Source organism: uncultured Roseibium sp. (genome assembly GCF_947494555.1).
Taxonomy (GTDB): Bacteria; Pseudomonadota; Alphaproteobacteria; order Rhizobiales; family Stappiaceae; genus Roseibium.
On the sequence record NZ_CANLVF010000006.1, the window covers coordinates 287,585 to 513,013 of the forward strand.

General features: G+C 57.6%; 202 protein-coding genes and 1 tRNA gene (1 of these 203 running past the window's edge). 96 read left to right on the plus strand and 107 right to left on the minus strand.

The genetic code is table 11. The annotated features are described in order from the left end of the window. On the minus strand, positions 1–269 hold the start of the coding sequence (locus Q0915_RS26320; protein ID WP_299483704.1) for a cupin domain-containing protein. It extends 826 nt beyond the left edge of the window; the window shows 269 of its 1,095 coding nt (coding positions 1–269); it begins with the start codon at positions 267–269; its stop codon lies off the left edge, out of view. 39 nt (positions 270–308) lie between these two features. Further along, positions 309–995 (minus strand): GntR family transcriptional regulator, encoded by a 687-nt coding sequence (locus tag Q0915_RS26325; protein ID WP_299483705.1) that lies wholly within the window; start codon positions 993–995, stop codon positions 309–311. A gap of 209 nt (positions 996–1,204) precedes the next feature. Here Q0915_RS26325 and Q0915_RS26330 point away from each other — a divergent pair, with 209 nt between their 5' ends. Beyond that, entirely contained in the window at positions 1,205–2,341 is a 1,137-nt protein-coding gene (locus tag Q0915_RS26330; protein WP_299483706.1) for an aminotransferase class V-fold PLP-dependent enzyme, read from the plus strand. Positions 2,342–2,344: 3 nt separating this feature from the next. Here Q0915_RS26330 and Q0915_RS26335 read toward each other — a convergent pair whose 3' ends face one another. From Q0915_RS26335 to Q0915_RS26355, 5 genes are read right to left on the minus strand one after another with little or no spacing between them, the layout of a single operon-like run. Continuing rightward, the gene (locus Q0915_RS26335) at positions 2,345–3,898 is read right to left on the minus strand and encodes an indolepyruvate oxidoreductase subunit beta family protein (RefSeq protein ID WP_299483707.1); all 1,554 of its coding nucleotides are present in this window, start codon (positions 3,896–3,898) and stop codon (positions 2,345–2,347) included. Next, positions 3,898–6,048 carry an indolepyruvate ferredoxin oxidoreductase subunit alpha gene (locus Q0915_RS26340; RefSeq protein ID WP_299483708.1) on the minus strand — a complete coding sequence of 717 codons (2,151 nt, stop codon included), beginning with the start codon at positions 6,046–6,048 and terminating at the stop codon, positions 3,898–3,900. The genes Q0915_RS26335 and Q0915_RS26340 overlap by 1 nt, the downstream gene beginning before the upstream one ends. A gap of 29 nt (positions 6,049–6,077) precedes the next feature. After that, on the minus strand, positions 6,078–6,572 hold the full coding sequence (locus tag Q0915_RS26345; RefSeq protein WP_299483709.1) for a MarR family transcriptional regulator: 495 nt from the start codon (positions 6,570–6,572) through the stop codon (positions 6,078–6,080). Next, entirely contained in the window at positions 6,569–8,125 is a 1,557-nt protein-coding gene (locus Q0915_RS26350; RefSeq protein ID WP_299483710.1) for an NAD(P)/FAD-dependent oxidoreductase, read from the minus strand. The genes Q0915_RS26345 and Q0915_RS26350 overlap by 4 nt, the downstream gene beginning before the upstream one ends. Positions 8,126–8,134: 9 nt before the next feature. Continuing rightward, positions 8,135–8,926, minus strand: coding sequence for a cyclase family protein (locus Q0915_RS26355; RefSeq protein WP_299483711.1), 792 nt, complete (start codon positions 8,924–8,926; stop codon positions 8,135–8,137). Between the two features lie 112 nt (positions 8,927–9,038). Between Q0915_RS26355 and Q0915_RS26360 the strand changes: the two genes are divergently transcribed. From Q0915_RS26360 to Q0915_RS26385, 6 genes are all read left to right on the plus strand, one after another. Beyond that, a complete protein-coding gene (locus tag Q0915_RS26360; RefSeq protein WP_299483712.1) occupies positions 9,039–10,607 on the plus strand; it encodes an NAD(P)/FAD-dependent oxidoreductase in 1,569 nt (522 codons plus the stop codon). Positions 10,608–10,656: 49 nt separating this feature from the next. Continuing rightward, positions 10,657–12,183: an ABC transporter substrate-binding protein gene (locus Q0915_RS26365; RefSeq protein ID WP_299483713.1), complete on the plus strand. Its 1,527-nt coding sequence runs from the start codon at positions 10,657–10,659 to the stop codon at positions 12,181–12,183. A gap of 101 nt (positions 12,184–12,284) precedes the next feature. Next, positions 12,285–13,295, plus strand: coding sequence for an ABC transporter permease (locus Q0915_RS26370; protein WP_299483714.1), 1,011 nt, complete (start codon positions 12,285–12,287; stop codon positions 13,293–13,295). Beyond that, positions 13,288–14,139 carry an ABC transporter permease gene (locus Q0915_RS26375; protein WP_299483715.1) on the plus strand — a complete coding sequence of 284 codons (852 nt, stop codon included), beginning with the start codon at positions 13,288–13,290 and terminating at the stop codon, positions 14,137–14,139. The genes Q0915_RS26370 and Q0915_RS26375 overlap by 8 nt, the downstream gene beginning before the upstream one ends. Further along, entirely contained in the window at positions 14,136–15,002 is an 867-nt protein-coding gene (locus Q0915_RS26380) for an ABC transporter ATP-binding protein (protein ID WP_299483716.1), read from the plus strand. Before Q0915_RS26375 ends, Q0915_RS26380 begins: the two co-directional genes overlap by 4 nt. 8 nt (positions 15,003–15,010) lie before the next feature. After that, on the plus strand, positions 15,011–15,814 hold the full coding sequence (locus Q0915_RS26385) for an ABC transporter ATP-binding protein (RefSeq protein WP_299483717.1): 804 nt from the start codon (positions 15,011–15,013) through the stop codon (positions 15,812–15,814). Here the strand turns inward: Q0915_RS26385 and Q0915_RS26390 are convergent. The 5 genes from Q0915_RS26390 to Q0915_RS26410 all read right to left on the minus strand — a co-directional run bounded on the left by Q0915_RS26390 (position 15,811) and on the right by Q0915_RS26410 (position 23,807). Further along, positions 15,811–18,192, minus strand: coding sequence for a HEAT repeat domain-containing protein (locus tag Q0915_RS26390; protein ID WP_299483718.1), 2,382 nt, complete (start codon positions 18,190–18,192; stop codon positions 15,811–15,813). The two genes, Q0915_RS26385 and Q0915_RS26390, sit on opposite strands and share 4 nt — an antisense overlap. A 91-nt stretch (positions 18,193–18,283) precedes the next feature. Then, a complete protein-coding gene (locus Q0915_RS26395) occupies positions 18,284–20,959 on the minus strand; it encodes an arsenate reductase (azurin) large subunit (protein WP_299483719.1) in 2,676 nt (891 codons plus the stop codon). An 11-nt stretch (positions 20,960–20,970) separates the two neighbouring features. Continuing rightward, on the minus strand, positions 20,971–21,567 hold the full coding sequence (locus Q0915_RS26400; RefSeq protein ID WP_299483720.1) for an arsenate reductase (azurin) small subunit: 597 nt from the start codon (positions 21,565–21,567) through the stop codon (positions 20,971–20,973). An 11-nt stretch (positions 21,568–21,578) separates the two neighbouring features. Next, positions 21,579–22,721 carry a cytochrome c peroxidase gene (locus tag Q0915_RS26405; protein ID WP_299483721.1) on the minus strand — a complete coding sequence of 381 codons (1,143 nt, stop codon included), beginning with the start codon at positions 22,719–22,721 and terminating at the stop codon, positions 21,579–21,581. Between the two features lie 12 nt (positions 22,722–22,733). Further along, positions 22,734–23,807, minus strand: coding sequence for a cytochrome c peroxidase (locus Q0915_RS26410; protein ID WP_299483722.1), 1,074 nt, complete (start codon positions 23,805–23,807; stop codon positions 22,734–22,736). A gap of 281 nt (positions 23,808–24,088) precedes the next feature. On the opposite strand from Q0915_RS26410, the gene Q0915_RS26415 reads away from it, so the two are divergent. From Q0915_RS26415 to mog, 5 genes are read left to right on the plus strand one after another with little or no spacing between them, the layout of a single operon-like run. Next, positions 24,089–24,868: a helix-turn-helix domain-containing protein gene (locus Q0915_RS26415; protein ID WP_299483723.1), complete on the plus strand. Its 780-nt coding sequence runs from the start codon at positions 24,089–24,091 to the stop codon at positions 24,866–24,868. Positions 24,869–24,880: 12 nt separating this feature from the next. Beyond that, the gene (locus tag Q0915_RS26420) at positions 24,881–25,447 is read left to right on the plus strand and encodes a DUF2478 domain-containing protein (RefSeq protein ID WP_299483724.1); all 567 of its coding nucleotides are present in this window, start codon (positions 24,881–24,883) and stop codon (positions 25,445–25,447) included. Next, entirely contained in the window at positions 25,444–25,932 is a 489-nt protein-coding gene (locus Q0915_RS26425; RefSeq protein ID WP_299483725.1) for a plastocyanin/azurin family copper-binding protein, read from the plus strand. Before Q0915_RS26420 ends, Q0915_RS26425 begins: the two co-directional genes overlap by 4 nt. Beyond that, complete coding sequence (gene moaA / locus Q0915_RS26430) at positions 25,929–26,987, plus strand: GTP 3',8-cyclase MoaA (protein ID WP_299483726.1); 1,059 nt, start codon at positions 25,929–25,931, stop codon at positions 26,985–26,987. Before Q0915_RS26425 ends, moaA begins: the two co-directional genes overlap by 4 nt. A gap of 2 nt (positions 26,988–26,989) precedes the next feature. Then, the gene (gene mog, locus Q0915_RS26435; RefSeq protein WP_299483727.1) at positions 26,990–27,511 is read left to right on the plus strand and encodes a molybdopterin adenylyltransferase; all 522 of its coding nucleotides are present in this window, start codon (positions 26,990–26,992) and stop codon (positions 27,509–27,511) included. A gap of 328 nt (positions 27,512–27,839) precedes the next feature. On the opposite strand, the gene Q0915_RS26440 is transcribed toward mog, so the two are convergent. From Q0915_RS26440 to Q0915_RS26490, 11 genes are all read right to left on the minus strand, one after another. After that, positions 27,840–29,099 carry a molybdopterin molybdotransferase MoeA gene (locus Q0915_RS26440; protein WP_299483728.1) on the minus strand — a complete coding sequence of 420 codons (1,260 nt, stop codon included), beginning with the start codon at positions 29,097–29,099 and terminating at the stop codon, positions 27,840–27,842. Positions 29,100–29,210: 111 nt separating this feature from the next. Beyond that, the gene (locus Q0915_RS26445; protein WP_299483729.1) at positions 29,211–30,380 is read right to left on the minus strand and encodes a mandelate racemase/muconate lactonizing enzyme family protein; all 1,170 of its coding nucleotides are present in this window, start codon (positions 30,378–30,380) and stop codon (positions 29,211–29,213) included. Then, positions 30,377–31,837, minus strand: a complete 1,461-nt coding sequence (locus Q0915_RS26450; protein ID WP_299483730.1) for an NAD-dependent succinate-semialdehyde dehydrogenase — start codon at positions 31,835–31,837, stop codon at positions 30,377–30,379. The genes Q0915_RS26445 and Q0915_RS26450 overlap by 4 nt, the downstream gene beginning before the upstream one ends. 8 nt (positions 31,838–31,845) lie before the next feature. Then, positions 31,846–33,465 (minus strand): GMC family oxidoreductase, encoded by a 1,620-nt coding sequence (locus Q0915_RS26455; protein ID WP_299544481.1) that lies wholly within the window; start codon positions 33,463–33,465, stop codon positions 31,846–31,848. A 17-nt stretch (positions 33,466–33,482) separates the two neighbouring features. Then, positions 33,483–33,932, minus strand: a complete 450-nt coding sequence (locus Q0915_RS26460) for a hypothetical protein (protein WP_299483732.1) — start codon at positions 33,930–33,932, stop codon at positions 33,483–33,485. An 8-nt stretch (positions 33,933–33,940) separates the two neighbouring features. Beyond that, entirely contained in the window at positions 33,941–35,176 is a 1,236-nt protein-coding gene (locus Q0915_RS26465) for an ABC transporter permease (protein ID WP_299483733.1), read from the minus strand. Then, complete coding sequence (locus tag Q0915_RS26470; RefSeq protein WP_299483734.1) at positions 35,154–35,972, minus strand: ATP-binding cassette domain-containing protein; 819 nt, start codon at positions 35,970–35,972, stop codon at positions 35,154–35,156. Before Q0915_RS26470 ends, Q0915_RS26465 begins: the two co-directional genes overlap by 23 nt. Before the next feature lie 11 nt (positions 35,973–35,983). Further along, entirely contained in the window at positions 35,984–37,045 is a 1,062-nt protein-coding gene (locus Q0915_RS26475) for a sugar ABC transporter substrate-binding protein (RefSeq protein ID WP_299483735.1), read from the minus strand. Positions 37,046–37,245: 200 nt separating this feature from the next. Next, entirely contained in the window at positions 37,246–37,995 is a 750-nt protein-coding gene (locus tag Q0915_RS26480; RefSeq protein ID WP_299483736.1) for a FadR/GntR family transcriptional regulator, read from the minus strand. 314 nt (positions 37,996–38,309) lie between these two features. Next, a complete protein-coding gene (locus Q0915_RS26485) occupies positions 38,310–39,923 on the minus strand; it encodes a GMC family oxidoreductase N-terminal domain-containing protein (RefSeq protein WP_299483737.1) in 1,614 nt (537 codons plus the stop codon). Next, complete coding sequence (locus Q0915_RS26490) at positions 39,920–40,633, minus strand: FCD domain-containing protein (protein WP_299483738.1); 714 nt, start codon at positions 40,631–40,633, stop codon at positions 39,920–39,922. Before Q0915_RS26490 ends, Q0915_RS26485 begins: the two co-directional genes overlap by 4 nt. 226 nt (positions 40,634–40,859) lie before the next feature. Between Q0915_RS26490 and Q0915_RS26495 the strand changes: the two genes are divergently transcribed. From Q0915_RS26495 to Q0915_RS26530, 8 genes are all read left to right on the plus strand, one after another. Further along, positions 40,860–42,329 carry an aldehyde dehydrogenase family protein gene (locus tag Q0915_RS26495; RefSeq protein ID WP_299483739.1) on the plus strand — a complete coding sequence of 490 codons (1,470 nt, stop codon included), beginning with the start codon at positions 40,860–40,862 and terminating at the stop codon, positions 42,327–42,329. 55 nt (positions 42,330–42,384) lie between these two features. After that, on the plus strand, positions 42,385–43,356 hold the full coding sequence (locus Q0915_RS26500) for an ABC transporter substrate-binding protein (protein WP_299483740.1): 972 nt from the start codon (positions 42,385–42,387) through the stop codon (positions 43,354–43,356). 62 nt (positions 43,357–43,418) lie between these two features. Further along, entirely contained in the window at positions 43,419–44,939 is a 1,521-nt protein-coding gene (locus tag Q0915_RS26505; protein ID WP_299483741.1) for a sugar ABC transporter ATP-binding protein, read from the plus strand. Further along, positions 44,936–45,919 (plus strand): ABC transporter permease, encoded by a 984-nt coding sequence (locus Q0915_RS26510; protein ID WP_299483742.1) that lies wholly within the window; start codon positions 44,936–44,938, stop codon positions 45,917–45,919. Before Q0915_RS26505 ends, Q0915_RS26510 begins: the two co-directional genes overlap by 4 nt. 28 nt (positions 45,920–45,947) lie before the next feature. Then, positions 45,948–46,925 (plus strand): ABC transporter permease, encoded by a 978-nt coding sequence (locus Q0915_RS26515; protein WP_299483850.1) that lies wholly within the window; start codon positions 45,948–45,950, stop codon positions 46,923–46,925. Further along, on the plus strand, positions 46,922–48,019 hold the full coding sequence (locus tag Q0915_RS26520) for a mandelate racemase/muconate lactonizing enzyme family protein (protein WP_299483743.1): 1,098 nt from the start codon (positions 46,922–46,924) through the stop codon (positions 48,017–48,019). The genes Q0915_RS26515 and Q0915_RS26520 overlap by 4 nt, the downstream gene beginning before the upstream one ends. A gap of 8 nt (positions 48,020–48,027) precedes the next feature. After that, positions 48,028–49,062, plus strand: a complete 1,035-nt coding sequence (locus Q0915_RS26525; RefSeq protein WP_299483744.1) for an alcohol dehydrogenase catalytic domain-containing protein — start codon at positions 48,028–48,030, stop codon at positions 49,060–49,062. Further along, a complete protein-coding gene (locus tag Q0915_RS26530; RefSeq protein ID WP_299483745.1) occupies positions 49,059–49,829 on the plus strand; it encodes an SDR family NAD(P)-dependent oxidoreductase in 771 nt (256 codons plus the stop codon). The genes Q0915_RS26525 and Q0915_RS26530 overlap by 4 nt, the downstream gene beginning before the upstream one ends. 27 nt (positions 49,830–49,856) lie before the next feature. Here Q0915_RS26530 and Q0915_RS26535 read toward each other — a convergent pair whose 3' ends face one another. The 6 genes from Q0915_RS26535 to Q0915_RS26560 all read right to left on the minus strand — a co-directional run bounded on the left by Q0915_RS26535 (position 49,857) and on the right by Q0915_RS26560 (position 55,246). Then, a complete protein-coding gene (locus Q0915_RS26535; RefSeq protein WP_299483746.1) occupies positions 49,857–50,495 on the minus strand; it encodes a nucleoside/nucleotide kinase family protein in 639 nt (212 codons plus the stop codon). Next, on the minus strand, positions 50,492–51,346 hold the full coding sequence (locus Q0915_RS26540) for a sugar phosphate isomerase/epimerase family protein (protein WP_299483747.1): 855 nt from the start codon (positions 51,344–51,346) through the stop codon (positions 50,492–50,494). The genes Q0915_RS26535 and Q0915_RS26540 overlap by 4 nt, the downstream gene beginning before the upstream one ends. Before the next feature lie 9 nt (positions 51,347–51,355). Further along, positions 51,356–52,099 (minus strand): ATP-binding cassette domain-containing protein, encoded by a 744-nt coding sequence (locus Q0915_RS26545; RefSeq protein WP_299483748.1) that lies wholly within the window; start codon positions 52,097–52,099, stop codon positions 51,356–51,358. Further along, positions 52,096–53,067 (minus strand): ABC transporter permease, encoded by a 972-nt coding sequence (locus Q0915_RS26550; RefSeq protein ID WP_299483749.1) that lies wholly within the window; start codon positions 53,065–53,067, stop codon positions 52,096–52,098. Before Q0915_RS26550 ends, Q0915_RS26545 begins: the two co-directional genes overlap by 4 nt. Before the next feature lie 97 nt (positions 53,068–53,164). Then, positions 53,165–54,112 carry a substrate-binding domain-containing protein gene (locus tag Q0915_RS26555; protein ID WP_299483750.1) on the minus strand — a complete coding sequence of 316 codons (948 nt, stop codon included), beginning with the start codon at positions 54,110–54,112 and terminating at the stop codon, positions 53,165–53,167. A gap of 90 nt (positions 54,113–54,202) precedes the next feature. Beyond that, positions 54,203–55,246, minus strand: coding sequence for a LacI family DNA-binding transcriptional regulator (locus Q0915_RS26560; protein ID WP_299483751.1), 1,044 nt, complete (start codon positions 55,244–55,246; stop codon positions 54,203–54,205). Between the two features lie 74 nt (positions 55,247–55,320). On the opposite strand from Q0915_RS26560, the gene Q0915_RS26565 reads away from it, so the two are divergent. Continuing rightward, a complete protein-coding gene (locus Q0915_RS26565) occupies positions 55,321–56,334 on the plus strand; it encodes an NAD(P)-dependent oxidoreductase (RefSeq protein ID WP_299483752.1) in 1,014 nt (337 codons plus the stop codon). 66 nt (positions 56,335–56,400) lie between these two features. Beyond that, entirely contained in the window at positions 56,401–57,063 is a 663-nt protein-coding gene (locus Q0915_RS26570; RefSeq protein ID WP_299483753.1) for an aspartate/glutamate racemase family protein, read from the plus strand. 45 nt (positions 57,064–57,108) lie between these two features. Here Q0915_RS26570 and Q0915_RS26575 read toward each other — a convergent pair whose 3' ends face one another. From Q0915_RS26575 to Q0915_RS26585, 3 genes are all read right to left on the minus strand, one after another. Then, complete coding sequence (locus Q0915_RS26575) at positions 57,109–58,197, minus strand: amino acid ABC transporter permease (RefSeq protein WP_299483754.1); 1,089 nt, start codon at positions 58,195–58,197, stop codon at positions 57,109–57,111. Position 58,198: 1 nt separating this feature from the next. After that, complete coding sequence (locus tag Q0915_RS26580) at positions 58,199–59,335, minus strand: ABC transporter permease subunit (RefSeq protein WP_299483755.1); 1,137 nt, start codon at positions 59,333–59,335, stop codon at positions 58,199–58,201. Between the two features lie 74 nt (positions 59,336–59,409). Continuing rightward, on the minus strand, positions 59,410–60,450 hold the full coding sequence (locus Q0915_RS26585) for an amino acid ABC transporter substrate-binding protein (protein WP_299483756.1): 1,041 nt from the start codon (positions 60,448–60,450) through the stop codon (positions 59,410–59,412). A gap of 309 nt (positions 60,451–60,759) precedes the next feature. Here Q0915_RS26585 and Q0915_RS26590 point away from each other — a divergent pair, with 309 nt between their 5' ends. Then, complete coding sequence (locus Q0915_RS26590) at positions 60,760–61,653, plus strand: MBL fold metallo-hydrolase (protein ID WP_299483757.1); 894 nt, start codon at positions 60,760–60,762, stop codon at positions 61,651–61,653. A gap of 66 nt (positions 61,654–61,719) precedes the next feature. Here the strand turns inward: Q0915_RS26590 and Q0915_RS26595 are convergent, their stop codons facing one another. Continuing rightward, entirely contained in the window at positions 61,720–62,355 is a 636-nt protein-coding gene (locus tag Q0915_RS26595; RefSeq protein WP_299483758.1) for a VOC family protein, read from the minus strand. Between the two features lie 7 nt (positions 62,356–62,362). Continuing rightward, positions 62,363–63,520 carry a PLP-dependent aspartate aminotransferase family protein gene (locus tag Q0915_RS26600; RefSeq protein ID WP_299483759.1) on the minus strand — a complete coding sequence of 386 codons (1,158 nt, stop codon included), beginning with the start codon at positions 63,518–63,520 and terminating at the stop codon, positions 62,363–62,365. A 97-nt stretch (positions 63,521–63,617) separates the two neighbouring features. On the opposite strand from Q0915_RS26600, the gene Q0915_RS26605 reads away from it, so the two are divergent. Both Q0915_RS26605 and Q0915_RS26610 read left to right on the plus strand, forming a co-directional pair. Further along, entirely contained in the window at positions 63,618–65,945 is a 2,328-nt protein-coding gene (locus tag Q0915_RS26605; RefSeq protein WP_299483760.1) for a molybdopterin-dependent oxidoreductase, read from the plus strand. 2 nt (positions 65,946–65,947) lie between these two features. Further along, positions 65,948–66,718 carry an IclR family transcriptional regulator gene (locus tag Q0915_RS26610; protein WP_299483761.1) on the plus strand — a complete coding sequence of 257 codons (771 nt, stop codon included), beginning with the start codon at positions 65,948–65,950 and terminating at the stop codon, positions 66,716–66,718. 67 nt (positions 66,719–66,785) lie between these two features. On the opposite strand, the gene Q0915_RS26615 is transcribed toward Q0915_RS26610, so the two are convergent. Further along, a complete protein-coding gene (locus Q0915_RS26615; RefSeq protein ID WP_299483762.1) occupies positions 66,786–67,187 on the minus strand; it encodes a rhodanese-like domain-containing protein in 402 nt (133 codons plus the stop codon). A gap of 120 nt (positions 67,188–67,307) precedes the next feature. Here Q0915_RS26615 and Q0915_RS26620 point away from each other — a divergent pair, with 120 nt between their 5' ends. From Q0915_RS26620 to Q0915_RS26650, 7 genes are read left to right on the plus strand one after another with little or no spacing between them, the layout of a single operon-like run. Further along, positions 67,308–68,582: an FAD-binding oxidoreductase gene (locus Q0915_RS26620; protein WP_299483763.1), complete on the plus strand. Its 1,275-nt coding sequence runs from the start codon at positions 67,308–67,310 to the stop codon at positions 68,580–68,582. A gap of 5 nt (positions 68,583–68,587) precedes the next feature. Continuing rightward, positions 68,588–70,672 carry a hydantoinase/oxoprolinase family protein gene (locus tag Q0915_RS26625; protein WP_299483764.1) on the plus strand — a complete coding sequence of 695 codons (2,085 nt, stop codon included), beginning with the start codon at positions 68,588–68,590 and terminating at the stop codon, positions 70,670–70,672. Next, positions 70,669–72,324 carry a hydantoinase B/oxoprolinase family protein gene (locus Q0915_RS26630; protein WP_299483765.1) on the plus strand — a complete coding sequence of 552 codons (1,656 nt, stop codon included), beginning with the start codon at positions 70,669–70,671 and terminating at the stop codon, positions 72,322–72,324. Before Q0915_RS26625 ends, Q0915_RS26630 begins: the two co-directional genes overlap by 4 nt. Continuing rightward, entirely contained in the window at positions 72,321–73,061 is a 741-nt protein-coding gene (locus tag Q0915_RS26635) for an SDR family oxidoreductase (protein ID WP_299483766.1), read from the plus strand. Before Q0915_RS26630 ends, Q0915_RS26635 begins: the two co-directional genes overlap by 4 nt. 4 nt (positions 73,062–73,065) lie before the next feature. Next, positions 73,066–74,973, plus strand: a complete 1,908-nt coding sequence (locus tag Q0915_RS26640; RefSeq protein ID WP_299483767.1) for a propionyl-CoA synthetase — start codon at positions 73,066–73,068, stop codon at positions 74,971–74,973. Then, positions 74,970–75,320: a RidA family protein gene (locus tag Q0915_RS26645; RefSeq protein ID WP_299483768.1), complete on the plus strand. Its 351-nt coding sequence runs from the start codon at positions 74,970–74,972 to the stop codon at positions 75,318–75,320. The genes Q0915_RS26640 and Q0915_RS26645 overlap by 4 nt, the downstream gene beginning before the upstream one ends. A 1-nt stretch (position 75,321) precedes the next feature. Next, positions 75,322–76,062, plus strand: coding sequence for an amino acid ABC transporter ATP-binding protein (locus tag Q0915_RS26650; RefSeq protein ID WP_299483769.1), 741 nt, complete (start codon positions 75,322–75,324; stop codon positions 76,060–76,062). Positions 76,063–76,249: 187 nt separating this feature from the next. Here Q0915_RS26650 and Q0915_RS26655 read toward each other — a convergent pair whose 3' ends face one another. From Q0915_RS26655 to Q0915_RS26685, 7 genes are read right to left on the minus strand one after another with little or no spacing between them, the layout of a single operon-like run. Next, complete coding sequence (locus tag Q0915_RS26655; protein WP_299483770.1) at positions 76,250–77,506, minus strand: ABC transporter substrate-binding protein; 1,257 nt, start codon at positions 77,504–77,506, stop codon at positions 76,250–76,252. After that, positions 77,503–78,480 (minus strand): branched-chain amino acid ABC transporter permease, encoded by a 978-nt coding sequence (locus Q0915_RS26660; RefSeq protein ID WP_299483771.1) that lies wholly within the window; start codon positions 78,478–78,480, stop codon positions 77,503–77,505. Before Q0915_RS26660 ends, Q0915_RS26655 begins: the two co-directional genes overlap by 4 nt. Next, positions 78,477–79,391 (minus strand): branched-chain amino acid ABC transporter permease, encoded by a 915-nt coding sequence (locus Q0915_RS26665; protein ID WP_299483772.1) that lies wholly within the window; start codon positions 79,389–79,391, stop codon positions 78,477–78,479. The genes Q0915_RS26660 and Q0915_RS26665 overlap by 4 nt, the downstream gene beginning before the upstream one ends. Further along, positions 79,388–80,116 carry an ABC transporter ATP-binding protein gene (locus Q0915_RS26670; RefSeq protein WP_299483773.1) on the minus strand — a complete coding sequence of 243 codons (729 nt, stop codon included), beginning with the start codon at positions 80,114–80,116 and terminating at the stop codon, positions 79,388–79,390. The genes Q0915_RS26665 and Q0915_RS26670 overlap by 4 nt, the downstream gene beginning before the upstream one ends. Beyond that, positions 80,109–80,882 (minus strand): ABC transporter ATP-binding protein, encoded by a 774-nt coding sequence (locus tag Q0915_RS26675; protein ID WP_299483774.1) that lies wholly within the window; start codon positions 80,880–80,882, stop codon positions 80,109–80,111. Before Q0915_RS26675 ends, Q0915_RS26670 begins: the two co-directional genes overlap by 8 nt. Beyond that, a complete protein-coding gene (locus Q0915_RS26680; RefSeq protein ID WP_299483775.1) occupies positions 80,875–81,957 on the minus strand; it encodes an aldo/keto reductase in 1,083 nt (360 codons plus the stop codon). The genes Q0915_RS26675 and Q0915_RS26680 overlap by 8 nt, the downstream gene beginning before the upstream one ends. Next, positions 81,954–82,364 (minus strand): TIGR04076 family protein, encoded by a 411-nt coding sequence (locus Q0915_RS26685; protein ID WP_299483776.1) that lies wholly within the window; start codon positions 82,362–82,364, stop codon positions 81,954–81,956. Before Q0915_RS26685 ends, Q0915_RS26680 begins: the two co-directional genes overlap by 4 nt. 111 nt (positions 82,365–82,475) lie before the next feature. Here Q0915_RS26685 and Q0915_RS26690 point away from each other — a divergent pair, with 111 nt between their 5' ends. Together Q0915_RS26690 and Q0915_RS26695 are read left to right on the plus strand one after the other, a co-directional pair. Beyond that, complete coding sequence (locus Q0915_RS26690) at positions 82,476–83,126, plus strand: GntR family transcriptional regulator (RefSeq protein ID WP_299483777.1); 651 nt, start codon at positions 82,476–82,478, stop codon at positions 83,124–83,126. 10 nt (positions 83,127–83,136) lie between these two features. Then, positions 83,137–84,612 (plus strand): aldo/keto reductase, encoded by a 1,476-nt coding sequence (locus Q0915_RS26695; RefSeq protein ID WP_299483778.1) that lies wholly within the window; start codon positions 83,137–83,139, stop codon positions 84,610–84,612. 26 nt (positions 84,613–84,638) lie between these two features. Here the strand turns inward: Q0915_RS26695 and Q0915_RS26700 are convergent, their stop codons facing one another. From Q0915_RS26700 to Q0915_RS26725, 6 genes are read right to left on the minus strand one after another with little or no spacing between them, the layout of a single operon-like run. Next, positions 84,639–86,018: an FAD-dependent oxidoreductase gene (locus Q0915_RS26700; protein ID WP_299483779.1), complete on the minus strand. Its 1,380-nt coding sequence runs from the start codon at positions 86,016–86,018 to the stop codon at positions 84,639–84,641. Further along, on the minus strand, positions 85,999–86,865 hold the full coding sequence (locus Q0915_RS26705; protein ID WP_299483851.1) for an isocitrate lyase/phosphoenolpyruvate mutase family protein: 867 nt from the start codon (positions 86,863–86,865) through the stop codon (positions 85,999–86,001). Before Q0915_RS26705 ends, Q0915_RS26700 begins: the two co-directional genes overlap by 20 nt. Continuing rightward, entirely contained in the window at positions 86,862–87,482 is a 621-nt protein-coding gene (locus tag Q0915_RS26710; RefSeq protein WP_299483780.1) for an isochorismatase family cysteine hydrolase, read from the minus strand. The genes Q0915_RS26705 and Q0915_RS26710 overlap by 4 nt, the downstream gene beginning before the upstream one ends. Next, a complete protein-coding gene (locus Q0915_RS26715) occupies positions 87,479–89,542 on the minus strand; it encodes a hydantoinase/oxoprolinase family protein (RefSeq protein ID WP_299483781.1) in 2,064 nt (687 codons plus the stop codon). Before Q0915_RS26715 ends, Q0915_RS26710 begins: the two co-directional genes overlap by 4 nt. Beyond that, positions 89,539–91,233: a hydantoinase B/oxoprolinase family protein gene (locus Q0915_RS26720; protein WP_299483782.1), complete on the minus strand. Its 1,695-nt coding sequence runs from the start codon at positions 91,231–91,233 to the stop codon at positions 89,539–89,541. Before Q0915_RS26720 ends, Q0915_RS26715 begins: the two co-directional genes overlap by 4 nt. Continuing rightward, the gene (locus Q0915_RS26725; protein ID WP_299483783.1) at positions 91,230–91,796 is read right to left on the minus strand and encodes a nuclear transport factor 2 family protein; all 567 of its coding nucleotides are present in this window, start codon (positions 91,794–91,796) and stop codon (positions 91,230–91,232) included. The genes Q0915_RS26720 and Q0915_RS26725 overlap by 4 nt, the downstream gene beginning before the upstream one ends. Before the next feature lie 146 nt (positions 91,797–91,942). On the opposite strand from Q0915_RS26725, the gene Q0915_RS26730 reads away from it, so the two are divergent. From Q0915_RS26730 to Q0915_RS26755, 6 genes are all read left to right on the plus strand, one after another. Beyond that, complete coding sequence (locus Q0915_RS26730) at positions 91,943–92,746, plus strand: GntR family transcriptional regulator (protein ID WP_299483784.1); 804 nt, start codon at positions 91,943–91,945, stop codon at positions 92,744–92,746. Then, on the plus strand, positions 92,743–94,149 hold the full coding sequence (gene leuC / locus Q0915_RS26735; protein WP_299483785.1) for a 3-isopropylmalate dehydratase large subunit: 1,407 nt from the start codon (positions 92,743–92,745) through the stop codon (positions 94,147–94,149). Before Q0915_RS26730 ends, leuC begins: the two co-directional genes overlap by 4 nt. Then, on the plus strand, positions 94,149–94,769 hold the full coding sequence (gene leuD, locus Q0915_RS26740) for a 3-isopropylmalate dehydratase small subunit (RefSeq protein ID WP_299483786.1): 621 nt from the start codon (positions 94,149–94,151) through the stop codon (positions 94,767–94,769). The genes leuC and leuD overlap by 1 nt, the downstream gene beginning before the upstream one ends. Positions 94,770–94,854: 85 nt before the next feature. After that, positions 94,855–95,868, plus strand: a complete 1,014-nt coding sequence (gene dctP / locus Q0915_RS26745) for a TRAP transporter substrate-binding protein DctP (protein WP_299483787.1) — start codon at positions 94,855–94,857, stop codon at positions 95,866–95,868. A gap of 58 nt (positions 95,869–95,926) precedes the next feature. Next, positions 95,927–96,433: a TRAP transporter small permease gene (locus Q0915_RS26750; RefSeq protein WP_299483788.1), complete on the plus strand. Its 507-nt coding sequence runs from the start codon at positions 95,927–95,929 to the stop codon at positions 96,431–96,433. Further along, positions 96,433–97,740, plus strand: coding sequence for a TRAP transporter large permease (locus Q0915_RS26755; RefSeq protein WP_299483789.1), 1,308 nt, complete (start codon positions 96,433–96,435; stop codon positions 97,738–97,740). The genes Q0915_RS26750 and Q0915_RS26755 overlap by 1 nt, the downstream gene beginning before the upstream one ends. Positions 97,741–97,835: 95 nt before the next feature. Here the strand turns inward: Q0915_RS26755 and Q0915_RS26760 are convergent, their stop codons facing one another. Further along, positions 97,836–99,398 carry an ABC transporter substrate-binding protein gene (locus Q0915_RS26760; RefSeq protein WP_299483790.1) on the minus strand — a complete coding sequence of 521 codons (1,563 nt, stop codon included), beginning with the start codon at positions 99,396–99,398 and terminating at the stop codon, positions 97,836–97,838. 304 nt (positions 99,399–99,702) lie between these two features. Between Q0915_RS26760 and Q0915_RS26765 the strand changes: the two genes are divergently transcribed. After that, complete coding sequence (locus tag Q0915_RS26765) at positions 99,703–100,677, plus strand: LysR family transcriptional regulator (RefSeq protein WP_299483791.1); 975 nt, start codon at positions 99,703–99,705, stop codon at positions 100,675–100,677. Positions 100,678–100,700: 23 nt separating this feature from the next. Here Q0915_RS26765 and Q0915_RS26770 read toward each other — a convergent pair whose 3' ends face one another. Continuing rightward, the gene (locus tag Q0915_RS26770; RefSeq protein WP_299483792.1) at positions 100,701–102,218 is read right to left on the minus strand and encodes a trimethylamine methyltransferase family protein; all 1,518 of its coding nucleotides are present in this window, start codon (positions 102,216–102,218) and stop codon (positions 100,701–100,703) included. Positions 102,219–102,332: 114 nt separating this feature from the next. On the opposite strand from Q0915_RS26770, the gene Q0915_RS26775 reads away from it, so the two are divergent. Continuing rightward, positions 102,333–104,843, plus strand: coding sequence for an FAD-dependent oxidoreductase (locus tag Q0915_RS26775; RefSeq protein WP_299483793.1), 2,511 nt, complete (start codon positions 102,333–102,335; stop codon positions 104,841–104,843). A 48-nt stretch (positions 104,844–104,891) separates the two neighbouring features. Here Q0915_RS26775 and Q0915_RS26780 read toward each other — a convergent pair whose 3' ends face one another. Next, the gene (locus Q0915_RS26780; protein ID WP_299483794.1) at positions 104,892–105,800 is read right to left on the minus strand and encodes a LysR family transcriptional regulator; all 909 of its coding nucleotides are present in this window, start codon (positions 105,798–105,800) and stop codon (positions 104,892–104,894) included. A 155-nt stretch (positions 105,801–105,955) separates the two neighbouring features. On the opposite strand from Q0915_RS26780, the gene Q0915_RS26785 reads away from it, so the two are divergent. The 4 genes from Q0915_RS26785 to Q0915_RS26800 all read left to right on the plus strand — a co-directional run bounded on the left by Q0915_RS26785 (position 105,956) and on the right by Q0915_RS26800 (position 109,595). Beyond that, positions 105,956–106,906 carry a hypothetical protein gene (locus Q0915_RS26785; RefSeq protein WP_299483795.1) on the plus strand — a complete coding sequence of 317 codons (951 nt, stop codon included), beginning with the start codon at positions 105,956–105,958 and terminating at the stop codon, positions 106,904–106,906. Between the two features lie 211 nt (positions 106,907–107,117). Then, positions 107,118–108,488, plus strand: a complete 1,371-nt coding sequence (locus Q0915_RS26790) for a caspase family protein (RefSeq protein ID WP_299483796.1) — start codon at positions 107,118–107,120, stop codon at positions 108,486–108,488. 103 nt (positions 108,489–108,591) lie between these two features. Continuing rightward, the gene (locus Q0915_RS26795; RefSeq protein ID WP_299483797.1) at positions 108,592–108,960 is read left to right on the plus strand and encodes a VOC family protein; all 369 of its coding nucleotides are present in this window, start codon (positions 108,592–108,594) and stop codon (positions 108,958–108,960) included. Continuing rightward, complete coding sequence (locus Q0915_RS26800) at positions 108,957–109,595, plus strand: YdcF family protein (RefSeq protein ID WP_299483798.1); 639 nt, start codon at positions 108,957–108,959, stop codon at positions 109,593–109,595. The genes Q0915_RS26795 and Q0915_RS26800 overlap by 4 nt, the downstream gene beginning before the upstream one ends. Positions 109,596–109,601: 6 nt before the next feature. Here the strand turns inward: Q0915_RS26800 and Q0915_RS26805 are convergent, their stop codons facing one another. The 8 genes from Q0915_RS26805 to Q0915_RS26840 form a co-directional block, all read right to left on the minus strand. Next, positions 109,602–111,032 (minus strand): AMP-binding protein, encoded by a 1,431-nt coding sequence (locus Q0915_RS26805; protein WP_299483799.1) that lies wholly within the window; start codon positions 111,030–111,032, stop codon positions 109,602–109,604. After that, the gene (locus tag Q0915_RS26810; RefSeq protein WP_299483800.1) at positions 111,029–111,829 is read right to left on the minus strand and encodes a hypothetical protein; all 801 of its coding nucleotides are present in this window, start codon (positions 111,827–111,829) and stop codon (positions 111,029–111,031) included. Before Q0915_RS26810 ends, Q0915_RS26805 begins: the two co-directional genes overlap by 4 nt. After that, the gene (locus Q0915_RS26815) at positions 111,826–113,127 is read right to left on the minus strand and encodes a hypothetical protein (RefSeq protein ID WP_299483801.1); all 1,302 of its coding nucleotides are present in this window, start codon (positions 113,125–113,127) and stop codon (positions 111,826–111,828) included. Before Q0915_RS26815 ends, Q0915_RS26810 begins: the two co-directional genes overlap by 4 nt. Next, a complete protein-coding gene (locus tag Q0915_RS26820; RefSeq protein ID WP_299483802.1) occupies positions 113,124–114,215 on the minus strand; it encodes a DUF3419 family protein in 1,092 nt (363 codons plus the stop codon). Before Q0915_RS26820 ends, Q0915_RS26815 begins: the two co-directional genes overlap by 4 nt. Next, positions 114,212–116,674, minus strand: a complete 2,463-nt coding sequence (locus Q0915_RS26825) for a PEP/pyruvate-binding domain-containing protein (protein ID WP_299483803.1) — start codon at positions 116,672–116,674, stop codon at positions 114,212–114,214. Before Q0915_RS26825 ends, Q0915_RS26820 begins: the two co-directional genes overlap by 4 nt. After that, the gene (locus tag Q0915_RS26830; protein ID WP_299483804.1) at positions 116,671–117,603 is read right to left on the minus strand and encodes a UbiA family prenyltransferase; all 933 of its coding nucleotides are present in this window, start codon (positions 117,601–117,603) and stop codon (positions 116,671–116,673) included. The genes Q0915_RS26825 and Q0915_RS26830 overlap by 4 nt, the downstream gene beginning before the upstream one ends. Beyond that, entirely contained in the window at positions 117,600–118,763 is a 1,164-nt protein-coding gene (locus Q0915_RS26835; RefSeq protein ID WP_299483805.1) for a hydroxymethylglutaryl-CoA reductase, read from the minus strand. The genes Q0915_RS26830 and Q0915_RS26835 overlap by 4 nt, the downstream gene beginning before the upstream one ends. A gap of 371 nt (positions 118,764–119,134) precedes the next feature. Continuing rightward, positions 119,135–120,973: a hypothetical protein gene (locus Q0915_RS26840; protein ID WP_299483806.1), complete on the minus strand. Its 1,839-nt coding sequence runs from the start codon at positions 120,971–120,973 to the stop codon at positions 119,135–119,137. Between the two features lie 310 nt (positions 120,974–121,283). Here Q0915_RS26840 and Q0915_RS26845 point away from each other — a divergent pair, with 310 nt between their 5' ends. From Q0915_RS26845 to Q0915_RS26855, 3 genes are read left to right on the plus strand one after another with little or no spacing between them, the layout of a single operon-like run. Further along, a complete protein-coding gene (locus tag Q0915_RS26845) occupies positions 121,284–121,616 on the plus strand; it encodes a metalloregulator ArsR/SmtB family transcription factor (RefSeq protein ID WP_299483852.1) in 333 nt (110 codons plus the stop codon). Continuing rightward, positions 121,613–121,972 (plus strand): SRPBCC domain-containing protein, encoded by a 360-nt coding sequence (locus Q0915_RS26850; RefSeq protein WP_299483807.1) that lies wholly within the window; start codon positions 121,613–121,615, stop codon positions 121,970–121,972. The genes Q0915_RS26845 and Q0915_RS26850 overlap by 4 nt, the downstream gene beginning before the upstream one ends. 44 nt (positions 121,973–122,016) lie before the next feature. Next, on the plus strand, positions 122,017–122,619 hold the full coding sequence (locus tag Q0915_RS26855) for an ATP-dependent Clp protease proteolytic subunit (protein ID WP_299483808.1): 603 nt from the start codon (positions 122,017–122,019) through the stop codon (positions 122,617–122,619). 88 nt (positions 122,620–122,707) lie between these two features. Here the strand turns inward: Q0915_RS26855 and Q0915_RS32130 are convergent, their stop codons facing one another. Then, positions 122,708–122,908, minus strand: coding sequence for a DUF1127 domain-containing protein (locus tag Q0915_RS32130; RefSeq protein WP_366525340.1), 201 nt, complete (start codon positions 122,906–122,908; stop codon positions 122,708–122,710). A gap of 99 nt (positions 122,909–123,007) precedes the next feature. On the opposite strand from Q0915_RS32130, the gene Q0915_RS26860 reads away from it, so the two are divergent. Both Q0915_RS26860 and Q0915_RS26865 read left to right on the plus strand, forming a co-directional pair. Next, positions 123,008–123,913, plus strand: coding sequence for a LysR substrate-binding domain-containing protein (locus Q0915_RS26860; RefSeq protein ID WP_299483809.1), 906 nt, complete (start codon positions 123,008–123,010; stop codon positions 123,911–123,913). Positions 123,914–124,008: 95 nt separating this feature from the next. Continuing rightward, entirely contained in the window at positions 124,009–124,407 is a 399-nt protein-coding gene (locus tag Q0915_RS26865; RefSeq protein WP_299483810.1) for a RidA family protein, read from the plus strand. A gap of 292 nt (positions 124,408–124,699) precedes the next feature. Here Q0915_RS26865 and Q0915_RS26870 read toward each other — a convergent pair whose 3' ends face one another. The 8 genes from Q0915_RS26870 to Q0915_RS26905 form a co-directional block, all read right to left on the minus strand. Continuing rightward, positions 124,700–125,137: a globin domain-containing protein gene (locus tag Q0915_RS26870; protein WP_299483811.1), complete on the minus strand. Its 438-nt coding sequence runs from the start codon at positions 125,135–125,137 to the stop codon at positions 124,700–124,702. 215 nt (positions 125,138–125,352) lie between these two features. Then, the gene (locus tag Q0915_RS26875; RefSeq protein WP_299483812.1) at positions 125,353–126,267 is read right to left on the minus strand and encodes a LysR family transcriptional regulator; all 915 of its coding nucleotides are present in this window, start codon (positions 126,265–126,267) and stop codon (positions 125,353–125,355) included. Between the two features lie 25 nt (positions 126,268–126,292). Then, positions 126,293–126,673, minus strand: coding sequence for a nuclear transport factor 2 family protein (locus Q0915_RS26880; RefSeq protein WP_299483813.1), 381 nt, complete (start codon positions 126,671–126,673; stop codon positions 126,293–126,295). A gap of 536 nt (positions 126,674–127,209) precedes the next feature. Further along, the gene (locus Q0915_RS26885; protein ID WP_299483814.1) at positions 127,210–128,454 is read right to left on the minus strand and encodes an ABC transporter substrate-binding protein; all 1,245 of its coding nucleotides are present in this window, start codon (positions 128,452–128,454) and stop codon (positions 127,210–127,212) included. A 45-nt stretch (positions 128,455–128,499) separates the two neighbouring features. Then, on the minus strand, positions 128,500–129,192 hold the full coding sequence (locus Q0915_RS26890; RefSeq protein WP_299483815.1) for an ABC transporter ATP-binding protein: 693 nt from the start codon (positions 129,190–129,192) through the stop codon (positions 128,500–128,502). A 2-nt stretch (positions 129,193–129,194) separates the two neighbouring features. Further along, positions 129,195–129,941 carry an ATP-binding cassette domain-containing protein gene (locus Q0915_RS26895; RefSeq protein ID WP_299483816.1) on the minus strand — a complete coding sequence of 249 codons (747 nt, stop codon included), beginning with the start codon at positions 129,939–129,941 and terminating at the stop codon, positions 129,195–129,197. Then, the gene (locus Q0915_RS26900) at positions 129,938–131,056 is read right to left on the minus strand and encodes a branched-chain amino acid ABC transporter permease (RefSeq protein ID WP_299483817.1); all 1,119 of its coding nucleotides are present in this window, start codon (positions 131,054–131,056) and stop codon (positions 129,938–129,940) included. The genes Q0915_RS26895 and Q0915_RS26900 overlap by 4 nt, the downstream gene beginning before the upstream one ends. Position 131,057: 1 nt before the next feature. Further along, positions 131,058–131,912, minus strand: a complete 855-nt coding sequence (locus Q0915_RS26905) for a branched-chain amino acid ABC transporter permease (RefSeq protein ID WP_299483818.1) — start codon at positions 131,910–131,912, stop codon at positions 131,058–131,060. A gap of 228 nt (positions 131,913–132,140) precedes the next feature. Here Q0915_RS26905 and Q0915_RS26910 point away from each other — a divergent pair, with 228 nt between their 5' ends. Next, the gene (locus tag Q0915_RS26910) at positions 132,141–132,785 is read left to right on the plus strand and encodes a hypothetical protein (RefSeq protein ID WP_299483819.1); all 645 of its coding nucleotides are present in this window, start codon (positions 132,141–132,143) and stop codon (positions 132,783–132,785) included. A 299-nt stretch (positions 132,786–133,084) separates the two neighbouring features. On the opposite strand, the gene Q0915_RS26915 is transcribed toward Q0915_RS26910, so the two are convergent. Genes Q0915_RS26915 through Q0915_RS26925 form a run of 3 tightly spaced genes read right to left on the minus strand, consistent with a single transcriptional unit; the run spans position 133,085 to position 135,880 of the window. After that, complete coding sequence (locus Q0915_RS26915) at positions 133,085–133,867, minus strand: ATP-binding cassette domain-containing protein (protein WP_299483820.1); 783 nt, start codon at positions 133,865–133,867, stop codon at positions 133,085–133,087. 8 nt (positions 133,868–133,875) lie between these two features. Continuing rightward, positions 133,876–134,847 (minus strand): ABC transporter permease, encoded by a 972-nt coding sequence (locus Q0915_RS26920; protein ID WP_299483821.1) that lies wholly within the window; start codon positions 134,845–134,847, stop codon positions 133,876–133,878. Between the two features lie 52 nt (positions 134,848–134,899). After that, positions 134,900–135,880: a sugar ABC transporter substrate-binding protein gene (locus Q0915_RS26925; RefSeq protein ID WP_299483822.1), complete on the minus strand. Its 981-nt coding sequence runs from the start codon at positions 135,878–135,880 to the stop codon at positions 134,900–134,902. Between the two features lie 217 nt (positions 135,881–136,097). Between Q0915_RS26925 and Q0915_RS26930 the strand changes: the two genes are divergently transcribed. Together Q0915_RS26930 and Q0915_RS26935 are read left to right on the plus strand one after the other, a co-directional pair. Further along, positions 136,098–136,742, plus strand: coding sequence for an SGNH/GDSL hydrolase family protein (locus Q0915_RS26930; protein ID WP_299483823.1), 645 nt, complete (start codon positions 136,098–136,100; stop codon positions 136,740–136,742). A gap of 156 nt (positions 136,743–136,898) precedes the next feature. After that, positions 136,899–137,966, plus strand: coding sequence for an ROK family protein (locus Q0915_RS26935; RefSeq protein WP_299483853.1), 1,068 nt, complete (start codon positions 136,899–136,901; stop codon positions 137,964–137,966). Between the two features lie 277 nt (positions 137,967–138,243). Here Q0915_RS26935 and Q0915_RS26940 read toward each other — a convergent pair whose 3' ends face one another. From Q0915_RS26940 to Q0915_RS26970, 7 genes are all read right to left on the minus strand, one after another. Continuing rightward, a complete protein-coding gene (locus Q0915_RS26940; protein WP_299483824.1) occupies positions 138,244–138,669 on the minus strand; it encodes a heme-binding protein in 426 nt (141 codons plus the stop codon). Between the two features lie 42 nt (positions 138,670–138,711). Continuing rightward, positions 138,712–139,917, minus strand: coding sequence for a CoA transferase (locus Q0915_RS26945; protein ID WP_299483825.1), 1,206 nt, complete (start codon positions 139,915–139,917; stop codon positions 138,712–138,714). Next, complete coding sequence (locus Q0915_RS26950; protein ID WP_299483826.1) at positions 139,914–140,690, minus strand: enoyl-CoA hydratase/isomerase family protein; 777 nt, start codon at positions 140,688–140,690, stop codon at positions 139,914–139,916. Before Q0915_RS26950 ends, Q0915_RS26945 begins: the two co-directional genes overlap by 4 nt. Then, entirely contained in the window at positions 140,687–141,967 is a 1,281-nt protein-coding gene (locus Q0915_RS26955) for a TRAP transporter large permease (RefSeq protein WP_197000742.1), read from the minus strand. Before Q0915_RS26955 ends, Q0915_RS26950 begins: the two co-directional genes overlap by 4 nt. Next, entirely contained in the window at positions 141,967–142,533 is a 567-nt protein-coding gene (locus Q0915_RS26960) for a TRAP transporter small permease subunit (RefSeq protein ID WP_299483827.1), read from the minus strand. The genes Q0915_RS26955 and Q0915_RS26960 overlap by 1 nt, the downstream gene beginning before the upstream one ends. 102 nt (positions 142,534–142,635) lie before the next feature. Then, positions 142,636–143,616 (minus strand): TRAP transporter substrate-binding protein, encoded by a 981-nt coding sequence (locus Q0915_RS26965; protein ID WP_299483828.1) that lies wholly within the window; start codon positions 143,614–143,616, stop codon positions 142,636–142,638. A 35-nt stretch (positions 143,617–143,651) separates the two neighbouring features. After that, positions 143,652–144,830 carry an aminotransferase class V-fold PLP-dependent enzyme gene (locus Q0915_RS26970; protein WP_299483829.1) on the minus strand — a complete coding sequence of 393 codons (1,179 nt, stop codon included), beginning with the start codon at positions 144,828–144,830 and terminating at the stop codon, positions 143,652–143,654. Between the two features lie 119 nt (positions 144,831–144,949). On the opposite strand from Q0915_RS26970, the gene Q0915_RS26975 reads away from it, so the two are divergent. Continuing rightward, positions 144,950–147,841 (plus strand): FAD-binding oxidoreductase, encoded by a 2,892-nt coding sequence (locus Q0915_RS26975; RefSeq protein ID WP_299483830.1) that lies wholly within the window; start codon positions 144,950–144,952, stop codon positions 147,839–147,841. A 31-nt stretch (positions 147,842–147,872) separates the two neighbouring features. Further along, positions 147,873–148,541 (plus strand): GntR family transcriptional regulator, encoded by a 669-nt coding sequence (locus Q0915_RS26980; protein ID WP_299483854.1) that lies wholly within the window; start codon positions 147,873–147,875, stop codon positions 148,539–148,541. A gap of 95 nt (positions 148,542–148,636) precedes the next feature. On the opposite strand, the gene Q0915_RS26985 is transcribed toward Q0915_RS26980, so the two are convergent. The 5 genes from Q0915_RS26985 to Q0915_RS27005 all read right to left on the minus strand — a co-directional run bounded on the left by Q0915_RS26985 (position 148,637) and on the right by Q0915_RS27005 (position 153,393). After that, the gene (locus Q0915_RS26985; RefSeq protein ID WP_299483831.1) at positions 148,637–149,722 is read right to left on the minus strand and encodes an Ldh family oxidoreductase; all 1,086 of its coding nucleotides are present in this window, start codon (positions 149,720–149,722) and stop codon (positions 148,637–148,639) included. Beyond that, positions 149,706–150,572: an ABC transporter permease gene (locus Q0915_RS26990; protein WP_299483832.1), complete on the minus strand. Its 867-nt coding sequence runs from the start codon at positions 150,570–150,572 to the stop codon at positions 149,706–149,708. The genes Q0915_RS26985 and Q0915_RS26990 overlap by 17 nt, the downstream gene beginning before the upstream one ends. Continuing rightward, positions 150,569–151,378, minus strand: a complete 810-nt coding sequence (locus Q0915_RS26995; protein WP_299483833.1) for an ABC transporter ATP-binding protein — start codon at positions 151,376–151,378, stop codon at positions 150,569–150,571. The genes Q0915_RS26990 and Q0915_RS26995 overlap by 4 nt, the downstream gene beginning before the upstream one ends. Beyond that, positions 151,375–152,400, minus strand: a complete 1,026-nt coding sequence (locus Q0915_RS27000; RefSeq protein ID WP_299483834.1) for an ABC transporter substrate-binding protein — start codon at positions 152,398–152,400, stop codon at positions 151,375–151,377. The genes Q0915_RS26995 and Q0915_RS27000 overlap by 4 nt, the downstream gene beginning before the upstream one ends. Before the next feature lie 66 nt (positions 152,401–152,466). Continuing rightward, positions 152,467–153,393 (minus strand): fumarylacetoacetate hydrolase family protein, encoded by a 927-nt coding sequence (locus tag Q0915_RS27005; protein ID WP_299483835.1) that lies wholly within the window; start codon positions 153,391–153,393, stop codon positions 152,467–152,469. A 136-nt stretch (positions 153,394–153,529) separates the two neighbouring features. Between Q0915_RS27005 and Q0915_RS27010 the strand changes: the two genes are divergently transcribed. From Q0915_RS27010 to Q0915_RS27020, 3 genes are all read left to right on the plus strand, one after another. Then, entirely contained in the window at positions 153,530–154,210 is a 681-nt protein-coding gene (locus tag Q0915_RS27010; protein WP_299483836.1) for an FCD domain-containing protein, read from the plus strand. Positions 154,211–154,360: 150 nt separating this feature from the next. Next, positions 154,361–155,044 (plus strand): fumarylacetoacetate hydrolase family protein, encoded by a 684-nt coding sequence (locus tag Q0915_RS27015; protein ID WP_299483837.1) that lies wholly within the window; start codon positions 154,361–154,363, stop codon positions 155,042–155,044. A gap of 46 nt (positions 155,045–155,090) precedes the next feature. After that, positions 155,091–155,351, plus strand: a complete 261-nt coding sequence (locus tag Q0915_RS27020) for a hypothetical protein (RefSeq protein ID WP_299483838.1) — start codon at positions 155,091–155,093, stop codon at positions 155,349–155,351. An 898-nt stretch (positions 155,352–156,249) separates the two neighbouring features. On the opposite strand, the gene Q0915_RS27025 is transcribed toward Q0915_RS27020, so the two are convergent. Further along, complete coding sequence (locus tag Q0915_RS27025) at positions 156,250–157,674, minus strand: DUF2779 domain-containing protein (RefSeq protein ID WP_299482336.1); 1,425 nt, start codon at positions 157,672–157,674, stop codon at positions 156,250–156,252. 123 nt (positions 157,675–157,797) lie between these two features. On the opposite strand from Q0915_RS27025, the gene Q0915_RS27030 reads away from it, so the two are divergent. After that, positions 157,798–157,914, plus strand: a complete 117-nt coding sequence (locus tag Q0915_RS27030; RefSeq protein WP_299482333.1) for a DUF2235 domain-containing protein — start codon at positions 157,798–157,800, stop codon at positions 157,912–157,914. A 491-nt stretch (positions 157,915–158,405) separates the two neighbouring features. Here the strand turns inward: Q0915_RS27030 and Q0915_RS27035 are convergent, their stop codons facing one another. Together Q0915_RS27035 and Q0915_RS27040 are read right to left on the minus strand one after the other, a co-directional pair. Then, positions 158,406–159,005, minus strand: coding sequence for a hypothetical protein (locus tag Q0915_RS27035; RefSeq protein ID WP_299482330.1), 600 nt, complete (start codon positions 159,003–159,005; stop codon positions 158,406–158,408). 58 nt (positions 159,006–159,063) lie between these two features. Beyond that, positions 159,064–159,567: an SRPBCC family protein gene (locus Q0915_RS27040; protein ID WP_299482327.1), complete on the minus strand. Its 504-nt coding sequence runs from the start codon at positions 159,565–159,567 to the stop codon at positions 159,064–159,066. 325 nt (positions 159,568–159,892) lie between these two features. On the opposite strand from Q0915_RS27040, the gene Q0915_RS27045 reads away from it, so the two are divergent. Beyond that, positions 159,893–161,956: a protein-disulfide reductase DsbD domain-containing protein gene (locus Q0915_RS27045; RefSeq protein WP_299482324.1), complete on the plus strand. Its 2,064-nt coding sequence runs from the start codon at positions 159,893–159,895 to the stop codon at positions 161,954–161,956. Here Q0915_RS27045 and Q0915_RS27050 read toward each other — a convergent pair. Then, positions 161,953–162,849 carry a LysR family transcriptional regulator gene (locus tag Q0915_RS27050; protein WP_299482321.1) on the minus strand — a complete coding sequence of 299 codons (897 nt, stop codon included), beginning with the start codon at positions 162,847–162,849 and terminating at the stop codon, positions 161,953–161,955. The genes Q0915_RS27045 and Q0915_RS27050 overlap by 4 nt on opposite strands. 170 nt (positions 162,850–163,019) lie before the next feature. Between Q0915_RS27050 and Q0915_RS27055 the strand changes: the two genes are divergently transcribed. The 5 genes from Q0915_RS27055 (at position 163,020) to Q0915_RS27075 (ending at position 168,973) form a co-directional block, all read left to right on the plus strand. Beyond that, a complete protein-coding gene (locus Q0915_RS27055) occupies positions 163,020–164,075 on the plus strand; it encodes an SRPBCC family protein (protein ID WP_299482318.1) in 1,056 nt (351 codons plus the stop codon). 17 nt (positions 164,076–164,092) lie between these two features. Further along, positions 164,093–165,460: a DsbA family protein gene (locus Q0915_RS27060; protein WP_299482315.1), complete on the plus strand. Its 1,368-nt coding sequence runs from the start codon at positions 164,093–164,095 to the stop codon at positions 165,458–165,460. A gap of 782 nt (positions 165,461–166,242) precedes the next feature. After that, complete coding sequence (locus Q0915_RS27065; protein ID WP_299482312.1) at positions 166,243–166,785, plus strand: metallophosphoesterase; 543 nt, start codon at positions 166,243–166,245, stop codon at positions 166,783–166,785. Positions 166,786–166,983: 198 nt separating this feature from the next. Next, positions 166,984–167,841, plus strand: coding sequence for a hypothetical protein (locus tag Q0915_RS27070; protein ID WP_299482309.1), 858 nt, complete (start codon positions 166,984–166,986; stop codon positions 167,839–167,841). Between the two features lie 502 nt (positions 167,842–168,343). Continuing rightward, positions 168,344–168,973, plus strand: a complete 630-nt coding sequence (locus Q0915_RS27075) for an ANTAR domain-containing protein (RefSeq protein ID WP_299482306.1) — start codon at positions 168,344–168,346, stop codon at positions 168,971–168,973. Positions 168,974–168,975: 2 nt separating this feature from the next. On the opposite strand, the gene Q0915_RS27080 is transcribed toward Q0915_RS27075, so the two are convergent. Beyond that, positions 168,976–170,940 (minus strand): sigma 54-interacting transcriptional regulator, encoded by a 1,965-nt coding sequence (locus tag Q0915_RS27080; RefSeq protein ID WP_299482303.1) that lies wholly within the window; start codon positions 170,938–170,940, stop codon positions 168,976–168,978. A 661-nt stretch (positions 170,941–171,601) separates the two neighbouring features. Here Q0915_RS27080 and Q0915_RS27085 point away from each other — a divergent pair. The 11 genes from Q0915_RS27085 to Q0915_RS27135 all read left to right on the plus strand — a co-directional run bounded on the left by Q0915_RS27085 (position 171,602) and on the right by Q0915_RS27135 (position 181,305). Next, on the plus strand, positions 171,602–172,816 hold the full coding sequence (locus Q0915_RS27085; protein WP_299483411.1) for a CmpA/NrtA family ABC transporter substrate-binding protein: 1,215 nt from the start codon (positions 171,602–171,604) through the stop codon (positions 172,814–172,816). 75 nt (positions 172,817–172,891) lie between these two features. Beyond that, positions 172,892–173,743 (plus strand): nitrate ABC transporter permease, encoded by an 852-nt coding sequence (gene ntrB / locus Q0915_RS27090; RefSeq protein WP_299482300.1) that lies wholly within the window; start codon positions 172,892–172,894, stop codon positions 173,741–173,743. Positions 173,744–173,814: 71 nt separating this feature from the next. Beyond that, the gene (locus Q0915_RS27095; protein WP_299482297.1) at positions 173,815–174,762 is read left to right on the plus strand and encodes an ABC transporter ATP-binding protein; all 948 of its coding nucleotides are present in this window, start codon (positions 173,815–173,817) and stop codon (positions 174,760–174,762) included. Beyond that, complete coding sequence (cynS, locus tag Q0915_RS27100; protein ID WP_299483409.1) at positions 174,762–175,211, plus strand: cyanase; 450 nt, start codon at positions 174,762–174,764, stop codon at positions 175,209–175,211. The genes Q0915_RS27095 and cynS overlap by 1 nt, the downstream gene beginning before the upstream one ends. A 36-nt stretch (positions 175,212–175,247) precedes the next feature. Next, positions 175,248–176,312 (plus strand): GTP-binding protein, encoded by a 1,065-nt coding sequence (locus tag Q0915_RS27105; RefSeq protein ID WP_299482294.1) that lies wholly within the window; start codon positions 175,248–175,250, stop codon positions 176,310–176,312. Next, positions 176,309–177,430, plus strand: a complete 1,122-nt coding sequence (locus tag Q0915_RS27110; RefSeq protein WP_299482291.1) for a hypothetical protein — start codon at positions 176,309–176,311, stop codon at positions 177,428–177,430. Before Q0915_RS27105 ends, Q0915_RS27110 begins: the two co-directional genes overlap by 4 nt. Positions 177,431–177,516: 86 nt before the next feature. Then, the gene (locus Q0915_RS27115) at positions 177,517–177,963 is read left to right on the plus strand and encodes a DUF1636 domain-containing protein (RefSeq protein ID WP_299482289.1); all 447 of its coding nucleotides are present in this window, start codon (positions 177,517–177,519) and stop codon (positions 177,961–177,963) included. Next, positions 177,963–178,823, plus strand: coding sequence for an ABC transporter ATP-binding protein (locus tag Q0915_RS27120; RefSeq protein WP_299482287.1), 861 nt, complete (start codon positions 177,963–177,965; stop codon positions 178,821–178,823). The genes Q0915_RS27115 and Q0915_RS27120 overlap by 1 nt, the downstream gene beginning before the upstream one ends. Next, positions 178,820–179,767, plus strand: coding sequence for an ABC transporter substrate-binding protein (locus tag Q0915_RS27125; RefSeq protein WP_299482285.1), 948 nt, complete (start codon positions 178,820–178,822; stop codon positions 179,765–179,767). Before Q0915_RS27120 ends, Q0915_RS27125 begins: the two co-directional genes overlap by 4 nt. A 66-nt stretch (positions 179,768–179,833) precedes the next feature. Then, the gene (locus Q0915_RS27130) at positions 179,834–180,808 is read left to right on the plus strand and encodes an iron ABC transporter permease (RefSeq protein WP_299483408.1); all 975 of its coding nucleotides are present in this window, start codon (positions 179,834–179,836) and stop codon (positions 180,806–180,808) included. Positions 180,809–180,840: 32 nt separating this feature from the next. Further along, positions 180,841–181,305 (plus strand): nuclear transport factor 2 family protein, encoded by a 465-nt coding sequence (locus tag Q0915_RS27135; RefSeq protein WP_299482282.1) that lies wholly within the window; start codon positions 180,841–180,843, stop codon positions 181,303–181,305. Between the two features lie 90 nt (positions 181,306–181,395). On the opposite strand, the gene Q0915_RS27140 is transcribed toward Q0915_RS27135, so the two are convergent. The 7 genes from Q0915_RS27140 to Q0915_RS27170 form a co-directional block, all read right to left on the minus strand. Continuing rightward, complete coding sequence (locus Q0915_RS27140; protein WP_299482279.1) at positions 181,396–182,019, minus strand: 2-hydroxychromene-2-carboxylate isomerase; 624 nt, start codon at positions 182,017–182,019, stop codon at positions 181,396–181,398. Positions 182,020–182,133: 114 nt separating this feature from the next. Next, positions 182,134–182,988: a sulfurtransferase gene (locus tag Q0915_RS27145; RefSeq protein ID WP_299482276.1), complete on the minus strand. Its 855-nt coding sequence runs from the start codon at positions 182,986–182,988 to the stop codon at positions 182,134–182,136. A 60-nt stretch (positions 182,989–183,048) separates the two neighbouring features. Beyond that, positions 183,049–184,173, minus strand: a complete 1,125-nt coding sequence (locus Q0915_RS27150) for an acyl-CoA dehydrogenase family protein (RefSeq protein ID WP_299482273.1) — start codon at positions 184,171–184,173, stop codon at positions 183,049–183,051. A gap of 74 nt (positions 184,174–184,247) precedes the next feature. After that, positions 184,248–184,787 (minus strand): OsmC family protein, encoded by a 540-nt coding sequence (locus Q0915_RS27155; protein WP_299482270.1) that lies wholly within the window; start codon positions 184,785–184,787, stop codon positions 184,248–184,250. 41 nt (positions 184,788–184,828) lie between these two features. Then, positions 184,829–185,599: an ABC transporter permease gene (locus Q0915_RS27160; RefSeq protein ID WP_299483406.1), complete on the minus strand. Its 771-nt coding sequence runs from the start codon at positions 185,597–185,599 to the stop codon at positions 184,829–184,831. Positions 185,600–185,700: 101 nt separating this feature from the next. Then, positions 185,701–186,975: an ABC transporter substrate-binding protein gene (locus Q0915_RS27165; RefSeq protein WP_299482267.1), complete on the minus strand. Its 1,275-nt coding sequence runs from the start codon at positions 186,973–186,975 to the stop codon at positions 185,701–185,703. A gap of 36 nt (positions 186,976–187,011) precedes the next feature. Next, positions 187,012–187,848, minus strand: a complete 837-nt coding sequence (locus Q0915_RS27170; protein WP_299482264.1) for an ABC transporter ATP-binding protein — start codon at positions 187,846–187,848, stop codon at positions 187,012–187,014. Between the two features lie 322 nt (positions 187,849–188,170). On the opposite strand from Q0915_RS27170, the gene Q0915_RS27175 reads away from it, so the two are divergent. The 4 genes from Q0915_RS27175 to Q0915_RS27190 all read left to right on the plus strand — a co-directional run bounded on the left by Q0915_RS27175 (position 188,171) and on the right by Q0915_RS27190 (position 193,008). After that, the gene (locus Q0915_RS27175) at positions 188,171–188,764 is read left to right on the plus strand and encodes a TetR/AcrR family transcriptional regulator (protein ID WP_299482261.1); all 594 of its coding nucleotides are present in this window, start codon (positions 188,171–188,173) and stop codon (positions 188,762–188,764) included. 962 nt (positions 188,765–189,726) lie between these two features. Beyond that, complete coding sequence (locus tag Q0915_RS27180) at positions 189,727–190,755, plus strand: SIR2 family protein (RefSeq protein WP_299482258.1); 1,029 nt, start codon at positions 189,727–189,729, stop codon at positions 190,753–190,755. 10 nt (positions 190,756–190,765) lie between these two features. Further along, a complete protein-coding gene (locus tag Q0915_RS27185) occupies positions 190,766–192,463 on the plus strand; it encodes a DUF87 domain-containing protein (protein WP_299482255.1) in 1,698 nt (565 codons plus the stop codon). After that, complete coding sequence (locus Q0915_RS27190; protein ID WP_299482252.1) at positions 192,436–193,008, plus strand: hypothetical protein; 573 nt, start codon at positions 192,436–192,438, stop codon at positions 193,006–193,008. The genes Q0915_RS27185 and Q0915_RS27190 overlap by 28 nt, the downstream gene beginning before the upstream one ends. Positions 193,009–193,146: 138 nt before the next feature. Here the strand turns inward: Q0915_RS27190 and Q0915_RS27195 are convergent, their stop codons facing one another. The 3 genes from Q0915_RS27195 to Q0915_RS27205 form a co-directional block, all read right to left on the minus strand. Then, positions 193,147–195,084, minus strand: a complete 1,938-nt coding sequence (locus Q0915_RS27195; RefSeq protein WP_299482249.1) for an AAA family ATPase — start codon at positions 195,082–195,084, stop codon at positions 193,147–193,149. 41 nt (positions 195,085–195,125) lie between these two features. After that, complete coding sequence (locus tag Q0915_RS27200; protein WP_299482246.1) at positions 195,126–195,455, minus strand: DUF6634 family protein; 330 nt, start codon at positions 195,453–195,455, stop codon at positions 195,126–195,128. Between the two features lie 168 nt (positions 195,456–195,623). Then, on the minus strand, positions 195,624–196,541 hold the full coding sequence (locus tag Q0915_RS27205; RefSeq protein WP_299482243.1) for a hypothetical protein: 918 nt from the start codon (positions 196,539–196,541) through the stop codon (positions 195,624–195,626). Positions 196,542–196,626: 85 nt separating this feature from the next. Here Q0915_RS27205 and Q0915_RS32135 point away from each other — a divergent pair, with 85 nt between their 5' ends. Further along, positions 196,627–196,872 (plus strand): helix-turn-helix transcriptional regulator, encoded by a 246-nt coding sequence (locus Q0915_RS32135; protein WP_366525344.1) that lies wholly within the window; start codon positions 196,627–196,629, stop codon positions 196,870–196,872. A gap of 477 nt (positions 196,873–197,349) precedes the next feature. Here the strand turns inward: Q0915_RS32135 and Q0915_RS27210 are convergent, their stop codons facing one another. The 3 genes from Q0915_RS27210 to Q0915_RS27220 form a co-directional block, all read right to left on the minus strand. After that, the gene (locus Q0915_RS27210) at positions 197,350–197,625 is read right to left on the minus strand and encodes an amphi-Trp domain-containing protein (RefSeq protein ID WP_299482240.1); all 276 of its coding nucleotides are present in this window, start codon (positions 197,623–197,625) and stop codon (positions 197,350–197,352) included. 162 nt (positions 197,626–197,787) lie between these two features. Then, entirely contained in the window at positions 197,788–198,636 is an 849-nt protein-coding gene (locus Q0915_RS27215) for a bile acid:sodium symporter (protein ID WP_299482237.1), read from the minus strand. 354 nt (positions 198,637–198,990) lie between these two features. Further along, the gene (locus Q0915_RS27220) at positions 198,991–199,998 is read right to left on the minus strand and encodes a helix-turn-helix domain-containing protein (RefSeq protein WP_299482234.1); all 1,008 of its coding nucleotides are present in this window, start codon (positions 199,996–199,998) and stop codon (positions 198,991–198,993) included. 319 nt (positions 199,999–200,317) lie between these two features. On the opposite strand from Q0915_RS27220, the gene Q0915_RS27225 reads away from it, so the two are divergent. From Q0915_RS27225 to Q0915_RS27265, 9 genes are all read left to right on the plus strand, one after another. After that, positions 200,318–201,388 carry a hypothetical protein gene (locus tag Q0915_RS27225; protein WP_299482231.1) on the plus strand — a complete coding sequence of 357 codons (1,071 nt, stop codon included), beginning with the start codon at positions 200,318–200,320 and terminating at the stop codon, positions 201,386–201,388. Between the two features lie 48 nt (positions 201,389–201,436). Next, the gene (locus Q0915_RS27230) at positions 201,437–202,402 is read left to right on the plus strand and encodes an efflux RND transporter periplasmic adaptor subunit (RefSeq protein ID WP_299482228.1); all 966 of its coding nucleotides are present in this window, start codon (positions 201,437–201,439) and stop codon (positions 202,400–202,402) included. A gap of 74 nt (positions 202,403–202,476) precedes the next feature. Beyond that, positions 202,477–203,481, plus strand: a complete 1,005-nt coding sequence (locus Q0915_RS27235; protein WP_299482225.1) for a linear amide C-N hydrolase — start codon at positions 202,477–202,479, stop codon at positions 203,479–203,481. Between the two features lie 66 nt (positions 203,482–203,547). Beyond that, positions 203,548–204,792 (plus strand): serine hydrolase domain-containing protein, encoded by a 1,245-nt coding sequence (locus Q0915_RS27240; RefSeq protein ID WP_299482222.1) that lies wholly within the window; start codon positions 203,548–203,550, stop codon positions 204,790–204,792. A gap of 61 nt (positions 204,793–204,853) precedes the next feature. Further along, positions 204,854–206,146, plus strand: a complete 1,293-nt coding sequence (locus tag Q0915_RS27245; RefSeq protein WP_299482219.1) for a serine hydrolase domain-containing protein — start codon at positions 204,854–204,856, stop codon at positions 206,144–206,146. A gap of 230 nt (positions 206,147–206,376) precedes the next feature. Next, positions 206,377–208,062: a TrkA C-terminal domain-containing protein gene (locus tag Q0915_RS27250; protein ID WP_299482216.1), complete on the plus strand. Its 1,686-nt coding sequence runs from the start codon at positions 206,377–206,379 to the stop codon at positions 208,060–208,062. Positions 208,063–208,144: 82 nt separating this feature from the next. Continuing rightward, a complete protein-coding gene (locus Q0915_RS27255; protein ID WP_299482213.1) occupies positions 208,145–209,437 on the plus strand; it encodes a serine hydrolase domain-containing protein in 1,293 nt (430 codons plus the stop codon). Between the two features lie 135 nt (positions 209,438–209,572). Then, on the plus strand, positions 209,573–210,823 hold the full coding sequence (locus Q0915_RS27260) for a threonine/serine exporter family protein (RefSeq protein WP_299482210.1): 1,251 nt from the start codon (positions 209,573–209,575) through the stop codon (positions 210,821–210,823). A gap of 132 nt (positions 210,824–210,955) precedes the next feature. Then, positions 210,956–212,926, plus strand: coding sequence for a mechanosensitive ion channel family protein (locus Q0915_RS27265; protein WP_299482207.1), 1,971 nt, complete (start codon positions 210,956–210,958; stop codon positions 212,924–212,926). Positions 212,927–213,017: 91 nt separating this feature from the next. Here Q0915_RS27265 and Q0915_RS27270 read toward each other — a convergent pair whose 3' ends face one another. Genes Q0915_RS27270 through Q0915_RS27280 form a run of 3 tightly spaced genes read right to left on the minus strand, consistent with a single transcriptional unit; the run spans position 213,018 to position 216,563 of the window. Further along, complete coding sequence (locus Q0915_RS27270) at positions 213,018–214,157, minus strand: HlyD family secretion protein (protein WP_299482204.1); 1,140 nt, start codon at positions 214,155–214,157, stop codon at positions 213,018–213,020. 4 nt (positions 214,158–214,161) lie between these two features. Continuing rightward, positions 214,162–214,374 carry a DUF1656 domain-containing protein gene (locus Q0915_RS27275; RefSeq protein ID WP_299482201.1) on the minus strand — a complete coding sequence of 71 codons (213 nt, stop codon included), beginning with the start codon at positions 214,372–214,374 and terminating at the stop codon, positions 214,162–214,164. A gap of 14 nt (positions 214,375–214,388) precedes the next feature. Next, positions 214,389–216,563 (minus strand): FUSC family protein, encoded by a 2,175-nt coding sequence (locus tag Q0915_RS27280; RefSeq protein ID WP_299482199.1) that lies wholly within the window; start codon positions 216,561–216,563, stop codon positions 214,389–214,391. Positions 216,564–216,837: 274 nt separating this feature from the next. On the opposite strand from Q0915_RS27280, the gene Q0915_RS27285 reads away from it, so the two are divergent. Continuing rightward, positions 216,838–217,143: a hypothetical protein gene (locus Q0915_RS27285; RefSeq protein ID WP_299482197.1), complete on the plus strand. Its 306-nt coding sequence runs from the start codon at positions 216,838–216,840 to the stop codon at positions 217,141–217,143. A gap of 50 nt (positions 217,144–217,193) precedes the next feature. On the opposite strand, the gene Q0915_RS27290 is transcribed toward Q0915_RS27285, so the two are convergent. After that, the gene (locus Q0915_RS27290; RefSeq protein ID WP_299482195.1) at positions 217,194–218,273 is read right to left on the minus strand and encodes a GTP-binding protein; all 1,080 of its coding nucleotides are present in this window, start codon (positions 218,271–218,273) and stop codon (positions 217,194–217,196) included. Beyond that, on the minus strand, positions 218,266–219,924 hold the full coding sequence (locus tag Q0915_RS27295; protein WP_299482192.1) for an amidohydrolase: 1,659 nt from the start codon (positions 219,922–219,924) through the stop codon (positions 218,266–218,268). The genes Q0915_RS27290 and Q0915_RS27295 overlap by 8 nt, the downstream gene beginning before the upstream one ends. Before the next feature lie 921 nt (positions 219,925–220,845). Between Q0915_RS27295 and Q0915_RS27300 the strand changes: the two genes are divergently transcribed. The 4 genes from Q0915_RS27300 (at position 220,846) to Q0915_RS32140 (ending at position 225,015) form a co-directional block, all read left to right on the plus strand. Then, positions 220,846–221,082 carry a hypothetical protein gene (locus tag Q0915_RS27300; protein WP_299482189.1) on the plus strand — a complete coding sequence of 79 codons (237 nt, stop codon included), beginning with the start codon at positions 220,846–220,848 and terminating at the stop codon, positions 221,080–221,082. A 430-nt stretch (positions 221,083–221,512) separates the two neighbouring features. After that, complete coding sequence (locus Q0915_RS27305) at positions 221,513–222,604, plus strand: hypothetical protein (protein ID WP_299482186.1); 1,092 nt, start codon at positions 221,513–221,515, stop codon at positions 222,602–222,604. Positions 222,605–222,743: 139 nt separating this feature from the next. After that, the gene (locus tag Q0915_RS27310) at positions 222,744–223,061 is read left to right on the plus strand and encodes a hypothetical protein (protein ID WP_299482183.1); all 318 of its coding nucleotides are present in this window, start codon (positions 222,744–222,746) and stop codon (positions 223,059–223,061) included. Positions 223,062–223,215: 154 nt separating this feature from the next. Next, a complete protein-coding gene (locus Q0915_RS32140) occupies positions 223,216–225,015 on the plus strand; it encodes a recombinase family protein (RefSeq protein ID WP_366525347.1) in 1,800 nt (599 codons plus the stop codon). On the opposite strand, the gene Q0915_RS27320 is transcribed toward Q0915_RS32140, so the two are convergent. After that, positions 224,972–225,048 (minus strand) — tRNA-Met (locus tag Q0915_RS27320). The genes Q0915_RS32140 and Q0915_RS27320 overlap by 44 nt on opposite strands. Positions 225,049–225,429 lie beyond the last annotated feature (381 nt).

Consider the following 225,429-nt stretch of genomic DNA (forward strand, 5'->3'; position numbering starts at 1 on the left):
ATTTCGACCCGAGTGCCGCCCGGTGAAACGAGGAGCCGTTCGCCCGCCGCGAATTCATCGGGGTCACCGGTGAGAATCCGCAGCGTTCCGGGTGCGTCCGGAGCATCTTTTTCAACACGCACTCTCAGTCCATGGCCGGAAAATACAGCAATTTCCGGGCTGTCGGCAGGATAGATCATGTCCAGCCGCATTTTCAGCGTTTTGGTGAAAAAGGGCAGGTCTCCACCGAGGTCGTTGGTTGGAAGCCGTACTTCTGCTCTCGTTTCCATCATCTGCTGCCCGTCAATCCTCGTTGTGCGCCCATCTTTTCAACCGGCCTTTCGAGCGCTTTTTTCCGCCTGCAGATATTCATGCGCGGCGAGGTAAGCGGCTTCACCGTCAAAAACGAAGCGCAGGATACGATCAGAGGCGGCAACGGCGTCCCGGCTGCGAAACGCTTCATAAAGGCGCGTGTTGCCCTCTACGATGACCGGGTGATTGGCGGAATCGGCGAAGGTCATCATGCGAACCGCCTGCACTTGCGTCATGTAGCGTTGCAACGTCTTGCGCAGCGATGAGTTCGAAACGGCGCTGATCCAGCCATTGCGGAAAATCTCGCAAGCCCTGAACAGCTTCTCCTGATCTTTGGCCGCCATCGCAGCGCGGGCACTTTTAAGAACCTTGTCCAGATCGGCCAATTCATCATCGGAAAGATCCTGCGCCGCCAGTGCCGCCGCTCGCGGTTCGAGCAAGCGCCGCAGATCAAAAATCTCGAGTATTTCCCGGTGATCAATTCTGGGAAGCACAAATCCTTTGGTCGTCTGCTCCAGATATCCTTCATGGGCAAGGCGCATGAGCGCGTCGCGTGCAGGCATGCGCGAAACGCCGAATTCCGCTGCCACGGCGGTGTCCACCAACCGTTCCTGCGGAGCAATGTCGCCTTTCTGGATGCGGCCCATCAGGACATCATGGATCTGCACGCTCGTGCTCGGTGAGGGTGTTGGAGCGGATGTCAAACCTGCGATATCTCCCTCCTCGGTCACCTGATACAGCAAAAATCGTATACAGAAACTCAGCCATCACCCGACTGAATTCATCTCGTGAAGTACTCAAAGGGCTAAAACCAGTTCCTTTAAGCTTGAACTAATTCAAAAACTGTATACGAATATTTCCCAATTGGTCAACACTTACGAAGCCACAATCAGCCAGAGCCTTGGAGGGGTGCATGACGGAGCGAAAGGAGGGTTATTTTCTATACCACTCCATCGGCCAATATCCCGGCAAGGAGGCGGATCTGAGCGATGCCATGGCCGAGCTCGCGGCCGTCTGGAGCGCGCCAGACGATCAGCAATGGACCTACATGCTTGGGAAACGCGCTGAGTTCATAGACCTGTGGCGCGGCCTCATCGGCGCTTCACCAAGATCCGTCACAACCTGCGAAAGCGTCACGCAAGGCGTGCACATGCTTTTGACCGCGCTTCCGGCCGAACAACTGCGAGGGCGGAAAGTTCTGGTCGCTTCGGACTGTTTCCCGTCAAACCACTTCCTTCTGTCGCGGCTGCAAGAGCGCCTCGGCTTCGACCTTCAGACTGTCTACCCGCGGCAAGGTGCGAGCTGGGTTTCAGATGAAGACATGATTGCCGAATGGGACCGCGATGTCGCATTAGCGCTCATCACATGGGTCAGTTCGACGACCTCGCGCAAGGCCGATCTTGACGCCCTTGTCAGCCATGGACGCGCGATGGGCAGCATCATCGGTGTGGACATTACACAAGCCTCCGGTCTGCTGCCCTTTTCCGTCAGCGATCCTGAGGTCGACTTCGTTGTCTCCACCAGTCTCAAGTGGATGTGCGGCACACCCGGGGCCGGCATCCTATATGTCCGCCCGGAATTGATTGACGTCTGCCGGCCCGAAGTGTGCGGATGGTTCAGTCAGGACAATCCCTTCAACTGGGACATTTCAGCATTCGATTATGCGCCGGATATCCGCCGCTTCGACAACGGCACGCCCGGCATCATGCCGGCAGCCGCGACAGTGCCCGCCCTGAAGTGGCATGCCGCCTCGGATCAGCGAGCGCTTTTGCACCACAATCGCTTGCTCAGCGATCTATTGATCGAGGGAGTAAACGATCTGGACCTGGATCTCGTTTCGCCCCGCAAAGCGGACTCCCGGGGTGGCAGTGTGATGATCGACATGTTCTCCGGCGAACGCGCCGCAAAGACGCTTGCCGATCTGAATGCAGCTGGATTTTCGGCGGATATCCGTGGTGCAACACTGCGTCTTTCGCCAGGTGTCCAAACCACAGAAGCCGCGACACGCGAACTCTTGTCTGTGCTCAGCACTTCTCTCAACGTCAGTTGAAAATCAGCCGGTAAAGCTTTCGACCGTCTTCAGAGCACCATCAAGTTCGGTGCCCTTTTCATCCTTCAATGCTGCTTCCCTTAGGCGGGCAACCCATTGCGGGCCGTCCTCACGGTCTTCCACCATGCGCGCACCGGAGAGAACCTTGTCGAATTTCGAAAGGCCCCGCGCATGCGTGTCGGAATATCCCTTGATCAGGCGCCTGCAGCGCAGGATCTCGACGGCCATTCCATAGCGATCCGGCAGATACCCCGCCACCATCTGCAGCCAGTCATTCAGATGATCCTGCTCCATCTTGTGGCGCAGCGTTTTCAGCCGCCAGTTTCTCAGGCCACCCAAAAAGTAGAGCATAGCAAAACCGCGCAGACTGTCGGTTCTGAGGCGGCGGCCTCGATTGAACCAGCGATCGATGCGCTTCATCCAGGCCGGATCGTTTTCCATTTTCCGGCCCAGTTTTTCAGGGAGCAGACCAACGATCTCCTCTGCCCGCGGATGCAGATAGTCCGTCAGATGCATGACGTTGTCATTGCCGACGCCCATCTCGGCCTCGATGCGGTCGAACCGCTGCGGGCGCGTCTTGAGATCCGCGACGCGGATGACATCGTCATAAGCCATGGCGTTCGCGATATACTTCGCCGCTTCGCACGACAGTTCATATTCCCTCTCGGCCGTGTCAGCCTTCACCAGCGCTTCCAACCGGTCCAGATATTCCGATCCATAAGCGCAGTCCTGAAAGTCGACGACCTTTGTCAAACCCGCCGCCGCCATGACGCGAACCGTTTCCGGCAAAGCTGCGACGCGCGCTTCCAGACGTGCCCATTCGGACTGAATGTCCGCCGGTCCCTTTGGCGCAACGATTTCCTGCTGGACGGGCTTCTCTTCCACCGGTTTGGCAGGTTCGCCGTTTTGCGCGAGATCATAACCGGCAGCAAAGGCGCGCAGACTGGCCTCAACCCCCTTGCCACCTGTCCGGATCGCCTCTTCGAAGGCTTCCCGCTTGAACGGAAGCGCTTCAGAACCGGCCAGCGCACCAAAGAGCGAGGCAGATATGACCGAGCCGACCTTGACCGCTGCCCGGTCCATATCGGCAAGAATGAGTTTTTGCGAGGCGACTTCGGCTGCGGCACGCACCTCGTCGGAAGACGCCATGCCGTCGCCAGGAACCGTTTTTTCCGAGACCGCGAGCATTCTGTGCGTAGACGCGATCAATGTGGTTCGGTCGGGCGTTACGAAGCCGCGAATGATCGCACGCCCGGCCTCCATCATCTCTGCTGCAATGGCAATGTCGACATCGCCTGCCGCAGGTGCCAGAGAAAAGACCGGTGCGGCAACGTCGCCCGGCGCCATCTCAATGTAGTAGATGGTTGCGCCAGTACGCTGCGCGACGCCGGCGACGCTTGTCGCCTGACAATGGTAACCTTGAGACCGGGCCAGAGACTCGATCCAGTTGGTCAGGACACCGCCGCCCTGACCGCCGACCGCCATAACCGCAAGTTTGATGATGCCTTCCAAGGCCGGATCTGTCGGCTGGGCATCAAGAGGCAAGGCAAGCGACATCAAAGTGCCTCCCCGGAAAAGGTAAGGCGTTTGCCCGCGCGGCGGTTCTGAAGCCAGGAGATGACCTTTTTGCGCAGTCCCGTCAGCCAGGTTTCAAACACGGTTGGATTATGAACAACTTTCGCCTCGTAAAAGGAGGGGCAAAGGATCGCGGCGTCAGCCACCTCGCCGCAATTGCCGCATCCGACACAGGACTGGTCGATATGAGCAACCGGATCATCCCGGAGAGGATCGTCCAGTTTTTTGAGAGACAGAGAAGGGCAACCGGACAAGCGGATACAGGCATGATCCCCTGTACAGACATCCTGGTCGACGCCGAAGCGCGGCGTTTCAACTCGCTTTCCATCCGCAATCGCTTTGTTGCGAAGGGGTTTTTCCCGCCTCTGCCGGTTGAGCATGCATTCGGACGAGGCAACAATGACCTTTGGACCCTTGTAGTCCGTTGTCAGCGCCTCGCGGATCGCCGCGCGCATTTGGGTGACGTCATAAGTCCGGTCGATTTGCCGGATCCATTCCACGCCAACACCTTCAAGAGCCTTGGAGATCGGGTGGTTGGTCGACTTGGTGCTGTTCTGCGCCCGGCTTGACAGCACGTCCTGACCGCCGGTTGCCGCCGAATAGTAGTTGTCGACGATTATCGCAACGCTGTCCGACTTGTTGAACACCATGTTGCCGATCGATGAACTGAGGCCGTTGTGCCAGAAGCCGCCGTCACCGAGGATCGAGATCGCACGGTGTTCGCCGCCACCATCGAAAGCGGCGTTGGAAGCCGGTCCGAGACCATAACCCATGGTGGATCCGCCGATTTCAAAAGGCGGCAGGCACGCGAACAGGTGACACCCGATATCACCGGTGATCTGGCGGGGCCCGAGTTCCTGTTCTGCCAGTTTGAGCGACGCAAAAATCGGCCTTTCCGGGCAGCCCGTACAGAAGCCCGGCGGCCGGATTGGAACCGACTTGGTGAGATCCGGCAATTCGGTTTTCGGCGTGTTCGGTGCAAGCACCTTTGCAGGCAACAGATCCGGCGCATATTGCCGGACGAAGGCTTCCAACCCGTCAAACATGATCTGGCCGGTATATTCGCCCGCCTTCGGGAAAATACCCTTGCCCTCCAGCCGCGTGGTCGCGCCTTCCTTGTAGAGCATGGCACCGATTTGCTGCTCGATAAATTCCGGCTGCCCCTCTTCGACCAGAAGCACAGCTTCCTTGCCCTTGCAGAAGTCCACGACATCAGACTTGACGATCGGGTAGGTGACATTGAGCACATAAAGCGGAACGGACGTGTTGCCGCTGATATCGGCAAGGCCCAGCCTCTGCAAAGCCCGGATGACGCCATTATACATGCCGCCGAGACACATGATCCCGACTTTGCCGCTCTCGGGCCCGAAGCGCTCGTTCAGCTTGTTGTCGAGAATGAATTTCTCGGCCGCAGGCCAACGGTTGTCGATCTTGTCGTGTTCGTGCGCGTAGGACATGGGCGGCAGGACAACACGCTTGAAATCCCGCTGAGGATTGGCGAGAGCGTCCTGAACCGACAAGGGCGGCGGCACGTTATCCGAGGTCTCAAAGCTGCCGGTCACGTGGCACGAGCGAATGCGCACCATCAGCATGACGGGCGTGTTGCTTGCTTCGGAAAGCGCGAAACCGTCTCCGACCGCCTTGACGATGGAAGGCAGGTTCGGACGCGGATCGAGCAGCCAGAACTGCGATTTCATCGCGAAACCGTAGGACCGCTCCTGCATGATGGAGGAGCCTTCGCCGTAGTCTTCGCCAACAATGACCAGTGCACCGCCATTGACGCCGGAAGAGGCCAGATTGGCGAGTGCGTCAGAGGCCACGTTGACCCCGACGGATCCCTTGAATGTCACCGCACCACGTATGGGATAGTGCACCGAGGCTGCAAGCATGGCCGCTGCGGCGGCTTCCGAGGCATTTGCCTCGAAACGCACGCCGAGTTCGCCCATGAGATCCTGGGCATCCGCCAGAACGTCCATCAGATGGGAAATCGGTGCGCCCTGGTAGCCGCCGACATATCCGACGCCGTTTTCCAAAAGCGCCTTGGTCAGGGCGAGAATTCCCTCGCCCGTGAAGACGTCTCCTGACCCTTTGCGAAGATGCTCTACCTCAGCCTTGAACGACCTCTCGGCCATCGGCTCCTCCCTGCGCAGTTCTCAAGGTGCTAAATCGGATGTTTGCGAATGTTTTTCAAAATGGTCTGCAGCGTTGCAACAAAGGTTCGCTGATCGGCATCGCTGATCCCGCGGAACATTTCCTGATAAGCGGTTGCCAGATGGGGCCAAAGCAGTTCGTGCGTCTGGCGCCCCTTTGTCGTCATGTGAATCCGCACTGCGCGGCTGTCCTCACTGTCGGTCACACGCTCCACCAGTCCATCGCGTTCCAATGCATCCAGGGCGCGGCTGAGCGTCGATGTTTCGACAACCGCATAGACCGACAAATCGCGGATCAGTATCCCGTCGAGCACGGACAGAACCGCCAGCGCCCGCATTTTCGGTGTGGTCAACCCCAGTTTGGCCATTTCGTCGCGCAAAGCAGCGTTGTACCGACCCATGATACGGTTCATCAGGTAGGGCGGAAAATTCTCCAGGCCGATTTCGCCGAGACGCGGGACCCGGGCATTCTGCTCCATAAGCTCCAGCCCGTCTTCGTTCTTCATGCGCCCATCCTTTTCGCCAGATTGTAGCCGGAGCCTCCCCCCAGGCCCGGACCCGGATGGGTCGACGCGCCGATCATGTGAAGGTTCGCGATTGTGGTGGCGCTGTTAACCGAATGGGTGAACGGGCGCCAGACGAAAAACTGGTCGATGCTGCAGGCACCCCCATACGGGTCGCCGCCGACGAGATTGATGTTCATGCTGCCCAGATCCGCTGGCGAATAGGCCTTTCGGGCAAGCTTGATCTGATCGAAGTTCCTGATGTGCCTTTGAAGGATTGCCTCAAGCCTGTCGGCGAATGCCTCGCGCGTTGCTTCTGACCAGTCCGGGTCCGTTTCCAGCTTGCCGGCAGCATCTCCCTTGATCACTCGCGGCGCATCGGGAATTTGCAGCCATAATATGCCACTCCCCTCCGGTGCGCGCGACGGATCCAGCCTGTGCGGCTGGCCGACGCAAATCGTGGGCGTTTCGGGAAGAAGGCCACGTTCGGCTTCGTTGGAAGACTTCGACACGCTGTCAATGCCATCGGTGAGGTGAATCAGCGCGACATCTTCAAGACCGTCAGCGATCCATTCTGGCTCACCGCTCAATGCATAGTGCAGCTGAAAATTGCCACGGCCGTATCTGTATCTCTCAGCGTGCTCGGGCACCGGTTCGTCGCCGAGCAGCCTTTGGTGAAGCTGGGTTGGCGTCACCGATGCAATGACGGATTGCGCTTTGATGGTTTCACCGTCTGCGGTTTCGATGCCGACGGCCTTGCCATTCTTCACGCGGATACGCGCAACATCGACGCCGGTGCGGATCTTGCCGCCCTTTTCCTCGATAAGCTTTCGAAACACTTCGGGCACCGATCCGGATCCGCCTTTGGCAACCGGCGCTCCGGCTGCCTCAAGCGCGAATGCGATCACGCGGCCCATCTGTCCCGAATAAGTGCTTTCCGGTGTCAGGCCGGTGTGCAGCACCCAAGGTGCCCAAAGTGCCTGCACCGTTTCACTGCCATAGCCGTGTTCGAGCCAGGGACGCGCGGGTTGCAAAGCTTCGCCGAACCAGGTCTTCAGTCCGTTCAGCCCACGATTCCAGGCCTGCTTCGCCATAAGCCGCGCCATCTTGCCAGACCAAAGCGGGCTTCCCAAAAGCGCGAACAAAAACTCCGCATCGGCTTCTATTCCTGATACGTCCTTCTCATGCTGCTTCCCGTCTCCTGCTTCCAGGCCATCGAAGGCAGCGACATTTGCCGCACGGTCCATTGTCAAGACGGCAGCCTGGCCATCCGGACGCAACACGGCGGTCGGTTTTGCCGTGTGGCAAAACTCCAGCCCATGGCGACCGAGGTCTTCGGCGAGCTCTCCATAGGCCGGTGACGTCAGAAACAAGACGAATGTGGCAGCCATCACGTCGTGATGGAAGCCGGGCAAGGTTACCTCCTCGGTCCGCATGCACCCGCCCAGATGCTCCGAGCGTTCCAGCATCAGGACAGGCTCACCCTTGCGCGACAGCAAAGCCGCCGCGACAAGCGCGTTGATACCTGATCCGATGATCACATGCGGTGCGGACACGGCTTGACCTCAGCCCCGCGGAACCAGCGCCAGTGCACGGATCGGGCTGCCGGTGCCCCGTTCGATCTTCAAAGGCGCAGCAATCAGGATCGCGCCCTTTGCCGGCAGCTTGCTCAGGTTGGCAAGTGAAGCAAGCCCGAAGCAATTGTCCCGGTGCAAGAGGTTGTGCGCAGGATAGGGCGGTTCCATGCCGCCGGCCTGTCCGGCATCGGTGCCAATGCACTGCGTTCCCCAGCCAACAATCTTCTTCGACAACAGATATTCGATCGCGTCCGGTGTCGGTCCTGGGCTGTGCGGGCCGGTTTCGTCAGTGTTCAGGAACAGGTTCTCATCATGCGCGCGGTTGTCCCAATCAGTGCGCATCAGCACCCATTCTCCTGCCCCGATCTCGCCGTGCTCCGCTTCCCAGGCCTTGATCAGATCGGCCGTCAGCAGGAAGTCGGCGTTATCCGCGCTTTCCTTTGAACAGTCGATCACGTTGACCGGTGCAACGAGGCGCTGAACGTTCAGCGTATCGGTAAAACCGTCCTCATAATCCTTGCCGGTTATCCAGTGGTGCGGAGCATCGAAATGCGTTCCGGAATGCTCTCCGAGGACCATCCAGTTCCAGGCGAAAAACGGCCCATCGGAATCGTATTCGCTGATCTTGTGAATCTCGACCTTCGGCGTGTTCTTGGCAAAATCGGCCGGCAACTGAATGATCGGCGTGTCGGGGCCCAATACGCCCGTACAATCCACCACTTCCACTTCACCGGACAGGATCTTCGACCCCAGTTCACCGAGTGCATTTCCTGCTGACATCTCACGCTCCCTCTTTGCCTCGTGGCCCGTCGGCTTGTTATCTCAATTGAATGCTAGACAGATTTAGTTGTATTTGCAATTATCTATTTTGAGGGGGACAAGGACTTGCGCGATGGATGAGACTCTTGACGGCGTGATCATCGGCAGCGGACATAACAGTCTGGCCTGCGCCGTGCATCTGGCTGCGCAAGGCTGGAAGGTTGGCGTGTTCGAGCGTGCAGCAGAGCCGGGCGGTGCCGTCAAAACCGGCGAATATACGCTTCCCGGGTTTCGTCACGACTGGGCCGCGATGAACCTTTCCTTGTTTGCGGGCTCTGCATTCTTCAAGCAATATGGCGATGAGCTGGGGCAGAACGGATTGAGTTTCGCGCCCGCATCCGATTGTTTTTCCTCCGTGTTTCCAGACGGAACGTGGCTAGGCGTCAGCAACGATCTTGAGACGACTGCCAAACGTATCGAGGCTCTCAGTGCAGAGGACGCCAAAGCCTGGCGCGATCTGACAAGTGCCTTTCCAGCCATGGCGGACCCGCTCGTCGGACTGCTTGGCTCACCTGCAAAAAAACGTGCATTTGCATATATCCTCTACAAGGAGTGGCGAAAGTCAGGCACAGGCGGCGTACTCGATCTGACGCGCTTCCTGATGTCATCACCGCGCGCCTGGCTGAACGAGACCTTCGTGTCACCGAAAGTACGCGCGCTGCTCGCCGCCTGGGGCATGCATCTGGATTTCGCGCCCGATATCGCGGGCGGTGCGCTGTTTCCATATCTGGAAGGTATGGCGAACCAGGCGTTCGGAATGGTGCTCGGGCAAGGAGGAGCGGGCTCCGCGATCTCGGCTATGACCGCTGTCCTCGAAGCACGCGGCGGATCGGTGACCTGCAACGCGGAAGTGGCCCGGATACTGGTCGAAAACGGCGATGCGACAGGCATTGAACTCGCCGACGGACGCAAAATCATGGCGCGCAATGCCGTCATCGCGAATGTCGCGCCCAAGGCCCTTTTGCAACTCGCCGGGGAGACCGGGGATGCCCGCTACGATACCGGGCTCAAGAAATTCGCCCATGCGCCTGGTACGATGATGATCCACCTGGCGGTTGATGACCTGCCGGATTGGCAGGCCGGCCCGGACCTCAAGAAATTCGCCTATGTGCACCTTGCCCCCGATGTCGACCAGATGGCCCGGACCTATGCGCAAGCGCAGGCCGGCCTTCTGCCTGATGAGCCGGTGATCGTGTGCGGTCAGCCGACGGTGGTCGATCCGAGCCGCGCGCCGGAGGGAAAACATGTGCTCTGGCTGCAGGTCAGGATGGCTCCGGGAGATATCAAGGGCGACGCGGCGGGTCAAATCACCGCCAAAGACTGGGAGACAGCTGCAGAACCGTTCGCGGAGCGGGCTCTCGATATTCTGGAACGCTACGCGCCTGGAACACGCTCAAAAATCCTGAGCCGTCATATTGTGACGCCCGCGATGCTGGAGGCGGACAACCCCAATCTGGTTGGAGGAGACCAGATTTGCGGCAGTCACCATCTGACCCAGCATTTCATGTTCAGACCTGTTCGCGGCTTTGCCGACGGAAGCACACCGGTGGGGAACCTGTTCCATACCGGCGCAGCCGTCTGGCCGGGAGCAGGCACGGGAGCCGGGCCCGGATATCTTCTCGCGCAAAAGCTCGCCGGTTAGCGACAACGACAACACGTCCGGCAAAATGGTAAAAACGGGGAACAGGACAATGAAGGTTTCAAGACGCACACTTTTAAAAAGTGCGGCCGCCAGCGGGGTGCTGACTGCCGTGGGAACTCCCGCGTTTGCAAGCGACATCGACGAGCTTGTCATCGCTTACAACGTCAATCTGCCGAGCTGGGATCCGACGGTCGGTCCGTCCGCGGTGAACCCAACCATTCAGGGCATCTACCAGTCGGTGTTTGACATGTTCATCCACCAGAACCCCGACCTGAGCTTTGGCCCGGGCATCGTGACGGAGTGGGGCTGGAACGACGACAAAACGCAGATCTGGATGGACATCCGGGAAGGCGTCACCTGGCACAATGGCGATCCGCTGACGCCGGAAGATATCGTCTGGTCTCTCGAAAGGGCCGGCAATCCGGACACCGGCAACCCGATCCAGTTCATCTGGGGCAAGATCGGCAATTTCCAGATCGACGGCAATCGGGTGACCGCAGACGTCAAGGAATACGAGCCCACGATCTTCAAGTGGATGAGCTTCCTGACAGGGTATGTCCTGCCGAAAAAATACTATGAGGAAGTCGGTGCGGAAGGGTTTGAGGCAAACCCGATCGGAACCGGTCCCTACATGGTCGACAATTTTGAGCGCAACGCGTTTGTGCGCCTGAAAGCCAACGAGAACTACTGGGGCGGGGCTCCGGAGTTCAAGACTGTCACGATCAAGTTCGTGACCGATGCTTCCAGCCGCACGTTCGAAGTCAGTTCGGGCAACGCGCACGTCACTCTGGAAATGCCGTATGAAGAGTTCGACCGGCTGAAAGAACAGGACGGCATCGTCGGCACCGCCGCCCCGATCTCCGACATCGGCATGATTTTCCTCAATGATGTCGAGCCGATGAACGATCCGAACGTGCGCATGGCCCTTGCCCATGCCATCGACAAGGAAACGATCATCGAGCGGCTGTTGTCCGGTTACGGCGTTGCCATCGATACGCTGCAAACGCCCGACTACACGGCTTACGATCCCTCGGTCACCGTTCCTTACGATCCGGAAAAGGCCAAGGAGCTTCTGGCCGCTTCCGGTTACGGGCCCGACAATCCGGTCACGTTCAAGATCCAGACGACACGCGGGTTCAAGCCCAAGGACTACGAGATAATCCAGGTGATCGTCGGTCTGTGGCGCAAAGTCGGTATCGAGGCTGAAATCGAGGTGTACGAGATCGCCAAGCACTTTGAGTTGCGGGCCGCCGACCAGCTGGCTCCGGCTGCCTTCTACAACTGGGGCAACGCTATCGGCGATCCGACGACATCCACCGGCTTCGCCATGTTCGGTCCGTCACCACACTCCGTCTGGGACGGCGAGGACCTCATGCAGAAGATCCTGCCGCTGTGGGGAGAAGCAGACGAGGAAAAACGCATCGCGGGCTGGAAGGAAGTCGACAAGTTCATCGCCGACAACGCTCTTGTGCTGCCGTTGATCCAGTATGTGCAACCCATCCTGCACAGCGATCAGGTAAAGGTCACGCCACATGCATCGGGCGCTCTCCTGCCGCACCTGATGACTCGTTCCTAAGCCGGAAAAACCGGCTCGCCTTCGCCGCAGTACCCAGCTTGCTTGCTCCTTAGGGTGCTGCGGCGGCTCTTTTTCCGAGTTGAAGGGTAAATTTTCGTCACATGCCATTCGTGCGTGCACTGCTGACGCGCTTTGCGACAACACTGGTCACTCTTTTGGGGGCGGCTATTATCGTTTTTGTCGTGATCCGTATCGTTCCGGGCAATCCGATCGCCATGATGCTGCCGCCCGGTGCGACGGAGGCGGATATCGATCGCCTGAAAACGCTTTACGGCCTCGACAAGAGCATCCCGGAACAGTTCTGGATCTGGCTCGTCAACGTGCTGCAAGGGGATTTCGGAACGTCCATCACGTCCCGCCAACCCGTGTTCGACCTTGTGACCGGGCGGTTGCCGGCAACACTGGAACTCTCGCTGATGGCGCTCGTGATCGCGATCGCACTTGGCGGAACGGCGGCGCTCACGGCTACGTTGTACCGGGGCACCAAAGTCGAAGGCGGTATCGACGTTGCCGGCGGCGTCGCGCTGTCACTGCCGGATTTCCTTTGGGGCCTTGCACTTATCCTGGTCCTGGGCGTCGTCTGGCCGATCTTCCATATTTCCGGACGGGTGTCGCCGTCTCTCGGTTTCGACTTCCAGTCCAACTTCTATCTGCTCGAAGCTTTGGTCCGCTTGCGCTTCGACGTCGTTCTCGATCTGCTCGGGCACATGCTACTGCCTGCAATCGCGCTCGCGATTCCGCTTGCGGCGATCATTTTGCAGCTGCTGAAGCAATCGCTGAAAGAGTGCATGCACGATGACTACATCACGCTTGCGCGCACCAAGGGGTATTCGGAAACGTCGATCATCACACGTGACGCGTTGCCGAACGCCATCCTGCCGACACTGACGCTTATCGGCGTTCAATTCACGTTCCTGATCGGCGGCACGGTCATCATCGAACGCCTGTTTTCCTATGAGGGACTGGGGAACATGGCCATCGATGCGGTCATCAACCGCGACCTGCCGCTGATCCAGGGCATCGTGCTGGTGTTCGCGCTGCTCTTCACGCTCGTCAATCTGCTGGTAGACATGACATACGCTGCTCTTAATCCGAGGCTGCGCCATGCCTGATGCGCGAGGACAAATCCGCCGTTTGCCCGGCCTGCGTCTGTGGTTGAGCGGAGGCTGGCTTCTGCTGCTGGTGCTTGCGGCGATCTTTGCCCCGATGATCAGTCCGCACGACCCGCTGGAACAGGACCTGTTCGCGGCGCGGCTTCCGCCCTTCTGGGAACAGGGAGCTGATCCCGCCTATCTTCTTGGGACGGACTCGCTTGGACGCGATCTGCTCAGCCGGATGCTCTACGGGGCGCGGCTTGCCCTGACTGTCGCGCTCGTTGCCGGGACGCTTACCTGTCTCGTCGGTGCAACGCTCGGGCTGATTGCCGGTTACTACCGCGGATGGGCTGATCTTGTGATCTCTCGCCTGGTCGACATCTGGATGGCCTTTCCGCCGGTCCTCTTTGCGATCCTCCTCATTGCGGTTCTGGGAACCGGCCTGACCTCGATTATCATCGCGATTGTCGTCATCGACTGGACGCGCTTTTCCCGGGTTGTACGCGCAGAAGCAATGAGCCAGGGTGCAATGGACTATGTGGCCTCGGCTCAGGTCGCCGGACGCAGCCGGCTCGGGATAGCACTTGCGGAAATTCTCCCCAATGTGCTGCCCACGATCGTCGCCCTGCTGACGCTGGAGATGGGGATCGCGGTGATCGTCGAGGCCATCCTGAGTTTCGTGAACCTTTCCATATCGACCGACCAGCCAACCTGGGGCGGTATGATCGCCGAGGGGCGTACATCGATCTACCAGGCCTGGTGGGTGCTTGTGTTTCCGCTCTTTGCGCTTTTCCTGACAGTGCTCAGCTTTTCCCAACTTGGTGAGGGCCTGAAAGACTATTTCGATCCGGTGCTGCGATGAGCTACCTCGCGATTAAAGACCTGACGGTCCGGCTTAAAAACGGCGTGCCACTGCTGCGCAAGGTCTCGCTTGAGGTTGAGGCCGGCGAGGTTCGTGCACTTGTCGGGGAGAGCGGCGCCGGCAAGAGCATGATCGGCAAGGCCGTGCTCGGTATCCTGCCACGCGCTGCCCGGCTCACCGGAGGCAAAATCCTGCTCGACGGTGAGGACCTTCTGACCTTGCCGCCGAAAGCACGGCGGGAACGTATCGGCGCAAAGGCCGCGCTGATCCCGCAGGATCCGCTCACCGCACTCAATCCGTCCCGCAGGATCGGCCCGCAGATCATAGACCGGCTTGTCGATATTCTGGGCTGGAAGCGGCCGAAGGCCGAAGCGCGTGCTCTGGAATTGCTCGACGAAGTCCACATTCAGGACCCCGGCCGCGTCATGAAATCCTATCCGCACGAGTTATCCGGCGGCATGCGGCAGCGCATCCTGATCGCCTCCGCCTTTGCAGCCGAACCAAAGCTCATCATTGCAGACGAACCGACAACTGCGCTCGACGTGACGGTGCAAAAACAAATCCTCAAACTGATCCGGGAAATGCAGGAACGCCACCAGACGGCACTGCTCTTCGTAACGCATGATCTCGGCGTCGTTTCCAAGGTCAGCCAGACGCTGACGGTTCTTTATGCAGGCAAGGTAATCGAGGACACGAACGTTCGCGCCTTCTTCGAAGCACCCGCGCACGCATATTCTCAGGCTCTTCTGGCGGCGACACCCAAATACACCGATCCGGACGGTTCGCTGATGCCGGTCCCTGAATCGATCATCACCGCGGTGGAACAGGAAGTTGCCGCCTTCGATGCGCAATTGAACGGGTGAATGCCGCCGTGAGTGACCAAATTTACAAAGTACAGGATCTGAGGGTCTCTTTTCCGGACCTTTCCAAAAAACCTCTGTTCGGTGCGGCCCCTCGTACGCAAGTGCTGAAAGGGCTGACATTCGATGTCGCAAAGGGCGATGTTCTGGGCATTGTTGGAGGTTCGGGCTCGGGTAAGTCAACACTTGGCCGCGCGATGATCCGCCTTCTTGACCCGGACAGCGGATCGATCCGTTTTGAAGAAACCGAAATTGCGCATCTGCGCGAAGACGACCTCCGGCCCTTGCGCAAACACTTTCAGATGATCTTCCAGGACCCAATGTCCTCGCTCAATCCGCGCCGGCAGGTCGGCGGCATCATTGCGGGTCCGCTGCGCCTTCAGGGCTTCGACAACATCAAGGTAAGGGTCGGTGAAGCGCTCGAGATGGTCGGCTTGCCGAAGAGTTTTGAAACACGCTACCCGCATGAACTTTCCGGCGGCCAGCGGCAACGCGTCGGCATTGCACGCGCCATCGCGTTGAAACCGGATTTCATCCTCGCCGACGAGATCGTATCCGGGCTGGATGTGTCCTCGCAGGCCCAGGTTCTCAATCTTCTGGAGCAACTGGTGCGCGAGCTTGGGCTCACCCTTGCCTTTGTCAGCCACGACCTGTCGGTGATCCGGCGCCTGTGCTCGCGCATCCTGGTGCTTCACCACGGCGAGATTGTCGAAAACGCGGCGACTGCGGAGCTTTTCGACAATCCGCAGGCGGCCTATACGCGAACCCTTCTCGACGCGATCCCGCTACCAGACCCGGATCAGGTCTGGGCTTAGCTTTCCGATTGCGAGCGGCCGAGAGCGGACAGGATCTGCAGAGCGATCTGACGGCTCACACCGCCCTCTGAACAGGCCTGATCGAACTTTTCGAGGACCAAGTCGGTGAACACACACGGCCCGACCCGGCCCAACAGCAGCGCAAATTCTGCTGCGAGCGCTCCGCTCTCCTCAAAGGCCGCATCGACAACTGTGTCGATCATGTCCAGATCACCGTTCCGGCAAACGAACCCCAACGCCACGCGCCGCGTCTCCCGGTTTGCCGATTGAAGCAGCGCCGGCAACCGCGCCGGAACCACGTTCCCTTTTTCAAAAGCGCAGAGGGCTGCGGCTCGCGTCGCGCTGTCTTCGTCCTGGAGCGCGCTTTCAAGGACAGGATGCGCGTGATCCGCCGGCGCGTATGACAAAAGATCAAGATAAGCCGCCCGGGCAGGCGGATGGTTCTCCTGCGGCATCTCGGACATTTGAGTCCAATCTGACTGCGCCAGTGAAACACCTTTGTCATACCGGCTCGACAAGGCCGTCAGCGCCGCCGTCCGCAGTTCGTCATCGCGGGCCTGGAGAGCCTCAAGCAGGACGGAGTTGAACGCCGTGTGCGTCAGCTCACCAATGAGTCTGACCGCAATCCTGCGGATATCGATGGCAGTGTTCGGAGCAACGTCAGGCCGCACGCGCTTCTTTTTGAGCGTCGACTGGGCCAGCTCGAGAAACTTGAGGTCCTCATCCGACAGGTCGATTTTTTCTTCCTGAAACTGGGCCTGTTCCTCATCACCCTTAAGGATGGCAGCGAGTGTGCTTTGCGGAAAGGCGACGAGCTCGGCTGTCTCTTCCTGCGCGATGTCGTTCTCTACCGGCTCCTGCTGATCGTCGGTTTCTTCGGCCAATCCTTCAAGCTCATCGGCGACTTCAGGCTTGCGGTAGTCACTCAGCCTGACCGGCTCTTCGGTTTCTTCCGGTGGGACGATGTTGCCTTCGCGGTCCAGAACAATGCGGTTCTTGCTGCCGCCGTCGTCGTCACGAGCGCGCGCGCCGAACTGCTTTTCCTCTTCGTTTTCATTATCCTGGTCTTTGTTCTGTTCGCTGTCTTCAGGTGCCAGGTCACCGCGCGCGGCAAGAAGCAGCATCGCGGCCGCATTGTCGGCGACTGATCCCTCGCCTTCGGAAAGATCAGCAAGCGACGCGAGCGCCGACAATCGAACTGCCTGGCTCTTGGACGTTATCCCGTCCGTGAGCGGTTCCAGCACTTCCGGCCGTGCGAAATTCGCGAGTGTCGACAAAACCGCACGCTGGATCTCAGGTTTGGAATTGTGTTTTTGAATGTCAAGAAGCAGGTCAAGTGTGTCTTCATGTTCGCTTCGGCCCAACACGGTCACGAGCGCACAGACGATTTCCACCGCCTCGCTTCTCACTGCCGACCGCAGGTGGGAGACCAGCTTGGCGATCCGGCTGGCGTTCAACCGCTCCCCGTCAAGGCGTGTGACGGCCGCGAGCCGAACCGACTTGTCCTCGTCGGCAAGAGCGAGACCGATCAGGTCATCTGTCCCGATCGTCGGAGATTTTGCCGCTGCAAAAGCCCTTATCTTCGCGGATGCGTCATCAATCATCTGCTGGTTATTCAGCTCCGCTCCCCGTTCCAGCAGAGTCTCAAGGGCTGCCAGCCTGACATCTTCCTGTGCGTCTCGCGCCAGGGCTTCCAACGCCTTCACGGCCATGGCGTCTTCAGACCTGCCCAGGGCCCGGGCGGCGCGTTCCCTTTGCCTTACATCCGGGCTTTGACCCGCATCTATAAGTGCCATCAGTCCCGGGCGACCGAGCCCGGCGAACGCCTCCAGAACCTCACGCCAGAGGTCCTGACCGAATTCATCATGTGCCGCTGACAGAAGTTCTTCGACCGCCTCTTCGATACCAAGCCGGCCTATGGTTCTCACAACTTCCTTCTGGACGTCCAGCCAGTCGTCCCAGTCGGCGACATCGTCTTCCCAGGCGATAGTGTCTTCACACCTGTCCAGGACCAGCTTGCGCAACAAGGGCGCTGCAAGATCACGGTCTTCCAGGCAAAGCCCGCGCAACGCCTCGACCTTCGCCTCACTAACGGGGTCGTTCTCAAGGCTCCACAGGAAGTCCTTGCCGAGCCCTTTTTCTCCCAGTCTCACCAGGGCCTGCAAGGCGTCGACGCGAACATCGGGATCGTCATTACGCAATGCCTCCCGGAGCGCTTCACGCGCTGAAGCCAGCGACCAGTTGCCGATCGCTTTGATCGCCAGACATTGCTCGGCGGGACTGCCCGATCCTGCAATTTTCAGCAAGTTTTCCTGGATGTCGTGGTCCAGCGTGATCGTGTCGCTAACGTCTGGAACTGCTGAATATTCTAGGGTCATGTCTGAAGAACCTGTTCCGATTTCCTGCCGTAAAATTTAAGGCGGGAACATTCATCCCCGCCTTGATCTTGATCAGTATTTCCACTCGCCCTTACGCAATGTCGCGGCGGGCAAAGGACATGGAACGGTAACTGGTCTTATAGGGAGACGTGCCGATCTTGCGGATCCGTCCGACACCCATTTTGTAGTTGTAGTTACCGCTGATCCAGTCGACCACGCGTCCGGACAGAGCGTTCGCGGGCTGCGCCGTATGCAGGAAGTCCATATAGAGGAGCCCCTTCTTCACGGCGGGTGTCACGATGGCAACTGCCGTGATTGCGGCTTCTGTCAGCTCGATATGCCCGTGCTCCATCAGCTTGGTGAACTGGAAGTCGTCGCCTTCCACGCCGATGATCGTATCCTTCTGGACCGGGATCCGGTCGGAATAGAGCATGACATAGTCACCGTTCTCGATACCCCTGGCGGCGGCGTCATCCGGATGGATTTCAACCCAGTTTTCCGGCCAGCGCTGAACGATATAGGGACGGCGGCGGTCGTCGTAACCGGACTGCCAGCGTTCATTGATGCGGCCCGAAGTGACCCACAACTCGTCGTCTTTCGGCTTCAGCCATGCCCAGTAGTCGGAGAACAGATCCCACGGCGACTTCTGGATGTTGCATTTGCCGGTCTGCGAGTTGAAGTGCGTCAACTTCTTGCCGAGGCGGTTGGCACCGGACGGCCCGTCTGCGGGCAATTCACGCTGCGTGTCATGCAGACGCTTGGTGCCGACCAGCGTTCCGTCGTCCTGCAACAGGACCGGACCCTGAATACCGTTGGTACCGAATTCGGCCAGCTTCTCGTGCAACGTCTTGCCTTCGCGCTGTGCGACGACCTTGACGTTGAAGAAGTCCTTGCGGCTTCCTCTTGAGAAACGAGCGCCTTCCTCGAGCACCTCGTTGGAGTTTTTCCAGTCGAAGCCCTTGTAGCCCATGGCTGTAGCCAACTTGGCAATGATCCACCAGTCCGGTTTTGCTTCGCCGGGTGCATCGTAGAACTTCGGATAGAGCCGGATGCGGCGCTCCCCGTTGGCGCGGGTGAAGGTATCCTCGCCCCAGCCTGCAGCCGGGAAGACGATATCGGCGTAACGGGCCCCGATCGGATCGACCAGGTAGATGTCCTGGTTGACAACGACCATGCCGCCGCTGTCGACGCGCCGTTTCAGCGTATCGATGATTTCCTGCTTGTCGAACGAGCGGATCTGATGCGGATTTTGCACGGTCAGCTCGTTGAACTTGGCCGCAAGTGACTGCGATCCGCACATGGACTGGATCCAGGTGTTGCCGATCACGTGCGCAAAGCGGGTGTGACCGGACATCAGATAGCGGTCGGTGTCCATCGCACGGCGGCGGCGGCCCGGCAGCTTCTCAGGCGACTTGTTGCGCGGGTATTTGCCGCCGCGCAGGCCGCCCCTCTGGTGTCCTCCGGCACGGCCGATGACCTGACCCGGACGCCCACCGGCACCGACGATGATGCCGAGTGCGGAAATCGCCTGGGTGTTGCCGGTGTTGTTCGACCAATAAAAGCCCTTCTCGATCATGACCGACGTTTTCGGACGCGAGCCGTCTTCTTTCGGTTTGGCCATCCATTCGGCGGCCGTAAAGATCTTCTGAACATCGATCTGGGCGATCTCGGCAGCCGTTTCGGGAACAAACTCGTCCTGAGACAGGAGCCATTCCTTCCAGTCCTCGAAGCCGGCCGTCTGGAACTTGCCCCAGGTGGTCCGCCACTGCCAGGGCGTGTTACGCGTACCCTGACCGAAGCCTGAGGAACTTTCCCACTTGTTGTTGACCCATTTCTGGATCCAGTCGCTGTCTTCCCAGCCGTTTTCAACAATGACCCTGGCAATCGCATTGACGACCAGAAGATCGGTGCCGGGCTGGATATCCAGCCACATGCCGCCGTTCTTTTCAGCATAGGCAATGCCGCCGGTTTTGCGCGGCACCATGAAGATCGCTTTCTGTCCGTTTTGAATGCCAGGCATCATCCAGTCCGTGAACAGGATCGTCTTGGTTTCATAAGGATCAGTGCCGCAAACGAGCAGTGTTTCGGCGTCGCGCCAGTCTTCATAGGATGGGCCGAAATTGTCGAAGCCCGCATCCCGGAAACCGGGGGTCGATGTCACGTCGGACGGCGTGTCATGGAAAGTGAAGTTGGCCGTGTTGACGCTGTTCAAGGCATATTTCGTGATGGCGTAGGTGTTTTCCATATAGCCATACGAGAATGTCTTGACGCAGTAGGCATTCTCGCCGTGCGCCTTGATCACGTGCTTGCCGACCTCCGCCGCGATTTCCATCGCGAAGTCCCATGTAACCGGCATCAGGACGCCGAACATGCGGATCATCGGAGACTTCAGGCGGTCCCGCGTCGGGGTCTGAGGATTGTAGACCTTCTGTGCCAGTGCACCGCCGCGAATGGATGAGTTGCCGAGCAGATTGACGTGTTCGGTGTCCTTGTCGGGGATGATGATAACGTGATGCGGCTCGCCGTCATGCAGAACCACATTGTATTGGTTCGGCGCGACCCAGGGGCCGAGCGGATCGACCGGGAAGTCGACACCGAAGGCGTTTTCGTCCGCCTTCTCGCCACCGACTTTGCCGCCCTTAACGGGCCAGCGGTAGATCTTGTAGCCGCAGGCGACAATGCAGTAGTCGCAGGCGGTCGAGATCACATCCGCATCAACCGGCGGCAGCGGGATATTCGTCTCAGGGATATAATAGGGTGTGGACATGATCGCTCTCCTCAGCCCTTGAGATTGTCGTAGCGGCCATAGATCAGGCCGAACATGCCAACGGCGTAGATGTCATCTCCGTCGACTTCCAAGAGCACTTGTGGAAGGCTTTGGTAGGCTTGTCCGGAAATGAAGATGCCATGGCGAGTCAGATCGAACGTGGTCAGGTGCAGCGGGCATGGCCCAAGCACTTTGTCCTCGGATTTGTAGGTGCCCTGAAGCGGGCCGCCCTGGTGGGTACAGGTGTAGTTGAACGCAACAACGTCCTTGTCCGGACCGATGCCGCCCCCAGCCTCGCGACCCAGCTTGACCAGCATGGATTCCGCATAAGCGCCTTCGTCGGGATAGGTGAAGTCGAGTGGTTCGTCTTCCTTGAGCTCGGAAAGTTTGCCGATCAGCTTGCGTTCATAGGTCGAAACGACCGCAGGAACCTGGGCGGATGCCGGGCCCGCCTTCAGAGCAACCATGACCGTAAAGGTCGTGATGCCTGAAGTCAGCAGGAACTGGCGCCGGTTCATCAGGCAGCGCTTCCCCGTCTTGGCGACGTCCTTGGGGCCGTTGATGGCTTCGATCAGGGCCGGATCGATCGGGGTTTGATGTTTCGTCATAATCCGTCTCCTTAATTCGAAGCCGCCGGAAGAACGTCATAGTCGGGGAGTTCCGGCTCCTCCATCACGATGCGTTCGCCCGAGAGGCTTTCCAGGAAGGCCACGAGATCGGCCTTTTCGGCATCATCCAGCCCCAGCGGCTTGATGAGTTCGCTTTTGGTCTCGGCGAACTGGTTCTCGCCGCCACCCTGGTTGTAGAACTCGACCACGTCTTCAAGGGTCTCGATCATGCCGTTGTGCATGTAAGGCGCCGTGTATTTGGTGTAGCGCAGCGACGGCACGCGGAACTTGCCGAGGTGGTTCTTGTCCTTGGCGCGGAAGTAAGCGCCCGGATCGTCCTTGTAGGTGCGGTACATCTCTTCCGTGGAGCCTTTTGCATAAAGCTCGTAGCGGAATGTGATCTGGGCGAGTTCGTCGTCTTCCCAGCCGTCGTAGGCCGGGACGCCAAGATTGTAGTATTTCTGGTTGCTCAGAAGCGCGCCGCTGTGGCACTGCGAGCACCCTGCCTTGCCGGTGAAGAGATCCAGACCGCGTTTTTGCGCATCGTCCAGAGCCGCATCGTCACCGCGCATATAGTTGTCGAAAGGCGTATCGGTTTGAACGAGCGTGCGTTCAAAGGCAGCGATTGCCATCCATGCATGGCTCAGGCGCGGATACTCGGTTCCGAAGACATCCTTGAATCGCTCGCGATATTCGGGAATGAACGCGAGACGGGCTTCCATCATGTCTGCTTCACCGTTGCCGGCGACCGCACCCGAGGCGGCTGATTTGGCCTGCGCTTCAAGTGACTTGGATGAGCCCGCCCAGAACAGGTTGCCGTAGTAGGCCGAGTTGATGATCGTCTGGGAGTTCCGCCAGTGGACCGTTCCCGGATAGCCGAGCGAAATCTTGTCCGGGAAATCCCAGCCGGCATCGGGCAGGTGGCAGGCTGAACATGGCATGGCACCGTTCCCGGACAGGCGCGGATCGAAGAACAGCATCTTGCCGAGCTCGATCTTTTCCGGCGTTTGCGGGTTGTCGGCCGGGATCGACGGGTCGCCAAGCGGCGCAAGTTCTGAAGGCCGGTCGGCAGCAATGGCTCCGGTGGCAATGGCAAGCACGGAAGCGCCTGCAAGTGCCCATGCGGAGACGGTTTTCTTCATGGCTTTTGACATGATCCTGTCTCCTCAGTTGGTCGCATTTTTCCAGTCGGGAACGACTTCGTAACCGTAGTCATCCTGTTCCCAGACGTAGGCGGGTTGGTTGTAGCTGTCGCCGGAAAGCGATTTCAGGAACTCAACAAGGTCGGCTTTCTCGCCCCGGGTCAGCTCCAGAGGTTTCAGGCGCGGATCCTTGTTGGGATCGTCACCGCCGCCCTGATTGTAGAATTCGACAACATCTTCCAGCGTCGCCAGCATGCCGTTGTGCATGTAGGGCGCCGTGTATGTCAGCTCGCGCAAGGTCGGCGTCATGAACGTGCGCTTGGAGCTTTCCTTGTGATCGCGGACATAGGCACCAAGGTCTTCGCGCTGGTTCATGTAGTTTTCGACGCCCATGAACTTCGCGTAGGCGACATAAGTCTGATGCCGCAACGGATCGGCCCATATGTCCGGATTGTTGGGCACGCCAATGTTGTGCGGCAGGTCGTCGGTGAACCGATCACCCGAGTGACAGGCGGTGCAGCCGGCCTTGCCCTTGAAATTCACGTAACCACGTTTTGCAGCTTCGCTCATTTCGCCGGTGTCGAACGGTGCTCCGGCGGAGGCGATCGATTTCAGGAATTCCTGGAGCGCTGAACGCGCACCGCCGTTGGAAGGTTCGCCCTTGCCTGCGGCCTTGAACATCTCGACATAAACCGGATCCTGCTTCAGACGCTCCTGCATCATCCGCATGTCCATGTTCATGATGTAGTCTTCCGTGATCATTTCACGGGAGACGTCATTCAAGTTGGTTCCGAGGCGACCATCATGCAGCCATGCGGCGCGCTGGCCGACATTGGAAAGGGTTGGTGTGTTCCGGAAACCCTCAGACCCGCTGTAGGCGGCCGACAGGGCTTGTCCGTCGGTAAAGGCGAGATCCGGCTGATGGCAGGACGAACAGGATAGATTGGTGTCACCGGACAGGCGCGCATCGTAGAAGAGACGCTTGCCGAGTTCGGCCAGCTCGGGATTGACCTCCATCGGCGTCACAGGACCCTGGTCGGCGGACCAGGCTGCCGTGGTGGCTAATAGCAGAGCTGCAAGACTTGCAGTAAGGCGCATAGGACCCTCCGTGGTGGAGGGGAGTATTAGGAAGCGCTCAGCCCTTTATCGGATGATCGCGGAACTCCCCCATCACGGCGAGTATTCACTTGTTAAAATCAACATCATTGATTGCAATCAGTCGGCTGTATTTTTGAGTAATCCTACGTAGGGACGAGTAAGGTTTAATTATGTTCAAAAGTTCGAAAGTATAAAACTATCAAACGTTTGTGTTGTTTGATTTTGCTCAATTGGAGATGTCTTGACTGACCCTATAGTTCGCGCAACTTTGGGGGACACATATGCGAACCATGAACGGACTGTCAGTTGACGCTTGCGGCGAGGATCAAGTCGCCGGCAATCTATGCAGCCTGGAACACAGCTGCGGTTTTCATTCGCAAAACTGCATCTGCGCGACGCTCCGCTCTACTTTCGGAATGGATCTTCCAAAAGGTGCGCACCGGTTCGCGCTTGCGACCGGACAGGAAATCGAACCCGATACGCTTCCCAATTCTCCGGTGATCGGCGTGTTGACCGGAGCCGTTGGCATCGTTGCCCATCTCAGCGACGGCAGACGCACCATAACGGGGCTCTTTTTGCCTGGTGACTACATCAATCTCGCCTCTTTGAAACGCCAGTTCGACGGAACGATCACCGCACTCGCGCCAAGCGCTGTCCAAGTGATGGAGCATCTGGTTTTCGAAAAGGTGCTGGACCGTTCAAACTCGGCAAGAGAGCACTTCATCGATCAAACAAACAACTTCCTGTTTCGGCTTCTCGACCACAGCAACGACCTGGCCAAGAAGACGCCGGTCGAACGAATTGCGGCATTTATCTTCGAGCTCAAGAACCGGATGCTTCCGCGCAAGGATAATCAATTCAACGCGATTTCCATACCGTTCGGACGTCGCGATATCGCCGACTATCTCGGCCTCCAGCCGGAGACGGTAAGCCGATGTTTCACCACGCTGACCCATGAAGGGGTCATCAGTCTTCCTGAGGCGGATCTCATCACGATTGAAGATGTCCGCCGTCTGCGCCTGATCGCCAATGGAGGCCGGCCGCGCAAACGCGGAAACTGAAGAGGACAGCAAATGACCCAGGTAAAACCTCTCGCCGCAATCAGATACAGCCAGGGCGTGGATGTGGACCCGGCATTCGATACGTTTGTCGACAAGCTGCGAAAGCTTGGCCTGAGGCCCGCAGGCTTCCTGCAACGACAGGAGCCGGACGGTCCCGGCTGTTGTCCGATTTCACATCTGGAGGATCTGGTCAGCGGCACGAATATACGGATAACCCAACCGCTCGGGTCGGGGTCGACCGGATGCAGGCTTGATCCGGGTGCCCTTGCGAATGCTGCAGAGTGCGTCACGCGGCAGCTCGATGACCGGCCCGATCTGCTTATCCTGAACCGTTTCGGGCGGGGCGAAGCCGAAGGCCGGGGTTTCCGCCCGGCGATCGAGCGCGCGGTGGACCTTGGAATACCCGTGCTGACGGCGGTCAAGGACCGTTACATGCCCGCCTGGCAGGAGTTCAGCGTCGATTTGGCAGAAGAATTGGCCGCCGATCCGCAACACATGCTCGCCTGGTTGCTTCCGCAGCTGCGGCGGGTCCCAGATCTCTTGATGGCACTAGATGTGCTGCGTGGCCCAACTCAATGAGCGTGTTCCCAGTCAAAGTGGCGACATCCGTCTTGGTATCAATGCTGCTTTTCGGAACAGCATTCGCGCAAACCTGCGTTCCGAATGAAGACATCGACCAGATTACCGATCCGGCTGCGGAAACCGTTCTGGACATGTTCAGGTTCGAACCGGATTTCGTCGCGCTCCCACTCGGTGGACGCGTTACGTTCAACAACTCGCGTGGGCAGCACACCGTGCACAGCATGAAGGGGCTTATCCCCGAAGGCGTTGAAGCCATATCCATCGCAAACACGGCTTCTGAAACGCGAACGATGGATGTCCCGGGGCTCTATGTGCTCTCCTGCAAGGTTCATGGCCGCTACGGCATGGTGATGCTGATCGCTGTCGGAGAACGGGAGGCCTGGAAAAACCCGCCCGGCAGCTGGACGAAAAAGATGCCGGGCCGAGCGGGTGAAAAACTCGATCTTCTCTTGAAGAAACTCGACGGGACGATTCCAAGATGACGTTCGAATCGAAACACAAGACCCATGATGACCACTGCATTAAAGATCCTGAGCAGCACACACAGCTTCTCAAGGACCAGTTCGGCAGGACCGCAACCTATCTGCGCCTCTCTGTGACGGATCGGTGCGACCTGCGCTGTACATACTGCATGGCGGAGAACATGACTTTCCTGCCGCGCAAGGATCTGTTGTCGCTGGAGGAACTTTACCGGCTGACAACGATCTTCATGGAGCATGGCGTGCGTAAGATCCGCCTGACCGGTGGTGAACCGCTGGTTCGAAAAAACGTTATGAGCCTCTTTGAGAACCTGTCCCGGCACCTTGCAAATGGCGACCTGGACGAAGTAACCCTCACGACGAATGGCTCGCTCCTGTCGCGCTACGCGCGTGATCTTGCCCGTTTTGGCGTCAAGCGTGTGAATGTCTCGCTCGACACTCTGGACGGTGACCGTTATCGGGCCATCACCCGTTGGGGCTCTATTGACCGCGTCTTCGCGGGGCTCGACGCAGCAAGCGACGCCGCGCTGCATGTCAAACTCAACGCCGTTGCTCAAAAAGGCGCTTTCGAAAAAGAGCTGAACGACCTGATCAGATTCGCTCACGGCCGGGGAATGGACCTCACGCTTATCGAGGAAATGCCGCTTGGCGGTGCCGCGTCCTGCAGGCATGCGAGCTTCCTTTCACTCGCCGACTTGCGTCACAGACTGGAACAAGAATGGTCGCTTGAGCCTCTTTCCATGACTACAGGCGGCCCTGCGAAATATGTCCGGGTCTCGGAGACCGGTGGTCGCCTGGGTTTCATCACGCCAATGTCCTGCGATTTTTGTTCCGACTGCAACAGGATCAGGCTGAGCTGCACAGGTGAACTTTTCACCTGCATGGGACAGGAAGGCGGGCTGTCGCTGCGCGACGCCCTCCGGCAGTCGGATGGCAATGAAATCATCGCCCAGCTCGTCCGCCAAAAGGTTTTCGAAAAACCCTCCGGACACGATTTCCTGATTGAAGACCGCCACGTTCGCGGCATTGCCCGCGCCATGTCGACACTTGGCGGCTAAACATGCGCATCACAATCCTGACCATTTCGGATCGCGCGAGCCGAGGGGACTATGAAGACCTCAGCGGCCCGGCAATCGAGGCCTGGCTTCGGCGCGCCGTCAACACACCCATTGAGATTGAGCGCAGGATCGTGGCTGACGGACGGGAAACCGTACGCGATGCCCTGATCGGGCTGTGCGATTATGACGGCGCCAGCATGATCCTGACGACCGGAGGCACCGGCCCAGCGCCGCGTGACCTGACACCCGAAGCCATGCTGGACGTCATTGAAAAACCGCTGCCGGGTTTCGGTGAACTGATGCGGCGCACGAGTCTTGACTACGTTCCAACGGCGATTTTGTCCCGGCAGGAGGCCGGTGTGCGTGGCAAGACCTTCATATTGAACCTGCCCGGTTCCCCATCGAGTATCGAAGTCTGCCTGAATGCCGTGTTTGCGGCAGTGCCGTATTGCCTGGAACTGATCGGTGCCGGGTATCTGGACACAGATCCCAACGTCCTGAAATCGCACCGGCCCGGACGCTAGGGTACGGACCCATAAATGAGGCCGAAATGGTTTGAGGCGGCTTGCTTCTCATCAAGGAGCGAAAGCGCAGGAAATGTGCTTCATTTTCAAGCCTTTCGCAACGCGGAGGAGGAGCAAGCCGGTCAAATCCGAAGGACACGGAAATGGCTTCACCCCGTGGCGTCAGCGTGCTCGATCGGGCAGGAAGCCCGCTCCGCGCACCCTTCCTAACGGGATTTCGCCATTTCACATGCCATTTCAGTCTCATTTATGGGTGCGCACCCTAGGGCGAAGTTTGAACTGCGGCCGGAGCAAGCCTTGCTTCAATCAGGCTATCCGGCCGAAAACCTTACAAACCCATGTCGGTGCGGAACGGGTAGAATTCCAGCCGGCTGCCGGGTTCGACAACGTCCTTGTCAGCATCGATTGCCCCCAGACCATCCGCTTCGATGAGTGGCATCAACCTTGCCGATCCTGCGCGACCTGTTTTTTCCAAAAGCGGGAGGCCTTCTTCACTCATGCCGACAATGTTGCATGGGAAGAATTCATGCCGTCCGGCCCGGCGTTGCCAATGGAACGCAGCCTTGGCGGATAGAATGCGGGGTGCGCGGCGCGAGGCCCCTGCCAATCCGTCGAGGATCGGCCGGCCGACAAGCAGGAAATCAACGAAGCACGCCAGTGGATTGCCGGGCAATCCCAGATAAACGGCGGGCCCTATCTTGCCGAGCGCGACCGGCTTGCCGGGCTTGATTGCCATGCGCCAGCTTTCAATGGTTCCTCCGGCCTCGATGACGGCGGGCTTCAAATGGTCTTCCTCGCCAACCGAAACACCGCCCGACGTTATGACAAGATCATGGGTCAGCGAGGCGTCTTTCAGAGTGCTGACAACTGCCGCGCGGTTGTCAGGAATGATCCCGAGGTCAGTCACGGTCACATGGCCGGACGACAAAAGGGCGCGCAGCATCGGGCGGTTGGTGTCGAAGATATGACCCGGGCCCATGCCGACGCCTGTGTCCCGCAGTTCGTTGCCGGTTGAAAAGACGGCGACCTTTATTTTCCTGACGACGCAGATGCTCGGATAACCGCTTGCCGCCATCAGAGCAGTGTGCCGGGCATCAAGCCTGGTTCCGGCCCGCACAAGCGTATCGGAGGCCCGGACGTCTTCCCCAACTTGGCGAATATTGTCTCCCTCGGGCACATCAAATCGGGGTGTCACGTTGCCATCGGCAACGTCCGCATGCTCCTGCATCACGACAGAACGCGTGCCCAAAGGTGTCGGTGCCCCGGTCATGATCCGCATGGCTTCGCAGTCTTTTATGGTTTCCTTTGAACTTTCACCCGCGATCCTGCGTCCGACGATCCGGAAGGATTTTTGACCGCTTCCGCCAAGGGCATAGCCATCAACGGCTGAGTGTTCGTGGATCGGCAGGGAAAAAAGGGAAATCGTGTCACCGGCACTCACGCGCCCGGTCGCTTCGGGAAGCAGAACATTTTCCGTTTCACCAACTACGGAACACAGATCCAGTGCACGCGCGACCGTTTCCTCTATGGTCGACAGTCTGCCGTCACCAGTCTTGCTGCAGCAATCTAAACTGGACTGCGTCTCCATCTCATCCAACCCCAAAAGCCGACACGCCCGAAGCGGGCGATGGGGAAAGGTAAGACATTCACTGCCTGAAGCGGTTGATTTCAATCAACTTCGCAAAGGAACGTCACCAGCTTAAAGATCAATTTCATAGTGCCTGATGAATTCCGCATCAGGCACCACGCCGTGCCCGGGACCTCCCGGGATAGAAACAAAGCCGCCCGAGGATTTCACTTGCCCCTGAATATCGAGCGGTTCCTGCAACAGGTCATCCCGGAACTTGTTGTCCGTCGTATCGAATTCCAGCATAGGCTCCCACGGATGAAGCCCGCCTGGCATCGCCGGCATTGCCGCCAACAGCTGGATATTGGTGGCAACCGCGATGGCAGATCCCCAGACGTGGTTGATCACGGGCGTGAAGTGGGCATGGCAGAGTGCCAGAACGCGCAGATATTCGCTGATCCCGCCCAAGGCGCAGACTTCCGGTTGGGCGATGTCCAAGCCTCTGTTTTCAAGTATTTGCCGCCAGCCCCAACGATTGAACTCTGCTTCACCGCCGGAAATGTTGACCTTGAGAGCGGCGCGCAGTTCGCGGTATCCGTCGAGGTCCTCGGGAGCGACGGGTTCCTCGAACCAATAGGCGCCGAGTTCGTCAAGCGCGCGACCTACGTAAAAGGCATCCGGCGTCGTGTAGCAATGATTGGCATCGACCATGAACCTGCCGCGACCTTCCACGGTTTCGGCGACAGCACGGCAGAGCTCTATATCTTCCTTAGGGCCAAGACCTGTTTTGAGCTTCGCGCCGACAAAGCCCATTTCCATGATCTGATCGGCTTCCAGCCTGAAGCGTGCAACATGATCTTCGACGCTTTCACGCTTCAGCATCATGCCGTAGCCATAAACTGGAATGCGCGTTCGATGCGCCCCACCGATCAATTTGTGCAGCGGAAGACCGGCGACCTTGCCGGCAATATCCCAAAGGGCGATATCGACGCCGGACAGTGCTTGCAGGGGCATCCCCTTCTGGCCGTGATCGCGTGTCAGGTTGTAGACCCGGTGCCAAAGAACGTCGCGGTCCATAGGATCGCTGCCGAGGATGATCGGCTGGATGACTTTTTCCACGATGGCCTTGTTGGCAATCGCAATGTTGCCCGGACCGAAACATTCGCCCCAGCCCGTTATCCCCTCATCGGTGTTGACTTCGACGAGATGGGCGGTGCGCCTTTCATAATACTGTTGCGAATAGCCGAGTTCCCCGGGCAGGTCGTATTGCAGTACGTGGCTTTTGACGCTTGTTATTTTCATGCATTCAGCCCTTCGAACTCCGCCGTATCCAGCGCGCGTGAGATTCTTTTCACAATCAGGTAATCGTTCAGCGCCAGAGCCGAGCAATCATGCCCGATACCGGATTGACCGATCCCGCCATGCGGCAGGTCGATGTCGTATTTCACACCGTTGATCTGGATTTCTCCGTAGCGAAGAGCCGACGCATATGCTTCCGCCTTGGCAAGGTCGCGCGTGAAGATATAGGCGGTCAGGCCGCCTTCTTCGCAGTCATTGGCCTTGGCTGACAGTTCCTGCTCGGTATCGAACGGGATCAGGCTGACGATCGGACCGAACGTCTCCTGCCGGTAAACATCCATTTCTTCCGTGACTTCGTCGAGCACCGTCGGTGCCAGATAGTGCCCCTTGTTCAAATGGGCGGGCCGGTCTCCGCCCGCGAGCAGCGTCGCGCCACCCTCCACAGCGGTGTCGATCAGGTTTTTGATCCGGGCCCAGGCGCGGCCGTCAATGACTGGTCCGGTGGTGATGTCGACCTCCTTGTCAAAGCCAACTTGCGCGGCCTTGGCACGGGCAACAACCTTTTCCTTGAAAGCGTCGTGAATCGCTTTTGCGACAAAAACCCGGTTCGGTGAGACGCAGATCTGCCCGGCATTGGAGAATTTGACGCCGCAAACCACATCGGCCGCCAGATCCAGATCCGCATCCTCGAACACCAGGACCGGCGCGTTGCCGCCAAGTTCCATCGAATAGCGCTTGATCGACGTGGCGCCGGTTTTCATGATGTGTTGGCCCGTCGGTGTGGACCCGATTAATGTCACCACCTGAGGGATGGTCGAAGCCGTCAACGCGTCGGCCACGTCGTAGCCGTCGGTGCACAGGATCTGGACGACGCCTTTCGGCAGGCCGATTGTTTCGCACAACATCCCGACCGCGTAGGCCGAGATCGGTGTTTGCTCCGATGGCCTTATGATGATCGGGCATCCGGCTGCCATCGCCGGTCCAATCTTGAATGCGAGATTGAGCAGCGGGAAGTTCCAGGCAAGATAGGCCAGTGCGACGCCCGCGGCCTCGTGAACCATCTTGTGCGTGTGCGTTCCCGCCCGGTCAGCAAGCCCGACATCGTGCATGCGGGCGATCTCTTCAGCATAAAAGTCGAGCGAGACGACCAGCCGGTCCCAGTCCTCGAGCGTCTGAGACCAGGGTTTGCCCATTTCGTGATGGACGCAGTCCCGCAAGAACTCTTCTTGAGCGACCACCTCCTCACGAAGACGCCGCATCCAGGACTGGCGCTCGGCAATCGGGGTATTGGACCAGTCCGGAAAGGCCGCTTTCGCTGACTGGAGGGCCCGCTCGGCATCCTTGAAGCCAGCCGTCTGAACGGTTGCTATGCGCTCTTCTGTTGCCGGATTTACAACGTCGATGCGCCCTGATCCGCCGGACAACGCACCATCGATGTACATTCTGGTCGGGAACTCCATGAACGGCCTCAATCAAACAGGGTTGCGATATTGGTTTTGATTCTGTCGCCAATGTAAAGCGCGAGGGCCTGGATCGTGGGCGTCGGATTGACAGCTCCCGAAGTCACGAAAATTGATCCATCGACAATGAAAAGATTTCGGACGTCGTGGCTGCGCCCCCATCCGTTGACCACGGAGGTTTCCGGATCCGCACCCATTCGGCACGTCCCCATCTGATGCCAGCCGGCGCGCCACCAGACCTCGTCACTGCCCTTTGCGATCACGCTTTTGGCCCCGGCGGCGCGGAGCAGTTCCTTTGCCTTTTCCTGTCCATGCCGCAGCATTTTCCGCGTGTTATCGCCGAGCCTGTAAGTGATGCGTGGCGCGGGTATGCCGTCGCTGTCGGTCAGCTCCGGATCCAGCGTAACCGAGTTGCATTCCTCAGGAAGGTCTTCCGTGACAACCGTCAACCCCGCCAGATAGGGATAGATATTGTCCATGATCTCCCTGTGTTCCTCTCCCCAGGGGATCGGGCTGTCGATGCCATAACCGCCGAGCGCGAAGGTCATCGGTGTGGTCGAACGGCCGGAATGAAGACCGTAGCCGCGGACAAAGCCGCGCTCCGGGTCGGTTTCGTAAAACTCCTGGGACAGGATCGAGCACGCCATCGGCCCTTCGTGTCCGAGCATGGGTTCGTCGAAAACACCGGCGACACCCGTCAGGGGATGGAACATAAGGTTTTTGCCGACAAGGCCGGACCGGTTGGCAATCCCTTCCGGGAAGAGGCTGGATTTTGAATTCAGCAAAAGTCTCGGTGTGCCGACACCGTTGCAGGCCACAATCACAAGCTCGGCTTTTTGCACGTGCAGCTGTCCGTCCGCATCGTGGTAGAGCACGCCGGTTGCAAACCCCGTCTCCTGATCGACAATAATTTCGCGGACCCGCGCGTTTGTCCGGAGTTCGACACCCGCATTTTCAAGAATCGGCCAATAGGTGAAATTGGTCCCCCCTTTCGCGCCGGCCGCGCATCCCAGATCACAGGTGCCCGCATTCACGCATTTCTGCCTTCCGTCCCTGTCCTCGCTCAGGATTGCAACGTCTGACGGCCACCAGTGCCAGCCGAGCTGGTTGAAACCATTGGCAAGGGTCCGACCGAGCCTGCCGATCGGGATCGGTGGCAAGGGTGGGGAATAATCCGGGTATCCGGGATTGCCCCCAAGACCCGAGACCCCTGTATTCTCATCGTTCAGGTCGTAGAAAGGTTCGAGCGTTTCATAATCGACGGGCCAGTCCTCGGCGACACCGTCGAGCGTCCTCGTTTTGAAGTCCGAAGGTTTCATCCGCGGCCAGTGCCCCAGGAAATTGACCGTGGACCCTCCAACACCGTTCCAATTCACCGGCGTTATGCAGCTTTGTTCCGAGTTGATCGGATAATCCTGTTTCAAATTCCTGACATTCGGATCACAGGAAAACGCGCCATAGCGGGAAAGCTCATAATCTTCCCGGCGGCTTGGAAACTCCTTGTCGTGGAGATGATCGCCCTGCTCAAGGCACAAGATGCGCATTCTCGTTTCAAGCAGCGACCAGGCGATCGCCGCTCCGGATGCGCCGGCGCCGATAATCAGAACATCAACGGGTTCATTGGACATGCTCATGTTCCTGTTCCTCAGACCTGGCGATAGGCGATCCCGCGTGCGCGCACCGGCGCCGTCAGATCGTTCATCAGATCTTCGCTTTCCCGGGTGACTTCGTATCCACCCGGATGAACCGGATGGGCTCCAACGCCGAGCAGCGGCCTGATTTCCGGCCGGCTGTAATAAGCCATGTATGTGAGCCGGACGAGTTCGTTGAACGGGGCCGGATGGTCCGCTTCCACCAACTTCAGCAGGGCAACACGTTCCGGTGCAGGAAGACCGGCAAAGTCTCCTGCCCTTGATTCAACGGCCTGTAGAACAACGGTCACGCTTTCCACGGGATTGTCGGAGTAGGCAGTTGCCGAGAGGACACTTTCGGCAACTGCCTTCACACCGGCAGACGGCATGCGCCGTGCGCCGCCCGCCGGGATGATTTCGTCAAGGATCTTCATAAGGAGTTCGTCGTTCCGGTCAGTCCACATTTGCCCCCCTATCGCGCCGAGGTGCCCGCAGGCCGCGACAGCGCATCGATCGCAACCGCTAGAAGCAGAATGGCGCCTGAAAACATGAGTTTGTCCGCAGCGCTTGCTCCGGTCAGATCCAGTCCGTTGCCGAGGGAACCGATCACGAGCGCACCCAGAATTGCGTTCCAGACCGACCCGCGCCCGCCAAACAGGGAAGTCCCGCCAATCACTGCAGCACCGATGCTCTCCAGCAGCAGCGATCCGCCGGCAAAGGCCGTGTAGGACACGGATCCATATCGGGAAGCTCCGAATATGCCGCCGATCGCCGCAAGAAGACCAACGATGCCGAACGCGACCGCGCGAATACGCTTGACATCCATGCCGACGCGCCGCGCACTTTCAGCGTTTCCGCCTACCGCGAAAATCGACCGGCCGAACGGCGTGGATGTCGTGACCCAGCCAATGATTGCCGTTACCCCGGCCAGAAGGACGATCAGCAACGGAACGGATCTGTAGGCATTCATGGTCAGGACGGCCGTAAACACAATGATCGCAAAGAAGGCGACCTGTCCCCAAAGCGTGGTGGCCGTTTCAAGTTCCAGCCCGCGCGCCTTTCGTTCGGCCTGACGCCTTAGGGCAAGTGCGGCCATTGCGAGCACAAGCAGCCCTGCAAGCAGCAAACCCCAGATGTCCGGGATCAGAATGCGAGCGATTGCCCGCACGAACGGATCACCGATATTCAGATTTCCGGTCGGCAGGATCTTCTGCATCAAACCCTGGTAGCCAAGCAGACCAGCGAGCGTGACCACAAAGGAGGGAATGCCGACGTAGGCAATGAGCAGTCCCTGAGCCAGCCCGAGGACAACGCCCGCTGCCATCACCAGAAGACACGCTGCCCATCCCGGAACGCCGGCCAGGACAAGCACCCCGAGGAGCGCTGCGCACACCCCGGCCGTTGCCGCTGCAGACAGATCGATTTCCCCCAGGAGAAGAACAACAGTGATGCCGACAGCCAGCGTCGCGATCACCGCGGATTGCATGAAGAGATTGTAGATGTTGCGCGGCGAAAGGAAGATGAAGCGCAGGCCCGTTGCATCCGGGTCCGTCCAATACTCCCAGAGCGGCAAAGCGAGGCCGAAGTAGAGCCAGATCGCGGCAAGTGCGAGCAGCACCGGCACGAAGGACCCCAGGCTCGACTCACGCAGTTTTCGCAACCGGTCTATGGGTGACGATGACACTTCAGGCTGCATTGTTCGTTCCATTGTCCAATCCGGCCGTCATAGCGACCACAATTTCGTCCGCCGTCGTTTCGGATGTTTTCCAGGTCGCGACATTTGCGCCGTGACGCAGCACGCATATCCTGTCCGACACTTCGAAGATGTCGCGCATGTTGTGCGAGATGTAGACGACCGCGTGATCCGTATCGCGAAGGCGCTTGACGACATCGAGAACCTGACGGGTCTGGGCCACGCCGAGCGCAGCCGTTGGTTCATCGAGCATGACGACACTGCATTCGGCACCGACGGCGCGTGCAATGGCGATTGCCTGACGCTGGCCGCCGGAGAGGCCGCCGACTTTCGCCCGAACCGAATTCAAGGTGCGCACACGAAGGCGATCGATCGCCGCCTTGGCGCGGACTTCCATCTCCAGATCGTCAAGCGGACGCAGCAATTTCGGCAGAAACCGCCAGCCGGACTTCACAGGTTCCGCTCCAAGCGACAGATTGGCCGCAACGTCCAGATTTTCGCATAGCGCCAGATCCTGATAGACGATCTGAATTCCGAGCGCCGCGGCATCATGCGGTGTGTTGATCGCAACCGGGCTGTCGTCGATGAAAAAATCACCCCCGTCGCACACAAGCGCGCCGGCCAGTATCTTCATCAAGGTGGACTTGCCCGCACCGTTGTCACCGACAAGGGCCATGACCTCGCCACGGGCGACTTCGAAGTCGACGCCCTTCAGGGCGTGGACACCGCCAAAGCGTTTCTGGATGCCCGTGACACGCAGATGAGGGGGTGGGGCCTCAGGCCCCACCTTCTTGAGCTCTTTCGAAGACATGGTCTTCCCGCTTATTTGCAGAAGTCGGTTGCCGCGGCTTCGCCCTGGCAGACCATTTCCTTCGTGATGGACGGATCGTTTTCCACCACATAAGCGACGCCTTCAGCACCAAGGGCTGAATAGGATCCGACCGGGACGTAGGCGACTTCAGCGCCAATACCATTCGTCACCTTCTGCGGCGCAAGATCTGAAAAATCCTCTCCGTTCACCAGGCGCACGGTGACCTGTGCTGCCGCATTGGCCATATCGGCCAATGGCCGCCATCCGCACTGGGTCTGTTTTCCGAGGAGCATCAGTTGCTGCGCCTGTACCGTGCAGTCGAGCCCGGAAACCGGCATCGTTCCGGCCATGCCTTGCTCCTCCAGTGCCGCGATCGCAGCGCCGGCGTTGCCGTCATTTGATGACACCACACCCTGCACGTTGTTGTTCAACTGAGTAAGCGCCTGATCCATGGACCGTCTTGCGATTGCCGGATCCCATCCTTGAGTCCAGTTCTCATACCCCATGATCCGTTTTCCGCTGTCAAACAGCGGCTGCAGCGCACGAAGCTGACCGTTGTGTATGACGGCTGCATTGGGATCTGTCGGAGACCCCTTCAGGAGGACGAGCGTGTCACCATCCTTGGTGTTCTCGATGACGTGGGATGCCTGATCAAATCCCATGCCTTCAAGATCCGCCTGAACCCAAAAACTCGTGTTTTCCGAGTTGATCATGCGGTCATATGCAATCGTCGGAACACCCTCCTCGGCCGCCATGTCAGCGATCACCGCCGAGCTTTCGCCATCGATCGGGATCACCACCAGCACCTTGGCACCTTGAGTGAGCGCTTGTTCCGCCTGACGCTGCTGGACGGATGTGTCGTTGTTGGCATTAAAAACCTCAACTTTCACATCCGGTGCGATTTCTTTCATGGTGGACACGAAAGCGGCCGCATCCTGCTGTTCCCAACGGGGGTTCACATTCTCCGGAAGCAGCAAAGCCACCATCTCCGCCGAACTTGCCGCACCTGCACCACAAAGTGTGGCCAAAGCCGTTCCTGCTACCAATAAGCCTTTCTTATTGCTGGGAAACATCCTATCCTCCTGTCCGATGCTTAGGCGCTTTCCGACGCCTGACTTCACCCGGTTTCCTGCTCATTCACGCGCAGTAAACCTGGCGTTGCGAGGCTGTTTGAACCCAACTCGCAACGCCGCCTTCGACCCGGCAAGGCGCCGGTATCGTCTGGATCTGCAGCGGGCCTTCCGAGCACCACTGCGAAACTCTGATTGCGTCCTTAGCCGGACACGGCAAATCCCTTGATGGCCCCGGAGAGCCGGGTGGTCGTGTCGCTCAGCAAGTGGAGCATTTTTTCTTCCGCGAGATCGGCATTTCGGGCGAGGATCGCCTCCATGACCTCCCGGTGAAAGGGTATGGAACTTTCGTTTTCGCGCGGATCCGCATTGGTCAGGCGGATTGAGCTGAGGAGCGCGGAAAAAATGACACCTTCCATCGCTCTCAAAAACTCGTTGTTCGCTGCGCGCAGAATGGACCGGTGAAACAGGGCGTCAGCGACGACAAATTCCTGAACCGACGTCCGGTCGTCTTCCATCTTGAGCTGGGCATCCCGGATGTCAGCGTGCTCAGCCTCGGTTCCGAAAACAGCTGCCCAGGCCGCCGCCTTCGGCTCCATCATCCGCCGGATATCCATCAATTGCCGCAGAAAGTCCGGCTTGGGATCGACCGAAAGATGCCAGGCCAGCACATCGTCATCCAGAAGCGCCCAACTCGCCCTTCGGCGAACCCGCGTGCCACTTCCCCGGCGCACCTCAAGCAGGCCCTTGCCGACGAGTAGCTTTACAGCTTCCCGGACGACCGACTTGCTGACACCAAACCTGCTCGCAAGCTTGGTCTCATCCTCGATCAGTTCGTCTTCGCGGTAGTGGCCGCCAACTATTCTTCGCCCGATCTCGCGAGAAACCTGTGTTGCCAGTCCAGGTGCGACGCCACTTGCGTCCTTAAGGTCATAGTACAGAAGCTCATTCATACGAAGATACTAAACATCTGATGTTTGGAGAGTCCAGATTAATGTACGAAACCGGTTTTTGGTAGTTAATTATCTGATTTTAATGGGAAAAGTTGAGCGTTGCGGCTCTGAATGTTGGATCACTATGTGAAAAAACAATCTACTTTTAATAGCATTCAAATGAAATTTCTATCTCAGCATGTATTCTTTTAGGGCGCAGCCCTCTGGCGCTGAACGCTGCAAATCGATGAGACACCAAGGCGAACAAGGCACGGAAATTCTCAGGCCGCGGTCGTTCGCCTGAGCCCGTTTACGGCAAAGAGCGGTAACTGGCGCTACTGCAGAATAAACTCCGCGCATCGCGATCCGAGCATCATCGCCGGTGCATTCGTGTTACCCGCGTTGATGTCTGGAACCGCAGACATGTCGCAGACACGCAGGTTGTCCACGCCGCGCACGCGCAATCTTCCGTCAAGGACTGCCATGGCATCGCCGTCGGCACCCATGCGCGCTGTACCCGCAGGGTGATAGTTCGTTTTGACGAACCGTTTACAATGGCTTCGCAATTCTTCGTCTGAACACTTTCGCGGATCCGGAATTGCGATCTTCTCAAGTTTCGACGCAATGGGATCGGACTGAAGCGCATCCAGAAAGAAGCGCTGCCCGGCCATCATTTCCTGCATGTCCTCTTCCTCCTTCAAAAGATTCGGACACACGATCGGCATGTCTGCGGGTTCGGCGGACGCGAGCCGGACCTCACCGCGGGACTTCGGCTTCACAACCACGGTCGTTACGGTGACGCCGTACCCGTCTTTCAATTCGGACTGGGCATCCCGGTCCAGGTAAACTATCGGCACGCAGAATGCCTGGATCGTCGGATCTTCCTCACGATTGCGCGGATTGACGAACGCGCCGGCCTCGACACCGGCCGAGGTGATGCGGCCGCTGCCGAAAATCTTGAACTGGAGGCCATTCAGCAGCATCCGCCAGCCCTCGCCCTGCCGGTAGTAGCCGTGCGGACCATTGGCATAGGCGGTAATCGGCACTTCGGGATGGTCGATCAGGTTTTGCCCGACCCCGGGGAGCTCGCTTTCAACCGGGATCCCGAATTCTCTCAGATGATCAGCCGGACCGACACCGGACAACATAAGAATTTTCGGTGTGACCAGGGCACCTGCGGCAAGAATGATTTCGCCAGAGGTGTTTACAGTGTGCGTTCCGGAGGCATCGCTATAACGGACCCCAACAGCGCGGCCGTTTTCAATCAGGACCTTTTCCACTGACGCCTGCAGCTTCACGGTAAGTCTTGGATCGCCGCGAAGCGGTTCCAGGAACGCGTAGGCAGTTGAACTTCTGCGGCCGTTCCTGTTCGTGAACTGATAAAAGCCGACACCGCGCTGCGACGGTCCATTGAAGTCCGTATTATAAGGTTCGCCGACTGCCTGAACCGACTGAACGAACCAGCGCGACACCGTGTCGACATAACCGGGATCGGAAACCTTCACCTCGCCGTCGGTGCCATGGAGATCTCCCGCCAGCCGATTGTTGGCCTCCATTCCTCTAAAATGCGGCAACACATCCGACCAGCCCCAGCCGGGATTGTCGTTGTTGCCGCTCAAGACGTCGTTCCAGGCATCGTAATCTGCGGGACGCCCGCGCATATAGACCTGCGCGTTCACTGACGAACCACCCCCAAGAACATTGCCCTGAGGAATATCGTGCACTCGGCCTTCCAGATGCGGCTGCGGCGTTGTCTTGTGGTACCGCATGTATTTGGAACCGTTGATCATCTTGAAGATGCCAGGCGGCATATCAAGCAACGGATGTTTGTGCGAAAAACCTGCTTCCAACAGCAGGACGCGCGCGCCGCCCTGTGTGACTAGACGCGATGCGGCAACCGCGCCACCCGAGCCTCCGCCGACGACGATGAAGTCGTATTCTGAGGTCATTCGTCGCCCCAGTCGAAGGTCACGCGGACAAATTCCCACGCTGCTTTCAAGTGGTTGGTCAGAGCTTCTTCGGCGGCAACCGGATCGCGTTCCAAAATGGCATCCAGGATGGCCTTGTGCGCAAGGTAGTTCACCTCGTTGCGTTCCGGCGAGCGCAGCATCCGATCCCATTGCGGCGCCAACCAGGACGTATATCCTTCGTGCATCGTCGGGAAGATCGGGTTTCTCGGAATGCGATACAGCACTCCGTGGAACGCAACATCCGTTCGATAGAATTCCTGCGAGTCCGGTATGGCCTGCCGGTTGTCTTCCAGGGCCGTCTTCAAATTGACGATATCTTCCTTTCGCGCTGCCACGGCGGCTTCGCGCACCAGTGCGCGCTCAATGAAGACGCGACTGTCGTAAAGGTTCTTGATGCCAGAGCGCTCGGTCAGAAGGTGCTGAACAACATTGCCGCATGCGTGCAGCACGGTGGCATAATCCGGTTTGCGGACGATCGGCCGGAATCGTGGGCGTGTTTCTATCAGGCCTCTGCTGGACAGCTTGGAGATCGCCTCCCGGATAACGGTGCGGCTTGCGCCGAACTGTTCCATCAGCTCCCGCTCGGCCGGTAGTGGCGTCTGGTTTTCCAGTTCACCGGAAACAATTTTCGCTTCCAGCATCGCAACCACACTATCTGCCGCGCGACCCGTATCGTTCCCGATGTCCATGAGGCGTCAACACTCCCGCGTCATTGTTTTCATCTGTTTTGGTATGACATAAATTTCGTTTTCGTAAAGCGATTTTTTCCACACACACGAACAAAAACCCCTAAAATCTGTTGTTTTTCATGTGTTTGTTATTTTTAAGTACCATTTTTCTAATTTAAGATTGACTTTGGTCTCGATTAGCAACTTACTTGTGAAAGTTTGGTCATACCAAAGGTAACTCATTCTCGTGTTCGACATTACCCTCAGTTCCGATATGCCTACAGCCGCCGGGATGTTCATCAATGGTCAGTGGGTTGAACGCGGCCAGGCGAACGCTCTCGAAGTCGAGAACCCAGCGAACGAAAGCATTGTCGCGACAATCCCGGACGGCAACGCCGAGGACGCGGGCGAAGCGCTCACTTCAGCAAGAAAGGCCCACCCGGCATGGGCAGCAATGCCGTCTGTCGAACGCGGCCGACTTGTCGCCGCGCTTGCCGATCAGGTCGCGGCACAAAAGCAGCACCTGGCACGCCTCGTCACTCGGGAACAGGGCAAGCCGCTGAGCCATGCGCTTCAGGAGATTGACGCCGGCATCACCTTCCTGAGATACGCCGCCGAAAATGCGCGCAGGATCGAAGGCGATATCGTTGTATCGGACAATCGTTCGGAAGAGATCCATATCAGACGCCACCCCTACGGTGTTGTCGTTGGTCTGACCGCCTGGAATTATCCCTTTGCCCTGGCAGCGCGAAAGCTCGGACCTGCGCTGGTTGCCGGAAACACGTTCGTCCTGCTATCACATGAGGCAACCCCGCTGTCGGGGCTCGCGCTTGCACGATTGAGCGAGAAAGCCGGGTTCCCAGCAGGCGTATTCAACGTGGTCACCGGTCAAGGACGCGTCGTCGGGGAAGCCCTCGTCCAAAGCCCGCTCTCCGATCTCGTCACGATGACCGGAAGCACGCGCGCGGGCCGCGAGATCTACAGGTCCGGCGCAGAAAACATCAAAGTCATTCGCCTCGAACTTGGGGGCAAGGCGCCTTTCCTTGTCATGGAAGATGCAGACATCGACAGTGCGGTTTCCGCCGCAGTTGCTGCGCGCTACACCAATTGCGGACAAATCTGCACCTGCAACGAACGCATGTATCTGCACCGCGCGATCGCAGACGAGTTTCTGGAGAAATTCGTTGCCGCGTCCGAGGCGCTGAAGATCGGCGACCCGCTCTCCAATGTCGACCTTGGCCCAAAGGTCAGCCGCGTGGAGCGGGACAAGGTTGCCGACATCGTCGCCCAAAGCATTTCGTCCGGCGCTGACGTCCTCCTGAAAGGCGGCATACTGGAGGAAGGTCCCTTTGCGAAAGGACACTGGCTCGCGCCCACCGTTCTTGAAGCGAAACGAAACGACAATCCTGCCGTCCAGGACGAGATCTTCGGACCCGTGGCAACGGCTGTCAGGGTCGACGATTTCGACATGGCGGTTGCCTATGCAAACGACACATCATTCGGACTGTCGGCATACCTTTTCACCCGCGACTACAAGCGTCTGGCCGAAGCACCCTACCGCCTGAAATTCGGAGAACTTTACCTCAACCGGTCCAATGGAGAGGCGGTGCAGGGATTCCATACCGGATGGGGTCTGTCAGGGCTTGGGGGAGAAGACGGCCGCTACGGTTTCGACGGCTATCTGCGCAAGCAGACCGCCTATCTGAATTGGGGTTAGGGCCTCAAGTTCTCGCGACCGGGGGGATTCTGGTCGCACTAAAGTGGAGGAAATGATGAAACGGACACTCTTGCTGGCAACCGCCATCGCCTTTGGCGCGGTGACATCGATCGCTTCAGCGGCCGGCTTGCCGCCCCTTGAGCAGAAAGATCGATACAAGGTCGGTTTTGCACAAATGGAATCCAACAATCCCTGGCGGATCGCGGAAACCAAATCCTTTCACGATACGGCCGAGAGCTGTGGCTGGGACCTGATTGCGACAGACGCGGCCGGTTCTGCGGCCAAGCAGGTCGCGGATGTCGACAGCATGATTGCACAGGGCATTGACGTCCTGTTTCTGCCGCCACGCGAGGAAAAACCGCTTATACCTGCTGTTAAAAAAGCAAAGGCCGCAGGCATACCGACATTCCTGGTCGACCGCTCGGTAGATCCGAATGCCGCCAAGCCCGGCGAAGACTTCGTGGCCTTCCTCGGGTCTGATTTCATCGATCAGGGCCGCCGCGTTGCAGAGTGGACAATCGAAAACTTCAAGGGTGACAAGGGCATCATTGTTGAACTTGAAGGAACAACGGGCTCATCGCCTGCAAATGACCGCAAGAAAGGATTCGATGACCGCATCCTGCAGGACGACCGCTTTGAGATCGTTGCCTCGCAGTCCGGCGACTTTGCCCGCGATCTCGGCCGCCAGGTCATGGAAACGCTTCTGCAGGCACATCCCGATGTCAACATCGTCTATGCCCACAACGATGAAATGGCGATCGGTGCCATCCAAGCGCTTGAACTGGCTGGACGCAAGCCGGGCGAAGACGTTCTGATCGTCTCGATCGACGGGACACGGGACGCGCTTCAGGCGATTATCGACGGGAAAATGGGCGTCACCGTTGAAAGCTCGCCGTTCTTCGGACCGCTCGCCTGCGAAACCATGAAACGGTACGCTTCCGGTGAAACCATCGAGCATTGGGTGCAGGTCAAGGACCGTATCTTCACCACAGACAATGCTGCGGCGAATATCGACGAAGCCTATTGATGCCATTGGCCGGAAGGGACCACCCTTCCGGCCATTTTCCTTTCATGTTGACAGGAACCGACATGGCACCTTTGCTCACCATGACCGGGATCAAGAAGCATTTCGGCGGCGTACCGGCGCTGCGAAACGCATCTCTTGAAATCGAGCCCGGCGAAGTTCATGCACTCATTGGCCAAAACGGTGCGGGCAAATCGACACTGATCAAGATCCTCACCGGGCTTTATCGCCGGGACGAGGGCGAAGTCACATTTGCTGGTGCCCCCAGTCATCTGTCGTCGCCGCGAGAGGCACAAAACGCCGGAATAGCGACGATCTACCAGGAACTGAACCTCGTTCCGCTGCGTTCCGTCAGCGAGAATGTCGTGATGGGCCAGGAACCGAAATCGTTCGGATTCATGATCAACTGGCCGGAAGCGCACAAACGCACCCGCGAAATTCTGTCCCGCTTCGGCATTGAGATCGACGTCACCGCCCCGCTCGGAAGCTATTCCACCGCGATCCAGCAACTGGTGGCGATCGCGCGCGCCGTTTCCATGGATGCCAAGCTTGTCATCATGGATGAGCCGACCTCGTCATTGGACAGTTCCGAGGTGGAAATCCTGTTCGGTGTCGTGAGGGAACTTAAGTCATCGGGCGTATCCGTGCTCTATGTGTCGCATTTTCTCGACGAGCTTTTCCAGATCTGCGACCGCGTGACCATCATGCGAGACGGCCAGACTGTCGGTTGCCGCGAAATAACCGATACATCAAAGCTGGACCTGATCGCGGCCATGCTCGGACGCAACGCCAAAGAGATCGAGGCTGAGGGCCTGACCGAACTGGCGGGCGGCAGCGCCGCCTTCGACGAAGTCGTGCTCGCTGTCGACAAAGTTGCCACGGGCCCAAGGCTGTCAGACTTTTCAATGTCTCTCCACCGCGGTGAAATTGTCGGTCTTGGTGGCCTGCTCGGGTCAGGCCGCACCGAGGCGGCAAGAAGTATTTTCGGTCTGGATACTCTCACGTCCGGAACCATCCGGCTGAAGGGCAAGGAATTCAAGCCGGCAGAACCTTCCGAAGCGATCCGGGCCAGGATCGGTTTCCTCACGGAAGACCGGAAGGCGGAGGGCATCGTTCCGGACATGTCCGTGCGGGAAAACCTTACGCTCGCGCTCTTGCCCAGCCTTCGGCGGAACGGGCAGATCGACCGCGATCGCGAAAAAGAGCTTGTCGACGAGTTCATCCGAAAACTCGGCATCAAGACGTCACACATGGATCAACCCATTCGCGAACTCTCCGGCGGAAACCAGCAGAAGGTCCTGCTTGCCCGCTGGCTGGCCACCAAGCCCGACATCCTGATCCTCGACGAACCGACTCGCGGTGTCGATGTCGGTGCAAAGCGCGAAATCCAGGCAATCATCCGGACCTTCGTCGACGAGGGCCACGCTGTCATCCTGATCAGCTCGGAATTCGAAGAGCTGGTGGAAGGCGCTAACCGCATCGTTGTGATGCATGAAGGCAAGGCAGTTTCCGAGCTGACCAATCCGGGCATTACCGAAAATGCCCTGGTCAGGGCGCTTGCCCACCACGAGGATGCAACGACATGACCAGTGTGACATCGGAAGAGACCATGCGCACAGATTATACGTCCCGCCTGAAAGACCACGGAGGCCTGATCGCACTGGCGGTCATTCTGGTCTTCAACATCATCGTGACGCCAAACTTCCTCCAGACACAGACGCTCGCCGTCAATATCTCCCAGGTCGCGACAATCGCGATTGTCGCCATGGGCATGACCCTCGTGATCGCGACGGGCGGCATCGACCTGTCCGTCGGTGCGGTGATGGCCCTCTCGGGTGCCCTGGCCCCCTTGATCTTCCTGTCCGATTTCGGACAGGCCTATCCGGTCCTGGGGCTGATCGCGGCGCTGTTGTGTCCGCTGTTGGCTGCCTTAGTGTGCGGCCTGTTCAACGGCATCATCGTGTCGGTCCTCAAGGTACAGCCCATCATCGCGACGCTCATCCTGTTCATTTCAGGCAGAGGCATCGCGCAGGTCCTCACCAACGGAAATCTTCAAACCTTCTCCAATCCCGAATTCAGCTATCTGGGAACCGGCAAGATCCTCGGGTTTCCCTTCCAGGGATGGCTGGCCCTGGCGATCGCCTGCCTGTTGTTCTGGGTGGTGAACCGGACGATCTTCGGCCGATACCTTCTGGCGATCGGCGGCAACGAGCGGGCCGCAAGGCTTGCAGGCGGCCCGGTGCGCCGCGTCAAGATCGGTGCCTATGTCATCTGTTCCGTTCTCTCGGGGCTCGCCGGCCTGATTGTCGTCGCCATCAATTCCGCCTCGGACGCTGCCCGAAACGGCAATCTCATGGAGCTTGATGCGATTGCCGCCGCCGTGGTCGGTGGTGCGCTGTTACATGGCGGCAAAGCACCGATATTCGGGGCCATTCTCGGCGCCGTCATCATCCAGCTCGTCAAATACACTTTGCTGGCCAACGGCGTCGAAGACGAGGTCGCGCTCATCGCCAAGGCCGCGATCATCCTGGCTGCCGTTTACATCCAGCAAGCGCGAAAGGAATAAGAAGGTGCTTGATCAAAACGCTTTTGACATGCGCAAATACATCTCGCGCAACCCGCAATCGGTGGCGGTGTGGATCGCGCTGTTCGTGCTGATCGCCTTCGGACTGCTTCGCTATGACAATTTCGGCGGCGCCTACAACATCACATCCTTCCTGAATTACAACGCGATGTTCATCGCGATTTCCGTCGGCATGTGTTTTGTCATCCTGACCGGCGGCATCGACCTGTCCGTCGGGTCCGTTGCCGCCTTCACTTCGGTCGTTGCGGCCTATCTCAGCCCCTATGGGATCGAAGTGGCCATGCCGCTTGCCATTCTTTCAGGCGTCGCGTTTGGCCTTTTCAACGCGGTCTGCATCGTCTTCGGCAGGATCCCGCCGTTTATCGCGACACTCGCGACGATGCTGGGCGCAAAGGGTGGCTCGCTCGTCATTTCCGGTGCCCAGACGATTGCCGTCGACTGGGGATCGAACTTCACCCAGCTTGGCATGGAAAAGGCCCTGGGAATCGTGCCCTGGACCATCGTGATCGTCGGCATCCTGGTCGTCGGCCTCTGGATTGTCCTGGAAATGACCAGTCTCGGCCGAACGATCCTGGCCGTCGGCGGCGGCGAAGACGCTTCCGTCATGATGGGGCTCAAGGTCAATCGGGCCAAGATCTTTGCCTACGCGCTGTCCGGTGGCTGCGCAGGGCTTGCGGGTGTTTTCCTGGCATCCGGGTTCGGCGCCGGACAACCGCTGGAAGGCGTCGGCTGGGAGCTTTCGGCCATCGCATCGGTCGTGGTCGGCGGTACGCTTTTGACCGGCGGTCTCGGATCGATCCCCGCAACCGTTGCCGGAGCCCTTCTGCTGGGTCTTGTGTTCAATATCCTGAACTTTGAAAACGGCAAGGGTTGGATCAGCTTCAGCGCCTATTGGCAAATGGTGATCCGGGGTGCCTTCCTGTTCGCCGTGATCCTCTTCCAGACACGGGTCATGAACCGCCAGTCGAATGTGGAGTTCGCCAAATGACCGCGATCAAGGAGATCCGCACGAAGCTGTTCCACGTGCCCCTGGCGGAGGTCCTTGTCGATGCCAAGCATGGCGATCACACACTGTTCGAACTGGTTACGGTCACTGTTGTGCTCACCGACGGAACAGAGGGGACGGGTTACACGTATACGGGCGGCAAAGGCGGACACGCGATTGCCGCCATGGTTCACAACGACCTGGCCCCGTTTCTGATGGGCCAGGACGCAAGCGCCGTCGAATACCTTTATGACGGCATGCAGTGGCATATTCACTATGTCGGCCGCGGCGGTATTGCGTCCTTCGCGATTTCGGCCGTCGACATTGCGCTGTGGGATATCCGAGGCAAGAAACGCGGTTGGCCACTCTGGAAACTGGCCGGCGGCGCAGACAATCGCTGCAAGGCCTATTGCGGCGGGATCGACCTCAATTTCCCGCTGCCCAAACTGCTCAAAAGCATTCAAGGGTATCTCGATCGCGGGTTCAACGGAGTCAAAATCAAGATCGGTCAGCCGACCCTTGAAGAAGACCTTTCGCGAATAGCAGCGGTGAGGGAACTCATTGGTCCGGACGTTGCGTTTATGGTCGACGCGAATTATTCCATGTCTGTAGACGAAGCGACCAACGCGGCACGCGCGTTCGCACCTTACGATATTCTCTGGTTCGAGGAGCCGACCATTCCGGACGACTACACAGGATATGGGAAGATCGCGGACGCAACCGGTTGCCCGCTTGCAATGGGTGAGAACCTGCACACAATCCATGAATTCGAATACGCATTCAGGGATGCCAAGCTCAGTTTCATCCAGCCGGACGCCTCCAACTGCGGTGGCGTGACAGGCTTTCTGCAGGTTGCCGATCTGTCGCGCCAGCACAATCTGCCGATCTGCAGCCACGGCATGCAGGAGCTCCACGTCAGTCTCGTGTCCGGGCAAGTGAATGCAGGCTGGATCGAAGTCCATTCCTTCCCGATCGATCAATATACGAAGCAGCCCCTCAAGGTTGAAAACCATCTTGCGGTTGCCCCGGAGACACCGGGCACCGGGGTTGTCTTCGATTGGGCGCTTCTTGAACCCCACAAAATCCTTACCCACTAGAGGTCTTCATGCTCAGCAACGCTGCCGTTTATCGCGGTGACAAAACATTTTCACTCGAACAAAAGCAGGTGTCCGCTCCAGGGCCCGGTGAAGTCCAGATCAAGGTGGCCTATTGCGGTATCTGCGGGACCGATCTCCATATCTTTCTTGGTCACATGGACCAGCGTGTCGGCTTTGAGCGCACGATCGGCCACGAGATGTCAGGCACCATCGCGTCTGTCGGAGACGGCGTCGACGGTCTGGCAGAAGGAGACCGGATTGTCGTCAGACCGCTTGATCACTGCGGCGAATGTCCGGCCTGCCTCGCGGGTCATGAGCATATCTGCCACAACCTCAAATTCATCGGGATCGATACGGAAGGTGCCTTCCAGGAATACTGGAACGTCCCGGCGCACACGATCCATGTTCTTCCCGAAGGCCTCGATCTTGCCCACGCCGCCCTGATCGAACCTCTGGCCGTAGCCTGCCACGACGTGAGCCGGGCTCAGGTCAAGCCGGGCGAGGACGTGCTTGTGATCGGCGGAGGCCCGATCGGACTTCTGGTCGCCCTCGTTGCGCGCAATGCCGGCGGCAATGTCACGATCAGCGAGATCAGCGAAAGCCGCCTCGCCTACGCGGACAAGCTCGGTTTCAAAACAATCAATCCGAAAACGTCCGATGCCGCTGAACAGGTGAATGACCTTACAGGAGACAAGGGAGCGGACGTCGTGTTCGAGGTTTCGGGTAGCCAGCCAGGCGTTGACCTGATGACGGATGCCGCCGCCGCACGTGGCCGCATCGTGATGGTTGCCATCCATGCGAAAAAGCCGGATGTGGACATGTTCCGCTTTTTCTGGCGTGAGCTGGAACTCTTCGGAGCCCGCGTCTACCGGCCCGAGGACTACGATCAGGCCATGCAGCTTCTGGCGGAAGGCGTCGTCGACTGCTCCAGCTTCATCACCGATATCCAACCGCTCAAGGATATTCAGAGCGCTTTTGAAGCGCTTACGCAGAATCCGAGCGCCATCAAATCCATGATCCAGATTACCGGGAACGACGCATGAGTGTTTTGGACAGTTTCAGCCTTGCGGGAAAAACCGCGCTTGTCACAGGCGCTAAGCGCGGGATCGGCAAGGCCATGACGGTGGCCCTCGCAGAAGCCGGGGCGGATATCATCGGCGTCAGTGCCAGCCTGGAACGCTCCGGCAGCGCGATCGAAACCGAGGTCAAGGCACTTGGCAGGAACTTTCACGCCTACCAATGCGATTTCGGCGACCGGTCTGCCTTGAAAGCCTTCGCAGCGCAGGTCAATGAAGAGCATCCCGTCATCGACATCCTGGTGAACAATGCCGGTACGATCAAACGAGCGCCACTGACCGAGCACGGCGATGACATCTGGGACGAGGTGATTGAAATCAACCTTTCCTCGCAGTTCCTTTTGACCCGTGAAATCGGGTCCGGAATGGTCGCGCGCGGATCCGGCAAGATCATCTTCACAGCGTCCCTCTTGACCTTTCAAGGCGGCATCACCGTTCCGGGTTACGCAGCCTCAAAGGGCGGGATCGGCCAGCTGACAAAGGCATTTGCGAATGAATGGGCCGCGAAAGGGGTGAACGTAAACGCTATCGCGCCCGGTTATATTGCGACCGACAACACCGAAGCGCTGCGCAACGACCCGGGGCGGTCGAAGTCGATCTTGGAACGTATCCCCGCCGGACGCTGGGGTAATGCAGAGGACTTTGCCGGTCCGGCCGTCTTCCTGGCTTCTGGCGCTTCGGACTACATGCACGGATCCATCGTGACGATCGATGGTGGCTGGATGGGTCGATAGCAACAGGCGACAGTTCTAAAGCGCGTTTCAGGGTCTGAAAACGATCTGGAATTCCGCCGGCAGGCTGCCGCTGACAACCTTCCGGGCATTCGGCAGATCGTTTTCTTCAAGCTTTGCCTTGCGGTCCGTTTCTGAAAGGCCCTGCCAGCGTTCGGCAAGACGCCGTTCAAGTTCGGTGAGCGGCACGTTCAGAAAGACCGTGGTATCGAAGAGTGGACCCAGGTCTCGCCAGGGTGCTTCGTCCAGCAGCAGATAGTTTCCCTCAACGATCAGGTGCCGGACTGACCGCGGAATGACGCGCGCACTGTTGCGCGCGATCTCGATGCTGCGGTCAAAGACGGGGACGGCGATTTCGTCTTCCTCGTTTCGCTTGAGCCGTATCAGCATTTGCCTGAACCCGCCGACATCGAACGTGTGCGGTGCGCCTTTTCGCGGACGCCATCCACGGGCGTTCAGGATCAGATCGTCGAAATGATAGCCGTCCATCGGGAAGACCGCGGCGCTGCCTGGATCCTTTTCGTTCAGCTGCGCAGCAAGTTCATCAGAGAGGGTGGACTTGCCCGCGCCCGGCGGGCCGCAGACTGCCGTGATGCTTCGCTGCATTTGCCCGCGCTCCACAATTCTTGCCGCAAGGTCTTCAACCGAAATGTCATGGGGAGCGGTCACGACAGCCGTAGCCCCGCTGCTTCTGCCTGCTCGACGAGGAACGGCAGTCCGACCTCGATGACATCCTGCGGGCGATCGGCAACGGGCCGCCAGACTGCCAGTCCAGATGCGATCTCCGGCGCCAGATAGACAAAGCTCTCCACCGTCATCGTGCCCTCGAAGCCGACATCGGCCAGTCCCTTGAAGGTCGCCGCCCAGTCGAGCGTCCCCCGCCCGGGTACGCCGCGATTGGATTCAGACAGGTGGACGTATCCGAGATGTTCGGCTGCATCCGCAAACCCGTCCGCCATGCCCGCTTCCTCGATGTTCATGTGGTAGGTATCCAGATGAATGAACACATTCTGCGCCCCGACCCTCTCAATGATTTCCGCGGTTTGCCGGGCCGTGTTCAAGAGGTGGGTCTCATACCGGTTGCAGGGCTCCAGCCCAAGGCGCATGTTCAGATCCCGCGCCTTTTGCGCCACCCGGTCGACAAGGCGGCAAATGGCGTCGCTTTCACGCTCAGTGACCGGCGCGCCCGAGGTCTTGCCGATCGTTCCATAGGTGACGCCGGACAGTGTCCCTGCGCCTGCGTCGCGTGCCACCTGCAGCGCAAAGCCCAGATAGTCGACAGCGTCTCCGGGACTACGCACGATGTCGATATCTGCCGGCAGACCCAGGGAACAGACGATCTCAACGCCATTGCGTTCAGCCGCGCGCCTCGTGCCGAGACTGTCATAATTCTTGGGGTCCAGAAGCGGTGTTTCAATGACCGTCACGCCATGGGCGGTAATCGGCGGCAACAGGCGGTCTGCTTCCCCGGGGTTCCAGAGCGGGGTGAAGGCAAGGCCATGCAGTCCAAGACGGGGCATATCGCGTTCCTATCCGTGTGCGCCAACGATGTAAGAGACGACTTCGGCCATGTCGGTTTCGTCCCGTTTCAAATCGGCAATGACATTTCCACGGCGCAGTACCACGATACGGCCGCAGGCTTCAAAGACATCGTTGAGGCGGTGGCTGATCAGAATTGTCGCTATGCCTTCGTCGCGCATTTGCCGGATCAGGTTCAGCACGCTTTCCACCTCGCGCACGGCCAAGGCTGCTGTCGGCTCGTCCATGATCACCAGCTTCGGCTTGAACGTCAGGGCACGGGCAATTGCGATGGTCTGTTGTTGCCCGCCCGAGAGCATACCGACCGGCAGGTGGATCGAGGGAACATGGACACCCAGCCTGTCGATCATGTGCTGGGCCTCGGCATCAATCTTCGACTTGTCGACAAAGCCCGGCAACAGGCCGAGAAAGCGTTTGGTCGGCTCCCGCCCGAGAAAAATGTTGTTGGCGACGTCCTGTTGCGGCGCGAGTGCAAGATCCTGATAGATCATTTCAATGCCGCTTTCGCGGCGCTCACCGGGATTCCGGCCAGTGACGTCTGCACCGTCGAAGCTTATGCGTCCCTTGTCGGTCGTGTAGACCCCGGTGATCGTTTTCATGAGGGTGGATTTACCGGCACCATTGTCGCCAACGAGACCGATCACCTCGCCCGCATCGACCGTCAGGTTCACCCCATGTAGGACCTGCACAGGACCAAAACTCTTCTCGACACCGGAGAGTTCCAGAAGACTCATTGAAGCGACCTCCCCCGTGTCCGGATCTGGTCGAGCCAGACAGCCGCGATCAGGACTGCGCCAATGGCCATTTGCTGGTAGTAAGCCTGCACGGCCATGAGATTGAGCCCGTTCTGCAAGACACCCATGATGAGCGCACCAATCATCGTTCCGAGGATTGAGCCGCGGCCACCGAAAAGGTTCGTCCCGCCAATGATCGCAGCGGTGATCGCCAGAAGCTCATAGTTCAAACCGGCGGTCGGATCGCCGGTGTTTACGCGTGCGGTGAAAATCAGCCCGGCAATACCGGCCATCAGGCCGGAGATCGTATAAAGCATCATGCGCTGCCGCCGGATATTGATGCCGGTAGCGCGGGCCGAATTCTCATTGTCGCCCAGGGCGAGCGTGTGATGCCCGAACGGGGTGTGCGCCAGCACATAATGAGAGGCCAGCGCGACGAAGAGAAGAATGAAGACAGGCGTCGGAACGCCGAATGGCCGCGCCTGCCCGAGGAACAGGATCTCTTCCGGCAGCCCGTAGATTCCTCTCCCGCTGGAGATGATCAGCGCCAGCCCGCGCGCGATGCCCAGCATCCCGAGCGTTACAATGAACGCAGGGACCCGTCCGCGCGTTACGATGAAACCGTTGACGGCCCCGGCAGCAGCGCCCGCGCACAGCGAGCCGATGATCGCAAAATACCAGGGCATCTCGAGCGTGACGACAAGGGCTGCGCCCGTGACAGATGCCAGCCCCAGAACAGAGCCGAGCGAGAGATCAATCCCGGCTGCGCTGATCACGAAGGTCGCACCGATTGCCAGAATGCCGAACGTCGCGCTCGCCAGGATGATGTTGAAGAAATTGTTTGCGGTCAGGAAGACCCGCACGCCTGACCCGGTCACGGGCGACAGCACCGCCATGATGACGATCAGCACGAGGAGAACGGCCAGCGACTCCCCGCGGACGTGTGTTCTTTCAAGGAGTTTCAGCATGTGCCCACCCGGAATATGCGGGCCGCCAGACCAGCTTCTGTTTGTTCAACCGGTCCCGGTTGAGCATTCATCGATCTGGCGGCCCGCATTGTTGCTGTTACTTGACGTATTCGAGCATCGGGTCGGAGCCGCTTTCAAGCACCTCCTTTGTCAGCACCATGGTCGGGACATAGACCCAGTCCGGCTGATCACCACCGGCCTTCACCATCTCGACGGCCTGCTTGCCGACCAGATACGGCAGCTGCGCAACTGACGCGTTGAGCCGGCCGGACTTGATCGACTTGACCGCGTCGGAATTGCCATCAACACCAATCACCGTGACCTGATCACCTTTTCCAGCTGCATAGACGGTTTCAACCGCGCCGAGCGCCATGCCGTCATTTGCGGCAAAGATGGCCACGAGTTCCGGATTGGCTGTCAGGATATCATTGGTGATGTTGGCGGCCTTGCCGCGATCCCAGTCCCCCGGAAGCGAGGCGACAATTTCAAGCCCGGGAGCCAGTTCGGCCAGTTTTTCCGAAAAACCGTTGGCACGCTTCTGACCCGTGACATTGCCGGAGAGGCCCTCAATGACCAGAACCGGGCCCTTGGCATCCGCGCCGACCTGACCAACGAGCCACTCCGCGCCCTGGGCGCCTGCGGCCACATTGTCCGAGCCGATCGAGAACGCGATGTCGACACCTGCATCGGTGGCAATCTTGTGGTCGAGATTGCCGTCAAGATCGACGACCGGAATACCCATTTCGGTTGCCCGCTTCAGGCAGGGTAGCAGGATCGTCGAGTTGATTGCCGCAGTGATCATCGCATCTGGCTGACGCTCAAGCATCGTGTTGCAGACATTGAGTTGCGGCTCGGCGGCCTGATCGTTTTCCACGGCCTGCAAATAGTATTCAACGCCCGCTTCACCGGCGCCGTCGCGGACGCCCAGTTCCATCGCACCCCAAAACGGGTTCGACAGGGTTTTCATCAGGACACCATAGGTTTCGGCCTGTGCTGGTACGGCCAGCAGCGCCACAAAGGCAGTTACAGTCAACTCCTTGAACATTTGCTTTCCTCCACTTTTGTCGTCTGTGCTCTTCGGGCGCTTCTGTGTCGCCCTCACTTCCAACCTGGCGCACTCACGCCGGTATTCTTCTCATCGCTGCTGCGGCTGACCGGGACCAAGGGATCCCCGTGTCTCCAGGCGGCAATCAATGCGGATCGTTTCCGGGGGCGACCGGTCGCCTTCTATCCGGGCCAAGAGCCGTTCCCAGGCAACCTTTGCAATTTCTTCGATGGGCTGGACGATCGCTGCAACGGGCGGATGAACATGCGCCATCCAGGCACTGTCATCGAAACCGGCGAGTGCTGTGTCGCGCCCCAGAACAAAACCGCGTTCCTGCAGCAAGCCATAGGCAGCCAACGTGGCCGTATTGAACAAGCAGAACACGGCATCCGGCTTCGGGTTTTCGTCGAAATATGACCCAAGCGCAGCGCGTGCTCCCTCAACGCTGTCGCCTGTCGGCAAGTAGTCGACGGCGACCTTCTCGTTATGCCCGGCAACGGCAGCACGTACCCCTTCCAGGCGTTCCGCGACATTGTCGATCCCATCTCCAAGATAAGCGACCAGGATGCGGTGATGACCGGTTTCAAAGAGTTTGCGCATCAACATCGCGCTGGCATCGGCATTGTTGACCCCGACACCGTCGTTCGCCGCATCCTGCTGGACGCGGTCAAGAAAAACAAAAGGCGTCTCGTTGGCCTCAACAAGCTCCGCAACGCGGGAATAGAGCGAGGGGATCACGAAAACTCCTGCCACGCGCCACCCAACCAGTTCGTCAATCTCCCGCGCTTCGATATCAGCGTCTTCCCGACTTGATGTGGCAACGATGCGATAATTGGTAGCCTCGGCCCGGTGTTCCAGCTTTGCCACCAGCTCAGCGAAGAACGGGTTCTCAAAATTCGGAATTACGAGCCCGATGATCCGGCTCTGGCTGCGCCGGAGATTGGACGCCATTGTGTTGCGGCGATACCCGAGATCGCGGACCGCCTGCAGCACGGCACGGCCGATGGGATCGTCCAGCTTGCGGCGGCCGTTGATCACATTGGAAACGCATCCGGGTGAAACCCCCGCTTTCCGCGCAACATCGCGAATGGACGGCCTCGACCCCCGCTGCTTTTGCGCAGCCTTGTCGGGCATCGACAAACTCCTCCTTGCGCCAATGCTAGAAAAAACGTTTTATGATGTAAATCGTTTTTTGGGAGAAACGAAAGATGCGTGTTCTTTATGATCCCGCCCCACGCCAGACGGATGAGATCTTCAGCACCGATGACCGGAACAGATTCTTTTCCGAATTTGACGTAATCGAAATTGATCCTTCGGAGCGCAAGGCTGCCTACGAGCGCTATCTTCCTGAGGTTGACATCATCATCAGCCAGGAGGCCATGGAAGCCGACAGGCTTGAGCGGGCGACAAAGCTCAGGGCCCTCATCAACGTGGAAACGAACTTCCTCCCAAATGTGGACTATGCCGCCTGCCTGCGGCGCGGCGTGCACGTTCTGACACCGGCCTCGGTTTTCGCGCTGCCCGTTGCCGAAATGGGTCTTTGCATGGCACTGTCACTGGCGCGCGGCGTTCATTCCAGCCACAGCGACTTTCTCTCGGGAAACGAAAAATACGGCCTTGAAGGCAACACAAAGGCGGAGCTGCTGACCGGCAGCAGGATCGGTTTCATAGGTTTCGGAGATCTTGGACGCGCCCTTCATAAGCTGCTTGCGCCTTTCCAGGCGAAGGTCTCGGCGTTCGACCCCTGGCTGCCTGACAATCACCTGCGCCGCCTTGGTGTCGAACCCGCATCCCTGGATAACCTGTTGCAACAGAACCGAGTGATCTTTGTCGTGGCCTCCATCACAACGGAGAACGCCCATCTGCTCGACGCTGAAAAGCTTTCAATGATGCAGGATCAGGCGATGCTGATTCTTCTGAGCCGGGCGGCGATCGCCGATTTCAACGCCCTTGCAAACGAGGCGTCCAAAGGCCGCCTACGCATCGCGACAGACGTGTTCCCGGAAGAACCGGTCGCTGCCAACGACCCGATCCGGAGCGTTCCGGGCATCCTGTTCTCCGCCCATCGCGCGGGCGCCTTGACCTCCGCCCTCCAACAGATCGGCGCACTCGTTCTGGAAGACATGACCCAGATTGCAAAAGGCCTGCCTCCCGTTGCCTGCCGGCGTGCAGAGCCGGAGACCGTCGGACGGCTGAGAAGCAAACCGGTCGATCTTTCCTGACTTGAGAAACGGAACCACTCGGATAAGCTCTCGGCAAATTGGAGCGCGCCCGGCAGGAGACGAGCATTGCATATTGGACTGATCGGCGGCATCGGACCCGCCGCAACCGATTTCTACTATCGCAAACTCATCCGGGTCGCGGCCGACAAAGGTCTTGACCTGGATCTGACGATTGTTCATGCGGACACCCGAACGCTGATTGCCAATCTCGCCGCAGACGACCGGTCGGCACAGTGCGGCATCTATCTGAGGCTGACAGAGCGGCTTGCAGCGGCGGGTGCTGGAAACGTCGTCGTGACCTCCATTGCCGGTCATTTCTGCATCGACGAATTTGCCGCCGTTTCGCCGTTGCCGCTTGTGGACATCACAAAGACGCTCTCTTCCTGGCTGGGTGCAAAAGCCATGACGCGTGTCGGCATTCTGGGAACCGAGACCGTGATGAAAACGGGAATGTACGGCAAGCTTGCACCGGTGGACGTTCTGGCTCCCGAGGGCGCGGAACTCGGCCGCGTCCACGAAGCCTATATCAAGCTTGCGCAAAGCGGCGAGCCGAGCGAGGAACTCCGCGACATCTTCGTTTCAGCGGGGCAAGGCCTTGTTGCGCGCGGTGCTGAAGCCGTCATGCTTGGCGGGACGGACCTGAATGCACTTTTTGCCGAGGACGAAGAGGCATTTCCGGTGATCGACTGCGCCGGCATTCACATTGAGGACGTAGCGCAGTTTATCTGACATTAGGACGCGGTGCGGCAAGACGACGCCACCGCGCCCATTTGATTACCGCTTGGCGACAGCCATGCGTGCCTTCAGGTACTCACCGTACTGGCTCAGCGAGAAGATGAAAATCCAGTAGATCGTACCGACAAACGCGTATACCTCGATGTAATAGGGTGCCCATTCGACCGTGCCGAATGCGGCGTTTGCCGAGGCGAGAACGTCAAAGAAGCCGATGATGATCACGATCGCGGTTTCCTTAAAGGTCACAACGACCATGTTGATCGTTGACGGCAATGCATGACGGAATACCTGCGGCATGACGATGCGCGACAGCGTCTGGAACGGCGTCAGGCCCAAGGCCTTGCCCGCCTCGAACTGGCCCTTGGGAATTGCCTGAAATCCGCCGCGAAACACTTCTGCCTGATAGCAGGCGAAGAAGAGCGCAAAGCCGACGATCACGCGCCAGATCTTGTCGCCGTTCAGCCAGTCGGGCAGCAGAAGCGGAATAACGACAGCGGCTGCAAACAGAGTTGTCAGCAGCGGGAGCGAACGGATGAAGTCGATCAACAGGGACGCTGCGCCTCTGACCACCGGCAGCTTGGATCTGCGCGCCAGGGCGAGAAGCAGTCCAAGCGGCATTCCGAGCAGAACGACCGAGGAGAACATGAACAGCGTCAGCGCCAATCCGCCCCACTGGTCGGTCGTCACCACAGGCTGTCCGATCAGACGCCCATCCATGAGCACCACATAGGCACCAAACCCGACGATCCAGAGCGTTACCAGGCGGCTGGTGCTCCAGAAGCGTGGCAAACACGAGAGGACCACCGTCGCAACGATCGCCAGGCAGGCCAGCGTCGAGCGCCAATGCTCTTCATACGGATAGAGCCCGAACAGGATCAGACGATGACGTGCTGCAATCACGGACCAGCACGCGCCACCCGCGTTCGCGCAGTGTTCGACGTCTTCAGCCCTCCAGACAGCACTGAGGATCGCCCAGTCGATGAGGGTCCAGGCCATGTAGAGCATCAACCCGAAGATGAAAACGCTCGTGAAACTGTCACTGGGACTCCTGAACGCCCTCTTTTTGAGCGTGTTTGCAAAAGTCGTCCATCTTTCTGATTGAGCCGGAAGTTCACTCGCCAAAGCCATGTCAGTGCCCTTTCAGCGCGAGCCGCGCATTCATGAAATTGACGAGCTGGGCCAACGAATAGTTGATCAGCAGGAACGAAAGCATCAACAGACCCATGAGTTCCAGCGTCTGGCCGGATTGGGTGATCGAGGTCGAGACGATGTAGAACAAGTCACTGAACCCGATCGCAACGCCGAGCGTTGTGGCCTTCATAATGAAGATCCACTGGTTGCCGAGTGGCGGCATGATCGTGCGCAGCGCCATCGGCACCTTGACGTGGAACCAAATGGCGCGCGAGGAGAGACCAAGGGCCTTGCCTGCCTCGGTGAGACCGCTGGGAACCTCGTTGAGGCCTCCTCGAACGACTTCGGCAATATAGGCGGATCCATAAAGCGTTATCGCAAGGATCATCGCGACAAGTTCTATCGGAACGCCGATCCCACCTCGAAACCGCAGACCCTGCTGAGCCGGTATCGAAAAGATCGAGCTGTCCGCAGGTGCGAAAATCCAGGCAAGAAGAAGCATTGCGCCACTGCCCGACACAAGCCAAAGGAGCAGCTTCTGCACCGGTTGCAAGCTCTTCTGGCGGAAAATTACCACCGCCAACAGCACAACAGCGGCAAACATTGCCAACACGACGGTCGGAGAAACGTTGAACCCGGGCAACATCAGGCCCCGGTTCGACAGAAACGCAACTTCACCCATCGTAAAGGCCTGACGCGGCCCCGGCATGTGGATCAGGACCGCATACCAGAAAACAAGTTGAAGAATGAGCGGCAGGTTGCGGAAGATCTGGATGTAGACCGTTGCCAGGGAGTTGAGCCCGAGCTGCCTCGCGTCTCTGGCGGTCCCGATGGCGAACCCTAGTATGGTCGACAGAACAATACAGATCAGCCCCAAAAACAGCGTGTTCAGAAAGCCGATCAGCAGGGTTTTGGAGTAGCTGTCGTCAATGCTCCGGTCGATCAGCGAGAAAGAGTAGGACCAACCGGTCGCCCGCTCGAGAAATCCGAAGCCGCTCGTCATGTTGAGTTCGGTCAGATTCGTGTGGGCTGTCGATATCGCAACCCAGATTACGAGAACCACAAAGACTACGAGAAGCGTCTGGACCAGCATGTCCCGACGACTGCGCCTTAGCTTGAGAGCCGCAGCATCCATTTCCGGATCCTCCTTGCCGCAACACAATCAAAAGGCGGCAGCAGGTCACACTGCCGCCGCCCTGCGAACTTGTCTTAGTCGAGGATCGGTGCGTAGAGAACGCCGCCGTGGCTCCACAGATTGTTCAGCCCGCGCTCGAGCTTGTAGGGAGACCCTTCGCCAAGATTGCGATCATAAATCTCGCCGAAGTTACCGGTGGCCGCGATCATTTCCTTTGCCCATGTGTCGCGGATGCCGAGGCGCTCGCCCATGCCGGGGTCAACACCAAGAAGGCGGGCGATTTTCGGATTGGGCGGATTGGAAGCCATTTCTTCCACGTTCGCAGACGTTACACCTTCTTCTTCTGCAATCAGAAGAGCTGCAATCATCCAGTTCACCATATCGACGAACTCTTCGTCTCCCTGGCGCATGGCTGCAGCAATCGGTTCGTTGGAAAGCTGGTCCGACAGGATGATATGGGCATCCGGCTTCTCAAGCTCCGTGGCCCGCAGGACGGCAAGGAACGGTCCCCATGCCGCAAAGGCATCGCAGCGGTTCGCAAGGTAGGCAGCCCGGAGTTCAGACGCCTTTTCGTAGGACACCATGGTGTGTTCGATGCCAAGCGTCTTGAGATAGTTCCCTGCAAGGCGCTCGATTGTGGTTCCGGCTTCAACACAGATGGTGCCGCCGTCGAGTTCTTTCGCTTCGGTGATGCCCAGGTCGCCATGCGCCATGAACTGGGTCCCGCCAAAGAAATAAGGGAGGCTGAACTGCAACCCGACTTCGGTGTCGCGACCCATCGTCCAGCCGGTTGCCTTGATGATCACATCGACATCACCCGACTGAAGCGCCGGAAAGCGCTGCGCCCAGCTGAGCGGCACGATCTGCGCCTTGTCCGGATCGCCAAGGATCGCGGTGGTCAGGGCACGGCACATGTCAATGTCCAGGCCCTTCCATTCGTTTTTGTCGTTGACCTCAACGAACCCGAAATAGCTGCCGTTGTGGCCGCTGCACAAGAGAGTTCCCCGTTCCTCAATAGCCGTGACCGTCGAGCTTTTCGCGGCGGCTGTTACGGGAGCCGCAACACCTGCGGCAAATGCAACCGCGCAGGCGATTTTTGCAATATTGGTTGCCATTTTAGCTGTTCCCTGTTTTATATATCAGAACACGTGTTCCATTTAATATGGTTACGGCCACTCGAAAATGTGTCAAGTGAATTCTGATACTCGAGGCCAAACAGGCCAATTTTTCACCGAATTGACCGGTCAATGGGCAAGAAATCGCGTAGACGCATATTCACTGGGCACTCGGGTCTGCTTGAAATCCGCGTTACACGCCCCGTGTCGCGTTGAGCGGCGCAGCAGACCTTGGAATTTGATTGCAACGCCCTGGGAGTTACCTGAAAATCACACCGTTGCGTCAGGACGCTTCGCAGGAGGAAAATGATGATACGCTCGAACTACCCGGTCGACATGGCTGTGATCCCCGAGGTGAAGGCTTTCTTCGATCCGGCGACGAATACCATCAGCTATGTGGTCAAGGACCCGGCCTCGAACGCCTGCGCCGTTGTCGACAGCGTCATGGATATCGACTTCGCCGCCGGGCGGATCACCTATGACAATGCGGACGAGATCATCGCCTATATCCAGGACAACGGCCTGGAACTGGAATGGCTGATCGAGACCCATGTCCATGCTGACCACCTGTCCGGCGCGCCCTACATCCAGCAGAAGCTCGGCGGCAAGCTGGGCATCGGTGACAAGATCACCGTGGTGCAGGAAACCTTCGGCAAGGTGTTCAACGAAGGCACGGAGTTCCAGCGCGACGGCAGCCAGTTCGACCGCCTGTTCCAGGACGGCGATACCTACACGATCGGCGGGATGACGGCCTTTGCCATGTCGACCCCGGGCCACACCCCGGCCTGCATGGTGCATGTGATGGGCAACGCCGCCTTTGCGGGCGATACGCTGTTCATGCCGGACGGGGGCTCTGCGCGGGCGGACTTTCCGGGTGGCGATGCAGCCATGCTTTACGATTCGATCCAGAAGGTTCTGGCGCTGCCGGACGACATGCGGCTTTACATGTGCCACGACTACGGCCCGAACGGGCGCGACATCCAGTGGGAGACCACGGTCGGGGACGAGAAAGAGCACAACATCCATGTCGGCGGGGGCAAGTCGAAGGAGGACTTCGTCAAGTTCCGCACGGAACGCGATGCGCAGCTGGCCATGCCGAAGCTGATCATCCCGTCCATTCAGGTCAACATGCGCGCCGGCAAGCTGCCACCAGCCGATGACAGCGGAAAAACCTTCCTGAAAGTCCCGGTGAACGAACTTTGAGACGCCGGCACGCGCGAAAGTAGATCATTCCGCTCCGTTCAATCCGGTTCGATCAGGCCGTCTCGATCAGTCCAGAACGACGGATCCTGAAGGGGCAGTCAAAGCAAATGCTAGTCCTGCCTCACCGTGCGAGACTTCTGCCAGATGCCTCACATTCAGGGCGTCGAGCATTGCCTCGATCCTGGCGGGCTCGGGATGCGTGAGCTGCACGGATTGCAGTCTCACCTCAAGATCCTGTTGGCCGGTCGACGGGTGGGGACCGGGTGACCATTCAATAAAGGCAGGCAACAGACCGACTTCAGGAAGGCTTCCATCGCGCGGGACGGTGAGCCTCCAGGTCCGGTCTCCACGAGCGAAGTCCACCACCTCTCCCAGATCGACAGGGCTATCAGCGATGATCCGGTCAAGGTCCGTTGTATTCACGACCCATGTCAACGCCCGGGGCCGCTCGCTCAATCTCTTTTGGGTCGCCGGATCATCGAGAGTAAACCATCGCGCCCGGTCAGGATCCGGTGCGTCCGGATCGATCGCGATGAGTTCGAAAAAACTCTCGTTTCCTGCCTGCATGACGCAGTTGTGCGTGCTCATTGCCGCATGTTTGCCGCCTTTTGGAACACTTACCCCCAGCTTTTCCTGAATATAGGCGACACCTGTTTCGAGGTCTGAACACCCGATGGCGAAATGGTCGATCTTGTTTTGCATGACTGACTTAGTCCTGAAGGAGATTGAAGGCTTGGAGCAGATCGGTCTTGAGCGTTTCCAGATCGTCGAACCCGATGCTGAAGCGCAGCAACGGTCCCGCGCCGAGTTGTCGGCTACGGTCTGACGTCATGGGCAGGACGAGACTTTCGTACCCGCCCCAGCTCACCCCGATGCCGAAACACTGCAACGCGTTGACGAAGGAACGGAAGTTCCGATCAGCAATCTGTTTGAAAATCACGGAAAAGAGGCCTGCGGCCCCGGAAAAGTCGCGTTTCCAGTTTTGGTGCCCGGGGCAACTCTCAAAAGCCGGATGAAGCACCCTGTCAACGCATGACTGCTGCGAAAGCCAGAGTGCCATCTCCTTGCCGGCGCGGTCCTGATGTTCCATCCGCATTTTCAGGGTCCGCACGCCCCGCAGCGTCAATAGGACTTCCTGAGCGCCGGGTTTGTCGCCGAGCAGCATGACGGTCTTTCGGATGCGCGCGTGAAAGGGTCCGCTTGCAGCGATGACACCCATCATCGCGTCGGAGTGACCGCAAAGATGCTTCGATCCGGAATAGACGACCACGTCCGCACCGAGCGCCAAGGGTTTGCAAAAGACCGGCGAGGCCCATGTGTTATCGAAAACGACAGGCACGCCCCTTTCTTTGGCCACGTGCGCAATCTGCGGCAGATCGCAGACCTCAAACGTGCCGGATCCGGGCGCTTCCACCATCACTGCACATGTGTTTTCGCGAATCTTGCCGTCGATGCCGCCCATTGGATCGAACGGTTCGATTGCAACATTCATGGCTGCGAGAATGCCGTCGCAGAAACTCCTGGTGTTGCCGTAAAGATTTTCGGCGACGAGCAGATGTGCGCCCGGTGTTGCCAGGGTCAGCAGCGTTGAGGTAATCGCCGACACGCCTGAAGACGTCAGCGTCACTCCCTCCGCGCCATCAAGCTCCGCAAGCAGATCCTCAAGCGAAAACGTCGCCGCATTTCCATAGCGGCCGTAATAAGGCGTTCCGTTTTCGTAACGCGCTTCTCTTGCCGCTTCGAAGGCTTCGAGTGTGTCGAAGACGACGGTGGATCCCAGCTCCACAGGCCAGTTCACCTGTCTTCCGTCGGGACCATCAGGCCTGCCACCGTGGACCAGGGCATCGGCCAGTGTCGTCGTTTTCATTCTCGTGGGCTCCCGAATTCGAGTAGTGTTGAATTGATGACACTGGTCCTTATGTGTGTCAATATATAGAAAATTTGTTCTGATTAGCGAAACAGAAATGCCACTAACTTCAAATCACTGGGGTATCGGCTGCGTTCAGGTCGAAAACGGCCGGATCGCCTCAGTCGACCCGCATCCCGCAGACCCTGAACCCTCCCCCATCAACGGCAACATTGCCTCAAGCCTGAACGGCCAGGCCCGCGTTCTACGGCCGGCTGTACGCAAAGGCTGGCTCGAAAACGGTCCCGGTCCTTCAACGCGCGGAGAAGAGCCCTTTGTCGAAGTCGGCTGGGACACGGTGATCGATCTCCTCGCCGATGAGCTGAAAAGGGTCAGGGAGACCCACGGCAATAATGCGATTTTTGCCGGCTCCTACGGTTGGTCGAGTGCGGGGCGTTTTCATCATGCCCAGAGCCAGCTCAAACGGTTCCTCAACACCCAGGGCGGGTTCGTCCGCTCGGAGGGAAACTACAGCTACAACGCGGCTTTGGGCCTGATGCCGTTCATACTGGGCCCATTCCGGAAGCACGTTGCGCAGGCCACTCGCTGGTCAGTCATTGCTGAACATAGCGAGCTTGTCGTTTTGTTTGGCGGCCTCGCCATGCGCAACGCCCAGGTCAGCGACGGCGGCATCGCACAACACCGGCTTGGCGATAACCTTGCCAAGTGTGCCCGCGAGGGCGTCCGTTTCGTTAATTTCAGTCCCTTGCGAAGCGATGTTCTGGATGGCGTCGACGCCGAATGGATTGCGCCGTTACCAGGCACCGACGTCGCCGTCATGATGGGCATCGCCCATACGCTTTTGGACGAAAATCTGCACGACCAGAAGTTCCTTGACCGCTACACCGTCGGCTTCGACCAACTGGCTGCCTATCTTCGCGGAGAAACGGACGGCATCGCCAAAACACCGGAATGGGCCGCGGAACGTTCCGGGATTCCAGCTGCGAAGCTGAGACTGCTCGCTCGGGAAATGGCCGCGAAGCGCACAATGATTTCGTGCGCTGCCAGCCTGCAGCGCGCCGACTACGGGGAGCAGCCCCTCTGGATGACCGTTTCGCTTGCGGCCATGCTCGGTCAGGTCGGTCTTCCGGGAGGCGGCTTCACGATCGGCTACGGCGTCAATGGCAATATCGGAAATATCGAGCGGTTATTCCGCCCCGGTGCGCTGCCACAGGGACAACGCCGGATACCGGACTTCATTCCGGTGAGCATGATTTCAGAAATGCTGCTGCACCCGGGGCAGGACTACACCTATCTGGGTCAAAAGCGGACACTACCGAACGCGAAGATGGTCTGGTGGGCGGGCGGCAATCCGTTTCACCATCATCAGGACCTGAACCGGCTGAGGCGCGCATTTGCAACACCGGACACGATTGTTGTCAACGAGATCAACTGGACCGCGACGGCACGCCACGCTGACATTGTCCTGCCCGTCGCAGCGCCGCAGGAACGAACCGATTTTGGTGCAGGCAAATCCGACAACGCGCTGATCCCGATGCCTGTCTGTGCTACTCCTCCCGGCGACGCGCGAACCGAGTTCGACATCTACTGCGACCTTTCAAGGCGCCTTGGGAATGTGGATGATTTCTCGGAAGGACTCGACGAGCACGGCTGGCTCACCAGGCTCTGGGAAGAAACAAGAACGGCCGCCAACGAACACGGGATCCAGTTACCGGACTGGGACACGTTCATTTCAGGTGACGTTATCACCTTGCCCGACCCGTCACCGAACCAGGTCTTCCTTGCGGACTACCGGGCGGAACCGGATAAATTCGCGTTGCCGACACCCAGCGGACGTATCGAGTTGCATTGCCAGACTATTGCCGAGATGAAACTGCCGGATTGCCTGGGGCACGCCAGCTGGTTTGAGCCGCGGGACTGGGCGGCCGCGAATGACCGCTCGTATCCGCTCGCATTGGTCTCGGGCCAGCCGGGAACCCGTCTCCACAGTCAGCTCGACAACGGTGCAACCAGCGTCGCTTCGAAGATCAACCAACGCGAACCTGTCCTGATTCATCCGAAAGATGCGGCGAAACGGGACATCTCCGACGGCGACATAGTCGAGCTTTACAACGCCCGCGGCCGTTGCCTTGCCGGCGCCAGGGTGACGGAAGACATTCGCGAAGGATGCGTGTTTCTTTGGACCGGAGCCTGGTATGACCCGGATTTCTCAAACCCGGACCAGCGCGACCGGCATGGGAACCCGAATGTTCTCACTCATGACCACAGGACGTCGTCACTCACACAAAGCACGGCTGCGCATTCGACGAACATCGAAATCCGTCTGCCCGAAGGGTCCGTTCCTGCGGTCCAGGCACATGCACCCCCTCGATTTACCTTTGCGGATACGTCCGCTACATTGCGGAAAACCGCCAGCAAAGTCTGAATATGTCCGAAAAAAAACCGACCGAAGCAAAAGTAGATTCCACCCTCTCCAAAGGCCTGGCGATCCTCGAAAAACTCGCCGAAGCGCGCCGGTCGCTCGGTGTCACGGAAATTTCCCGAGCGCTGGACCTCACCAAATCGAACACTTTCCGCCTGCTGCAAACGCTCTCCAGACTTGGCTACGTCGCGCAACGCGAGGACGGAACCTACGCGGTGACACTGAAGATGTGGCAAGTCGGACGCTCAACGGTCGACAGCCTCAACTTGCGGGAACTCGCTGCTCCTGAAATGGCGTATCTTGCCGAAGAAACGGGCGAGACCATCTATCTGGCGGTCCCCGAGCAATTCAATGTCGTTTACATCGACAAGATCGAAAGCAAGAAGCCTATCCGCTCCTGGAATCCGGTCGGCGGATCGGCCCCGATCCATTGTGTCGGCACAGGCAAGGCGATCCTGGCGGCGAATTATACCAGCTTGCGGGAAAAACTGTCGGAGCCCCTGCAGGCGTTCACAAACCGCACATTGACCTCGCTGAGCCAGCTCGACGCCGATATCGAGGCCACGCAAATGCGCGGGTATGCATATGACACGGGCGAATTCCGCGACCGCATTCTCAGTTTTGGAGCTGCAATAAGGTTGCCGGACGGTGAAGCTGTCGCGGCAATCGGTATCTCGGTTCCGAACGTCAACCTTCCTGAAAATGCGGAAGACCGTTTCGGTTCTCTTTCAGCGCATGCGGCCGAAGCGGTTTCCCGCAAACTCTCCAGAGTGTAGCCCCATGGACCACGAGACGCGTTTGCACCGAGCAGAACGCGCCTAGCAGCTTAGAAGTCTTTCCTGATCAGGATTTGGGTTCCGGCATTTCCACCGGGCCGCCTTTTTCTGCCCATTTGGAAAAACCTTCTCTCAAATGCGCGGCCTCGAAGCCCATGTCCTGAAGCGTCGCAACCGTCAGCGCCGAGCGCCAGCCGGACGCACAGTGGAATATGAACTTCTTGTCTTCGCCGAAAACTTCCTTGAAATAAGGGCTTTCCGGGTCGACCCAGAATTCAACCATGCCCCTGGGTGCGTGAACGCTCCCGGGTATGAATCCGGACCGCTGACGCTCGCGCACATCGCGAATGTCGACAACCACAACGTTGTCGTCATCCAGAAGCTGGATCAGGTCCTGGATCTCGATTTCCTCAATGCGCGCCCGTGCTTCGGCGACCATGCTTGCGGAATTCTTCTTGAGCTTTTTCATTTGGCTCCCTGTTTCGATATATAAAACGATTATTTCTTATGTTGACACACACCCCTGATGTTTGCAACTAATCCAATATGGGCACGTTTGTGTAACAACGGTAGACAGGAGGCTGTTGCGGTGACCCGAACAATGCCGATTTCCCTTTGGGATGCTTCAGCCGAGGAACGCGACTTCGAAGGACGGTTGCCGGAAGGCGAAACCTTTGACGTCGCCATTGTCGGCGGCGGTTTCACCGGTCTCTCCACGGCGCTGCATTGCTCCGAAGCCGGACTTTCCACCTGTGTCATCGAGGCGAACCACATCGGGTTCGGCGGTTCCGGTCGAAATGTCGGTTTGGTGAATGCAGGGATCTGGCTGCCACCTACGCAGGTCCGCGAAAAACTGGGAACCAATTATGGCCCGCGCTTCCTGCAGCGGTTCGGGCAGGGGCCCGAGATGGTTTTCGATCTTATCGAGAAGCACCAGATCAGATGCGAGGCAACCCGCCAGGGGACGATCCACGCCGCACACGCTCCTTCCGGATTTCGCGATCTGGAGGCACGATGGAAAGAGTGGAACTCCATGGGCGAGCCGGTCGACCTGCTCGGACGAGAGGAAGTCGCGGAAAAAATCGGTACAGATGCGTTTCACGGTGGAATGATCGATCGCCGGGCAGGTACCGTCAATCCGATGGGATATTGCCGCGGCCTTGCCCGCGCCGCGACAGCAGCCGGCGCCAAGATCTGTACAGGCGTGAAGGTCACCAATCTCCTGAAACAGTCCGATGGCTGGGCAGTTGAGACAGACAAGGGCCGCCTGCGGTCGAAAGCCGTGGTTCTGGGGACCAACGCCTACACAGATGCGCTGTGGCCCGGGCTCAACAAGACCTACACAATGATCCACTATTTCCAGCTGGCGACCGAGCCGCTGGGAGAAAAAGCCGCACACATCCTGCCGGAACGGCAGGGACTGTGGGATACGGCACCTATCATGTTCTCGCTCCGCAAGGACAACAACGACCGCCTGATCATCGGATCGATGGGCAAGGTCATCGGTACGAAGTCCAGCGGACTTTCTCAGCGTTGGGCGCAAAAGCGAATTTCGAAGATGTTTCCCGATCTCGGCAGAGTGCGTTTCGAGGAAGCCTGGCACGGCCAGATTGCCATGACCCCCGACCATCTTCCTCGCATACACACGCTCGACGACGGGCTCTACACACCCATCGGCTACAACGGCCGTGGCATTACCACCGGGACGATTTTTGGGCAGGGCATGGCCGGCCTCCTGACAGGCATGGACCCGGAGGAACTGCCATTGCCGATAACGGACGTGACCGCTGTCGCATCTGCGCCGCTTATGTCGCGCTTCTACAATATTGCCTTTACTGCCAACCAGTTCATCAAGGGTTTTTGAACAGTATGAGTATGTCGGACATTCGCGTTGGCGTGGATATTGGCGGCACGTTTACGGATGTGGCATTGGACCACCCGGATGGCATGGCCACGTGCAAGGTGCTCACGGACTACACCGAACCCGAACGCGCGATCCTGAAAGGGATCGAAACGGCCGCGCGAAAAGCAGGCATTGCACTTCACACAATCACACAAGTCATCCATGGCACAACGCTGGTGACCAACGCGCTAATCGAACGGCGTGGTGCACGGACAGCGTTTATCACTACCGAAGGTTTTCGGGATGTCATCGAAATGCGGTCCGAGAACCGCTTCGAGCAATACGACCTCAACCTCGAACTGCCCAAGCCGCTTGTTCCGCGCAAGGACCGCTTCACGCTCAACGAACGCGTCGGACCGCAAGGCCAGGTGCTTCTCAACCTTGATGCAGACGAAACTCGGCGACTGGCGGAACGCATCGTTGAAGCCGGTTACGAGGCTGTCGCAATCGGACTGATGCACGCCTATGCCAACGATGCGCATGAGCGCATGATGGCGGACGCTCTCAAAAAGCTGGCACCTGACCTGTCGATTTCACTGTCTTCTGTGATCTCGCCCCAGATGCGCGAGCTGCCGCGCTTCAACACCGTGATCGCCAACGCATATGTTCAGCCGCAGGTCTCTGCCTATCTCAACCGGCTTGTGGCGAAACTCCGAAACGCGGACATTTCCGCACCGGTGTTCATGCTCCACTCCGGTGGCGGTCTCATCTCGGTGGAAACAGCGTCAGAGCAACCCGTCAGGCTGCTGGAATCCGGGCCTGCGGGAGGCGCAATTTTTGCCGCGGAGTTTGCCAGGTCTCACCAGATCGACAAGGTCATGTCGTTTGACATGGGCGGAACCACCGCGAAAATCTGCCTGATTGAGGATGGCGCTCCCAAAACGGCAAACACGTTCGAGGTCGCCAGAACCTACCGCTTCAAAAAAGGGTCCGGTATGACCGTATCCACGCCTGTCGTGGAGATGGTCGAGATCGGCGCAGGCGGCGGCTCCATCGCATCAATAGACACGATGGGACGAATCCAGGTCGGCCCACGTTCTGCGGCATCCGAACCGGGGCCTGCCTGTTATCAGCGCGGTGGCGCGGAACCAACTGTCACCGACAGCAATCTGGTGCTCGGGCGGCTCGATCCGGACAACTTCGCAGGCGGCGAAATCCCGTTGTCGGTTGGTCTCGCACAGCAGGCGCTCTCAGAACGGATTGCCGAAGCGCAATCGATCCCGGTCAGCGAAGCCGCTTTTGGCGTCACTGAAATGGTCGACGAGAACATGGCCAATGCGGCCCGTGTTCACACGGTTGAAAACGGCCGGGATATCGAGCATTTCACGATGATCGGCTTTGGCGGTGGTGCGCCGCTGCATGCGTGCAGGCTCTGCGAAAAGCTCGGCATAAAAGCACTGCTGATCCCTCCCGGTGCCGGTGTCGGTTCTGCGATCGGCTTCCTGCGCGCACCGTTCAGCTATGAGGCGACGAGAGGTGTTTTTCAGACACTTGCGTCGTTTGACGCCGATGCCGTCAACGCGGCACTCGAAGCCATGGAAGCAGAAGCTCGAGCCTTTGTGCAAGCCGGTATCGGAGATGGCCGCACAACGACCCGCCTCACCGCGTTCATGCGGTATGCCGGTCAGGGCTGGGAAATCCCCGTCCCGCTGCCGCACAAGATTTTCACCTCCGGGGATACGGACGCTATTCTGGCCGAATTCGAAAGTGCCTACAGGATGCTGTTCGGCAGGACGATCGACGGGCTCGCACCGGAAATCACAAACTGGTCGCTCATCGTGGCTTCCGAAAGACCGCAACCGGAGACAACGAAGCCGCAGGCAGGTTCGAAAGATGCCGCCGTTCTTAGAAGGCGCCCGATATTTGACGCCGCACTGCGCAGTATCGTCGACGCGCACGAAGTCGAACGCTCAGCCATGACACCAGACAGTGTCGTCGCGGGTCCGGCCGTAATCATCGAGGCGGAAACCACCACCATCGTCACATCCGCTTATCGCGCCGTTGGTCAATCCGACGGCTGCCTGTTGCTGGTCCGGAAGGATGCCAAATGACGCCGACCGCCATTGATTACCAGATCATGTGGAACCGCCTCGTCGCTGTTGTCGAGGAGCAGGCGACGACCCTGATCCGTACCGCGTTTTCAACCTCCGTCCGCGAAGCGGGAGACCTTTCCGCAGGCCTCTTCGACCGCAGCGGCCGGATGATGGCGCAGGCCGTGACCGGTACGCCGGGCCACGTTAATGCAATGGCTGAAAGCGTAACGCATTTCGCGCGTGAAATCGGCCTGCAGAATATTTACGACGGCGACGTCTTCATCACGAATGATCCGTGGCTGGGGACGGGGCATCTGCATGACATCACCGTTGTCACACCGGTGTTCCGCGGCGGTCTGCATATCGGATTTTTCGCCTGTACGGCGCATGTCGTCGACATAGGCGGGCGCGGTTTCGGTCCGGACGCCGGCGAGGTCTTCGAAGAAGGCCTGTTGATCCCGATCTGCAAGTTTGCCGAGCGCGGCGAGGTCAACGAGCTTCTGGTCGCCGTCATTCGCGCAAATGTCAGAACGCCGGATCAGACCGTCGGCGACATGTACTCACTCGCCGCCTGCAACGAAGCGGGCAATCGCCGTCTGCAGGCAATGCTCGACGAATTCGGGATCGACGATCTGGACGGCCTTTCCGACTTCATCATGGACGCCAGCCGAAAGGCGACCCGCGAAGCGATTGCAAAGGTACCCGATGGCACTTACCGGCATGACATGACGGTCGATGGCTACGATCGTCCGGTGGAAATCGTGGTAACACTGAAGGTCGACGGTGATCGCTTGTCGGCGGATTTCAGCGGGACGAGCGGCATGAGCGCCTTCGGTGTCAATGTGCCGGAAGTCTATACCAGAGCCTATGCCTGCTACGGCCTGAAATGCGCGATTGCGGCAAGCGTGCCGAACAACACCGGGTCGCTGGATCCCTTTGAAATCTCCGCCCCCGAAGGCTGCATTCTTGCAGCGAAGCGGCCGGCGCCGGTCTCGGTGCGCCACGTTCTCGGGCATCTGGTGCCCGATGTCGTTCTCGGCGCGCTGCACAAGGCCATGCCCGGAACCGTTCCCTCCGAAGGCGCATCGGCGCTCTGGAACATTCAGATTTCCGCCCGTCCGAGCGATCCGGAGACCGGCCTGGAAAACGCGGAAATTCTGATGTTCAACTCTGGTGGAACGGGCGCTCGCCCTTCTGTTGACGGGCTTTCGGCGACAGCCTTTCCCTCCGGCGTTTCGACCATGAGCGTCGAAGCAACCGAGCATGTCGGGCCAATAACCGTCTGGCGCAAGGATCTGCGCGAGGGGTCCGGAGGTGCGGGCGCCCTGCGCGGTGGGCTTGGCCAGGTCATCGAGATCGAAGCACGTGACGGCTACGACTTCTGGTTCAATGCAATGTTTGACCGGGTTGAAAATCCTGCGCGGGGACGCGAAGGCGGCCATCCGGGGGCCGCAGGCCGCGTTGAACTGACCGATGGAACGCGCCTGAAGTCCAAAGGCCGGCAACGTGTGCGCAACGGACAGCGTCTGAAGCTGAGCCTGCCCGGCGGCGGCGGATATGGCGATCCCAAACAACGGGACCCGTGGCGGCTAATTGCTGATATTGAAGCTGGAATGATCACAGCTGATCAGGCCGCAAAAGACTACGGATATTCTGGAGAAGATAAATGAGCGAGAAAATCGCACTCGTTACGGGCGCTGCTCAGGGCATCGGATATGCCTGCGCCGAAGCACTGGCTGAAGACGGTTTCAAAGTTGTCCTGTCGGACATTCAGGAAAGCGTTCATCAGGCTGCCGCGCGTCTTGGCGGCACGGGCTATGTTTGCGACATGGGCAATGTCGAGCAGATTACCGGCATGTTCGAGCGGATCGAAGCCGAGGCGGGACCGGTTGCTGCGCTTGTCAACAATGCCGGCATTGCGATGCCGGGCGACTTTCTCAAATATTCGCTCGACGATTTCAAAAGGGTGCTCGACGTCAATCTGATCGGTGTCTTCCACGCGACCCAGCGGGCCGCAAACACGATGGTCGATCGCGGCATCAAGGGCGCGATCGTGAACATGTCCTCGATCAACGCACAGGTCGCCATTCCCGCAATCCCTGCCTATTGCGCGTCGAAGGGCGGTGTCATGCAGCTGACAAAGGCCGCAGCCCTGTCGCTGGCGCCTCACGGCATTCGGGTAAATGCTGTTGGCCCCGGCTCCATCGACACGGAAATGATGGCCGGTGTGAACGCAAATCCGGAAGCCCTTGCAAAAGTCATGTCACGAACCCCGATGGGCCGGGTCGGAACCGCCCGCGAGATCGGCAACACGGTGGCATTCCTGGCATCGGAGAAGGCCAGCTACATCACCGGCGAGACGATTTATGTCGACGGCGGCCGTCTTGGTCTGAACTACACGGTATGAACCTATGAGCGGCTACACGGAAACCTATCAAGCCTGGCTGGACGATCCCGAGGCGTTCTGGATGAACGCCGCGCAGGATATCGACTGGATGAAGGCTCCGGACATCGCGTTCAACCCTGATGCCGGAGCCTACGGGCGCTGGTTTCCGGATGGGGTCTGCAACACGTGCTGGAACGCGGTTGACCGCCACGTTGCCGCTGGTCATGGAGAGCGTCTCGCACTCGTGCATGACAGTCCGGTCGCCGGGTCCAAGCAAAGCTTTACCTACGCCGAACTGCAAACAGAAGTCGGTGCGCTCGCCCAGGTCCTTCTTGCCAACGGTGTCGTGAAGGGCGACCGCGTGATCATCTATATGCCAATGGTTCCGGAAGCCATATTCGCAATGCTTGCTTGCGCGCGCCTCGGGGCCATTCATTCCGTCGTTTTCGGGGGATTTGCCTCGGCAGAACTCGCGACCCGGATTGAAGACGCCAAGCCGAAGGTCATCATTTCGGCGTCCTGCGGCATCGAGCCCAATCGTGTCGTCGCCTACAAGCCGCTTCTCGATGAAGCCATCGAGATGTCGGAGGACAAGCCTGAAAAATGCATCGTTCTACAACGGGACGCGCTTGAAGCGGACATGATTTCCGGCCGCGACCTGGACTACGCGGAGACCGTCGGCGCCGCGCGTGGAGCCATTCCGGACTGCGTTCCGGTCAAAGCCACCGATCCGGCCTATATTCTCTACACGTCCGGAACAACCGGACAACCGAAGGGTGTCGTACGCGACACCGGCGGCCACATGGTCGCGATGAAGTGGTCGATGGAACACCATTACGGTGTCAAACCGGGTGACGTCTTCTGGGCAGCGTCCGATGTCGGCTGGGTCGTCGGTCATTCCTACATCTGTTACGCCCCACTTCTGCATGGCTGCGCGACGATCGTTTATGAGGGCAAGCCGGTTGGAACACCGGATGCGGGTGCATTCTGGCGGGTCATCGCGGAACACAAGGTCGTTGCGCTCTTCACCGCGCCAACCGCCTTTCGCGCCATTCGCAAGGAAGATCCGTCCGGCAAGCTGATCGACAACTACGATCTGAGCCACTTCCGGACCCTGTTTCTGGCGGGCGAACGATCCGATCCGGCAACCATCGAGTGGGCGCAGCAGAAGCTGAAACGCCCCGTGATTGATCACTGGTGGCAGACCGAGACAGGCTGGCCGATGTCCGGCAACCCCGTGGGGCTCGGCGTGCTGCCTGTCAAACCAGGATCCCCCGGCGTCCCGATGCCGGGCTACAAGATCGACGTTCTGGATGACGCGGGCAATCCGGTCCCGCCCGGAACACTTGGCAACATCGTTTGCAAGCTGCCTTTGCCGCCGTCCGGAACGCCTACGCTCTGGAACGCCGAAGAGCGCTTTTTCAACGCGTATCTGAAAGACTTCCCAGGCTATTACACGACGTCTGACGCCGGCATCATCGACGAAGAAGGGTATGTCTTCATCATGGCGCGCACGGACGACATCATCAACGTTGCGGGGCATCGTCTTTCAACCGGTGCCATGGAAGAGGTGATCGCCGCACACAAGGACATCGCCGAGTGCGCGGTCATCGGTGCCGCAGACGCTCTGAAAGGACAGATGCCGATCGGTTTCTTCGTTCAGAACGATGGCGCCGGCCGCGACGGGGCCGAGCTTGAGAAAGAGCTTGTTGCCCTGGTGCGGGAAAAAATCGGTGCCGTCGCGGCCTTCAAGACGGCCATGGAAGTCAAAAGACTTCCCAAAACCCGATCCGGCAAGGTCCTGCGTGGGACGATGCAGAAACTCGCCGACAACCAAGACTTCAAGATGCCGGCGGCAATCGACGACCCGGCGATCCTCGACGAGATTTCAGACGTGCTTGTCGACCACGGCTACAGGAAGGTGCAGGGATGATCGAACGGATTCATACCGGTCAGCGCATGAGCAAGATCGTCAAGCACAACGGGGTCGCCTATCTCTGCGGCCAGGTCGGTGCAGGCGACAGCGTCGCCGATCAGACCCGCGACTGCCTCGCGCGCGTCGACGCTCTTCTTAAAGAAGCCGGGTCCGACCGGGAACACATCCTTCAGGCAATCGTCTGGTTGGCGGACATGGCCGACTTTGCCGAAATGAACGCTGTCTGGGATGCCTGGGTCCCGGAAGGACACGCCCCTGCACGCGCCTGCGGCGAAGCACGCCTCGCCCGGGACGTTTTGAAAGTGGAAATCATTGTGACCGCTGCCGTCAAGGAGGACACCTGAGATGGAAATAGCCGCTGTCGAACTCCGCAAGGTAAACAAGTATTACGGAAGCTTCCACGCGCTCAAGGATATCGACTTTGCCGTTACCAAGGGCGAAAAGATCGTCGTCTGCGGCCCGTCAGGATCCGGCAAGTCAACCATGATCCGAACGATAAACCAGCTCGAGGAACACCAGTCCGGTGAAATCCTCATCCATGGCGATGAGATCTACGCCGATGCTCCTAATATCGAAACACTCCGGCGTGAGGTCGGTATGGTGTTTCAGCACTTCAACCTCTTTCCGCATATGACCATTTTGGAAAACTGCACGCTTGCACCGATGTTGGCGCGCAAGGAAAGCCAGAGCGAAGCGGAAGAGCGCGCAATGGGGTATCTGGAAAAGGTCCGGATCGCCGATCAGGCGCTCAAGTATCCCGGTCAATTGTCGGGCGGACAGCAGCAGCGTGTTGCGATCGCACGCGCACTTTGCATGAAGCCCGACATCCTTCTGTTTGACGAGCCGACCTCAGCCCTCGATCCGGAAATGATCGGTGAGGTTCTGGACGTCATGGAAACGCTTGCAAAGGAAGGCATGACGATGATCTGCGTCACGCACGAAATGGGATTTGCAAAACGCGTTGCCGACCGGGTCATTTTCATGGATGCCGGCCAGATTGTTGAAGAAGCGGATCCGATATCCTTCTTCGAAAATCCGACCAACCCCAGAACCAAACTGTTTCTCGAGCAGGTGCTTACACACTGAGTGCTTGAGCTTTGCTCCTCCCCAAAAACATAGAGGTTCCCTCCCAGGGCAGCCTGCCTGGACCCGGCCGAAGCGCCGGGTTTTTTTTGAGGTGGTTTCTCGGCTCAAATCTGTGCGCTTCGTACCGGTCCAGAGGGACCTGGAATGCCCGGGCAAGCCGCTCCGGGCATTCCAATGCCAAAGCCCTTTATTTCTTCAAGGAAGCAATAAAGGCGTCGACATCGGTCAGCGAGAGATACTCGACTTCCTCAGTGCCGCTGTCGGTGAACTTCCACACAACTGCCGGAGCCGAAACGTCGCCATTTGCGTCGAAACGCACGTCACCCGTTGCGCCCTGGTACTTCACCGTGCCGCCCCCAGCGAGCGTATCCTTGGCTGTGCTGAATCCGGCGGTGTCCGCAGTGATCGGCGTGCCGGATGGGTCTGTCACTTTGGCGACGGCGGCTGCGATATCAGCACCCGACGCGTCCTTGCCGGCCGCTTCCATTGCGAGCAGCGCGATCATTGCCGCATCGAAGCTGTTGGCAAGACCGGGTCCGTTCGGTTCGGAGCCGAATTTCTCCACATAGGCGGCCTTGAATGCGTCGGCACTTGCAACACGCGGCGATGCCGTGTCCGTTCCCAAAGCGTTGCCGAGATACTGCAGCCCGACATTGTCCCTGAATTCATCTGATTTGAGGGAGTTTGCCAGGATCATGTTCTGCGTTCCACCGAGCGACAGCCATTCGCGTACCGCCGATGTTCCCTCGTTCGGGTAGAGTGCCAGATAGAGTGCATCCGGCTGTCCGCCAATCGCTTCGGTCACCTCGGCCCGATAGGAGGGTTGCGCGTCATTGATGGCGACGGAAGACGTCACCTCTATGCCGGCAGCAGCAAAGTCCGCAGCGATCAGGCGTGCCATGTCCTGACCCCAGTCGTCGTTCTTATAGAGGACAGCAACTTTCTTGTAGCCCTTGTCGGTGGCAACCTTCGCGCCCATGGCCGACTGCACCGCGGTCGTGGCAAATGTCCGGAACCAGAGGCCGTTAGTCTTGCCGTCTTCCGACAGTTTCGTGAAGGCCGTCGACGACGAGCAGCAGGACATCTGCATGACACCGCCTGGTACGGTCACCGAAGTCAGGATCGGCATCGAAACACCCGAGGACACGGCTCCGAGCAGTACGTTTACCCCTTCCAGATCGACAAGGGCCTTGGCTGCATCCACGCCGACCTTCGGATCGACCTGGGTGTCGCGGAGCACCATCTCTATCTGGCAGCCTGCGGCGCCGCCTGCTTCATTGACCTGATCAACGGCAAATTGGGCGACTTCCGCGATCGGGCGTCCCCAGTCGACCGATGTCGGCAGCGTCGCACCGATTTTTGTCGTGCATTCCTGCGCCTGAACTTCCGTCCCAAGCGCAGATACTCCAGCCGCGAAGGCGGCAACAGTCAGTAACGTTCTCATGTGAACCCCTCTGCTTGTGTTTTTTCCCGGTTCTGACCGGGTTGAGAAACGATCAGCCGCTCCGGAAAGAGGCCCTGAGGCCTCCAAAGCAGCATGCCGACGATCACAAGACCGATCAGCACGAACTGGATCGACCCCGTGTAAAGCTGTGCTTCGATGGGCGCGAAGCGTGACAAGGCCCACCCGGAAAATGTCCAGGCGCCCCAGATCAGGAACGCGCCTGCCAGGGCACCGCGCGTGTTACCTGCGCCGCCGACAATCAGCATGGCCCAGATCTGGAAGGTGAGAATGGGAAGAACGTCCTGTGGGCTGACGAAAGCGTAGAACGTTCCATAGAGGCCACCGCCAAGCCCGATGATAACGGAGCCGGTGACAAAGGAAATCAGCCGGACGCGGTCCGGTGCCTTGCCCAAAGACCTGGCGGCGGTCTCGTCTTCTCGGATCGCGCGCAGCAACCGGCCAAACGGAGACACCGTAAGCCTTTCGAGAAAGACGTAGACTGCGACAAGGATCAGCAGCACGAAAACGAGGAATACGGCGTTATAGGTAAAGCCGTCGCCCAGCATGTCCCTGAAGGGCCGTTCAAAGCCGCGGATCCCCTGCGCGCCGCCCGTCAGACCGGTTGCGTTTCGCATAACATTCTCAAACGCCACCGCCACGCCGAATGTCGCGATCGCCAGATAATCGTGACGCAGTCTCAGCGTGAGCTTGCCGACAATCCAGGCAAGAACACCTGCTGCTATCATTCCGCCCGCCAACGCAAGTGGATAAAACAAGCTGAAGCCGCCGAGCTGACCGTCCTGCGGCGCCCCGCCCAGGATCAGCGTGCCATAGGCACCGGCGCCGAACGAAGCCACGACACCGCCATTGAAGAGGCCCGTGTTTCCCCACTGCAGGTTCAAGCCGAGAACTGCGATCCCAAGGATCGCGGCAACCGTAGTGAAAAAGACGAGATAGGAGACAACGCCGATCATGCGCGCGCCTCCCCGAAAAGACCGTTGGGACGGATGAGGAGGACAAGAAGGATCATCAGGAACGGCACCGACGGCGAATATCCGGACGGCAACACGACGAGCGCGATATTGGATGCGATGCCGACGATGAACCCACCCAGAACAGCGCCATAGACGCTGCCGATACCGCCGACAATCGTGGCGGCGAAGATCGGCAAGACGAGGTCCCGCCCCATCACGGGCGTGATCTGATAACTCAGCCCGTAAAACACGCCGGCAAGAGCACCCAGCGCACCGCCGATGATCCAGACGGCCACGATCATCTGTTTCAGATTGACGCCGTGAACCTGTGCCAGGCTCGGGTTCTCAGCAATTGCCCGCAGGGCGAAGCCAAAGGTCGTTCGTGAAAAGACCAGGTAGAGAACGAACATGATCAGCAGTGCGGCGATCAGCACGAAGACCTGATCCGGCTTCACCAGCAGCAGCGGATCACGCGACAACACCATGGCGAACGCGATGTCGCGCGAATAGAGTTCGCTCGACAGCCCGAAAATCAAACCGATGACATTGCGGATAACCAGTGACATTCCAAAGGACGCGAACACCATCGACAGTTCGCCCCCTTTCTGCCGTACCCGGCGAAAAACCAGGTTGTCGATCAGAACGGCGGACAGACCGGTCACCACCATCGAGATAAGGATCGACAGAGAGAGCGCGCCCGTCATGGACAAGGGCCCGATCTTTGCCGACAAAACGGGAAGCAGGCTTTCGAAAAGCTTGTCGAAAACCAGCGCGCAATACGCCCCTATCGACAGGAGTTCTGCATGTGAGAAATTCGCGAAGCGCAGGATGTGCATCACCATTGTCAGGCCGATGGCACCGAGTGACAGAAATGACCCGACCAGAATGCCGTCGACAAGATGCTGGATCATGCCGCCCCCTTCCGTTCTCCGCCGAGATAGATCCGGCCAAGAGCCGGGTCCTCCAACAAAGTTTGCGCCGGCCCGTCGATCTGGTTCCGGCCTTCGGCGAGCACATAACAATGATCGGCGCGTTTGAGCGCCTGTTTGACGTTCTGCTCCACCAGGAGGACCGAAACTCCCTGACGCGTGAGATGTTTTACGTGATCGAGAACCTCTTCGGCTGCTTTTGGAGAGAGGCCCGCAGATGGTTCATCCATCAGGATCAAGCGCGGCTCGACCGCGAGCGCCAGGGCTATCGCGAGAAACTGGCGCTGACCGCCTGAGAGTGAGCCGGCCTTGCCGCGCCGCTTGTCGGCAAGCACCGGAAACCTCTCGAAAAGTGCTGCCAGGCGTTCGTCGCGATTGCCATGAGCCTTGAGCGCGAGATCCAGGTTTTGCTGTATCGTCAGTGTCCGGAAGACATTGTCGGTCTGGGGCACATATGCCATGCCGTTGCCGGACATCCGGTCCGGTGACATGCCGGTGATGTCTTTCCCCGACAATCTGACATGCCCCTGCGAGACGGATAACAGACCTGCAACCGCCTTGATGAGCGTTGATTTCCCCGCACCGTTCGGCCCGATGATGGCCGTCAATTGCCCGGCCGCAGCCTCCAAGGATACCTTGCGCAGGATCGGAAGATCCGGCACGTAACCCGCCGTCAGAGCGTCTATCTCAAGCAGGGCTTCAGGCATCCATCGGCGCTCCCAGATAGGCGTCCAGAAGGATCGGATTGAACTGTGCTTGGGCTGACGTACCCTCAAACACGACCTTACCCTCGGCCATGGCAATCACCGGGTCGCAGTGGCGCATCACGAAATCCATATCGTGCTCGATAATGAGAAACGTCTTGCCGCCCCGGTTCAGCTCTTCGATCTTTTCGATCAGCACTTCGGTGAGCGCAGGGTTCACGCCTGCCGCCGGTTCATCCAGAAGGATCAGTCTCGGATCGCCCATGAGGACCCGTGCAAGTTCCAGAAGCTTCATCTGTCCGCCGGAGATCTTGCCTGCCGGCTGATCGGCAACTGGACGGAGCGTCAGAAAATCCAGGACCTCCAGCGCCCGTTTCCGGATGGTTTGCTCTTGTTCGCGAATTCTCTTCCTGCCGAAAACGGCACCCAGAAGCGTCTCCCCGGTCTGCTCCAAAGGGGCCAGCATGACATTTTCCAGAACGCTCATGCGCGCGAAGGGGCGCGGGATCTGAAACGTACGGCCGAGGCCGATGGCAAATCGCCGGTCCGGCGGCAATCTGGAAATGTCGGTTCCGAAAAGGGAAACCGTTCCCCGCGTCGGGGACAACTCGCCTGCAACGACATTGAAGAGCGTGGACTTGCCCGCGCCGTTGGGGCCGATCAGGCCGGTGATCGATCCTTCGCGAATTTGCACGGACACGTCGTCGACGGCGGTGAAATCGCCAAACGTCCGGCTCACGCCGCTGAGGGTGAGGATCGCGTCATCCATTGGACGCACCCAGAACCGCATCGTCCGGACGGGCATTCAGATTGTACTTCATGATCCTGCCGTGCCGTCCGGTCCGGTCGCGCTCCAGAGCAAACACCGGTCCTTGCGGGCCGGGCGCGGCATCCAGCAGCATCGAAATACGCGCCATGTCGGTTTCGTCCAACTGAAAGCGGAACACCTCGAGTGTTTTCGGCAAGTGTCTGGCGTATCGGGCACCCACGATCGCCGCAGCGACTTGCGGCTGCTGGAGCACCCATCGCGTCGCGACCGAGCTTAACGTCACCCCGTAGCGCGCGCCTATGTCCTTCAACACGTTCAGAAGGTCCTGAAACACGGACCAGGAACCGAATTCGTCGATGATCAAACGGTACTTGACCAAAGATCTGTTCTCAAAAGCAAAACCGGGGTCCGGCCTGCCAAGCCAGCTTTCTGTGAGGAACCCTCCGGCCAAAGTTCCGTAGCACAGCAGTTTGATGTCGTGGTCGCTGCACCAGGGCACCAACGATTTCGCCGGACGCCGGTCGAGCAGGGAATATTGCACCTGGGTGGAAACAAGATCGATGCCGGCGTCGAGAAACGGTTTTGTTTCCTGGATATCCCAGTTGGTGACGCCCAAATGCGCGATCTTGCCCTTTTCCTGGCAGCTCTTCAGAACCTCCATGGCACGGACGGGCGCACCGATCGTGCTGTCCCACCAGTAAAACTGAACCAGATGCAGACGTTCGATGCGAAGCCTTTTGAGGGACCTGTCGATAATCGCCTCAATTTCTTCAGCAGTCAGATCGGCGAGACGTTCAAGATCCGGCACCAGCTTTGTGTGAACCTGCACGCGCTCAGCCGCGTCAGATCCGCGGCGCCGTCGCAAGTCGCCGATGAAGGCGCCGATCATTTCCTCAACGCCGGTATAGATGTCAGCGCAGTCGAATGCGGTGATGCCTGCGTCAAGAAAGGCTTCCATATCGGCAATCGCCGCCTCAGGTTCGACCGGTCCGTGATCGCCGGCGAGCTGCCATCCGCCCTTGATGACGCGCGGGATCCGGTAGTCCGACCGGAGCGGGGCTGTCTCCACGCTCATTCCGCCTCATCCTTTTGCCAGTAAGGCGTACCGCGCACTTCGGGTAGACCGCTCGTTTCCGAATGAGAAAACCAGCGTTTCTGAGTGCGTGTTATCCGGAACCGCCCGCCGCAGTGGGGGTCGGCACAGGCAACTTCCGCATCGGTCGACATCCAGTCATTCGGGTGCGTCTCCCGTTGCTTGGCCGGCAAAAGCGGCAAGACCGCTGCGAGCGCATACATGGAAACGCGCTGCCCCTCGGCGAATACGAGTGCTTCGCCTTCCACGGCGAAACTTTCGCCTTCAATATGCCGGCACACAGGTCTTCGCCCGTCGAGAACCGTCTCCACTTTCAGGTCATAGAGCCAAAACCCGTCCTTTCGTTCGGAGGGTTTTTCTTCGAGGGCACCTTTGTTTTCGTCGGCCACCGCTCCCCACTTTTTTGTCTTAGCGCCTTGCGTGTGATCTGTGATATTTTATACCATGTCTCAAAATGGAGTTGTCAAGAAAGAAACCCGCCAAGGGTCGGAAGGACAGGGATGAGCCAGCCGAAAATTGCCCGGATAGATCAGTCTAAGTTGCGAGAAAGCGCCTATGACGCATTGCGCGAAGCCTTCACGCGCGGAGCATTTGCACCTGGTGAGACGGTCAGCCTGAGAATGCTGGCGGGTCAACTCGGCACGTCCATGACACCTGTCCGCGAAGCGGTCAGGCGCCTCGTCGCCGAAGGTGCCCTCGTTGATACGCCCAGCCGCACGCTCGAAGTGCCCCCTTTTGACGCGAACAGAATGCGTGAACTGAAGTCAGCGCGTCTCGCGCTTGAGGCCTTGCTGCTCGAAGAGGCCATGGATCATCTCGATGCGGCTGCGATAGATGCGCTTGAAGACATCATTTCCGCCCCCCGGTCCGACAGCGGCACGCCGGATCTGAAGCAAAATTATGACTTCCATTTCAATCTTTACCGGCATTCCGGTTCAAGGGTGATCCTTCCGCTGGTGGAAGCGCTCTGGCTACAATATGGCGCTTTCCTGAACCTCGTTGTCCGGGAACGGTCCGCCAACGAGATCCCGGAACACATCCATCACCAGGAAATCATTGCCGCCCTGCGGAAACCGGATCGCGACGCGGCACAGCACGCCCTGGCGATGGATATCGAACGCAGCTTCAAACTCCTGTTGCCGGAAACCTGAAGGACCTTCCATGACACTGATGCCGCCGCGACAGCCGCTTGCCAACGGACTTGAGATCAGCCGCATCCTGACAGGCCTCTGGCAGGTCGCCGATATCGAAAAAGACGGGACCATTCTTGATCCGGACGCGGCTGCAGACGATCTCGAAAAGTACCTGGAAGCAGGGTTTTCGACATTCGACATGGCCGACCATTACGGCAGTGCCGAGATCATCTCCGGCCGCCTGCTGTCAAGGCACCGGGAAAGCAACCCGCCCCAGATCTGCACCAAATGGTGTCCGGAACCCGGACCTATGAGCGCGGATGTCGTCCGGACAGGCGTTCAGGACAGGCTGGACCGGCTCAATGCCGACAAGGTCGATCTGCTGCAATTCCACTGGTGGAGCTTTGAGCACCCGGCCTGGCTCGATGCCCTTCATGAATTGGCACGCCTGAAGGAAGAGGGTTTGATCAGGGCCCTTGGCGTGACAAATTTCGACGCTGCGCATCTGAGGCTGGCGCTCACCGACGGCATCCCGCTTGTCACCAACCAGGTTTCTTTCTCGATGATCGACCGGCGCGCCGCGGGACCACTTGCCGAGCTCTGTGCGGTCTCCGACGTGAAACTGCTCGCCTACGGTACCCTTTGCGGCGGCTTCCTGTCTGAGAGATGGCTGGGCAAAGCGGAACCTACGCATCTCTCAGACTGGTCGAAGATGAAGTACAAACGCTTCATCGACGCCGCAGGCGGGTGGTCGGCTTTTCAGGGCATTCTCCATGCAGCCGGTGACGTTGCAAAAAAACACGGCGTTTCGATTGCCAATGTCGCAACACGCTGGGTTCTGGATCAACCGTCTGTTGCCGGTGTGATCGTCGGAGCCCGCATCGGCGAGAGCGAGCACATTGCCGACAATGCCAGACTGTTTTCTTTCTCGCTGGATCAGCAGGACCGCGATCAGCTCGCGCTGGCATTTGCCGGAACAAAAGACGTGCCGGGGGACTGCGGCGATGAATACCGGCGCCCTCCATTCCTGACCGCGTCGGGGGACCTCAGCCATCACCTGGCCGAAATGCCGCTTGCCCACAATGCGAGGAACGCGCCACACCGGCCCGGCGCCGCACAGGTTCTCACGGGATCCGACTGGGAAGAGATCGCCGGATACTGCCGTGCGCAGAAGGTCGGCAACAGGATCCTCGTTTCCGGTACCACGGCGGTCGCCGGTGCCGCACGTGCCGTTGCGCCGGAAGATGCAGCCGCGCAGACGACCTACATTCTCGACAAGATCCTGGCTGCGCTCACCGCGCTCGGCGCAAGCGCCAAGGACGTCGTTCGAACTCGGATTTACATCGTCGACGAAGCCGATGTGCTTGACATTTCAAAAGCGCACGGGCGTGTTTTTGCGGATATCAAACCAGCCAACACACTCGTAATCGTTGCCGGTCTGATCGGCGATCACAAAGTGGAAATCGAGGCAGAAGCCGTACTTCCTGAAGCGACGCCTACTTAAGAAAACGCGGTCGCGACCCGGAAGGATTACGACAACGGCGCACGGCCAGCCAGCATCCCCAGCACGACCGCACTCAGGAGCCCGTTCCCGGAAAGATATCCGCTGTCGGCTTTGCCCGAAACGCCGCATGCGGCCCCGCCACAGGCATAGAGATTGGCAAATCCCGACCCGTCCTCTCCGAGGACACGCGCGTTGTCGCCCGTTCTGAGGCCGCCCTGGGTGTGAAAAAGAGCGCCGGTCACCCGAACGCCGCAATAGGGAGCCTGCAAGGCTTCGGACCCGAATTCGCGGTTGAACTCATCGACGCCATTCATGGGAATTGACGCCATCGTTTCCGCAAAAGCCTCGGGTGGCAAACCCATCTCGCGGGCGAGCCCTTCCAGCGTTTCGCTCTTCTTGATCGCCCCCACCGCCTCCGCCTGTTTGAAGTCTTCGAACTGACGGGCAATGGAAGCAATCCGGCTGTCGAAAATCGCAAACGCTTCCCCGTCCGGCTGCGCCAGGACGGCACGCGCTGCTTCGGAATAGCCTTGCGCCTCGTTCCAGAACCGCCTGCCGTACTTGTTCACCTGGACACCGCCCTCCGTTATCACGGCCCAGGTTAAGAGAATGCCGTGGGGATGGGCGACGTTGCCATGGCCCTGATAGGAACCGAGATGCGCAAGATCGGCACCGATTGACCGGCCCCAAAGTAGCGCTTCGCCACGATTGCCGTCATGTCCGAACCACAGCGCGTTCTCGATGTCAGGCAGTAGTTGATGCACAAGCATCCGGTTGCCGCCAAAGCCGTTGCAGGCAAGGATGAGCTTGTCGCAGCCGATGGTCTCAATCCCACCATCGGGCCGCGAGACGGCGACGCCTTTGACATCTCCGTCTTCAAAAAACAGACGATTGGCGCGCCGTTCGCAAACGATATCGATCCCGGCCGTTTCGCATGTGGCCCGGAGCGTGTCGATCAGCTCCGCGCCGGATCTCGTTGGCAAGCCATGCATGCGTTTGCGGCTGTGGCCCGGATACTCGAAATTCGTAATCACCGAGAAGGGCAGGCCGAATGTGTCCGACAACCAGTCGATTGCCGGTGCCGAATGGCGGGTCAGGCGATCCACCAGCGCCTGCTCGTTCTGATCACCCGCTTTTTTTTGAATGTCTGCCGCAAAGCGCCCGGCGTCATCTTCAATGCCAGCACTGGCCTGAATTCCGGTACCGGCGGCAGGGATCAGTCCGGCGGACAGCGAAGTCGATCCTGCCGGCACCGGGTCGGCTTCAACAACAAGCACCGACTGGTTCACCTCATCAGCCGCAAGCGCCGCCACCAACCCGCCCGCGCCTGCGCCAATGATCAGGGTTTCGCATGTCAGGTCAAAATTGTCGGGGGCCTTTGAGACGTCAGCTTTCGTTTCGGTCATACGACACGCCCTTGGCCAGCATTTCTGCCGTTCCTATCACGCTGTTGAGGCCGTCGAAGTCGAACATTCTGTCGGCAAATGGCCGATTGCTGCCGTTTTTTCGAAGGCTCTCGTAGTAGTCTCCAGCCGTTCGCGCGATCGCACGGACAATGCCGCCAGGGAATATCACGATCGAATAGCCCAGTTCCTCCAGATCATCGGCTCCTGTGATCGGCGTCGCGCCGCCCTCGACCATGTTGGCCAGCAAAGGCACGCGGTTTTCGAAATGCCGCGCGACTTCCGAGAGTTGTTCGCGTGACCGGGGCGCTTCGATGAAGAGAACATCCGCGCCAGCTTCAAGATACAACTCAGCGCGATCGATCGCCGCCGAAAAGCCTTCGACGGCGATAGCATCCGTGCGGGCGATGATCAGGGTTTCGTCCGAATTGCGGACATCTGCCATGGCCTTGACCTTGCCTGCCATTTCGCCAGGTGAAATCAGGGACTTGTCCGCGAGATGACCGCATCTTTTCGGATAAGTCTGATCCTCGACCTGAAGCGCCGATGCGCCTGCACGCTCATAAAGTCGCATGGTTCTCTGCGCATTGAGGGCGTTTCCGAACCCCGTATCGGCGTCAATGATGACCGGCAATTCAGTGCGATCCGCAATCAGCGCCATGGCGTCGGTCATCTCGGTAACGGCTGTCAGCCCGATGTCGGGACGCCCAAGTCGGGTGTAGGAGACCGCAGCGCCGCTCAAGTAAAGCACCTCGAAGCCTGCCTCGGTTGCAATGGAAGCAGTCAGGCCGTCATAGACACCCGGTGCGACCAGAATATTGTCTTGTTGCAAGCGCTTTTTCAGGCTCATGACGCGTTCTCCAGCCATGCCAGCACGTCCTCGCACGACATGCGGCCGGTGACGGTTGCAAGCGACAGGAGTGTTGCTTCGTGAACCTCCTCGTTGAAAGCTGCGCTGCCGTCGGTCAAAAGGACCGTATCGATGTTACGCAGATGCGCATCGCGCAAAGTCGATGCGACACCGCCATTGGTGACAATGCCGCCGACGATCAGGGTATCAATGCCGACCGCACGCATGATGTATTCGAGCCGCGTCTGATAAAATGCGGAATAGGCCACCTTTTCGATCACGAAGTCGGCCGGATAAAGCTCATCGACCAGCGTGTTGCCGAAGCTGCCAGGAGCGAAATCCCCCTTGGTTAGAAAAGGCCGAAGTTTCTTGAGGTGCGGCGCGATCAGCGGCTCGCCGCTTGCGTCCGGCACCAGGGTGAACTGGGCGGAAATATAATGTCCGCCACGTTTGCGAACGGCCTTCACTAGCGGTGCGATGCGCGCCGGCAATGCGGCGATGCTGTCCGCCCGTTGTCCGGCGCGACCGTAGGCGCCGTCGGGGTGGAGAAAATCGTTCTGGAGATCAATCGTCAGCAGTGCCGTTCTGGCAAGATCCCACGTTTGCGGCTCGTTCATGACTGACCTCCAAGGGGTTCGATTATGGTATTGCCGAAGGGATCGACACGGGCCTGCAAGTCAGGTTCGACAAGCACTGTCGTATCAGGCTGTTCGAGGATAGCCGGGCCTTCGATCACCGTTCCGACCGGAAGCTCGAGCCGGTCGAATATCTTTGTTTCATGCCACGTACCGCCAAAATGCACGTTGCGCGAGGTCTTAGGTTCAGATCGACCGGTCGTTTCGGGGGCAAGGGTTTTCAGGTCGAATTTCGGTCGCTTTCCAGTGACGGAGCTACGAAGGTTCAAGATCCGGCGCACGCCATTTTTCAGCAGCCGTCCGAACGTGGTCTCGTAGGTGGCGTCAAACGCCTTTTCGATTTCGGCGCACGTTGGCGGCACGATCCGGCCGTTTTCGGTTTGGACACTGAGCGGCACGGCCACGGTATGCGTCTGGCCGATGTAAGCCATATCCAGTTCAAAACTCAGCTCGCGTGCTTCGAAGGTCGTCCTGGCAGCATCGAGAAGGGCCATGCCCTGATCCGTGTGATCCTGCATGAACTCCGCAAGCGAGATTTCATCCAATGCTGCAACCAGTGCATTGATCGTTTGCACGAAGTCCTGGCGCATATCCGCGATCACGCATCCCATCGCGGATGTGACGCCCGGATAGCGCGGCACGATGGCGCGCGCGATGCCGACATCCTTCAGCATCGCACCTGCATGCAATGCCCCACCACCGCCAAAAGGCATGAAGGCGAAGTTCTTGGGATCAAAGCCGCGCTCGATGCTCACCAGCCGGATAGCGCCAGCCATACGCGAGTTTGCAACCCGCAGAATGGCTTCAGCCGCTGCGAGGGTGTCCAGGGCGAGCGGCTGTCCGACATGCCAGTCGATGGCCTCGCGAGCGGCCACCACATCAAGCCGTTCAAGCTTTCCGCCGATCGGATTGTCCGGATCGATCCGGCCGAGAACGACATTGGCGTCGGTGACTGTCGGTCGCGTGTTGCCCAAGCCATAAGCGACCGGTCCGGGATCAGAGCCCGCACTTTCCGGTCCAATGTTCAACAGGCCGCCCTTGTCGACCCAGGCAATGGACCCGCCACCGGCACCGATCGTGGTGATCTCGATCATCGGTGTCCGCACCACCATTCCGAAGTCAATGGAAGTCTGCGGGGACAACATGGACTGCCCCCTCGAGATCAGGGAGACATCGAAGCTGGTACCGCCCATGTCGCCGGTGATCACATTATCGAAACCCGCCGAAGACGCGATGTAGCCGGCGGCGATCACCCCGGCGGCCGGCCCTGACAACGCCGTTCGAATCGGCAGGCGGCAAGCCGTTTCCACGGCCATCACGCCGCCGTTGGATTGCACGATCATGAATTCGCCGTCGAACCCGCCCGAGGCGAGTGCCTGTTCGAGGCGGTGCAGATAACCCGATACTTCCGGCTGGAGGTAGGCATTGAGCGCCGTTGTCGAGAAGCGCTCGAACTCGCGGATCTCGGGCAGGATCTCAGAAGAGGCCGAGACATGCTGGTTCATCCAGACCTCGCGAACCGCAGCCACCGCAGCCGCTTCGTTTGCCGAATTGGCATAGGCATTGGCAAAGAGGATCGCCACGGCTTCACAGCCCTGGTCCTGCAGCTGGCGCGCCGCTGCGCGAACGGCGTCCAGATCAACCGGCGTTCTGATCGACCCGTCAGCGAGTGTCCGCTCCGGCACTTCAAGGCGGTTGCGCCGGTCGACGACCGGTTCGAAATCGCCGCGCAGACCCCAGGTTCTCGGCCGGTCGCGGCGGCGCATTTCCAGGACATCACGCAGGCCTTGCGTGCAGATTACGCCCGTTGTTGCGCCTTTTCGTTCCAGCAGCGCATTGGTGCCGGCCGTCGTTCCGTGAACAACGACCGATATCTCCGACATATCTGTAACCTGACGGGAGATCCCTTCCAGAAACCCGCCGGACTGATCCGGCCGCGTTGTCGGAACCTTGGCAACAGATGCGGATCCGTCGGCCTCGTTGAGCACAAAGACATCGGTGAATGTGCCGCCGACATCGACGCCGATCATGCGTCCTTTCATGAAGACATCTCCCGCCATGCGGTTCCGTAAAGCTGATCGGCCTTCTCGGGGTCGACCAGCCCGCGGAAGACATCGCGCGCAACATCCGACGCGGCGCGGTCTTCGGCCTTGCCGTAGCCACCGCCGCCCGGTGTTTCCAGTCTGACTGCCTGGCCCTGCCGCAACTTGATGCCGCGCATTTTTGAGGCAAGGGGTGGCACGCCCCAGCCCTCGTCCTGCTCAAAGGAAAACTGATTCAAGGCACCATCCTGCCCATCGGCAATGCCCTTGGGGGCAAAGCGGCCGCGCTCGCCGAACAAAAACGCTTCAGCGCCGTTTTCTTCAAGAACCTCAATCTCGTAAACCGCACCCATGCCGCCGCGATGCTGGCCCGCGCCGGCGCTGTCGGGCCGCAAGGCCCAGGTGCGAAACATCACCGGATAGGCAGCCTCGAGGATTTCCATCGGCGGGATCGTGGCGGTCGATATGGGTGCGTTGCCGTGATTGAGGCCGTCGCTTTCATGCGAGCCGCCATGCCCGCCGCCATAAAAGCTGAACATCACCCAACGCTGTCCGTTGCTGCGCTTGCCGGCAATCGACAAGGCGTTGATCGTGCCGTAGGCATTGGCAACAACGCGCTCAGGCGCTGCTTTTGCAAAAGCGGAAAAAACCACGTCGATCATCCGGAGGATCGTCTCCGTGTAACCACCTGTCGGGCTCGGAAACTCGGCAGAGAGCAGCGATCCTTCCGGAACCTCGACCTCGATCGGCCGCATGACGCCCGCGTTCGCAGGCAGCGCCGGAAAGATATGCTTGATCGCGACATAGGCTGCGGCAACCGTTGTCGGCAGCGCGATGTTTACCGGACCTGCGCATTGCGGAGCCGATCCGGTAAAGTCGAGGGTCATGCTGTCGCCCCTGATTTCCAACGCGACCCGGATCGCAAGCGGCTCGTCGGTGATTCCATCGTTGTCGAGAAAGTCCACCGCCTCCCAACGCCCGTCCGGCAGTGCTTCAAGCTCCGATCGCATCAAGGCTTCCGCCCTGTGACCCAGGGCATCGAGGGCGGAACTGACCGTGCGAGCACCGTATTCGTCCAGCAGTTCGTCCATGCGCCTGATCCCAAGATCAAGCGCACCCAGCTGACCGTTCAGGTCGCCCATCGCTGACTGCGGCAGGCGCGTGTTGCGCAAAAGGATGTCGATGATGTCCTGGTTTATTTCACCGCAGCGCGCCAGACGCACCGGCGGCAATACAAAGGCCTCCTGAAAGACCTCGGTGGCGGCCGGATTGTAGTTGCCCGGCACCGCGCCGCCGACATCGTGCCAGTGTCCGACGGATGCGAGATAACAGAAGAGTTCACCATCGCGGAAGTAGGGCCGGACAAGACGCATATCGGAAAGATGCGTCCCGCCGATATGCGCATCGTTGAAGATGAAGATGTCGCCGTCCTGGAGATCCCCGTCCGCAGCCGCTTTCTCAATGACGGCCTTCACGGCGAATGACATGACACCGACAAAAATCGGCAATCCCGACTTCCCCTGCACCAGCGTGTCGCCGCTTTGAGCGTGGTAGAGACCATGACTGGCGTCATGTGCTTCGGCGATGATCGGGTTGAATGCCGCCCGAAACAGCGTTGCATCCATTTCGTCCGCAATCTGCTCCATGCGGCCGGATAGAACGGACAGGGTGATGGCATCGATGTCGCTCATGCTTGCGCCTTTACTTCCGCAATGTCGTTCCAGACGTCCTGGCGGGTGATCCTGCCGTTTTCGAGTTCAAACCGGTCGATGAATCGGATGCCGTCAAACGGTGATCCGTCGGGCCACTCGCCCGACAGCGTTCCCCTGCAGAAGACCAGTGCTGCCGAGCCGGCGCTCTGCATGACGTCAAACCCTGTGTAGGTTTTTTTGACGAACCGATACCGCTCCCTGGCCCACTCGATCAGCTCCTCTAGACGGTGCATCGGGTGCGCACCCGGAAAGTGCATGGAGAACTCCGCAGACAGCATTTCCTGCGCAGTATCAAGGTCGCGCGCCTCCATGGCGCTCAGAAACCGTCTTACCAACGCACCCTGATCCTCCAGCGCAGGAGCGCCGGATCTTTGAACACGGCCACGGGAGTAATTGGCAGGTTCCATTTCGTGGATCATCACGGTTATGGCTTCCGGTGGCGCCGGCACGACGAGCCGGACAGCGTCGGTCAACGCTTCATGCAGACGCCGCCTTGCCTCTGGTCCGTAGCCCTGCAGGAGATGCAGTTCGACGATCGGCATTTTGCCTTCCTCCCGAAATTTGTATTTTTTATAATACAGATTTGTATATGTTTCTAATACTAAAAAAGACAAATACAACGTACAGAAGCTTGAACTTTTTAAAACCGGCGATAACATTAGGTTCCTAACAGGGAGGAATGTCCAGCGTGAACAAGCCTGCAAAATCGCTGCTTCCGGAAGGGGCGAAAGCGCGCCAGGTCTATCTTTCCCTGCGCGACCAAATTGCAGACGGACGGCTGGAAGACGGTGAAAACCTGCCGCCCGAACAAAAGCTCGCTGGATTGTTCGGAGTCTCCAGGGTCACGATCCGAAGGGCCTTGGATGCGCTGGCAGCGGCGGGTCTCGTTATACGCCGCGCAGGCAGCGGGACGACGGTGCGTTCCGCCGGGCGACCGGCAAAGCCGATGGCCATGAACCTGGCAACGCTGATGCCCCAACTTGTCGAGATGGGCCAGAATACGACGGCGCGGCTCCTGTCGTTTTCCTATGGAACAGCCCCCGAATTCGTGACAAGCGCGCTCAGACTTCAGCCAAAAGACCAGGTGCAGATCGCAACGCGCGTGCGCAGCGCGGACGGAACGCCCTTTTCGCATCTGACGACATATGTTCCTGCTGAAATCGCCGCAAATTACTCAGAGAACGATCTGGCCACGACGCCTCTCTTCAAGCTTCTGGAACTCAGCGGTGTTCAGATCAAAGACGCACACCAGTCGGTCTCGGCAACCCTGGCTGGGCCGGAGGTAGCCGAAGCGCTTGGCATTGCCGTCGGTTCGGCGCTGCTTTCGCTGCGGCGGGTCGTGCGCGACGTCAATGACAATGGCGTTGAATATCTTTCAGGCCTGTACCGCCCGGACATGTTCCGGCTCGAGATGCCGCTTGCGCGGGTCGGTGACGGCAGCACGCGCCATTGGGAACCAGCCATCGGCAAGCCACCTGGTGAGCCCGCATGACCGCGCCAAGCACTCTTCTGGATCAGCTTTGGTCCGCGCATGAAATCGTCAGGCGTGACGACGGATCCTCCTTGCTGTGGGTCGACCGCCATCTGGTCCATGAGGGCTCGCATCACGCGTTCGCCAAGATTGAGGCGCGCGGCCTCGCTGTTGCGGAGCCCGATCGGACATTTGCGGTGGTCGATCACTACGCGCCGACCCGCAACCGCGCACGGATTTCGGATCCGAAAATAAAGTACATGGTCGACACGCTGCGCAAGAATGCGCGCAAACACGGGCTTCGGCTGTTCGATCTGGATGACCCGGGGCAAGGGATCGTTCACGTGGTCGGACCCGAACAGGGATTGACGCTGCCCGGCCTTTTGATCAATTGCGGCGACAGTCATACCTCCACGCACGGGGCGTTCGGCGCGCTTGCCTTCGGTATTGGCGCGACGGAGGTCGCCCACGTCCTTGCCACCCAAACGATCTGGCAGAAGAAACCTGCGGCAATGCGCCTTCACATCGACGGCACGCTCGGTCCGGGTGTCGGTGCGAAGGACATTGCGCTCAACTGGATCGCCAAGCTCAGCGCCGACGGGGCGCAGGGCCATGCCATCGAATATTCAGGCAGTGCGGTGCGCGCGCTTTCCATGGAAGGGCGCATGACGCTTTGCAATCTGTCGATCGAAGGCGGTGCGCGCTTCGGATTGATTGCACCTGATGAGACCACCTTTTCCTATCTCGGCGGGCGATCCTACGCCCCGCGCGGGGCGGCATGGAACGCCGCGCTGGAGGACTGGTCCAAGTTGCGCACCGATGACGCAGCACATTTCGACAGAGAAATCCGGCTTAACGCGCGCGACATCGCCCCGACGGTTACTTGGGGCACCAGCCCTGAACAGGCAATCCCGGTTACATCCACGATACCCGACCCGACGGTGCTCACGAACGGCAAGGCGGAAGCAGTGCGAGACGCACTTGATTACATGAGCCTCGACGCAGGCCGTCCGATTGAAGGAACCCCGGTCGATCAGGTGTTCGTCGGGTCCTGCACAAATGGCCGGATCGAAGATCTTCGTACCGCGGCAGCGGTTCTTAGCGGCCGAAAGGCCAAGGTTCCCGGACTGGTGTCGCCAGGATCGGCTTTGGTGAAGGCACAGGCCGAGCAGGAAGGTCTGGATCGGATCTTTGTAGAGGCCGGACTGGAATGGGCCGGTGCGGGATGTTCCATGTGCGTTGGCATGAACGGTGACCTGGTGGCACCCGGAAAACGCTGCGCGTCTTCCACCAACCGGAACTTCCGCGGGCGTCAGGGCCCGGGCGCCCGCACTCACCTTATGTCGCCGGCAATGGTTGCCGCCGCGGCTGTCACCGGCACGATCACCGACGTTCGGCCGCTTCTCAAGGGGCGGGTTGGATAATGCCGGGTTGGAACCGACATAGCGGACATGCGGTGGCGTTGCCGATCCATAATATCGATACGGACCAGCTTATTCCCTCCCGCTTCATGTCGACCCGTCGCAAAGAAGGCTATGGCGGTTTTCTTCTGCATGATTTGCGCAAAGACGAGAGCGGCGACGATCATCCGCATTTTCCGTTGAACCGCCATCGGCATGCCAGCCTCCTCGTTGCCGGCCGAAACTTTGGAAGCGGTTCGTCCCGGGAAGCAGCCGTCTATGCGTTGGTCGATGCAGGGATCCGAGCCGTTTTCGCCCCGAGTTTCGGTGACATATTCGCGGGTAATGCCGTCAATAACGGACTGCTCCCTGCACGCGTTTCCGAAGACGATTACACTCTCCTTGTCCGGATACTCGGGGAAAGCACAGAACCGGCAGACGTTGCGCTCGAAAGCGGAAAGCTCAGTGTCGGTGAGATTGAGGTTTCATTTTCCCTCGATCCGAGTTGGCGCACCAAGCTTATCAACGGCTGGGACGATATCGATCAGACATTGCAGCATGTGGCGGATATTGAGCGTCACAAGACGTCGTGGAACCAGAATGCGCCATGGGCCCGGCCTGCGGCGGAAGCGCAACGCTCTTGAAATCGCGAGAGCAGGCAGCATCAGGGCATAGCCTGAGAACCAGAGGGATAAGGCAAAAAGCCACCCTATTAAGTGGAGTGAGACTATGAAGAGGATACTACTGGCCGGCCTCGTTGCCGGATCTACCCTGTTCGCCACCTCGGCGCAGGCGGAAGATACGATTACCGCAGTTCATGCTTTCCCTGAAACCCTCATCTACACCAAGAGTTTTCTTTCCTTTGTCGACAAGGTGAACGAGGCCGGCAAAGGTGTGGTGCAGATCGAAGTGCGCGGCGGACCTGAGGCGATCGGCATGTTTCAGCAACCGGACGCGGTGCGCGACGGTATCGTCGACATGGTCTATACCCCGGGCTCGTTTTACGGCGGCGCTTTGCCGGAAAAAGACGCTATGGTCGCGTCAAACCTGACGGCAGTCGAGACCCGCGAGAATGGCGGTACAGAGCTGATCGACCAGATCCACCAGGAAAAGATGGGCCTGAAGTATCTCGGATGGTTCGACAGCGGCGTCTGCTACAATCTCTGGACCCGCAACCAACCGACTTTCGACGCGGACGGCAATCTCGAAGTCGAGGGGCTGAAGCTTCGCGGAAACAACGTCTACAACGCGTTCTTCACAAACTACCTGGGGGCGCAGGTTATCGACCTGCCGACAGGTGAGGTCTACTCCGCCCTGCAACGCGGTGTCGTGGATGCAACGGGATGGACCCAAATCGGCCTCATCGATCTGAAGTGGAACGAGTTCCTCAACTACCGGATCGAACCCTGCTTCTTCTCGACCGACCTCGGCGTGATCGTCAATCTTGAGAAGTGGAATTCACTGTCGGACGAATCCAAGAAAATCCTTCAAGACGTTGCGATCCAGCATGAAAAGGACAGCGTCGAGGCACTGCGCGCGAAGCGGGACGAAGACTTTGCCGCACTCGATGCAGCCGGTATGACGGTGGTCTCTCTGGAAGGCGATGCAAAGGCGAATTACCTTGCCGCCGCACGCGAAAAAACCTGGGAGCGGATGAAAGGCCTGATGGCGGAGCAGCCCGGCGGCACCGACAACTACGACACGTTGATCGAACTCTTCTACGATCTGAACGCAGCAAAATAAATGACAGTCAGGCCCGCCACCCGGCGGGCCTGATCCTTCCGACCCCCGGGGCTGATGCATGACCGCCGTCACCAGGATTTACAATTTTCTGATTGATGCCATGGCCTTTATCGCCGGTGCCACACTGGTCTGGTTGATGGTGTCCGTCGTGATTTCGGTCCTGATGCGCAATCTGGGTCTGCAGCCTTTTGCCTGGCTGTTCACGTCTTCCGAATACGGTCTTCTCTATATGACCATGCTCGGCGCGCCATGGCTCGTTCGGGAAAAGGGACACGTCCATATCGAATTGGTGACCTCCGCGCTGCCGGAAGGCCCCCGGCGCGTCGTCAGCAGACTGGTCGCTTTTGCCTGTGTTGTCGTCTGCGTGATCCTTGCGTGGAAGGGCTTGGAGCTTTTTCTTAAAAACATCGAGCGCGGCGACTACGACACCCGGGCCTACTACTACCCTCGCTGGCTCCTGACGATCACCTTTCCGCTGAGTTTCGGTCTCATGGCGGCTGAGTTCATGCGGTTTGTCGCCGGTTCCGAGCTGATGCATACCGGTGAAGCGGGGATACACGAATAATGGAGTGGTACGAAGCGCTCGCCCTGCTTCTCGGCGTCATCGTGTTCCTGATGGCAATGGGCATGCCGGTTGCCCTTGCCTTCCTGGCGGCAAACATCGTCGGTGCATGGGTGTTTATGGGCGGCGAACGCGGCATCGGCCAGCTGCTCAACAATGGCCTGGGATCGCTGACCAAATTCGCGCTCGTACCGATTCCGTTGTTTCTGCTGATGGGCGAGATCTTTTTTCACACAGGCCTCGGCGGGCGCATGTTCAACGCGATCGACAAGCTGCTCGGCAGGCTGTCGGGCCGGTTGAGCTACGTCACCGTTCTCGGCGGCACGGCATTTTCGACGCTTTCCGGATCCTCTATGGGCTCAACCGCGCTGCTCGGATCGCTGATGGTTCCGGAGATGAGCCAGCGTGGATATAAGTCCCATATGAGCATTGGCCCGATTCTCGGAACGGGAGGATTGGCGATTATCATCCCGCCTTCCGCGCTGGCGGTTCTGCTGGCGACGCTGGCCCAGATCGATGTCGGCGCGCTGCTGATCGCAGGAGTCATTCCGGGGCTCATTCTTGCGGCATTCTATGTCGGCACCATCTGGCTTCAGACCAGACTGGATCCCTCCGCCGCGCCTGCCTATGACGTCGAACCCCTGTCGTTCCTGAGCAAGATATCCTTGCTTTTGCGGGAAGTGGTTCCGATGGTCGGGGTCATGATTGTCATCATCATCCTGATGATCAACGGTTTCGTAACGCCGTCCGAGGCAGCAGCGTTCGGAGCTCTGGGTGTTCTGATCCTTGCGGCCGTTTTCCGCTGCCTGACCTGGGAGGCAATGCGCAAGTCCGTGACCGGTGCGCTGAAGGTCACCCTGATGGCCTACCTGATTGTTTTCGGCTCGGCGACTTTCAGTCAGCTTCTCGCGTTTTCCGGTGCCTCGCGCGGCCTCGTCAATTGGGCGATCTCGTTCGAGCTGGCGCCTCTTTACATGCTGATGGTGATGTTCGCGGTTCTGCTTCTGCTCGGCATGTTCATGGAACAGATCTCCATGATGTTGCTGACCGTGCCGATCTTCTTTCCGCTTGCGATGAACCTCGGTTACGATCCTGTCTGGTTCGGGCTGATCATGCTTCTCGCGCTGGAGATCAGCTTCACGACCCCGCCGTTCGGGCTTCTGCTCTTCGTCATGAAAGGCGTCGCGCCGCCCGGAACGACCATGCGCACGATTTATACGTCCGCCTTTCCGTTTATCGGATGTTCGCTCCTATTGGTCGCACTGCTGGTGCTGTTTCCGCAGATCGCCCTCTGGCTGCCCGGCCTTTAGAGCTCACAAAAAAGGCCCGCTGCAAGGCGGGCCTTTTCTCGTTCGAGAAGTCTTCAGACGAAGCAAGCAAGCCCGCCTCGTCCGGAGCATTTCATTTATGCGAAGGACCAGCGCTCCATCCAGCGCTCGCCATCCATGTCCCAGTTGGACGCCATGCTCTCGCTGACAGCGATATCGTTCGACGTTGCAAACACATAGTTCGCGAACATCGGGATGATCACGCCGCCGTCTTCGTTCACGATGGACTGCATTTCGAAATACATCGTGCGGCGCTTGTCCGGGTCGAGCTCGGCGCGGGCCGTGACCAGAAGTTCATTGAACCGGTCGTTGTCCCAGAAGCTGTCGTTCCATGCGACGCCCTTGGCGTATGCGGTGGAGAACATTGCATCTTCGACAGGACGGCCACCCCAATAAACGGCGGTGAACGGATCTTTCATCCATACATCCGACCAGTAGCCGTCATTCGGCACCCGGTTGATTTCCAGGTTGATGCCCGCGTCCTTGGCAGACTGCTGGAACAGGACCGCGGCGTCGACCGCACCCGGGAACGCGGCATCAGCCGCTGAGAGCGTGACGGAAAGGCTGTCGAGGCCGGCTTCCTTCATGTAGAACTTTGCCTTGTCCGGATCGTAGGTTCTTTGCTCAAGTTCACTGTTGAAGAACTGCTGTCCCCGGCCGATCGGATGGTCGTTGCCGACTGCGCCGTAGCCGAACAGGATCTTGTCGACCATTTCCTGACGATTGACCGCATGCTTCAGCGCAAGACGGACGTTCTTGTCGGTGTACGGATCCTTATTGGTCGACATTGCGAATGTGTAGTGCTGGTTACCGGCGACCTCATGGATCGTCAGACCCGGGCGGCGGCCCATAAGACCGATCGTCTTCAGGTCCAGCTTGTCAATCACGTGAACATCGCCGGAAATCAGAGCGGTCGTACGCGCGTTCAAATCGACAATGGCAAGCAGCTCAATCCCGTCGAAATATCCGCGGTCGCTGTTCCAGTCGTTTTCGAAACGCGCCAGTGTCGCGGACACACCGGGTGAGAAATCCTTCAATACGTATGGGCCGGCGCCATCACCGGACCGCCAGTCAACCGAACCGTCTTTGGCCGGAAGGATCGGCAAATGGTAGTCCGTGAACGTGAACGGGAAATCGGCACTTCCCGATGACAACGTGAATACGACCGTGTTGCCTTCGCTGGTGATATCATCGATAGCGGCCAGCAACGGCTTCGCTGCGGACGTCGAGTCGTCTCCGCGGTGGAAATTGATGGACGCGACCACGTCTTCCGGTGTCACATCCTTGCCGGAATGGAATGTAATTCCCGGACGCAGGTTAAAGCGCCATACCTTTGCTTCGGAGTCGGCTTCCCAGCTTTCTGCAAGCTGCGGCTCAACCGAGCCGTCCGGTGCAACGCCGGTCAAATAACCACAATAGCCATAGCCAAGCGCGATCACGAAGCCATGTTCCCATGTGCCCGGATCAAGCGTGTCCGTGGTCTGGCCATGTCCTTTGGCAACCCTTAGAACGCCGCCACGCTTTGGAGCGGCCTGCGCCGTGCCGGAAAACACGCTGCTTGCCAAAACGGTTGCAGCACCGGTCGTCTGCAAGAACCTGCGGCGGTTCATTGACCCTACTGAAAATTGTCCTTCACTCATTTATGAACTCCCCTCTCGGAATTTGATTTTTGTGACTGTTTTGAGCCCCTGGACTGCACCGGACGATTTGCATCGGCTTGACTGGGGAACAAACTGTTTAATGACCTCTTTTTACGCCTTCGATCCTGCTTTGTTAAGGCTTCTGCATAGGCGCCCGATCTAGCTCAACCCAGCAATGCCCCTATATTAAGCGCGTCTGTAAAATCTGCGAACAGACAGACGTGGCTCGATTTTCGAAAAGACTGCAGTATTATTTTGAAAAAATCAGCATAAATTTTTGTAATGGAGCAATTTAAGGACGAAAATGTCACAACACTCAGACATCAAGGACCTGAGCCTTAAGGGCCTGGAGTTGTTCCAGTTATGCGCGCGCAGGGGATCGCTGCAGGCTGTTGCGGCCGAGACAGGCCTTTCGGCGAGCACGGTTTCGCACCATTTGAGAAGCCTTGAGGAAACGCTGCGCGTTGATCTTTTCGACCATTCCCGCCGACCACTTATCCTGACGCAGAAAGGGAAGATCTTTCTCCGCGACATTGAGGACGCGCTTCACACCTTGCGGCGGGCGAAGGCGGAAGCTGCTGCGGGGAACATGTCGGAAGCCAGTTATCTGAGGCTTGGAACCATTGAGGATTTCGACAGCGACATCATTCCCGCGCTCGCCGTTTCTCTATTTGAATCAATGCCGAATTGCGACTTTGTCTATCACACGGATTCCAGCCTCACGATTGTGCAGATGCTGCGCAACCGACAACTGGATGTCGGTGTTTCCGCGACACCTTCCGAGCGGCTCGGTGACCTGATCGACCGTCCGCTGTTGCGCGACCCGTTTGTCATGGTCGTTCCGAAAACCGTAGAACTGCTGCCACGCGACATCATTCACGACAGCGCGGAATTGCCGTTTCTCAGATTCTCGAGCAATCTCATTATTGCAAGGCAGATCGAGGCCCAGTTGCGGCGCATGGACATCTCGCCTCCGCACAGGTTTGAGTGCGGCAATAATCAGACGCTGATGGCAATGGTTGCCGCCGGAACTGGATGGACAATCACGACGCCTTTGCTTTTTTCAAGGGCAAGGCGGTTTCACGAGCACGTCGAGATGCATCGGTTCCCCGGCAAGGGGTTTGCGCGCACTCTGGCGGTGCTGGCAAATGCCGACTGTTCCAGGTCTGTGCTGAATCTCGTGGATTCAACGATCCGGTCCCTGATCGCAGATACCGTCGTTAAACCCTTCCACGAAACTGCGCCTTGGCTGAAAGAGAGCTTTCAGCTCATCGAGTAGAGTTCCACCCCCGGCCTTCCGCCTCAGAGGATGTTGAACTGATCGCGGATAGCCCTGTCCTGGGTTTGAGACAGGTAGACAGGGCGATGGCTTTCCAGGATCTCCACAGCGCGCTCCCGCGCCCGGTCCCATGCATTCCGCGCGCCGTTCTGAGCCCAGGTTCTCGGCTCGTCCCGGTCCGCCAGGGAAGGATAAAAATAATCCCGTTCCATGGCCTGGTAAGTGTTCTGACCACCCAGAAAATGACCTTCCCCGAGCACCGCCTCGCATATTGCCTCAAATGCAAGTGTGTCGGGTGTGACCTCGATACCGCGCAAAGCACGATAGGTCATGGAGTGCATCTCGTCGTCCAGCACGAAGGCTTCGAAACTGGCGCCCAGAAGCGAAGCTGTCATTCCCGAACTTTCATAAATCAGGTTGCCGCCGGCAAGGGCCGCTGCGAGCGATGTAATGCCCTTCTCAACCCCTGCCTGCGCATCAATCGCCTTGGCATCGGTCATCGACGAGGCCACACCCGACGGGAGACCCAGCCAGTTCGTCAGTTGTGCGGAGGCTGCGTTGAGGACAGCTGTTTCGCCGCCGCCGCCCGAGAACGCACCGGTTCTGAGGTCGATCACCAACGGCCAGTTGGAAAAAATCATCGGAAAGCCCGGCCTGATCGCATGTACCATGACCAGGCTTGCCAGGGTTTCGGCCAGAGACTGTGCCAGAAAGCCTGCAAGCGTTGCAGGTGCCGTAGCGCCGGCCTGCGCGGCAGTAATGCAGGACATCGGGATATTGTGCCGGATGCATTCATAGACGACGCCGACAGCATCTTCCCCGTATCTGAGCGGTGAAATGACCGGACTGATATGCGCCTTCAGGAAAGGCCGCCTGGCGAATTCACCCGGCCCGCCGGCCGCAATATCCAGCATACCAACAATCGGAGCGACATGCTCAGGCAGCGTGAAGGACGTTGCGACCGGTTTGGTCGTGTTTTTCAAAAGCGCGTAAACGGTGTTGACGTCCAGATCGAAAGTATCGGGCACATCCGTGGCGACACAGCAACGCGTAAACCAGCTGACATTTTGAAGAACGTCCTGCATGCGCGTGAAGTTATGCAGATCCTCAAGCGTTGAGGGCCGGTACAGTCCGCTTCCCAGATCGAGTGTCTGAACCGCAGCGCCGCCAGTGCCGAAATAGACCCGGTCGCCGCCAACAACAATCGACCTCTTGTCTTCCCTGCCGTGGAAGGTGAATGTCTTGGCCGCCTGATCGATTGCGCTTTTAACCAGTTCCTCCGGGAACGCCACGCGGTCGCCATCGGCCGGCTGTGCTCCGGCCGCAAGCAGATCTTTTCTCAATCGTTCGGGAACCTCGCCCATACCCAGTTTCGCGAGCAAGTCCAGCGCAGTCTGAAAAATCTGGCGGAGTTCATCTTCGTCCAGAGGCCTGTAGCGGCCCCCGGCCTGTCCCGGCGGGCAGGGATCGATCAGAGGTTTGGCTGCTCTCAATGCCAGCCGTTCCTTGCGGCCCCCTCGCTTCGTCCGGCCTCCGCCCATTTCCGATCCTCCAGCGCACGTCGATGCGACTATCAAAGAGAAGCATGAATCTGGTGCAAGCGAATTGAGAGTTATTCGATTTCATCAGCGCTAATATTCGAATACATCGAAAACATGGAACGCCTAGTTGCCGTTCACGGCGATGACAGGCTCTATGCGCTGATCTTTTGGAACCTGGAGCCTGACTTCATGAAATCGCGCACAAAGGCCGTTGTCATCGGCGGCGGCATCGCCGGTTGCTCGACGCTTTATCATCTGACACAGGAAGGCTGGAGCGATGTCGTCCTGGTCGAGCGCAATGAGCTGACCAGCGGAACCACATGGCATTCAGCGGCTCAGGTCACCAATTTTGGCATGAACCAGACGATGGTCGGGCTGAAGTCTCATTCCATCCGGCTCTACAAGGACCTCGCGGAAAATCCCGAATATCCGATCAACTACCATCACGGTGATGGCGGCATCCGGACGGCCAACACCGAAGCGCAGATGCAGGGTTATCAGCACTTTGCGTCGATGGCGCGGGGCATGGATGTACATTTCGAGGTGATCGACGCCGACGAATGTGCCCGCCGCCATCCGCTTGTGTCGACCGAAAATCTGCTGGGCGGTCTTTGGGATCCGCTGGACGGCGATATCGACCCTGCACAACTCTGCCAGGCGCTTGCCTTTCACGCCCGCAAAGCCGGCGCGGAAATCTATCGGAACACACCGGTCACCGCTTTGACCCAGCACAGCGACGACACCTGGACCGTACATACAGAACGTGGTGACATTGACTGCGATATCGTCGTCAACGCCTGCGGATACAGGGTCAATGAGGTTGGCGCCATGATGGGTGTCCATCACCCGGTCGCCTCAATGGAGCACCAGTATTTTCTGACCGAGGACATTCCCGAGATCGTGCAAGCTGGCCACCGCATGCCTTTGATCAGATGCCCGATCAGCGACTATTACTGCCGCCAGGAAAAGAACGGCTTGCTCATCGGCTTTTACGAACAAGGCTGCAAGACCTGGGGTATGGATGGCATCGATCCGAATTTCGTCAACGCGCTTTGCCCGGATGACCTCGATCGCATCACGGATGTCCTGGAAGGGGCCTTTGCGCGCATGCCGGCGCTGATGGAAGCCGGGATCCGGTCGGTCATCAATGGCCCGATCACCTATACGATCGACGGCGCACCGCTGGTCGGGCCGATTCCCGGCAAGAGAAACGCCTTCTGTATTATCGGACTGCGCGCAGGTCTCGGCGAAGGCGGCGGGCATGGCTGGCTGCTGGCCCAGCAGATCGTCCACGGCGAAGCCTGCTACGACACCTGGTGTATCGACCCGCGTAGGTTCACAGGTCATGCAAATGTGGAACTGACGTCACTCAAGGCTATTGAGGATTACCAGAACGAATTCCGTTTCCACTTTCCCCATGAGCACCGTCCTGCGGGCCGGCCGGCCAAAACGACGCCACTTACCCCTGTGATGGCAGCCGAAGGCGCGGAGTTCACAGTGGTCAACGGCTGGGAACGCGTTGAGTACATCAAGCCAAGCGCTGACTTTCATCCATCCTTGAGCTTTCAGTTCGACGAGGCATTTGCGCTTGTAAAACGGGAAGTCCAAAACGTCCGTGACAATGTCGGCTTGTGCGAGGTCAACGGATTCAACAGGTTTGAAATCACGGGCGCTGACCGGCACAGCTTTCTCGACAGGATCGTCTGCGGCAATGTTCCGAAACGCGACGGCCGCGTCGGTCTCGGCTATCTGCTCAACCGGCAGGGCCGCATCAAATGCGAGGCAACCTTCGCCAATCTGCCGCAAAGCGACAGGGGACCGGCGCGTGTCTGGTACGGGTCCGCGGCGGCGAGCGAATTTCATGACATGGATTGGCTGAAGCACCTTGTCCGCGAGGATGAGGATGTGCAGATCCGGAGCCTGACAAACGACCAGACGATCCTTGTTCTTGCAGGCCCGAACGCCCGCAAGGTTTTGTCAGCCTGTGCACGAGGTGACTGGTCGAAAGAAGCTTTTCCCTGGTTGAGCGTTCGCGAGTGTTATGTCGGATTTTCGCCTGCAACGGTCATGGCCGTCAGTTTTTCCGGCGAATTGGCCTATGAGATCCACGTGCCCAACGCATCGCTCTATGCGGTCTACCTGGCTCTCCGAAAGGCTGGTGAACCGTTCAATCTGTCCCTCTTCGGCGCGCGGGCAGTGGAATCCATGCGAATGGAAAAGGGTTTTTTCCATTGGAAAGCGGACCTTTTGACGGAATTCGATCCTTTCGAGACGGGACTGGACAGGTTCGTGAAGCTGAACAAGGCAGACTTTGTTGGCAAGGCGGCACTGGAGCAACTTGTTGCAAAAGGGCCCGTTCGAATGATGGTGACGCTCAGCCTGGACGCCGCGCACGCACCGGCGCCGGGAGGTGCGTCGCTCATGGAAGGAGACCGGGTCGTCGGGACGGTGACCTCCGGAGATTGGGGCCATCGCGTCAACATGAATTTGGCTTATGCCTTTGTGGAGCCGCGATTTTCAGCCGTGGGTACTAACATGCAACTCGACCTGTGCGGGGAGAGAATCGAAGCCACAGTCATTCCTAGCAGTCCCTACGATCCGGAGCACGAACGGATGCGGAGTTGAGGGCGATCTCCGGCGGCAATATGAGCTGATGCCGAGGGCGTCGATTTCTTAGGCGGCGGAAAACTCGTCCGACAACCAGCTGACCAGTTTTCCGGTGTCCGCGTGCGTGGTCCGTGCGTTACCGAGATAGACCGAGATGCCCGCCGGTTGCGCAACAGACTCGCTGCAAGGTCTGACAAGCTTGCCTTCCGCGATCATGCCTTCCGTCGTGCGGCGCCATCCGAGGGCAATTCCCTGACCGGCGACGGCTGCCTGAAGCGTCACGGGATAGCTGTCGAAATAGATCCGACGGGCCTTGCCGGACGTGGTAATACCCGTTGCTTCAAACCAGGCGGGCCAGTCCATCCAGTCCTGCGGCACAACCCGGTGTGACAGCAATGGATAGTTGAGCAGATCCGCCGAGCCGAGGGGACCGTCTGGTGCGTTGAGAAGGTCCGGAGAGCAGACCGGGAAGATGTCGTCATCTGCGGAAAATGCCAGCCTTGCCGTGCCGGATGCACGGCCCGAGGTCTGTATGGCAACATCGAAATGTTCTCCTGCTTCCGTGATTGGCTTCAGCGAACTTAAGACACGCAACTCGACACCCGGACAGCGCTGGTGAAAGCGGACCAGTCTGGGCATGAGCCAGTAAAACGCCTCGCACAGCTGACAGTGAAGCACCAACTCGTTGGCGCGTCTGTCTCCGCGCAGGACGGCAACCTCATCAGCGATATCTGAGAGGGCCGATCCGACGACCTGTCCGAACCGGCGTCCCGCCTCCGTCAGGAAAACAGCCCGGTTCCGACGATCAAAGAGGCGTGTTCCAAGATCGTTTTCCAGTTGTGAAATCTGCTTGCTGACGGCGGTCTGAGTCATGCCGAGTTCTTCAGCCGCACGCGAAAAACTCTCCAGCCGTGCTGCAGCCTCGAACGGTCTCAAACGCGACAAGGGCGGCAAGGCTCGAGGCTTGTTTTGCATAACCATGGCTCATGTAAATAAGCCAAAAAGTCTCTTTTTCACAGCATTTTTTCATGATTTTAAATCATCAAAGAGCTGCGTCACGTATCGAACTTAAACCTGCAACCAGATCTTTCCGTGTCCAGCCCCACCCATTGACCACGGAGAAACTCAACGTGTCACGCACGCATCTCGGGCTGATCTGCTGCCTGTCCTTCGTCACGCTTGAGGCCTTTCAGGCTGTCTACCTCGGATCGGTTTTCCAGAACACAGACTCTTTTGCAGTCGGCACCGCGGTGTTCGGCATCTCCGTTCTCGGCTGTACCGTGGCAACGGCAGTGTTTCGGCCTGCGGAACTTGCGGCCTCCGTCCGCTCGTGGAAAATCGTTGCGGTCCTAAACCTGTTGGCTGCGCTTACCTGGATCACCTATTTCACCGCGATCCAACTGATCGAGCCCGCCGTCGTCTTCACGGTGTTTTCCGGCATGGTCCCTCTTGCGACAGTCGTCGCCGGCAAGCTTGGCCTGCCGGAAGCCGCGGCGCCAAAAAAGTCGCTCGTAAACTTTGGGAACCTGTTAATCCTGCTCGCAATCGCTGTTCTTGCGGTTATCACAGTGCTCGGGCACTCGGGCTTTGTGCGCGGCGGCTGGATAGCCGGACTGTCGGGCGTCCTGCTCTCTGCGATGTCCGGAAGCTTTACCGCAATGGTTATCCTCTTTTCGGTAAGGCTCAATCAGCGCGGTGTTGGTCCGCTTTGTCAGTTCGGGCTCCGCTTCATGCTCTATACGCTCCTTGCCTTTGCCGCTTTCCTTATCGGCATTGACGCCAAGAGCACGATCGTACCAGTCGAAGACTATCTTTGGATCACCCTGGTTGGCCTCGTTGTGATCGCGTTTCCGCTTTATCTGGTCCAAAAAGCAATTCCACTGGTTCATTCCTCAGTTATTGCCGCGATCACCGCGCTCGGGCCGGCGATCGTCTTCGTGATGCAGCTGCTTGAAGGCCGGGTCGATTATTCGCCGGCTACCCTTGCCGGACTTGCCATTTACATGAGCGGAGCGATGCTTGCTGTCATCGGCGCAACGCGCGCGCCTGATGTCCAACGTCGCAATCCGGAGATAGCCTAAATCCTCTGGTTCAAAAAGTAGCAGCACAGGCTCAGTGGAAACTCGACGTCATCCATGGCAGACTTCCCTGGTTAATGCGAAGGGGGAGCAATGCATGCAGCTTCCGCTTGTCGCCATTAAGATTTGACCCGGACCGCCCAGGCGAAACCTCTCTTACCCGCCAGGGCGTGATGATTTCGATTGAAAGCCTGTCCACGAGGCCGATTTTGAGATGATTGGACTGAAATCACTTTTGACCGCTCTTGCGATGGCTGCGGCCGTCTTGTTTTCGGCAATCCCGTCGGTGTCGCAGGACACCGCTCAAAACGCTCCCGTCACGAGCGACGGGCAGAAGGTCGAGGTATCGGGCGAGTTGTCGCTTGTCTCCAAGTCCGATGGCGCCAAGGAAGAAGACTCCTATCTGGACAAGCTCATCGATATCACACCTGAGTTATTATCAAGCTTAGCGATTGCGCTTGTCGGCTATTGGATTTCCCAATCAATCAACAAGTCACAGCAACAAGCCTCCAAAGCGACTGCCGAGGCACAGATTGAAGCTGCAAATATCCGGGCCGACAATCAGGTTCAGCTCCAAAGGGGCGAGTTGACCGGAAAACTCATGGAGCATCTCACGAGCTCCGACCGGACGACACGCGAGCTTGCGGTCGTTGCCCTCAGGGAATCGGTCTCGCCGGAGATTTACGAGCCCATCGTCGCTATCCTCGCGCAATCGGACCGGGACGGAAATGTTCGCGCTGCTGCCATTCGGGAATTGGGAACATCGCAAAACCAGGCAATCGCCCGCCAACTGAACGCGATCGGCCGAGACGAGACACGATCGGAATCGGAACGCAGGCTGGCGATGTCGTCGGCTTCCGCGGTGTCGCTGTCCTCCGACGTCCCGACAAATACGGCGATCATCACAGCAACGTCCTGGGGTGAACACGCCTATGAAGTGGCCGAACTGAATGGCGGCGTCTTTACCTATTTTCTGCTCAAGAGCTTCAACGAATGGCGGAGCAAGAAAAAAGGCACGCTCTATCTGAACGACCTGTTCAGGTCCCTTGAACGGCAAATGAAAATCTACAGGGCGGACAGCCGCCCCACGCTCTTTGTCGAGGGTAACAGCAAGATACCCATCGCCGGCGATGAAGCCCACTACACTGGCCTGGAAGCCCTTGTAATCGGGATCGACAAATATGCGGGTTACCCGCTCGGGAACCTTTCCTACTGCAGGTCCGACGCTGAAAAAGTGACCAAAACACTTGAGAGCCTGACTGTTCCCGACAAGAACATTCAGTCCGTTTACGACGAAGAAGCCACCGCGCGGACTTTAAGCAACCATCTTTCAAAGCTCGCGCATTCCGGAAAAGAAGGAGGATTGTTCATCGTCTATTTTGCCGGGCACTCCTTCCTGTCCTTTGAGGGTGAATTGGGGCTTGTGACCCATGACTGGAAACCCGATACACGCGAAGGCTTCATACCCGTTTCCACGATCAAGTCGGCATTCGACCAGTCCCGCTCATCGACACGGTTGCTGATCCTGGACACGGACAACGCCGCAACGGTTGAGCGTCAGTTTCAGAAGACTCGGCCAACCTGATTCAAGACTCTGCAAGTCTTTGCAAGCGACGCAAAAATTGTTTTCCCTTTGTCCGCCGAGCGTTTGAGAGTACCAAAATGCTCCTGACCATCGGAGACACACGATGAAATTCGTGAACCCTCTGCCTTTTGTTTCGGATATTGAACGATCCAAACGTTTTTACACCGAGACCCTCGCGCTCCGGATCCTGGAAGACCACGGCAATTTCGTGCTGTTCGAAAATGGCTTTGCCCTGCATGACGGTCAATCACTTCATGAGACTGTATTCGGTACTGAAGACACGAGTGACGCGCCTTACGGACGTAAGAACCTGGTCCTTTATTTCGAAGTCGAGGATGTGACGGCCACCTGCCAGCATGTTGCATCCCGAACCGAACTGATCCATGAGGTTCGAAAGGAGCCCTGGGGACAGCGTGTCTTCCGGCTTTTCGATCCGGACGGTCACATCATCGAGATCGGCGAACCGCAATGAACAGCATCATCCGTGAGGCCGCCCGGCTTCTTTGGCAGTTTCATTGTGTCTATGACCCGCTGGAGCCCGCAGATCTCGTTGTCGGTCTTGGATCCTACGACCTGCGCGTCGCCGACAGATGCGCGGATCTGTTTCACGAAGGTCTGGCCGACCGCATCGTTTTCACGGGTGCCGCAGGGAACTGGACGCAAGATCTTTATTCCACCAGCGAAGCGGAAGCGTTTTCGGCGCGCGCGCAGGAGCTTGACGTACCGCATACTGCAATCGTGACGGAAACAACGGCAACAAACATTGGAGAGAACATCCGCTTTGCCGCTCAGATCGTGCCGGAAGCGTCGCAAGTCATATTCGTCACGAAACCGCAAACACAACGACGATGCCAGGCGACCGTCCTCAAACAATGGCCGGACGTAAAAGGTTTGGTCACCGCACCTTTGACGTCTTACGAAGACCAACCGACGCTGGCTCATGACGAACGTGCCTTGATATGTGAAATGGTCGGCGACCTGGAGAGGATCAGAACCTATCCTGTGCTCGGGTTCCAGTCCGAGGTCGTGATCCCGGATGGCGTTGCGCAGGCATTCGAAACGCTCGTCGATGCCGGGTATACAGATCACCTTCCGCGCGGCGCGTGATGCCGCTCAGCCAACGCTTCGATATCGTGACAGCAATTGTTTCGTATCCGGCTTGGATCGATGCCGGCGGTCCATAGGGATTTGCGCAACAACCTCCAAATCGAACGAACCGAGGTCCTTCGCACGTTCGCGCCAGAGGCTTTGTTTCTGCGCGTCGCCAGACAGAAACAGGACGGGCGTTCCCGATCGCTCGACTGCAAATGCGGCACCGGTCACGCCCGGCCACAAGCGCGCAGCGGTCTCGAGCGAAAACGCAAAGAGGCCATTTGAGGCCGCCTCTTTGCGTCCGAGCAACCAGAGGCGGCCGTCGTCATCGAGTTGTCCCGCATCTCCGGTTCGGTGCCAGACCGTTGCACCGTCCACCAGTTTTGTCTCCTTGTCCCGGCTCGGATCAAGATAGCCGCGATTGACATGTGGGCCGGAGACAAGGATTTCGTCGTCGATGAATTTCAGCGCCGCTTCCTTCACCGGTTTGCCAACCGGCAGGCCCTTGCCGCCTGCGGACGCCTCCCAGTCCTGCTCCGAAAGGTCTTCAAGACGAGAAAAAGAAACAGGCTCGGCTTCCGTTGATCCGTAAACGACGGTCAGGCCCTTGCCCGGTTGGCCGGACAGAAAACGGCGGGCAACATCGGGGTAGAGCGGTCCGCCGCCAGTCATGACCCTGTGCACTGACCCGGGCAGCGGCGCTCCAATGAGGCGATCAACAGCAACCGGCGGAACAAGCAAACGGGTCGCACCGGTCTGCTCGGCAAGACGCACGACCTCGGCCGCCGGCATTTTGTCGTGACGTTTCAGGTTCCAGGTCGGCATGACCGCTGTGCTGCCATGGCCGATGCAGGTGAGAACAAACGCAGGGAAGGCGACGATGTCGGTTTCTTCGCCACGATCCGATGCAATCAAGGGCGCGAGCGCTGAATGCTGTGCCCGCATGAGGCCGTGGGTGCGTACAATCGTTTTTGGCGCACCGGTGCTGCCACTGGTGAAGGATATCAGCGCCGGTTCGGAAGGGTCGCGCGGTTCGCACCCATCGCCTGAGTTGGAGCCATCGGCATCAGGCGATAACCGGATCGGAACACGCCGTGTTTCGGGAAGCATCCGCGCCAGCAAGCCTATCTTCCAGGACGCCAGGAGGGCGACGGGTTCGGTCACCGCAGCGGCATGGCGAAATCCGGCGAGGCCCATCGCAGGCTCGGGAAAAACCGCAACCGCACCCAGCCGCCAAAGCGCGGCGAGGCCGGCATATAACCCGAGGCCCGGAAACTCCCCGACGAGGACCCGGTCGCCACGGCCGATCCCTTTGGAGGCGAAAGAGGCGGCCAGGCGTGCGGATCGCTTGTCCAGATCACCGTAGCTGATCACCACGCCGGATCTGTCGATGATCGCGCGCCTTTCCGGATGATCTTGCGCAGCAAGCAGGAAGTCCTGAATGAGGTTCACAAGCGCCGACCCATCAGCGCGTAGCGCCGAAAAACGGTGCCACTGAATTTCCGGCTTTGGGCTTCGGAGGCAATACCGGAGCGCATCAGGGCGTGAACAACTTCCTTGAAGCCATGTTCCCCGGCGAGCGCGTGAACCCGGTCGGCCATGGCGCGGCCCGCGCCCGGGAGTGATCCGACATAGGTTTTCAGAACGATGGCTCCGATACGCATCGGGTCCGGGAAAGCCAGGGTCAGTCCCCTTGTTGCGCCGTTATCGTCGGTCGCTTTCAGAATGAAACGCGGGTCGGCCTGAGCGAGAAGCGGAGAATACTTTTCCAGAAAGAGAGGCTCGGGAACCGGAGTAAAAAACGGTGTCGCGTGGAAGCCGTCCATGACGAGTGCATATGCGCTGGAAAGCAGGGCCTGGGGGTCTTTTCCGTCCCAGCTTTCCACCGTTACAGCCGGAACCGCATCTTCATAACCGCGAGATCCGGGTTGCGCACTGGAAGATACATGCAGTTCCGCGACTGCAAAACCGGCGCTTTCGTAGGCGGCAAGGTCATGGGCCGCGCCGGCCGGTTCCATGAAAAATCCCGGGCTACCATCTGACCAGACCTGCAAGCGGTATGTGCCCCAAGTCGAGCCGTCCATCGGTCCGACCACAGCTTCGAACCCCTCTTGACGCAATTCGTCACATGCCTCGGCGAGGAAACGGGCGCCGCTTTGTGCGTCCGCAAATGAACCAGTCCCAATCGCCGCCGTCCTCATGCCATCCCAGGAGGGGACATCGCGGTATATCTTCGGCATTTTCGTCATAACGTCGCCTCATAAAAATAGATCGGCAAGAGCATCGCCAGAGCAGTGAGGGCCAGGCGCACCCCCGGGTTCCGGTTACCCCAACATCGGGGTCGCAAGACCTCCGTCAGCGCCGTCGCCGTCGTTACGATCGAGATAACCACAATCAACGGCAATGCAGGCGTCCAACCCATGAATTCGACAATAGCGGGAAGGAGCAACCAGCAGGCCAGGATCGCAATACCGGTACCCGCAAGTCCGGCCAGAAACCTGAAACGCCCGTTTCGAAATGCAAATCCGGCGTATCCCGCTCCGATTGCAGCAAATGTCGCGGAATAAAAGGCGACGGCATTGGTCCCGAAAATGTTGCCGATCATCAGCCAGACAACTCCGGCAAGCACCAGCGCTGCAACGAAGTCCAGTATGGGTTCGATATCCTCGTCTTCCGTTCTTGCTGCAAGCGCGGCAAAAAACGCCAAGACCGGCAGGACCGAATTGATCGGCGCTGCCACGATCGTCGACAGGAACAGGGCGACGAGTGCCGTGCGCGCCGCATGCGGTGTCATGCCAATGCGTGGTGCGAACAATTGAGCAATCACAAGGACCAGCAGCCAGACTATTGTTATCAGAGCAAGAACAGCAGGTTCCGAATTAGACCAGGTGCTCAGCAGCACGTAGACACCGACAGGCACAAAGAGATTGTCGAGGCCACGCCAGCTGTCAGCCTCAACGAATGTTGCAAATGCCGCAACGAGTGTTGCCAGCCAGATCACGTTCGGCCTCGGTATTTCGGTTCCCAATTGCAGGACAATCACGGCCGTTATCCACGTCACGACCAGAAAGGTGACGCTGCCTTCCACGCTTTTGGTTCTGTCGTTGCCGCCAAACCGGAGCCGGCCGTATCGCGTGCCGACCAGCGCCGCGGCCGCGTCCGAAAGCGTCAGCACGGCAATCGGCAAAGTGTAGAGCGCAGGATGTCCGGCCGAGAGCACAAACAGCAGTGAAATCGCGAAAAGAAAGAGAAAGTCGCCCCAGGAGCGGCGCTGAACCGAATGCAGAGACGCCCCGACGCCATCGGTCGCAATGCCCGGGAGCCGCAGCACCAGCAGTGCAATTGCTGCCAGCGCGGCGAAAACCAGGAAACCGTCGCGGGTCAGTACCAGAGGCAGAAGCATGGCATGAATGCCGACGCCGACGTGAACGGCCTTTCGCTGGCTCTCCGCACCGATAACGAAGCGTGTTGCGACCCTTCGAATCCCTGCGGCAAGAATGAAGAGCGCGATGACCGATCCGATCGCAATGAGGACCTGGACCGTCAACCCGCGACCTCCTCAAGGACCAGGTCCGAATAGAAGAACGCCTTGTCCAGCTGCTTGAGCCCGGCTTCAACATCCGGCAGGCGCTGAACGCGGTGCCGAAGGTCTTGCGGTGCCGAGCGCGGAGCCATCATGTTCCAGTAGAGAAATCTCGCACCCGGAGCCGCCCGCTCGAGCAATTTTCCATAGATTTTCGCCGTTTCCTCAAGGGACATGTATTCAAAGATGTCCGAGAGATTGAACCCGTCGAAAACGCCTTCCCCAGCCTGATCTATCGGACCCTTGACCAGCGAAATGCGGTCAAGCCGTGCCTCGATCGTTGCATAGTTTTCCGCGCGCCAGGCTGTTGGCAGAACGTCACAGCCACGGCCCGTGAGAATTTCGCGCATATAGGGGTTCTGACTGGGATCCTGGTCGACCGCCGCGAACCGCACCTTGCGCCGGACATGTGCTCCGGCGCTGCCGTCGACATGGTCGAAGAAGGCTGGGTCCCGCCCGAGCCAGCCCATCACTGTTCTGGAAAAGAACAAGCTCGTGCAGAGGTTCCAGCGGCGGTTGTTCCAACGGTCCTCGAAAAACCGTTCGCGCGCCGGGCGGTCCCGTTCGGCAAAGACACTTTCAATCGTCGATCTTGAATGGATAAGCGGCAGAACGTACCGCCGGAAGTGCCGGAAGTAGGTTTCGAACTTACCGACATTGCCTGCACCGTATTTTTCAACCTCCGTCGCCAGAGACTGCCAAAGCGAACGAGTCTCCGGGTCGCATTCCTGCAGAACCTGTTCCAGTAGCAAATCCCGGCGTGAGGATGGGCGTGCACCGAAGAGTTCCAGAAATTCTTCGTGCGACAAGGTCCGGAATGCTGCCATTCGAAGCTGCAGACAAGCAATCTGTGCGGTGGACAGGTCCGCGGCGACGATTTCCTGTGGGTCGAGCATAAGGAGTGCCAACACGTTGTCACCGGCAGCGCATATGGACAAAAACCGCTGCCCCGGACGGGCGTGAAAGCCGGACAAAAGCACGTCCGCATCTTCCCAGGCCCTGGCGTAGCGGATGGCCTCGAAGCTGGCCCGCTGGTCGATGGAGACACTCATGACAGCTTTCTCACCCATCCGGCGGAGCCGTCGACTTCAAGCCGGTCTCCCGTTGCGATCCAGTCGCAGGCTTCGGGAACCGCGACCACGCAGGGAATTCCAAGTTCCCGGGAGACAATGGCTGAATGCGACAAGACGCTGCCGCGTTCGCCGATCACAGCCGCCGCGTTTGCAAAGTGCGATATCCAACCCGGATCGGTATGCCGTGCGACAAGAATTTCGCCGGGCTGCACCTGCTCTTCGGCAGGGTCTCGGATAACACGCGCGATCCCTTCGACGCGGCCGCCACCACAGGCAGTTCCATGCCTCTGGATGTCATTGGGATCGAGGTGCGATTGGCCTTCACCCGGTCCATGCGTCGCCATTCTTTGTGCCCGGTCAAAAGCGGTGCCACGAACCAGGATCCTCTCCGCAGGCTCCGGCAAACCGGCGGCCTCTTCCTGCTCGGCGCGCCTCAAAGCGACGAGACCTTTCAGGCCAGCGTTCACGGCTGATCCTTCGACCGTCGCGAGCACCTCCTCCAGGGTCAGGAAGAACACATCGTCCGGCTCATTCAGGTGACCCAACGCCGTCAAAGATTTGCCGATCGCGCGAAAGACACGGCGTGCATACCCGAAAATTCGGGTTCTTTCGAACCTCAGGTTCTCACGATCGCGCACCCGCGCCTTGGCGTAGGACAATATCAGCCGTGCCAAAACGCGCTGTGGCCGCCCGCGAAACAGACTTTTGAGAACTTCGTCGGGCTCAACCCGTTCCGGATCGACCCCGGGACGCGATGCTGACGCGGAAACGGCCCGAAAGAGCGGCATTGGCGCTTCGTCGAGCGTCGGTTCTTCCAACTTGAGTTCTCCGATGCGCCGGTCGCCGAAACGATTGAGATAGTCCTTCAGGAGATTGCCGATGCCTGGAAGCGCAAAGACGGCTTGCTCGTCACCGGAGGCGAGTATATCGGCGGCACCGGGTGTTTCCCTCACGCGCTCACCGATTTGCCGGATCAGGCGTGCCGGTTCAGCCGAGACGATATCGCCCTGTCCGATCATGACATCGTTGTGGAGCGCTAGGCCGGGCTCACCCGCCCAGCGCTGCAGGAGCGAGCGAGACCCGCCGAAAGCCATCATGCACAGGAAGTCGTTGACGATCGGCGCATCCCAGTCATCCAGGAGCGCATGCTCGACCCGCCTGTACTCACCCGCCAGCTCTGACAAAGGCCGATCCTCCAGATCGTGCCAGGTCTCGCGCGGCGGCACAGTCTCGACAACCCGCTTCATGAAGCCTTTCTTGATCGCATTCAGGCGGAACGCGGCAAAGGCGAGCCGGGCGACCATTTTTGCAGCCGCGAGCGGGCTCTTCGATGGTGCGATCCCGGCCATGACCTCATCCGGGAGCGGTTCGGCAACCCCCATCATGGTTTCCATGTGTTGCCGGTTGCTTGAAAAAAACGGCAGCAGGGAGAGCAGGCGGTACCAGCTGCCAAGATTGTAGTACATGCGCCCGTCGATCCGGGCGAGCATGTTTTCAAGGTCGGTGGCGTGAGCCTTGATTACTTCGGGACTGGTTCCGATCAAGGCGAGGAACGATGTGTAGACACGGGCATAAGCGGCGACCGCAAAGCTGTAGGTGAGCGGTGACACCAGTCCCGGGTAACTCTCAACGATATTGGAGTTGTCGAACACCAGCAGCCGTTTTTCGGCGACACCAGCCGGCAAAAGACGGGTCGTGATCGGGCGGGCCTGCAGCAGGAAGGGCTCGGGCGTTTCAGCTGAAAAGGCCCATTCAATGTCTTGAGGTTGACCTCTTTTCTCGCTCACCGAAATGCACAGATCGGCAATCGCGCGCGCATCTTCTTCGCTCGATGCACTGTCGCCGCCGGGCCGCTCGAGCGTTTCCAGCCGGGGGTGCGAAAAACGCCAGGTTTCGCCGCTGACTTCACCCGAAACCAGTGCGTCGCCGAGACCTTCCGTCGCCGAGACGACGATCTGGTCGCGCCTCCCCGTCACCGGATCTGCGGCAAATGCCACGCCTGCGGCGCGCGCGTCCACCATCGCCTGCACGATTACGGAGGGCATGTTTATGTCGGCAATTCCCTGTGCGGCGCGATAGGCCGCGACGCTGTCTCCCAGGCCCGACGCGAAAACCGCTTCGGCCTTCGATGGTACATCGGCGGCAGCGACATCAAGAAAGGTCAGAAACTGTCCGGCATGGGACTCGGTGTGCCCATCTTCAGAGCTTGCGGAAGACCGCACCGCGAACTGCGTCCCTCCGAGCGCATCACAGGCCGTGTGAATGGCCGACTTTTGAGCCTCGGCAATCTGACCGTTTTCAAATGACGCAGACGGGATCACGAAGAAGGGTGGAACCTTATAGCCTGCCCTTGCAAGGTCCGCCAAAACGCGCGCCTTGCCGCCGATGACCTGTGCCGAACTTTCCAGTGCATCTTGCGAGGTAAAGAGCGCCGTCAAGACTGACCTCCAAGGCTGGGCGCGAACGCTGCGGCCAGATAACAGGCGAGCACCCAGAGACCGGAGAGAGTTTCTAACCGCTTTTGACGTTTCCTGTCTGGGGTCCGTGCAAAGTCCACGAGGACGAATGCAAACGGCAACAGAAACACAAGTCCGCAAAACGCCGTGACCAGGGGCCGGTCCAGGTAGAAGCCGCAGATCACGAGCGATAGAAACGCGACACCCGTTGCGACAGCAAGTGCTGTGAGAGACCTCGAAATACCCCAGGAAGAGCTATACGTCTCGACGCCTTCGCGCTCCTGTTCCGGCGCCCAGACCTTGCGGCCGAATTCGATGACGCATCCATTGCAAAAACTCATCAGCAGAAAGGTCCAGATACCCTCCGGAACCGAGCCGGCAGGGACCCATTCACACCCTGTCAGGACAAGATCGATCAGCGGCATGATCGCCATATGCGAGACGAGGTAGAGCCCCGGCGACTTGCGCAAAAAGTCCGGAACAAAGAATTCAAACGCCATCAACCCGAGCCAGGCCCAGACCAGCAGAACCAGGTAAAGCACACCAGGCGAGAGCGCATAGGCGGAAAAGGCAGCGGGAACAACCGCGGCGCCCGCCAGCCAGAGGATCAGCTTGAGCGAGACCAAGCCGCGCGGGATCGGCCGTTCCGGGCGGTAGCGCCGGTCAATCTCCGCATCCTTGATCTCATCGAGTGCTCGCATTTGCCAGAAGAACACCATGACGATCAAGAACGCGACGAGGTATGCATCGACGCCCGGCAGCTGCCGCTCAGCCAGCCGGGCGGAGGCCGTTACCGATGCTGCCGAAAACGCGCCCAGCAACGGAACGGTCTGGATCAGCGGGAACCGTTCGGATTGATAGACCCAAAGTCGGGCCAGAACTGACGCTTCATTTTCCGCTTGGCCGGTCATGCGTTCTTGCCCCGGGCAAGCCGCTTGTGAGCGCTGCCGAACTGTCCACCGGCAACCGCCGCCGTCAAGGAAAGTTCACCGCACAAGCAAAGCGCTGCCGCAACTTCCGCCAGTGCCGGTGCTTTCCCGGTGCCCCGCAATCCCAGAATATCGAGACCGGCAGCCTGCGAGGGCAGCTGCGTCCCACCACCCACAGTGCCGAGTATCAGGTTGGGCAAGGTCACGGTAACAAGCAACCCGGTCTCACTCCGTTCCATGCGTGTAAATCCGACCGCCGATTCCGCAACACAGGCAACATCCTGTCCGGTCGCCAGGTAAAGCGCTGCGAGGCCATTGGCGAAATGGGCCTGGGCACCGACCTGGCCTGTCATCAACGCACCCAGATTGGCAATGCGGCCATATTCGAGAATCTGATCGATCGGCGATCCAAGTACCGTTTCGGCAACGTCTTCCGGAACGTCCACCTGCGCTGTTACGCGGCGACCTCGGCCAAGCATCGTGCCCAGAAAACTGGCCTTTTTGTCGCCGGAGAAGTTGGCCTCCAGGAACCAGGACTTCGGAGCGACGGGCGACGACTGAAGCGCGTGTCTGCATAGTGCTTCGGTCGCGAACGTGACCATGTTTTGCCCGGCTGCGTCTCCGGTTTCATAGCGGCACATCAAAAAGACGATTTCACCGTCAATCACGGGGTCAATCGACAATAACTTGCCGAAGCGTGTCGTTGCTTCTGCCGCCGCAACCAGGCCGTCTGCCGACGTAATCGCCCAGTCGACGAACAGGCCGGCTTTCGCAATTGAGTCGAAGCGGAACGCCGGCGAACGGAGAACACCTTCTCCAAGGGTCGCAACACTGATGCCACCCGACTTGCCAACAGCCTTGGCACCGCGGGCATAGGACGCGACGAGGGCCGCCTCCGTAGTAGCCAGCGGGACGAAATAGTCGTCTTGAGCAAAGACGCCATTGACCCGCAACGGACCGATAACCCCGACCGGAACTTTCACGGTTCCAACCATGTTCTCGATGTTGCCGGCATAGTGGTTGACATCTGAAAGGGTACGGTCGTCCGCCAGGACTTTCCTTGCAGCCTCGGGAACACCGGCCTGCGTCAGCCGCGACCAGATCCGGGCGATTGCGGACCCTGAGGGCCTGGGCAAAGTCATCAATGGTGTTGGCGCATCCGGCCGGGGCGACAAGCGCGCAGCGATTTCTCTTGGATCTGCAGCAGCTTTCAGTTTTCGCAAAAAATGGAGTGTCTTGGGTGGAATTGGCATCGTCTGCAACGTGATGGATTGAGCTGACCGGGAAACGAGACTGTGGGCCGACCGAATGTGTCGATCACACGGAGTAGTAGTGGCTCTTTGTAAAAATTCCCCAAAACAGTAGCACAAGTCTTCGGCAGACAGTCACGTGCAGGCGAACTTTATAGTGAATTTTCCCTATCCTGGCTGGAACCTTTTCACCGAGAAGTGCCCGCAGCCGTCCGCGCCCCATCCAATGGCGTCACGGGTCGGCTGCGGGCACCTCCGCCCACTCAATCGGTGTTCTCGCCCTCGTCCATGAGCGCCCGTGCCAGGGTCACCTCGATGTCACGCTCTCGGAAAGCACTGATCGTCTCTGCGGACCCGTATCGGTTGATCAGCTCGCGCGCATCCGGAGCCCGCTCATAAATGCCCAGCCAGTGACGCGCGACTTCGTAAATGAACAACTGGCGCATTTCACCCTCTTCAATTAACGCTACCAGTTCGAGCATCTCCTCAATTCCGCCAATTCTGTCGGCGTGAAAGCTGAGCCGGTAGAGAAGATCGGTGCGGCTCATTTCTTTTGACGCTCCGCTTGCCTGGCGAGCAGCATCATGCAGCCAGCCGCGACCCTGCATTTCATGACCCGCATCAATCGCCGCGAGCGCAATGTCCGACAGCGTCATGATCCGGTCCTGGCGGTCTTCAATCTGAAGCGCCATTTGGTGTATCCGCTCAAAGTCGCCGAGTTTTGCCGCGGTGGAAAGTACCTGATCTCTGGTACGCATTTGCAAAGCACCCAAGCCACCCGATGCCTCGATTTCCGTGATGACATCGTTGTAGATAGCTTTTGCCTGAACCTCCCGCTCCTTTTGCGCGAGCAACCAGGCGAGGTTCATAAGGCCATTTACACGAACCGTCTGATGTTCAATCGGGCGCATCAGCCTTTCGGCAAATCCGAAACGGTCGAGCTGCGCGAACTTCATTGCAAGCAGGACGATTGTTTCACCCCTTTTCTTGGGGTCTTCGATTTTTCCGGCAAGCATGGGTGCCGATTCGCGCAAGGGAATATTCATACGCGACAAGCGCGAGAGAACGAAGCCAAGCTCTTTATCGCGCGCTTCCGCATCACCGACATCAAGCGCTGCAGCTATACTTTGTTCGAACAATCGTTCCGCCAAAACCGCGTCACCGCGCTTTTCGTATTGCAGAGCGATAAATGTGAGCAGGTTGGTTTTCTCTCTGACGCTGTCCAGCAGTTCGACGGCCGGCAAGGCCCGTTCGAGCAAGCCTGCCTCGACCATGCGTGCATAGACCGTAGCCCGGAGAGCCTGCTTCTGCGAATCATCGTCTTGCAGGTTTTGAACCAACGCCTCGGCATAATCGAATAACGCAAGCGCCCGTGGCTCCAAATCCTCTGTGGTCAGCACAACGGCCAGCTGCACAATCCCGCGGACACGAGCAGCAGGATCTTCAATTTGCCTGGTTACTTCAATAGCCTGATCAATCCACTTTGGTTCATCGGAGTGCGTCACCACTCGCGCCAGGACAAAGGATTGAAGCATTGGATCGGTCGATTGCCTGGTCGTGCCAATCGCGGCTCCAAAGTCCTTCTTGTCGATCAGATGGTCAGCCAACGCGCTTAGGGCACCGTCGCGAATCGGCTGGGCCTCAATCTCGCTGATGACCTTCCGCGCCGCTGCCAAGTCACCACGCTTTGTCTCTGCAAGCGAAAGCTCCAGACGAATGTTGTCGAGGTCATGCGTTGCGGTGACCTGCTGCATCACCCGCCGAGCTTCATCAATCTCACCCAAAATGGCATGACGCGAGGCGATCCGCGCCAGCGTTTGGCCCCGACCGAAATCATTCAGATACTGAGCGAGCTGCGCGGCCTGGTCGAGGCGGGGCGAGAAGGCAAGCATGTTCGCGACACGTGAAACGTGTTCGCCTTCCAGCGCACGTTCCGGCTTTTGTTCGAGATCATTCATCAAGGACTCGATGAAGACGTCGACGCAAGGTGCTTTCGGTTCCGCGAGACATGCCTCAATCGACTGATCCTGCGCTGTGACAGGTGTCGCGGCCAGCGCGACGGCAAAACCAAGGTTTCGCAAATGAAAATTGAAAAAACTCATCCGATACTCCGTTTGCGGGTCGGGTTTCCGGGCACCACTCAGAAAGAGCCAGGGTGAAGTCACAACAGCGCGTCTGGACCGCCGCAATCGGCCAGCGGCTGGTTCAGGTTCGGGCAGGAGATAGAGACGCAGCCAACGCGCAAGAAGCCGAGCCTGTGCAGGACGGTCTTGCATCAACGCACGTCACAATTCTTGCAGCCTTAAGATATTGAAATATCTCAACTATCTTGAAATTTTTCAACATTCTTGGCTGTTCTGAGCAACGCACCTTCAGGCTGGGTTTCGAAAATCAATTGCGAATCAGATAAGTATCTGCTTATGTATTGACATGACTGAGAACGATATCTTCCGGGCCCTGGCGGACCCGACACGACGCGAGATTTTCGAGAAGCTTGCGCATGGCGGACTGAATGCGAGCGCCTTGCGCGAGGGCATGACGATCAGTCAGCCGGCCATGTCGCAGCACCTTGCCGTCTTGCGGGAAGCCGGTCTTGTTCTCACGCAACGGCGCGGGCGCTTCACGAATTACGAGGTCAATCCCCAGGGGCTGCAGCTCATTGCAAAATGGATGACGAAGTACCGCGCCTACTGGCCGGCAAGAATTGACGATCTGAACAACCTGCTGAAGGAAATGGACCAGTGAGCGAGACAGACCTGGATACACCCGAACCCGAATTGGCCTTCGAATGCGTACTCGACGCCCCACCAGAGAAGGTCTGGCGCGCGATCAGTCAATCCGAGTTGCGCGAACGGTGGCTGCCCGGTTCCGACCTGAAAGAGCCTCATCCAAGCTCAATTGTTCCGGACCGCGAAATCAGCTTCGTCATGCAGGAACGTCAGCCGCCCTTTCTTGAAAGCACGGTCACGTTTCAGATCGAGCCGGAGGCGGGCGGCAATACGGTGTTCAGGATCATTCATAGACTGATCGAACAGCCGGAGAGCCTGCGGAGCACAGATGCCGCGAACGAAAACGGCGTGGCGCTGATGCTGGCCGCCTGACCGCCCACTCAGTACGCAATCCCGAGACGGAAAGGAATTCGCCAATGCGCGAAACGATGCAGCTCGTCCCGATGGTGGTCGAACAGTCAAACCGCGGCGAAAGATCATTCGATATCTTTTCACGGTTGTTGCGGGACCGGATCATCTTCCTGAATGGGGAAGTCAACGACACGGTCTCAGCTCTCATCTGCGCTCAATTGCTTTTTCTGGAAGCTGAAAGTTCGAAGAAGCCGATACAGTTTTATATCAATTCACCGGGCGGCATCGTGACCAGCGGATTTGCGATGTATGACACGATGCAATTCATCAAGGCCCCGGTACACACGCTTTGCATGGGAACCGCCCGGTCGATGGGCTCGTTCCTTCTCATGGCGGGAGAACCCGGCGAACGTTCCGCACTCCCGAATGCCAATATCCTGATCCATCAGCCTTCGGGCGGTTTTCAAGGGCAGGCAACGGACATGCTCATTCATTCCGAGGAGATCCAGCGTACCAAGGCACGGATGACGGATCTCTATGCGACGCACTGCAATCGCAACTTCGATGAATTCGCAAGTGCCCTTGAACGCGACAGGTTCATGACACCTGAAGAAGCACTCGATTGGGGCCTGATCGACCGCATCATTTCAAAGCGGGACATCGACTAACCTGTGTCAAATGCAGGGTCCGCGACAGCTTGTCTGCCTGTTCTTTGCGGCGGTCTTTCACCCGGTTTAAGGCAAAAACACACTTCTCCTAATGCCAGTGATCGAAGCGCACATACGCTCTATCTCTGGCATTTGCGGTGTCTTCACGGGTCAGTCCAATATCCGTCCTTAGATGGTCTGACAGGCTTCGAATATGCGCTCGGGATTTCGCGCGTCTTGTGAATTGGAAAAATTGTCGCCATGCACATGGCTTAATCTTATTGATAGCTTTCGTTATTCTGGTCGACATGTTCGAGATCCATTTTTCTCATTACTTCATAGGATTCTCGGGATAAACTGCGCTTTATCAAACAAATCCGGCCTGTGCATCCATTAGTGAGATTTATGAATGGCTCGTTCGCAGCTTCCTCCGCTGGCCGCCGTGAGGGCATTCGAAGCCGCTGCCCGCCACGGCAGTTTTACACGTGCGGGCAACGAGTTAGGTCTGACCCAGGCCGCCGTCAGCTACCAGATCAAGATCCTTGAGGAGCGTGTCGGCCAACCCCTGTTTCGCCGCAAACCAAGAGGTGTCGAACTGACACAGGTCGGCAGGGTTTTGTCCAAGAAGACGGGCGATGCCCTGAATTTGATTGCGGACGCCTTTGCCGAGGCCCAAGGCAATGCGCAGGGGACGCTAACGATGAGCGTCATTCCGACTTTTGCGACAAATTTCCTGGCCGAAAGACTGGGGCAGTTTCAGATCACACACCCAGGAATCGCCGTAAGGCTGGAAGTGAGCGATACACTGGTTGACTTTCATTCCGGTATTATCGATGTCGCCATCAGAAGCGGCCGCGGGGATTGGCCCGATCTTGAATGCCACAAGCTGATCGATGTTGAATTCACGCCGATGCTGAGCCCGGCCCTCGCCGAGAGCATCGGAGGGATTGCGCGTCCGGAAGACCTCCTCAAGCTGCCCATCCTTGGCGGTCTCGACCCCTGGTGGGCCCGCTGGTTTGATGCGGTTGGAATCGATGCCAGCGACATTGGCGACCTTCCCAGCCAGACTTTCGGCCCGCAGGTCCTGGAAGCGACGGCTGCCATCGCCGGCCACGGTGTTGCCATGGTCACCCCGGCTCTCTTTCAAAATGCAATCAGGAACGGTCAGCTGATTCGCCCGTTCGACATCAGTTGCAGCGACGGGACAGCTTACTGGATCACGTATTCCCACGCGTTCAGAAACACCCCCAAGATCAAGGCGTTCCGGACATGGCTTGCCCGTGAAGTCGGCACATTTCTGGACGCTGTGGAATAAAATCGGCTTGTCACAGCGCATTTGTTTTTTGTTGGTCCTGCCGCCGCCGACCCGGCTAACTTCCGCCAAAGTGTGACAAGTTGGATTTGCGAACCATGATTGAACGTTTGAACCCCTCGACGCTGCGCGCAGTGCCCGATCAGTATGCCGGTATCTACTCTCATTCGACCCGTCTTGATCACCTCAAGACACTGGTTGCCTTCTCCGGGCAGGTCGGTGTTGCAAAGGACGGTACTGTCGCGCCCGACTTTGCCGGTCAGTGCCAACAGGCCATGGATCATGTCGAAGCTCTGCTGGATGCCCACAGGTTGGGGCTCGATGACATTTTGAAGGTCACCTATTTTGTGACGAGGGCAGAAGATCTCGCGGAGCTATCGGAAATCCGGCAGACCCGCTGGCACTCGCCCAATCCTCCAGCCGTCACAACGCTGATCGTCGCGGGACTGGTCGGGCCCGACTGGCTGATCGAGATTGAGGTATTGGCGGCGGCTTAAGACACATCCGCTATGTACTGGATCGTTTGCCGTTGGAATGCGGTTCATTCAGCGGAACGCGTTGCACTGCATCGGGCGCGCGGCGAAACGCAGCTTAGGGGCTGCATTCCGACACCCGAAGGTCAGGGCTATTTGTCCTCTGAGACTTCGTCGGCTTTCGCCCAGGGTGGCGCAACATCACTGCGCGCAACCCACCTTGTCGCTAGATGAAACTACTCCGATCAGCTGACCCAGTATCGGTTGGATGTGCACCAGTTGCTTCATCACCGAACAAGGCAGCAGTCTCGCACAATCAAGCATGCATCTTGAGCGGCCGCTCCGGGTAGGCAGCTTCGATCATGACATCTGCAAGACTATCGTAGGCACGTGTCCAGGCCACGAATACATCCTCGGAATGCGACGCATCCAACACAGTCCTCAGCATCGTCACCAATGCTTCCCTGACAAGAAAATAGTGCTCTTTTTCAACGCCATAGGCCAGATGCCGCAGGGCAAGATCCTTGACGATCGGTTCGAGTTCGCCGGCGTTTTGAAGTTGGGAGACCACAAGGCCCAAAGTGCTCATGAGTTTCACAGACTGAGAAGACATGTCCTGGAGGAAAAGGCCGCGTGTTTGTGGTGCGATTTCAAAAAGTGTTTCATAAAAAACGTCACCCGCGTGCTGCAGGTTGGCCGAAAGGGAAATAAAGGATGTCCGAATGAGGTCGATTTCCTCCTGGCTCAAGGTCATTTTTCCACTCCCAGCTTTCAATTCTCGTAAGGTCATTTTTGCGCGCATTTACTGCGCAAGATCGATCTAAATTCTATTGATGCGAAGGCCGGGCGGCAATACGCATGCCTGCAGGCGGGTCTTGCACAAACACCTGATGAATGCGGGCCGGCAGAATGGCTCCGGGCCACGGATCAAGGGGACTTGCCGGGCAGCACCGCGGAGATGCCGAACCGTTATGCCGCGCATTCATTGCGCCGCAGCCGGCGCTCTGTTTTCAGCCGCGTTCCTTTGGTTTCATGCGACTTGCCGAACAGGTCCTGTGCGCTTTCACGCAATTCACGGATCACCGTCTGAACCCTCGGGAACTGTACGGTGTCAGGGTGAACATGCAGGTGCAGTGCGCGGTCGATCTCTTTGCGAGCACCCTCAAGACGTTGAAGCCCAGGATCCATGTCCGCGAGCGGGACCGGTAACAGGCCTTTGCCGAGACCCTGCCGGATTGCGGTGAGCAGGAGACGCGGATCGTTGCCCACAAGGCGAATTGGCTCGTCACGCTCTTTGATCTTTTCAAGATATCTGGCCGGCGCGCGCCGCGCGCCGCTGGTGTCACGCATGGCAATCCACCCCAGTCCGGCAGGGTCGCACTTCGCAGGCGTATATAGCGCAAACGGCACGTCAACGAGCTTTATGGAAAATTCTCCCATCTGCGGCGGATCTTCAAACCAGAGCGATATCGTTGCTGCCGACCACGATGCCGTCGTCGGGCATCCAGACAACAGGAAAACCGTCAGTTTGGGATACATATGCGCAAGGCTCGGAAGGAAGTGCTCGGCAAGGTGCTCCAGAACCCAGTGATCGCCCAGAATGCGCAATTCACCTGCCGGTTCGTCCACCGGTGATGCCGCCACCTGAGAAATACGCTCCGCGCGCCGTTCGATTTCCATTGCATCCGCGATCAGTTTCTCGCCGACTTCCGTTGGAATTATCCCCGACTTCGAACGCAAGAACAGCGTTGCTCCAAGAGCAGCCTCCAATGCGGAGAGGCGGCGGCCTACGGTTGACTGATCAATGCCTAGCATAACTGATGCCCGTGTCAGTGAGCCGGACCTTATCAGGGCGAGCAATATCCGAAGATCATCCCAGTTCAAGTCGGTTGTTCCTTTCCCATCGGCCTCAGCTTTGATCCGTCAGCCTCGCGATGAGCCCGTCTTTGACCTCGAACAGCGACGCTCCGTTGAGCGAGACACCTGAACCGGCTTTCCAGCCGTTCGGAAGGTCCAGTGCAGGCGTCGCCGAATAGGAAATCTCGGCAAGCGTTACTTCGTCGACGGTAATCACGTTTGTAATTTCCTGATGACGCCTGGAAAACGAACGCAACGCCGTTTCCGCCATGGTGCGGAAATCAGCGGACCCTGACGCCTCTGCAGTCACCTTGCCACCTGTAATGTTGGTGAAGCGGATATCCTGTGACAGGCACGCCAGCATCCGGTCCACATCGCCTGCATTGTAGGCATCGATGTAGCGCTTGATCAGCGTCGGCATGGCCTTGGGCATATTGTGGAGCCTCCTGGCGTATTTTGACGGACAGTTCCGGCGCAGAACCTTGCGATTTGGCTGCCGCGTGTCCAACAAAAGCCAAGGGGGCCGACATAAGCGGTATTTGTCGCTGCAAGCGAACGGTGTTTTCTAACAATTGGTCGTGGTGTGCCGTTCGTGCAAAAAGTCCTGTCAGCAGCTGTTGCGCTTGTTGGTGCTGAAAGTGGCTTTTCGTTCACGGACAAATGAACAGTTCAGAGGCGGGGATTCAATCTTAAGGTTAAATTTAAGAAACAGTTTACTTAAATCCCGAAATATCGTTTTTGAGTATTGTTGCGAAGCAGAAATTTATCAGCCCCAAGGAACCGCCCGGGAAACGGTTCCTGGGGTAAGTTTTTTAAAGAAAGACATTTCTTTGTTTTTGACAAGAAAATCTATCTGAACGATTTTTACAATTTAATTCTATTCAAATAATTTGATTTTGCTTACTTAATCATTGCGCTTCAAAAAATAAACGGGCTCGCGGACGACGATCGCGAGCCCGTCTTGCTATGTTACTGGTCGAGTTCTAGCACAGCCTTACCGTCCGCTTCCGCGACTTGCTCCAAAGTATCCTCGCCGGTCCAGCGGAAGATGCCGTAAATGCCTGCGGGCACACCGGTGTCGGTGTAGTCCATCGTTCCCGTCACGCCGTCGTAGTTGATTTCTTCGCCGGCCCGGATTGCGGCAAGGCCGTCTGCATATGTGTGGACCACTTTGCCATCACCACCGGTGACATCATACATCGCTGCAACCCACGCCTCGGAATCCAGACTGCCTGCCTTTTCGATGGCCAGAGCCGACGCCACGAGCAGATCGTAGTACTGGATCGCGTAGGAATTGCCCGCGTCGCCGATCTTATCGATGTATTTTGAGTCCTTTGCCGTCGGCTCATAAAAGTCCCAGGCAGGTCCTCCGGCATTCGAAAATGCAGCCAGTACGACCGCCTCATGCTTGCCGACCGCTGCCTGTGACGCTGTCTGGATAAAGCCCGGTTCCTGCCACTCGGACGTGCCGATGATGAACCAGGAATTTCCGGCCTCGGCCGCGTTTTTGACAAATGCACCGCCATCAGAGGGGGCGGAAAACACGATCACGGCCTCTGGGTTCTGGTTGGCGATCTTGCTGACCACACTCCGGTAATTCGACTGGTTGGGCTGGATATCGATGCTGTCCAGGACTTCGATCCCCAATTTGTCGGCGGCCTTGATCGCTGCATTTTTCTGAAGCTGCGACCCAGCGGCCTCTGTCGCGACGAAGACGACGGAGTTTTTGCCGGCGTTTTTCGCGTGCAACAGCGCGGCAGAGCCTTGAGCGGAATCCATGGGCGACCCACGGAACAGCGGCTCCTCGGCATTTCCACCGAACTCGGCCTCGATAGCGCCACCGTGGACCGAGGGCAAAAGCGGCCCTTTGTCGGCTTTGACCTTCTCCAGGATGTAGTCCCTGTAGGACATGTAGTTGTGCGCGGCATTCAGAAGAATGTCGATGTTCTCGCTATCGACCAGCTTTCGCGCGGCGCGCGCTTCACCGATGGTGCCAATGTCCTGATGTATGGGCACGAGCTTGCGTCCAAGCGGCGGATCCTGGTTGATAACCTCAAGCGCGAAGTCGGTCACCGCGTCGAAGAACTCGCCAAATCCGCCGTATTCTCCCGTGTGATATGTCAGGTGACCTACCTTGATGTCCTGAGCGGACACACTGCCCGCGCTGAGCACCAGGGCCAGTGCTGTCGATACAAAGAACCTGTTCAGTTTCATGTCATCCTCCTCCCATCGGGGTTTCAGCCCGTTCAACGACTGATGTCAGATGTGATAGGCCTGCATCAGCTCCTTCATGCTCAGCTGCTTTGCGTCCTTGAGCATGAGAATTCTGCCGAGGCTCAACACGAGCACACGGTCAGCAATTTCAAGGGTTTTGACTGCGTTTTGTTCGGCAAGAACGATGGTGACGCCCTTGGTTCGCCGCGCTTCGGCGATGGTCTCGAACAAAACGTCGACATAAAGCGGTGCCAGACCGGCAGACGGCTCGTCGAGCAGGATGATTTCGGGCTCCTGCATCAAGGCCCTGCCGACGGCAAGCATTTGGCCCTCTCCGCCACTCAGGCTTCCGGCAGCCTGATCCTTTCGCTCGGCGAGCCGGGGAAACAGCGCATAGATTTCGTCAAGCCGCTCCTCCCTGGGACGGGTGCCCACAAGCGCGCCGAGCGACAGGTTTTCCGCCACCGACAATCTCGGAAAGACATTGCCCTCCTGCGGCACGTAGGCGACACCCATCGCGGTAAGCTCGTAAGGAGGTACGGCGGTCACGTCATTCCCGCGCCAACCCATGCGGCCAGTCCGAACCGGGAGTAATTTTGCCAGCGTTTTCAACAGTGTGGTCTTTCCAGCACCGTTGGCACCCAAGACTGCAAAGACTTCGTTGCCAATGTCGAAGTCCAGGTCGTACAAGACCTGAACCTCTCCGTATCCACTGCCGAGATTCGAGACTTCGAGCATGCTCAAACTCCCATGTACTTTTCGGCGACGACGCGGTTGTTCTTCACTTCGTCCGGGTCTCCCTGAAACAGGAGTTCGCCTTCGGAAAGAAAGTGAACGTAGTCGCAATTGTTCCAGATGAGCTCCAGGTCATGTTCGATGATCAGAACGACAAGTTCGCCCTCCTCAACCATAGAACGCACGAGTCCCATGACTTCCTGGGTAATTTCGTCCGGCAACCCTGCCGCCGGCTCATCCATCAGCAACATCTTCGGCTTGACGATCAGGCAGCGTAGTATGTCGACGAGTTTTTTCTCTCCACCGGACTTGGCAAATCCGTCAGGGTTGGAAAACGGGAACCGGTCCAGGAGCCCGTCAATCGTTGCTTCGAGCTCAGGATCGCCCGGATCTGGTTTCCACGAAAAGCGCCAGCCTTCGCGCTGCGGAGGTGTCGCCGCCATGCGCAGCTGGTCGCGAATGGTCAGGCTCTCAAATCCCTGAATCCTCTGATTGGTCTTGACCAGGCCAAGCTGCGCGACCTGGTGCGACGACAGGGAAATCAGGTCATGGTCCTGACCATCTCTTTCAAAGGTGACCGACCCGGTCGTGGGTGGAATGCGCCGGGTCAGGCACCCGAGCAATGTCGACTTCCCGGCACCGTTCGGACCGATGAGACCTTCAATACCGTGGCCGCCGAACATAATTTCCTGGATGTTGAGAACCGGGTGGGCCGTATAGGACTTGGACAGGCCGGAGGCGGTCAGCTTCATGACGGTTTCTCCGGCGTTGGGTCTTTGGCTTGGGAAATGCCATCCGCTTCCGGAGCGCTCGCGCCGGGTTCAGCTGTTGCAGTGACAGCGGGACTTTCGTCAGGTCCGGAACTGCTGCTGCCGGTCTTGCCTGTGGTCCCCGACGTTGTCTTTGCTGTTGAGACCGAGGACGCCACAAGCCGGCGGCCAAGGGCAACACCGGTGCGCACACCCTCGATCCCCTTGCCGATCACGGCTTCGGGCGGCAGACCCGGATCGAGCAGGCCCACCGGCTTGAACATGAGTACGCCAACGAGCAGGAGCCCATAAACGAACAGCTTGAAATTGGGAACATAGACCGCAAGCTCGGGGGTGACCGGTGCATAAGTCTCAATCAGGATATCGAATATCCCGAAGGTGATGAAAACACCGACGACCGCACCTAGAGAGTGTTCCTTGCCGCCCAGTACCAACGCAATCCAGACGGCAAATGTGACGCTCGGGACGATCATGTTCGGGGTCAGGAACTGATTGAGCGGCGCTGACAGCGCGCCCAGAAGTCCCATGGCGATACATGTGATCACGAACCAGAATGTCTTGACCGCATAAGTGTCCTTGCCGAGCGACGCCGCAACTTCTTCATTGTCTCTTATGGCCAGCAAAAGCCGGCCGGTGGTCGATTTGTGCAGCCGCAGCGTGAACAGCTGCAAGGCGGCGACCACTGCTATGAGGAAAAAGAAATAGAGGTACTCCGTCGCACCACCGATCCGCACCGGATACTTGATGGTCCCCAATCCGACAACACCCATCGTCATCCATTTTTCGGTGACAATGAGCAGCGCGACGATCGCGCTGAAGGCAATTGTGGCGCACAGGATCCCCTGTGCATCAAGCCTGAGGACCAGTCGCCCTATGACCCATGACGCCGCGGCGACACAGGCAACGGACAGAACGATCGCGTCGACGAAGGAGAGATCGAGCTGAACCTGGAAGACGCCCATTGCATACATGCCGAGCCCCCAGAACCCGACAACGCCGAAATTCGGAATACCAAGCAATCCGAACTGAATGTGCAGTGCGAGCGCCAGTCCGACATAAATGAGCAGCAACGAAAGTGAAAATACGAGATACGCCATGTCAGACAACCCGCGCGCCGCGGCGCCAAAGAATCAGAATGAAGGCTGCAAGCAGGGCCACTTCCGCATAAAGCGGTTTGGTGAGAAGTGTGATGGCGGCCGTCAGAACGCCTGCGACAACAGCGGCTATCAAAGCCCCTCGCACGCTGCCAACGCCCCCGATGATCGAAACCATGACCGTGATCAGGATCAGGTTCCAACCCATGAGGGGATTGACGAGAGCGAAAACGCCCTGAAAAATTCCGGCAAGTCCCGCAGCGGCACCTGCGACAAACCATACCTTGACGGAGACTTCATGAGGGTTGATGCCGCAGACGCGGGCCAATTCCGGGTTGTCGGCAAGCCCCCGGACCTTTTCGCCGAACCCGGTGTGATAGATGATCCAGTAGAGATTGAATGCGAACGCTGCGACAAGAATGAGAGCGATAAGCTGTAAACTGGTCGCGCCGACGCCGATCAGATTGAAAAACTCGATCGGCGGCTCGTCCATATAGACGTTTTCCGCGCCGACTAGAAGAATCAGTCCATATCTGAGGACGAAGGAAAGACCGACCGACAGAATAATCAGCTCGGACGGCTTGATGCCGCGCTGCATGGCCGGACGAAAAACGAACAGATAGGTCGCGACGCTCAGCAGCCCGCTCAATATGGCTGCGGGAACAATGGAGATGTAAAAGCTAAGGCCAAAAGCCACGTTGAACAGAGAGGCGAAATAGGCGCCAAATGTGATGCCTTCACCGTAGGCAAAGTTGATGAAGCCGTTCAGGTAATAGATAAGCGTGAAGCCAATCGCGGCCAGTATAAGCGGCGATGCCTGCAGTATTCCTATAAACAAGGAGTCGACTGCGAAAGACACGCGCGGGCCTCCCAATTGTTGCTTGCTGAGGCGGTTTCAGAACCGGCCTCGTGCTTCTCCAAGAAGGTCCCCGCAAATCACGCAAACGATAATAACGAGCAATATTGCTACGTTGCGCTCAGTCTTTTATTTGACACGATCGAAACGCTTGAACTTGAATTCACGCGTCTGCTCCTGCCCGATAGCAATGACTTGAACCGGCTGCAGCTGCCGGGAGGAAGGGCCGTCATGAAAACGTTTTTGAAGGACAACTGGATTCCCGTTGCCATATCCGTCTCGGCACTGGTGGTGGCCACGGCAATCGGACTTGTCCCGGTCTTGCGATCTCCCGGCGATGGCACTTTGAAGGCAGACGCCGCGCTCCAACAGCGTGTTTCGGAACTGGAAAAGAAGGTCGCAGAACTTGACGGTGCCTCCCCGCTGTCAGATCCCGAGGCCACCAAGGGCATCAACCCGGCTCTGCGCGCCGAGATCGACCAGATCGTGAAAGGTCTCGTCAACCAGACGGGCCGCATCTCTAGACTGAAGAAAGATGTCGCCCCAATGCTTGCCTGGGGTGACACGCCGCCCGTGCCGGACCGCATCGAGCAGCAGATCAAGCTTATCAACACAGCCTTCTTGAAACAGACGGGCCGGCTCAAAGCGCTTGAGCAGGAGGTCGCACCCGTGAGCGGCAACAGCGCCGCAGTCGACCGGATTTCGCTTCAGGTCAAGAACCTTGAATCGGCCGTCACGCAGCTGCACAAGCGGCTCCGCAAATTGTCGGCGGAACTGGAAGCCTCAGCGGCCAATCAAGACACTTTGAGCCCCGAAACCCTCCAGTCGATCGAAACCAAACTCGAGGACATCCTGAATAGCGTACGCGCTCAATAGACGAGAAGCGCTCTCTTACGCGCATACCGTTTTGTCCGGTAATGTTCTGACAGACCTAACCAACAAAAAAGCCGCTCAAGAAGGGCGGCTGTTTTTGATTGGTTGCGGGAGCCTGATCATACCAGGGCTTTGACGTTTGGTGCTTCCAAGAACTCGTTACAACAGTTTTTCAGTTCAAAACTGTCGATTTCAGCAGCGCCTGGTTTCACCGCGATGATCGCAGCAGGGATTTTCTGGGAACGCTTTTTAATGAGGCGAATACAGGGAAACGGAATGCCCATTTTCCACGCGCTGCAATGTCAATCAATCTGTTCAAGATCTTCTTCGAGCTCGCTCATGTCTTCGCCGCCGGCCATGAGATTGAGAACTTCCTCGCGAGACTTTTCTCCCCGATTGAATGACGCTGCGACTTCTCCCTGGATCAGAACAACGAAAGTGTCGCCTACGCTCATGGCGTGGCGCGCGTTGTGCGTGATGAAGACTATGCCTGCACCGTTTTGACGCGCAATCCTCATCATCTTCAGAACCATTGCGGCTTCCTTGACACCCAGGGCCGATGTCGGCTCATCGAGGATCAGCATCTTGGCACCAAAATACATCGCCCGCCCGATCGCCAGAACCTGGCGTTCACCACCGGACATGGTTCCGACGAGTTGATCTCCGCTGGTCACGCGGGTGAGACCGAATTTCTGCATCTGATCCACCGCAACTTCGTTGGCAAGCCGGGTGTCTATGCTTCGAAACGGCCAACGGCCTTTGACAGGTTCAGCGCCCAGAAAGAAGTTGCGGCCAACACTCATAAGCGGGATGGACCCGACATCCTGATGGACTGTCGCGATACCGCGCTGGCGCGCTTCGCGCGGCGTCGCAAATCTGGTTGGCTTGCCTTCAAACATCAGTTTTCCTGACGTTGGCTGGTGATAGCCGGAGAGGACCTTGATCAGGGTCGACTTGCCGGCACCGTTGTCACCCAGAAGGCAAAGGATCTTGCCCGGCTCGACCTGCATCGACACTTTTTTCAAGGCCTCGGTGGAGCCAAAATACTTGTCGACGTCGCGCAATTCCATGAGAGGCTGAGACATTGTCGCTCCTATTTGCTCGAAAGCGCCAGCCGGCGAACATAGTTGTTGGCGAGAACAGCCGCCGCAAGCAGAAGACCAAGGAACAACTGGATCCAGTCCGTGTTCCAGCCGGTGTAGAAGATGCCGCTGGATATGACACCGAACAACGCCGTGCCCAGAACGATGCCGGTGACACTGCCATAGCCGCCGGTCAGGAGAACGCCGCCGATAACAACGACAATCGGTGCCTGGAACACGAAGCCCATGCCGTAGGTCGCGTTACCTGAATTCCATTGGACGCCTTGAAGAATCCCGACCAGCGCGGCGGCAAGTCCGGTCGCGATGAACAGACTGATCTTGACCCGCTGCACCGGAACACCTGCCCCCCGGGCCGCGTCCAGATTTCCACCTGTCGCATAGATCCAGTTACCGAAGACGCTGCGGCTCAAAACCCGGTAACCGATATATGCAACGAGAAGCCACCAGAGGATGGAGATATTGGCCTGGCCCCAACGCGCCGCAAAAACAAACTTTGCGCTGTCGGAAGCCACTATCGAACTTGATGTGACATTGGCGATCAGGCGCGAGACGCCCATTGTTGCGCCGATCACGATGAAATTTGTTGCCAGGGTTACGATGAATGACGGCAGTTTGGTCTTGACGACTGCGAGGCCGTTGGCGAGCCCGATCAGAGCTCCTACCGCCAGTGCCAGCAACACCATCGGCCAGATCGGCAAATCGTATTGGTTGGTTCCAAGCGCCAGGATCATCGACGCGGCCCCGACAGTCGACCCGATCGACAGGTCAAACTCACCCGAAATCATCAAGAGGCCCACCGGAATCGCAACAATTCCCAATTCGGCAGCCAGATTGAGCCATCCGGCCGTGCCATTCACGGACACGAACCCCGTTCCGGGCGTTGCGAGAGCAAAAAATAGGTAGGTGATGAGAAACGCTGCGAAAGCCCCCGCCTCGGGCCGCTTCATGAAATTCCTGAGCACATCTTTCTCCAGGTGAGCTTCGTCTGAGGGCCCGAGCCGGGCCTTGCGGCGCCTAGGAGGCGCCGCGAACTCCTGCGTGTTCCTTGTTGACCTTCAGCGTTTCGTCCACGTTGGAGCTGTCGATCACCAATGGTCCGGTCTTGACATGTCCGATCGGATGCAGGCCGTAATTCAGGTACTGGTGGGCAATCTGGATGGACATGAAGCCTTGCAGATAAGGCTGCTGATCCATGGCAAAGGCGAGGTCTCCATTCTTGATGGCAAGGAGAGCTTCATTGGACAGGTCTGCCGTTCCGACCATGATCTCGCCCTTCCGTCCGACTTCGTCCACGGCACGCAAGGCCGACATTGCAGGAACCGCATTCAGCGTATAGATGCCGTCGATCTGTGGATTTGCCTGCAGGCTGCCCTTGATCGCCTGCGTCATCGCCTGCGGGTTGGTTGCATCTCCCGTCCCGATGGTCTGGTAGATGGTTTCCTTTCCGGCTTCCTTCATGGCAGCAACATAGCCATTGCACCGCTCTTCAACCGTCGGATTTCCCGGAACCTGGTTGAAGCACAGGCCCGTTGTGACGCCGGCGTCCGCCTGGATCTGACCTGCCTTGTAGCCCATCTGATAAGGGTCTTCGCCAACAAAGCCGATCGATCCGTTGCCTTCCCAAAGGGTCTGGCCGGAATTGTGAATGAGGACGGGAATACCGGCGGCGGTCGCCTCCTTGATCAACGGATCCATGCCGTCGGGAAAGAACTCGCCGACGAGCAGCATTTTGGGCTCGCGGCTGATCGCTTGCTGCAGCAGTCTGGGGTAGTCGCTCGTCATGTTCGACGTGTCCGTGACCGCAATATACTGGTAGTCGACGTCGAAAATTTCGGCGGCGTCGTCAAAGCCCTTTTTCACCGCGGCAAAAAACGGCCAGGACAACGGACCGCTCACGACCAGTATCGGCCCTTCGTCGTTGGACACTGCAGGTGACGCAACGCCGAGGCCGATTGTGACAGCGGCAGCTGCCAGGACTGATTTGAAAAGTTTCATCTGATCCTCCCGTGATCCGACGACACAGACAAGGCGAATTTTGACCGCATCCGTGCGCCTGTTCATCATGATGAGCATGGAAATTACTCTTGTGTCAATAATTATTCACGATGAATTACTATTGACCAATTGAAGATCCGCTTCTAGGCTGGATTCCGTTGGCACTCACGATTTGACTGCCTATCTTATTGAAAATAAATAAACCTTTGGAGGCGGTATGCGATCGGTGTTGTGCTATGGAGATTCCAACACGTATGGACAAACCACCGCCAGCAAACCGGATGACCGATACCCGCATGACGTTCGGTGGCCTGGTGTGCTGAGAGGTCTTATCGGCAACGAATGGCTTGTGATCGAAGAAGGCCTGAGCGGAAGAACCACCGTCAGCAACGACGAAATCGAAGGTCCGGAAAAGAATGGCCGGACCTATCTTCGGCCCTGCATCATGAGCCACAAACCGCTTGATCTGATCATCATCATGCTCGGAACCAACGATCTGAAAGTGCGTTTCAACAAAACCCCATGTGAAATCGCCATGGGCATCGGAGCACTTGTGACCGACATCAAGGCCATGCCCGCCGGCGTTGACGGCAAGATCCCCGAAATTCTGATTGTCGCGCCGCCGCCGACCGCTCTTGACCTGAAAGAATGGTCGGATGTGTTTCTGGGGGCTCAGGAAAAATCACGCGCACTGGCACGTGAATATGAACGGATCGCCGAAGCCCACGAAGTGCATTTTTTCGATGCGGGTCTTGTTGTCAACTCCAGCGACGAGGACGGCTTTCATCTCGATGTCCAGGCTCACAAAGACCTGGGTCACGCAATTGCCGAGGAGATCGCGGCCATTGGCTGGCCGAACTAAACTGACTAAACCGTGGGAAGAAAAGGCCGGACGCGAAAAACGCATCCCGTTCCAGATACCCAAACGTGATACGCCATAGGGCGAAGTCACGCCTCGAACCCGAGGTGCGTTTCGCGAGTTCTGATTTCAAAGCTGGAGGCCGTACTTTTGCCGGATATGCGTTTTGCCCCGCCACCAACCGTTCGTGTCGCAGAACATCCGGGTGGCATGAACCAGGTTCTGGCGCGCAGCTTCAATGAACGTTTGATCATGTCCCTTCTCCTGCAGCACGACGGCATGACACGGCTTCAGCTCGGTCAGGAAAGCGGGTTGTCCGCACAGACGATCTCCGTCATTGTCAGGGCACTTGAGCGCGACAACCTGGTCAGCAAGGGCGAAGCGGTCCGGGGTCGGATCGGGCCTCCAACCACACCCATCAGCTTGAATCCCAATGGCGCGTTTTCGATCGGACTGCATGTCGATCGTCACGCAATCGAGGCGACAATCATCAACTTCGTGGGGTCACCCGTCGCTCAAAAGCGAAACACCCTCACCACCTTCAACGTCCAGAATGTGCGTGATGCGCTGATTGGAATGGTGGACATGCTTCTCGGTGAATTGACGGCCACGCAGAAAGCCCTCGTCGCCGGAATCGGGCTTACATTCCCCCAGCGTTTTGAAGCTGAAGAGGAACAGGAACAAGCCGTCCTGACTTTCGACTTTGAACAGGACCTGCGCGCGCATTCCGGCCTGGAAGTCGTCATCCAAGACGATGTGACTGCCGCCGCCAGCGCCGAAACACTCTATGGCCAAGCCAAGCGTATGGACGATCTGCTCTTTTGCTACGCCTCCAAAGATCTTAAGCCGCGGCTTATCCTTGGAGGCCGGATCTATACTGGTTCAAAACCTCAAATTCCAATCTGCGACTGTCAGACTTGGGCGCTTACGGCCCAGAACTTGGAAAATGTCGTGACGCAGGACGATCTGGGTATCCAGCGCTGGATCAAACAGGTTGTCTCAAAGGCCGCCGATCTTGTGCAGGATCTCGCAACGTTCGCAAGCGTTCCGGAAATGATCCTGTCGGCTCCGGTTCCAACGGCTGTCATGGATGAACTGGTATCGCGTATCCGCACGGAGATCTCGGCTGACCTGTCGGTGACAGGGAGCCGGTTTGGACCTAACGCTCTCGCAATCGGCGCCGCGATCATGCCCATTCAAACGCGCTTTACTGCGAATACTCTTTAGAGCCTGTGACGTGAAGGCGTAAAAATACCGATCACGCATTGCCTCTGCCACTAACTCAGGTCTTGCGTCAGGGCGCTGTTGGAAGTCTCACAACAGCGACTATCAGCACTTAGTCTCGTAAAATTGACGACGTCTCAAATCAAATAGCCCGGCGCGAGGCCGGGTTGTTTTATGGGTTGCGGGAGCCCGATCACACCGACTTGTGCTTTCAGAGCATTCCTGGCTGGCAAGCCTGACGCTTGGGCGGCCTGACCGTTCGCGCCAGCTTGGGCGGTGATCAGCCTCCGTCTGCTGTAAATCCGGCGGCCTCAATTGCTGCGATTGCGCAGGTTTCGTCATTGTCGGACGAGTCACCGGTTATTCCTACTGCCCCGAGGACCTGGCCGTCCTCTTTAATCAAAACGCCACCGGGAACCGGCACCAGCGATCCTTCGGCAATGCTGTTCATTGCCTGGATAAAATAGGGCTGTGACTTTGCCCGTTCAAACAGGGCGCGCGAGCCGAGCCCCATGCCGATCGCCCCCCGCGCCTTGCCCTGCGCAATGTCCGGACGCAGATTGCTGGTGCCATCTTCGCGGGCCAGCGCCATCAAAAATCCTCCGCTGTCAAGAACAGCTACCGTAATGGGCTTCATCCCATGGACGCGCCGCCAGTCCAAAGCGGCCGAGACAATTTTCTGCGCTGTATCCAAAGCAAGTTTCACTCCGACCCCCGATCTACATGTTCATCTTGGCCTATGGGCGGCCTACGCCGCTATGACCGCTCCGCTTGCTATCAGGCTCGCGACCGTTTCCTGATCATACCCAACCTGTTCCAACACCTCTCGGCTATGTTGTCCCAACACCGGCGCGGCTTTGGCAACTCTGGCAGGTGTTTTGCTGAATTTGACCGGGTGTCCAATGGTTTTGACATTGCCCGCGATGGCGTGCTTCGTCTCCACGATCATATCACGCGCGACCGCCTGAGGGTCCTCGTGCATTTCCAGAATGCCCAGGACCGGACCGGCTGGAAGCGCCGCTGCTTCCATCTTGGCCAACCAGTTGGCGGTCGTGTCCCGCCGCAGTTTTTCATTCAGGATTTCGACGAGCGCAGGCAGGTTTTGCATCCGCGCCAGGTTCGACGCAAACCTCGGGTCGGCATCAAGCTCAGGCGTTTCAATGACATCCAGCAGACGGAGCCAGTTGCGCTGGTTCGCGGCACCAACGTTGATCCAGCCGTCGCTGGTCGCGAAGGCCTGGTAAGGCGCATTGAGCGGATGCGCGGAGCCAAGCGGTTGAGGATTTTCACCGGTGGAAAAAGCGATCGCCGATTGCCAGTATGTTTGCACGATCGCGGCCTCAAAAAGCGACGTGTCAACTTTTTGACCGCGGCCGGTCTTCAACGCATTTGCGTAAGCCGCGCTCACACCCATGGCCGCCAGAATACCGGCATTGATGTCTGATATCGGTGCGGCCACTTTGACCGGCGGACGCCCCGGTCCCTCGCCGGTGATCGACATCAGGCCGGCCATGCCCTGGGCAATCAAGTCGAAACCGCCGCGCTCCGCGTAGGGGCCGCTGCGCCCAAACCCGGAGATTTCGCAATAGATCAGGCGCGGGTTGATTGCCGCCAGATCGTCATAGCCAAGACCCAGTCGCTCCATTGTGCCCAAGCGATAGTTTTCTATCACGACATCCGCATCTGACAGGAGCTTGTGCAATACGTCTCGTGCCGACGGGTCCTTGAGGTTCAGCGCTATGCCCCGCTTGTTGCGGTTCATCATCATGTAGGCCGCGGATTCGCCTTCAATCTCGGGGGGGACGAACCGGCGGGAATCGTCGCCTTGCGGCTTTTCCACCTTAATGACATCCGCGCCCATGTCCGCCAGCATCAGGCCACACACCGGACCCGCCATGATATGCGCAAGCTCGATGACCTTCATACCGGTCAAGGGGCCGGTGGCGTTCGTCATTTCCCGGTCCACTTTGGTCTGGATTTGCTCAGGAATGCATCGATACCGATGTGGAAATCGTCGCTGGTGTAACACATCGCGATCAGGTCATCGTCTTCCACCGCAATCGCGGCACGCCGGCGACGCATGGCCTCTTTTGTGGAACGCAAGGTCAGGGGTGCCATAGTGCCGACCAACTGTGCCAGTTCCCTGGCGCGCACCATCAGGGACGCCTCATCCAGGAGAACCTCACTCACCAGGCCTATCGCCTGGGCTTCTTCAGCCAGGATCAGCCGCGCAGTGAAGATGATTTCGCGAACACGGCCTGCTCCCATCAGATCCGACAGGCGGGCAAGGTTGTCGCTGGCAAGGCAGTTTCCCAAGGTGCGTGCGATGGGAAACCCGAACTTGAGGCTGGCTGAGGTAATACGCAGATCACACGCCGCCGCGATCGCGGCCCCGCCGCCTGTGCAAGCCCCATTGATCGCTGCGATCGTCGGTACCGGACAACGTTCCAGGTCGTCCAGCACCTGTGCGATCCGGGCTTCGTAGTCCAGCGCGTCCTGCGCAGTCTTGAAATCGCGGAACTGGCTCATATCGGTGCCGGCCGCGAACGCCTTTCCACCCTTGCCGGAAAGAACGATGGCCCGGACCGATCCGTCGGTTGGCAGCGACGTGCAGAGATTTGCGAGCCCGTCGTACATCGCAAATGTGAGCGCATTGCGCGACTGCGGGCGATTGAACGCCACCCACAAGACGCCTTCTTCCAGATGTTGCGTAAGCTCTTCGGTCATCGGTAGAAGTACTCAACGAGGAACATCGGCACCGCCGGTACGTAAGTGCAGAGCATCAGCACCGCCAGCAGGACCGCGACAAAGAAGATATTCACTTTCGACACGGCCCAGATGTTCGCCCGCGCCACAGAGCAGGACGTGATCAGAACGGAGGCGACCGGCGGTGTCTGTTGACCAATCGCCAGGTTCAGGGTGACGACGAGACCAAAATGCACGGGATCGATGCCCGCAGCGGAGATCAATGGGATCACAATCGGGACAACCAGAATGATCGCGGCCGCCGAATGCAGAAAGAACCCGATGATCAGAAAAAAGAAGTTCAGGATCAGCAAGATCGCCCATTGCTGAGCGGTCACGGACAAGATCGCTTCCGCCAGTTGCTGAGGGATCTGCGCACGGGTTAGGAAACCGCCCATCAGAACCGATGCGGCGACCAAAAGCATGACCACGGCGGTTTGTATGCCGCCATCGAGCATCGCTCGGCGCAAATGTGCCAGGTTCAAATTGCGATACCAGGCAGAGACGACAAGCGCAGCAAGAACGGCCAACCCTGCGGCTTCTGTTGCGGTGACAAACCCGCCGAATATCCCGCCCAGGATGATCACCGGCAACGCAAAAGCGGGCAATGCGTCCTTGAACGTCTCGCGTACGCGCGGCAGATTGAACGCCTCTTCTACCGGATAGTCATAGCGTTTCGCAAAAGCATAGGCGACGCCCATCAACCCGGCAGCACCCAGGAGCCCCGGCACAACGCCGGCCACAAACAATTGCTCGACCGAGGTGTTGGCCGAAGCCGCATAAAGGATCATGGGGATCGAAGGCGGGATGATAATCGCCAGCGAGGCAGAGGACGAGGTGACAGCGGCGGAAAACTCCTTCGAGTAGCCGCGCTTTTTCATTTGCGGGATCAGAATCGAGCCCATTGCAGCGACGTCCGCTACAGCCGATCCCGAAATCTCCGCGAAGAACAGCGACACGCCAATGTTGACCATCGCCAGACCGCCGCGGATGAACCCGATGATGGCGGACACAAAGTTGATCAGCCGATCCGTGATCCCGCCCGCGTTCATGATGGCACCGGCCAACACAAACATCGGAATCGCAATCAACGAAAACTTGGTGGATCCGTCATACATGTCCAAGGCAATCGTGACCAAACTGCCTGTGCCCTCGACCGCCAGGAGGCCGATCACGCCGCACATGGCCAGCGCAACCGCAATTGGCACATTGATGCAGATCATCGCCAGCAGTGCGCAGAAGATCGCAGCCATCAACATCAGGAGCGATCCTTGTTCTTGATCATCTCGGCCTCGACCTCTTCCTCGATCTCCGCGTGTTCCAGCGAAATGCCGTCAGCGGTGACTTTCCAGTAGTTCGGCAGGCTGAGAAGCTGGCACAGGATGAACAGGATCGCGCCAATCGGGATAATCGACTGGGTGAATTGAACCGGAACCCAGGTCAGTGAGATCAGCGTGTCGCCTTCGAGAACTTCAAGAACCTGAAGCCCGGCTCGCGCCATCAGCACAAAGAAGATCAACACGATTGCCTCGCCCGCCAGCAGGGCCGCCAGACGCGCCTTGACCGGCATCGCCAGAAGCACCGTGTCAAACCCGATGTGACGACGGTGAAGCGCAGCGAGCGCCGAGCCGTAGTAGGTTATCCAGGCGAGCATGATCGCGGCGACTTCGTCATACCACGAAAAACTCTGGCCCGAGAGACGTGCAATCACCGCCGAAATCACGACGATGGTCAGAAGCACCATCAGCGAGATCGTGATCCATTCAAGCACTTTGCCGAGGATCGTGACAATCCGAGGTAGGAGTGAGATTGAGAGCTGGTTCACTTCGCGCCTTGTCTTCTTGCAGGAGCCAAAGGGAGGCTCACGCGGATCTGTCTTGCCACAAGAATGAAAGGGCAGCGGATTGCCCGCTGCCCGTTACAAGCGTCAGTTGGTATTTGCCAGGCCCAGAACCTGGTCAATCATGTCTTGCCCGCCTTCGACCTCGTCGGCGAATGCCTTGTAGATCGGCGCAGATGCCTCGACGAATGCATCCTTGTTCGCCTCATTCACCTCGACACCGGCGGCCTTGATGACGTCCAGCAACTCGGTTTCCAACTGGGCCGCTTTTTCGTAAGTGAAGTCTTGCGTGGACGCCGCACAAGCGGTCAACCCGGCCTGCACGTCCTCAGGCAGTTTCGCAAAGCCCTTCTGCGAAGCGAGGATATAGGCAGGCGTGTAGACATGGCCCGTAATTGACAGGTACTTCTGGACTTCCTGGAACTTTGCGGATGCAATCTGCGCATACGGGTTTTCCTGACCGTCCATCACGCCGGTCTGCAACGCGGTGAAGACGTCCGAGAACGCCATTGGCGTCGGGTTTGCGCCGTATTCCGTGAACATCTTGACACGCCATACGCCGTTGGGCGTGCGAAGTTTGATGCCTTCGAGGTCACTCGGCACATTGATTGGCCGCGTGTTGTTGGTGATGTGGCGGAACCCGTTCTCGGCCAAGCCGACGATGTGATATCCGCCACCGTTTGCAGCGTCCTGAAACTTGTCCATCATCGCGTCCTGGACACGGCGCATGTGATCGCGGTCACGGATGATGTAGGGCATCTCGAAAATGCCGAACGTATCATCGACCGAAGACATGACGGACGAGGGAAGCGCGAAGTCGACCTGACCCAGCTTCAGCTTTTGCAAAAGCTCCTTGTCCTTGCCCAACTGAGAAGAGCCGAACGTCTGCACCTCAACTTTGCCGCCCATCGAGGAATTCACACATTCCGCGAAATTGTCGACGCTTGCTTCGAACAGTGAACCAGGATTGCCGACATGGCCAAACTTCAGCGTGATGTCGGCGGCAAAGGCACTGCTTGTTCCGCCAATCGCAGCGGCTGTTGCAATAAGAATTGCCTTGATGGTCATGTGTGTTTCCTCCCTTGGAAATGTGACTGTTTTCGTCACTCTGCCGCGATTTGCGTGTTCTCCAGCATCGCCATCGCAGCTCCGACTCCCCCTGCGTTGTGGGGAATTCCGGCCTTTGTCAGGCCCATTTCGACGCCCGCCAGTGTTGCGACCAACATGAGATCATTGAAGTCACCGAGATGGCCAATGCGGAACACTTTGTCGGCGACCTTCGACAGGCCGTTGCCCAAAGAAATATCGTAGTGCTCCAAGGTCGTTGCCCTGAACCCATCTGCGCTGTGGCCTTCCGGGACCATGACAGCCGTCAGCACACCGCTCTCCTGCCCCTGCTTGTTGCAAAGAACTTCCAGTCCCCAAGTGCGGACGGCAGCACGTGCGGCCGCCCCGTGACGCGCATGTCGGGCAAAGACATTTTCCAGCCCCTCTTCGTGCAACATCTCAATGGCGACATTCAGTCCGTATAGAAGGTTCGTGGCAGGCGTATATGGGAAGTATCCAGTTTTGTTCGGACCGACCATATCCGCCCAGTCCCAGTATGACCGCATCAAGGTGGCCGAACCGTTTGCCACCATAGCCTTCGCACTTATCGCGTTGAACGAAAGACCTGGCGGCAACATCAGGCCCTTTTGTGATCCGGAAACGGTGACATCAACACCCCATTCGTCGTGCTGATAGTCGAGCGACGCGAGACCCGAGATCGTGTCAACCATGAACAAAGCCGGATGCCCGGCGTTATCGATCGCCTTGCGGATCGCGGAAATCGGCGAGACGGACCCGGTCGATGTCTCGTTGTGAACAACGCAGACGGCCTTGATCTCGTGATTTCTGTCTTCAGCCAGATAGGCCTCGATCTGATCCGGGTCGGCTCCGCCGCGCCAGTCGCCTTCAATGAACTCGGGCTTCAAACCCAGTTTTTCGGCGATCTTTTTCCACAACGTCGCAAAATGCCCGGTCTCGAACATCAGCACCCGGTCGCCCGGCGACAAAACATTGACCAGTGCCGCCTCCCAACCGCCGGTGCCCGACGATGGATAGATCACGACGTTCTGCTCGGTCTTGAAGATCGTTTTGATCCCTTCCAGGGCCTGCGCACCGACTTTGCCGAATGCCGGTCCCCGGTGGTCAATCACCTGACCGGAGATCGCACGCAATATGCGATCCGGAACTGAACTGGGGCCGGGAATTTGCAGAAAATGACGACCAGCTTGTCTCATAAATCGAACCTTGTGGGACCTGCGTTTGAACGTGCGGCACAGAATGACATTGAAGTTGTGAATATGCAATTTTTAATTCATAATTCATTTTCTGATTACGCAAGCCAAGGATCCCGCCGTTGAACGACATTGCGCGTGAACTTTCAAAAAGGGTGTCGGGCGATCTGTTGTTCGATCCGTTCTCGCGCGGCCGCTACGCGACGGACGCATCGATTTATCAGATGATGCCGGTGGGCGTGCTGGCACCCAGATCCGAAGACGACATCCTGGCGGCGATTGACTGCGCGCGCGATCAAGGTGTGCCGATCCTGCCCCGCGGCGGCGGCACATCACAGTGCGGACAGACCGTCAACGAAGCGCTGGTTTTGGACAACACCGAGTATTTCAACGAAATTCTCGAACTTGACGTTACCAACAAGCGCTGTGTCGTGCGCCCGGGCATCGTGCTCGATGAACTGAATCGGGCGCTCAAACCGCATGGACTTTGGTTCCCGGTCGATGTCTCTACCGCGTCCCGCGCAACAATTGGCGGGATGACGGGAAACAACTCCTGCGGTGGGAAATCCATCCGGTACGGCATGATGCGGGACAATGTCCTGTCGATCGACGCAATCCTGGCTGATGGCAGCAAACACAGGTTTGGGGCGGGTCTTGCCGAGCAGAATGCGGTCTATAATGCGCTTTCCCATGATCTTTCGGCGATTGGCCAGAGGGAATCGGCGGAAATCGCTGCCCGGTTCCCCAATGTCATGCGCCGCGTGGGTGGCTACAACATCGACGCGCTGACCTCTGGACCGGACGCCCAGAACCTCGCTCATCTTCTGGTTGGGTCGGAAGGCACGCTTGCCTACACAACCGCGATCGAGCTGAAACTCTCCCCGCTTCAGGACGGCAAAGCCCTGGGCGTGTGTCACTTCCCGACCTTCCATCAGGCAATGGATGCCGCACAACATCTGGTGACGCTTGATCCCGAGGGCGTTGAGTTGGTCGATCACACGATGATCGCGCTGGCCCGCGACATTCCTCTTTTTGCCAGGACAATCGAAAATTTCGTGACTGGCACGCCGGAGGCTTTGCTGCTGGTTGAGTTCACGCGGGCCAACGGGGAACAAAAGTTAAAAGACCTCGACCAGATGATGGCTGACCTCGGGTATTCCTGGACCGGGACCGGCAAGGCCTGGGGCGGTGTCACCGCGGTGACGGATGCAGGTCTGCAGGGACAGATCGCTGAACTGCGCAAATCCGGCCTTAACATAATGATGTCCATGAAGACCGCCGGGAAGCCCGTATCGTTTGTAGAGGATTGCGCGGTTGAACTGCCTGACCTTGCCGCCTACACGGCTGGGCTCACGGAGATTTTTGAACGCCACGGCACCACAGGGACATGGTACGCACATGCGTCGGTCGGGTGTCTGCACGTGCGCCCGGTGTTGAACCTGAAGCTGGACAATGACGTCGCCACGATGCGCGCGATTGCCGAAGAGTGTTTTGATCTTGTCGCCCGCTACAAGGGGTCGCATTCAGGTGAGCATGGCGACGGCATCGTCCGCTCGGAATTTCATGAAAAGATGTTTGGCTCCCGCATGGTCGCAACCTTTGAGGAGGTGAAGGACCGTTTCGATCCGGCCGGCGTGTTCAATCCCGGCAAAATCGTCAATGCGCCAAAGATGGATGACCGCAGCCTTTTTCGCTATGCAGCGGAATATCAGACCTCGCACCTGAAAACCGAACTGGATTGGTCCGAGTGGACGGGGAAAGACGGCGGATTTCAGGGTGCGGTTGAAATGTGCAACAACAATGGAGCCTGCCGCAAACTGAAGGGTGGCGTCATGTGCCCCTCATTTCGGGTGACGCGCAAAGAAAAGGACCTGACCCGCGGCCGCGCCAATACCCTCCGTCTTGCGATTTCCGGACAGCTTGGGCCGGACGCACTGGTATCCGACGAGATGGCAGATGCGATGAAACTTTGTGTGTCCTGCAAGGGCTGCAAGCGCGAGTGCCCGACAGGCGTGGATATGGCGCGAATGAAGATCGAGGTGCTGTCTGCGCGCGCAAAAAAGCATGGCCTGAGCCTTCATGATCGGCTTGTTGGCTATATGCCGCGATACGCTCCCCGGGCGGCGAAAATGCCGTTTCTTATGAACCTGCGGGACAAGGTGCCCGGTTTGGCCAAGGCAACTGAACGGTTGACGGGTTTCACAGCAAGACGTCCATTGCCCAAATGGGCTGCCAAACCGTTCGAGGACACCGAGGTCAGCGCGACCTCGACACCAGACGCCGTTTTGTTTGTCGACAGTTTCAACCGCTATTTCGAGCCTGAAAACCTGCGCGCGGCAGTCAGAGTTCTGAACGCCACGGGCAGTGTGGTTGATGTGGTAAAACCTACCGGCAATAGCCGTCCATTGTGTTGTGGCCGTACGTTTCTGTCGGTCGGATTGGTTGATCAGGCACGGCTAGAAGCAAAACGGTTGGTCGATGCTCTTATGCCTTATGCAGAACGCGGCGTTCCCATCATCGGCTTGGAACCAAGCTGCCTATTGACCCTTCGCGACGAGATACCGGTGCTGTTACCGGGAGAAGACAGCGCAAAGATCGCCAAACTGGCACTGATGTTCGAGGAGTTCATTGCCGACCAGGCAGACAATCCGCAGTTCATCTCGCGCCTTGAATCTCCAGCGCCCGAGGTCGTGTTACACGGGCACTGCCATCAGAAAGCAATGGGGGTTATGCCGGCAATCGAAAAAACGCTGGCACTCTTGCCGGATACTAGTGTTTCCAGGATCGACAGCAGCTGCTGTGGCATGGCCGGTGCATTCGGCTATGGTGTAGACACATATGACACATCGATAAAGATGGCCGAACTGGACGTTCTTCCCGCTGCACGCGCCGCATCTGGTGATGCAATAGTCGTGGCCGATGGCACGTCCTGCCGCCACCAAATCGCGGATAACACCGATCGCAATCCGATGCACATAGCCCAACTTCTCGACTTGGCACTGAAACGAGTGTAAACGCTGCAAAATGGCTGATTTATCCGCGAACATGACAATCGAACGAAGGTCGCTTCACCTTGAATTGGTGGAGCGTCTGCGTCCTTTGATCATTGAAGGCCAAATGGCCCCGGACAAAAAGGTCCCCGAAAAGGCCCTATGCGAGCAATTCAGTGTATCACGGACCCCAATGCGCGAGGCATTGAAGGTTTTGGCCGCGGAAGGGTTGGTGCGATTGGAACCAAATCGCGGCGCATGGGTCACCTCGATCACCGTAGAAGAGGTTGAAGAAGTGTTTCCGGTGCTCGCCGTTCTTGAGGGCCTGTCGGGGGAGCTGGCCTGCGAAAAGATCTCTGATGAGGAAATTGTCAAGATCCGCTCGCTTCACGACGCGATGATACAAAGCTATCGTGACAGGGACCTGGCCACGTATTTCAAGCTTAACCAGGACATCCATCTCGGCATACTTTCTGCGGCAAGAAACGAGACCCTGGCCAACTCCAGTATGGCATTGTCAGCTCGTATGCTGCGCGCACGATATGCGGCCAATATGTCCGACGAGCGCTGGGGCGAAGCTGTAGACGAACACAATGAAATTATTCGGGCGCTTGAAGCGCGCGATGGCAAGAAGCTGGCGTCAATCTTGATTGTTCACATGAAAAACAAGCAAAGCTCGGTGATGCGCTGGTTGCAGAACGCACCGGACGATGAAGCAAATTAAGGCACACTTGTCTCAGTGTGCCTTTGACTTGGCGCTGTCAGAATGACATCGCCCGCATCGCTTCTCGCCCGGACGGGCCCCGGGCAAACGCATTCTCAGCCTTTTGCGTGGTCATCCTGAAACGGAGCTTGCAGTCCGCAATCAGCAGCAAGCACATTCAGGTCGCGCCGCAGAGCGGGGTTCAGGGCCAGGCCGTTGGATCGGCGCGCATCAGCCGACGCGGTCTTTCCCTCACCCGGCAAACGCACAGGATCATGACCCGGAAGTGGTTCCGAGGCACGCATCTCGTCAAAGACCCGACTGGCGGTGCTCGCAAAATCGTCCCCAATTCCGAAGGCAGCGGGGTCGAGAGCCATGACAAACAGCCCGGTATTGGTGGAAGAGGTCGTGTCGTTCGTGAAGTCGACGACGTCTGATCCAAAGGCAGCCCCATTGAGGACACCGGCCATGAGCCCAATTGCAATCGACAAACCAAATCCCTTTGGGCCGCCGATCGGCAGGAGGAAGCCCTCTGATTTCCGGGCTGGATCCGTGAGCGGTTTGCCGTCCCGTCCAACCATCCAGCCTTCCGGCATCTCCCTGCCCTGTTGCAAAAGCGTTTTTATCTTTCCCATCGCTGCGACGGTGGTGGCCATGTCGAATACGAAAGGGTCGGCGCCGTCGGCAGGTGCTGAAAACGCAATCGGGTTGGTCCCAAGAAGAAGGTCGGTGCCTCCGTATGGAGGAACGTGGTTTGCGCTCCCGACTGCCGCCGCCATGCCAAGCAGACCAGCCTCGGCTTGTGGCCTCACATAGAGCGCCAGGGGCCCGGCATGATTGCCGCGGCGAACGCCAACCCAGCCAATGCCGGCTGCACGTGCCTTTTCGATGGCAAGATCACGCGCCGCGCACATTGCAAGATGACCGAGCCCGTCGTCCCCGTCGATCACGCCTGTGGCAATTGTTTCATGCGCCACGGTCACCGACGGGGTCGGGTTGCAGCCACCCCCATCCAAACGCGCCAGATACTGCCGCAGGCGAAAAACACCGTGTGTGCCATACCCGAAGATGTCCGCCTCTACCATGAGCGTGGCGACCTTGACGGCATCATCATGCGGAACACCCTTCGACTGCAGCGCCGCCGAAACAAAATCGCACAGGGTATGCACCGGTATGTTGGATGCTTCAGTTATCGTGCGCACCTACGGATTCCTTCTGCCAGAAGACGACCTTGCGCTGCGTCCATTGTACGATCAGGTAAAGCACCAACCCGACGAGGCTCAGGTACAGGATCAACGAGAACACCCGCGGCGTATTGAGCTGGGATGCGGCGACCCTGATCAGTTCGCCAAAGCCTTTGCCGCCGCCCAGGAATTCGCCTGTAATCGCGCCGGCCATGACACCAACGGCGCCGATTTTGAGCCCTGTGAAGATCTGCGGCAGCCCGGTGGGCAGTTTCATCTTGATCAATGTCTGCATCCGGCTTGCGCCCATGGTCTTGAAGAGCATGCGGGCATTCTCATCGGCCGAGTGAAGGCCTGCTGCCGTTCCAACCACGATCGGGAAGGTAGCGATAAACGCTGCCAAAGCCACTTTGGATTCGATGCCAAAACCAAGCCAGGCAACAAAGAGGGGCGCAAAGGCGACTTTTGGCATGGTGTCTATGGCTACCAGGTACGGCATAACGGCCTTTTCCCCGAACGCCGTTTCGCCAACGAGTACGCCAAGCGAGAAGCCGATGGCGATGGCAAGCGCGAACCCGTAGATCACCTCCTTGACCGTGATCCAGAGAGCGACAAGCATGTAGTCGCCACTGAGAAGATTGTTCCCGACGAAAATCATATCGCCGAAGGTCTCCCACGGCGTGGGCAGAATGATCGGAGAAACGAGCCCCATACGCGTGACCAGATCCCACGTGCCAATGAAAACCACGAACACAAATGTCATGGCGATCCAACGGGGCACGGAATCGATGAATGCAACTTCCTGAACCCAGACGGTATCGTCCGCCGCCCCGGTCTCTAGCCGCTGATTGGTGGGCGCATCAGTCACATGTTTTCTCCCTTGTCCAACATGCCGCGAATGTGATCCACGATTTCGCCAAATCTCGGCGTCGTCATCATATCGAGCGTGCGCGGCCGGGGCAGATCAACGTGGACGATCTCCGCAATTCGGCCAGGTCGGGGTTTCATCACGACGATCTCATCCGACAGTATCACCGCTTCCTGGATGGAATGCGTGACCAGAAAGGCCGTCGCGTCCTGCTCTCGGCAAATTCTCTGCAATTCCATATTCATCATGTCGCGAGACAGCTCGTCCAGCGCGCTGAATGGTTCGTCCAAAAGCAGAACAGCCGGTTCGGTAATCAGCATCCGGCAGATTGACGCGCGCTGCGCCATGCCACCGGACAGTTCGTTGGGATAAACGTTCTCGAACCCTTTCAACCCGACAATGTCGAGAAGGTCATACGCCTTTTCCCGTGCCAGCTTGGCGGCCGCTTTCCCATCGCGGATCTCGATCGGCAGCACGATGTTCTCGACCGCTGTCTTCCATGGGAAGAGCGTCGCCTGCTGGAACATCATTCCGATGTCCCGGCGCGGGCCGGTAACAGGTTTGTCCTGAAGGATCACTCGGCCTTTCGTGGGTGGAATCAACCCTGCCATGATCTTTAACAGGGTTGATTTCCCGCAGCCGCTTGATCCGATGACCGACGTGAAGCTTCCGTGGCGCAACGTGAGGTCAACGTTCTCCAGCGCGACCACCGCGTTGCGCGCGTAAGTCTTGCTGACGTTTGTCAGTTCGTAAACCGGCGCATCGGGTGAGGCGCCGGGATTTTCATGTGCCAAGGAGGCGTTCATTTTTTGACGGCCGCACTTCCGAGTTCAGCGAACTCATTGGTCCAAATCACATTCAGATCGTCGAGAGGCGCGGAGATTTCTCCGCCGGCTACGAGAGCGTCCTGCCATTCTCCCCAGACTTCCTCCGGATACCAGCCGAGATGTGGAGTGTCGCCGGCAGCAATCGTCTTGGAACGAACCGCGTCGAACAGCGCCGACTGGAACTCCTTGTCTTCGCCTTCCTGCGGATTGCCTGCGGCAAGGTGGGCAAGGACGGCATCGCGATTGGCGTCGTCCAGCGCAAAGGCATGGCCTTTGGCAAAAGCACGACTCCATCCTTCCACAAGGTCCCGGTCGTTTGCGATCGTATCGGCCATGGTGGCAATGCCGTTGCCGAAGAACCGGCCGAACTCGGCGGGCGTTATGTCACGAACCTTCATGCCGCGCTGATTGAGAATGGCCGTATCCGCGGTAGACGCAGAGTAGGCATCAATCTCGCCGTTCAAAAACGCCGCGGTTGCCGGACCACCGTCGCCGACGGTGAGGAACTCAAAGTCAGTGCCTTCGACCATTCCGGCACCTGTCAGCACGTTGCGGGCAAAGCCCACCTCCGCCCCGTCCGCCGTACCGGTCCCGATAACCTTGCCGCGCAGGTCCTCGACCGATTGGTAGTCGGAGTCTTCCTGGACTGCGATGCCAAAATTGCTCCGCGCAGCGACGTTGTAGATGTGCACCGCATCCACGCCACGCGAGCGCGCCGCGATAAGCGGACCCGGACCCGGGCGACCGAAGTGCGCTTGTCCTGCCGACAACGCCTGCAGAACCGCGCCTGAACCGTTGATGGCTTCGACAGTTACGTTCAAGCCCTCGTCCTCAAAGAAACCTTCGCCGATGGCGACAAAGACCGGAAATGAGTTGATGGCTGACGGGCTCGGCTGCACAAAAGTGATATCACGCAGGCCTTGCGCAAAGGCGCCCCTTGCTGACAATCCGGCTACCGGCAGCGCCGCCAGCAACGATGTGAATGTTCTACGGTTCATCATACGCTTATTCCTCCCTTCGCGTTCTTTCCAATCCCCCTCGTCCTATCGACGTCTTCGGAAGATCGCTTATACGGCACGCACCGAGTTCGTGAGCGTGCCGATCCCTGAAATGTTGCAAACGACGGTGTCGCCATCCTTTAGGAAACTTGGTGGTTCCATGGCGTATCCCACGCCCGACGGTGTACCGGTCGCGATGATGTCACCAGGCTCCAACGTCATGCCCTCCGACAACGAGGCGATAAGTGTCTCGATATCGAAAATCATGTCCGCGGTGTTGCCGTTCTGTCGGATCTCACCATTTACGGTCAGCGAAATCGGCAACGCATGCGGATCATCAATGGCGTCCGCGGTCACAATCCAAGGACCCATGGGGCAAGAGCCGTCAAAGGCCTTTCCCTTGAAATTCTGCCCGCCGTGGCGGCGCTGGACATCTCGGACAGAGATGTCATTCAAAATAGTATAACCGAAGACGTGGTTCATTGCGTCCGCCTTGGCGATATTGCGCCCGGGCTTGCCAATGATCACCGCCAGCTCGACTTCGTAGTCAGTTTGCTTTGAAACGCTCGGAAATGTCAGCACATCGCCACCGGGGCCCACGATGGACGTCGGCGGTTTGGTGAAGAAAACCGGATACTCGGTTACACCGACCTCTTGCTTCTGCGCCCGGTCGCCCTCTGTGATGTGTTCAGCATAGTTGCGCCCGACACATAGAACGTTCTTGCGAATGATGGGGATCGGCGCCAGCAACTCTGCCCCTTCGGGCAGAATTGCCGCGTCAAGGAGACCGGCTTCAGCATCGTTCACCAGGCTGCTTGCGATATCGAGCGTCTCTGGCGGTCCGGCAATCAGATGGAGCATTGAACTTGCTTTCAATGCCTCGGCAGCAGGTCCCGTCAGATGGTGCGCGGATTTGGAAAGGTCCAAAAGACGATCGTCATTCAGAACGGCCGCACAGATTTTCTCTCCACCCGCTGACACTGTGGCTAGACGCACGATATTCTCCTCCCTACACCGTCTTTTTTTGCGGCAGAGTGTCGCAAATTTTTGCGATCTCTTGCTAATCTTGCTGACAAGAGTTGATTGACTCTCGCTCTAATTCAATCAACCAATCAGCAAATTGGGTGGCGATATGAACGAGACAGCCGAACTATCACAAAGACTGCGTGACTTGATCGATAGTGCCGGATATCGGTTGAACGACCGCATCTTGCCCGAGCGCGAACTGTGCAAACGTCTGGACACGACACGCAACCAACTGCGCAAGGCCCTTGCCGACCTGGAGGCGCAAGGATTGATCTGGCGGCACGTTGGACGCGGCACATTTGTCGGTTCAAGGCCCGTCCTGAACCTTCAGGATGTTACCTACCTTCGCGACCAGATTAAGCCGGAACAGGTTGTCACGGTCCGCTACAACATTGAGCCCGAACTGGCGCGGCTCGCGGCAATGAATGCGAGCAAATCTGATTGTAAACAAATGAAGATTTGCGCTGAGAAGTGTCGCGAAGCAAAAGACTGGCGCGCTTACGAAGCTTGGGACAACAAGTTGCACCACGTCATCGCACGCGGCACACGCAATCAGCTTTACCTGTACTTTTTCGAAACGCTGAACTCGGTGCGCCGCTCAATTGTCTGGGGCCAGCCGCGCGATACCCGCAAGCCCGTGCCCGGCTATACAAGCTTCATAGAACACGATGCGATCGTGCGCGCGATCGCGGCCGGAAACGGCGAACTGGCCATGCAAATGATGCAGCAACATCTGCGCTCGGTTTATTCGCGGATGATGCCAGAAGCGGTTTTGGGTGAGGATTGAAGTCCGACCAATTACAGAAATGGTTGGTCAAAACTCATTGCCAACGCGTTTATTTTTTGTGCATTCGGTCCAAGTCATAAAGCGAGCGGTCCTAAATCGGTATCGCGAGGCTGCGGGCCTAACCACAACCGACCGCAAGCGAGGAAAGCGATGTCTGAGCACGTAATCGAGACACCAGAATTACACGTCATTCCCACCAGCGACGGAGGGTCTTTTCCCGTCCGTCGTGTCTACTGCATTGGCCGGAATTTTGCGGCACATGCTGTCGAAATGGGACACGATCCCAATCGCGAACCGCCTTTCTTTTTTCAGAAAAACCCAAATAATCTCGATGCTTCGGGCGAGTTTCCCTATCCACCTCACACGTCTGACGTACACCACGAGGTCGAACTCCTGGTAGGCCTGAAGAGCGGCGGCACAAACATCGCCCTGTCAGATGCGCTGAACCATGTCTGGGGCTACGGCGTGTCGCTGGACATGACACGAAGAGACCTGCAGGGCGAGATGAAGAAGATGGGACGCCCATGGGAAATCGGCAAAGCCTTCGAACGGTCCGGACCGGTGGGCCCATTGCATCCGGTATCCGAAGTTGGCCACCCCGATCAGGGGCGGATTGCACTGACGGTCAATGGCGACTTGCGGCAAGAAGGCGATTTGAACCAGATGATCTGGAAAGTACCGGAAATGATCTCTTATCTCTCTGAATATTTCGAACTCGCAGCGGGAGATGTGATCATGGCCGGAACCCCTTCGGGCGTAAATGCCGTGAAGCCAGGCGATACCATGGAAGCAAGCATCGAATCCGTCGGCGTACTGTCCGTCAAGGTCGTCTGAAGCCAGAAGAGCCGGGCGGTCTGGGCTTTCTCTGAACAGCCAATCGTTGGATGATCACTCGCTCGTTCATCCTGAAGGGCGCACACCAGATCCGACCTGGGTCAACCCGGACATCCAGGAGGGCATACAAGCCGTTGCATCTAGAACCTCCGTTGTTGCTTTTCGGCAAAAGGGTGTTGTCTTGGGGTTGATCGCAGCAAAGCCGGTGCAGGGATCAGCTCTTGGCGGGATGGTTGATCCGTCCCTTTTGAAGAGGTCAACCGTTGTGCTTCGGGAAACGGAGGTCATCGTGCGTGGTCTGTTTTAGGTCAGGACGACAAAAGCCCGCCGGCTTTTGCCATGCGGTCTGATTTTTGTTTCGGGTTTAGGATTTGGCTTTTCTGCCCCGTTGCGTCGGACGTTGTCCTCCTTCGGGGACCCTGTCAGGTTAAGATCGGCGACCCCTTCCAACAAAAAAGCCGCCCGGGAGGGGCGGCTTGTTTTTGTTGGTTTCGGGTTTAGGATTTGGCTTTTCTGCCCCGTTGCGTCGGACGTTGTCCTCCTTCCGGGGACCCCGTCAGGTGCAAATCGGCGAGCCCTTCCAATAAAAAACCCGGCGCGAGGCCGGGTTGTTTTATTGGTTGCGGGAGCAGGATTTGGTGTTTTTTTGCCCTTCTGCGTCGGGCTTTGGCCCTCCTTGATGGGGCCCGGGAGGTTCTCACCTGTATCCACTGTCCAGATACGCCAAAGGCCGCCCTGTCGGACGGCCTTTGGCGTATCTGGTTGCGGGAGCCTGATCACACCGAGACTTTAAGGTTTGGCACTCTCAACCACTCCTTTGCAGTTGCTACGCGGCAATGGGCAACAACCCTTAGCACGGAACGGCACCTGCCTTATGCGTGACACCCGTTGACGCGCATCGGAAGCGATCGGGCGGGTGTTCCATTTTATGTCCGTGACGGCATAGGATGGACTATTTAGGCCAATAAATGGCTCAAATGAGAAAACCCGGACGCCAATGGCGTCCGGGAAACACCAGGAGGGAACAAAGTTAGAACACGACGTATCGAGCAATGAGGCGATTGGGTTGCGCCATAGATTTTGGACGCGTTTGGCAACCAAAGGCGCATCCTGGTTTTCGCATTTTTGATGAAACCCAAGCTGATGGATTTGTCGAAAGGCATCAGATAGGCCTCATTCCGTCGATACCTATGAGATAATCATCTTTAGCGATCGCGTATCAGCGTCTCGGCGAACTGAAATATCCGGACCATCGCGAGAGTATCGAGCTCACAATACGCGAGAAGCGCCTTTCGCAGTTGCGCGCGCTTTTCCGGATCCTCCTCGTTGATCATCTTGTTCCAGCCGTCCATTGCCGCAGTACCGTCGGCAATCTCCATCTCCTTATAACTCAATTCCGGAACGACAACGGGAAGGACCTTCTTGATGGATGTCGATCCGTTGAAACGGATATCGACGTACCCTGTCTTGAACACATCCATCAGATCGACTGTTCGCTCGACCAGTCCTAGGAGGAAATCTGCCTTGTCAGGAAAAGCCTCGGCCATCTCCTTGTTTCGTGTGTTCTCGAAAGCCCTGTTCCAGGTAATGATGGAACCGGTCTCACCAATAGCCCTTTCCAGAGCCTCCACCAATGGACGTGGTAGCTCTGGCCGATCCGCCAGATACTCCACATGTTCGAGCCCTCCGTCCTCCTGGAGGACATGAAGAGAGAATTGAAAGGGAACCTGTTCCTGGGGCCTTGCGCCATCAACGACTGGAACGGCAGAAGCGTAGGTTTCGTAATCAAGAAAATAGAGCGGGTACTCCAATACGCTGATGAAATTTTCGATATCGGCGATATCGACGTAGGGAGCTCCGGCATTGTGAGCCCTTATAATCGGCTGCTGGAGCCGTGTGACCTCATCAAGTCCTATTTGATCCAAGCCAAACCGCCCCTGCGCGACGAAGGCCTCTAGCTTCTTACTAGACAGCGGCGGAAGCGAATAAATCGAATATTTTGGAATGTCCGGATTGAAGTAGTCGAAGCTGTCGCAGTGATGAGAACGACTGAGGTTCAGGCAACTACACGAACTCTCATCAATCGCCGCTTCGTTGAGAAGTCCTAGGGCCTCTGCAATATGCCGCTCCGTCTCCGCGAGAAGGCCTTTAACACGAGCCGTCTCATCAGCGAAGGACAGTAGGTCTGCGGGATCTATCGCGCCGTTGCGGACGTAGTCTTTGTTCAAATGCACGATGAAGATGTTTCTGACTTCGCGACCTGTTTTTGTTGCAACGATCGTCTGGAAGGCCGCATCCTTCAGTTGATTGTGAGGATTGCTGTCCTTCACGCTCGTCGAGGACTTGATCTCGAATATATCAACCGTCCCGTCTTCGTTTGCTCGTAGCATGTCCGCCCGGGCATAAAGCCCCTCATCCGTCTCAAAAACATCCTGAAAGGAATAGGCCGCAGCATCCGGCCAGCCCTGGACCAAATGGCGCACATAGTCTTCGACCAGATAGCCCTCCGCAGCCAACTTTTTCGCGTATTCGGAAAACTCACCTTCAGGGTAGACTTCCGGTTTTCGCTGCTTGAGCCAAAGCGACTTTGGACAATTAAGATACTGAATAAAATCGGTCTTCGATAACATCGCGCTGCCCTCAGAACCCGCCGAACCTATTATTCCGGGCAATTGGAAAAAATTTCAACTACTGATTTAATCGACAGACTACAGGCCGGTTCAGATCTAGCGGGATCCTGGGGAGGAAAACGTATGGGGAAGAATATCGTCGTATGCTGTGACGGCACCGGAAACCAGATCGAGAAAAACCTATCGAACGTTCTAAAACTGTTTCGCGTGTGCCGGAAGAATGACGAGCAACGCGTCTAACGTGCCATATGGAGTATCTGATTTTTGCCGACCAAGAGTTGGTATCAAACTCACAAGAGATTGTTTGAGATTGGGCCGGGAACAAACAATCGGGTTTCAGGCACCAATCTACCGAAGCAAGCATTTGCTCTACTCAGCCATTTGTTTTTTGGCCCGGAGCTCTCCCGTATGCCTGGCGCAATGAATGTCCAGAGCGAGCTCAAACTACGGGATGCTGTAAGCTGCACCAAGGTCTGAAAACAGCTATGAAGCGGTCATTCGAGAATGGTTCCTGCTTCTGTGTTGCGATGGATGGTGGCGATTTGCGCAGGATTTCAGTGGGTTGAGTGATTTCGTGTGCAACGATTGCTCATCAATCTATCGCATGACATCGCGCCCCAACGCGCCATTGGGGACACAACGTCAGAAGCATCACTTCGGCGATTGGAAAAACCGCCGCCTATCGATTGCGCGGCGCGATACGATCTCGTCCCCCTCCGAAACTCCGGCGTTCAAAACACCTCGCCGCCGTAGATCTCCGCAAGATTTTCTGCGCTCGATTCCATGAACATCGGCATCATCCTCGACATCATCCAGCCTTTCATGCTGGTAGTTTCAAAGTACCGCCGCATGTGCATGATGGATCCGCCCTCGGCGGGGGTGACGATCACGACCCCCCGGTGACCTTCAAAAGCATCAGGTGCCCAAAGTGGCCTCGCGATCATGGAAGCCTCTGGGTCAAGATGCACGATTTCGTCTGTTTCGCCTTCCTTGTAAGAAACAAGAGAACCGACACCAAAGTCCCCAGTTTCCCTGGCTGAGTTGTCAATCACAACATTCTCCGGTGGAGGGGATACCCACTTGGAGTAGTCTTCGAACGCAGCGACGATCACCATCGCTTCAGACGGTGTCATCGGCAGGAACACCTTGACCTCAGCGCCGAGCGGTTTATCGGTGAAATCGCGGACATCCAACTCCCCAAACACATGAGTTTCGGGCGAAAGGCCGACACCCGGGTCGCTTCTCAGAGTGGGGCTGAAACTGAGAAACCCAAATCCCCCCACGATAGCGATCACGACGAGGCCGCCAAATATTTTGAGTATGTTCTTCATCTCTTTCTCCATCGTAGGCGGCGCGACGACCGGCCACGCCCTGTTTCGTTTTGATGTTTTATGCGGGCACGACACCAGCCGCAGACGGGGAGCTGTGCTTGACGCCTTTGCTGTCGATCTTTCCGCCGGTCTTGAGGTGGTGCTCGAGGCTTTCCAGCATCAGCGACACGCGCTTTTTCATCATTGGCTTCATCATGAGATTTCCCATGATCGCGCCGAGGGGCCCCATGCCGATTTCTATGTCCATTTCGACGGTGACGTTGGTGATGTTGCCAACTGGGCTAAGGCGGATGACGGACATCCCGCCCTTCATAGGTTTGGGGGTCTCGCTGAGCGACATGTGAATGGCGCGACCTTCGTCGATTTTTGTGATTGTCTCGACGATGGACGTCTTGTCGACGAACTCACAGCGGCGCTTGGCGCCTACTCCGTGGTTATTCTCGCTCAGCAGCGGGGAGCTCACGACCCATGGCTGAAAGCGCCAGATGCCGCCCCAGTCGTTGAAGGCCGCCCAGACGTCTTCGGCCGACGCATTCACGCGTTTTGTCATTTCAGCATGCATGTTTTTGTTCCTTCTAGGTTTAAGGGTGAGGTGCGCGCGACACGCGCCTATGCGGCATTTTCCGCGAGATCGTCATCGGACAGGGCATAGCCCGCCATACCCGCTGCGGCACCTTCGGCGGTGTCGGATGTCTTGAGCTCAACTGATATGAGCGAAGGCTTGGACATGGCCGTAACTCCTTTGATTATCGATGACGCCAAGGTGGGGGCTTGGCTTCATCTACGCCATGCTCAATTTTGCACCGGTCAGTTCCAAAAATGATGGATGTTGGCCTGAAGTTGGTCCGTTAGGATGTGTGCAGTTATCTGAGAACAGGAGTGGTCCGATGAGGTTTTTCAGGTCGTTTGCAGTTGCGATTGCCCTCTTTTCAGGGTTGTCCGCGCAGGCGGATGAGGGCTGGACGGATCTGGATTTGTCCAGCGCGCGGTTGATCGCGGCGCAAACGGCAGCGCCAGCCGATGGGCCGCTTCAGGTCGGCGTCGACATTCGGCTCGTCGATGGCTGGAAAACCTATTGGAGAAGCCCAGGCGACGCGGGGTATCCGGTAACGGTGGATTGGTCGGGTTCGGACAACGCCCAACCCACCCAAATGCAATGGCCGGCACCGCATCGGTTTTCGTTGTTCGACCTTGACACCTTTGGATACGGCGAACGCGTCGTGTTTCCGGTGAATGTGAATGTCCCAGATCCGACACAGCCCGTTCAATTGAATGCGGTGGTAGACTATCTGCTCTGCAAGGAAATTTGCGTCCCGCAGGTCGCCTCAGTCTCTCTTACACTTGAACCAGGCACGCCGACCGCTGGCCCGGATGCGCAGTTGATAGACTTCTACCTGTCTCAGGTTCCGGGCGATGGTTCGCAATCCGGTTTGTCTCTGGACGACGTCACCCTAACGGACACCGGCAACGGCATCTCAGTGCGCGTTAAGTCCGTTTTCCCGCTGACTTCTCCGGACGTGGTCGTGGAGGGACCAGAAGACTTCCTGTTTTCGAGGCCAATGATAGAGTTGCAGGAAAACGGGCTGGGATTTTCGGCAACGCTAGAGGCCGAGACGTTTGAAGGGACGCCCGCCGACCTCGCGGGCAAAAACCTGACACTCACCATCGTGGATGGCACACGCGGTCTTGAAGCTCACCTGAACACCGCGGCGTTCGCCCAGGCAACGACCGGCATCTCGATTTCCGCGTTTCTGGGATTCGTCGGGATCGCCTTTGTCGGCGGCATGATCCTTAACCTGATGCCGTGCGTGCTGCCCGTGCTGTCTTTGAAGCTGCTCTCGGTCGTGTCTTACGGTGGGCACAGCCCGGCGAGAGTGCGGCTGTCTTTTCTCGCTTCAGCCTTGGGCATCCTCGCCTCGTTCTGGGTCCTCGCACTTGGGGCTGTCGCGTTGCGATCGATCGGTGTTGCGGTGGGATGGGGCATTCAATTCCAGAACCCCTACTTCCTTGTCTTCATGGCCGTCATCGTTACGGTGTTCGCCTACAATCTGCTGGGCATGTTCGAAATTCCGCTCCCAAAATGGATGTCCGGAGCCGCGCAGATCGGCAACTCCGACACGCTAAAGGGTCACTTTCTGACGGGCGTCTTCGCAACACTGCTAGCAACCCCGTGTTCCGCGCCCTTCGTCGGAACAGCAATCGGTTTCGCGCTTTCATCGGGCACGTTCGAGATACTCGTTATTTTCACGGCGCTCGGTGTCGGTCTTGCCGCGCCCTTCCTGCTGGTTGCTGTGTTCCCTCGACTTGCGACGTCGATGCCCAAGCCCGGCAAGTGGATGCTAACAATGAAGAAGGTGCTTGGGCTTGCCCTTGCTGCAACGACCGTGTGGCTTCTATTCGTCATCGCTGGCGTTTCTGGGCAGAGCCTTGCCATCGTCGTGTCGGTTGGCCTTGTCGCTATGGGGGCGGCGCTTTGGACAGGCCGGTCGGTTCAGGGCTGGGGCGGCGCCATCGGAGCGACACTTGCCATTGTCGTGTTGGCACTGTTGTTCAGCCCTAGCGTGATCACCTCGCCGCAGCCCGGTGCGTCCTCTGTGGCAACAGCCGAATTCGGAGTATTCAACGTAGCGGAGCGAGACCGTCTCGTCTCGGCGGGCGAGGTCGTCTTCGTCGATGTGACAGCGGATTGGTGCATCACGTGCCAGGTCAATAAGCGCATTGCCCTCAGCGACGGCGATGTACGCGCGGCATTGGAAGCGGAGGGAGTCGTGCCCCTGCAAGCCGACTGGACGCAGCGCGACGATAGCATTCTTTCGTATCTGACGAGCCACGGCCGCTACGGCATTCCGTTCAATGTGGTCTACGGGCCCGGCGCGCCGGACGGGATCGTGCTGCCTGAGCTTTTGACCCGCGGAGCCGTCCTAGACGCCCTTCGGGAGGCGCAAGGTTAAGCGCCGCGCCCCTCGATGAGATCAAGCTTGTCGGAAACGGCGTCGTATAGATACTCGCGGAAACTGCGAAGTCGTACACTGTCCCGCAGGTCCGGATGGGTCAGAACCCACAGCGACGTATGCGGAACCGGTCGTGCGCCGGGTACCCGCTGAAGTCCCGGTTCGAGGTCGCCCATCATGCATGGTAGAAAGGCCATACCAAGGCCACGCTTGGCAAAAGCCATCTGAACAAACACGTCGTCGAAACTGCCGGTGACTGGCATGGGCTCCAGCCCCGCCGAGTGAACCCATTTTGGATATTCGACAACGTCATCCCATCCAAGCCAACGTCCGTTTCGATCGGATCCTGTAAAGACATGTGACTCGATGTAACCGGCCGAGGCATAGGCACAAGACGCCTGAGTCGCCAGGTTGCGCCCAACCAGGTAGTCAGGCGGTGAATTGCCTTGCGATGTAAAACGCATTGCGATGTCAGCTTCCCGCTTTGACAGATCAAGAAGGTCCTCGGTTATATCGAGGATCAGGTTAACGAGTGGATTTTGCTCAACGAAGCTGGCTAGGTCGTCGGTCAGAACGCAAACGGCCATTGGTAACGGAAGAGTAAAGCGGACGTCGCCGGACAGCTCGCGGTCCCGTCCCGCGACGGACCGTTCGGCAGAATGCATTGTTTCTTCAATCGTTCGCGCCGATCCAAGCAGGTCTTCGCCCGCCGAGGTTATCAGCAAGCCGTCCGACGTCCGGTCAAAGAGTCGGGTCTTTAACGCAAATTCAAGCGCATCCATTCTGCGGGACACCGTGGAGTGCGCGACCTTCAAGCTATCTGATGCACCGCGGATCGAACCCGCACGCGCGACGGCGAGAAAGACCTTCAAATCGTTCCAATCGACAGACACCGTGGAGATCACCTTTGGCTAAGACGCTGTATTTTCGTTCGTGTGTGGATGTCACACTTCAATATAGCCGGTGTTCCATTTTTCGTCCAGGGCGGCCCCTAAATAGAACATAAGGTGCATTTTCGAATGGTGTAGTTTTTGCGCGCAGGTACCCAACCAGGAGGATTCCCATGCGCCTGATTTCTGCTCTCAAGACAACCGCCGCCATTGTGGCCGTTGCCACAAGTCTCGCGGCTACCGCACCTGTTGCGATCGCTCAGGAAATGCCGCCGCGTGTCGTCGGCGCGGTCATGGTCGACGAACTGACCATGGCACCGATGCAATTTACAATTGAAGTCGAACTTGCCGCCTCGCCAGCGGACGTCTTTGCGTTCGTCACAGATGCCGACAACGTCGCCAAAGTGGTAGATGGCGTGGACGCCGCGATGATGGCCGCTGACGGCATGTCTCGCGATCTGACCTTGTCCGACGGTAGCAAGATCAAAGAGATCATCCATGTCAACGACGCCGACAAACTTTCGTTCGCCTACAGTCTGGCCGACGGCAACCCGATGGGGTTCTCGAACCACCTTGGCGTCCTTCAGGTACGTCCTGCCGAAGAGCGCGAGGGCTCGGTTGTGAGCTGGCAGCAATATTATGATGGACAGGCCAGCAAAGAGGATCTCGAGCTTTACACGAACGCCGCGGCCAGCCTGGCTTCGGAATTGGGCGGTTACATTGCGGGTACCCATACCGGAATTGCCGACGTGACGCTCACCCATACCCGGGTGTTCAACGTTTCGGCGCAGGAGGTCTGGGCTGAGGTTGCCGAGAACTACGCCAATGCTCACGAATGGTCGAGCGTGATCGAGTCCATCGAATTTGAGGACACGGATGGAAAAGTCGGCGACGTTCGCGCCTGCTTCATCCCCGGTCTTGGTGGCGCGACCCGCGAGATCATCACACGGTACGACGAAGATAATCTCACCTATGCTTACGCGATCGAAGAAGGTATGCCTCCCTTTGTGACTACCAACGAGGCAGTGTGGAGCGTCGCACCGATCGACGAGAACACTTCTGAAGTTACGGTTTCGATCGTTTTCGAGACCGCCCCTGGTGTTCCACCGCAGGCCGTCGCATTCGCGCGGACGAATTTCTACATGTTCGCCGGGTTCGGTATCGACGATCTCAAGTACTTCCTCGAGAACGGGGAACCCTACGCCCGTCAGTTCCCGTCACCGACCTGATCGCAAAGGTGCTGCACATGCTTAGATTCAAGTCAATGTTGATGGCACTTGGCGTGGCAGCTACTCTTCTTGCTGTGGCACCGACCGGTGCCACAGCGCAGTCGGCATCCGAGACGGTCACGCTGACAACTGGAGTCGGCGAAGTCGAAGCCCGGATCATGCGCCAGGCTGACATGCCTGGCGCCGCGCTGATTGTCGGGCTTCACGGCTACGGGATGGATGCCAGGCAGATTGAAACCCTTGTCAACGTCGAACCCCAGGCGGATCACGCCTTTGTTGCGCTCCAGGCGCCTGTTCCCGTAGAGGGCGGAGGCGGAGCTTGGTACCCGGTTGACGACAGCTCTGGCTTTGTCGCCGTTGACCCCGATGACGTGCGCTTGAATGCGGAATGGGTCGCCAGCGCGACCTCTGCGCTGGTTACTGAGACTGGCACGGACCCGGCGCAAGTCTATATCGTTGGCTTCAGCCAAGGCGCGTCGATGACGCTTGGTCTTGCGTTGACCCACCCCGATGTCGCTGCGGGCTACGTCGCTTTCGCAGGCGGGTTACCACCCGGGGTCCGCGCCGAGGACTGGACAGTCGAAGACGGCGCACCTGTTCTTTTGGGGTATGGCACTCGCGACGCGCGATTTAGCGCCGAGGAACTGGATGCAACAGTCGCCACGCTTTTAGAAGCTGGGTTATCCGTTCAATTGGAAACCTTCCCGGTCCCCCATGTCGTCAGCGGGGCCGGACGCCGCGCAATTGCAGCTTGGATAGACGACCGGATCGCGGGTGTGCCAGTAGCACAAATTCGGCCACTTCCCATTGCGGTCACAGCTGCGCCGGACACCGGCGCTGAGCCGGATGCCGTGATTGCCGAAGCTTTGGCCGCGGCAGAGGCACGAGGCGGCTACTTCGGGAACCCCGACGGCGATCTCGTGATCTACAAATTCTTCGACTTCAACTGCTCCATCTGCCGGATCGCACACCGACAGATGGGTCGTTTCCTTGCGCAAATGCCCGACAACACGCGCGTCGTCGCGGTGGACGTGCCGTTGATCGGGCCAGGTTCGCGCGAAGCAACGGCACACACATTCTCGCTCGTGTCCCCTGACGATTACAACCGCGCCTACCACGCGTTGATGGTCGGACGGGGTCAGATAAACGGCGTGCGGGCCTTGCGCGAACTTGAGAAACTCGGAATCTTGCCAGGTCTGACCGACACTCAGGAAGCGATCGACGCCTACCAGAACGAAATGCGGATCAACACTGCCGCGATGCGCGCTCTTGGGATACAAGGAACGCCAGGCTTCTATGTCCGGCTTGCAGATGGTCGCGAACAGGCCTTTACCGGCTGGGATGCTGCTGCGATCGCCGCTTTCGTAGGTGTCACACTCGAATAATCTTGCAGCAAAAGAGTCACGTTTCCACGACCGTAAACGTCATTTTCAGAGTGAAAGTCAGGTGCACTAAGAACCTTGCTTACAATGAGACGACGCTGTGAATCTGGGCGCCAGTGCTTCAAAAAGTGTCTTTTTGGGCAGCAGCGTTTCTTGGCTTGTTCTGCTCCCAACGCGGGCAAATACCTAGTGGCGCGAGTCCACCCCTGCGGATCGAAATAACATTCATTTGCAAAGTGGACCTTCATGCAAATCACTGGAAAAGTCCGCTTTCCGCCCAATCCGTGAATTTGCTGCGCCTCAAATGAACGTCTGCTTTCGGGCGCAGCCTAATATGCGGCGGACGTCCGACATGCGGGCGCATAGCTGCCATTGATTGAGACCACTGTCTATGGCGGCTAATAACCAAGCGGTCGATCTGGATAGTGCATTTTTGAAGTTGCGAACCGAGAATTTGGTGAAGAGTTTAAGTTCACACATGTATGAGATGTTTCTTCTGAACAAGGCAACTTCGAACCACGGCCCGTCAGGTGCGATGAAGTCTCTGAAAAAGCACTTCGTTTCACCAGAAAATGGCTCCGATTGATAGACGAGCTTCCGCCACATCAGACCGGCCTCTCGCTTTGGTGAACCTGTTAGGCTACCTCGAACCAGATCCTGCTCTTGCCCGCAGTATTTGGAAAACACCGAAGTAAGTTCGATCTCGTTCAAACATGTGACTGATTTCTCAAGCTACATGGCGTCTCAAGTAAACTTTCAGCTATTCGGAAATTGGAACTTCAATCGTGACAACCTTTTTCACAAGCGACACACACTTCACCCATGACCGAATCTTGAAATTGGCCAACCGACCATACCGTTCCATTCAGGAGATGGAAAAAGCGTTCATCCAAAACTGGAATGCCACCGTTTCTCGAGAAGACACAGTGTGGCACTTGGGAGATTTTGGATTTGACGAAATATCTCCGGGCAAAGCCGCCGAGCTCTTCCATCGCCTTAACGGAAAGAAGAACCTGATTTTAGGAAACCACGATCCTTCCCACCTCCCAACCCTACCCTGGGAAAGCACAAGGACCAGCATCGAGATCTCAGTCGAGGGTGAATGCGTTTTTTTGTGCCATTATCCCTGGATGACGTGGCCGGGTGCTCGCAAGGGTGTAATCCACTTATTTGGGCACTTGCACGGAAAGTGGCTTGGAACTGACCGCTCCACAGATGTCGGTGTAGACGCATGGGGCTATAAGCCGGTCTCGCTTCCTGAGATAAAACGGCGTCTGGCGAAATTGAAGCCAAACGAAATATTGAAAAAGACGGGAGCGAGGATGTGACGACACTCTTTTGGTGTTTTGCTCATCCCGTTTAGACAAGGACAAACGAGATTTAGCAGAATAGTTGTTTTTCGTTCCTGGTTTTATCCGATCGCATCTTAGGCTCAGTTTGGGTTCTAACATACCGCCCGCAAAGGTCGGGAGACCGTCCACTCTATTCGGTCGGCGGCGAAGGCCGCCAACGTTCATGCCAACACCATGCGAAAAATATTTGAACGGGAAGGTTTTCATGACAACACGGATATCTCCCCCCTTCCAGATCATCGGGTTATCACGTCAAACGAGAGACTTGACACGATCATCTCCGAGCTTCGAGAGGCAGTGCCAACGTCTTCCGTTATGGAGCGCATGCAAATCCCCAAACACTACCTGACGAGCATGATCGCACAGGGGTATTTGCGAACCATCACCGGATCCGATCAGCGCGCGAACGCAAAACATCAATTCTTCCCTCAGGACGTGACCAGAGCGCTGACGCGAATGTTCGAATGTGCGGAAATAATTTCCGAATATTCCGATCGGCACCTCACGGTGCCGGAAGCGCGGGCAGTTGCGGTGACTTCGATCGATTTCATCATGAGTTTGGTGTGCGATGGCAAACTGAAATGGAAAGGACGGCTTCCGGGGTCTGAAGTGTTCCCGCACCTTCTTGTCGACGTGGACGAAGTTCTCACGCTCGTTCGTCACGAGGCACAAGGTTCTGGAATTCCAAAGCGACACATCGAGAATCATATTCCCGGCATAGGCAAGCATGTCTTGAGTTTCATCGAGGCCGGATTGCTCGAGTTGGTTGAGGAGTTCAGCCCTGACGCCCGCCGGATGGTGCCGGTGATTTCCAGGGAGAGTGCTGATGCATTTGCGGAAAACTATGTCACATTAGGTGCACTCTCCAAAATGCACAGTCTTCACCACCGACAGGTGCGAAGCATATTGAGTTCTTTTGGAATCTCACCGGCGTTTGATCCTGCCGACATTGGCACGTACGTTTACGAACTCCGTGCACTTAAGGAGGCGGCACAGCGAGAAACGCAAATTTGGAAGATCGATGTGAATTGACCGTTTGAACATCGAACCATTGTCTGCATTGCTCCCCCATTTGGGACGTTTGATGAACTGAGACCGCATCCCGAACGCGGACGTTCAATCGAAATGCAGCTAATTCACAGCATGGGCGGGAAGCGAACGTTTGTTGCGGAATGAACGAAACTCCGAAAACGCAGAACTGGCGGTCGGCACTAACCTGCTGTTGGCGCAGCACCATTCAACGGGTCGCTGTTCGCCCAAAGCTACAGCGGATAAAGCTCAGCTGGAATCATTTGATGGCGTAGATTTGCTCCTGCGGCCAGGCGCGTCGTGCAGCGCGATACCGTGTATCGGGCAAACGGTGCAACGCAGCCGATGAGCAAATCTATGTCACCCTTATCATTTTGAAGTCGTGATCAAATCAACGAGGCCAGGCCGGATGATTTTTGTTTCAGGCCGCGTTGGCCCGAGACCCGGCAAAACATGCCGGACTTTACTGGTTGCAATATTTGAGACGGGAAGCCAGTTTGGATACATGGCCGAGACAGTAAATATTCGTTTGAAACCGACCGTGCTACACAGAGCAATGCTGATTGATGCGCAGCCCGAGCGAGCGCATTTGTTCGCGTCTTTCATGGCGGATCGCGGATGCCAGGTGTCGGCGACTGCGAGATCGGTTGCCGAAGTCCTCACGCAGCGCGGTGATGTCTGGGGTGCAGAAGACGATATCAGCTTGCTGGTGCTCTACACGACGGATCTTTCGGTGAAGGACGTCAAGGATATCGAAGAGCTGACCAAAGCAATCGACAAGCCCCTTCTCGTCATTACGGAAAGCAGCGACCCCCAGGTGGTGGCGAACGCCATCGCGGCGGGTGCCTCGTTCTGCCAGCCACTTGGTGTCAACGCGGACAGGCTTCAGTCTGGCGTCTTCGGCGCAATTGAAGTTCACAAGCGGCTTCTGAGCTTGCAAAAAGAGCGGGATCAGGCGGTTCAGGGCTTGAGTGAACGCAAACTCATCGACAGGGCCAAGGCAATCGTTATGGAAAGTCGCGACCTGAGCGAGCCTGACGCGTTCGCGTACATGCAGCAACTCTCAATGACCCGCAACACACCGCTGGCAGAGATTGCCCGCTCGATCATTGCCGCCAAGGACCTGCTGGGCTGAGGTTACGGCTTGAAACTCCTCGCATCGATCTTGAGTTTCTTTAACCGCGAATAGAGCGTTGTCGGTTTCATCGCCAGGCGTTCGGCCGCGCCGCCCGGGCCTGAAACCTTGCCGGCGCATTCCATCAGTGCTGCCCGGATTGCCTCTATCTCGGCGCGCTGCAAATCCGACCGACTGGTGATGATTTGCATGGACTGAGCGGCCACCGCCTGGGTATCAGCAAGTTCGTCCGTTTCCTGGTTCTCTCCGGCAAGCGCAGCGGGCCGCACATCTGTTTCACTCGGCTTGGGAAGGTCGAAAGCCAGTTTGCCGCTCCTGGACAGGATCACGGCCCGTTCGATGACGTTCTCCAGTTCGCGGATATTTCCCGGCCAGTCGTAGGCCTGCAATTGGTTTATGTTGGCGACGGTGAGTTGCGGCGCGGTCGTTCTGTTCAGACGCTCAACGGCACGCTTCATGAACAGTGTCGCAAGCGGGGGAATGTCCTCTCTCCTTTCCCGCAAAGGTGCCGAGTGAATGGGAAAGACGGCAAGTCGGAAATAAAGGTCTTCGCGGAAACTTTTTTCCATGATGGAGTGACGCAGCTCCCGGTTCGTCGCGGCGATGACACGCACATCCACCTTCATGGTGCGTGTGTCGCCCACGCGCTCGAACTGTTGTTCCTGAAGGACCCGCAACAGTTTTCCCTGTTGCTCCAAAGGCAGTTCACCGACTTCATCGAGAAACAGGGTTCCTCCATCCGCGAGCTCAAACCGCCCTGCCCGCGCAGATACTGCGCCGGTAAACGCTCCCTTGACGTGCCCAAAGAACTCGCTTTCGAACAGTTCAGCCGGAATTGCTGCGCAATTCACGCGGATGAGCGGTCGGTCGCGGCGCGGGCTTGCGTTGTGGATCGCATGCGCGATCAACTCCTTGCCGGTCCCTGATTCACCCGTGATAAGGACGGTCGCCTCCGTTGGCGCAACAAGGTCGATCTGTTCGACGGTCTGCGCGATCGCGGGACTTGAGCCGACGATCTCATGCCGGTTGTGACGCTCCTCCAGCTCGTCCAGCAGATAGGCTTTTTCCATTTCAAGGCGGGTTCGAAGCTGCTCGACCTCTGCCAGTGCCTTGCGGAGCTGGTTCTCCTGTTTCTGCTGCTTGGAGATATCCCGGAAAACCACAACGGCGCCAACCAACTTGTTGTCGTCCTCGATTGGCGTTGACGTGTATTCCACCGGGAAACTGCTGCCGTCCTTGCGCCAGAAGACTTCGCCGCGCACCTCGTGAACTTCTCCGTCCTTGAAGGCCAGATAGATCGGGCATTGATGGATGGGGTAGTCATCGCCGCATGCATGCGAATGGTGAATGACGTCGTGTGCCACCTTGCCCACGATTTCATCCGCCTTCCAACCGAGCATGCGTTCGGCTGCCGGGTTCACAAACGTGGTTTCTCCCAGCTTATTGACGCCGTAAATTCCCTCGCCCGCCGCATCCAGCAAAAGTTTGTTGCCGTGCTCCAATTCCCGGAACATCTGGTCGGCTCTGCGGACTGCATCCGGCTCTCCCCTGTGCAGAGCGGCAAACTCGGCCCTGGCCATACGCTTCCGCTGCCGGCGCGCGTCGAACAGCAGCATCGTAATGTAGGATTGTCCTTCGGGCGTCGAAAGAGCAGCGTGGCAGTCGATTTCGTAAGTACGACCGTTCGGAGTTTTCAGCAGAAACTCCGATTGCCATCTGCCGGGACCGATCAGACAAGCCTCGGTCAGCACATGCAGCTCCGCCAAAACCGAACGAAAAAGCTCACTGGGCCTGCGTTGAAGAAGTGAATCGGCATCTTCACCGAAATAGCGCGCGCAAGGCTCCGCCGCCATCATCACCCGGTCTTCGATCGGGTCGATGACCAGCGCGGCATAATTTGCGTTGTCGAACAAACCGCCGGAAAGACTTACGCGTTTTGCGTGCGTGAGAAACAGGGTTTCATTCATAACGCGAATTTTCCAACGACAAAACAACGACTTAGTCCATGCAGACTAGGTCATATCTTGATATCTCGTAAATAAAATTTCTGAAATTTCGTAATTTACGAATTCTCGTAAAGCTGAACCAGCGTTTTCAAATCGCGCAAACTATTGTTTTTTTTCAACTTTTAATTTTCCACAAACTGGCACAGCTCCTGCAAAGAAAAATTTGCTCAAGCGTCCCATGGCTAATGGCGGTCAATTCGACGGGAGGCTTTCACCGTGAAGCTGAACTGATGGTGGTTTGGCGGCGCAAGGCCGATGGGGGCCAAACGGGCGGCATTGCGGTTTCGTTCAAGCCGGATGACCCGCCCAGACTGTCAAAGGACGAATTCACATGGGTGCTCTAAGCAATCCTTTTGACCCGAATGAAATTTTGTGGACCGGCTGTCCTTGCGGCATGCACGCCACGATGTACGAACATCAGCTGGCAATGTCGCAATCCGCGACGGGATCACGGTTTTACACCTCTGAAACGACTGGGGCGGAAACTGTCGAGCAATCCGTCCAGCAGCAGCAGGCTGCGCACTCGGACATGCGTGACGAGCCGGAAATTGCGAATACGGACCCCGACGTAGACTGGAATGATCAGGAAGCCGTGCTCGCGCGCTGCGTTGAGTCAGCGGTCATGAAGGGGATCTTCGGCACCGACATGAACCGCCGGAAATTCCTGCGCGGCGTTGGAAGCGCGACGGCGCTCGCCGCCGTGTCGCAATTCGTACCGCTCGATGCGCTGAAGGCGGCGATCATCGATGCCAAGGGGCCGCTCGAAAAAACCAAGCTCAATGTCGGGTTTGTGCCGATTACCTGCGCAACACCGATCATCATGGCGAAACCGCTCGGCTTCTACGAACGCTACGGCCTTGATGTTGAGGTCATCAAAACTGCCGGCTGGGCGGTGTCGCGCGACAAATCGTTGTCGGGCGAATACGACGCCGCTCACATGCTCACGCCGATGCCGCTTGCCATCACCGTTGGTGCCGGTTCCACCTCGGTGCCGTGGACAATGCCGGCGGTCGAAAACATCAACGGTCAGGCCATCACCCTCGCAAACAAGCACCTCGACAAGCAGGACCCGACAAAGTGGAAGGGCTTCACCTTCGGGGTTCCGTTCGAGTACTCGATGCACAACTTCCTGCTTCGCTACTATGTCGCGGAAGCCGGACTCGACCCCGACAAGGACATCCAGATCCGCGTGGTGCCGCCGCCGGAGATGGTCGCCAACCTGTCGGCGGGCAACCTCGACGGATATCTCTCCCCCGACCCCTTCAATCAGCGTGCCGTGTTTGACGGTGTCGGTTTCATCTACAAGCTGACAAAAGAGATCTGGGACGGTCACCCCTGCTGTGCGTTCGCTGCGAGCCAAAAGTTCATCGACGAGACGCCGAACACGTTCCTTGCACTGTTCAAGTCGATCCTGGATGCGACGGCCTATTCCCAGGATCTGTCAAACCGCCCTGAAATCTCTGAAGCGATCTCGCCGAAGAACTACCTGAACCAGCCCACAACAGTTGTTCAACAGGTACTCACGGGCCGTTTTGCGGATGGTCTCGGCAAGGTGAGAAACGAGCCGACCCGGATCGACTTCGATCCGTTCCCCTACCACTCGTTCTCGGTCTGGATCCTCTCGCAGATGAAGCGCTGGGGCTACATTGAAGGGGATATCAACTTCAAGGACATTTCCGAACAAGTCTACCTGGCCACAGATGCGCAGGCCGTCATGAAGGAGATGGGGCAGACACCGCCGGACATCACCTACAAGTCCCACACGATCATGGGCAAAACCTTCGATCCTGCCGAACCGGACGCTTACATCGACAGTTTTGCCATCAAGCGGACCTGATCAAGAACCTGATCTGGGCGGCGACCGCTTGTCGCTGCCCGGTCAACCCAGACAAAGAGAAAGAGCACAACGGGCATGACAACGACGAACAATTTCGGACTGAAGGCAGGACTTTTGTCCATCGTGATCCTGCTGCTGTTTCTTTTCGGCTGGCACATGCTCGTGGTGGCGCAGCAAGGGCCCGCCGCGGAAGGACTGGATCCCGAATACGCCGCGCTGCTGGGAAAACAGGCGACCGAAGGCGACAGCGCCTTGCCGAAACCGCACGAAGTCGGCGCTGAACTCTGGCAGCATATTTCAGACCCGTTCTACGATGCCGGCCCAAATGACAAGGGCATCGGCATTCAGCTGGCCTATTCGCTGTTCCGCGTCCTGACCGGGTTCGGTCTGGCAGCGTTGCTTGCCGTCCCGCTCGGTTTTCTGATCGGAATGAGCCCGGTCATCTATCAGGCGCTCAATCCCTTCATCCAGCTTTTGAAACCGGTATCCCCGCTCGCCTGGATGCCATTGGCTCTCTACACCATCAAGGACTCCAGCCTGTCCGCGATCTTCGTGATTTTCATCTGCTCGATCTGGCCGATGCTGATCAACACGGCCTTCGGTGTCGCCAATGTGCGCAAGGAATGGCTGAACGTTGCAAAGACGCTCGAAGTCAGTCCGCTTCGAACGGCGTTCCGCGTCATCTTGCCGGCGGCGGCTCCGACGATCCTCACAGGCATGCGCATTTCAATCGGCATCGCCTGGCTGGTGATCGTCGCCGCCGAAATGCTCGTTGGCGGTACAGGGATCGGATACTTCGTCTGGAACGAGTGGAACAACCTGTCGATTACGGGCGTGGTGTCCGCGATCGTCTTTATCGGCCTCGTCGGCATGTTCCTGGACATCCTTCTGGCGCACGCGGCGAAACTCGTCGCCTACGCGGAATAGGCGATCCCATGTCCGAAGCACCGATTCAATTTACACCTCCCAAGTCGCACTCCGTCTCCCAAGGAACCGAAATGGCCGATAAGCCCGACACCCCTTTACGCAAGATGATCCAGGTCGAGGGGCTGGAACGTCGGTTTCCCAATCCCGGAGACAAGGGCGAAACACAAATTTTCGGAGACGTCAGTTTTACCGTCGCCGAAGGTGAGTTCGTCTGTCTCATAGGTCATTCGGGCTGCGGCAAGACCACACTCCTGAATATTCTGGCAGGTCTCGACGGCCCCTCCTCCGGCCACGTGATTGTCGATGGGAAAGAGATCTCCGGACCGAGCCTGGACAGGGCCGTCGTGTTTCAGGGGCATGCGCTTATGCCGTGGATGTCGGCCATGACCAACATTGCGTTTGCCGTTGAATCCCGCTGGCCGAACTGGAGCAGCGCCGACGTACGCAAGCACTGCCAGAAATACATCGACATGGTGCATCTGACAGGGTCCGAGGACAAAAAGCCCGCGCAGCTCTCAGGTGGCATGAAACAGCGTGTCGGCATTGCACGCGCCTTCTCAATCGAGCCGAAGATCCTTCTGATGGATGAGCCTTTCTCGGCGCTCGACGCCCTGACACGCGGCAGTTTGCAAGATGAACTTGTCACGATCTGCAAGGCAACCAACCAGACGTCGTTCATGATCACGCACGATATCGATGAGGCGATCCTCCTTGCCGACCGGATCGTGCTCATGACGAATGGTCCGGAAGCGCGGGTCTGCGAGATCGTTGAAAACACCCTGCCCAAGGGCCGCACACGATCCGACATGCATACGCATGAAAATTACTATCCGATGCGCAATCACCTGATCGAGTTTCTGGTCAATCGGTCGAAGAATTTCGCCGCGGAGATTTCCGCCGCCGATTTCGACCCCCGCAATCCCCCCATCGCCCGTCCGGCTGCCGCATCAGGCACGAGCGGCGAGCAATCCCTACCGTCAAACGACGCTTCGGCGACACAGGAGAAGAAAGCATCATGATTTCGCGTGAAGAACTAACCGAGAAAATCGTCGCCTACAAAACCCTGAACGGCAAGAAGTGGAGCGAGATTGCAGATTCCGTCGGTCAGTCAAAGGAATGGACGACAGCAGCTCTGCTTGGCCAGATTTCCCTTTCCAAGGAACAGGCAGAGGCAGCCGGCGCGGCAATCGGGATCAACTTCTCCGAAGAGGAGATCGCCCAGCTGATGACCGTGCCCTACCGCGGCTCGCTGCCGAGTTCCGTTCCGACCGACCCTCTGATCTACCGGCTTTATGAAATCGTGATGATCTACGGCACCACGATGAAGGGCCTCATCGAGGAAGAGTTCGGAGACGGCATCATGTCCGCCATCGACTTCGATATGGATATCAGCCGCATCCCGGATCCGAAGGGCGACCGTGTCAAGGTCACGATGTCGGGCAAATTCCTTCCGTACAAAACATACTGAACCAGGCAAGCGTCACGTCAAGGGAGCTCGTAAGTCATGTCAGAAATTCTCAACGAATCCGGTGGTTCAGCTTGTGCGGAAGAGGTTTGCCAGGACGATGCACGCACCGTGCCCGTCAAGGGCTCATCCGGCAAGACACCTGTGACAATTCTCACGGGCTACCTTGGAGCGGGCAAGACAACGCTGTTGAACCGCATTCTCACCGAGCAGCACGGCAAACGCTACGCAGTTGTCGTCAACGAGTTCGGTGAAGAAGGGATCGACAACGAGCTTGTGCTTGATGCCGAAGAAGAAATCTTCGAGATGAACAACGGCTGCATCTGCTGCACGGTTCGGGGTGATCTGATCCGCATTCTCTCGGGCTTGATGGATCGTGCGGAGGAGTTCGACGGTATCCTGGTCGAGACCACGGGCCTGGCCGATCCTGGCCCGGTCGTACAGACCTTCTTCGTCGACGACGATTTGCGTGACCGTGTCAAGCTCGACACAGTCGTAACGCTGATCGACGCCAAGCATTTTCTGAGCAAGGTCGACAGCCAGCACGAGGCCGAGGAACAGGTTGCCTTTGCCGACGTCCTGATCATCAACAAGCTTGATCTGGTCGATGAGGCCGGGCTGGAAGCGGTCAAGTCAAAGGTCCGCCAGATCAATCCGCACGCGCGCCTGTTCACCACCAGCAAGTCTGGCGTAGATCTCGCCGAGATCCTCGATCAGGGATCATTCGACTTGCAAAAGTTGCTCGAACTCGAGCCCGGTTTCCTGGAAGAAGACCCCGAAGACCACGAGCATGACGACAGCATCACCTCCGTTTCTCTAACCTGCAACGAACCCATCGATGCGAGGCGCTTCTCAGAGTGGATGAGAACGCTCATCCGCGAGCGTGGCACCGATATTTTCCGCAGCAAGGGCATCCTGAAAATCGCTGGCGACGAGCGTCGCTATGTCTTTCAGGGCGTTCACATGGTCATGGATTCCGAATGGGGGGCAAATTGGGAAAACCATGCGCCAACAAGCCGGCTTGTTTTCATAGGACGCAATCTCGATGAAGCCGAGCTCAGCGAAGCCTTTTCCGGCTGTGCCGTGGCCCGGGAGGCAGCATGACCCTCTCGGCTGTTCCGGAAACCGAAATGCCGATGCCGCTTCCCGGTGCTGTTGACCAGGGCACGACACGCGTCGCCTACGGCATCACCCATAAGAGGCTCGATGTTGCCGCAAATGTCACGGCGATCAAGGGACTGCCATGTGATCTGGCGGGGTGCGGTGTCGCTGTCGGCCTCGGGAATGGCGGCCTGGCCGTTTTCGGCGGTGACGGGCTTACCGGCCCGGATCTGACCGCCCATGGTGCCGCCGTAACAGGTCTGGCCGGATTGGAGAACACGCTCTACTCCATCGCGCAGGACAACAAACTCTATGCGCACGACCTAAACTCGGGCGCCAACAGCCTTTTGTTCTCGTCAAGCGGCCAGTGGCTTTCGTCCCTGACAACAGCGCCGAAAACCGGCTACATCGCCTTCGTTTCCGGGAAAACAGCGTTCGTCTTGCCGACCAGCGCCAGTGAAGCCGGGGCACGCGACTTTCAGTTTACGGAGCACCCGAGCAGCCTGTCCGGGCTGGCATTTTCACCGGACGGAAGGCGGCTTGCCGTCAGCCATTACGACGGCATTACCTTGTGGCCCCTGGACGGTTCCGGCAAAGGCGAAATGCTGCGCTGGAAGGGGTACCATATCGGCGTGTCATGGTCGCCGGACGGCCGCTTTGTCGTGTCTGCGACGCAGGAACGCGAGCTTCATGTCTGGGATCTTGTGAGCGGCAAGGATTATCGGTTGGGCGGTTATCCGGCAAAAATACACGAGCTCGAATGGACCGGCCCTGACAATGGTCCGGCGAAACTTGTCTGTTCCGGTGCCGATGTCATCACTGCATGGCCATTTGGTGATGTGGGACCCGATCGTCTTCCTCCCGTGGAAATCGGGTATGTCTATTCGGGCCGCGTGACCAGCGTCGCGTCGCATCCAAATCGCAGACTCGTCGCCGGCGGTTACACCACCGGAACTGTTTTGATCGGCGGCCTTCAAAAGGGCGAAGCGGCCTACGCACGTATCGCGGACAACCAGGAAATTTCAGCGCTGGACTGGGTCAAGGGCGGCCGGGTTCTTGCCGCCGGCACACGTTCAGCAACGCTCGACCTCATCACTGTCGGAGAGCTGAAAGTGCAATAACAGCGCATGGCGGTCGGCACACGTGCCAGAAACCTCCACGCAAGACCGGTAACGATTGAAGCACGCTTTACGGAAAGCACAGCGACTTGAGTACAGTCACGACGCACAGAATCCATATCTGCACCAAGTGCCGCGCGCGAGCGGACACGACCAGCGACCCACGCGGCAATGAAACCGTCTCCCCCGGGGCACGTCTGATCTCCCGACTGCAAATTGCGCTCGACGCGAAACCGTTTTCCAAACCCTTTGAACTCTCCGGGGTCGAATGCATGGCCGGGTGCAATCGTCCCTGCACGGTCGCTTATCAGGCCGATGGAAAGGCGGGCTATCTTTTCGGAGACATCGATCCTGACGGCAGTCTCGACGCACTGGTCCGGTTCGCGCACCAGTATGCCGAGCTTGAGACGGGCTGGTGCAGCGCGACAGAGCGCCCGATCGCCCTGCTTAACAAGACGCTTGCGCGGATACCGGCGTTAGGCGCGGGTGAGCACCCAAAGAAAATATCCTCAACGTCTCGGGATGGCAGGTTGTGATGAATGCATATTGTCCCCTGTCCCCTGTGCTCGAACTGAACGCCGCCTCTTTCCACACCAGGAAGTCGTCAACGAATGAAGCGATCTGGCTTGTCGACAGGGTCACGCTGTCCGTCATGCCGGGTGAAATTCTCGCGCTTGTGGGCCGGAACGGTGCCGGCAAAACTAGCCTGATCAGAATGATTGCCGGTCTGACGCGCGCTGATCACGGCGACGTCAAGCTGAACGGCGCACCAATGGAGGGCTTCAGCTGCCACGAACGTGCCCGCCACATTGCCTATGTGGGTCAGTCAAGCGAACCCGACGGGCGGCTCAGTGTCAAACAGTACGTGGCCCTTGGTCTGATGCCGCACGGTGGCCTGAAGCCGGGTTGTCAGGATCAACGGGTCGATGAGGCGCTCCGCATTGTGGGCCTTGTAGGCTTCGCGAGCCGGAAGATGCAGAACCTGTCCGGCGGCGAGCGGCAGAGAACGATGCTCGCACGGGCGCTCTGCCAACGCCCGTCCCTTCTGGTTCTGGATGAGCCGACCAATCATCTTGACCCAAGCGCCAGAGGAGAATTGCTGAGTTTGGTCGCGTCTTTGGGGATCGCCGTGGTTGCCTCCTTGCACGACCTCACGCTCGTGGATGATTTCGCCGATCACGTCGCGGTTCTTGAAAACGGCCGCTTGATCGCTCTTGGCACACCGATCGAAGCGCTGACCAGCGAACGCGTCCGGGCCGTATTCGATGTCGACCTGCATCGCCTGCCGAATCCCGTAAGCGGCGCATCGATTCCGGTTCTGGACGTTCCAATTGTTCGGACGCGCAACTTGAGCCTCACCGATTTTCCAACAAACCCGAAAGGCCGTTTCCAATGAAAGCACTTTTGATTGCAGCACCCCTCGCGCTGCTTGCAACCTCCACGCTGGCCGAGCCGGTCAGCGTCGACAATTGCGGCACAGACCTGACCTTCTCAAGTGTTCCGGAGCGGGTTGTGGTCCATGACATCAACATGTCCGAAATGGCCTTTGCACTTGGTCTTCAGGACAAGATTGTCGGCCTGACCGGCATAACGGGCTGGTACAAGACAAGTCCGGAATTTGACGAACAGCGCGGCGATATTCCGGAACTTGCTCCCAAGTATCCGACTATGGAAAACCTGATCGCCGCTTCTCCGGACCTGTTTGTTGCAGGCTGGTACTACGGCATGCGGCCTGGCGGCGAAGTCACGCCGGACACGCTGGAAGCACAAGGCATCCAGACACTCGTTCTGACGGAAAGCTGCGTGCATCTTCACGAAGACCGCCCGGTCGCGTCGATGGATCTTCTCTTTGACGACATGGTGCGGCTCGGAACTGTATTCGACAAGAAAGAGGAGGCCGAAGCGCTTGTCGCGGGCTGGAAATCGGACCTCTTGGAAATCGACACCGCGATCCCGGAAGAAAACAGACTGCGGGTCTTTCTTTATGATAGCGGCACGGACAAGCCCTTCACGGCCGGACGTTACGCGATCACAACGGCAATGATCGAAGCAGCCGGCGGCAAGAATGTCATGAGCGACATGGAAACCAGCTGGGGCACAACGTCCTGGGAAGCCGTCGCTGCGGCCAATCCGCAGTTTCTCGTCCTCCTCGATTATCAGGACGGCTCCGGCGCTGAAGGCCTAATGAAGTTCCTGAAGGAACATCCGATCATGTCCTTGACCGACGCTGTTCAAAACGAGCGCTACGTCCCGCTTCGCTATGAAGAGCTGACACCAGGACCGTCGAACATTGCAGCCATTTCGAAGATCGCAGAGGCGATGTATCCAGGTTCGTTTTGAGGGTCCTGACATACCCATGAACTTCTGACCCGGCATTTGGCATTGAAACCAACTTATTGGATCCTGATGGGGCTCGCGCTTCTTGTTGGGCTTGCACTCATCGCAATCGCTGTCGGGTCAGTCTCACTGGGCATTCCCATGGTGGTCGACGCACTCGTGAATGCTGTCAGCGGACAGGCGTCACAGAGCATTTCACCGCTTGATCGTATCGTCGTTGATCTTCGTCTTCCCCGTGCGCTCCTGGCAATCCTCGCCGGAGCCGGATTGGGTGTCGTCGGCTGCCTGCTGCAAACCGTGACCCGCAACGATCTTGCAGACCCTTTCCTGTTTGGCCTGTCGTCGGGGGCGGCGGCCGGCGCAGTCCTGGTAATCACGGTCACCGGCGATGTACTCGGCTTCTGGACGCTGCCGCTGGCAGCCTTCATGGGCGGCATGATGGCGTCGGTGATCGTTCTGGTCCTGGTGTCGAAACTATTGCCGGGCGGGCCAGCGCGGCTCATTCTCGCGGGCCTCGCCGTTTCGTTTCTGTTCATGGCGCTGACGAACTACATGGTGTTCGCAGGAGATCAGCGTGCCGCGCATTCTGTCCTATTCTGGACGCTAGGCGGTCTCGGGCTGGCGCGCTGGAACCTGCTTCCTATCGCCTTGGTCGGGTTTCTCGCGGTGTTCGTCTTTGCGCTTCTGCGACATCGTCAGTTCGACAGTTTGCTGGCAGGGGATGAAACCGCAGCTACCCTCGGCGTTGATGTGGAATGGCTGCGCAGAGCCACATTTCTTGTCTGCGCCTTTTCCACCGCCGCCTTTGTGTCAATCACGGGCGTGATCGGCTTCGTCGGCCTGATGGTACCGCATCTCGCACGGAGCCTAACCGGGCCACTGCATGCCAATCTGGTGATCCTGTCCGCCATTCTGGGGGCCGCGATCCTGCTGTCGAGCGACATCGTCGCCCGAACAATCCTGAGCCCGCAGGAACTGCCAATCGGCATCGTCACAACGTCGATCGGTGCGCTCTTCGTACTCGGTCTCGTGAGACGCCTCTAATCTGTCTCAGTTCTATACCAGGAGAAACAAACATGAGCCGACCTCCTTTTCCGCCCTTTTCCCGAGAAACGGCGATTGCCAAGATACGAGCTGCGGAAGACGGCTGGAACGGCCGCGATCCGGCAAAGGTTGCTCAGGCCTACACACCTGACAGCCGCTGGCGCAACAGATCCGAGTTCCCGGTCGGACGCGCGGAGATCGAAGCGTTCCTGACCCGCAAATGGGCCAAGGAACTTGAATACCGCCTAATAAAGGAACTTTGGGCCTTCACCGAGAACCGGATCGCGGTGCGTTTTGCATATGAGTGGCATGACGCGGATGGCAACTGGTTCCGTTCGTATGGAAACGAAAACTGGGAATTCGACGCCGAAGGCTACATGGCGGTCCGGCACGCCAGCATCAACGATGTGCCGATCTCAGAAGAGGAAAGAAAGTTTCGCTGGCCGCAAGGCCGCCGGCCGGACGATCATCCCGGGCTGAGCGACCTTGGATTGTAGAGCTCCAGCATTTGTGAAAGCCGATGCGCGTGCGCTCCAGAGCAGCGTTTTCCAGGATCGCCGTTTCCCGGCGATCTTGAAACCTTTGATTTAAGCCGAGACCGCGCTGAAAGACGGGTCTGTGACGCCCAGCCGCCAGGCCAGAATATCGAGCCTGTCTTGCCCAAAGAACATCTCGCCTCCAAGGACATAGGTCGGCGAACCGGGAACGCCCATTGCGATTGCCGCTTCGGTTGCACTCGCATATCGGTTCAGAGACGCATCACCCATTGCTTCCGTCCACAATGCCCTGCCATCGATGGGCAGGGAGTGAACCAGTTCCTCGACCACATCCGGATCCGACAAATCCAGTTCCAGCGCATAGACCGCTTCAAGCATGGCAAATGAAAGGATATGCGGTTCCATGTCGAGTGCCTGCGCGGCGTGAACAAGGCGCGCAGGCAACTCCACCGGAACAGGCCAATGTTTCGGCTTTGGATTGATCGGCATGCCGAGCCGTTCGGCGCTTCGCCGCAAATCCATGTAGCGATAATTGAGGCGCGTCTGGGATTGTTTGGGTGGCGGGGTCGCTCCTGCCGCAGCAAACACTTTCTGGATGTCGACAGGCTGAAAATCGACCTTGGCGCAGGCTTCAGCTGCTATCCCCATCAGCCGTTTCTCGCCGAGATAGGCGTATCCGGAAATGGGAGCGTAGAAGTATGTGATGGTTTCCATAAGCGTTGCTCGTCACCGCCGCTTGAGATTGCGACGTATGCTGTTGCTGAGGTTTAGTGAAAGACTGCAAGAAAAACGGCGCGGGCCAAAGTCCCGCGCCTTGAACGACTGCGCTCAGTAAGGCAGCCCCTCTTCTATCGGCAATGCCGGGTCGCGAGACCATTCATTCCAGGAACCGAAATAGATCTTCACGTCCTTTACCCCGGCTTCCTTGAGCGCGAGATAGGTGTTGGATGCGCGCGCGCCCTTGAAACAATAGAGCGCAACCGGCGTATCCGGCATGATGCCGACGGTCGCGCATTCCGCCAGCACCTCCTCCTTGCTCTTGATCATCGGACCGGACGGGGTCGGTTTCATCATGCGATACCACTCGATCCATTTCGCACCTGGGATACGGCCCTTGCGCGGACAGAAATCCTTGCCGTAAGGCGAGGAACTCTCCGCGATCCATTCGTCAATGTCGCGGACATCGAGTTTGACGACGCTTTCGTCCTTCACTGCCGCGAGCATGTCCTCGACGCCCATCATCAGGCCCATACCCGTCTCCGAGGACGGGAACGTTTTGGGTTCAGGTGATACCGGGTCGGAAGAAACGGGCATTTCCGCGGCCGTCCAGGCCTCGAAGCCGCCATGCAGCACCGCGATCTTGGGATAACCCAGATATTGAAGAAGAAAATAGCCTCGACAGGACTGACCGAAACCGGAGTTCATGGATTGCTCGTAGATGATCGCCGTTTCCTCGCCGGAGAGACCGACTGCACCAAAGGCGTCCTCGAACTTGCCCTTGAGTTCCGCAATTCCCTCTGGCGAAGACGTCGCCAGATAAGTGAAAATATCATGCACGTTCACAGCGCCCGGAATATGGCCAGCCGCATAGGAGTCCGGGTCCCGCGTGTCGATGACGACACAGGGCGCCGTCTCCATCAGTTGCGCGACTTCGGCGGGGCTGATCAAGGGGGTGTCAGTCATGCGTTTCTCCTTTTCACTCTGTAACTTGTCTGGAGGTCATTCCGGCGCTGATGACAGCTTTCAGGCCGCGCCGAAATCCGCGAGCATCTTGCGGAGCTGCTTGGTCGCGGGGGTCACGATTGCGACAAAATAGGCTTCGCGCAGGCGGCGCTGCGCGGCTCCCTGGCGGACATAACCCCGGGCGCCGCAATGGAGCATTGCGGCATTGGCCGCGGCCACGGACAATTCTCCCGCAGCCAGCCGTGCCTTGATGACACGAATGAAATAGGCCGGGTCTTTCTCGAATGGTGTTTTTGAAAGCTCAAACACTTCCGCTTCAAGCTCGGCAAGCCTGTACCGGAAATAGTCCGGCTGTTCGGGCAGATAGCAATTCACATGCGACAGGCTTGTTCCCGCCTGTTCCATCAGTTCGATGCAGTTTTTGATGAGGCCGAACGCCATACCGGATTGAAGCAGAATGAAACCCGCACGGATACGCGGAATGTAGTCCGTCACCGGGTCAGCGAGGATGTGTTTTTCCGGAATGAAGGCTTTGCGGAATTGGATCGCGAATGTGCGTGTGCCATCCATCGCAACGAATTCGTCGTTTGCAGTGATCTTGACCCCCTCGCCGAAACATTCGGCAACTGCCATGACCATCCTGGGCGTGTCACCGGGCACTGCGAAAACGACCGCGAAGTGATGATTGTCCCCAAGGTTCGAAACCCAGGGCAATGTGCCGGTCACGGAATACCCGCCATCAACCTTCTCGGCCTTCAGCTTGAGCTTCTCGATGCCGAAAATTGTCTTCATCGGGTTGGAAAGACCCGTCCCTCCCAGCCCCTTGCCGTTCGTGAGGTCCTTGCCGATCGTCTTTTTCAGGTATTCGTTTTCACTGGTGGCGATGTACCAGGCGAGCGCGTCCTGACACCAGACACAAAACGCCGTCGAGGTACAGTGTTCGCTCACCGCCGACATTGCCCGGATCGAGGTTTCCAGATCCGGCGTGCCACCATCCATGGAAGCGTGGGGGCTGAACGCGCCGAGCCTGCCAATCGCCCGCATGAAAGCTTCCGGATAGTGCCCCTTCTGGTCAATATCCAGAACAAGTGGCGCAAGATCGGACGCGGCCAGGCTGGCGACTTCGTCAACAACCGACGGCTCTTCCATCGCTGATGCGGCAATGGGCATGGGCTGAATGTTCATGGGACCAACTCACCTTCTACTGGGATTCACAAACGCTGGCGAAACCCGCCGCCAGAGACGGCGGGTGCTGTGTTTCATGCAGACTGCGCAACCATGTTGACGGGGCGCGAGAAGGTGTTGAACACCGGCGACCACTGGCAGACATGAGCGATCAACTCGTCGATGGTTTCCTGAGGTGCGTCGGCGTCCATGTGAACGATCAGGCGGACATCGGTGAAGCCGACCGGTTTCTCACTGACATCGCCGGTGCCCCAAACAGCCGTGATGTTGAGATCGCCTTCAAGTTCCACCTCAAGGGAGTTGATCGTGATGCCGCGGTGGATTGCGTTGGCATGCAGGCCGACGGCAATACAGGAGCCAAGAGCCGCCAGGGAGGCCTCGGAGGGGTTGGGAGCCGTGTCGTCGCCCAGAAGGCCCGGCGGTTCGTCGACGATGTAAGGTTCCAGATCGCGAATGTAGTTCGCGTGCCTGAACTTGCCTTCCGCGACGGTCTTGCACTTGAGCGTCTTGACCGCTTTCGGATCGGCCTTGCCCTTCTCGATCAGACCTTCAAGCCCATCCTTATCGATGGGTGCGAGGCATCCGGTCAGGACGGTTGCGGGTTGACTGGACATTTCTCTCTCCTTTGCATTGGCCCCGTGTGTCGAGAGCCTGGTTAGTCTTCCCGGTGCCAGCTGAGACGCGCGATCGCCTGCTGACAGAGGAAGTCCAATAGAAATCCGATAGTTCCGATGATGATCACGGTGGCGGCGAGCCGGTCGTATTCCAGCGTGTCGCGCGCATCGTTGATCGCGTAGCCGAGCCCGGAGGTGACCCCGAGATATTCTGCGGGGACCAGCACGATCCAGGCAACGCCAAGCGCAAGCCGGATGCCGGTCAGGATATCCTGCGAAATAGCCGGCAGGATAATCGTGAAGAGCATGTGCCATGGCCGTGCTCCCAGATTGCGGGCCACCTTGAACCAGGCCGGATCGACCCGGCGAAGACCAGCAGCCGTTGAAAACAGGATCGGCCAAATGGCAGCGACCGAGATCAGGAAGACGATCGCGCCGTCCCAGGTGGCGAACGCCATGACGGCAATCGGCATCCAGGAAAGCGGCGAGATCATCCTGAGGAACTGGAACGGGATGTTGGTCAGCTTCCTGGCCTGAGCGAACCAACCAATCAGGATGCCAACCGGCACCCCGAGAACGATGGCCCACAGAAGACCGGCGCCGATCCTGTAGAGGCTCGGCATGGTCATCTGATACGCTTCGCCGCTCCACAGCATGTCGCCGAGCCTTGCAAAGGCCGGGACAGGTGCGAAGTCGGCGAAGGCAAACAGTCTCGGATTGTTCTGCACCAGCCAGCCGCCAATCCACCAGACGGCCAGAAGCAGCAACATGCCGCCTATGGCGTAGGCAAGCCCTTCCAGCTGACGGACGATCCACCCCGGCTCAGACCGCAGTGCTTCTTTTTCGGCGGCTCCGGGACTCGTTTCCGTGACCGGGACCGCCGATACTTCGTCCGCAATCAGAGACGACTGGCTCACAGCTCCAGGATCTCCTCGCGGTTGAACGGATCACCGGGGTTGACCGAGGGATCGTTTTTCCATTCGGGGAACTTCTCCAGAGCGTTCTTGACGTAGCTGTATTCCACCAGATCGTCGGCCACGAATTGTGGGTCGAGACCCTTCAGGAAGGTTGTGTCCCCTCCAACAACGGTGTTGTTCATCTCCTCGACGATCAGCCGCGTTGCGGAGGGATAGGGCCAGGGCTGGAAGTCGATCCGCCCATTGCCCCAGCTTTCCGCGTGCTTGATCGCACCGGTGTCAATGTAGCCGCTGTCATCCTGATAGAGCGTCATGGCACGCTCGACGATCGGGGCCGGCATCGGCAGATAGCCTTCGCCGTCCTTCGACATCAGCCGGGCAGCCTCGGCCTTGTTCTGGGATGCGTAAATCTGCGCCTTGACCACGGCGTTCATGACTTTCTGGGTCCATTCCTGCTTTTCGCTGGTTGCCTGTTCATGCATGCAGATCACGCAGCAGGGATGGTTTTTCCAGATGTCGCCGGTGAACCGCAGGACCCGGCCGCCAGCCTTGAGTTCGCCCATGGCGTTGAAGGGCTCAGCAACGATGAAAGCATCGATCTTGCGGCTGGCAAGCGAAGCCGGCATTTCGGGTGGTGGCAGGATTTGCAGATTGCACTCGTTGGGAGCGAGGGCTTCCCCCTCAGCCTTGATGACCGGCGTGACGCCGGATTTGCGCAAGGCGTATTGCAGAACGATGTTGTGCATGGAGTACCAGAACGGCACCGCAACCTGTTTTCCGCCAAGCTGGCTGAAATCGGTGATGTCCGTATGCCCGCCGACGACCAAGGCAGACCCGTTGGTATGCGCCCAGGCCATCAGCTTGACCGGGATCTTGTTGTTGTAGCGCATCCAGACCGGGATCGGTTTCAGGAAGTGCACCAGATTGAATTTGTTGGACACGAAGCCTTCGACCAGCGGCGACCAGCCGCGGATCAGTGTCGGGCGGTCGGCCTTGAGACCTTCCTCCTCGAAATAGCCCATGCCATGCGCGACCAGGAGAGCGGTGGCATCGGTGATCGGAAGATAGCCGATCTTGACGACTTCATCGTCGGCACTCGCAAAAGCCGGCGAGGAGAGCCCGCCAATCAGCGGCGCAAGTGCCGCCATCAGGCCACCAGCTGCAAACATGTCCAGTGTCTGGCGGCGGGTAAAGTCCGAGGCAATGTAGTCGTCATCCCAATCCAGATCGGTGTCGTCGTTCTTGTCGCGTCCGTTCGTGTCCTTGACCATGATGTCCCCTCTTTGTTGAAACCTGCCGCGCCGAAGTCAGTTGACGGCCCGGATAGCCGCCCGTCCCTTTTGCGCGAGCGGAATGGAAGCCGAATGTCTGGCTGCGTCTGCCATCTCCAGTCCTGCGGCCTGTTCGTAGGCAGCAACGAGTTCGCTCCGCACGGAAGCGAATTCCGCGCTGGAGGGTGTCCGCTCGCCCTCTATCGGGTTCGCGACAACCGAATGAATCCGCCCAGGCTCGGCCTGCATCACGAAGGCCCGGTCCGCCATCATCACCGCTTCGTTGATGTCATGCGTGACGATGATCAACGTGATCCCCATGGAGCGGGCGATCCGCCTGATGTCTCGTTGAAGCGCGTGGCGGGTGAACGCATCGAGCGCTGACAGCGGCTCGTCGAGAAGCAGTACGCGCGGGCTCAGCATGAGCGAGCGGGCGAGTGCGACGCGTTGTTGCTGTCCACCCGAAAGGTCCTGCACGTTGCGCTTGGCAAATTCAGAAAGCTCGACCAGATCAAGAAGTTCGGGCACACGGTGCGACGCTTCCTTCATCCGGCTGTTGAAGCGAAGGCCGAGCGACACATTCTGTTCGACGTTCATCCAGGGATAGAGGCTTGGCGCCTGAAACATCATGACCCAGGACGGGTTTGGCCCGGTCACTGTTGCGCCATCGTTGGAAACTGTGCCGGCGGTCGGTTGCGACAGGCCGCACAGGATGTGTAGCAGCGTTGACTTTCCGCAGCCCGAGCGCCCGACAAAGGCGACGGCCTCACCCGGCTGTATCTCAAGCTCGATGCCGTCCAGCGCTTTCATACCGCCACGCTTGTAGGTGTGGCCTATTCCGCTCGCTTGGATATGCGCACCTCTAAAGGTCATGCAAAGCTCCGGCTCTTTGTGTTCAACACCTGGGGCGTGCCCATGAAAACAAACAGGTCTGTTTCCTCATAAGCAGGAGTCGTGCCAAATCGCCCAAAGCGCTGTTTTGCGAGTGAGTCGAGAGAGTTAGAGCGAAGAGACGCAAAGCTTGCTTGAAAGACTGCCCAATTCAGCCGCAAACCGAGCGATCAACAGCGCCTAAAATTAAGTCTGGTGTACTTCGGGTACACCTGAAACGTAGGCGTTCCAGCTTGAGTTTGACACATTGATCGGATAAAGAAGACTACAGATCTGTATTCTTTTTTTCTGAAGAAGGTGCCCCGTGACCGACGCACTGTCCCCTTCGTTCTTGTCCGACCTTGAGCGCTCGAGCGCTCGGGAACGGTTGTTGCTCGCTGCCTGCGACCTCTTTTGCCGTCAGGGGATCAATGTCACCGGCGTCGACGCGGTGGTCGCTGCTGCCGGAACGGCGAAGACAACGCTCTACAAAGCCTTCGGATCAAAAGAGGGGCTCGTCGAAGCGGTGCTCGAACGCGAAGGCAGCCTCTGGCGGGACTGGTTTGTCGCCAAGGTGGATGCCATTCCGGGAGACGCCACCAACAAGCTGGTCAATCTCTTCGATGTCCTGCGCGAATGGTTCGCCGAAGAGAGCTTTTTCGGCTGCCCGTTCATAAACGCGGTCGGTGAGCACGACAAGGAGGACGACCGGATGCGAGAGATCGCGCTCCGCCACAAGAAGATCGTGCTGGACAAGATCCGGGAGCTTGCAAAGGAAGCCAGGCCGCATGATCCGGAAGGTCTGACCCATGAACTCGCGCTTCTGATTGACGGCGCCATCGTTGCCGCGCTGATTACACGCGACCCAGACGTTGCAACCCACGCCCGAAACGCGGCCGCGCGCATTTTGATGAAGTGAGCGGGACTTAAAGAAGAGGCCAGCGCTCGTGTCCGCATCGTGTCTTCTCGGTGAATGGAGTAGAGGTTTCGCTTCATAATCCGGTCGATGTTGAATTGATCCTGACAGAGTCCTCGGCGCCCGTGTCGCCAAAAGCACAGTTGGTGCTTGATAGCTGATCAAGTTCCTTATCGAAGCGAAGCCAACGTCCACTCTGGGCTGAAAACTCCCGTAAGTGGGCGCAGCTGGAATGTCCGGTTTGCCGTATCCAGCGGCCAAATCCTGCCAGTCTCTTCCCGGCCCCTTTGCGGACTATGCTTAGGACCGAGGTTCTTTGCTCTCGTTCACACATCGCGATCCGCTGACTGTTTAGGTGGTAATTTCTCCCTCCCCACTCGTACTGAAAAAATCCAGTCTCACAGTCAAACCCGATGCTTTGCAAGTAGGTTCAAAACTTTGGTCCAGTTTGGCACATATCTTTGGTCCTCCAGTATGACGGAAAGATTTCTATTAACATTTCTAGTTACTTACAGAAGGTATTGTTCAAAACTTTGGTTCCCTCACCAGGAAGACCTGTCCGTGACGGCATAGGATGGACTATTTAGGCCAATAAATGGCTCAAATGGCCAAGAAGCGCGGAACCCACCCATCGGAGACGATGGGTGGGTTTTCTCTAGTATTGGGTGTTGATGCCAGTTCTGGGGCCGGGCGCCAACTTTCCGCATTTAGGCAAAAATCGTACATCTGCGCCGCATAGAACGCGCTGAAAAACCCTCTTGGCCAAGTAAAACCCGATAATCGCCTTCTATATAATGTTGGCCTTCCTCTCCCCCATTGGACTTAACCTGACGATCCTCCAAATTGAACGCGTCGGGTAGGTTGAGCGCCAACCACTCCATATAATCAACATGACTCGCGGGTCGGCGAAATTATGCTACCTTGAGTAGAACAAACTTGAGTAATTTCACTTTACGGGGAATAACTTGACCATAGAAAATTTCGTCCCCAAAACGCGCACGAGCGTTGACAGTTTAGGTTTCCTTTTTGGAGCCGGAACCTCGTTTGAATCCGGATACCCGTTGGTCGCCGGCTTGACCAAGGAAGTTGTAGGCGCCTTGAGCTCCGAAGAGCGGTCGGTTTTGGATGAGGTGCTTACGACGTTCGGGAAGGCTTACGACGATGAAAAGGGCACTCCGAACATCGAAGAAATTTCGGATATGGTCATCGAACACCATACCAACAGCCAGCAACAGCAATTCTCTACACTCAAAGAGAAAATTCGAAACCTTGTTCGTGATGTGATCCTTGGGGTGCAGAACCCAGATCTTTCGAACCAGGTGCTTTTTTTCGAGCGCTTGAAGGCTCGTGCTTTCGACCGGGCAACAGATGTCTGGGTGTTCACCACGAACTATGACCTACTGCTGGAGGACGCATGCGCTGAGGTTGGGCTAAAGCTGGTAAATGGGTTCGTTGGAGCAACAACACGCTGCTTTGCCGAGCGGGAATTCTCCCTTGTGTCCGGCACAGTCGCCCGAAGCCGTTTTTCCAAAGAAGGAGGTCTCACTGTTCGGTTGATCAAGCTGCATGGGTCGGTCTCCTGGTTTCGGAAGGACCCGCGCATTTTCGAAGCATCACCCGTTGCGATCAGTGAAACTGAAGCCCGGTGTATGGTGCTCCCGCGGCGAACAAAGGTGATTGAGACGCTTTCTCCGCCGTACGACCGCCTGTTTCGGTTATCCAGCACAGTGTTGGGGGACAAGTGCAAGCACCTCGTCTCAGCCGGTTTTAGCTTCAGTGACAGCCACATCAACGAAACGCTAATCAGTCCCAAAATCGACTCTGGTGCCATTTCGTTTGCGAACTTCTGCTCTGAAGAGCCGGAATCCCTTAACGCTTCGCGAGGACGACCGAACGTCTCTCATTTCTGTAAAGACAAAAGCATCATTAGTGGCCGAGAAACGGAAGAAGGCAGCGACGCATGGCAATTCGGCGAATTCGTAAAATTGTTTTGAGGACAAAACATTGAAACACCAGATCGGTAAGATAGTTGAGGTCAGAGGAGACCAAATCGTTGTCTCTCTTTTGGAGTTCGATCCGGAAGAGAGTATCGGCGTACCGGAGGAAATGGCCGTTGATGTCGCGACGCCTGACGGCCCGGAGAACGTCCTGGTCGGTCAACCGGGATCGTTTGTTGAGCTGTCGCTACCAAATGGCACCTTGCTTTGCTTGGTAACAGAAACGCGTATGCGCGAAGCAGCAACAGCGGCTTCGGAGGTCAAGGCAACTGCCGCTGAGGGCGATCTCATTGTGGATCAGGTCACTCGGCAGCTTGTGACCATCCCGGTCGGGACACTGAACGCCGACGGAAGTTTCGAGCGTGGAACCACCGTACTCCCAACGGTCAATGCTCCGGTCTTCGCGGTGCTGCCCAAAACGATCAATCATGTCTATACAAGCTTCGCCGAGGGCGATTTTTCGCTCGGTAAACTATCGCTTCTTCCGGAGCAGGAGGCCAAGATCAATCTGGACGCGTTTCTTGGACGACACGCGGCCATACTCGGGCAGACCGGCGGCGGAAAATCTTGGACTGTCGCTTCCATCCTTCAGAAAATTGCAGCTTTTCCGCAGTCGACAGTTCTGGTCCTCGATCTTCACGGTGAATATTCTCGGGCATTTGGTGAGGAAGCAGAGGTAATTTCGGCTACAGATATCGAAATGCCATATTGGCTGATGAACGCAGAAGAGCTTCTGGGTCTAATGATCGACCGCTCCGAGTCCAGTGCTCCCAATCAGAATGCGAAGTTCAAGGAGCTACTTCAGGACGCAAAGGAAAGGCACCCGGAAAACGTCGCCCTTGGCCTTGAAAAGATAACCATCGATACGCCGGTATTTTTTGATCTCAATAGCATCATCGAACAGTTTCGGCACCTCGACACCCAGATGGTTCCAGGTGCGACGAAACCAGTCAAGGGCCCACTCTATGGCCAATTTACACGATTGTTGATGCGCTTGGAGTCGCGTTTGAACGATCGCCGGTACGATCTGATCTTCAAGCCCAAGACCTACAATACCAGCGCCTCCATGGAGGATCTTTTCCGGAAACTGCTTGGTGAGGAAATCGCAGGCCAAAAGAAAGTCGTTGTCCTTGACCTGAGCCCGGTACCATTTGATGTCAGGGGTTCGCTAATTTCTCTCACATTGCGCTGCCTGTTTGACTTTTCATATTGGCATAGCCGATTGACCGGCGAGCGCTATCCGATTTCCGTTTTTGCTGACGAGGCTCACATCTATCTGAGCGATGCGAACGAAGATCAAGCACCTAGAGAATCTGCGGAAAGAATTGCAAAAGAGGGCCGGAAATACGGCATTAGCCTGACGGTGATCAGCCAGCGGCCGAGAGAAATGTCGTCCACGATATTGTCACAATGCGGAAGCTTTTTGTGCCTCAGGATTTCCAACCCAGACGACCAAGCGTATGTGCGGAGCTTGCTGCCTGACTCTGTGCGCGGCATCACTTCCATGTTCTCTTCCTTGAGGCGAGGCGAGGCGATCCTGATCGGCGATTCCATGATGATGCCTACACGGATCAAGGTCGACCGGCCAGATCCCACACCAGACAGCAATGATGCCTCGTTCACCAAGATTTGGGGCAATGCACCGGGCGAGCTCAAAGTTGCCGATGTCTTGACGGCATGGCGGAACCAAAAAGTGGCCCGATAATTCAAGATCCAGACCTGCTCGAGACATTGTTCTTGAGGTCGTTTGAGCGCTTTCTTGTCGCAGAAGCGGACAACATTCTGATTGGTACAAGCGAGCGCAATCTCTGTGCCCGACTTGCATTCCTTTTGGAGGACGAAGCGAGAGCCGCCGGATTGGTCGAATACTACGCGGACGTTGAATATAACCGAAAGCAGCGCGGACTGGTTAAAACTATCCTCGACGACCATGCGAAGGTCATCCCGATTACAAGTGACCTTATTTTCCACAGCCGCGGTGCATTCATCGTGGGGGATAATCTTATCACGGTGGAAATGAAGCGAAGCGAACATAGAGAAGAAGAAAAGCAGAAAGACCGAGATCGGCTGCGCGCGATGACCAAACCCTCATTCGACGACATCTGGTCTGGAGACGGCAAAACCCATCCAGAGCATGTCTGCGGGTATGTTTTAGGATACTTTCTGGAGCTTGATGCGGCCGAGCGGCGGTTCCTTATCAAGGAATACAGATGCGGAGAATTTTTTGGTGAGCGAAAGATGCCGTTCTAAGAAGTCCCTACCCTGGATTCGCATAGCGTGCCATATGGAACCTAATTGGCACCTGGGCTTACTCTTCCACGTGGCAACCGGCAGCACTGTGCGTAGTTTCTTTTCTCCCAAGCCAAACCTCTGCGAAGATCTTTGCTCTCACATGGCTCTCTGAACCTCCTGCCCCTTGCCGGAAATTATTTCCAGAACCTCCCGCCCATTCAGCTCGTACCGTTGCATCAGGGCGTCGACGAGCGCTTGATGTGCTGGTTCCATCTCTTCCAGAATCTCGCGTGCATCTTCGTAGGCCTTGTCGAGCGTTGCCTCGACACGACGGCGTAGAATGTGGTCGGTGAGCAGGACTTGTCGGACCTGCCTTGACCCGTTCGGGATTAGGTGAACAAGGCTGTCGCCGAAACCAAGGCTTGCTTCCATTTCTGTCGCGATCTGAGTGGCGGACGCCAGGTCGGAGCTCGAACTACCGCCGCCCCCGTCGGCGATCTCGCCGAAAACCAGCTCCTCCGCGGCGAGACCCGCCAAGTGCACCGTCAGCTGGGCCTCATAATCGCGGCGGGTCCGGCCCTTCAGCGCCGACTTTCTGACTTCCAGATAACCGACCTCGCCTTGTATTCCTTGCGTTGCGAGTTCCGGTTCGATCTTCAGCCGAAGGATCTCGCCGTCTCCGACTTTGGCCTGAACGATTGCATGTCCGGCCTCATGGACCGCGATCCGCCTCAGGTCCTCCTGGCTAAAGGCAATCCGGATTGGAAGTCTGGAGACGAGGTCATCACGTTGAAGGTCCCGCCTTTCCTTTCGTGCCGCCCGGCGGGCGTCGGGCACGAGTTTTTCAATGTCCGCTCCCGAATAACCATCGAGACGGCCAGCGATATCAGAAAGGCAATCGTTCGCCAGCGCGCCCTGCAAATGCCAACGCAGGATCTGCTCGCGCGCCGGACTGTCGGGCAGCGGAATACGGATCGTCTGTTCCAGGCGGCCAGGCCGGAGGAAGGCCGGATCGACAAGCTCCGGATAATTGCATGCCCCGACAACAACGATGCCTTCCCGGTCTTCGACACCATCAAGGCATTCAAGCAGTCCGTTGATCTTCTCAACGACATAAAGCGCATTCTCACCGCGGATGGTCCTGCGATCGCCGACAGAGTCGAACTCGTCAAGGAATAAGATACAGGGCGCCTTTTTTCTAGCCTCAGCGAATGTCCCTCGCATGGCCTTCAGGAGATCACCCAAATGGCCCGCCGATTGCCATTGGGCAAGAGACGACGCAACTAGCTCGACGCCGCAACTTTTCGCCAATGCCTTCGCATAGGTGGTTTTGCCGGTTCCGGGAGGCCCCGCAACAAGCACACCGCGATTGACATCCGTCCAGGGCAGTTTTCCTGTTCGCCACTCTTTCAGATCCACTGCAAGCTCCCTGCCCCACTCCCCTGCCTCACCAACACCCACGAGAGTGTCGAGAAAGAGCCCGTCCTCGAACGGACGGCTGCCGGCTTTACACGGATCACACGCGATCGCGTTCAGGACCTTGCGCCAGGACTTGCCCCTAGATCCGACCATGGTCAGGTCGAACCAGCTGAACTCCGTCAGTTGCTCGGCCTCCTCCAGGCTGATATTGACACCGGCACAGTAAGAAAAAGCAGCTCGGATGTGCCGCGCTGTCGGCTTTTCCAGGTGAATGACCGCGTCCGCAATTTTCCTAAAAAGACTCGGCAGGTCTTCTTCGTCTTCCACAACCGCAAAGATGTCCTTCTTACCCTTTAAGGCAAATAGGAACTCCTGTTCAGTCTTTTCACGCTCCCTGGGCTTTCTAAAGCCGGCCGGTTTGCACTCAAGAAATACCGGTAACGGGTCCGATTGCCGGTTTCTCAATACCCCCAAATCCGGCAGGCGCAGAATAGTCAGTGCATCCTGGATTTCATCGAACGGCGGTTTTTCACCGGCGACGATACCAACCACTGGAGGGTGCCACAGCTTCATCTCCGGCACCGAGCGCAGTGCACGGCGGACGGTGCAATGCGTAAGGAACGCATGAAACCCTGGTTTCTTTTGCTGGAAGTAATGGCGTAGGACGTCGGACATACAGACACTTTCTTGAGAAGCGGCAACAAATGGTTTCTGATTCAACGGGAAGCGTGCTCGCCAAGGCGATACCAGCGCGACAAGGTCCGCCCGGCGCCAATGTCGTTCAGAACGACGAAGAGCGGCGAACTCACCATCGGCGTGTCATTTCCCCTGATGGTTGGGTGCCCCGTTACATTTCCCGATAGAGCAGCGATCCCGCGGATGAATACGCGGTAATCATCCAGGAACGGTGCGTTGGACAGGGCTTCGCGCGAAGGATATCTACCCGCCCGCAGTGACTTAAGATCATCAAGCAGCCCTTGCAGCTTTTCGATGTCTTTCGACAGCAGTTCCGGTGCCCTTGGATCTTTGAGGTTTTCGAGGAACATGGACAATACTCTCCTGTTCCCGCCGAAGGATCTTCAGGCGGGCCAAAATGTATGGTGTTGAGCGGGTGTTGACCCTTCCGGTTTCGTCCGGCGTCAGGTCGTTATTGCGTCACGACGTTCTCGCGTGAATCGCCTTTGTCGTGCCCAGTTGGACGCAACGTGACAGGTCTAGGCTCCGACGCTACGCATCTGACGGCCTTGGCGCCGAAGCGGAAGAACAGACAGGCACTCGGCAAGCGACGGCCGTGCGCTAGCGACCTCAGTGGACGTCTCAGCACGTTCTTCCGGACAAGTGGTAATTTTCTCCACCTGCCTATCGGTTTCCAACGGTGCGCAGGTGTTGCCAATTGCCGCCAGCAGGCGCGGTGCCATGCGGGCAGCGATACTGGACCCCAGGTACGCGGACATCGCTTCAACCCGACTGGCGATTGGAAGTCCGAAATACTCGTCAACCGTTTCGCGCGAGACTTTCTTCCGGGCAACGATCCCGGACCGGCCGTACCAGTCGACGAGAACTTTTTTCACGGACAGCACTGGAAGCCCCTTTCGAAGCATAATGTTTTTCAACATCAAGCCGGCCGCGGTCAGATCGTCTCGCGCGTCTCGAGCCTTTCGCCCTCCCTGGGCGCCACTTCCACGTTTCACAGAGACGACATGCAGGTCGCAGGTTTGATGATCGAAGACCACGATGTCGATGACCACGCTCTTTCCGTGAGCCCCGTCGATTGGCAGGTTCAGATCGTCAAGTTTGTCGAGCTGATTGCATTCGACCAATGACATCGCTTCCTTGGAAACGGTCAACGCGACCTGGGTCTGCACCTCATACCTGTCACCTGCTTCGGCGAAGGCGTGAGCAATGGCCTTTTCGAGCAACAGGCCGTGGCGCTTGGGCAGGCTGTCCAGTGGTCCCCTCACCTGGGTCAATTTGTTGCCCAACAGCTCGTCCGGGCAATAGGTCTTGTCGAAGCATTCCTGCAACGCGGCATCGACCGCATCGCGGATTTCAACGGGGAGATCCGCGAAATCAGGTGCATAAGCACTCTTGACGTCTGGATTGGTGGTGGGATTTGGGAATTGCTTGTGCATAGGCTTCCTTTCGGGTTGATGGGACGCCCTTAAATTGCACAAAATGATCAGAGTGAACAGAATTGAATCGAATTATGGTTAACCGATGATAAACCCGAAGCAGTGCCGAGCGGCCCGGGCCTGGCTGGGATGGTCTCAGGATGACTTGGCTGAAAACGCCAAATGCGCTCGCCGGACCATAGCTGCATTTGAGCAAGAAAAGTCCGTACCTTTCGACCGGACACTGCGTGACATTCAAAAAGCTCTTGAAGACGCCGGGATCACCTTCCTGATGGCTGGCGCAAGGGGAATTGGATTGCGTGAAGGTCGGGACAACTCAGGCAACGCCTAAAACGGATTACCAAAAAGGCGACGCGATACAGCCTAGGTTGCCCACGACCTGGATCGAAGTCATTCAAGTTACGCTTTTTCGATTCAAGCGCCGAGACTTGCGATTCAGACAGCCAAATGAGCGTTTCAGCGGGAAACGCCGTTCTCGAGGTTTTCGATTCAATTCATTGAACGGGCGTTACATGAGTGAACGGCGTTCTCTTCGTTATTGTCCCCTGAAATGTGGAAATCGTTTCCAGAGATGGTTCATTGGGGTCAATTCTCACGCTGGATATGCAACAAGTCGTCGCGCAAAATGATCCTGACGTCACTTCATCTCGCACCTAAAAAAACCGGTGGCGGTGATGGATCTGCTTGAGGCCAATGCATCAAATCTTGTCGCACGAAAGCGTTGATGGCGAAGACACCAGGCGCACCGGCAGTCCGCCAGAATTTCTTTGCTAAGCGTGTGCCCAGATACATCGGCGCGCAACAAGTCTTAGCCAAGTTCAACCGGCCCGGACTGCGCAGCTTTGTCGTACCATTTCAATTCGATTTCCAAGCTGTGCTCAGTGCCTTTGCTTGCGCTTTCCTCATCTTCGACCTTGAGCTCCAGAACAATTTGGTCGGGAAACTCCAGCGAAATTTCCTCAGCTCCCTGGCGCAGTGTCAGAGTGCCTGCCTCAATGCGGTCAGCGATGCCACGCAGAAATCCAACGGCGTCAGCCCGGGACTTGCTTTCTTTACTTCTAAAGAGGGTTGTTTCACGTCCCATATAAATCTCCCGAATTGTGCGCTTTGAAGCCTCAGTTTCGAACCTTGCATCTGCGCAAGATTAGGGTTTCTGAAATGAAGGCTCCCAATTCGCCTTACCCTATAGACTTGGACCGATATGGTTTAGCCCTCTCGAACAGCCAAGTTCAACGTCGAAGCCCGCTTACGCTGCCAACCGGCGAAACCCGAGCGTAACCAGCGTCGCCATGATCATTATGTAGAACGAATAAAGCGCGGCTACCCCGAGAATGGACTGTTGCTCTGTTCCTGAAAAACTTAGGGCGATGATTGCAAATGCCAGCGGTCCATTTTGAATGCCTGTTTCCAGGGACACCGTTCTGGCGATGCGCTCCGGGTGACGCAGTGTTTTTGCAAGACCATAGCCAACCGCCATCCCAATGATGCCCAGCATCATCGCAGCAAGATGAATGTTAGGTGCGGTCGAGGTCAAAAACTCCCAGTTTCTCGGGACCCAGGACACGATGATGAACAGAATGAAAAGGATTGCCACCCAAGAGCCAACACGTTCGGTTACGGCACCTGCTTTCTGGCTGACGGCACGTATTCCCATGCCAACGCCAACCGGTATCAGGATCACAAGCAGCGTTGTGACGATGTTGTCAGTCGGGATTTCGATCTGAAGCGCTGACGCGTAAAGAATGAGCAGTATTGGGATCAGCAGGATCCCCAACACCGTCGACGTGACAGTCATCAGGATTGAGAGCGCAACATCGCCACGCGAAAAATAGGTGAACATATTGGATGTTGTGCCACCGGGCATGCAGGACATGATCAGTATGCCCACAGCGGCTGAGGCCGGCAGGGAAAGGGCAATCGTCAGCAAAAACCCCGTCAATGGCATGAAGGCATATTGGGAGAAAACACCGATCCCGAGTGCAGTCGGCCGGCGCAGGGCAGACAAGAAGTCTTTCGGCGTCAATGCCGCCCCCATTCCAAGCATGATGATGACGACCTGAAGGGCAATCAGTGTTTGTTCAAAAGAGGAGATCAATAATCTTTGCTTTCCTGAATTGCGCCTCAAAAAGCCAGGCGCGTTATAGAAGCGACAACTGACCTAAATTCTGCTAGGATTGACAAACGCCGGACTACATAACGTATTGACCATGCATTGCTTTTCTCGATGGTTCAACGGCAATTGGAGAACTGCGCCATGAATTTGAGCTCAATGTCAATCATGCAGCGAAAGGTAGCGCTGTACACTTTGGTGAAGTTTTCCTTGCCAAAGCGGCTCGGCTCCTTAGAGAAACGCTGCGTTCCAAGAAATTTGCCAATTTACCAGCTGATATCGCCGCCCCGCTCAGAAAGGCATATTTGGCAAGAAGAGACAGTTGCAAAGCAAACAACCTCAGTTGTCTGAACGCAGAATACGCTGCGACCGCTTCAAAGTCTCATGCGGGGCTTCTCCGAACAGCGATCTATAGTCCCCTGAAAACCGTCCCCCATTCATGAAACCGAATTGCAGACTGACGTCCTTGATGGAATTCGGCGGATTGTACGGATCCAGCAACCGGTCCTTTGCCTTCTCCAGACGCATCCGCTTGATGTACTGGATCGGAGAGACGCCGTGTATCGACGCAAAACTTTCCGACAAACGCGTGTGGCCAACCCCTGCCGCGCGGCAGAGATCCGACAGCGTCACAGGTGTTTCTATATCGTTGGCGATCTCAACTGCGCGGCGGACGATGGCCAGATCGCTTCGCCTCTTATGCCCCGATTCAGGTGAAAAGACACTTTGCGCCAGCACGGCTTGGGCCGCGATCTCATAGAGCGCATTTTCGGCGACCTCAGGCATGCCATAGTGATCGCCGCGCAACTCTTGATCCAGGCAAAAGGAAAGAACACGGTTGATCCGCCGCTGGACGTCAATGCCTGAAGCTGATTTGAGGTCCAGGAAGTCATCGGTGAGCTGGCTTTCATCCGTATCCTGCCCGGAGAGCGCGCTTATCTCATTGATCAAACGATCTGTCTTAAACCCTGCACCGCAGCTAATGACGTCTTTTCCCTGAGAAACATAGCCTAGCCGAGGCGTGAAAAGCGCGATGTCGCCTGGCGAAGCGTGCCGGCCGTTCAAGGTGTAGTCGCCGCTCCAGGACAGCGGGTAGGTAAAGGCGACCCATCCTTGACCAGGAACAAGGTGGGTTGTTGTTTCCCTATCATATTCCATGCGCAGGATCGCCGCGTCTTGCGACATAGCTCTCAGCGATTTACGGCTCACAGCCCCCTTGCCAAGCTGCACCATTCCGGATTCTGCCACAGCAGCTCCAGCAACGTGTTGAGCGTAACTGTTGACCGAGCGGGAGGCTCTCGTGAACTCGGCTTCGCTTTGGGTACTACCGCTTATGGGCTCCGTCATATGAACGTATCGCCACTCCCTTTCTCAAAAACACCAAAACACCCCGCCGCTTGGCGCCCAACGACTTGAAGAAAACTCGCTATGCCGGCTTATCAACCTGTTTCCTATTCAACGGAAGAAACATGACAAGCCTTTGTCACACATGTCGTTTGAGACATTGAACGCGTTGACCGCGCTCGCGGAAGAATCGGACATCGTTTTCTTCTGCACTGCAATGGACAACAAACGGCATCTCGAATTTACTCCTTTTCAAACCGATCAGTAGCCATGCAGCACCACAAAAAATGCTGCAATTTCAAGGGTACAGATGGAGGCCTTTATGCGCTCGTTGTCTGCTAAAGTAGTTTTCAATCTTCCGACCTCTGTTTGGCTGCCTGGCCGGTCAACCGTTTGGCCCGGATCTCTGGCGCGCAAGGCGGCGATGCTTGCATGTGCGGCGCTGTTGACACTTCAGGCGGTGCCAACCGTGATTGCACAGACAGTTGAGGCTTCGCCATCAAACCCCATTGCCCAATATGATGGAACACTGTCCGCATTTAACAAGAAAAACAATGAAGAGCAGATCGATACACCTGCCGAACTCACCCAGTCGCATACAGCCCCACACGAAAAATCAGCTGACGATCTAAGCCGCGAACTCTCCAACCCGAACTCCCCTCTTGCAAAACTGCAATTCGAAACGCGCTTCACCGCTTTCGAAGGTGATCTTCCGGGAGCAGATGACGAATGGGCACTCTCGACTGTCTTTCAGCCGATTTTCCCGTTTCCGATCTCCGCAGACGGCACGACCAACTTTTTCCTCCGTCCGGGTGTGCCGATCATCTGGCGGCAGCCGTCCTTCAACGCGGGCAGCAACCGCTTCGATGCGATCGGCGGCATTGGCGATATCGGGTTTGACGCCGCGATCGGCAAGTCCTTTGACAATGGCGTGATTGCGGTTGCCGGCATTCAGGGGACCTTGCCCACCGGCACAGACAGCCGATTGACAGGTGGTCAACTGCGCCTCGGACCGGAAGCCGTTCTCGGTTACATCAACAAGACAGGTTACGCGGTGGCGTTTCCGCAGCACCAGTGGAACGTCGCCGGTTGGGAAGACGAGGCTTATGCGGTCAGCAATTTCGAGTTCAATGCCGGACTCTATCTTCCAAATGCATGGACGGTCTTCACCAACCCGGTGTTTGAATATGACTGGATGGACAATCAGTGGACGGTCCCGGTCAATCTTGGCGTTCGCAAAGTCGTCAATGTTGGCAAGATGCCGGTGCAATTTGTCCTGAAGGGTGACTACTACCTCGAGAAGGACGACACGTTCGGCGAGGAGTTTGCCGTGACGCTTCAAGTCACGCCTGTCGTCCAGAACTTCATCTACAACGCTTTGATCAAGAATTAGGTGATAGCCGGATGTCGACATATCGTTCCAGCACAAAAGCGGTGTTGTATGCTTAGACAGATCGGTTTGCGCGGCGACGGTCTTCCAAACCAGGTTCAAAGCACATCGGCTGTCCAGGCACTGATGTCCCGCAAGTCCGCAGATGTCCGCGCAACTTGGAGGATCGATATGGTTTGGCGCATTTTCATTGTTCTCGCTGCACTTTTGCACCTGACGGTCCCAACAGCCGCTCAGGACAAGACCAATGAAACAGGACAGGTGTTCGAATATCCCGGCACCGTTGTGCCATCGCGCGAAGCGGAAATTACACCGCTTGTGAGCGGCTGGTTGAACAAGATCCATTTCGTGCCGGGACAATATGTCGAGAAGGGCGACGTTCTTTTCGAATTCAATCAGATTCCAACGGAACTCGGCATTCAACAGGGCAAAGCCCGCCTCGCAAGGGCAGTGGCGGAACTGCACCTGGCAGAGGCGGAATTGCAGAGAGCATCGCAGCTCAGAGAACGAGACGTGACGTCCGAGGTCGAGGTGCTCGAGGCGGAAGCGAGACGTGACATCGCCACGGCAACGGTGAAGGAACTCGAAATTGATCTCGAACTTCAAGCGATCATGCTCAGCCACCTGCTCCAGAAGGCTCCCTTTTCCGGGATCATGAGCGAGCCTTTTGTTCAGGAGAACGGGTGGCAAGGCAAGGAAGGCAGAGAAATCATCAGGATGGCGACCGTCACCCAGATCGACCCGATCCGTGTGATTGGCGAGGTTCCATATGACGTTTACGCAGAGCGGCGCAAAATTTTCGGGACGGATCAGGCCACGATCGAGGGGCTGACGCTCACGTTGGTGCTGCCAGATGGCGAGACCTTTCCCCACGAGGGCAAGTTCGTGTCCGGCGGCTATGCGTTCGATGAAGAGAGCCAGAAACTAACGGTCTGGGCAGAATTCCCCAACCCGGATTTGCTGCTTCGCCCCGGTCTTGATGTCACTATTCGCTCGGAATTGAAACAGAGCAAGTGACCCAGGCTTATGCAATCAACCTGTCGCCTGGCTTCTCTATTTTGAATCAAGGCTGTTTTTCGGAGGGTAAATGAATGTGCTCGAGAGTGTTCTGGAACAAGACCGGCCAACCCATGCTGGTTGGCCGCAATGAAGACTGGTTCGAAAGTCTCCAGACCAAGGTTTATGCGTTCCCGAGAGGCATGAAGCGGGACGGTGCAGTCGACGACAACCCGGCGACGTGGACTTCGAAATACGGCAGCATTGTCGGCGCGTGCTACGGCGCGGCCATCACCGACGGGATGAATGAGGCCGGGCTGAATTGTAACCTGCTCTACCTCGCCGAATCCGATTTCGGTCCCCGCGACACCTCCAAGGGCGGTTTGTCGGTTTCGATCTTCGCCCAGTGGGTGCTCGACAACTTTGCGACCGTGGGCGAGGTTCTGGCCGCGCTTGAGACCGTTCAGATCGTACCGATCTACATGATGCACTTCACCGACAAGGTGCAGTCTCCCTTCCACTATTCCATTGCGGACAAGACAGGCAATTCGGCTGTCATCGAGGTGCTGGATGGCGACTTCAGCATTCACAAGGGGCCTAAGGTCACGATCATGACCAACTCGCCCCCCTATGAGCAGCAGCTTGAAAACATGAAGCAATATGTCGGCCTTGGCGGCGACAAGCCATTGCCCGGCGGTTCTCAGGCGGACGAGCGTTTCGTGCGCGGGGCATACTACCTGAGCGCCCTGCCCGACGAACCTGCCGATTACCACGAGGCTGTTGCGAATATCCTTGCGGTCATTCGCAACATGTCGACGCCCTGGGGCATCAGCGACCCGTCCCGACCCAACGTTTCGCCCACCCGGTGGCGCACGATCAGCGATCTGACAAACGGGCGCTATTATTTCGAGTTCACACAAAATCCGACGGTCGCCTGGATAGACCTGCACAAGCTCAACCTGGAGGCCGGCGCGCCGGTCGTGATGTTCGATCTGAAAAAAGACATCCGGGCGACAGGCGAAGTTTCGGACCGGTTCAATCCGTCCAGGGAACTTGCCTGGCTGCGTGGTGGCGCAGTGCTCAATCCAGCCGACTTGTAGGGCCTCCCCCCCTGCAAGTAACTCTCCTTTTCTCGGAACCACCCCAACCCAGAGGCGGAAACGCGAATGACAGACCAATCTGCCCCCAAACCGGTTACGGCCTATAAAGAGGGCTTCACACTGGAAGATCAGCGGCACTTCAAGAACAACCGCGATCTGGCGGAGTGGCTGGGTGGTGGCAACGCGTCCGTTTGGGTAAACAACAGACCTTCCGAGGCGTTTCCGTCAACCGCCACGGTTCCGAACCGTCTGCCCCCAGCGGAGCTGCCCAAGGCAATCAATCCCGAGATCGGCAAGATCACTGTTGAAACAAACAGTCTGGGCACACTGACGCTGGATGAGTTCATGGCGCACCCTGCTGGCCGCGCGCAGGCGTTCATGGTGATCCACAAAGGCCAGATTGCCTACGAGAACTTTGCAGCCATGCACCCAGCTGATTTTCACGTCTGGATGTCGACGGCGAAAGTCATCCCGGGTCTGCTGATCGATCTTTTGATCAGTGAGGGCAAGATCGATGACGAAAAAACCGTCGGCCACTATCTCGAGGTCTATCGCGGTTCTGCCTGGGAAGACATCAAGGTGATTGATGTCATGGACATGTGCACGGGCCTTGATATTCAGGAGATGCAGGACGGGATTTCCTACAAGCCCGGCTCGGTCGTGCAACGCATGCTATCAGCGGAGTTCGGTCTTCCATACAAGGGGGAAGTTGAGGACTTTGACGCGGTGTTGCGGGACGCCAAGAAGGTGCTCGAACCCGGAGTGCAGTTCGACTACTCTTCGGTCGCAACGCAAGTGCTGGTGATGATCTGTGAAGCCATCACGGGTGAGCCATGGGCCGAAACCGTAGACAAGCGCGTCTGGTCGAAAGTCGGTTTCGAAAGCGCGCTGTTGGTGCACACCACACCAACCGGTCTCGCGGTCGGACACGGGATGCTCAGCACACGGCTGTCTGATATGGGACGGTTCGGCATGCTCTACACCCCAAGCTGGAGCAAGGTTGCCAACGAGCAGGTCGTTACAGACGAAATCCTCAAGCGGATCCAACAGGGCACCCGCAGCCATGACTTCTACATGAAGGGTTACGGGCCCGAGACTGCCGCGCACCTTGCAGATGAAACGATGATCTCCAATGCGCGTCAGTGGGATGCGGTCTGGCCGGATGGGGACCTTTTCAAGTCCGGTTTTCAGCAGCAGTCGCTCTACGTCTCGCCTTCGCGCGATCTGGTGATTGTCAACTTCTCCGTCAATGGCGGCGACGACACGATCAAACACTACCTGCGTCCCATCGCGACCTCGGGATTGTTTTGACGCAACCATTGACCAACCCAAAACAGCCGCCGGAATACAAACCGATCAGGGAGAATTTCAAATGCCGAATAACGATCCAATGAGTGTTCCCGGAGCAAAGGTTACTCTGCCTGTTTCCAAGGTACGCGAAGGTTTTGATCAGGAATTCATTGCTGCTGCTCGCAAGAACTTCAGCAACACACACATGCAGCTGGGCGGCGATCACGCGCTCTACTACACGACGAATTTCACCGAATTCGTACCGGCGGCAATGGCCAATCCGCACGGTCCGGTCAGCGAATTGACACGCCGCCCCGATCCGTCGCTGGGTGCACTGACATATACGCTTGGCGACGGCACTGAATCCGCGCCTCTGGATGCGCATCTTGTCGACTTCAACTCTCGCGTCCAGGGCATGATGATCCTGCACAAAGGCGACGTTGTCTTCGAAGCATTTCCCGGCATGCGGCCCGAGCAGGTCCATATTTGGGCATCCGTCGCGAAGTCCATGGTCGGAACGCTCCTGACGATGCTGGAGCTTGAGGGCAAACTCGACACGTCGAAACCGATCACTGACTATGCGCCGGCTCTGAGGGGGTCGGAGTGGGATACAGTGCCGCTGATCCACGCCATTAACATGGCGTCCGGCCTCGATATCACGGAGGACGCCAAGAATACGATGGACCCGCGGTCGGTGTTCCAGCGCATGCTTGCGGCCGATTTCGGTATTCCGAATGCGGACGGGGTGCAGGAGGACGAAAACGAGGTGCTGCGCGGTGCGGTGCGGCTGCCGGGCGAAGAGCCGGGCAAGTTCGCCCGCTACAGCTCGGTGATTACAAAAGTTCTCTGCGAAGTTGTCGAGACCGTAACGCAAAAGACCTACACAGCAGTTGCAGAGGAGCGCATCTGGTCAAAGATTGGCGCTCGTGCGCCCTTGGTGATGAGTCTATCGCCGGCAGGGCTTGCAATCGGCTACGGAGCACAGCATTCCACGCTTGAGGATCTTGCCCGTTACGCGCTGATTTTCACACCAAGTTGGCAAAAGGTGGCGGCAGAGCCCATCGTTTCTCCGGACGTTCTGCGCAAGATGCAGACGGCAAGCAGCAAGGAAGCATACCTTGCCGGTGATTTCACCGACCATTCCTGGGTGAAGATGTGCTTCGGGAAGGACATGCCGATCTTCAATTCACACCAGTGGGACGCGGTGTGGGAAGACGGCGCGCTTTTCAAGCACGGCAACCTTTACCAGGGGATTTACAGTGACCCGGCACGCGATGTGGTCGGCGTGTTTTTCTCTACCTCACCCGTGAACCTCGCTCCGGACCTCAACCCTGGCTACCTGCGCGCGGCCGCCAAGGTGCTGGCAGGCGGCTAGACGGCATGTGCCCGGCAGGCCGGAGGATGAATTGAAGTACGAGTTTGCAAATCAAATCAGCGGACAACTGCGATCCAATCTTCCGGCCCACTCACTGATGATGACCTCCCAATCAATGGGAACACGAGCGCCGTTTTCAGTGTGGAGCAACTAGGACGGCGCAAGAATCGCAGAGGTCCTTGGTAGAACGCACTCCAATGGCCGCAGTAAAGTTCTTTTAGGAGACCCCGATGGAAGCTGCCATATCCTACCTGCAAACCAACGTGGTGATCTTACTGTTTCTGGTCATCGGCCTCGGCTATCTTGTTGGGAAACTGTCGGTGTTCGGCATCGGGCTTGGCCCCACGACCGGCATCCTGATTGTCGGTCTCATTCTCGGGTTGGCAAACTTCGAAATTCCGGGGATCGTTCAGGGCCTTACTTTCACGATCTATCTGTTCGTGCTCGGCACGATGGTGGGCCCTGCGCTTGTTCGCGTTTTCACAAGCCCCGCCGCGATCCAATACCTGCTCATGTGCCTTTTCGTGGCCGTTGCGGCGGGTTTGTCGGTCTACTTCGTATCCGTGTTGTTTGGGTTCAACAACGTGGTGGCGGGCGGCCTCACGGCCGGTGCCGTGACCACATCCGCAGTCCTTGCTGCGGCACAGGGTTCTGTGCTCGCGGGCTCTGTTGCCCTCCCGGAAGGCATGGGAGCCGCCGAAGCGGGCAATATTCTCGCGAGCGCCTACGCCATAACCTACCTTTATGGAACATTCGGGCTGATCGTCCTGATCAAGATCTGTCCGATGCTGGTTGGCAAAGACATTGCCGAAGAAGCCGCTAAGCTGGAGGGGGGCAAGGCTGCGCCTAAGAAACGTATCGCACCTTCCGTGCGTGCATGGCGCCTGACGCTGCCCAAATATGTCGGCCGTCCAGCAGGTGAGCTTCTCACCAACGTCATAGCGCGCCGCGAAGAAGGTGCCCTGCCATCTCTCGAGCAGGTGCTGCGCAATGGAAAACGTCTCGACATCACCGACGATATGAAACTCGAAGAAGGAGATATCCTGACCTTCCTTGCGCCAAGCCACCTCCTCAAGCTGGGAAATGAAACCTTGGGTGAAGAGGTCTCAGATGATGACGCTCTGGCAATCCCGATGAACTCTGCGGAAGTGGTCGTGACAAACGCTGACCATGTCGGCAAAAAACTGTCTGAACTGCTCCAGCAACACGGCTTCGGAATCAGTGTCGACCGAATCGTCCGCCTTGGGGACGAAATGCCTATTGATGACGAAGACCTGGAACTCTTCGCCGGTGATGTGCTGTTCGTTTCCGGTTCCGCCCGTCGCGTAGAGGCTTTTGCTCAGGAGGCCGGCTACAAGGTCGAAAATCAGATGACGACGGATCTGATGAACATGTCATTCTTCCTTGCCGCCTTTGCAGCGCTCGGCACGATTACTGTTACCGTCGCAGGTGTCGCCATTCCTCCGCTTGGTGGGTCAGCGATGGGCGCCATGTTCGGCGGGGCGTTTTTGGGATGGTTGCGAACCCGCAGTCCGGCTGTCGGATCTGTCTCCGCACCGGCAGCAAACGCACTTTCGGACCTCGGCCTCTCGGTTTTCATTGCAGCCGTTGCAATCGGTGCGGGAGGATCGCTTATCGCGACCTTTCAGGCGTTCGGCTTCAGCCTTGTGCTGGCGGGTATTATCGTCACGACCTTCTGCACGATTTCAACGTTCCTTTTCGGGCACTTTATCCTGCGTATGAATGTTGCAGAGAATGCGGGCGCGACCACAGGCGCGATGACAGGGGTCGCTATCGCCGAGGTGTGCAAAGATGCCAAAAGCTCCGCTCCCGCGGTGGCTTTCGGTTTGCCAGGGGCCGTTTCCAGTCTGACTTTCATCGTTGTGGGTCTCATCATCCTTGCTATCGTGCCGTAGTTGCACGGTGGCGAGGCTGCAAACCGCCAACTTGGGAGTCCCTGTCGTTTTTCAAAAATGCGCTGAGTAATGTGAGGTAACAATGAGCAATTCTTCAAATGGTCCCATTCTCGCCAAGCCAGAGGACATCAGCACCAATGTGCCGCTTGACCGTGTGCTTGAAATAAACGCCTATCTGAATGCGCCCGAGAACAAGGTGAAAATCCAGTTTCCGTCACCGGAAACGCAGTATGCCTATGTCAATTTCTCCAAGTTTTATCCGACTGCGCAGGTGATGCGTGGCGGCCCGGTAGTCAACCTGCCCTACGCCATGGATCCATCGATCGGCAATATCGAGTATCGGAACAAGCATGGCGATTGGGTCAGTGTGGACCAGCACTTCGCGAGCAAACCAATCGACGCAATGATGGTCTTGAAAGGCGGTGAGATCGTCTATGAGCGTTACCGCACCATGCACCCCCATGAAAAGCACCTGTGGATGTCCGTGACCAAGGTCACCGGGTCGACGATTATGGCGATGCATGAACAGGACGGAAAAGTCGATGTGGATGCGCCCGTAAGCAGTTACCTTACCGAATTGCAGGGATCCATCTGGGACACGGTAAAGGTCGTCGAGGCGTTGGATATGGCCACTGGCCTGAATGGCACAGAGCATGATGAGCCAGAACCAAATTCGCGGACGGACCCCGATCAGATCTGGTTCCGCTGGGCAGCAACGAGCGGTGTTGGCATGGCGCCGGACGTGCGCGGCCGGAACGAGTCCTGGGTCGATGTCCTTCGGTCGATGGAGCGTCATTCGCCACCACACCAGAAATTCGAATACAATTCCATTGACACATTCGTCATGAACCGGATCAACGAACGGATCGAAAACAAGCCGCTCTACGCACAATTCTCAGAGCGGATCTGGAACAAGCTCGGCATGGAACACGATGCGTTCTACGCGGTTAGTCCGTCGGGCAACACGCTCGGTTTCCTAAGCATGAACTCCACGCTTCGCGATTTGGCAAAATTCGGCATGGCCTTCACGCCAAGCTGCAAGAAGCTGGCGGGCGAACAGTTGATCCCGGACGCTGTCATGGCCAAGATCTACGACCGGACATATCTCGACATGTATGACAAGGGCTGGATCGGCAAGAAGAACAGCATCACGTTCTGGGACGATGCGGGTGCAATCTCCAATCGCTACCAGTGGGATGCGGTCTTTTCTGACGGCGATCTGTTCAAGGCCGGAGTTGGTGGCCAGGGAATTTACGTTTCACCAGAGACCGACACGGTCGTGGCCTTCTTCAGCACCAGCGACGGAGAAAACCAGGAAGAAGGCATGGCACGCGCTATTGTGCGCGCCATCAACGGCAACCCGCTGCCGCGCTAATGGCCTATTCCCGCAGTCCACTTTGGCGATAAGTATTGGATGTCATTACTTATCGCCGGACTGCGGTGCGCGGCGATCCAACGGGACTTGAGACAACCAGGCTGGTTGTTAGTCTCCCGACAAGAGGAGAAAAGAATGCCGGAGGTCTCAAAAGCTCTTCAGGTAAATGACGAGGAGGTGCGCGCCTATCTGCTGGAGCTGATGCAACTCCTGCTCGATTGGAGCTGGGAAGGTGTCGTCGGCTTCGAGGAGATCGTGGAGAAGGTGGCCGAGACCTATAGCGGCAACAAGGCCACCGTGGTGTATGAGGCAGAATCCGCACTGCTCGACTTTGGCGGCAAAGTCTCGGTCGTCAAGGTCGGCATGCCCGGCTTTCCTGCGCTTACCAAAACATCAAAACTGAAGAACCATCTCGCCGACGTGTTTGAAGGCAAGCTTCAGTTGCACGAAGCAAGACAGTCGCTCGCGGATCTCAAAGCAGTCGCGCCGCCCTATTCCGCTTTTCTTGTCTGGCTCGGGGTCATCACTGTGTCGGCTGCATTTGCCGTCGACATCGTGGGCACCTGGGAAGGCATCCTGTTTGCCTGCCTGACCGCCATGGCAACCGGTGTGGTCTTCCTGGCGGTCGACCGCAACCCGCAACTTGCACGCCTTGGACCGTTGATCGCCGGCTTTGCGAGTGGCGTGATCGCGATGATCGGGTGGCAGACCGGTTACGCCCTCACGGCACCAGGGCTTTTGCTGATCGCTTCCACCTTCGTGTTCATCCCCGGCGACTCCATCAGCATGCAGGCCTACGAACTTGCGCAGGGCAAATGGTCCGCGGCCTCTGACCGGTTTTTCTACTCTGTGTTCATTCTGGTTTTGCTCGCCTCGGGCGCCTATTTCGCGTCGGTGATCACATCGACACCGTTGGAGGCCCTCACGCCTGGAGCACCTGTCGGCGAGGCCTTTCCCTGGTGGGCGGTTTATCCGGCACGTGTCTTTTTTCTGCTGGGGATCATGTGGGCGTTTCAGATGGACAAGGCCCATTTCGTGCCCGCCCTCATCGTCTTGCTTCTAGCGACAGCGACTGCTCAGGTCGTTTCCGTTTTGGCAAACGAGATCTTGGCGACACTCGTGGCCTCTGCGGTCTGCATGTATGTCAGCGTCTGGATGTCTGAAAAACACCGCGCTGTACCGACGATCGTTCTTATGGTCCCTGTTGTTTTTGCCTTATCGCCAGGTTCTCACGGCATCCGAGAAGTTGAGACCTGGATCTCAGCAGGTGAGATGACCGGCGTTGCCGATCTGATGCCATTGTTCGGCAACCTCCTTGCCATCGGGCTTGGAATGCTGATCGGACGAATGGCTTCAAACCGGGTCTGGATTAAAGGGTTCCAATAGGTCCGGGCCGAGATGTGTTGCGTCTTTCGCTCTTGCCAATAAGCGGGCGGAACAAGGTTAGGGTGTGAGCATATGCGCAAGGAGGAAACGCGCAAGCTTCACGAACCTCAAATATCTGAGTAGGCTTTCGGAATGCGGATCGTTTTTGAGCCGGAGCGCTTTAGGTTCCTGGCAATACTGATAGCTCTAGTTGGCTGTATCGTGGTTGGCGCCCAAGCACGTGCGCAGGCGATTTCTGAGGATGTCGAATCCTTTGAAACCTTGCCGCCCGTGCTGACACACTCGCCCTATGACACGCTGAAGACGATGCAGAACCTGCGGAACGCGCTCATCGCTAGCTACCAGCGATACCGGATAAATCGGTCTGCGCACGAATACGAACGCCTCAATCTCATTTCAAGCGCCCTGATTTCTCTTTTGAATCTGTCTCAGGAAAATCTTGCGTCCCGTCGGGATGCCAGCGTCCGCACGGCCCTTGCGCTGCTGGACATCATCGGTGAAGTCGATGAAGCGGATCTCGCCTCCTTGCCAGACAGGGAAGCCGTCCAGACCGACGACGAAACCACATTTCCTGTTCCGGGAACACCGTTGCTGGTGCAGCGCGTGAGCGAAGGGCCGCGCGAAGGAGAATTTCTTTTTTCCGCAAACTCCACGACGATTGCACCGCGCTTCCTGCGAGAGATTGCCACGCAGTCACCGGAACGCCTCGATCAATTGTGGAGCATGCGGTTCTTGCAGCTGAGCGGCCCCCTGGTGCCTGTCCTGAGCGATGGATCATTGCCCTCCTTCATGCGCGATATTGTCTGGGGCACGCCGCTTTGGAAATCGGTCTTCGCGGTTGTTTCCGTTTTCATTGCGATTGGCATTCTTTTGGGTTGGCGCTCCTTTTTGAGAAACAAAACTGCCCAAGGCAAACTGCAAGCCTCAACGCGCGGCCTGCTGCTGTCCGGTGCAACACTTGTCGTTGTTCTGGTGATGAACAAGTACTTCAACGAACAACTGTTCCTGACCGGCTCTGCGGCGCTCACCGAGACGTTCCTCGCCACCATTGCGATTTACTGTGCTCTTGCCTGGACCTTTTGGTGTTTCATGTCATTTCTGTCGGACCTGTTGGCGGAGAGGAAGGACGGGCCTGTCCGGCACATAGAAGAGAGCATGATGCGTCTGCTCAACCACATCATCGCCCTGATTGGCGCAGTGTGGATCCTCGCTTATGGGGCACAGACCTTGGGCCTTCCGTTGCTTAGCCTTCTTGCCGGCCTGGGTGTTGGCGGTCTCGCGGTCGCACTCGCCATCCGCCCGACACTTGAAAACCTGATAAGCGGCTTTGTGATCTACATGGAAAAGGCCGTGAAGGTCGGTGACTATTGTTCCTTCGCGGGCCAGGAAGGCACCGTTGAGAGCATTGGCGTCCGCTCAACGCATATTCGGGGTCTCGATCGAACAACGATCGCAATCCCCAACTCCAAGTTCGTCGACATGGAGCTCATGAACTGGGCGCGCTGCGATGAGATGCTGATCCGCACGACCATCGGTCTGCGGTATGAGACCGACACAGACCAGTTGCGATACGTGCTAGCCAAGATACGCGCGATGATGCACGGGCATCCCCGGATCACCACAGAAACCGCGCGGGTGCGTTTCATCGGCTACGGGGAATCTTCACTTAATCTGGACGTCCGCGTCTACGCGCAAACGCGCGAATGGAACGATTTCTACGCGATCCAGGAAGATGTTTTCTTCCGGATCAAAGAGATTGTCGAAGCCTCCGGCACCGCTTTCGCCTTTCCAAGCCAGAGGCTTTATGTTTCGCGCGACGAAGGACTCGACAAGGAGACTTCAAAACGAGCTTCCGCGGAGGTCGGCCGTTGGCGGCGGAAGCGGGAGCTTCCTTTCCCGAATTTTTCCGCCAAGGAACGCGAACGCCTGGAGGAGAGCTTGCGGTATCCCCCGCCAGGGTCGCCGGAGTTCAATGGTCCGGATGAAGAGCTCATCGCCGTTGAAGAACGGCTTTCCGCCGACGAGGCCCCAGCCGATGCTTCGCCGAGTGATGATGAAACACCGGCAGAGAACACTTCTGAAGAAGACAAGAAGCCTGATTAACGCCCTGCCAGGAATAGCCGATCGTCAAAACGATCAGCTTCTCCGTTCCCTTCGGCGGAGCTGACAACACGTCCTGGCGCAAGACACGTGTTTACTGAAGGATAGACGGTGCTGGAGGAGGAAGGTCTCCATCGCCTTCCGATGCGGTCGTGCCGGTCATCACGAGGACAGAGGCCGTGGTGCCGACCAGCAGCTCCACGCCTTCAGGCAAATCGCCTATTTCAATGCGCACCGGAACGCGCTGTGCCAACCGGATCCATTCAAAGGTCGGATTAACCTTCGGTAACAGATTCACACCTGTGCTGCCCTCGTCTGCCGCAATCCCGCGACCGATGCTGTCGACAGAGCCAGGAATGACCCTATCCGGAAACGACATGAGCGTTATGGCCGCCCTGTTCCCGGGGGCAATATCGGCAACATTGGTTTCCTTGAAATAGGCATCGATCCAGTAACTGTTTGCATCGATTAGCGCCAGCATCGGCTGGTTGGCAACGGCCTGGCTGCCAAGACGCAGGGTCAGGTTTGCGACGTGGCCATCGACAGAGGCACGAACCTTGGTGAATTCGAGATTGAGCCGCGCGGTTTCCAGAGTTGCTCGCGCCTCGCGCAGCCGGGAGTTATCTTCCCCCAACGCCCCACGGCTTGCGACGGTACTTGCCAAACCCGCCTGCGATTGAACAAGTGCCGCGTTGGCCTGCGCAATCGCACTTTTCGCCTGCTCCAAATTCGCCTCCGAGACATCAAGGTTTCTCTGATACTCGTCAAATTGGGCCTGGGAAATGCGATCGTCCTGAACCAGTTGCTGAGCTCGGTCATATTGGCGCTGATCATTTGTGAGCTGCGCTGTTGCGGAGGTTAACTGCGACTGGGCCTGCTCAATAGCAGTTTCTGCCTGACGAACACTCGCCTCTCCCGCCTCGATCTGCTTATCGAGCGCTGCAAGTTCGTCGATCGTTTCATCAAGCCGCGCCTGAGCTTGCGCAAAAGCAGCTTCATATGTGCGCGGATCAATCTCAAACAGCAAATCTCCCGCCGACACAAACTGGTTGTCGCGGATGGGCAAGTCGATGATCGGCCCCGAAACCCTTGGCGCCACCTCGAGCACGTTGGCACGGACCTGTCCGTTTCGTGTCCAGGGATTTGAAATGTAGTTTGCATATTTGAGGCCGACAGCCGTGACGGCGGCCAGGACGATCAATGCTGTTACGAGGAGTTTGATATTGAGTTTCATGAGATCAAGCCGGGATCAGAAAGGTGCCGATAATCGTGGAATAGATCGCAACAATGGCGACAAAAACCAAAGCTGGCTGCGCGACAAACCGTGACAAGCGGTAACGGTTCAATACCCTGGCCGTGATCATTGCCAAGATGACAGCCAGAAAGACGGCAACCAGCGTAGGCGAGAGATATACGCCGAAAAAGTTGAACTCGCTGGGAATTGGAAGCATCCTTCACCTCGATGTCAAAAGCGTGACTCACGCAGCTGTGGCCAATCGATCATAGCGGCGCGCCGCGTATAACCCAGAACGCCTTCGGCAACGCCGCGATAGGCGCCGAGAATACGATACATTCTTCCATAATCCGCCGGTTCCAGTGCTGCATCCTCGGTCTCGTTCAAGACCGTTTCAATCTTGTCTTCAAGCGAGGCCATGCCGCTGCGCAGCCGTTTTTCCAGATCAGTTGCGGCAATAGCTCCGGGGTCGGAGACGAGCTCCGAAGCGACACCTGCCACGGCAAGACGCCAATCCCGAAAGGCAGACCTTCCACGGTCGGCGAGTGGTGCTGCTTGCGGCAATTGCCGGGCATCAACAAACTCGAGCACACGGCTGCTCAAAGCTTCAAGGCTAGCGGCAATCTGAAGCGTATCCTGTTCGTGTCCGTGGGTCTTCGCCGCGTCGGGAATTGCCGCAAGCCAGGGAACGAGTTTGCCGGGAATGGTATCGATCTCCGACAGATGATGTCGGAGCAGCAGTCTTCTGAGCCAGCCTGGCGGACTTGCGTCATAGGACAAGCTGTTTCGCAAGACGAAGTCGGAACTTGCGAAGAAACGTTTTATCAGAGCTTCCGTCCGGCGTTCGGGCCGCAGGGAAATCGGGAAATAGCGCGTCATCTCGATGATGGTGAGCACACAAAACAGGCCGATGGCCATGACCGCGAAAAACAGAAAGCTGTATTGTTGATGGTTGTCGGTCTGCAAACCGACGAGAAACAGATTGAGTCCTGCGAAGCGCAAAACCATCTGCTCGGGCTTGTCCGTGTAGTAGGCAATGAGAAAGGCGGTCGCAAAAATCAGAAGCGCAAGTTGCCAGAACGTCGTCAACGACGGCAACGCGACAATGTGTACAACGCCAACCAAAACGATCAGCACCAACGCCACCACCATTAACAGCGAAACGGACGCCTGCGGTTTCGTGACGAGACTCATTGCAATGGAGACGCCGATCGGGATGACGATCGCTTCATTCGGAAACCCGGGAATGAAGAACACGCACAGGACGGCGCTAAGAAAAATAACCTGAACGCGAACCAACGCAATCCACATGTCCGAGTTAAGAAGATGGATCGGTGACGGCACCAATTTGTGGTCCTTCGCGGCTGTCCTTGCTTTCGGCGCTGAAGGCTCACGCAGAGCCAACATGTGATCCTGCAAGCGCGCCGCAATTCTCAAGCCACGGTTTGCGTTGTTGAGCGCGACCGACATCGCGGCCCGTTCGAAATGGGTCTTGCCGGCAAGCGCCTGATCCCAGGAGGGCAGCTGCAATGCCTGGTTCCCGGGTCTCGGGGAGCGGCCGGTCAGCATGGCCTCCACATCGCTCAGTCGCGCATCTGTTTCGAGTATCGCGTCGCGCAGCAGCTGCACTTCATCCGTTTTGTTCTGGTCTTTGACGTCATGGACTTCTAGGCAGAGGCGTTGCAGCACCCGGTCGAGGGCCGCCATATTCGCCAATATGAGGCGCCAGCTCTCGCGGTTGTCCCGTACATCGAAACTGTCGATCACCGCCGCATCAAACAAGCTCTCAACCACTGCCTGCTGTTCTGCGGCCTCAATGCGCAGTTTGGGAACATCTTCCAACGCTTGCTTTCCATCAAGCAAATCCAGCGACGCCGAGAGCAAGCGCTTATGCAGGAGGATGGATTTGCGAAGGCCGTCTTCAAACAACTGGCGGCTGCTTACCGGCCACAAGATGGCATAGACCAGGCTGAAGCAAAGAATCCCCAGAACCGTCTGCTGCGCGCGCAAAATAAAAACCGTGAAGTCGTTCACGGGATTATCGCCACCGCCAACGACAAGGATCGGGACCACAAAAGCAGCCGTTTGCCAAAAATACGGGCGCGACGTCACGAACATCATGTAGCAGCAAATCGCCAGCCAGCCAGCGACACCGGCTACAAACAGCCAACGCTCTTGCCCAAAAAACGCCAGCAGGAGAATAGAAACCACGATCGCTAGGGTGGTGCCACCGAGGCGAAGCAAGCCCTTGTAGATGGATTCTCCGAAACTGGTCAGCGAACAGGCGACAATTGCGATGCCCGCCCAATAGGGCTTGTCCCAATCGTTTGCCAGCGCGATCCAGTACGCCAACACGAGTGCCAATGCGAGCTTGAAGGCAGACTGAACTCTCAAATAATCTGTCAAATTTCCAAGTCCATTTGCCAGCCATTCACCAACGCCAAAAGATTTGCAGGCCGCCAGCCTTTTCGACCAACACTGCATCACAACGCGGCGCAAAATGGAAGTTCAGACGCGCTTTAGTCAGCTATCCGAACAAGCCTTACACATGCCCTGAGAAGTTGGTAGTTTTTGCGGGTTGGCCCATAGCTTGAGCGGAAGAATTGGACATCGTTTTTTGGTCAACACCCATCATTGGCGATTAGCCTCAGGGTTGGATAAAGGAGAATGGAGGCCAACAATGGCACATCGATCCATACTTGTTGTCGACGTAACCCCGGGAAAGCGCGACGAGGCGATAAAAGCCTTCATCGACCGGGGCATCATCAGCGAATGCGCTGACGCGATCCCGGCTTTTGTGTCCGGTCGCGTCTGGGCGTCCGACATCAACCCCGACCGACTGAACGTGGAATGCGATTGGTCAGAGGAGCAGGGTTGGCATGACTGGATCGCCAGTCCCGTGCGCGCGAAACAAATGGAGGATCTCGGTCACTACGTTGCGAAAGTCGTTCAATCCGAAGTCTTCGCTCCTGTAGACATCACTTGAGGGAGCAAAGAGGCGTGGCGATAGCATCGTCAGTGCTCCTTTACTGTGTTTCAGTCTTCCACACAGTCTTTCAGTTCCGCCAGCAACCTGTCTCGATCCAGCGCACCATGCGGACCAATAAATACGAGGCTGGTACGGCGTTCCTCTTTAGGCCACATATTGTCTTGTGCCAATGACCAGCGCCTGCCGACACGCTGAAAGATCGTTCTGCGGTCAGGAGCCTGCGCCAGGCTGACAAATCCTTTGGCCCGCATAATGTTGTCCGGCAGATCAGACAAAAATGCACGAACTGCTGCTTCGTCCAATGGTTCACCAATTTCGATGCTCACGCTTTCGAAGCCGTGACCTATGGTGCCTTGGCTGCCGTGATCAATCGTTGCATTCACGATGTCATGTTCCGCGCCGATGCCCAAAACCACTTCTGTTGGTACGCTGCCTTCCACGGATTTCAGAACAGTTTTTTTCGGAAACTGCCGCTCCAACCAGTCTTGAGCGGCGGCGCGACCGGTATGATCAACGAGATCGGTTTTGCTCAGCAGGATCATATCCGCTGACGACATTTGATCATTGAACAGATGCCGCGTTACCGGGTCCGCGGCCCGGTCCGGGAGCGTTTCGGCGTCCACCACTGTGAGGATGCCGTCAAGCCGGATAGACCCATTTGCGAGCGCGATCTGACCAATAGCGCCGGGGTCGGCGACACCGCTGGTTTCGAGAATGACAGCATCAGGTCGGTCATCCCTCTGGGTAATCTCGACCAGTGATTTCGACAAATCGCTCGAGACTGCACAGCAAGCACAGCCATTGGTCAAATTAATCGTATCGTCTGTCTGGTCCGCGATGAGCGCCGCATCAATGTTGATTTTGCCGAAATCATTGACAAGCACCACCAAACGGCGCCCTCCAGGATCTGATAGCAACCGGTTGAGCAAGGTCGTCTTGCCAGCACCAAGAAAGCCGCCAATGATAGTCAGAGGCAAGGAGCGCTCCGGTGCTGCTAATGTCCGCGGCATCGACATGGCTGCAAAGATCAAACCAGCCATGGTTTGACGCTGCTCCAATGCATGCATCAGTGGGTCTTTCGCCTGGAGATCGAAAGAACTGTCGGGCCGTGCTGTGTTGTCAGTCATTCGGCGCCTCGATAATTCTTCCGCCCAATACCGTTCCCCAAATCGGAATGTCCTTGATGGTCTCGGGAGCGACTTCCAGCGGATCTGCCTCAAGAACACAGAAATCAGCGAACTTGCCCACCTCTAGGCTGCCGATTTCGTTCTCCAGATTGAGAATGTAGGCGGCATCAATCGTGACAGCGCGCAAGGCGCGTTCAACACCGATTTTCTCGTGCTCAGCCACGACGGTTTTCTCATCCTCAGCGAGCCTGGTCACAGCGGCATAGACCGCCGTGAGCGGGTGCATCGGCACGACCACCTGCGGATAGTCCGAATGTAGGGCGAAGATCACGCCTTCTCGCTCGAGTGTGGCCAGTCTGGCTTCCGTTTGCGCACGGTCGGGGCCATACGCATTTTCAGAGTGCAGAAGCGCCCGGAAATGCGAAAAGTAGTTGTTCACACTGGCAATACCACCCAAGGCTTTTAGCCGCCGAGCCTGCATCGGGTTACTCATTGCGTAATGTTCGATGGTGAACCTGTGGTCGAAGCGGGGATGCTCCACCTGAAGTCGCGCGAGCAAGTCAAGCGTGAAATCAACCGCCTGATCACCATTTGCATGGCAATGGATTTGATGTCCCCCTTTCCAATAGGGCAGCATCCCCTCATAGGTCGCATCATTTGGAAAACCATTGCCTCCGTCGAGGTAGCCCGGGAAATTGACGAGCGACCCCATGAGCGGAAAGGAGCCGTCACTGAGGAATTTCACACCTCGGATGAACAGGTTTTCCTTGTCATGTTTGGCGAGATCCCAAACTGCATCGGACGCCTTGTCCCCATGTGCGCCCACGAAGGACATGGCATGTGGCTTTAGGCAGAAGCGGACCGGTAGCTCTGGGTCTTCTGTTGCTGCCAAATGATCGTGAAGCTCAGCGTCGATGTTCATGACACCAAACATCAAGTCGGCAATGGTTGTGATGCCGGCTTTGAGGGCGATACCTCCAAAAAACTTGAGCCCATCGACACCGCCAAGCTTTGCGATCAGTGGCAAGATTGGTTGAATGGCAAGCGAAACGCCTTCCACCTCGGTGAAAACGCCATTGAGGCGTCCGTCCGGATATTGAAGAATGTGCGTTGGGTTTGCCCCGTCCGGCACTTTCGCCATTTCAATGGCCGCCGAGTTCAGGTAGGCGAAGTGCGGGGCAAAACCCAATATAAAGATGGGTCGGGTGGCCGTGATCTTGTCGAGAGTGTCGCGATCGATCGAACCGCCCTGGTTCGCGGGATCGAAGCCCCAAGCAACGATCGGCTCGCCTTCTTTCTTGGTCTTGTCGAGTTCGCCAAGGTATTCAATGACGTCATCATACTTTGGATGGGCCGGGTTCATGCCATTCAAACCAGGCCAGGGCAGCGGACCGATGTAGTCTACGGCCATGAAACCGGCCGACATCCAGCAATGAGAATGCGGCTCGATCAAACCGGGAAGAACGACCTTATCCTTGAGGGTGTCATCGACTGTCACCTCGTATCGCGACAACCACGGCTGCATTGTTTCCATGGTGCCGAGCGAAAGAATGCGACCGTTTAAAACAGCGACAGCGTCCACAATTGGGCGTCCAGGGTCCATGGTGCGGAATTTCTTTGCCGTAAAGACCGTGACTTTTTCCTTGGGCATTCTTCACTCCTGTGTCCGGTAGTGCTCAGGCTCTGGACGCTGAAAAACATATGGCTTTTGCAGCCTAGCGAGAAACACGACGTGTGAAACCTATTAAAGTGTCCGCAGCCTCGCCACAGCTCGCTGGAAGCGCGGAAGAATTGGACATCGTTTTTGAACATGACAGCTCACGCGGAAGCGTTCTCCGAACGTCCGGCGCAAAGATCTAAGACAGTGCTTGGCTGGCATTGGCATTCATGTGACGCCAAACCCGATCCCTTCGGACATAAGGATGATGAAGGAGACACGGGCTCTGACTGAAATCCGTCGCGAGCAAGGCGACGCGGTGTGAATCAAGCTGCCAGCGACCTGGATAGACGTGTCGCAAGTTACGCTTTTTCGATTCTGATCCATAGTTTTGCGATTCAAAGCAAGTGTTTGGCGTTACAGCGAGAAACGCCGTTCCCAAGACTTGCAATTCAATTGATTGAGCAGGCGTTACATGGGCGAACGGTGTTCCATTGAACCAGCCACACCATCAATTCGGAAATAATTTCCGCGAATTGCGGTACCAACACGAATAGACGTCAGCAGGCATTTGCCGATATTGGCCGCGGTCTGGAGGAATTGCCAAATATGGGACGTGAAAAGACTTCCCGCTTATGCGATCCAATTGCGAAAAGCTGAGATTCATCGACCCTAGTTGTAGTGAAGATTCCGGCCCACAATTCACTTTCGCCTCATTCGGAATGAATGGCAGCTTTCGGGATCTGGTCCCAACTTGCTGAATGGCCGACATGCCAATGCCGAGCCGCCAGTCGGTCCAACTGACGGTATGGCTGCGTGCCTCAGCAGGCGAACTGAAGATCTCGTTTGAGAAAGTACAGTGAGCAATCTACGATCCAGTGATCGCTTCAAAGCACGCATGGAAGTTCAAAAAACATGGCCAATGAGAGGGACGTCAAAGAACCGCTAGACACTGAAGTAGTTGCGGTTCCCGCAGGACGGAACAAAACCACCACGAACAAGGTAGATGCAACAGAGCAATGGTTGGACGATTTCACGGAACGGATGATGCATCCGGGCCAAGAGGAGGAGCAGTTCTTTGCCCGTCGCAGAGAACTTGGGCTTGGTGCTGGTCTCGATAAGCACGGCAAGTTGGTGAAATCGAAAAGCTGATAAGGCGTAAAAAAATCTTTCTTAGGCCTAGGTTTCATCAGTGGCGTCACTGTTAACGATTGTTAATTTGGGGGATAAGGATTCGCACAAGGATTCAACAGTGCGCGCGCTCGTTCTTCGCGAATCCTTGCGCCATTTCGGATGCATGCTTTCCTGGTCATTGCATTCCCTCACTTTGAGCTCAAATAGCACCAAAAAATGAATCCTTGCGGAGGGCTTGTCGGCCCAATTCGCTGTAAGGATTCGTCGACGCGAGCGTGAGATGGTCTCGCGAGATCAAAAGTCTTTATATTATTGTAAAATATGACTTATTCAAAATCAGAATCCGTTCTCCAAGAACGAAGGCAGTTGTTTTCAAGATCACGATGATGAGCTATTGCCTGGATTGAAACGGCTAAAAACCAGCCGCCAACAAGCCAGGAGATTGAAGGTGAAAACAGAAAATCGCGCAGTCAATTTTGAAGAATTATCCAGTGATGCCAGGGCACGCATTGAAGCAATCAGCAAGGACATTCTTCGTCTCGGTAAGAAAGATACCGAAGCAACATTTACACTTGGCGCTCTGCTCGAAGAAGCGTCCGAACTCATCGATGACGAAAAAGCCTGCGACGGCTGGCTGATTTCTCAGCTCGGGATTACGAGCCGGCATGGACGTACACTGAGGGCAGTGCACCGAAATCTGTCGCCATACAAAGCCAAGTGTGTCGACTGCGGTGTGACGCCAACGAACCTTTACAAACTTGCGCATGCCGACGCTGAAAGCGTTGAAGCGGTCTTGAAGCTTTATGAAGACGGAGAGAGACCGCTCGGCAAAGATGTCGACGTCATCGTCAAACGCAAAGCCGAAGGAGATGAGACTGAATTGCCGGTGGAAGACCTCCCCGGCCTGAATGGCCTAGCCAAATACGCCGCTCAAGAACAGCGATCGCGGGTCGCGCGTTTGAAGAACCTGCTGCAACAGATCCTGCTGCACATCGTTGAAGCGTATGAACCGAAGTTGCGCGACAGAGCCGTCATCAAAAGTCACCTTCGCGAAAAAATTCGATTGCCGTGCGAAGAAGCCTACGAGCTTCTTAACGTCATGATCGGCGTGTTGCGTCGCCACCATCATGGGCAAGAAGCGATCGGACAACTTGCGCTCGACAAGCCGGACAATGACGGCGGCTGGACACGATTGCTGGGGTTACTTCGAACACTGCAATATGTTGAAGACGTCTCGTCTAAGTCGCTGCCTGACTACCTGATCAACACGGCAATCCCGCAAATGAAATGGTCGCTCAAACTTCAGGACGAAGACATTGACAACTTGTTCAAAGCGGCCGCGGAAAAGAACAATCCACCAGCTTCGAATGACACAAAGCCCAAGCCGCATCTCGAAAAGGCCAATGACGATGAGCCTGCTGGAGAGAGCGGTGCTGCGAAGGGGCCAAGCAAAGCGCCTGATGAAGCAGCGACAAAAGCTGCTGCTGAGCAATTCAGACTTCCGGACTTCATGTTGAGAAAGGCGAATAACGCCGCCTAGGTCGGAGACGCGCTGGTGAACAAGAACCACCTCTGATCCCTTTTGGGTTTCTTCAGGACCAGGGTGCGCGTGCCGGAAATAATCTCCGGCACCTGGCCCTGCCCCCTGTCGATAATCAATGACGAACACAGGAATTCAAATGACTGCACGCCCTTCTTACAAACAGCGCCTGGCTCAGAAAGCCGAACGGCAACGTGACTATCGTCAACGCTTAAAGGCACGAAGACGCCCATCGCGGGCTGACATCTCCATCACACTCTTCCACTGGCTCACACAGCGAACCGCTCGCAAAGGAAACTGGAAAGTTTTCGACAGGATGATGGACACGGTGAGAGACAGACTTGTCGACCGCGGATTTGATAAAGCAGAAACCGAACAGGCAATCGACGCTCTCGTCGAGAAAATCGAAAACGGCTGGGAGTTCCAACGCAAGCCAGAGTTCGAAGACAATGAGTAACGGCGTTCTCTGTTCGTGTAACTCGTCCCCACGTTACTCCCTGGAACGGCGTGGCCGCATGAATCGCAAATTTCAACCGCGAAAAAACCCCGCGGACAACCAGAAACCAATCTGGCAAAACTGATCACAAAAATCCCAGTAGGACCTCGGACGCATGACCAAGACAGCCATCATCTATGCCCGGTATTCCGACGAAAAACAGAACGAACAAACCATCGAAGCGCAGATCAGCGCATGCCAGGAATATGCGAAGCGGCAAGGTTGGACTGTCGGCAATGTGTTTTCCGACTATTCGACGACGGGTTCGTATTTCAAGAAGCGCCCGGGAATTCACAAGTTCCTGGAACGCGCCAAACGCGGTGACATCCATGTCGCCATCTGCACGGCAACGGACAGGCTGTCGCGCGACGGCGAACACTCGCACCATATCCTCAAGGCCCTGACGCATCACGGCGTCGAGTTGCATACCAGCCAGTCCGGCAAGGTCGACACGCTGGAATTTGGCATCCGGGCCGCGATCGCGGAGGACTATCTCAAACAGACGGCCGCCAAGACGCGGGACGGTATGCGTTATACCGTTGGGCAAGGTCGATTGGCTGGTGGCCTCTCCTACGGCTACAAGGTTAAACAAATTCACGACGCCAACGGAGACCGTATCCCCGGCTACCGTGAGATCGTTCCTGAGCAAGCGAATATCATTCGGCGGATCTTCGAAGACTATGCGAACGGAAAGTCTCCGCAAAAAATTGCAACAGAACTGAACGAGGAAGGCATCCCCGGCCCTCGCGGTAAATTCTGGCGCGACACCGCCATACGCGGTCACATCGGTCGAGGAACCGGCATACTCAACAATGAACTCTATCTCGGACGTATTGTCTGGAATCGGCAGAAGTTCTCAAAAGACCCGGAAACGGAGACGCGCAAGGCCCGATTGAATGACAAGGACCAATGGGTCCACGGCAAGATCGAAGAACTGGAAATCGTACCCGTCGATCTTTGGAACAGGGTCAAGGAACGGCAAAACGCCGTGAATGCGACTTACAACGAGAGCCTGACAAACCCGCTGAACGCCAAGCAACGACCCAAATACCTGCTCAGCAGGCGTCTGGAATGTGCGGAGTGTGGCGGCCCATACGCCATCATGGCGAAAGAGCGATACGGCTGCACCAATCATAAGAAGAAACTTGGCTGCCAGAATTCTCGAACCATCACCCGTCAGAACCTTGAACAGCGCGTCCTAAAGGCATTTCCCCGTTCTATGTTTTCGATCACCAATCTGAACGACCTCACGGACAAGGTGAACAGGCAACGCAAGGCATCGGCGACGAACCAGTCTGGCGAGCGCGCCGCGCTCGAACGCGAAGTTTTGAAAGTTGAAAAGAAAATCCAAAATACAGCAGAAGCAATCGCGATCGGTGCTGGTGCCGGACTGGCAACCCTGACCCAAATGCTTGGGTCACTTGAGAGTCAGAAGACAGCCCTTGAAAAACAGTTGCAACACCTGATCAGCGCAGACACCGAGGTGGAATTACTCTCGGAAGCCGTCGTTACAAAGGTGATGGTGGCAGCCCTTGAGACTATGGCGACGATGGACATGTCGAAGGTCGACCCTCAATATCGGGATCCGTTCTTCTCTCTGATCCAGAAGATGATCCAGAAGGTCATCATCGCACCCAACCCCATCAAGGGTGTCGACCTTATGATCCATGGTCGTCTGGCTACAATCCTGGCGACCCTCGAGGCATGGCACGCAGAAGAAGCCAACCTGACTGAGAAATACAAACAGGAATATCTGGAGAAGTGTGCCGCCGGAACACTGAAGACCGATGAGGAGGAGGCGGCGTTTATAGAGCGTGTAAACACCGAGCTTGAATCAAAAAGGCGCTCATTCGAGCGCCTTCAAGTTTCGGTGGTTGCGGGAGCAGGATTTGAACCTGCGACCTTCAGGTTATGAGCCTGACGAGCTACCGGACTGCTCCATCCCGCGTTATTTTTGCGTGCTCGGGAACCGAGGTTTCCGGCGAGGGCTTTGTTTGCCCGGTCATTTTTGCTTTGCGCGTCCTCGATCCTTTCGGATCTGCGGGCGTCGCGTGGGCTGCTCCATCTGGGGCATGCCCTGGAATTTTGTTGCCTTGGATGCTGCGCTGTTAAGGGACACGAGTTCCGAAGCGCAGCGAAGGCAAGCGCGCGCCGGCCACTTTTGGCCGCCCCAAAAAACCTGGATTTGGGAGGCCAGGGCGAAGCCCGATGCGGCCGTGAGCGCTATGTTGAAGAGTTTCAAACTGCGATTAGCAGGCCTGGCGGCGACCTACTCTCCCACACCTTAAGATGCAGTACCATTGGCGCTGGGGAGTTTCACGGCCGAGTT

Coding starts and splice junctions, on each gene's coding strand:
- Q0915_RS27250 (WP_299482216.1), top strand. CDS start 206,377: ATGGAAGCTGCCATATCCTACCTGCAAACCAACGTGGTGATCTTACTG.
- Q0915_RS26610 (WP_299483761.1), top strand. CDS start 65,948: ATGTCCGAAAAAAAACCGACCGAAGCAAAAGTAGATTCCACCCTCTCC.
- Q0915_RS26490 (WP_299483738.1), bottom strand. CDS start 40,633: ATGGACATCGGGAACGATACGGGTCGCGCGGCAGATAGTGTGGTTGCG.
- Q0915_RS26715 (WP_299483781.1), bottom strand. CDS start 89,542: ATGAAAGGACGCATGATCGGCGTCGATGTCGGCGGCACATTCACCGAT.
- Q0915_RS26770 (WP_299483792.1), bottom strand. CDS start 102,218: ATGGGCGGAGGCCGGACGAAGCGAGGGGGCCGCAAGGAACGGCTGGCA.
- Q0915_RS32140 (WP_366525347.1), top strand. CDS start 223,216: ATGACCAAGACAGCCATCATCTATGCCCGGTATTCCGACGAAAAACAG.
- Q0915_RS26395 (WP_299483719.1), bottom strand. CDS start 20,959: ATGTCCACACCCTATTATATCCCTGAGACGAATATCCCGCTGCCGCCG.
- Q0915_RS26425 (WP_299483725.1), top strand. CDS start 25,444: ATGAGCGTGTTCCCAGTCAAAGTGGCGACATCCGTCTTGGTATCAATG.
- Q0915_RS27300 (WP_299482189.1), top strand. CDS start 220,846: ATGGCCAATGAGAGGGACGTCAAAGAACCGCTAGACACTGAAGTAGTT.
- Q0915_RS26595 (WP_299483758.1), bottom strand. CDS start 62,355: ATGCAAAACAAGATCGACCATTTCGCCATCGGGTGTTCAGACCTCGAA.
- Q0915_RS26700 (WP_299483779.1), bottom strand. CDS start 86,018: ATGACCGAAACGAAAGCTGACGTCTCAAAGGCCCCCGACAATTTTGAC.
- Q0915_RS26380 (WP_299483716.1), top strand. CDS start 14,136: ATGAGCTACCTCGCGATTAAAGACCTGACGGTCCGGCTTAAAAACGGC.
- Q0915_RS26670 (WP_299483773.1), bottom strand. CDS start 80,116: ATGCCTGAAGCCCTGCTTGAGATAGACGCTCTGACGGCGGGTTACGTG.
- Q0915_RS26540 (WP_299483747.1), bottom strand. CDS start 51,346: ATGCCCCGTCTTGGACTGCATGGCCTTGCCTTCACCCCGCTCTGGAAC.
- Q0915_RS26390 (WP_299483718.1), bottom strand. CDS start 18,192: ATGACCCTAGAATATTCAGCAGTTCCAGACGTTAGCGACACGATCACG.
- Q0915_RS26330 (WP_299483706.1), top strand. CDS start 1,205: ATGACGGAGCGAAAGGAGGGTTATTTTCTATACCACTCCATCGGCCAA.
- Q0915_RS27030 (WP_299482333.1), top strand. CDS start 157,798: ATGGGGAAGAATATCGTCGTATGCTGTGACGGCACCGGAAACCAGATC.
- Q0915_RS32130 (WP_366525340.1), bottom strand. CDS start 122,908: ATGTCGACCAGAATAACGAAAGCTATCAATAAGATTAAGCCATGTGCA.
- Q0915_RS26410 (WP_299483722.1), bottom strand. CDS start 23,807: ATGCGCCTTACTGCAAGTCTTGCAGCTCTGCTATTAGCCACCACGGCA.
- Q0915_RS27195 (WP_299482249.1), bottom strand. CDS start 195,084: ATGTCCGACGTCCTACGCCATTACTTCCAGCAAAAGAAACCAGGGTTT.
- Q0915_RS27245 (WP_299482219.1), top strand. CDS start 204,854: ATGCCGAATAACGATCCAATGAGTGTTCCCGGAGCAAAGGTTACTCTG.
- Q0915_RS26965 (WP_299483828.1), bottom strand. CDS start 143,616: ATGACCATCAAGGCAATTCTTATTGCAACAGCCGCTGCGATTGGCGGA.
- Q0915_RS26800 (WP_299483798.1), top strand. CDS start 108,957: ATGAACAGCATCATCCGTGAGGCCGCCCGGCTTCTTTGGCAGTTTCAT.
- Q0915_RS26525 (WP_299483744.1), top strand. CDS start 48,028: ATGCTCAGCAACGCTGCCGTTTATCGCGGTGACAAAACATTTTCACTC.
- Q0915_RS26530 (WP_299483745.1), top strand. CDS start 49,059: ATGAGTGTTTTGGACAGTTTCAGCCTTGCGGGAAAAACCGCGCTTGTC.
- Q0915_RS26695 (WP_299483778.1), top strand. CDS start 83,137: ATGACACTGATGCCGCCGCGACAGCCGCTTGCCAACGGACTTGAGATC.
- Q0915_RS27170 (WP_299482264.1), bottom strand. CDS start 187,848: ATGACCTTTAGAGGTGCGCATATCCAAGCGAGCGGAATAGGCCACACC.
- Q0915_RS26645 (WP_299483768.1), top strand. CDS start 74,970: ATGATCGAACGGATTCATACCGGTCAGCGCATGAGCAAGATCGTCAAG.
- Q0915_RS26750 (WP_299483788.1), top strand. CDS start 95,927: ATGACCGCCGTCACCAGGATTTACAATTTTCTGATTGATGCCATGGCC.
- Q0915_RS26445 (WP_299483729.1), bottom strand. CDS start 30,380: ATGAAAATAACAAGCGTCAAAAGCCACGTACTGCAATACGACCTGCCC.
- Q0915_RS26830 (WP_299483804.1), bottom strand. CDS start 117,603: ATGACCGGCCAAGCGGAAAATGAAGCGTCAGTTCTGGCCCGACTTTGG.
- Q0915_RS27295 (WP_299482192.1), bottom strand. CDS start 219,924: ATGCCCAAGGAAAAAGTCACGGTCTTTACGGCAAAGAAATTCCGCACC.
- Q0915_RS26710 (WP_299483780.1), bottom strand. CDS start 87,482: ATGAACGAGCCGCAAACGTGGGATCTTGCCAGAACGGCACTGCTGACG.
- Q0915_RS27150 (WP_299482273.1), bottom strand. CDS start 184,173: ATGAACATTCAGCCCATGCCCATTGCCGCATCAGCGATGGAAGAGCCG.
- Q0915_RS26780 (WP_299483794.1), bottom strand. CDS start 105,800: ATGCAAAACAAGCCTCGAGCCTTGCCGCCCTTGTCGCGTTTGAGACCG.
- Q0915_RS27105 (WP_299482294.1), top strand. CDS start 175,248: ATGTCAGAAATTCTCAACGAATCCGGTGGTTCAGCTTGTGCGGAAGAG.
- dctP (WP_299483787.1), top strand. CDS start 94,855: ATGAAGAGGATACTACTGGCCGGCCTCGTTGCCGGATCTACCCTGTTC.
- Q0915_RS26650 (WP_299483769.1), top strand. CDS start 75,322: ATGGAAATAGCCGCTGTCGAACTCCGCAAGGTAAACAAGTATTACGGA.
- Q0915_RS26555 (WP_299483750.1), bottom strand. CDS start 54,112: ATGTTCAAGGAGTTGACTGTAACTGCCTTTGTGGCGCTGCTGGCCGTA.
- Q0915_RS27125 (WP_299482285.1), top strand. CDS start 178,820: ATGAAAGCACTTTTGATTGCAGCACCCCTCGCGCTGCTTGCAACCTCC.
- Q0915_RS26590 (WP_299483757.1), top strand. CDS start 60,760: ATGATACGCTCGAACTACCCGGTCGACATGGCTGTGATCCCCGAGGTG.
- Q0915_RS27000 (WP_299483834.1), bottom strand. CDS start 152,400: ATGATGAACCGTAGAACATTCACATCGTTGCTGGCGGCGCTGCCGGTA.
- Q0915_RS26860 (WP_299483809.1), top strand. CDS start 123,008: ATGGCTCGTTCGCAGCTTCCTCCGCTGGCCGCCGTGAGGGCATTCGAA.
- Q0915_RS26720 (WP_299483782.1), bottom strand. CDS start 91,233: ATGAGCGACATCGATGCCATCACCCTGTCCGTTCTATCCGGCCGCATG.
- Q0915_RS26355 (WP_299483711.1), bottom strand. CDS start 8,926: ATGTCAGCAGGAAATGCACTCGGTGAACTGGGGTCGAAGATCCTGTCC.
- Q0915_RS26365 (WP_299483713.1), top strand. CDS start 10,657: ATGAAGGTTTCAAGACGCACACTTTTAAAAAGTGCGGCCGCCAGCGGG.
- Q0915_RS26345 (WP_299483709.1), bottom strand. CDS start 6,572: ATGAAGAACGAAGACGGGCTGGAGCTTATGGAGCAGAATGCCCGGGTC.
- Q0915_RS26405 (WP_299483721.1), bottom strand. CDS start 22,721: ATGTCAAAAGCCATGAAGAAAACCGTCTCCGCATGGGCACTTGCAGGC.
- Q0915_RS26580 (WP_299483755.1), bottom strand. CDS start 59,335: ATGGATGCTGCGGCTCTCAAGCTAAGGCGCAGTCGTCGGGACATGCTG.
- Q0915_RS26500 (WP_299483740.1), top strand. CDS start 42,385: ATGAAACGGACACTCTTGCTGGCAACCGCCATCGCCTTTGGCGCGGTG.
- Q0915_RS32135 (WP_366525344.1), top strand. CDS start 196,627: ATGATAAACCCGAAGCAGTGCCGAGCGGCCCGGGCCTGGCTGGGATGG.
- Q0915_RS26450 (WP_299483730.1), bottom strand. CDS start 31,837: ATGGAGTTCCCGACCAGAATGTACATCGATGGTGCGTTGTCCGGCGGA.
- Q0915_RS26360 (WP_299483712.1), top strand. CDS start 9,039: ATGGATGAGACTCTTGACGGCGTGATCATCGGCAGCGGACATAACAGT.
- Q0915_RS27240 (WP_299482222.1), top strand. CDS start 203,548: ATGACAGACCAATCTGCCCCCAAACCGGTTACGGCCTATAAAGAGGGC.
- Q0915_RS27010 (WP_299483836.1), top strand. CDS start 153,530: ATGAACGAGACAGCCGAACTATCACAAAGACTGCGTGACTTGATCGAT.
- Q0915_RS26440 (WP_299483728.1), bottom strand. CDS start 29,099: ATGGAGACGCAGTCCAGTTTAGATTGCTGCAGCAAGACTGGTGACGGC.
- Q0915_RS27015 (WP_299483837.1), top strand. CDS start 154,361: ATGTCTGAGCACGTAATCGAGACACCAGAATTACACGTCATTCCCACC.
- Q0915_RS26475 (WP_299483735.1), bottom strand. CDS start 37,045: ATGTTTCCCAGCAATAAGAAAGGCTTATTGGTAGCAGGAACGGCTTTG.
- Q0915_RS26910 (WP_299483819.1), top strand. CDS start 132,141: ATGAAAACGTTTTTGAAGGACAACTGGATTCCCGTTGCCATATCCGTC.
- Q0915_RS26970 (WP_299483829.1), bottom strand. CDS start 144,830: ATGAGACAAGCTGGTCGTCATTTTCTGCAAATTCCCGGCCCCAGTTCA.
- Q0915_RS26895 (WP_299483816.1), bottom strand. CDS start 129,941: ATGAAGCTGACCGCCTCCGGCCTGTCCAAGTCCTATACGGCCCACCCG.
- leuC (WP_299483785.1), top strand. CDS start 92,743: ATGACCGCGCCAAGCACTCTTCTGGATCAGCTTTGGTCCGCGCATGAA.
- Q0915_RS26335 (WP_299483707.1), bottom strand. CDS start 3,898: ATGTCGCTTGCCTTGCCTCTTGATGCCCAGCCGACAGATCCGGCCTTG.
- Q0915_RS26415 (WP_299483723.1), top strand. CDS start 24,089: ATGCGAACCATGAACGGACTGTCAGTTGACGCTTGCGGCGAGGATCAA.
- Q0915_RS26575 (WP_299483754.1), bottom strand. CDS start 58,197: ATGGCTTTGGCGAGTGAACTTCCGGCTCAATCAGAAAGATGGACGACT.
- Q0915_RS27230 (WP_299482228.1), top strand. CDS start 201,437: ATGCTTAGACAGATCGGTTTGCGCGGCGACGGTCTTCCAAACCAGGTT.
- Q0915_RS26890 (WP_299483815.1), bottom strand. CDS start 129,192: ATGCTCGAAGTCTCGAATCTCGGCAGTGGATACGGAGAGGTTCAGGTC.
- Q0915_RS27220 (WP_299482234.1), bottom strand. CDS start 199,998: ATGACGGAGCCCATAAGCGGTAGTACCCAAAGCGAAGCCGAGTTCACG.
- Q0915_RS27205 (WP_299482243.1), bottom strand. CDS start 196,541: ATGCACAAGCAATTCCCAAATCCCACCACCAATCCAGACGTCAAGAGT.
- Q0915_RS26945 (WP_299483825.1), bottom strand. CDS start 139,917: ATGACGAACGCCACCGGCCCCTTGACCGGTATGAAGGTCATCGAGCTT.
- Q0915_RS26560 (WP_299483751.1), bottom strand. CDS start 55,246: ATGCCCGACAAGGCTGCGCAAAAGCAGCGGGGGTCGAGGCCGTCCATT.
- Q0915_RS26585 (WP_299483756.1), bottom strand. CDS start 60,450: ATGGCAACCAATATTGCAAAAATCGCCTGCGCGGTTGCATTTGCCGCA.
- mog (WP_299483727.1), top strand. CDS start 26,990: ATGCGCATCACAATCCTGACCATTTCGGATCGCGCGAGCCGAGGGGAC.
- Q0915_RS26640 (WP_299483767.1), top strand. CDS start 73,066: ATGAGCGGCTACACGGAAACCTATCAAGCCTGGCTGGACGATCCCGAG.
- Q0915_RS26520 (WP_299483743.1), top strand. CDS start 46,922: ATGACCGCGATCAAGGAGATCCGCACGAAGCTGTTCCACGTGCCCCTG.
- Q0915_RS27085 (WP_299483411.1), top strand. CDS start 171,602: ATGAAGGGGATCTTCGGCACCGACATGAACCGCCGGAAATTCCTGCGC.
- Q0915_RS27035 (WP_299482330.1), bottom strand. CDS start 159,005: ATGAAGAACATACTCAAAATATTTGGCGGCCTCGTCGTGATCGCTATC.
- Q0915_RS26680 (WP_299483775.1), bottom strand. CDS start 81,957: ATGAGCGTGGAGACAGCCCCGCTCCGGTCGGACTACCGGATCCCGCGC.
- Q0915_RS27135 (WP_299482282.1), top strand. CDS start 180,841: ATGAGCCGACCTCCTTTTCCGCCCTTTTCCCGAGAAACGGCGATTGCC.
- Q0915_RS27045 (WP_299482324.1), top strand. CDS start 159,893: ATGAGGTTTTTCAGGTCGTTTGCAGTTGCGATTGCCCTCTTTTCAGGG.
- Q0915_RS27190 (WP_299482252.1), top strand. CDS start 192,436: ATGGCGGAACCAAAAAGTGGCCCGATAATTCAAGATCCAGACCTGCTC.
- Q0915_RS26400 (WP_299483720.1), bottom strand. CDS start 21,567: ATGACGAAACATCAAACCCCGATCGATCCGGCCCTGATCGAAGCCATC.
- Q0915_RS26760 (WP_299483790.1), bottom strand. CDS start 99,398: ATGAGTGAAGGACAATTTTCAGTAGGGTCAATGAACCGCCGCAGGTTC.
- Q0915_RS26915 (WP_299483820.1), bottom strand. CDS start 133,867: ATGTCTCAGCCTCTCATGGAATTGCGCGACGTCGACAAGTATTTTGGC.
- Q0915_RS27095 (WP_299482297.1), top strand. CDS start 173,815: ATGGCCGATAAGCCCGACACCCCTTTACGCAAGATGATCCAGGTCGAG.
- Q0915_RS26510 (WP_299483742.1), top strand. CDS start 44,936: ATGACCAGTGTGACATCGGAAGAGACCATGCGCACAGATTATACGTCC.
- Q0915_RS26630 (WP_299483765.1), top strand. CDS start 70,669: ATGACGCCGACCGCCATTGATTACCAGATCATGTGGAACCGCCTCGTC.
- Q0915_RS26955 (WP_197000742.1), bottom strand. CDS start 141,967: ATGTTGATGGCTGCGATCTTCTGCGCACTGCTGGCGATGATCTGCATC.
- Q0915_RS26865 (WP_299483810.1), top strand. CDS start 124,009: ATGATTGAACGTTTGAACCCCTCGACGCTGCGCGCAGTGCCCGATCAG.
- Q0915_RS26705 (WP_299483851.1), bottom strand. CDS start 86,865: ATGAGCCTGAAAAAGCGCTTGCAACAAGACAATATTCTGGTCGCACCG.
- Q0915_RS27075 (WP_299482306.1), top strand. CDS start 168,344: ATGGCCGAGACAGTAAATATTCGTTTGAAACCGACCGTGCTACACAGA.
- Q0915_RS26935 (WP_299483853.1), top strand. CDS start 136,899: ATGCGTTTTGCCCCGCCACCAACCGTTCGTGTCGCAGAACATCCGGGT.
- Q0915_RS27225 (WP_299482231.1), top strand. CDS start 200,318: ATGCGCTCGTTGTCTGCTAAAGTAGTTTTCAATCTTCCGACCTCTGTT.
- Q0915_RS26565 (WP_299483752.1), top strand. CDS start 55,321: ATGCGTGTTCTTTATGATCCCGCCCCACGCCAGACGGATGAGATCTTC.
- Q0915_RS26885 (WP_299483814.1), bottom strand. CDS start 128,454: ATGAAACTGAACAGGTTCTTTGTATCGACAGCACTGGCCCTGGTGCTC.
- Q0915_RS26765 (WP_299483791.1), top strand. CDS start 99,703: ATGTCACAACACTCAGACATCAAGGACCTGAGCCTTAAGGGCCTGGAG.
- Q0915_RS26810 (WP_299483800.1), bottom strand. CDS start 111,829: ATGACGAAAATGCCGAAGATATACCGCGATGTCCCCTCCTGGGATGGC.
- Q0915_RS26615 (WP_299483762.1), bottom strand. CDS start 67,187: ATGAAAAAGCTCAAGAAGAATTCCGCAAGCATGGTCGCCGAAGCACGG.
- Q0915_RS26470 (WP_299483734.1), bottom strand. CDS start 35,972: ATGTCTTCGAAAGAGCTCAAGAAGGTGGGGCCTGAGGCCCCACCCCCT.
- Q0915_RS26605 (WP_299483760.1), top strand. CDS start 63,618: ATGCCACTAACTTCAAATCACTGGGGTATCGGCTGCGTTCAGGTCGAA.
- Q0915_RS26930 (WP_299483823.1), top strand. CDS start 136,098: ATGCGATCGGTGTTGTGCTATGGAGATTCCAACACGTATGGACAAACC.
- Q0915_RS27210 (WP_299482240.1), bottom strand. CDS start 197,625: ATGGGACGTGAAACAACCCTCTTTAGAAGTAAAGAAAGCAAGTCCCGG.
- Q0915_RS27265 (WP_299482207.1), top strand. CDS start 210,956: ATGCGGATCGTTTTTGAGCCGGAGCGCTTTAGGTTCCTGGCAATACTG.
- Q0915_RS26840 (WP_299483806.1), bottom strand. CDS start 120,973: ATGAGTTTTTTCAATTTTCATTTGCGAAACCTTGGTTTTGCCGTCGCG.
- Q0915_RS27275 (WP_299482201.1), bottom strand. CDS start 214,374: ATGCTTCCAATTCCCAGCGAGTTCAACTTTTTCGGCGTATATCTCTCG.
- ntrB (WP_299482300.1), top strand. CDS start 172,892: ATGACAACGACGAACAATTTCGGACTGAAGGCAGGACTTTTGTCCATC.
- Q0915_RS27025 (WP_299482336.1), bottom strand. CDS start 157,674: ATGTTATCGAAGACCGATTTTATTCAGTATCTTAATTGTCCAAAGTCG.
- Q0915_RS26550 (WP_299483749.1), bottom strand. CDS start 53,067: ATGCTGAAACTCCTTGAAAGAACACACGTCCGCGGGGAGTCGCTGGCC.
- Q0915_RS27255 (WP_299482213.1), top strand. CDS start 208,145: ATGAGCAATTCTTCAAATGGTCCCATTCTCGCCAAGCCAGAGGACATC.
- Q0915_RS26725 (WP_299483783.1), bottom strand. CDS start 91,796: ATGCCGATCGTCGAACTGCATCTCCTGCAGGGCTACGGACCAGAGGCA.
- Q0915_RS27235 (WP_299482225.1), top strand. CDS start 202,477: ATGTGCTCGAGAGTGTTCTGGAACAAGACCGGCCAACCCATGCTGGTT.
- Q0915_RS27120 (WP_299482287.1), top strand. CDS start 177,963: ATGAATGCATATTGTCCCCTGTCCCCTGTGCTCGAACTGAACGCCGCC.
- Q0915_RS26900 (WP_299483817.1), bottom strand. CDS start 131,056: ATGGCGTATCTCGTATTTTCACTTTCGTTGCTGCTCATTTATGTCGGA.
- Q0915_RS26600 (WP_299483759.1), bottom strand. CDS start 63,520: ATGAAAACGACGACACTGGCCGATGCCCTGGTCCACGGTGGCAGGCCT.
- Q0915_RS26375 (WP_299483715.1), top strand. CDS start 13,288: ATGCCTGATGCGCGAGGACAAATCCGCCGTTTGCCCGGCCTGCGTCTG.
- Q0915_RS26340 (WP_299483708.1), bottom strand. CDS start 6,048: ATGGCCGAGAGGTCGTTCAAGGCTGAGGTAGAGCATCTTCGCAAAGGG.
- Q0915_RS27200 (WP_299482246.1), bottom strand. CDS start 195,455: ATGTTCCTCGAAAACCTCAAAGATCCAAGGGCACCGGAACTGCTGTCG.
- Q0915_RS27130 (WP_299483408.1), top strand. CDS start 179,834: ATGGGGCTCGCGCTTCTTGTTGGGCTTGCACTCATCGCAATCGCTGTC.
- Q0915_RS26465 (WP_299483733.1), bottom strand. CDS start 35,176: ATGGAACGAACAATGCAGCCTGAAGTGTCATCGTCACCCATAGACCGG.
- Q0915_RS26925 (WP_299483822.1), bottom strand. CDS start 135,880: ATGAAACTTTTCAAATCAGTCCTGGCAGCTGCCGCTGTCACAATCGGC.
- Q0915_RS26755 (WP_299483789.1), top strand. CDS start 96,433: ATGGAGTGGTACGAAGCGCTCGCCCTGCTTCTCGGCGTCATCGTGTTC.
- Q0915_RS26460 (WP_299483732.1), bottom strand. CDS start 33,932: ATGTGGACTGACCGGAACGACGAACTCCTTATGAAGATCCTTGACGAA.
- Q0915_RS26480 (WP_299483736.1), bottom strand. CDS start 37,995: ATGAATGAGCTTCTGTACTATGACCTTAAGGACGCAAGTGGCGTCGCA.
- Q0915_RS26790 (WP_299483796.1), top strand. CDS start 107,118: ATGATTGGACTGAAATCACTTTTGACCGCTCTTGCGATGGCTGCGGCC.
- Q0915_RS27290 (WP_299482195.1), bottom strand. CDS start 218,273: ATGACTGACAACACAGCACGGCCCGACAGTTCTTTCGATCTCCAGGCG.
- moaA (WP_299483726.1), top strand. CDS start 25,929: ATGACGTTCGAATCGAAACACAAGACCCATGATGACCACTGCATTAAA.
- Q0915_RS27165 (WP_299482267.1), bottom strand. CDS start 186,975: ATGGTCAAGGACACGAACGGACGCGACAAGAACGACGACACCGATCTG.
- Q0915_RS26950 (WP_299483826.1), bottom strand. CDS start 140,690: ATGACCGAAGAGCTTACGCAACATCTGGAAGAAGGCGTCTTGTGGGTG.
- Q0915_RS26870 (WP_299483811.1), bottom strand. CDS start 125,137: ATGACCTTGAGCCAGGAGGAAATCGACCTCATTCGGACATCCTTTATT.
- Q0915_RS26880 (WP_299483813.1), bottom strand. CDS start 126,673: ATGCCCAAGGCCATGCCGACGCTGATCAAGCGCTACATCGATGCCTAC.
- Q0915_RS26420 (WP_299483724.1), top strand. CDS start 24,881: ATGACCCAGGTAAAACCTCTCGCCGCAATCAGATACAGCCAGGGCGTG.
- Q0915_RS26665 (WP_299483772.1), bottom strand. CDS start 79,391: ATGATCCAGCATCTTGTCGACGGCATTCTGGTCGGGTCATTTCTGTCA.
- Q0915_RS27080 (WP_299482303.1), bottom strand. CDS start 170,940: ATGAATGAAACCCTGTTTCTCACGCACGCAAAACGCGTAAGTCTTTCC.
- Q0915_RS26675 (WP_299483774.1), bottom strand. CDS start 80,882: ATGGATGACGCGATCCTCACCCTCAGCGGCGTGAGCCGGACGTTTGGC.
- Q0915_RS27040 (WP_299482327.1), bottom strand. CDS start 159,567: ATGCATGCTGAAATGACAAAACGCGTGAATGCGTCGGCCGAAGACGTC.
- Q0915_RS27310 (WP_299482183.1), top strand. CDS start 222,744: ATGACTGCACGCCCTTCTTACAAACAGCGCCTGGCTCAGAAAGCCGAA.
- Q0915_RS26795 (WP_299483797.1), top strand. CDS start 108,592: ATGAAATTCGTGAACCCTCTGCCTTTTGTTTCGGATATTGAACGATCC.
- Q0915_RS27155 (WP_299482270.1), bottom strand. CDS start 184,787: ATGTCCAGTCAACCCGCAACCGTCCTGACCGGATGCCTCGCACCCATC.
- Q0915_RS27055 (WP_299482318.1), top strand. CDS start 163,020: ATGCGCCTGATTTCTGCTCTCAAGACAACCGCCGCCATTGTGGCCGTT.
- Q0915_RS26655 (WP_299483770.1), bottom strand. CDS start 77,506: ATGAGAACGTTACTGACTGTTGCCGCCTTCGCGGCTGGAGTATCTGCG.
- Q0915_RS26545 (WP_299483748.1), bottom strand. CDS start 52,099: ATGAGTCTTCTGGAACTCTCCGGTGTCGAGAAGAGTTTTGGTCCTGTG.
- Q0915_RS26455 (WP_299544481.1), bottom strand. CDS start 33,465: ATGTCCAATGAACCCGTTGATGTTCTGATTATCGGCGCCGGCGCATCC.
- Q0915_RS27110 (WP_299482291.1), top strand. CDS start 176,309: ATGACCCTCTCGGCTGTTCCGGAAACCGAAATGCCGATGCCGCTTCCC.
- Q0915_RS26505 (WP_299483741.1), top strand. CDS start 43,419: ATGGCACCTTTGCTCACCATGACCGGGATCAAGAAGCATTTCGGCGGC.
- Q0915_RS26370 (WP_299483714.1), top strand. CDS start 12,285: ATGCCATTCGTGCGTGCACTGCTGACGCGCTTTGCGACAACACTGGTC.
- Q0915_RS27270 (WP_299482204.1), bottom strand. CDS start 214,157: ATGAAACTCAATATCAAACTCCTCGTAACAGCATTGATCGTCCTGGCC.
- Q0915_RS26820 (WP_299483802.1), bottom strand. CDS start 114,215: ATGAGTGTCTCCATCGACCAGCGGGCCAGCTTCGAGGCCATCCGCTAC.
- Q0915_RS26775 (WP_299483793.1), top strand. CDS start 102,333: ATGGAACGCCTAGTTGCCGTTCACGGCGATGACAGGCTCTATGCGCTG.
- Q0915_RS26485 (WP_299483737.1), bottom strand. CDS start 39,923: ATGACCTCAGAATACGACTTCATCGTCGTCGGCGGAGGCTCGGGTGGC.
- Q0915_RS26995 (WP_299483833.1), bottom strand. CDS start 151,378: ATGAACGCCTCCTTGGCACATGAAAATCCCGGCGCCTCACCCGATGCG.
- Q0915_RS27060 (WP_299482315.1), top strand. CDS start 164,093: ATGCTTAGATTCAAGTCAATGTTGATGGCACTTGGCGTGGCAGCTACT.
- Q0915_RS26690 (WP_299483777.1), top strand. CDS start 82,476: ATGAGCCAGCCGAAAATTGCCCGGATAGATCAGTCTAAGTTGCGAGAA.
- Q0915_RS27260 (WP_299482210.1), top strand. CDS start 209,573: ATGCCGGAGGTCTCAAAAGCTCTTCAGGTAAATGACGAGGAGGTGCGC.
- Q0915_RS26835 (WP_299483805.1), bottom strand. CDS start 118,763: ATGACTTTGCCCAGGCCCTCAGGGTCCGCAATCGCCCGGATCTGGTCG.
- Q0915_RS27145 (WP_299482276.1), bottom strand. CDS start 182,988: ATGACTGACACCCCCTTGATCAGCCCCGCCGAAGTCGCGCAACTGATG.
- Q0915_RS26855 (WP_299483808.1), top strand. CDS start 122,017: ATGCGCGAAACGATGCAGCTCGTCCCGATGGTGGTCGAACAGTCAAAC.
- Q0915_RS26980 (WP_299483854.1), top strand. CDS start 147,873: ATGACAATCGAACGAAGGTCGCTTCACCTTGAATTGGTGGAGCGTCTG.
- leuD (WP_299483786.1), top strand. CDS start 94,149: ATGCCGGGTTGGAACCGACATAGCGGACATGCGGTGGCGTTGCCGATC.
- Q0915_RS26660 (WP_299483771.1), bottom strand. CDS start 78,480: ATGATCGGCGTTGTCTCCTATCTCGTCTTTTTCACTACGGTTGCCGCG.
- Q0915_RS26635 (WP_299483766.1), top strand. CDS start 72,321: ATGAGCGAGAAAATCGCACTCGTTACGGGCGCTGCTCAGGGCATCGGA.
- Q0915_RS26625 (WP_299483764.1), top strand. CDS start 68,588: ATGAGTATGTCGGACATTCGCGTTGGCGTGGATATTGGCGGCACGTTT.
- Q0915_RS27140 (WP_299482279.1), bottom strand. CDS start 182,019: ATGGAAACCATCACATACTTCTACGCTCCCATTTCCGGATACGCCTAT.
- Q0915_RS27070 (WP_299482309.1), top strand. CDS start 166,984: ATGCGAAAAATATTTGAACGGGAAGGTTTTCATGACAACACGGATATC.
- Q0915_RS26515 (WP_299483850.1), top strand. CDS start 45,948: ATGCGCAAATACATCTCGCGCAACCCGCAATCGGTGGCGGTGTGGATC.
- Q0915_RS27285 (WP_299482197.1), top strand. CDS start 216,838: ATGGCACATCGATCCATACTTGTTGTCGACGTAACCCCGGGAAAGCGC.